This is a genomic window from Chryseobacterium vrystaatense (genome assembly GCF_000737765.1).
Classification (GTDB): Bacteria; Bacteroidota; Bacteroidia; order Flavobacteriales; family Weeksellaceae; genus Chryseobacterium; species Chryseobacterium vrystaatense.
On the sequence record NZ_JPRI01000005.1, the window covers coordinates 115,343 to 346,028 of the forward strand.

General features: G+C 37.1%; 221 protein-coding genes, 2 tRNA genes, 1 pseudogene and 1 riboswitch. Of the genes and pseudogenes, 117 read left to right on the forward strand and 107 right to left on the reverse strand.

The window, feature by feature from the left end:
* Positions 1–33: 33 nt before the first annotated feature.
* The 3 genes from IW16_RS14675 to IW16_RS14685 form a co-directional block, all read right to left on the reverse strand.
* Positions 34–1,560, reverse strand: a complete 1,527-nt coding sequence (locus tag IW16_RS14675) for an endonuclease (protein WP_034745665.1) — start codon at positions 1,558–1,560, stop codon at positions 34–36.
* 448 nt (positions 1,561–2,008) lie between these two features.
* Positions 2,009–2,539 (reverse strand): DUF4136 domain-containing protein, encoded by a 531-nt coding sequence (locus tag IW16_RS14680; RefSeq protein ID WP_034745668.1) that lies wholly within the window; start codon positions 2,537–2,539, stop codon positions 2,009–2,011.
* Between the two features lies 1 nt (position 2,540).
* The gene (locus tag IW16_RS14685; protein ID WP_034745671.1) at positions 2,541–2,723 is read right to left on the reverse strand and encodes a DUF5522 domain-containing protein; all 183 of its coding nucleotides are present in this window, start codon (positions 2,721–2,723) and stop codon (positions 2,541–2,543) included.
* A 41-nt stretch (positions 2,724–2,764) separates the two neighbouring features.
* Between IW16_RS14685 and IW16_RS14690 the strand changes: the two genes are divergently transcribed.
* The 9 genes from IW16_RS14690 (at position 2,765) to IW16_RS14735 (ending at position 11,942) form a co-directional block, all read left to right on the forward strand.
* Positions 2,765–3,091, forward strand: a complete 327-nt coding sequence (locus IW16_RS14690) for a hypothetical protein (protein WP_034745674.1) — start codon at positions 2,765–2,767, stop codon at positions 3,089–3,091.
* A gap of 189 nt (positions 3,092–3,280) precedes the next feature.
* Positions 3,281–4,189 (forward strand): 1-aminocyclopropane-1-carboxylate deaminase/D-cysteine desulfhydrase, encoded by a 909-nt coding sequence (locus tag IW16_RS14695; protein WP_034745677.1) that lies wholly within the window; start codon positions 3,281–3,283, stop codon positions 4,187–4,189.
* A 16-nt stretch (positions 4,190–4,205) separates the two neighbouring features.
* Entirely contained in the window at positions 4,206–5,267 is a 1,062-nt protein-coding gene (locus IW16_RS14700) for a glucosaminidase domain-containing protein (protein ID WP_034745680.1), read from the forward strand.
* Between the two features lie 71 nt (positions 5,268–5,338).
* On the forward strand, positions 5,339–6,622 hold the full coding sequence (gene hemL / locus IW16_RS14705) for a glutamate-1-semialdehyde 2,1-aminomutase (protein WP_034745683.1): 1,284 nt from the start codon (positions 5,339–5,341) through the stop codon (positions 6,620–6,622).
* Between the two features lie 253 nt (positions 6,623–6,875).
* Positions 6,876–8,210, forward strand: coding sequence for an amidohydrolase (locus IW16_RS14715; RefSeq protein ID WP_034745690.1), 1,335 nt, complete (start codon positions 6,876–6,878; stop codon positions 8,208–8,210).
* Positions 8,211–8,219: 9 nt separating this feature from the next.
* The gene (locus IW16_RS14720) at positions 8,220–8,888 is read left to right on the forward strand and encodes an ankyrin repeat domain-containing protein (protein ID WP_034745694.1); all 669 of its coding nucleotides are present in this window, start codon (positions 8,220–8,222) and stop codon (positions 8,886–8,888) included.
* Positions 8,889–9,164: 276 nt separating this feature from the next.
* The gene (locus IW16_RS14725; protein WP_034746305.1) at positions 9,165–10,007 is read left to right on the forward strand and encodes a helix-turn-helix domain-containing protein; all 843 of its coding nucleotides are present in this window, start codon (positions 9,165–9,167) and stop codon (positions 10,005–10,007) included.
* Positions 10,008–10,088: 81 nt separating this feature from the next.
* Positions 10,089–11,327 carry an amidohydrolase gene (locus IW16_RS14730; RefSeq protein WP_034745697.1) on the forward strand — a complete coding sequence of 413 codons (1,239 nt, stop codon included), beginning with the start codon at positions 10,089–10,091 and terminating at the stop codon, positions 11,325–11,327.
* Positions 11,328–11,468: 141 nt separating this feature from the next.
* The gene (locus IW16_RS14735; RefSeq protein WP_034745700.1) at positions 11,469–11,942 is read left to right on the forward strand and encodes a hypothetical protein; all 474 of its coding nucleotides are present in this window, start codon (positions 11,469–11,471) and stop codon (positions 11,940–11,942) included.
* A 104-nt stretch (positions 11,943–12,046) separates the two neighbouring features.
* Here the strand turns inward: IW16_RS14735 and IW16_RS14740 are convergent, their stop codons facing one another.
* Entirely contained in the window at positions 12,047–13,270 is a 1,224-nt protein-coding gene (locus IW16_RS14740; RefSeq protein WP_034745704.1) for a hypothetical protein, read from the reverse strand.
* A gap of 35 nt (positions 13,271–13,305) precedes the next feature.
* The gene (locus IW16_RS14745; RefSeq protein ID WP_034745707.1) at positions 13,306–15,951 is read right to left on the reverse strand and encodes a TonB-dependent receptor plug domain-containing protein; all 2,646 of its coding nucleotides are present in this window, start codon (positions 15,949–15,951) and stop codon (positions 13,306–13,308) included.
* A gap of 198 nt (positions 15,952–16,149) precedes the next feature.
* On the opposite strand from IW16_RS14745, the gene IW16_RS14750 reads away from it, so the two are divergent.
* From IW16_RS14750 to IW16_RS14795, 10 genes are all read left to right on the forward strand, one after another.
* Positions 16,150–16,830 (forward strand): response regulator, encoded by a 681-nt coding sequence (locus IW16_RS14750; RefSeq protein ID WP_034745709.1) that lies wholly within the window; start codon positions 16,150–16,152, stop codon positions 16,828–16,830.
* A 41-nt stretch (positions 16,831–16,871) separates the two neighbouring features.
* On the forward strand, positions 16,872–17,903 hold the full coding sequence (locus IW16_RS14755; RefSeq protein ID WP_034745712.1) for a sensor histidine kinase: 1,032 nt from the start codon (positions 16,872–16,874) through the stop codon (positions 17,901–17,903).
* Between the two features lie 134 nt (positions 17,904–18,037).
* Positions 18,038–18,634, forward strand: coding sequence for an IS1096 element passenger TnpR family protein (locus IW16_RS14760; protein WP_034745715.1), 597 nt, complete (start codon positions 18,038–18,040; stop codon positions 18,632–18,634).
* A gap of 199 nt (positions 18,635–18,833) precedes the next feature.
* On the forward strand, positions 18,834–20,174 hold the full coding sequence (locus IW16_RS14765; RefSeq protein WP_034745718.1) for an alpha-amylase family glycosyl hydrolase: 1,341 nt from the start codon (positions 18,834–18,836) through the stop codon (positions 20,172–20,174).
* Positions 20,175–20,334: 160 nt separating this feature from the next.
* Positions 20,335–20,775: a GreA/GreB family elongation factor gene (locus IW16_RS14770; protein ID WP_034745721.1), complete on the forward strand. Its 441-nt coding sequence runs from the start codon at positions 20,335–20,337 to the stop codon at positions 20,773–20,775.
* 126 nt (positions 20,776–20,901) lie between these two features.
* Positions 20,902–21,696, forward strand: a complete 795-nt coding sequence (locus tag IW16_RS14775) for a thymidylate synthase (protein WP_034745724.1) — start codon at positions 20,902–20,904, stop codon at positions 21,694–21,696.
* A gap of 92 nt (positions 21,697–21,788) precedes the next feature.
* The gene (locus tag IW16_RS14780) at positions 21,789–22,613 is read left to right on the forward strand and encodes a hypothetical protein (protein WP_131327904.1); all 825 of its coding nucleotides are present in this window, start codon (positions 21,789–21,791) and stop codon (positions 22,611–22,613) included.
* A gap of 131 nt (positions 22,614–22,744) precedes the next feature.
* Complete coding sequence (locus IW16_RS14785; protein WP_131327905.1) at positions 22,745–22,933, forward strand: hypothetical protein; 189 nt, start codon at positions 22,745–22,747, stop codon at positions 22,931–22,933.
* 45 nt (positions 22,934–22,978) lie between these two features.
* Complete coding sequence (locus IW16_RS14790) at positions 22,979–23,209, forward strand: hypothetical protein (protein WP_034745732.1); 231 nt, start codon at positions 22,979–22,981, stop codon at positions 23,207–23,209.
* Positions 23,210–23,220: 11 nt separating this feature from the next.
* Complete coding sequence (locus tag IW16_RS14795; protein ID WP_034745735.1) at positions 23,221–25,731, forward strand: M1 family metallopeptidase; 2,511 nt, start codon at positions 23,221–23,223, stop codon at positions 25,729–25,731.
* 60 nt (positions 25,732–25,791) lie between these two features.
* On the opposite strand, the gene IW16_RS14800 is transcribed toward IW16_RS14795, so the two are convergent.
* Positions 25,792–26,733 (reverse strand): alpha/beta hydrolase, encoded by a 942-nt coding sequence (locus IW16_RS14800; protein WP_117590650.1) that lies wholly within the window; start codon positions 26,731–26,733, stop codon positions 25,792–25,794.
* A 455-nt stretch (positions 26,734–27,188) separates the two neighbouring features.
* Between IW16_RS14800 and IW16_RS14805 the strand changes: the two genes are divergently transcribed.
* Together IW16_RS14805 and IW16_RS14810 are read left to right on the forward strand one after the other, a co-directional pair.
* Complete coding sequence (locus IW16_RS14805) at positions 27,189–30,185, forward strand: SusC/RagA family TonB-linked outer membrane protein (RefSeq protein WP_034745738.1); 2,997 nt, start codon at positions 27,189–27,191, stop codon at positions 30,183–30,185.
* Positions 30,186–30,189: 4 nt separating this feature from the next.
* Positions 30,190–31,635: a RagB/SusD family nutrient uptake outer membrane protein gene (locus IW16_RS14810; protein WP_073175132.1), complete on the forward strand. Its 1,446-nt coding sequence runs from the start codon at positions 30,190–30,192 to the stop codon at positions 31,633–31,635.
* A 98-nt stretch (positions 31,636–31,733) separates the two neighbouring features.
* Here the strand turns inward: IW16_RS14810 and IW16_RS14815 are convergent, their stop codons facing one another.
* Positions 31,734–32,660 carry an AraC family transcriptional regulator gene (locus tag IW16_RS14815; protein ID WP_034745742.1) on the reverse strand — a complete coding sequence of 309 codons (927 nt, stop codon included), beginning with the start codon at positions 32,658–32,660 and terminating at the stop codon, positions 31,734–31,736.
* A 180-nt stretch (positions 32,661–32,840) separates the two neighbouring features.
* Here IW16_RS14815 and IW16_RS14820 point away from each other — a divergent pair, with 180 nt between their 5' ends.
* The 3 genes from IW16_RS14820 to IW16_RS14830 all read left to right on the forward strand — a co-directional run bounded on the left by IW16_RS14820 (position 32,841) and on the right by IW16_RS14830 (position 36,346).
* Entirely contained in the window at positions 32,841–34,370 is a 1,530-nt protein-coding gene (locus tag IW16_RS14820; RefSeq protein ID WP_034745745.1) for an aldehyde dehydrogenase family protein, read from the forward strand.
* 337 nt (positions 34,371–34,707) lie between these two features.
* Positions 34,708–35,742, forward strand: a complete 1,035-nt coding sequence (adhP, locus tag IW16_RS14825) for an alcohol dehydrogenase AdhP (protein WP_034745747.1) — start codon at positions 34,708–34,710, stop codon at positions 35,740–35,742.
* A 220-nt stretch (positions 35,743–35,962) separates the two neighbouring features.
* A complete protein-coding gene (locus tag IW16_RS14830; RefSeq protein ID WP_034745749.1) occupies positions 35,963–36,346 on the forward strand; it encodes a DUF779 domain-containing protein in 384 nt (127 codons plus the stop codon).
* A 38-nt stretch (positions 36,347–36,384) separates the two neighbouring features.
* Here IW16_RS14830 and IW16_RS14835 read toward each other — a convergent pair whose 3' ends face one another.
* Together IW16_RS14835 and IW16_RS14840 are read right to left on the reverse strand one after the other, a co-directional pair.
* Complete coding sequence (locus tag IW16_RS14835) at positions 36,385–36,912, reverse strand: hypothetical protein (RefSeq protein ID WP_034745751.1); 528 nt, start codon at positions 36,910–36,912, stop codon at positions 36,385–36,387.
* 28 nt (positions 36,913–36,940) lie between these two features.
* The gene (locus IW16_RS14840) at positions 36,941–38,140 is read right to left on the reverse strand and encodes a dicarboxylate/amino acid:cation symporter (RefSeq protein ID WP_034745753.1); all 1,200 of its coding nucleotides are present in this window, start codon (positions 38,138–38,140) and stop codon (positions 36,941–36,943) included.
* Between the two features lie 92 nt (positions 38,141–38,232).
* On the opposite strand from IW16_RS14840, the gene IW16_RS14845 reads away from it, so the two are divergent.
* From IW16_RS14845 to IW16_RS14855, 3 genes are read left to right on the forward strand one after another with little or no spacing between them, the layout of a single operon-like run.
* Positions 38,233–39,147 (forward strand): DnaJ C-terminal domain-containing protein, encoded by a 915-nt coding sequence (locus tag IW16_RS14845; RefSeq protein ID WP_034745756.1) that lies wholly within the window; start codon positions 38,233–38,235, stop codon positions 39,145–39,147.
* Positions 39,148–39,150: 3 nt separating this feature from the next.
* Positions 39,151–39,453, forward strand: a complete 303-nt coding sequence (locus IW16_RS14850; protein WP_034745759.1) for a chaperone modulator CbpM — start codon at positions 39,151–39,153, stop codon at positions 39,451–39,453.
* 44 nt (positions 39,454–39,497) lie between these two features.
* On the forward strand, positions 39,498–40,025 hold the full coding sequence (locus IW16_RS14855; protein WP_034745762.1) for a hypothetical protein: 528 nt from the start codon (positions 39,498–39,500) through the stop codon (positions 40,023–40,025).
* Between the two features lie 69 nt (positions 40,026–40,094).
* On the opposite strand, the gene IW16_RS14860 is transcribed toward IW16_RS14855, so the two are convergent.
* Both IW16_RS14860 and IW16_RS14865 read right to left on the reverse strand, forming a co-directional pair.
* Positions 40,095–41,078 carry a PLP-dependent cysteine synthase family protein gene (locus IW16_RS14860; RefSeq protein WP_034745765.1) on the reverse strand — a complete coding sequence of 328 codons (984 nt, stop codon included), beginning with the start codon at positions 41,076–41,078 and terminating at the stop codon, positions 40,095–40,097.
* 243 nt (positions 41,079–41,321) lie between these two features.
* The gene (locus IW16_RS14865; RefSeq protein ID WP_034745768.1) at positions 41,322–42,551 is read right to left on the reverse strand and encodes an ABC transporter permease; all 1,230 of its coding nucleotides are present in this window, start codon (positions 42,549–42,551) and stop codon (positions 41,322–41,324) included.
* A 4-nt stretch (positions 42,552–42,555) separates the two neighbouring features.
* On the opposite strand from IW16_RS14865, the gene IW16_RS14870 reads away from it, so the two are divergent.
* Positions 42,556–43,752 (forward strand): exo-beta-N-acetylmuramidase NamZ family protein, encoded by a 1,197-nt coding sequence (locus IW16_RS14870; protein WP_034746313.1) that lies wholly within the window; start codon positions 42,556–42,558, stop codon positions 43,750–43,752.
* 90 nt (positions 43,753–43,842) lie between these two features.
* Here IW16_RS14870 and IW16_RS14875 read toward each other — a convergent pair whose 3' ends face one another.
* From IW16_RS14875 to IW16_RS14920, 10 genes are all read right to left on the reverse strand, one after another.
* Positions 43,843–44,049: a hypothetical protein gene (locus IW16_RS14875; protein WP_034745771.1), complete on the reverse strand. Its 207-nt coding sequence runs from the start codon at positions 44,047–44,049 to the stop codon at positions 43,843–43,845.
* 4 nt (positions 44,050–44,053) lie between these two features.
* Positions 44,054–44,677: a DUF3575 domain-containing protein gene (locus IW16_RS14880; protein WP_034745774.1), complete on the reverse strand. Its 624-nt coding sequence runs from the start codon at positions 44,675–44,677 to the stop codon at positions 44,054–44,056.
* Positions 44,678–45,853 (reverse strand): thioredoxin family protein, encoded by a 1,176-nt coding sequence (locus IW16_RS14885; RefSeq protein WP_034745776.1) that lies wholly within the window; start codon positions 45,851–45,853, stop codon positions 44,678–44,680. It abuts the gene before it with no gap.
* A 161-nt stretch (positions 45,854–46,014) separates the two neighbouring features.
* Complete coding sequence (locus tag IW16_RS14890; protein WP_034745779.1) at positions 46,015–46,710, reverse strand: alpha/beta hydrolase; 696 nt, start codon at positions 46,708–46,710, stop codon at positions 46,015–46,017.
* Positions 46,711–46,776: 66 nt separating this feature from the next.
* On the reverse strand, positions 46,777–47,361 hold the full coding sequence (locus IW16_RS14895; protein WP_034745782.1) for a Crp/Fnr family transcriptional regulator: 585 nt from the start codon (positions 47,359–47,361) through the stop codon (positions 46,777–46,779).
* A 231-nt stretch (positions 47,362–47,592) separates the two neighbouring features.
* Positions 47,593–47,665: transfer RNA gene (locus IW16_RS14900), tRNA-Phe, on the reverse strand.
* 129 nt (positions 47,666–47,794) lie between these two features.
* Positions 47,795–48,679 carry a tetratricopeptide repeat protein gene (locus tag IW16_RS14905; protein ID WP_034745784.1) on the reverse strand — a complete coding sequence of 295 codons (885 nt, stop codon included), beginning with the start codon at positions 48,677–48,679 and terminating at the stop codon, positions 47,795–47,797.
* Positions 48,680–48,886: 207 nt separating this feature from the next.
* A tRNA-Phe gene (locus IW16_RS14910) sits at positions 48,887–48,959 on the reverse strand.
* Between the two features lie 107 nt (positions 48,960–49,066).
* Positions 49,067–50,908 carry a lysophospholipid acyltransferase family protein gene (locus IW16_RS14915; RefSeq protein ID WP_034745787.1) on the reverse strand — a complete coding sequence of 614 codons (1,842 nt, stop codon included), beginning with the start codon at positions 50,906–50,908 and terminating at the stop codon, positions 49,067–49,069.
* A 22-nt stretch (positions 50,909–50,930) separates the two neighbouring features.
* Entirely contained in the window at positions 50,931–52,169 is a 1,239-nt protein-coding gene (locus IW16_RS14920; protein ID WP_034745790.1) for an aspartate kinase, read from the reverse strand.
* A gap of 325 nt (positions 52,170–52,494) precedes the next feature.
* Here IW16_RS14920 and fbp point away from each other — a divergent pair, with 325 nt between their 5' ends.
* Complete coding sequence (gene fbp / locus IW16_RS14925) at positions 52,495–53,511, forward strand: class 1 fructose-bisphosphatase (protein ID WP_034745793.1); 1,017 nt, start codon at positions 52,495–52,497, stop codon at positions 53,509–53,511.
* Positions 53,511–54,530 (forward strand): o-succinylbenzoate synthase, encoded by a 1,020-nt coding sequence (gene menC, locus IW16_RS14930; RefSeq protein ID WP_034745796.1) that lies wholly within the window; start codon positions 53,511–53,513, stop codon positions 54,528–54,530. Before fbp ends, menC begins: the two co-directional genes overlap by 1 nt.
* Here menC and IW16_RS26665 read toward each other — a convergent pair.
* Together IW16_RS26665 and IW16_RS14935 are read right to left on the reverse strand one after the other, a co-directional pair.
* Complete coding sequence (locus IW16_RS26665; protein ID WP_165571985.1) at positions 54,527–54,670, reverse strand: hypothetical protein; 144 nt, start codon at positions 54,668–54,670, stop codon at positions 54,527–54,529. The two genes, menC and IW16_RS26665, sit on opposite strands and share 4 nt — an antisense overlap.
* A 471-nt stretch (positions 54,671–55,141) precedes the next feature.
* Positions 55,142–56,272, reverse strand: a complete 1,131-nt coding sequence (locus IW16_RS14935; RefSeq protein ID WP_034745800.1) for an alpha/beta hydrolase — start codon at positions 56,270–56,272, stop codon at positions 55,142–55,144.
* A 158-nt stretch (positions 56,273–56,430) separates the two neighbouring features.
* Here IW16_RS14935 and IW16_RS14940 point away from each other — a divergent pair, with 158 nt between their 5' ends.
* Entirely contained in the window at positions 56,431–58,104 is a 1,674-nt protein-coding gene (locus IW16_RS14940) for a glutamine--tRNA ligase/YqeY domain fusion protein (RefSeq protein ID WP_034745803.1), read from the forward strand.
* 108 nt (positions 58,105–58,212) lie between these two features.
* Here IW16_RS14940 and IW16_RS14945 read toward each other — a convergent pair whose 3' ends face one another.
* The 3 genes from IW16_RS14945 to IW16_RS14955 all read right to left on the reverse strand — a co-directional run bounded on the left by IW16_RS14945 (position 58,213) and on the right by IW16_RS14955 (position 62,086).
* Positions 58,213–59,109 carry a 3-hydroxyacyl-CoA dehydrogenase gene (locus IW16_RS14945; protein WP_034745806.1) on the reverse strand — a complete coding sequence of 299 codons (897 nt, stop codon included), beginning with the start codon at positions 59,107–59,109 and terminating at the stop codon, positions 58,213–58,215.
* 69 nt (positions 59,110–59,178) lie between these two features.
* Positions 59,179–61,119 (reverse strand): oleate hydratase, encoded by a 1,941-nt coding sequence (locus tag IW16_RS14950; protein ID WP_034745809.1) that lies wholly within the window; start codon positions 61,117–61,119, stop codon positions 59,179–59,181.
* An 88-nt stretch (positions 61,120–61,207) separates the two neighbouring features.
* Positions 61,208–62,086 carry a helix-turn-helix domain-containing protein gene (locus IW16_RS14955; protein ID WP_034745812.1) on the reverse strand — a complete coding sequence of 293 codons (879 nt, stop codon included), beginning with the start codon at positions 62,084–62,086 and terminating at the stop codon, positions 61,208–61,210.
* 316 nt (positions 62,087–62,402) lie between these two features.
* Between IW16_RS14955 and IW16_RS14960 the strand changes: the two genes are divergently transcribed.
* The gene (locus IW16_RS14960) at positions 62,403–63,587 is read left to right on the forward strand and encodes an MFS transporter (RefSeq protein WP_084694566.1); all 1,185 of its coding nucleotides are present in this window, start codon (positions 62,403–62,405) and stop codon (positions 63,585–63,587) included.
* A gap of 24 nt (positions 63,588–63,611) precedes the next feature.
* On the opposite strand, the gene IW16_RS14965 is transcribed toward IW16_RS14960, so the two are convergent.
* The 11 genes from IW16_RS14965 to IW16_RS15015 all read right to left on the reverse strand — a co-directional run bounded on the left by IW16_RS14965 (position 63,612) and on the right by IW16_RS15015 (position 77,346).
* Complete coding sequence (locus tag IW16_RS14965) at positions 63,612–64,211, reverse strand: hypothetical protein (protein ID WP_034745815.1); 600 nt, start codon at positions 64,209–64,211, stop codon at positions 63,612–63,614.
* Positions 64,212–64,213: 2 nt separating this feature from the next.
* Entirely contained in the window at positions 64,214–65,116 is a 903-nt protein-coding gene (locus IW16_RS14970) for a hypothetical protein (protein ID WP_131327906.1), read from the reverse strand.
* Between the two features lie 14 nt (positions 65,117–65,130).
* The gene (locus IW16_RS14975) at positions 65,131–67,317 is read right to left on the reverse strand and encodes a hypothetical protein (RefSeq protein WP_034745820.1); all 2,187 of its coding nucleotides are present in this window, start codon (positions 67,315–67,317) and stop codon (positions 65,131–65,133) included.
* A gap of 9 nt (positions 67,318–67,326) precedes the next feature.
* Positions 67,327–67,818 (reverse strand): DUF4280 domain-containing protein, encoded by a 492-nt coding sequence (locus tag IW16_RS14980; protein WP_034745823.1) that lies wholly within the window; start codon positions 67,816–67,818, stop codon positions 67,327–67,329.
* A gap of 49 nt (positions 67,819–67,867) precedes the next feature.
* Entirely contained in the window at positions 67,868–68,788 is a 921-nt protein-coding gene (locus tag IW16_RS14985; RefSeq protein WP_131327907.1) for a DUF7738 domain-containing protein, read from the reverse strand.
* On the reverse strand, positions 68,778–69,683 hold the full coding sequence (locus IW16_RS14990) for a DUF7738 domain-containing protein (protein WP_131327908.1): 906 nt from the start codon (positions 69,681–69,683) through the stop codon (positions 68,778–68,780). The genes IW16_RS14985 and IW16_RS14990 overlap by 11 nt, the downstream gene beginning before the upstream one ends.
* A complete protein-coding gene (locus tag IW16_RS14995) occupies positions 69,670–70,632 on the reverse strand; it encodes a DUF7738 domain-containing protein (protein WP_131327909.1) in 963 nt (320 codons plus the stop codon). The genes IW16_RS14990 and IW16_RS14995 overlap by 14 nt, the downstream gene beginning before the upstream one ends.
* On the reverse strand, positions 70,622–73,693 hold the full coding sequence (locus tag IW16_RS15000; RefSeq protein WP_034745835.1) for an HET-C-related protein: 3,072 nt from the start codon (positions 73,691–73,693) through the stop codon (positions 70,622–70,624). The genes IW16_RS14995 and IW16_RS15000 overlap by 11 nt, the downstream gene beginning before the upstream one ends.
* 2 nt (positions 73,694–73,695) lie before the next feature.
* Positions 73,696–75,633, reverse strand: coding sequence for a type VI secretion system Vgr family protein (locus IW16_RS15005; protein ID WP_034745838.1), 1,938 nt, complete (start codon positions 75,631–75,633; stop codon positions 73,696–73,698).
* 158 nt (positions 75,634–75,791) lie between these two features.
* The gene (gene tssD, locus IW16_RS15010) at positions 75,792–76,199 is read right to left on the reverse strand and encodes a type VI secretion system tube protein TssD (RefSeq protein WP_034745841.1); all 408 of its coding nucleotides are present in this window, start codon (positions 76,197–76,199) and stop codon (positions 75,792–75,794) included.
* Between the two features lie 178 nt (positions 76,200–76,377).
* The gene (locus IW16_RS15015) at positions 76,378–77,346 is read right to left on the reverse strand and encodes a YpdA family putative bacillithiol disulfide reductase (RefSeq protein WP_034745844.1); all 969 of its coding nucleotides are present in this window, start codon (positions 77,344–77,346) and stop codon (positions 76,378–76,380) included.
* Positions 77,347–77,464: 118 nt separating this feature from the next.
* Between IW16_RS15015 and IW16_RS15020 the strand changes: the two genes are divergently transcribed.
* Positions 77,465–78,106: a hypothetical protein gene (locus tag IW16_RS15020; protein ID WP_034745847.1), complete on the forward strand. Its 642-nt coding sequence runs from the start codon at positions 77,465–77,467 to the stop codon at positions 78,104–78,106.
* Here IW16_RS15020 and IW16_RS15025 read toward each other — a convergent pair.
* The 8 genes from IW16_RS15025 to IW16_RS15060 all read right to left on the reverse strand — a co-directional run bounded on the left by IW16_RS15025 (position 78,103) and on the right by IW16_RS15060 (position 86,977).
* Positions 78,103–79,413, reverse strand: a complete 1,311-nt coding sequence (locus tag IW16_RS15025) for a glycosyltransferase family protein (RefSeq protein WP_034745849.1) — start codon at positions 79,411–79,413, stop codon at positions 78,103–78,105. The genes IW16_RS15020 and IW16_RS15025 overlap by 4 nt on opposite strands.
* Positions 79,414–79,438: 25 nt before the next feature.
* Positions 79,439–81,979, reverse strand: coding sequence for a YfhO family protein (locus tag IW16_RS15030; RefSeq protein ID WP_034745852.1), 2,541 nt, complete (start codon positions 81,977–81,979; stop codon positions 79,439–79,441).
* A 31-nt stretch (positions 81,980–82,010) separates the two neighbouring features.
* Positions 82,011–82,238 carry a hypothetical protein gene (locus tag IW16_RS15035; RefSeq protein ID WP_034745855.1) on the reverse strand — a complete coding sequence of 76 codons (228 nt, stop codon included), beginning with the start codon at positions 82,236–82,238 and terminating at the stop codon, positions 82,011–82,013.
* A 147-nt stretch (positions 82,239–82,385) separates the two neighbouring features.
* Positions 82,386–83,435, reverse strand: a complete 1,050-nt coding sequence (locus IW16_RS15040) for a DUF6263 family protein (protein ID WP_034745858.1) — start codon at positions 83,433–83,435, stop codon at positions 82,386–82,388.
* Positions 83,436–83,533: 98 nt separating this feature from the next.
* Positions 83,534–84,298 (reverse strand): 23S rRNA (guanosine(2251)-2'-O)-methyltransferase RlmB, encoded by a 765-nt coding sequence (gene rlmB / locus IW16_RS15045; RefSeq protein WP_394332458.1) that lies wholly within the window; start codon positions 84,296–84,298, stop codon positions 83,534–83,536.
* A gap of 24 nt (positions 84,299–84,322) precedes the next feature.
* A complete protein-coding gene (locus IW16_RS15050) occupies positions 84,323–84,874 on the reverse strand; it encodes a hypothetical protein (RefSeq protein ID WP_131327910.1) in 552 nt (183 codons plus the stop codon).
* A 25-nt stretch (positions 84,875–84,899) separates the two neighbouring features.
* Complete coding sequence (locus tag IW16_RS15055; RefSeq protein WP_034745868.1) at positions 84,900–85,370, reverse strand: DinB family protein; 471 nt, start codon at positions 85,368–85,370, stop codon at positions 84,900–84,902.
* Between the two features lie 269 nt (positions 85,371–85,639).
* Complete coding sequence (locus tag IW16_RS15060) at positions 85,640–86,977, reverse strand: peptide-N-glycosidase F-related protein (RefSeq protein ID WP_034745871.1); 1,338 nt, start codon at positions 86,975–86,977, stop codon at positions 85,640–85,642.
* Between the two features lie 132 nt (positions 86,978–87,109).
* Between IW16_RS15060 and IW16_RS15065 the strand changes: the two genes are divergently transcribed.
* From IW16_RS15065 to IW16_RS15120, 12 genes are all read left to right on the forward strand, one after another.
* The gene (locus IW16_RS15065) at positions 87,110–88,408 is read left to right on the forward strand and encodes a hypothetical protein (RefSeq protein WP_034745873.1); all 1,299 of its coding nucleotides are present in this window, start codon (positions 87,110–87,112) and stop codon (positions 88,406–88,408) included.
* A gap of 303 nt (positions 88,409–88,711) precedes the next feature.
* On the forward strand, positions 88,712–89,716 hold the full coding sequence (locus tag IW16_RS15070; RefSeq protein WP_034745875.1) for an AAA family ATPase: 1,005 nt from the start codon (positions 88,712–88,714) through the stop codon (positions 89,714–89,716).
* Positions 89,716–90,174, forward strand: a complete 459-nt coding sequence (locus tag IW16_RS15075) for a GNAT family N-acetyltransferase (protein WP_034745877.1) — start codon at positions 89,716–89,718, stop codon at positions 90,172–90,174. Before IW16_RS15070 ends, IW16_RS15075 begins: the two co-directional genes overlap by 1 nt.
* 75 nt (positions 90,175–90,249) lie before the next feature.
* A complete protein-coding gene (locus IW16_RS15080; RefSeq protein ID WP_034745879.1) occupies positions 90,250–91,113 on the forward strand; it encodes a DUF58 domain-containing protein in 864 nt (287 codons plus the stop codon).
* Between the two features lie 11 nt (positions 91,114–91,124).
* Positions 91,125–92,807, forward strand: coding sequence for a DKNYY domain-containing protein (locus IW16_RS15085; protein WP_131327912.1), 1,683 nt, complete (start codon positions 91,125–91,127; stop codon positions 92,805–92,807).
* 25 nt (positions 92,808–92,832) lie between these two features.
* Positions 92,833–93,729, forward strand: coding sequence for a BatD family protein (locus IW16_RS15090; protein WP_394332459.1), 897 nt, complete (start codon positions 92,833–92,835; stop codon positions 93,727–93,729).
* A complete protein-coding gene (locus tag IW16_RS15095) occupies positions 93,722–94,714 on the forward strand; it encodes a VWA domain-containing protein (protein WP_034745884.1) in 993 nt (330 codons plus the stop codon). The genes IW16_RS15090 and IW16_RS15095 overlap by 8 nt, the downstream gene beginning before the upstream one ends.
* Complete coding sequence (locus tag IW16_RS15100; protein ID WP_034745886.1) at positions 94,714–95,721, forward strand: vWA domain-containing protein; 1,008 nt, start codon at positions 94,714–94,716, stop codon at positions 95,719–95,721. The genes IW16_RS15095 and IW16_RS15100 overlap by 1 nt, the downstream gene beginning before the upstream one ends.
* 101 nt (positions 95,722–95,822) lie before the next feature.
* A complete protein-coding gene (locus IW16_RS15105) occupies positions 95,823–96,572 on the forward strand; it encodes a tetratricopeptide repeat protein (RefSeq protein WP_034745888.1) in 750 nt (249 codons plus the stop codon).
* Entirely contained in the window at positions 96,572–98,311 is a 1,740-nt protein-coding gene (locus IW16_RS15110) for a BatD family protein (RefSeq protein WP_034745890.1), read from the forward strand. Before IW16_RS15105 ends, IW16_RS15110 begins: the two co-directional genes overlap by 1 nt.
* A gap of 44 nt (positions 98,312–98,355) precedes the next feature.
* Positions 98,356–98,958: a MarC family protein gene (locus tag IW16_RS15115; RefSeq protein ID WP_034728847.1), complete on the forward strand. Its 603-nt coding sequence runs from the start codon at positions 98,356–98,358 to the stop codon at positions 98,956–98,958.
* A gap of 5 nt (positions 98,959–98,963) precedes the next feature.
* Positions 98,964–99,158, forward strand: a complete 195-nt coding sequence (locus IW16_RS15120; protein WP_034745893.1) for a hypothetical protein — start codon at positions 98,964–98,966, stop codon at positions 99,156–99,158.
* Between the two features lie 158 nt (positions 99,159–99,316).
* Here the strand turns inward: IW16_RS15120 and IW16_RS15125 are convergent, their stop codons facing one another.
* The 5 genes from IW16_RS15125 to IW16_RS15150 all read right to left on the reverse strand — a co-directional run bounded on the left by IW16_RS15125 (position 99,317) and on the right by IW16_RS15150 (position 104,161).
* Positions 99,317–100,282: a chorismate-binding protein gene (locus tag IW16_RS15125; protein ID WP_034745896.1), complete on the reverse strand. Its 966-nt coding sequence runs from the start codon at positions 100,280–100,282 to the stop codon at positions 99,317–99,319.
* 389 nt (positions 100,283–100,671) lie between these two features.
* Complete coding sequence (locus tag IW16_RS15135) at positions 100,672–101,103, reverse strand: PaaI family thioesterase (RefSeq protein ID WP_034745903.1); 432 nt, start codon at positions 101,101–101,103, stop codon at positions 100,672–100,674.
* Between the two features lie 72 nt (positions 101,104–101,175).
* Positions 101,176–101,784 (reverse strand): 1-acyl-sn-glycerol-3-phosphate acyltransferase, encoded by a 609-nt coding sequence (locus IW16_RS15140; RefSeq protein WP_034745906.1) that lies wholly within the window; start codon positions 101,782–101,784, stop codon positions 101,176–101,178.
* A gap of 311 nt (positions 101,785–102,095) precedes the next feature.
* A complete protein-coding gene (locus tag IW16_RS15145) occupies positions 102,096–103,820 on the reverse strand; it encodes a PspC domain-containing protein (RefSeq protein ID WP_034745909.1) in 1,725 nt (574 codons plus the stop codon).
* A gap of 11 nt (positions 103,821–103,831) precedes the next feature.
* Positions 103,832–104,161, reverse strand: a complete 330-nt coding sequence (locus IW16_RS15150) for a PadR family transcriptional regulator (RefSeq protein WP_034728860.1) — start codon at positions 104,159–104,161, stop codon at positions 103,832–103,834.
* A gap of 293 nt (positions 104,162–104,454) precedes the next feature.
* On the opposite strand from IW16_RS15150, the gene IW16_RS15155 reads away from it, so the two are divergent.
* Both IW16_RS15155 and IW16_RS15160 read left to right on the forward strand, forming a co-directional pair.
* Entirely contained in the window at positions 104,455–105,135 is a 681-nt protein-coding gene (locus IW16_RS15155) for an XAC2610-related protein (RefSeq protein WP_131327913.1), read from the forward strand.
* Positions 105,136–105,148: 13 nt separating this feature from the next.
* The gene (locus IW16_RS15160; RefSeq protein WP_034745912.1) at positions 105,149–105,739 is read left to right on the forward strand and encodes an HD domain-containing protein; all 591 of its coding nucleotides are present in this window, start codon (positions 105,149–105,151) and stop codon (positions 105,737–105,739) included.
* 129 nt (positions 105,740–105,868) lie between these two features.
* Here the strand turns inward: IW16_RS15160 and IW16_RS15165 are convergent, their stop codons facing one another.
* Both IW16_RS15165 and IW16_RS15170 read right to left on the reverse strand, forming a co-directional pair.
* Entirely contained in the window at positions 105,869–106,252 is a 384-nt protein-coding gene (locus tag IW16_RS15165; protein WP_034745915.1) for an acyl-CoA thioesterase, read from the reverse strand.
* A gap of 115 nt (positions 106,253–106,367) precedes the next feature.
* Positions 106,368–106,546, reverse strand: a riboswitch (cobalamin riboswitch).
* A gap of 51 nt (positions 106,547–106,597) precedes the next feature.
* A complete protein-coding gene (locus IW16_RS15170) occupies positions 106,598–107,395 on the reverse strand; it encodes a hypothetical protein (protein ID WP_034745918.1) in 798 nt (265 codons plus the stop codon).
* A 232-nt stretch (positions 107,396–107,627) separates the two neighbouring features.
* On the opposite strand from IW16_RS15170, the gene IW16_RS15175 reads away from it, so the two are divergent.
* From IW16_RS15175 to IW16_RS15190, 3 genes are all read left to right on the forward strand, one after another.
* On the forward strand, positions 107,628–107,825 hold the full coding sequence (locus IW16_RS15175; protein WP_131327914.1) for a fibronectin type III domain-containing protein: 198 nt from the start codon (positions 107,628–107,630) through the stop codon (positions 107,823–107,825).
* A gap of 30 nt (positions 107,826–107,855) precedes the next feature.
* Entirely contained in the window at positions 107,856–108,698 is an 843-nt protein-coding gene (locus tag IW16_RS15180) for a GEVED domain-containing protein (protein WP_034745924.1), read from the forward strand.
* A 74-nt stretch (positions 108,699–108,772) separates the two neighbouring features.
* Positions 108,773–109,858 (forward strand): T9SS type A sorting domain-containing protein, encoded by a 1,086-nt coding sequence (locus tag IW16_RS15190; protein WP_165571986.1) that lies wholly within the window; start codon positions 108,773–108,775, stop codon positions 109,856–109,858.
* Between the two features lie 97 nt (positions 109,859–109,955).
* Here IW16_RS15190 and IW16_RS15195 read toward each other — a convergent pair whose 3' ends face one another.
* Positions 109,956–112,103 (reverse strand): endonuclease MutS2, encoded by a 2,148-nt coding sequence (locus IW16_RS15195; protein WP_034745933.1) that lies wholly within the window; start codon positions 112,101–112,103, stop codon positions 109,956–109,958.
* A gap of 99 nt (positions 112,104–112,202) precedes the next feature.
* Here IW16_RS15195 and IW16_RS15200 point away from each other — a divergent pair, with 99 nt between their 5' ends.
* The 3 genes from IW16_RS15200 to IW16_RS15210 all read left to right on the forward strand — a co-directional run bounded on the left by IW16_RS15200 (position 112,203) and on the right by IW16_RS15210 (position 114,528).
* On the forward strand, positions 112,203–112,712 hold the full coding sequence (locus IW16_RS15200; RefSeq protein ID WP_034745936.1) for a GNAT family N-acetyltransferase: 510 nt from the start codon (positions 112,203–112,205) through the stop codon (positions 112,710–112,712).
* A gap of 42 nt (positions 112,713–112,754) precedes the next feature.
* Positions 112,755–113,756, forward strand: coding sequence for an acyltransferase family protein (locus IW16_RS15205; protein WP_034745941.1), 1,002 nt, complete (start codon positions 112,755–112,757; stop codon positions 113,754–113,756).
* Between the two features lie 130 nt (positions 113,757–113,886).
* Positions 113,887–114,528 carry a uracil-DNA glycosylase gene (locus IW16_RS15210; RefSeq protein ID WP_034745944.1) on the forward strand — a complete coding sequence of 214 codons (642 nt, stop codon included), beginning with the start codon at positions 113,887–113,889 and terminating at the stop codon, positions 114,526–114,528.
* Here the strand turns inward: IW16_RS15210 and IW16_RS15215 are convergent.
* Both IW16_RS15215 and IW16_RS15220 read right to left on the reverse strand, forming a co-directional pair.
* On the reverse strand, positions 114,515–115,030 hold the full coding sequence (locus IW16_RS15215; protein ID WP_034745947.1) for a hypothetical protein: 516 nt from the start codon (positions 115,028–115,030) through the stop codon (positions 114,515–114,517). The genes IW16_RS15210 and IW16_RS15215 overlap by 14 nt on opposite strands.
* A 12-nt stretch (positions 115,031–115,042) precedes the next feature.
* The gene (locus IW16_RS15220) at positions 115,043–115,534 is read right to left on the reverse strand and encodes a DUF456 domain-containing protein (RefSeq protein ID WP_034745950.1); all 492 of its coding nucleotides are present in this window, start codon (positions 115,532–115,534) and stop codon (positions 115,043–115,045) included.
* Between the two features lie 122 nt (positions 115,535–115,656).
* On the opposite strand from IW16_RS15220, the gene IW16_RS15225 reads away from it, so the two are divergent.
* The 12 genes from IW16_RS15225 (at position 115,657) to IW16_RS15280 (ending at position 126,345) form a co-directional block, all read left to right on the forward strand.
* The gene (locus IW16_RS15225; RefSeq protein WP_034745953.1) at positions 115,657–116,925 is read left to right on the forward strand and encodes a mechanosensitive ion channel family protein; all 1,269 of its coding nucleotides are present in this window, start codon (positions 115,657–115,659) and stop codon (positions 116,923–116,925) included.
* Positions 116,926–117,018: 93 nt separating this feature from the next.
* A complete protein-coding gene (locus tag IW16_RS15230; RefSeq protein WP_034745956.1) occupies positions 117,019–117,738 on the forward strand; it encodes a pyridoxine 5'-phosphate synthase in 720 nt (239 codons plus the stop codon).
* 175 nt (positions 117,739–117,913) lie between these two features.
* Positions 117,914–118,693, forward strand: a complete 780-nt coding sequence (locus IW16_RS15235; RefSeq protein WP_034745959.1) for an alpha/beta fold hydrolase — start codon at positions 117,914–117,916, stop codon at positions 118,691–118,693.
* Between the two features lie 116 nt (positions 118,694–118,809).
* Complete coding sequence (locus IW16_RS15240) at positions 118,810–119,055, forward strand: microviridin/marinostatin family tricyclic proteinase inhibitor (protein WP_034745964.1); 246 nt, start codon at positions 118,810–118,812, stop codon at positions 119,053–119,055.
* A 39-nt stretch (positions 119,056–119,094) separates the two neighbouring features.
* Complete coding sequence (locus tag IW16_RS15245) at positions 119,095–119,325, forward strand: microviridin/marinostatin family tricyclic proteinase inhibitor (RefSeq protein WP_034745967.1); 231 nt, start codon at positions 119,095–119,097, stop codon at positions 119,323–119,325.
* A 50-nt stretch (positions 119,326–119,375) separates the two neighbouring features.
* A complete protein-coding gene (locus IW16_RS15250; protein WP_034745970.1) occupies positions 119,376–119,612 on the forward strand; it encodes a microviridin/marinostatin family tricyclic proteinase inhibitor in 237 nt (78 codons plus the stop codon).
* Positions 119,613–119,664: 52 nt separating this feature from the next.
* Entirely contained in the window at positions 119,665–119,892 is a 228-nt protein-coding gene (locus IW16_RS15255; protein ID WP_034745973.1) for a microviridin/marinostatin family tricyclic proteinase inhibitor, read from the forward strand.
* Positions 119,893–119,975: 83 nt separating this feature from the next.
* Positions 119,976–120,932, forward strand: a complete 957-nt coding sequence (locus IW16_RS15260; protein WP_034745976.1) for an MvdC/MvdD family ATP grasp protein — start codon at positions 119,976–119,978, stop codon at positions 120,930–120,932.
* The gene (locus IW16_RS15265; RefSeq protein WP_034745978.1) at positions 120,925–121,929 is read left to right on the forward strand and encodes an MvdD family ATP-grasp ribosomal peptide maturase; all 1,005 of its coding nucleotides are present in this window, start codon (positions 120,925–120,927) and stop codon (positions 121,927–121,929) included. Before IW16_RS15260 ends, IW16_RS15265 begins: the two co-directional genes overlap by 8 nt.
* Positions 121,930–122,353: 424 nt before the next feature.
* Complete coding sequence (locus IW16_RS15270) at positions 122,354–123,367, forward strand: NAD-dependent epimerase/dehydratase family protein (protein ID WP_034745980.1); 1,014 nt, start codon at positions 122,354–122,356, stop codon at positions 123,365–123,367.
* Positions 123,364–125,133: an AMP-dependent synthetase/ligase gene (locus tag IW16_RS15275; protein WP_034745983.1), complete on the forward strand. Its 1,770-nt coding sequence runs from the start codon at positions 123,364–123,366 to the stop codon at positions 125,131–125,133. The genes IW16_RS15270 and IW16_RS15275 overlap by 4 nt, the downstream gene beginning before the upstream one ends.
* A 153-nt stretch (positions 125,134–125,286) precedes the next feature.
* Positions 125,287–126,345, forward strand: coding sequence for a diphosphomevalonate/mevalonate 3,5-bisphosphate decarboxylase family protein (locus IW16_RS15280; protein WP_034746325.1), 1,059 nt, complete (start codon positions 125,287–125,289; stop codon positions 126,343–126,345).
* 150 nt (positions 126,346–126,495) lie between these two features.
* Here IW16_RS15280 and IW16_RS15285 read toward each other — a convergent pair whose 3' ends face one another.
* The 5 genes from IW16_RS15285 to IW16_RS15305 form a co-directional block, all read right to left on the reverse strand.
* Complete coding sequence (locus IW16_RS15285; protein ID WP_034745986.1) at positions 126,496–127,161, reverse strand: DUF2461 domain-containing protein; 666 nt, start codon at positions 127,159–127,161, stop codon at positions 126,496–126,498.
* A 147-nt stretch (positions 127,162–127,308) separates the two neighbouring features.
* Complete coding sequence (locus IW16_RS15290) at positions 127,309–128,538, reverse strand: ABC transporter permease (RefSeq protein ID WP_034745989.1); 1,230 nt, start codon at positions 128,536–128,538, stop codon at positions 127,309–127,311.
* A gap of 24 nt (positions 128,539–128,562) precedes the next feature.
* On the reverse strand, positions 128,563–129,312 hold the full coding sequence (locus tag IW16_RS15295; protein ID WP_034745992.1) for an ABC transporter ATP-binding protein: 750 nt from the start codon (positions 129,310–129,312) through the stop codon (positions 128,563–128,565).
* 26 nt (positions 129,313–129,338) lie between these two features.
* A complete protein-coding gene (locus IW16_RS15300; RefSeq protein ID WP_034745995.1) occupies positions 129,339–130,610 on the reverse strand; it encodes an efflux RND transporter periplasmic adaptor subunit in 1,272 nt (423 codons plus the stop codon).
* A 3-nt stretch (positions 130,611–130,613) separates the two neighbouring features.
* On the reverse strand, positions 130,614–131,924 hold the full coding sequence (locus IW16_RS15305) for a TolC family protein (RefSeq protein ID WP_034745998.1): 1,311 nt from the start codon (positions 131,922–131,924) through the stop codon (positions 130,614–130,616).
* Between the two features lie 227 nt (positions 131,925–132,151).
* On the opposite strand from IW16_RS15305, the gene IW16_RS15310 reads away from it, so the two are divergent.
* The 8 genes from IW16_RS15310 to IW16_RS15345 all read left to right on the forward strand — a co-directional run bounded on the left by IW16_RS15310 (position 132,152) and on the right by IW16_RS15345 (position 140,394).
* A complete protein-coding gene (locus IW16_RS15310) occupies positions 132,152–133,882 on the forward strand; it encodes a DEAD/DEAH box helicase (protein ID WP_034746001.1) in 1,731 nt (576 codons plus the stop codon).
* Between the two features lie 150 nt (positions 133,883–134,032).
* Positions 134,033–134,671 (forward strand): DUF47 domain-containing protein, encoded by a 639-nt coding sequence (locus tag IW16_RS15315; protein ID WP_034746004.1) that lies wholly within the window; start codon positions 134,033–134,035, stop codon positions 134,669–134,671.
* Between the two features lie 14 nt (positions 134,672–134,685).
* Positions 134,686–135,828, forward strand: a complete 1,143-nt coding sequence (locus IW16_RS15320) for an inorganic phosphate transporter (protein WP_034746007.1) — start codon at positions 134,686–134,688, stop codon at positions 135,826–135,828.
* 103 nt (positions 135,829–135,931) lie between these two features.
* Positions 135,932–136,903: a polyprenyl synthetase family protein gene (locus IW16_RS15325; protein ID WP_034746010.1), complete on the forward strand. Its 972-nt coding sequence runs from the start codon at positions 135,932–135,934 to the stop codon at positions 136,901–136,903.
* A 78-nt stretch (positions 136,904–136,981) separates the two neighbouring features.
* Entirely contained in the window at positions 136,982–137,941 is a 960-nt protein-coding gene (locus tag IW16_RS15330) for a GSCFA domain-containing protein (protein ID WP_034746013.1), read from the forward strand.
* Positions 137,934–138,461: a DUF4269 domain-containing protein gene (locus IW16_RS15335; RefSeq protein WP_034746017.1), complete on the forward strand. Its 528-nt coding sequence runs from the start codon at positions 137,934–137,936 to the stop codon at positions 138,459–138,461. Before IW16_RS15330 ends, IW16_RS15335 begins: the two co-directional genes overlap by 8 nt.
* A gap of 4 nt (positions 138,462–138,465) precedes the next feature.
* On the forward strand, positions 138,466–139,230 hold the full coding sequence (locus tag IW16_RS15340; protein WP_034746019.1) for a TatD family hydrolase: 765 nt from the start codon (positions 138,466–138,468) through the stop codon (positions 139,228–139,230).
* Between the two features lie 9 nt (positions 139,231–139,239).
* Positions 139,240–140,394, forward strand: coding sequence for a hypothetical protein (locus tag IW16_RS15345; protein WP_131327915.1), 1,155 nt, complete (start codon positions 139,240–139,242; stop codon positions 140,392–140,394).
* A gap of 81 nt (positions 140,395–140,475) precedes the next feature.
* Here IW16_RS15345 and IW16_RS15350 read toward each other — a convergent pair whose 3' ends face one another.
* The 6 genes from IW16_RS15350 to IW16_RS15375 all read right to left on the reverse strand — a co-directional run bounded on the left by IW16_RS15350 (position 140,476) and on the right by IW16_RS15375 (position 145,516).
* Complete coding sequence (locus tag IW16_RS15350; RefSeq protein ID WP_034746326.1) at positions 140,476–141,771, reverse strand: DEAD/DEAH box helicase; 1,296 nt, start codon at positions 141,769–141,771, stop codon at positions 140,476–140,478.
* Between the two features lie 88 nt (positions 141,772–141,859).
* Positions 141,860–142,348, reverse strand: a complete 489-nt coding sequence (locus tag IW16_RS15355; RefSeq protein WP_034746025.1) for a DUF6438 domain-containing protein — start codon at positions 142,346–142,348, stop codon at positions 141,860–141,862.
* Positions 142,349–142,412: 64 nt separating this feature from the next.
* Positions 142,413–143,204: a hypothetical protein gene (locus tag IW16_RS15360; protein WP_034746029.1), complete on the reverse strand. Its 792-nt coding sequence runs from the start codon at positions 143,202–143,204 to the stop codon at positions 142,413–142,415.
* Positions 143,205–143,207: 3 nt separating this feature from the next.
* Positions 143,208–144,191, reverse strand: a complete 984-nt coding sequence (obgE, locus tag IW16_RS15365; protein WP_034746032.1) for a GTPase ObgE — start codon at positions 144,189–144,191, stop codon at positions 143,208–143,210.
* 66 nt (positions 144,192–144,257) lie between these two features.
* A complete protein-coding gene (locus IW16_RS15370) occupies positions 144,258–144,836 on the reverse strand; it encodes an adenylate kinase (RefSeq protein WP_034746035.1) in 579 nt (192 codons plus the stop codon).
* Positions 144,837–144,961: 125 nt separating this feature from the next.
* Positions 144,962–145,516 carry a phosphoribosyltransferase gene (locus tag IW16_RS15375; RefSeq protein ID WP_034746038.1) on the reverse strand — a complete coding sequence of 185 codons (555 nt, stop codon included), beginning with the start codon at positions 145,514–145,516 and terminating at the stop codon, positions 144,962–144,964.
* Positions 145,517–145,892: 376 nt separating this feature from the next.
* Here IW16_RS15375 and IW16_RS15380 point away from each other — a divergent pair, with 376 nt between their 5' ends.
* Entirely contained in the window at positions 145,893–147,482 is a 1,590-nt protein-coding gene (locus IW16_RS15380; RefSeq protein ID WP_034746041.1) for an ABC-F family ATP-binding cassette domain-containing protein, read from the forward strand.
* A 73-nt stretch (positions 147,483–147,555) separates the two neighbouring features.
* Here IW16_RS15380 and IW16_RS15385 read toward each other — a convergent pair whose 3' ends face one another.
* From IW16_RS15385 to IW16_RS15400, 4 genes are all read right to left on the reverse strand, one after another.
* On the reverse strand, positions 147,556–148,113 hold the full coding sequence (locus IW16_RS15385; protein WP_034746043.1) for an AAA family ATPase: 558 nt from the start codon (positions 148,111–148,113) through the stop codon (positions 147,556–147,558).
* 20 nt (positions 148,114–148,133) lie between these two features.
* Positions 148,134–149,069 carry an alpha/beta fold hydrolase gene (locus tag IW16_RS15390; protein ID WP_034746046.1) on the reverse strand — a complete coding sequence of 312 codons (936 nt, stop codon included), beginning with the start codon at positions 149,067–149,069 and terminating at the stop codon, positions 148,134–148,136.
* A 104-nt stretch (positions 149,070–149,173) separates the two neighbouring features.
* Complete coding sequence (locus tag IW16_RS15395; RefSeq protein WP_034746049.1) at positions 149,174–149,473, reverse strand: type II toxin-antitoxin system RelE/ParE family toxin; 300 nt, start codon at positions 149,471–149,473, stop codon at positions 149,174–149,176.
* On the reverse strand, positions 149,473–149,721 hold the full coding sequence (locus IW16_RS15400) for a type II toxin-antitoxin system ParD family antitoxin (protein WP_034746052.1): 249 nt from the start codon (positions 149,719–149,721) through the stop codon (positions 149,473–149,475). Before IW16_RS15400 ends, IW16_RS15395 begins: the two co-directional genes overlap by 1 nt.
* Before the next feature lie 430 nt (positions 149,722–150,151).
* Between IW16_RS15400 and IW16_RS15405 the strand changes: the two genes are divergently transcribed.
* Complete coding sequence (locus tag IW16_RS15405) at positions 150,152–151,438, forward strand: adenylosuccinate synthase (protein ID WP_034728930.1); 1,287 nt, start codon at positions 150,152–150,154, stop codon at positions 151,436–151,438.
* A gap of 73 nt (positions 151,439–151,511) precedes the next feature.
* Here IW16_RS15405 and IW16_RS15410 read toward each other — a convergent pair whose 3' ends face one another.
* On the reverse strand, positions 151,512–152,594 hold the full coding sequence (locus IW16_RS15410) for an endonuclease/exonuclease/phosphatase family protein (protein WP_034746055.1): 1,083 nt from the start codon (positions 152,592–152,594) through the stop codon (positions 151,512–151,514).
* Between the two features lie 122 nt (positions 152,595–152,716).
* On the opposite strand from IW16_RS15410, the gene IW16_RS15415 reads away from it, so the two are divergent.
* Both IW16_RS15415 and gloA2 read left to right on the forward strand, forming a co-directional pair.
* Entirely contained in the window at positions 152,717–153,157 is a 441-nt protein-coding gene (locus IW16_RS15415) for a nuclear transport factor 2 family protein (protein ID WP_034746058.1), read from the forward strand.
* A 74-nt stretch (positions 153,158–153,231) separates the two neighbouring features.
* Positions 153,232–153,609, forward strand: a complete 378-nt coding sequence (gene gloA2, locus IW16_RS15420) for an SMU1112c/YaeR family gloxylase I-like metalloprotein (protein WP_034746061.1) — start codon at positions 153,232–153,234, stop codon at positions 153,607–153,609.
* 3 nt (positions 153,610–153,612) lie between these two features.
* On the opposite strand, the gene IW16_RS15425 is transcribed toward gloA2, so the two are convergent.
* On the reverse strand, positions 153,613–153,996 hold the full coding sequence (locus tag IW16_RS15425) for a DUF1634 domain-containing protein (protein WP_034746064.1): 384 nt from the start codon (positions 153,994–153,996) through the stop codon (positions 153,613–153,615).
* Complete coding sequence (locus tag IW16_RS15430; protein WP_034728950.1) at positions 153,996–154,826, reverse strand: sulfite exporter TauE/SafE family protein; 831 nt, start codon at positions 154,824–154,826, stop codon at positions 153,996–153,998. The genes IW16_RS15425 and IW16_RS15430 overlap by 1 nt, the downstream gene beginning before the upstream one ends.
* Positions 154,827–154,911: 85 nt before the next feature.
* Between IW16_RS15430 and IW16_RS15435 the strand changes: the two genes are divergently transcribed.
* Together IW16_RS15435 and IW16_RS15440 are read left to right on the forward strand one after the other, a co-directional pair.
* Complete coding sequence (locus IW16_RS15435) at positions 154,912–155,463, forward strand: DUF1543 domain-containing protein (protein WP_034746329.1); 552 nt, start codon at positions 154,912–154,914, stop codon at positions 155,461–155,463.
* A 42-nt stretch (positions 155,464–155,505) separates the two neighbouring features.
* Positions 155,506–156,618: a 5-(carboxyamino)imidazole ribonucleotide synthase gene (locus IW16_RS15440; protein WP_034746067.1), complete on the forward strand. Its 1,113-nt coding sequence runs from the start codon at positions 155,506–155,508 to the stop codon at positions 156,616–156,618.
* A gap of 77 nt (positions 156,619–156,695) precedes the next feature.
* Here the strand turns inward: IW16_RS15440 and IW16_RS25765 are convergent, their stop codons facing one another.
* The 7 genes from IW16_RS25765 to IW16_RS15475 form a co-directional block, all read right to left on the reverse strand.
* The gene (locus IW16_RS25765) at positions 156,696–157,331 is read right to left on the reverse strand and encodes a hypothetical protein (protein WP_131327916.1); all 636 of its coding nucleotides are present in this window, start codon (positions 157,329–157,331) and stop codon (positions 156,696–156,698) included.
* Between the two features lie 22 nt (positions 157,332–157,353).
* On the reverse strand, positions 157,354–158,043 hold the full coding sequence (locus IW16_RS15450; protein WP_034746070.1) for an SH3 domain-containing protein: 690 nt from the start codon (positions 158,041–158,043) through the stop codon (positions 157,354–157,356).
* Between the two features lie 48 nt (positions 158,044–158,091).
* The gene (locus IW16_RS15455) at positions 158,092–160,215 is read right to left on the reverse strand and encodes a cation:proton antiporter (protein ID WP_034746073.1); all 2,124 of its coding nucleotides are present in this window, start codon (positions 160,213–160,215) and stop codon (positions 158,092–158,094) included.
* An 8-nt stretch (positions 160,216–160,223) separates the two neighbouring features.
* The gene (locus IW16_RS15460; protein ID WP_034746076.1) at positions 160,224–160,790 is read right to left on the reverse strand and encodes a hypothetical protein; all 567 of its coding nucleotides are present in this window, start codon (positions 160,788–160,790) and stop codon (positions 160,224–160,226) included.
* A 98-nt stretch (positions 160,791–160,888) separates the two neighbouring features.
* Complete coding sequence (locus tag IW16_RS15465; protein WP_034746079.1) at positions 160,889–161,656, reverse strand: hypothetical protein; 768 nt, start codon at positions 161,654–161,656, stop codon at positions 160,889–160,891.
* A 101-nt stretch (positions 161,657–161,757) separates the two neighbouring features.
* A complete protein-coding gene (locus IW16_RS15470; RefSeq protein ID WP_034746082.1) occupies positions 161,758–162,663 on the reverse strand; it encodes a DMT family transporter in 906 nt (301 codons plus the stop codon).
* 148 nt (positions 162,664–162,811) lie between these two features.
* A complete protein-coding gene (locus tag IW16_RS15475; protein ID WP_228376946.1) occupies positions 162,812–163,795 on the reverse strand; it encodes a zinc-dependent alcohol dehydrogenase family protein in 984 nt (327 codons plus the stop codon).
* Between the two features lie 114 nt (positions 163,796–163,909).
* Between IW16_RS15475 and IW16_RS15480 the strand changes: the two genes are divergently transcribed.
* Positions 163,910–164,740: an AraC family transcriptional regulator gene (locus IW16_RS15480; protein ID WP_034746336.1), complete on the forward strand. Its 831-nt coding sequence runs from the start codon at positions 163,910–163,912 to the stop codon at positions 164,738–164,740.
* 61 nt (positions 164,741–164,801) lie between these two features.
* Positions 164,802–165,305, forward strand: coding sequence for a 5-(carboxyamino)imidazole ribonucleotide mutase (purE, locus tag IW16_RS15485; RefSeq protein WP_034746087.1), 504 nt, complete (start codon positions 164,802–164,804; stop codon positions 165,303–165,305).
* A gap of 53 nt (positions 165,306–165,358) precedes the next feature.
* On the opposite strand, the gene IW16_RS27090 is transcribed toward purE, so the two are convergent.
* The 5 genes and pseudogenes from IW16_RS27090 to ahcY all read right to left on the reverse strand — a co-directional run bounded on the left by IW16_RS27090 (position 165,359) and on the right by ahcY (position 169,163).
* Positions 165,359–165,790, reverse strand: a complete 432-nt coding sequence (locus IW16_RS27090; RefSeq protein WP_262485513.1) for a T9SS type A sorting domain-containing protein — start codon at positions 165,788–165,790, stop codon at positions 165,359–165,361.
* Positions 165,791–165,802: 12 nt separating this feature from the next.
* A pseudogene (locus IW16_RS27095) lies at positions 165,803–166,201 on the reverse strand (BspA family leucine-rich repeat surface protein); the annotation flags it as partial.
* A 12-nt stretch (positions 166,202–166,213) separates the two neighbouring features.
* On the reverse strand, positions 166,214–167,035 hold the full coding sequence (locus tag IW16_RS25775) for a BspA family leucine-rich repeat surface protein (protein ID WP_051890331.1): 822 nt from the start codon (positions 167,033–167,035) through the stop codon (positions 166,214–166,216).
* A gap of 130 nt (positions 167,036–167,165) precedes the next feature.
* Positions 167,166–167,558, reverse strand: a complete 393-nt coding sequence (gene yiaA / locus IW16_RS15495) for an inner membrane protein YiaA (RefSeq protein ID WP_034746090.1) — start codon at positions 167,556–167,558, stop codon at positions 167,166–167,168.
* A 291-nt stretch (positions 167,559–167,849) separates the two neighbouring features.
* On the reverse strand, positions 167,850–169,163 hold the full coding sequence (ahcY, locus tag IW16_RS15500) for an adenosylhomocysteinase (protein WP_034746093.1): 1,314 nt from the start codon (positions 169,161–169,163) through the stop codon (positions 167,850–167,852).
* Positions 169,164–169,330: 167 nt separating this feature from the next.
* Here ahcY and IW16_RS15505 point away from each other — a divergent pair, with 167 nt between their 5' ends.
* The gene (locus IW16_RS15505) at positions 169,331–169,861 is read left to right on the forward strand and encodes a HugZ family pyridoxamine 5'-phosphate oxidase (RefSeq protein ID WP_034746096.1); all 531 of its coding nucleotides are present in this window, start codon (positions 169,331–169,333) and stop codon (positions 169,859–169,861) included.
* 175 nt (positions 169,862–170,036) lie between these two features.
* On the forward strand, positions 170,037–170,651 hold the full coding sequence (locus IW16_RS15510; protein ID WP_034746099.1) for a 4'-phosphopantetheinyl transferase family protein: 615 nt from the start codon (positions 170,037–170,039) through the stop codon (positions 170,649–170,651).
* Here the strand turns inward: IW16_RS15510 and IW16_RS15515 are convergent.
* From IW16_RS15515 to porU, 3 genes are all read right to left on the reverse strand, one after another.
* Positions 170,632–172,896: an FUSC family protein gene (locus IW16_RS15515; protein WP_034746102.1), complete on the reverse strand. Its 2,265-nt coding sequence runs from the start codon at positions 172,894–172,896 to the stop codon at positions 170,632–170,634. The two genes, IW16_RS15510 and IW16_RS15515, sit on opposite strands and share 20 nt — an antisense overlap.
* Positions 172,897–173,182: 286 nt before the next feature.
* Entirely contained in the window at positions 173,183–174,346 is a 1,164-nt protein-coding gene (porV, locus tag IW16_RS15520) for a type IX secretion system outer membrane channel protein PorV (RefSeq protein WP_034746105.1), read from the reverse strand.
* Positions 174,347–174,406: 60 nt separating this feature from the next.
* Positions 174,407–178,306 carry a type IX secretion system sortase PorU gene (porU, locus tag IW16_RS15525; RefSeq protein WP_034746109.1) on the reverse strand — a complete coding sequence of 1,300 codons (3,900 nt, stop codon included), beginning with the start codon at positions 178,304–178,306 and terminating at the stop codon, positions 174,407–174,409.
* A 164-nt stretch (positions 178,307–178,470) separates the two neighbouring features.
* Between porU and gldJ the strand changes: the two genes are divergently transcribed.
* Together gldJ and IW16_RS15535 are read left to right on the forward strand one after the other, a co-directional pair.
* Complete coding sequence (gldJ, locus tag IW16_RS15530) at positions 178,471–180,072, forward strand: gliding motility lipoprotein GldJ (RefSeq protein ID WP_034746112.1); 1,602 nt, start codon at positions 178,471–178,473, stop codon at positions 180,070–180,072.
* A gap of 62 nt (positions 180,073–180,134) precedes the next feature.
* Entirely contained in the window at positions 180,135–181,406 is a 1,272-nt protein-coding gene (locus IW16_RS15535) for a UDP-N-acetylmuramoyl-tripeptide--D-alanyl-D-alanine ligase (protein ID WP_034746115.1), read from the forward strand.
* Here IW16_RS15535 and IW16_RS15540 read toward each other — a convergent pair.
* Positions 181,399–182,010: an NUDIX hydrolase gene (locus IW16_RS15540; RefSeq protein ID WP_034746117.1), complete on the reverse strand. Its 612-nt coding sequence runs from the start codon at positions 182,008–182,010 to the stop codon at positions 181,399–181,401. The two genes, IW16_RS15535 and IW16_RS15540, sit on opposite strands and share 8 nt — an antisense overlap.
* Positions 182,011–182,046: 36 nt before the next feature.
* Between IW16_RS15540 and IW16_RS15545 the strand changes: the two genes are divergently transcribed.
* The 3 genes from IW16_RS15545 to IW16_RS15555 all read left to right on the forward strand — a co-directional run bounded on the left by IW16_RS15545 (position 182,047) and on the right by IW16_RS15555 (position 184,371).
* Positions 182,047–182,436, forward strand: coding sequence for a hypothetical protein (locus IW16_RS15545; protein ID WP_034746120.1), 390 nt, complete (start codon positions 182,047–182,049; stop codon positions 182,434–182,436).
* Positions 182,437–182,629: 193 nt separating this feature from the next.
* The gene (locus tag IW16_RS15550) at positions 182,630–183,112 is read left to right on the forward strand and encodes a hypothetical protein (protein ID WP_051890334.1); all 483 of its coding nucleotides are present in this window, start codon (positions 182,630–182,632) and stop codon (positions 183,110–183,112) included.
* Between the two features lie 5 nt (positions 183,113–183,117).
* Positions 183,118–184,371, forward strand: a complete 1,254-nt coding sequence (locus IW16_RS15555; protein WP_034746122.1) for a DUF3887 domain-containing protein — start codon at positions 183,118–183,120, stop codon at positions 184,369–184,371.
* Positions 184,372–184,405: 34 nt separating this feature from the next.
* Here IW16_RS15555 and IW16_RS15560 read toward each other — a convergent pair whose 3' ends face one another.
* From IW16_RS15560 to IW16_RS15570, 3 genes are read right to left on the reverse strand one after another with little or no spacing between them, the layout of a single operon-like run.
* Entirely contained in the window at positions 184,406–185,449 is a 1,044-nt protein-coding gene (locus IW16_RS15560; protein WP_034746125.1) for an anhydro-N-acetylmuramic acid kinase, read from the reverse strand.
* A gap of 1 nt (position 185,450) precedes the next feature.
* A complete protein-coding gene (gene lptC, locus IW16_RS15565; RefSeq protein ID WP_034746128.1) occupies positions 185,451–186,047 on the reverse strand; it encodes an LPS export ABC transporter periplasmic protein LptC in 597 nt (198 codons plus the stop codon).
* Position 186,048: 1 nt separating this feature from the next.
* On the reverse strand, positions 186,049–187,356 hold the full coding sequence (locus IW16_RS15570) for a membrane protein (RefSeq protein WP_034746131.1): 1,308 nt from the start codon (positions 187,354–187,356) through the stop codon (positions 186,049–186,051).
* Positions 187,357–187,719: 363 nt separating this feature from the next.
* Here IW16_RS15570 and IW16_RS15575 point away from each other — a divergent pair, with 363 nt between their 5' ends.
* The 6 genes from IW16_RS15575 (at position 187,720) to IW16_RS15600 (ending at position 195,348) form a co-directional block, all read left to right on the forward strand.
* The gene (locus IW16_RS15575) at positions 187,720–188,838 is read left to right on the forward strand and encodes a DNA polymerase III subunit (RefSeq protein WP_034746134.1); all 1,119 of its coding nucleotides are present in this window, start codon (positions 187,720–187,722) and stop codon (positions 188,836–188,838) included.
* Between the two features lie 266 nt (positions 188,839–189,104).
* Positions 189,105–190,298: a tail fiber domain-containing protein gene (locus IW16_RS15580; RefSeq protein ID WP_034746136.1), complete on the forward strand. Its 1,194-nt coding sequence runs from the start codon at positions 189,105–189,107 to the stop codon at positions 190,296–190,298.
* 294 nt (positions 190,299–190,592) lie between these two features.
* Positions 190,593–191,219 carry a TetR/AcrR family transcriptional regulator gene (locus IW16_RS15585; RefSeq protein ID WP_034746139.1) on the forward strand — a complete coding sequence of 209 codons (627 nt, stop codon included), beginning with the start codon at positions 190,593–190,595 and terminating at the stop codon, positions 191,217–191,219.
* The gene (locus IW16_RS15590) at positions 191,203–192,522 is read left to right on the forward strand and encodes a TolC family protein (RefSeq protein WP_034746142.1); all 1,320 of its coding nucleotides are present in this window, start codon (positions 191,203–191,205) and stop codon (positions 192,520–192,522) included. The genes IW16_RS15585 and IW16_RS15590 overlap by 17 nt, the downstream gene beginning before the upstream one ends.
* Before the next feature lie 14 nt (positions 192,523–192,536).
* Positions 192,537–193,640, forward strand: a complete 1,104-nt coding sequence (locus IW16_RS15595) for an HlyD family secretion protein (RefSeq protein WP_034746144.1) — start codon at positions 192,537–192,539, stop codon at positions 193,638–193,640.
* Positions 193,641–193,773: 133 nt separating this feature from the next.
* Entirely contained in the window at positions 193,774–195,348 is a 1,575-nt protein-coding gene (locus IW16_RS15600) for a DHA2 family efflux MFS transporter permease subunit (protein ID WP_034746146.1), read from the forward strand.
* Positions 195,349–195,581: 233 nt separating this feature from the next.
* Here the strand turns inward: IW16_RS15600 and IW16_RS15605 are convergent, their stop codons facing one another.
* From IW16_RS15605 to IW16_RS15615, 3 genes are read right to left on the reverse strand one after another with little or no spacing between them, the layout of a single operon-like run.
* Positions 195,582–196,598, reverse strand: coding sequence for a TQO small subunit DoxD (locus IW16_RS15605; protein ID WP_034746148.1), 1,017 nt, complete (start codon positions 196,596–196,598; stop codon positions 195,582–195,584).
* Positions 196,599–196,651: 53 nt separating this feature from the next.
* Positions 196,652–197,038, reverse strand: a complete 387-nt coding sequence (locus IW16_RS15610; RefSeq protein ID WP_034746150.1) for a hypothetical protein — start codon at positions 197,036–197,038, stop codon at positions 196,652–196,654.
* Between the two features lie 17 nt (positions 197,039–197,055).
* On the reverse strand, positions 197,056–197,970 hold the full coding sequence (locus IW16_RS15615; RefSeq protein WP_034746342.1) for an alpha/beta hydrolase: 915 nt from the start codon (positions 197,968–197,970) through the stop codon (positions 197,056–197,058).
* 131 nt (positions 197,971–198,101) lie between these two features.
* Between IW16_RS15615 and IW16_RS15620 the strand changes: the two genes are divergently transcribed.
* The 4 genes from IW16_RS15620 (at position 198,102) to IW16_RS15635 (ending at position 200,842) form a co-directional block, all read left to right on the forward strand.
* Positions 198,102–198,908 (forward strand): SDR family oxidoreductase, encoded by an 807-nt coding sequence (locus IW16_RS15620; protein WP_034746153.1) that lies wholly within the window; start codon positions 198,102–198,104, stop codon positions 198,906–198,908.
* Positions 198,909–199,057: 149 nt separating this feature from the next.
* Positions 199,058–199,972: a helix-turn-helix domain-containing protein gene (locus tag IW16_RS15625; protein ID WP_034746155.1), complete on the forward strand. Its 915-nt coding sequence runs from the start codon at positions 199,058–199,060 to the stop codon at positions 199,970–199,972.
* Between the two features lie 4 nt (positions 199,973–199,976).
* Positions 199,977–200,294: a MazG-like protein gene (locus IW16_RS15630; protein ID WP_034746345.1), complete on the forward strand. Its 318-nt coding sequence runs from the start codon at positions 199,977–199,979 to the stop codon at positions 200,292–200,294.
* Positions 200,294–200,842 carry a DNA-3-methyladenine glycosylase I gene (locus IW16_RS15635; protein ID WP_034746159.1) on the forward strand — a complete coding sequence of 183 codons (549 nt, stop codon included), beginning with the start codon at positions 200,294–200,296 and terminating at the stop codon, positions 200,840–200,842. Before IW16_RS15630 ends, IW16_RS15635 begins: the two co-directional genes overlap by 1 nt.
* A 46-nt stretch (positions 200,843–200,888) precedes the next feature.
* On the opposite strand, the gene IW16_RS15640 is transcribed toward IW16_RS15635, so the two are convergent.
* Together IW16_RS15640 and IW16_RS15645 are read right to left on the reverse strand one after the other, a co-directional pair.
* On the reverse strand, positions 200,889–201,398 hold the full coding sequence (locus IW16_RS15640; protein WP_073175047.1) for a hypothetical protein: 510 nt from the start codon (positions 201,396–201,398) through the stop codon (positions 200,889–200,891).
* A gap of 138 nt (positions 201,399–201,536) precedes the next feature.
* Positions 201,537–201,929: a winged helix-turn-helix transcriptional regulator gene (locus tag IW16_RS15645; protein ID WP_034746164.1), complete on the reverse strand. Its 393-nt coding sequence runs from the start codon at positions 201,927–201,929 to the stop codon at positions 201,537–201,539.
* A 94-nt stretch (positions 201,930–202,023) separates the two neighbouring features.
* Here IW16_RS15645 and IW16_RS15650 point away from each other — a divergent pair, with 94 nt between their 5' ends.
* Entirely contained in the window at positions 202,024–202,554 is a 531-nt protein-coding gene (locus tag IW16_RS15650; protein ID WP_034746167.1) for an NAD(P)H-dependent oxidoreductase, read from the forward strand.
* 42 nt (positions 202,555–202,596) lie between these two features.
* Here the strand turns inward: IW16_RS15650 and IW16_RS15655 are convergent, their stop codons facing one another.
* The 3 genes from IW16_RS15655 to IW16_RS15665 form a co-directional block, all read right to left on the reverse strand.
* Positions 202,597–203,067: a hypothetical protein gene (locus tag IW16_RS15655; RefSeq protein ID WP_034746170.1), complete on the reverse strand. Its 471-nt coding sequence runs from the start codon at positions 203,065–203,067 to the stop codon at positions 202,597–202,599.
* A gap of 140 nt (positions 203,068–203,207) precedes the next feature.
* On the reverse strand, positions 203,208–204,794 hold the full coding sequence (locus IW16_RS15660) for a patatin-like phospholipase family protein (RefSeq protein ID WP_034746173.1): 1,587 nt from the start codon (positions 204,792–204,794) through the stop codon (positions 203,208–203,210).
* Positions 204,795–204,875: 81 nt separating this feature from the next.
* Complete coding sequence (locus IW16_RS15665) at positions 204,876–205,775, reverse strand: magnesium transporter CorA family protein (protein ID WP_034746176.1); 900 nt, start codon at positions 205,773–205,775, stop codon at positions 204,876–204,878.
* Between the two features lie 73 nt (positions 205,776–205,848).
* Between IW16_RS15665 and IW16_RS15670 the strand changes: the two genes are divergently transcribed.
* Positions 205,849–206,871: a 3-oxoacyl-ACP synthase III family protein gene (locus IW16_RS15670; RefSeq protein ID WP_034746178.1), complete on the forward strand. Its 1,023-nt coding sequence runs from the start codon at positions 205,849–205,851 to the stop codon at positions 206,869–206,871.
* Positions 206,872–207,324: 453 nt separating this feature from the next.
* On the opposite strand, the gene IW16_RS26975 is transcribed toward IW16_RS15670, so the two are convergent.
* Entirely contained in the window at positions 207,325–207,747 is a 423-nt protein-coding gene (locus IW16_RS26975; protein ID WP_228376947.1) for a thioredoxin family protein, read from the reverse strand.
* 288 nt (positions 207,748–208,035) lie between these two features.
* Here IW16_RS26975 and IW16_RS15680 point away from each other — a divergent pair, with 288 nt between their 5' ends.
* A complete protein-coding gene (locus tag IW16_RS15680; RefSeq protein WP_165571987.1) occupies positions 208,036–209,661 on the forward strand; it encodes an AraC family transcriptional regulator in 1,626 nt (541 codons plus the stop codon).
* 273 nt (positions 209,662–209,934) lie between these two features.
* Complete coding sequence (locus IW16_RS15685; protein ID WP_034746184.1) at positions 209,935–210,828, forward strand: hypothetical protein; 894 nt, start codon at positions 209,935–209,937, stop codon at positions 210,826–210,828.
* Between the two features lie 106 nt (positions 210,829–210,934).
* Here IW16_RS15685 and IW16_RS15690 read toward each other — a convergent pair whose 3' ends face one another.
* The 3 genes from IW16_RS15690 to pruA all read right to left on the reverse strand — a co-directional run bounded on the left by IW16_RS15690 (position 210,935) and on the right by pruA (position 213,414).
* Complete coding sequence (locus IW16_RS15690; protein WP_034746187.1) at positions 210,935–211,144, reverse strand: hypothetical protein; 210 nt, start codon at positions 211,142–211,144, stop codon at positions 210,935–210,937.
* A gap of 160 nt (positions 211,145–211,304) precedes the next feature.
* Positions 211,305–211,523, reverse strand: coding sequence for a hypothetical protein (locus IW16_RS15695; RefSeq protein WP_034746190.1), 219 nt, complete (start codon positions 211,521–211,523; stop codon positions 211,305–211,307).
* Positions 211,524–211,788: 265 nt separating this feature from the next.
* Positions 211,789–213,414, reverse strand: coding sequence for an L-glutamate gamma-semialdehyde dehydrogenase (gene pruA / locus IW16_RS15700; protein WP_034746193.1), 1,626 nt, complete (start codon positions 213,412–213,414; stop codon positions 211,789–211,791).
* Between the two features lie 404 nt (positions 213,415–213,818).
* On the opposite strand from pruA, the gene IW16_RS15705 reads away from it, so the two are divergent.
* From IW16_RS15705 to IW16_RS15765, 13 genes are all read left to right on the forward strand, one after another.
* Positions 213,819–214,181, forward strand: coding sequence for a hypothetical protein (locus IW16_RS15705; protein WP_131327917.1), 363 nt, complete (start codon positions 213,819–213,821; stop codon positions 214,179–214,181).
* A gap of 154 nt (positions 214,182–214,335) precedes the next feature.
* Positions 214,336–214,638: an urease subunit gamma gene (ureA, locus tag IW16_RS15710; RefSeq protein ID WP_034746199.1), complete on the forward strand. Its 303-nt coding sequence runs from the start codon at positions 214,336–214,338 to the stop codon at positions 214,636–214,638.
* 11 nt (positions 214,639–214,649) lie between these two features.
* A complete protein-coding gene (gene ureB, locus IW16_RS15715) occupies positions 214,650–215,018 on the forward strand; it encodes an urease subunit beta (protein ID WP_034746202.1) in 369 nt (122 codons plus the stop codon).
* A 1-nt stretch (position 215,019) separates the two neighbouring features.
* A complete protein-coding gene (gene ureC, locus IW16_RS15720) occupies positions 215,020–216,741 on the forward strand; it encodes an urease subunit alpha (RefSeq protein ID WP_034746205.1) in 1,722 nt (573 codons plus the stop codon).
* A 76-nt stretch (positions 216,742–216,817) separates the two neighbouring features.
* Positions 216,818–217,483, forward strand: coding sequence for a hypothetical protein (locus IW16_RS15725; protein ID WP_034746207.1), 666 nt, complete (start codon positions 216,818–216,820; stop codon positions 217,481–217,483).
* Positions 217,473–217,982, forward strand: a complete 510-nt coding sequence (ureE, locus tag IW16_RS15730) for an urease accessory protein UreE (RefSeq protein ID WP_034746210.1) — start codon at positions 217,473–217,475, stop codon at positions 217,980–217,982. The genes IW16_RS15725 and ureE overlap by 11 nt, the downstream gene beginning before the upstream one ends.
* A complete protein-coding gene (locus IW16_RS15735) occupies positions 217,975–218,667 on the forward strand; it encodes an urease accessory protein UreF (RefSeq protein WP_084694564.1) in 693 nt (230 codons plus the stop codon). Before ureE ends, IW16_RS15735 begins: the two co-directional genes overlap by 8 nt.
* A 154-nt stretch (positions 218,668–218,821) precedes the next feature.
* Positions 218,822–219,460 (forward strand): urease accessory protein UreG, encoded by a 639-nt coding sequence (gene ureG / locus IW16_RS15740; protein ID WP_034746213.1) that lies wholly within the window; start codon positions 218,822–218,824, stop codon positions 219,458–219,460.
* Positions 219,461–220,249, forward strand: a complete 789-nt coding sequence (locus IW16_RS15745; RefSeq protein WP_034746214.1) for an urease accessory protein UreD — start codon at positions 219,461–219,463, stop codon at positions 220,247–220,249.
* A 125-nt stretch (positions 220,250–220,374) separates the two neighbouring features.
* Entirely contained in the window at positions 220,375–221,076 is a 702-nt protein-coding gene (locus tag IW16_RS15750) for a hypothetical protein (protein WP_034746218.1), read from the forward strand.
* A gap of 215 nt (positions 221,077–221,291) precedes the next feature.
* Positions 221,292–222,206: an urea transporter gene (locus IW16_RS15755; RefSeq protein WP_228376948.1), complete on the forward strand. Its 915-nt coding sequence runs from the start codon at positions 221,292–221,294 to the stop codon at positions 222,204–222,206.
* Between the two features lie 146 nt (positions 222,207–222,352).
* Entirely contained in the window at positions 222,353–224,599 is a 2,247-nt protein-coding gene (locus tag IW16_RS15760; protein WP_034746221.1) for a TonB-dependent receptor, read from the forward strand.
* Positions 224,600–224,822: 223 nt separating this feature from the next.
* Positions 224,823–225,704 (forward strand): helix-turn-helix domain-containing protein, encoded by an 882-nt coding sequence (locus tag IW16_RS15765; RefSeq protein WP_034746224.1) that lies wholly within the window; start codon positions 224,823–224,825, stop codon positions 225,702–225,704.
* A 44-nt stretch (positions 225,705–225,748) separates the two neighbouring features.
* Here IW16_RS15765 and IW16_RS15770 read toward each other — a convergent pair whose 3' ends face one another.
* From IW16_RS15770 to IW16_RS15775, 3 genes are read right to left on the reverse strand one after another with little or no spacing between them, the layout of a single operon-like run.
* Complete coding sequence (locus IW16_RS15770; protein ID WP_034746227.1) at positions 225,749–226,855, reverse strand: DNA topoisomerase IB; 1,107 nt, start codon at positions 226,853–226,855, stop codon at positions 225,749–225,751.
* A 9-nt stretch (positions 226,856–226,864) separates the two neighbouring features.
* The gene (locus tag IW16_RS26155; protein WP_073175033.1) at positions 226,865–227,032 is read right to left on the reverse strand and encodes a phosphatidate cytidylyltransferase; all 168 of its coding nucleotides are present in this window, start codon (positions 227,030–227,032) and stop codon (positions 226,865–226,867) included.
* Positions 227,033–227,053: 21 nt separating this feature from the next.
* Positions 227,054–227,491, reverse strand: coding sequence for a DUF6526 family protein (locus IW16_RS15775; protein ID WP_034746229.1), 438 nt, complete (start codon positions 227,489–227,491; stop codon positions 227,054–227,056).
* A 415-nt stretch (positions 227,492–227,906) separates the two neighbouring features.
* Between IW16_RS15775 and IW16_RS15785 the strand changes: the two genes are divergently transcribed.
* Positions 227,907–229,676: an aminopeptidase P family protein gene (locus tag IW16_RS15785; RefSeq protein WP_034746235.1), complete on the forward strand. Its 1,770-nt coding sequence runs from the start codon at positions 227,907–227,909 to the stop codon at positions 229,674–229,676.
* Between the two features lie 374 nt (positions 229,677–230,050).
* The gene (locus IW16_RS15790; protein ID WP_034746238.1) at positions 230,051–230,617 is read left to right on the forward strand and encodes a Crp/Fnr family transcriptional regulator; all 567 of its coding nucleotides are present in this window, start codon (positions 230,051–230,053) and stop codon (positions 230,615–230,617) included.
* Positions 230,618–230,686 lie beyond the last annotated feature (69 nt).

A 230,686-nucleotide genomic window follows, 5' to 3' on the forward strand; every position in this document is an offset into this window, starting at 1 on the left:
AGTGAGCCGGCCATATTTTTGTATTGCAATCGCTTACTTCACGATAAACTTCAGCGTAGACTGATCAAGTTTTAAAATATAAATTCCCTGCTCAAGATTTTTGATCTTAATAGAATTTCCATCTTTAAAAGGACTGTTAAATGTCTGAAGTGTTTTCCCCTGAAGATTATAGATTTTGGCTTTTTTAATCTTTTGAGTATCACCCTTTACGAAAATTTCCTGTCCGGAGATTGGGTTAGGGTAGACCTGAAGCTCCTGAATTGCCTTCTCGTCAGCTGATATTGTCTGAGCCTGTCTTGAGGTCCCTGAATAACAGGTCCATTTAAGATCGTCAATAGCCACTCTATTACTGGATGAAGTGTTAACCAGACTTACGATCACATTTCCAGAGATATTGATATTATTGATTGTTGTCGTTGTAGCATTCGTATTGTAAGGAACCGTTCCTACTGTTGTTCCGTTGACCTTTACATCAAAAGTTCCGCTGCTTCCTGAAAACTTAAGCTGGGTGGTTACCGTTAACGATCCGATCCCATTGGATGAGCTTCCCGAAGTTAAAGAACCATTTCTTACGGTAATTGCTTTACTGTTAATAGTTTGGTCTGTTCTTGAATCTGTGGCAGTCCATGAAATGCCACTTCCTGTCCATGTTCTCGTTGTGTAAGAAGCATTGGTTGCAGGAATTGCTTCGAAAGTTTCATTGATGCAGCCTGTACCTGGGTTAGGAGTCCCCGGATCAGGAGTTCCCGGATTGGAAGACCCCCAAATCTGATTGACATAATTAGGATTGTCAATGAATGGATTTCTGTTTCCCTGATAATTATAAGAAGCATTATTTCTGGCGATCTCCGCAGCAGAAACAGGATCTTGATTGTGCCACGCCAAAAGAACATTCAGCTCCCAGGTCTGTAATCCCGGGAAGGATGAACTGCCCAGCATATTACCTGAAGAAAAAGAGGAAAGTTTACTCTGATAACGCGTAACAAAATAGAAAATCATTCTCGCCACATCACCTTTAAATTCGTCAATAGGTTCAAAAACAGTTCCTGCATATCCTGAAGACGAAGAACTTCCCAGTTTGGATCCGTTTTTAGAAGTAAATGTTGCTGAACCTACCTTTCCAAAAGGATAATTGCTCCTCATCCCATTGACTTTCCCGTCAGTAGCTCTGATGAAATGAATATCCGATACCATCGGAGAAGATTGATTGAATAAACTCTGAGGAACGATATGCTCCCTGTTATAACAATTCCCTTCAGTAGAATAAGTTCCACATTGGTTGGTGCCTGGTGTATATTTGTATGGATCAGCACCTGATGGTTTTTCAGAATAAATATCCATAATAGAACCGTCATTTTCGTAATTCTTATCAATATCGGTTGTTTTATAACCGGTCCACAGTCCGTTATAACCTTTGTCGAGATGTCCGTTGGTGATAATAGAGCTTAATGCTGTTTTAAGTGAAGCACCACTCAATCCGTTGGCCGAATTGTAATACCCCGCAGGAGCTTGGGCATTGGCAAACCCCGCTATTACAGTACATAATATCAATTTTTTCATACTAATAAAATTTCTGTAAGAATACTATATTTTCATGAATAAGAAATTACATTACTGTTAATTTTGAAATGTACCGCATGCCATTTATGAAGACCAGATTTTACTTTGCATCATAGGAAATATATATCAATGGCAGACAATTTCTTTAGAGGGGAAATCTAATCGACCTGGGAAGATGGAGCGTTAAGAAAATTAATTCCGGGAACGTCGAAAACAAATATTAAAATCGCGCAAGTTTTAGAATTTTTAGAGAATAGAAATAATTTTTAGCGGAATATTCCAGTCTTGAACTTTTCGTTCTTTTGTTTCAAGACAAAAGAATAGATAAAAAAAAATCATGAAAGTTTAATGTCAAGAAAAAACATATTGAAGCTTTCTATTCTTTTGAACGAAAAATCCGGTACAGAAGACTGCACCGGATTGTATATAAAATTGATTTAAATAAATATTACTTTCTCTGAGGAGGATAATTTTTCATGATCTCAGCCATGATCTCAGGGATCTGTCTCTGCTTAGCTTTAGGAGAGTCCACGGAAATTCCGCTTCCGATACCCTGCCAAACCAGTTTGTTTGTTTTAGAATCGATGAGGTCCACAATGATTGCTCCTTCGTTGTAGTTGCTGGTCCATGTTCTGCTCATGCCAACACCCCATCCGAAAGGACCGCCCCATCCCCACATTCCGTAAGGAGAGCCACTGCTGTTGATATCCGTAATCTTTTTGTGATTAGCTTTTACATTGATGATCAGGTCCGGATTTTCACCAGACTGAAGACCTTTGCTTTGAAGCTGTCTCGATAGTTCGTTCAAAACTCTGTCTTTATCAATATCATTCAGTTTCAAATCATCAATTCTGATCTTATAGGTCTTATAAGTCGTAAAATTGGCAGTATCTGCATAATCTGAACGTACCTGAAAAGGACTGCACGATGTAAGGCCTAATGCAGCCGCTGCTAACAAAATAAAAATATATTTTTTCATTTTATTTATTTTTTTTATCGTTTTTAATGAATGTATCCGTCTTTTTATCGTACCCGTAAGGACAGTGTCTGCAGCCGCTTTTACAGCAATGCCCTCTTTTCAGATGGAATTTTTCTGTAAAAACCTTGTACCCCTGTTCATTGTAGTAGAAGTCTTCACCTTCTTTGATGTCATAATGGGCCATAAGTTAAATCTCTAAGTCAAAAAAACTTTATATTTGTTAGTATGATAATTATATGCCAAAAGCCATTAAAAAAATTAAAAATTAACGGCATTGCACTCTTTCCCTTTATCTTCATTAGGAAACCCGAAGATAAGGAAAATAAAGTACTTATCAATCACGAAAAAATCCATTTAAGGCAGCAGCTGGAAATGCTTATTATTTTCTTCTATATTTTTTATGTCATCGAATATTATTACTGGTTTTTCAAATTGAAAGACGGTTATTTGGCTTACAAAAGAATCTCATTTGAAAGAGAGGCATATGCTCATGAAAGCGATCTCGATTATCTTAAAAAAAGGAAATTCTGGAATTTCAGAAAATATTTGTAGCATGTAAGGATTTAATATTTTCGCTAAACCTCAAAAGGAGCGTGTTTTAACCCGCTTTAAAATATAAATCCAAATTACGGAGCTTTAGCAAAAACCTAAAATATAGATACACAAAAATCCATCAGAAATCTACAGTAAACGAAATCTAAATGTTTTACTAATTTTGCAGATAATAGTTAAACCTTAAAAATGCTATTAAAAGCTCCCGCAGAAAATATTCCCATTCAGGAAATACCTCTCCAAAAGAATATAAAACTATTCATCAAGAGAGAAGACCTTATCCATCCCCAGATCTCAGGAAACAAATATTGGAAGCTCTTTTACAATATCAATACCTATCTGGAAAATAATCCTGAAAATCCGTATATTATTACTTTTGGAGGAGCATTTTCCAATCATATCGCTGCGGTTTCTGCTGCCGGAAACCTATCGGGTGTTCAGACCCTGGGAATCATAAGAGGAGAGGAGCTCCAGGATAAATGGCGTGATAATCCCACCTTACTTTTCGCCAAAAGGAATGGAATGAATCTGAAATTTGTTACCCGTGAAGAATACAGGTACAAGGAAAAATTGACTGAGTTTCTGCAGAACGAGTTTCCGCATGCCCTGATCATTCCTGAGGGAGGTACCAATGAACAGGCTGTAGCAGGCATAAAAATGATGCTGAATAACCAAACAAAAGATTTTGATTATCTTTGCACCGCAGTCGGAACCGGAGGAACGGTTGCCGGAATTGCGAAATTTTGTGAAGAAAATCAGAAAGTTATAGGATTTAAGGTAGTTGACGATACTTCACTGGAGAATAAAATAGCAGAATTAACTTCCAGACAAAATTTTAATCTAATAGATTCATGTTTTGGAGGTTATGGTAAAATAAAAGATGAAAACATCCGTTTTATCAATGATTTTAAAGAGAAATACGGGATCCCTTTGGAACCCGTGTATACAGGAAAGATGATGCAGAAAGTTTTCGAACTGATCGATGAAGATTTTTTTCCTGAAAACAGCAGGATTTTGTGCTTTCATACCGGTGGATTGCAGGGGATTGAAGGAGCCAATCAGCTTTTAGAAAAACAGAATAGAAATTTAATTATATAAGTAAAAATTGAAAAACATGAAAAGACTTTTCTTATTCGTAAGCCTTTTAGTTTTATCAAAATTCTCAGCTCAGGCTTGGGCTACTGAAGACCAGTACATTCAGAAATTCGCTAAATATGCGGTAGAAGAAATGGAAAAATATAAAATTCCGGCTTCTATTACATTAGCCCAGGGTCTCCTAGAGACCGGAGGTGGGCAAAGCAGACTGGCTCAGGAAGGCAAAAATCACTTCGGAATAAAATGTAAGGAAGAATGGACCGGAAAAACCATGAAGCATACAGATGATGCTCCAAACGAATGTTTTCGGGTTTACGACGATCCAAGACAGTCTTATGAAGACCATTCTATATTTTTATCCACAAGAAAGTATTACGCAAACCTTTTCAATCTGAATATGAAAGATTACAAAGCGTGGGCACATGGTCTTAAAAAAGCAGGCTATGCAACGAATCCGCGTTATGCTTCGATCCTGATCAGTAAAATTGAAAAATACAGACTTTATGAGTACGACGATACAAGCTCCAAAGAAGTGTTGTACGCAGTTCTCAAAATGTACCCGGATCTGAAAGATGACAGAACGTTTATGGCGCAGCTGGAACCTTCAAAAATGGTAAGTAAGAAAACTAAAGATCAGGTTACTGTGGAAGTTCCCTACAAGCAAACCTCTTATGCCCAGCAGCAGAAAAGAGTGGAAAGGATCAAAACAAAAGCAGAAATTCTTAATTCAATCCTTATCAAAACTCATCCGAACGATGGTTTAAGATATATCGTTATTCCCGAAGATACGAACGTTAAATTCATTGCAGATAAATTCCGTGTAAGCGAAAGCAGACTCATCAAATGGAATGAACTCCAAAGTGATGTTCTGAAGAAAAACGATATCGTCTTTCTTGAATCTAAAAATTCTTCAGGAAATACAGCGATTTACAAAGCAGAATCAGGCGAAGATATGCATGATATCGCACAGAAATTCGGAATCAAATTAAATAAATTATACGCAAAAAACAGAATGGACGAAGGACAGAAACCGTCTGCTGGACAGCTAATTTATTTGATTGACAAAAAACCCAGAAACTAATTTTTTGTTAAAGTTTTCCAGCCCTCATTGTTATGGTGGTAAGCTGTAAACTTTCAACATTCAACTAAAATATGAAATACCAAAGAAGTTCGGCTTTATTTGATGAAGCCTACAAATACATTCCGGGCGGAGTAAATTCTCCCGTTCGTGCATTCAAATCAGTAGGAGGTGTTCCTGTATTCATGAAATCTGCAAAAGGGGCTTACCTTACCGATGCAGATGACAACACCTATGTTGACTACATCAATTCATGGGGGCCTGCTATTTTAGGTCACACTCATCCTGAAGTACTGGAAGAGTTGAAGATACAGGCAGAAAAAGGCTTTTCCTTTGGAGCACCTACAGAACTGGAAACAGAAATTGCTAAATTCATTATAGAAAACGTACCGAACATCGACCAGATAAGAATGGTTTCTTCCGGTACAGAAGCCTGTATGAGCGCGGTAAGACTGGCCAGAGGTTTTACAAAAAGAGATAAGATCGTTAAATTTGAAGGCTGTTATCACGGTCATTCAGATTCATTCCTGATCAAAGCAGGAAGCGGTGCTGCTACATTCGGAAATCCAAACTCTCCGGGGGTAACAGAAGGAACAGCTAAAGATACGCTTCTTGCACGCTACAACGATTTTGAGCAGGTAGAAGATCTGTTCCGTCATAACCAGGGCGAAATCGCAGCTGTGATTATTGAGCCTGTTGCCGGAAATATGGGTTGTGTACTTCCTGAAAATAATTTCCTTCAGAATTTAAGAAAAATATGTGACGAAAACGGAGCTTTGTTGATTTTTGATGAAGTGATGACCGGTTTCAGACTCGCTTTCGGAGGAGCGCAGGAACTGTATAATGTAAAAGCGGATCTTGTTACTTATGGAAAAGTAATCGGTGGAGGGCTTCCGGTAGGAGCCTTTGCAGGAAGAAACGAAATTATGGATCATCTTGCTCCCAAAGGAGGAGTTTATCAGGCTGGAACATTAAGCGGAAATCCATTGGCGATGAGAGCAGGTTTGAAAACATTACAGCTCATCAAAAATGATCCCGAATTCTTTAACAGAATTAATAAAACAGCTGAAACATTAGATTTCGGAATTGGAAAAATTCTGAATGAAAAAGGAATTGCCCACAAGATCAACAGAAAAGGATCGATGATGTCTGTGTTTTTCCATATCAACAGTGTTTCCAATTTTGATGAAGCGGCGGATTCTAATCATTCATTATTTAATAATTTCTTTCACCAGATGCTTCAAAATGGAATATACCTTCCACCTAGTGGCTATGAGACCTATTTCATCAGTGATGCCATCAAGGACAGAGAAATTGATATGACACTGGAAGCAGTAAGAAAATTTGAATATTCTTAAAATTGAACAAATACAATATAATAGGACCGGGTTTTAAAATCCGGTTCTTTTTTTGCTCAAAAAAGAAAGATTTTTATAAAAATCTAAATTTTCATCCTCTGGAGGGGAGGCAAAAATTCACAGGATTTCTGACGGGGTGGTTCAAGAAAACCATCTACAAATTAAGTCATCCAATAAATCATACAGAGATTGTAATAAACCATACACCTTGATCAACACTGTTCTTTCTATTTTTGTATTAAATAGATTGGACATGAAGACTTCCGACCACACGATATCCCGCAAAGATTTTATAAGAAATTCAGCACTGGCAGCGGCTGGGCTTACTTTAATACCTAATATTATGGCAGCATCACCGTTTTTCGATAAGCAGAACATTTCCACAAAAGGAAAATTAAGCCTTAAGAACGTCCGCCTGGAAACAGGCTTTACGTACGAAGAGGGAGAAGCCATTTCTACTGATACAGGTTTGTTTTATGTGGAAATCGAAAATGGAAAGATCAAAAATGTGGCTCCGAATCAGCCCAATGCCAAAGCTGTTGATGCTAAAGGAATGCTGATGCTTCCCGCCTTTAAAGACATGCATATCCATCTTGATAAAACATTCTACGGTGACCAGTGGAAAGCCGTGAGTAAAAGATCGGGTGGTGTAAAAGGAATGATCGCACTGGAGCAGAAAATGCTTCCCGAAATGCTGAAAAATTCAACATTCAAAGCAGAGAAAATGATTGAACTACTTCAGTCAAAAGGAACTTCTTTTGCAAGAAGCCATGTCAATATTGAACCGACCTCAAAACTGAATTCATTAAAAAACCTTCAGAAGGCATTAGAAAATAAAAAGAAAAGTTTCGGAACCGAGTTGGTGGCTTTCCCGCAACATGGGGTGTTTTATACGGATTCGGTGCCTTATTTGAAGGAAGCAGCTCAGATGGATATTGATTTTATTGGCGGTGTGGATCCGTTTACCATTGATGGGGCGATTGAGAAAACAATTGATTTTACCGTTCAGCTGGCGTTAGACCATCATAAAGGAATTGACATCCATCTTCATGAAACCGGAGAGTCGGGACTCAATACAGTTGAATATCTTATTAAAAAAGTTAACGAAAATCCTTCACTAAAAGAAAAAACCTATCTGAGTCACTGCTTTATCTTAGCGAAACTGGATAAAACCAAACAGGAGGAAATGGCTGAGAAATTGGCGGAAGCTCAGATCGGAATTGTTTCTACCATCCCTTTTGGAAGCCTTGTGATGCCGATTCCAATCTTGTACAAGCATAATGTAAATATATTGACAGGGAATGACAGTATTGTAGATCACTGGAATACTTTCGGGACCGGGAGTGTTCTCCAGAAGGCAAATCTTATGGCGCAGCTGTATGGATATTCCACGGAATTTTTATTGTCAAGAAGCCTGAAGCTGGCAACAGCCAATGTTCTTCCACTGGATGATAAAGGAAACCGTCAATGGCCAAAAGCCGGAGATCAGGCTGACTTTGTCCTTGTGAATGCAAGCTGCTCTGCAGAAGCGGTATCAAGAATTTCAAATGTAGAATCACTGGTGCATCAGGGAAATGTTGTTTATTAAAATATAACCATGAAAATTTTACTGTTTATTGTAGCGTTTGGAAACCTCGGTGCCTGTGGAAAAGAATCCACGGAAGGACAAAAAATAGAGAATATGGTGCAGAAAGACCTGATAGATCTGGTAAAAAAGAATGATGTAGTTGCAGTGAAAGCCTCTTTAGCTCATGGCGCAAACGTCAATACAAAAGATAAAAGAGGACGGTCACTACTGCTCATGGCAACCATTGATAAACAGGTTGAAATGGTAAAACTTCTGGTATCATATAAAGCAGATGTCAACGCTCAGGATAACCAATTGGACAGTCCTTTTTTGTATGCCGGAGCAAGCGGTCAGACCGAGCTGGTGAAACTGTTTCTTGAAAATGGAGCCCGGTTCGATATCTTCAACCGCTATAATGGCACTGCTTTGATTCCTGCCTGCGAACGGGGTTTTGTAGAAACAGTAAAAGTATTGGTGAAAACAAAAGATTTTCCGGTTAATCATGTCAATCGGCTGGGTTGGACTGCTTTGATGGAAGCCGTGATTTTAGGAAATGGAACACAGAAGTATCAGGAAATTGTACAGCTCCTAAAAGATAACGGGGCAGATATTTCTATTCCTGATCATCATGGAAAGACACCGCTGCAACATGCGGAGTCATTAGGATTTAAGGAAATTGCTGCCATATTGAAATCGTGATGGTGTTAAATACTACCCCGTCAAAAATTCTTTGAATTTTCGCCAAAGGAAGGGAATTTTGATCCGAATACTTTTAGACCTGATGAAAATCTTTGATTTCCAAAATAACTTAAGGGATCTTTTCTTCTCAAACTTCATGCTTAATATAACTTAAGTGTTTAAAAACTTATATCTCTTTGGTAGTTGAAGAAATAGAATCCGTCAATAATGAAAATATTTCCTTCAGTTCAAATTTCTCATATAAATTTTACTAATTTTAGGAGAAAATCAAGCCAGGTGGGATATCACACAGATCACTTTCCAATTTTAGGAATTCAGGAGTTCAGCGAGAACCAGCTTCAGGGCTGTCACCTGCTGTTTAATGAGCTGCATGGAGAACGTTCCATTGATGAACCTCATAAGCATGATTTTTTTATCATCAATCTTTTTGAACACGGAAAAGGAAGCCACACAATTGATTTTACGGAACATGAAGTGGGAGACCGTCAGATCCACCTTGTTTTTCCGGATCAGGTGCATCAGTGGGTAATCGAAAAAGAAACAGTGGGATATCAGCTGATGATCAGCAGAGATTGGTTTGAAAGCTTCCTTCCTTCACTGAGATTTTCAGCTTCTTATTATCAGAATCATCCTGTGATTCATCTTTCCAAAGAAACCTTTGAAATTTTCCTCTATGAATTTCAGGCTATTCAGAAAGAGTTGGGTGAAAAGAATATATTTTGGGAAGTTATCCAGAAGCGTAGCGAACTGATCGGGTTGCTGGTCAGTCAGTCGGTAGAAGGGGTTTTTAAAGATTTTGAAATGTATCATTCCAATCCTATTATATCTAAATTTCTACAGCTTATTGATGAACATTTCAGGACAGAGAGATCCGTGTCATTCTATGCGGAGAAGCTTAATATTTCTGCGAATTATCTAAATATCGTCTGTAAGAAAAACCTTAATTCTTCGGCTTCATCACTTATTCAGGACAGAATTCTGCTTGAGGCAAAACGTCTTTTAAAAGTTTCGGAGATGTCTGTAAAAGATATTGTATATGATCTTGGTTTTTATGATCATGCCAGTTTTTCTAAATTTTTCAAAGCACAGACGGGAATGACTCCGTCTCAGTTCAAATAATAATCTGTACAAGACAAAGCATAATCGATACACGGGTTCTGAAAAAAGCTGGTGTAGCTTTGTACTGTTAAAAGATAAATCATGCAGTTTCCCTATCAATTAGTCGCAAAAGGAACATATTCACTCAAAAATGTCCGTCTTGAAACCGGATTTGAATACAATGAAGCAGAAGTGATCAGGACAAAAACTGATCTTTTTAATATAGAAATTGAAGAAGGAAAAATCAAAGCGGTAAAAACTAACGATCCTGGCTCTGATGCTATGGATGCAAAAGGTTTACTCATGCTTCCCGCTTTCAGAGATATGCATATCCATCTGGATAAAACATTATATGGACTTCCCTGGCAGGCACTTTCGCCAAAGCGGAGAACAGTGAAGGATATGATTGCTTACGAGCAGGAAATCATTCCTGAACTTTTAAAAACATCTGTGGAAAGGGCAGAGCAGCTGATCAGTCTTTTGCAGCATTATGGAACCCACTTCGCAAGGACCCATTTTAACATTGATCCTACTTCAGGTTTAAATTCACTGGAAAATCTGGAAAAAGCATTAGAACATAAAAAAGACGCTTTTAAAGCTGAACTTGTTGCTTTTCCCCAGCATGGTTTGTATTATACAGATACAGCCCCTTTAATGAAGGAAGCAGCGCAATTAAAAAGTGTAGGTTTTATCGGAGGACTTGATCCGTTTAGTATTGACGGAAACATTGAAAAAGTACTTGACTTTACCATACAGCTTGCGTTGGATCATAAAAAAGGAATTGACATTCATCTGCATGAAGCTGGGGAATCAGGAATGAAAACGATCAATTATCTTATTGATAAGGCGATTGAGAACCCGCAGCTACAGGGAAAGACATTTATAAGTCATGCGTTCGCTTTGGGGCATCTTTCAAAGATAGAAACAGAAAGGATTTCGGAAAGACTCGCTGAAGGAAAAGTCGGAATTGCATCTTCTGTACCATTCAGAGGAACGGTTATGCCGATTCCTGTGTTGAAGAAATATGGAGTAGATGTCCTCATAGGAAATGATAACGTACAGGATTACTGGAGTACTTTCGGATCCGGAAATATGCTTCAGAAAGCCAATCTCATTGCAGAGCTATACGGATATGAAACGGAGTTTGAGTTATCAAGAACCCTAGAGTTTGCCACTCAAAGTACCCTTCCGCTGGATGATCATGGAAAACAGCAATGGCCAAAAAAGGGTGACGAAGCATCCATTGTATTGGCTGATGCGTCGTGTTCTGCTGAGGCAGTTTCCAGAATATCTAAAATAGAAGCCCTGATGGACAGTGGCAATCTGTTCTGGAGACATTAATTGAAATATATATTTTTTATATACTTGTTCTTTGTAAATAAGGCCATTGGATTTTCTGATGGCTTTTTCTATGGTGTATTGTAAAACTGATTATTTTTTATACTTTTCAGGTGACCAATAAAAACAAAGATAAATAGAAATATGCCTCAATATATAGATTCATATTATTTAGTAAATGAGAGGGATTCCGGGCTTGTTGAGCAGTTTTTAAATGATTTTTTACCTCGAAATTCAGAGCTCGCTTTAGATTATTTAATACCTGTATTGGGTACGGAGCAAGAGAGAATTTTTGATAATGTAAAAGAGGTCTTAACGTATCTTGATGCTACCCCTGACGTAGGTTATATTATGTACTGGGAAAACCTCAATAAGGCTTCTGAAATAAAACAGTTTACCTTAATGTATACGGATGATGGGAAAATGATTTTTGGAGTTTCTGTTATTGGAAATGATCTGGAATCAAAGGAAAGTCTGCTTACATTTTACAGAATAAAAAGGTATCTCAAAGCAGTGTATGCCTGTATTACCGGAGAAGAGCCGCCTCCCGGAAATTCTGAAGACTTCATCTTTTTTTGCGAAAACAGATATGTACCGATCATGAAGTCTATTGAATAGTACGGTATATGAATTCAAAAGTAATTAATGACCAATAAACAATAAAAAGCCACCAGAAAGAAATTCTGATGGCTTTTAAAAGTAGATATGAAGAAACTAGTTACTTATTGTAATCCTGCTAAAAGGTTGACTCCGTCTACTGTAGCCCAAGCTCCAGGAGTTAAAGCAACTTTTGTAACAGTTGTTGCATTGGTGAATGTTTTAGCACCATTTGGATTATATGCGTATCCCCAAACAGCTGCATTGTCAGAGTTTAGGTAAGTAAGAGGAGCAACAACAACCTTTCCAGTATTTACCTGGCTTGTTTCTGTAGCTGCATCTTGGATCAGTACGGCATAAGCTTTTTGGGTTCCGATATTTTTATAACCGCTGATATAAACATTTGTGAAAATTCCTGTTCCGTGTTTTTTGAACTGGATCGCAGAGATTTCTGGAGAGTTGGCTGATTCAGGGTTAGTATTCGTATCTCTGATTAAAGTGATATTGGATACTTTTGGTGCTACATTGTCAGCATTACCAGAAGCTTCGATTTCCATTCCGAAGTTACCTGTTCCTGTTTGAAAAGCATACCAGTTAGTATTGTTCTGTCCGCTCCATGCATCCTGCCAGTCGAAAGAGTCATCGAAGTTACCGTAAGAAACAATGTTTTTAGCACTTACAGTTCCACCGAAGAATTCATATCCGTCGTCAGTTCCTTTGTATGTTACAAGGTTCTCTAAAGTAGTTCCAGCCCCTACAGCATAGAATGTCATAGAGTTGGTTTCTGAAGTTCCGTCACCAATCTTTTTACCGGCGTATTCTACTCTTACAAACTTCATAGTTCCTGAGTTTGAATTGGCATCAGTTCCTCCGTAGTAAACGTTATTTCCATCCTCAGAAAGAGCCTGTGTATTTCCGTTCACTGCTTTGATAGGAGCGCTTCCGTATATTGTAATTCCACCCCAGTCTCCAGGAGTTTTAGTAGAAGTTGTAAATACAATTGGTTCAGCAGCTGTGCCTACAGCGTTGATCTTTCCGTCCTGAAGAATTACTAAACCACTTGTTTTAGACGTTACTACATTGAAAGTAGCTCCCGCTTCAATAGTGATGGTAGCGTTATTTGTAATTTTTACGATCCCGTCTAATGTATAACTTCCTTTTTTGATAAGGATATCTTTTGAAATAGTTCCTGATAATGTTCCGCTTCCGCTTAATACACTTTCAGTAGTTCCCGGAGTAGTAACTGTAGTACCGTCTCCTAAGCCATCATTTACCTCGATAGTACATGAATTTAAGGCCAATGTTAACACGGCTGTTAACGATAATAATGATAAAACTCTTCTTTTCATTTTTATACTTTATTTTTATTTTTTATTAATTATGTTTAGAATGTGTAGCCAACGGTAAAGTTGAATGTTATACCTCTATAATAGTTGACAAGTGTATTATTTCCTTCCTCTATATTAAGCGGAAGATAACTTTTGTCACCAAGTAAGATTTTATATTTGCTGTCTAAGATATTTTGTACTCCCAATTTAACATTCCAGTTTTTAGATAACTGCCCCTGGTAAACAAAATCGATTTGGCTAAATGGCTTTTCGTAGTAGTTATCTGTACCTGCACCTCCTGTTGCATATATTTTGCTTCCTGATACGTTATACACCAGAGAGAAGGTATGGGCTAAGTTGTTACGGTTTTTAAGTTCATATTTTAAATCAGCATTGATGGTATAAGGAGCAGCACCCTGTAAACCTCTTTTGCGCAGTTTTTCTCCAGTTGCCTGGAACCATTTTGGTTCTTCCATTTTCAGCTGATCAGCACTTCTTTCAACATCAGAGTGCATGATAGTTGCATTGGCACCCAAAGTGAAATTGTGAAGAACTTCGGAAATTCTGCTTAAACTTAAAATACCTTCCAATTCTACCCCAATTAAATCAGCTTTTTTAGCATTGAAGAATGTGATGGTAGAACCTGTTGCATCTCCTGAGGCTACCAATGAACGTTCAATGGCGTTGTTAATCCTTTTTGCGAATAGATTTACAGCAAACATTTCCTTGTTAGTAGGGAAGTATTCCCATTTCAAATCAAAGTTATAGTTTTCGCTATTCTGAATATTTTGATTTCCGACAATATTTACGTTATCCGGACTCACATATTTGATAGGCATAGTCTCAATCAGAATTGGACGGGTAACAGTCTTACTGAATGAAAATCTTAAATTTTGTTTAGTGTCAAGTGCCTTTTTAATGGATAATGAAGGCAAAAAGAAATCTTTGTTTTTTTCGAGATTATTCTTTTTATCAGCTCCTTGGTCAGAGTAACGAATGAGGGTCATGTCGTTTTCATATCTCGCACCCAGCAAAATATCCCAGGAATCATTTGGTTTAAAGTTAATGTTAGCATATCCACCATTGATTATTTGATAAAAGCTTGAATAGAATTGTGAGATATCAGAGCCTTCCTGATAATATAAGTTTCCATTCTTTAATGATGCATTAAAAGTGTCCTGAGGAGTATCCACATTTGTTACAAAGACAGGATTTGAGAAACCTGCTGCCGGACGCCCAAAAATAAATCTATAAGATGTTTTTCTAAAATCAGAGAAACCATTATAACCAACAGCAATCTGAATAGGATAATCCTTTCTATCTCCTTTTTCACCAAGAGATAACTGATATTCTGCGAAAGCTGAACCGTAAAACCTTGAATCAACATCTAAATATTGACGGATCAGGTTATTTCCTCCATAACGCATTTGTACATATCCATCTGAAAGGATACCGCCTGTGTTTGGATCAGCTCGGTTACCATCTATGATTTTTCTGTCTGGTTGGCTGTAGTTGTTTATTACATAACTCGCTCCAGCCTTAACCTGATTTCTCTCGTTAATTTTTTGTGAGGCTGTTAATTGTAGATCTAAAAATCTTGAAATATCTAGCTGGTTAGTTCTAAAAAATCCGGTTTCTTTATTGAAAACCTGTCCATCTTTGTAACCAAAATTATCTTCAATAATATTATTTGCATTTTGAAGATAAATTGCATTTAAATTAACATTGGTTCCCTTATTTTTATATCCTAAACCTAATAATATTGAAGACTCTGTCTCATAATTATATTGCTTACGGTTAAGGAAATTCATATTGTCAATGAAGCTATCACCTTGAGCTCTGAATTGATTATTAGCACCGTCTTTATACTCAAATTTACTCGATTGATTTAAAGAGAATAGAATTCCTAAATTCCCGGTTTCACCCATTTTTACTTTCTGAGCGGTGGTAAATCCAATACTTGTATTAGGCATTGATTTTACATTGTTCACATTCCACGAATCTTTAAATGAGTTTAAAGATTCATTCGGAGTAAATTTATAGTTATCCGGTCTTGAATTTCTAATTTCGCTGGGAAGTCTTCTGTCTCTTGAATTCAATCCCAGATATCCGTTCATTCCTTCTGCACCCTCAGCTACTTTAAAATTGTTTCTGAATGTACTTAAAGTATTTACCCCTACACTGAATTCTACTTTTGTAAAAGGCTTATCAATAGTTAGTGTTTCAATATCAAAAGTAGCTCCTGCAAAATCTCCGTAAAGATTGGAGTTGAAAGTTTTATAGATGTTTAATTTTCCTACAACATCCGTCGGGAACTGTTTTAAGGCAATAATCTTTTGGAATGGGTTGTTGGAAGGGGATCCAAGACCGTTGATCAACAAATAATTGTATCGCTCTTCAAGACCTCTTACGAAAAGACCTCTTCCTTCTACTGTAGTAATTCCCGTTACTTTCGTAAGTCCCTGTTCTACGTTGGAAATTCCTTTTCTCGAAATCTCTTCAGCACTTACAGCCTGCTTTTGAACAACCGCTTTTTTTTGTTCTCCCAATACGGCAGCTTCAGTTTTCTTGTTACTGCTTCCCTGGATGACTACGCCATCAATTTTTTTCTCCTTAATGATCGTGTCCTGCTTCGTTTCCTGAGCATAAAACATGGATCCGGATAAAAATACGACCGCAATGCTAAGTTTATTAATTTTCATTATCTTACTTACTTTGTTTACTAGATTCTTTCGGTGCAAAGGAATAAAAGATAAGTGGGGTAAATGGTTTAGGGTGTTTTAATTTTTTTTTAACTAAACATTAATAAAAGACCATTATTGTTAACTTTATGTGAACGATAGTAGATTTGTTCATCTGTGCTTTAAAATTTATTAACTTTGACTCAGTAAAAATTTAAAATGAACCAAAAGAAAATACTCTTAATAGACGATGAACTGGATATTTTAGAGATTCTGTCTTACAACCTGGAAAAAGAAGGCTACGACATCTATACTGCTACAAACGGTAACGAAGGTATAGAGAAAGCGAAGGAGATCATCCCGGACCTTATCCTGTTAGATGTAATGATGCCGGAAAAAGACGGAATCGAAACATGTCAGGAACTCCGTAAAGTAAAAGAACTGCAGAAGACACTGATTGTTTTCCTTTCCGCAAGAAGCGAAGAGTTTTCACAGTTAGCAGGATTTCATGCGGGAGCCAATGATTATATCGTGAAGCTGATCAAACCGAAAATCCTTACTTCTAAAGTGAATGCTTTACTGCAACTGACTTCTCAGGTTTCAGATAATGCCAAACTGATCGAGATTGGTGATCTGGTAATCGATAAAGATAACTTCAGAGTTTCCAAAAGCGGACAGCAGTTTCTTCTTCCTAAAAAAGAATTTGATCTGCTTTATCTTCTCGCTTCAAATACAGAAAAAGTATTTAAAAGAGAAGAAATTCTGGAAAAAGTATGGGGTAATGATGTCATCGTGGGAGAAAGAACCATTGATGTCCATATCAGAAGATTAAGAGAAAAACTGGGAATTAATACCATCCAGACATTAAAGGGAATCGGATATAAACTTATTGTTTTATAACTTAAATTCCTGCTTTACATAACCTATAAAAACTTGTAAAATTGAAATTTTACAGACTTACACTCGTCGCCTCGTGTCTCCTGACACTGGTGATGTTTCTTTTAGTAATCATCTTTGATTCACTGAAGGATATCTATTACCGGACCCCATTCTTTAAAATCGGGCTGTTTATCTGCCTGGTCCTCATTTTCATGATCAACTATGTGGTGCTGGAACTCCTTTTCAACTACTACGGAAAAAAGCAGGTTCGTGGGTTATCACAAATGCTTCCGTTGGAGATTGTTCATGATAACAACGAAAATATCACCATTAAAGAACTGGGAGAAAGATTCTCGGATCTGAACCAGCAGCAGGTTACGGAGATCGATATGATGAAGGAAATGGAAAGCTACCGTAAAGAATACATCGGAAATGTTTCCCATGAACTTAAAACGCCTTTATTTTCTATTCAGGGATATGTAGAAACCCTAAGAGATGGAGGGGTAGATAATCTTACCATTCGGGACAAATATCTGGAAAGAATTGATAAATCGGTAGAAAGGCTGATTGCGATTGTGACCGATCTTGATATGATCAACAGGCTTGAAGCAGGTGAGATCAGCATTACCAATTCAAAATTTGATGTGAATCTCCTGATCAAAGAAATTTTTGACCTTCTTGAATTTGAAGCAGAAAAACATACTACCACACTCCAGATCCAGACCCTTCACCCGCAAATATTTGTAGAAGCCGATAAACAGAAAGTTTCACAGGTTTTTATTAATTTAATTTCCAATGCTATTCATTATGCTAACAGGCAGGAAGCAAAGGTGGTTGTAAAAACGAGTATCCTTAAAAATAAAGTACTGATCGAAGTGATCGACAACGGAATGGGAATTAAAGCCGAAATCCTTCCAAGAATCTTTGAAAGATTCTACCGTGTGGAAACCAGCAGAAGCCGTAGAGAAGGAGGTTCCGGTCTTGGATTGGCTATCGTAAAGCACATACTGGAGGCCCATAACGAAAATATTACTGTAGAAAGTGTCTATCTTGAAGGCACTAAGTTTAGTTTCATGCTGGAAAAAAGTAAATAATTCCGGTAAAATGTAAGAAAAAAAAATATTTTAAAAAATCCTGAAATATTTTTTTGTCACCTCTCATTTATTATATATTTGCAACAGAGATTTATCATAATAATTAAGGCAAAAAAGTAATTTAAGAAACTGATATGGTTTACAAGATCCGCGTAATATTAGATGCGAAAGAGGATATTTTCCGTGATATTGAAGTAAAAGGAAAACAATCACTATGGAACTTACACTTGGGAATTAAAAGTGCGTTCAGTCTGCAGGGAGATGAACTTTCAACTTTTAATATGTTGGAAGATGACGGAACAATAGTTAAAAGTGTTCCCCTGGAAGATATGAGTGACGATGGTGATGGCGAAATTATGTCAGACGTGTACATCGATGAAGCTTTTGAAAATGCAGGCGATAAAGCACAGTTTCAGTACGGGCTTCTGGATCTTTGGGAATTCTTCTGCGAACTTGTAGAAGTAATCGACGAAACAAAAGGAGTTATTTATCCTATTACAGTATACAGATTTGGAAATGTTCCATTGAAAGCACCAAGCAAAAGCGGAAGTGGAGGATCTAAAAAAAGATCAGCAATGCCATTGATGGATGATGATTTCAGCTTTGATGATGACTTCGGAGGAACCACCAGTTTCGAAGATGAAGATGATGACAGCTTCGAAGATGATGATGAAGAAAACTACAACGATGATGTTTTCGAAGATGAAGAAGATAATGACGATGAGAAATAACATCTGAATAGAATATAGAGCCCTGGATTTTTTGTCCGGGGCTTTTTTGAAATAAGAGTTTAAGACATCAGATTTCAGACGAGAATTTGCCAATGGCGAATTTTCCTTTGCAAATTTTATTATTGACCAAGGCCATTCACTGTCGAAGCAAAATTGGTGATTCACAATTCACCTTTACACAGTTCATTTTTCCTTACTTTTGCTAAAAACCAATGAGAAAATTGGTCTGGGAATTGTTTCCTGTACCACTCAAAATACAATTGACACTATGGATTTGCTGAAAGAATGGAAGCACACAACCAATATATACGAAGTAAACATCAGACAATATACACCCGAAGGAACATTCAAAGCATTTGAAAAAGAAATGCCGCGCCTGAAAAAAATGGGTGTCAGAACACTTTGGTTCATGCCCATAACACCCATTGCCCAGGAAAATAAAAAGGGAAGTATGGGAAGCCCTTATGCAGCATCTGATTATACTTCCATTAACCCTGAATTTGGGACGATGGATGATTTCAGACATATGGTGAATGAAGCCCACAGACTGGGATTTAAAATAATTATTGACTGGGTAGCCAACCATACCGGATGGGACCACATCTGGACAAAAACACATCCCGAATTTTACCTGAAAGATCCTGACGGAAAATTCCACAGGGCTTCCGGAATGGATGACATCATTGAACTGGATTATAAGAATAAGGAAATGCGGGAGGCGATGATCCAATCTATGAAATTCTGGATAAAAGAAACAGATATCGACGGTTTCAGATGTGACCTGGCTTCATGGGTGGAAGTAGATTTCTGGCTACAGGCACGTCCGGAAGTAGAAAAAATAAAACCCCTGTTCTGGCTGGGAGAATTCGATGAACTGGAAAGTCCTGAGTATGGGGAAGTATTTGATGCCAGTTATTCATGGAAATGGATGCATAAATCTGCAGATTATTATAAAAATAATGAGCCACTTCAGGAGCTTAAAGACTTGTTGATACAATATTCAGGTTTAGGCGATGCATCTATGAGAGCATGGTTTACATCAAATCATGACGAAAATTCCTGGAATGGCACAGAATACGAAAAATATGGAATGATCACCAAGCCGATGGCTGTATTTTCTGCAACATGGAATGGTATTCCTCTCCTTTATTCAGGACAGGAACTTCCCAATATGAAAAGACTGGAGTTTTTTGAAAAAGATGCCATCAGGTGGACTAATACCTGTCAAATGGCAGAATTTTATCAAATCCTGCTTGAATTAAAAGCGTCCAACCCAGCCCTGAGGGGTGGAGATGACAATGTAACGACTTATCTGCTGAATACGTCAGCTAACGACAAGATTCTGGCGTACATAAGAAAGAACGGAAAGAATGAGGTTTTAGTTATTCTGAATTTGTCTAAAGAACCGGTTGTCTTTAATATTGACGATCAAAATATATCGGGAACGTACCGGAATGTTTTCGAGAGAACCAAAAGAGATTTTGACGAGGGAAAAGACTTCAGTTTTAAAGTATCTGATTACGCCGTTTTTGAAAAATAAACAGATCAATAGCTTATCATATTCAATAGGAGCGGGCTTTAACCCGCTTATTTTATGCATGTTTGCAATAGATTTTAACCTAAATTTATATTTTTGATCCTGCGGGACATTGAACCCCTGTAAGATAAATTAAAAAATTTCTACACGAAAACGAAAGTACATGGATAAAAAGGAATTATTAAAGATCATAAAAGCAAAACTCACAGACAAGATTCATCATTTTGAAAACCTGATCGCAGAAACCCGTGCCTCAAGTAATGATACCAAAAGCTCAATGGGAGATAAATATGAAACCGGCCGTGAGATGCTTCAGCAGGAAATTAATAATCTTCAGCGGCAGCTTAATGAATCTTTAAATCAGCTGGCCGTTATCCAAAAAATATCAAGTGAGCCTTCAGACAAAGTGCAGAATGGATCTTTGGTAAAAACCGATAAAGGTCTCTTTTACATTACGGTATCAGTGGGAGAGATAATCTCCGAAAACCAGAAGATCATGACTATTTCTGCAGAGTCTCCGCTGGCCAGGGCGATGTCTGGTAAAAAAGCAGAAGAATCATTTAGTATAAATAATATCATTCAGACTATTCAGAAGATCGGGTAGCTAATAGAAATTCTACATCATTTATATACAAAGCATTCATGAAGATGGATGCTTTTTTATGACCTGCGATACCTGTAAATCGGTTAGTTTTTTCTAAATTTGGAGGATAAAAAATCGCTTTCAACAATGCAGAACTACCTGGAGCTTTTACAGCATATTTTAGATAATGGAACAGATAAGACCGATAGAACAGGAACCGGAACCAGAAGTGTTTTCGGGTATCAGCTGAGATACGACCTGTCAAAAGGCTTTCCGATGGTGACCACTAAAAAAGTTCACCTGAAGTCGATTATCTATGAGCTGCTTTGGTTTTTGAAAGGCGATACCAACGTCAAATATCTCAACGACAATGGAGTAAGTATTTGGGACGAATGGGCTGATGAAAATGGAGATTTAGGTCCCGTTTACGGAGCACAGTGGAGAAGCTGGCAGGGAGCGAATGGAAAAGTGGTGGATCAGATCACTGAAGTAATTGATCAGATCAAAAAAAATCCAGACTCCAGAAGGCTGATTGTTTCTGCATGGAATGCGGCCGAAATTCCCAATATGGCGCTGGCACCATGTCACGCATTATTTCAGTTTTATGTAGCAGATGGAAAACTATCGCTGCAACTCTATCAGAGAAGTGCTGATGTATTTTTGGGTGTTCCTTTTAATATTGCAAGCTATGCTTTATTATTGATGATGGTAGCACAGGTATGTGATCTGGAAGTGGGGGATTATGTTCACAGCTTTGGTGATGTACATATTTACAATAATCATTTTGAGCAGGTGAATAAACAGCTTTCAAGAGAGACCAGACCTCTTCCGGTGATGAAACTGAATCCTGAGATCAAAGATATCTTCGGTTTTACTTTTGAAGATTTTACCCTTGAAAATTATGATCCGCATCCGGGAATTAAGGCTCCTGTAGCGATCTGATGAAACTTTCCGAGATCTTTTGCACAGTTTTTATCGTTTTTCTTATTAGCTGTCATAGAAAGGAGGAGAAACAACCTGTTATATCAGATCTGTTGATTGAAGATTTTGATTTTGCGAAAGATGCCGTTTTTGACACCTTGAATGTTCCCGGGCATTTAAAAGAAATAATTAAAGATATTTCTTCCTTAAATGTTTATGAGACAGAACAGGGAGAAAAAGGAGAAACAGGAACGCCTGCTAATTTTAAAAATTTTCAAAAGTTATATAACAAAGCTTCGGAAAAGGAGCTTCTTTCCCTTACCAACAATAAGAATAGCGTTGTGGCAGTCTATGCAGCGATAGGACTCTTAGAAAAAAATAATAAGTATACAGTTCCGGTTTTTCAGAAAATCTTTAACAGGAAAGGAACAATGCATATTAAAAATGGGTGTCTTCAGAGTGATGACGGTCCTGCAGAACCTCTTTACTGGAAGTATTATAATCACTTAAAACCCGAACAGCTGACCTCAGATCAGGATCTGAAACAGCTCGACAGCATGATTCTCTTTATGCCGGGTGCTTCAGAACTTATCCTTACTACGGCGTTGAGAAACAGAACCTATTCTGCTGGACTGAAAAAACAGATCGCAAAACAGGCTTTCGAAAATCACAGAACTCCGGCATTACTTTATCTTAATTCATGGCACAAAAAGGAATATTCTGATCAGGTACAGCAAGAGTTGATCAGGCTAATCGAAAATGATTCTGTTTATGCCGATCATAAGAGAGAATACTTATTAATCCTTCTTTCATTTAATAATAAAGAAAATAAAAAAACACTTCTGAATTACATCAAAAAAAACAGTCTCCTGAAGGAGGACCGTCAAATCAGAGTGCAGCTGGAAAACAATGGAATCTTTTCAGAAGATTTCAACTAATATTCCAATAAGGCTTTATGTAACAGAATAGCCCATTTTACTACTGATTGTAAATAGTATGATTCTGAAAAAACTGTTTTTTACCGTAATGACAAGGTTTTCCTGCATGATATTTAATCAAAATGATCTCAGTGCATCATAAACTGACGGCAAGTTTTGCTTTCGTTTCAAGAGCTTTCATGACGATAATAATGATTTCTCTTAAAATCATACAGACAAGTCTTGGTAAAGATTTTAAAATGCCTAATTTTAAGCAAATTGAATTTAAGTTTGAAACAGCAGACATTGAAATGAAATTTAATGCTGAAAAGGAGCACTAGATTTTTCGCAGACTGTTGCTGAACTTATCTTTAAAAAAGAATAAAATGAAATATCTAAAAATCAATACAGAGCAAAATGCAGATTTTGAAGCACTACAAAATGCAGTTCTTCAATTAAAAGGAGTAGCCTCAGTTGAGGTCATTGATGACGAAAATCCCGAAAGCGAACTGAAAAAAGCTTTTGCCAAAACTAAGGAACAACTTAAAACAGGTGACTACGAAACATTGGTCAATGATATTTTTGATATAATAACAAAAAATAATTCTAAAAAATAATAAAGTAACAGATGAAAAAGGTGATTTTGTCGATTGCTATACTCGGAATTTTCTTTTCCGCAAACGTATCAGCACAGACCGAAACTTCAGGAAGAGAAAAGGCTTATAGAGCCACACACACCAAAGTAACGGAACTTAAACATACCAAGCTTAAAGTAAATTTCGATTATCAGAAAGAGCAGATGGGCGGAGAAGAATGGCTGACAGCCTCTCCCTATTTCTACCCTACCAATGAATTGACCCTGGACGCAAAAGGGATGCTGATTCATGAAGTTGCTCTTGATAACAACGGAAAAAAATCCCCTCTGAAATATGAATATAAAGATGAAATTCTAAAAATAAGCCTGGACAAAACCTACCAAAAAAATCAGGAATACACAGTTTATATAAAATATACAGCACGTCCAAATGAAGTAAAACAGAAAGGAAGCATGGCGATCAACGATGCCAAAGGACTGTACTTTATCAATGCGCAGGGACAGGATCCCGATATGCCAACCCAGATCTGGACACAGGGAGAAACAGAATCTTCGTCTGCATGGTTTCCAACCATCGACAAACCCAATCAGAAAACTACCCAGGAGATTTACATGACAGTTCCCGATAAGTATGTGACGCTGTCCAACGGAATCCTGAAGGATTCGCAGAAAGAAGGGAACAATTTAAGAACCGATCATTGGGTCATGGATAAAAGACATGCTACTTATCTGTTCTTTATGGGCGTAGGTGAATATGCCATTGTTAAAGACCAATGGAAAAATATTCCGGTAGATTATTATATCGAAAAAGAATACGAACCGTATGCAAAACAGATCTACGGAAATACACCCGAAATGATCGAGTTTTTCTCCAAAAAAATGGGTTACGACTATCCATGGGCAAAATATGCACAGATCTCGGGAAGAGATTATGTAAGCGGTGCCATGGAAAATACAACAGCAACCCTTCATGGAAGTGATATTCTTCAGAAACCCGGACAATTGATCGATGAAAACAAATGGGAAGATACGATTGCCCATGAATTGTTTCACCACTGGTTTGGAGACCTTGTAACAGCAGAAAGCTGGAGCAACCTTACCGTAAATGAATCTTTTGCCAATTATTCTGAATATTTATGGAACGAATATAAATATGGAAAAGATCAGGCAGATTATCATCAGATGACTGACGTGAATATGTACATTCACAACCCTTCAGATTTCAAGAAAAACCTTGTAAGATTCAACTACGAATCTCGCGAAGATGTTTTTGATCTTGTGACCTACCAGAAAGGAGGTGGAATTCTTCACATGCTGAGAAATTATTTGGGTGATGATGCATTCTTTGCCGGAATGAATGATTACCTGAAATCCAATGAATACCAAAACGCTGAAGCCCATCAGCTGAGACTGTCCTTTGAAAAAGTTTCAGGAAAAGATCTGAACTGGTTCTTCAACCAATGGTATTTCGGAAGCGGAAATCCAAAAATCAACTACTCATTTACCTTCGAACCTGTGAAAAAGCAGGTAGCTTTAACGATCAATCAAACACAGGAGCAGCCGTTTGAGTTTCCTCTTGCAATTGATGTGTATGACAATGGAAAACCAAAAAGATATAATGTATGGGTTAATGCCGAAGCGAAGAATACATTCAGTTTTGACGTTTCTAAAAATCCGGACCTTATCAATATTAATGCAGACGGAATTTTACTGGCAGATATTACCGATACGAAAACTCCGGAACAGAACCTGATGCAGTTTACAAACTCCAGAGAGTTTAAAAGCAGATATACAGCTTTAACTGCTATAAAAGATCAGGTTGGAAAAAATCCAGCTGCTACAAAATTATTGGCAGCTGCATTAAAAGACCCTTATTTCAGAACAAGAATCAAGGCACTTCAGCTGATGGACCTTTCCAATCCTGAACAGATGAAAGCTTTGGGAACAGATGCTGAAAAGCTGGCTTCCAATGATCCAAAAACTTTGGTTCAGGCGGCTGCAATTACAGCATTGGCTAAAACAAAGGATAAGAAATATCTTCCGATTTTTGAGAAAGGAGTGAATGCTGTTTCCAATGCTGTAAAAGCTACCTCAGTAAGTGCTGTTTTAGCTATAGATCCTTCAAAGGCCAATACATTAGCTGATAAAATTGATCTTGAGGGCGCATCAGACGAATTGACGAGCCAGCTTCTGCCGGTGATTGTAAAGAATAAAGTGACTTCACAGATGTCTAATATCACTCCGCTTGTTGCATTTTATCCTTTCATTAAATTCCAGAATCCGGAATTAGGAAAGTCTGCGGAAGAAGGATACAACTGGATCATGAGTTCTGATAATCTGAAAGCAACTGCAAATATTACAAAAATAATTAGTCATGCAAAAGGTGAGATGGGAGACAATCCTCAGGTAAAAATGATGATTGCTCAAATGCTTAAGGATGGTTTAAGTAAGAAAATGGAACTGTTGAGACAGAATCCTCAGAAAGCAGTAAGCATCAACAAACAGATCGATGCTATTAATAAAGCAATTGAAGACTTTAAATAATCAGAGAACTGAAATTGCTGATCATATAACAACCGCTGTATTCAACAGCGGTTGTTTTTATTACTTCCAAAAACCATTATCCTTAGCCCAGGTTTTGAAAAGCTCAGGCCATGCGGCAACAGGACTTCCTTTTTTACCTAATCCCCAGCCGTGTCCGCCTGTTTGAAAAAGATGCATTTCAGCAGGGACGTTAACCTGGCGTAAAGATGAATACAGCAATAAACTGTTATCAAAAGAAGAGATTGGATCATCAAGTGCCTGCGCTATAAAAGTGACAGGCATATTTGAACTGACCTGTTTTTCTACCGAAAACGCAGTTTCTTTGGAAACAGAAGAAGTATCTCCAAGAATACTTTTTCTTGAATGGGTTTTATTATTGGGTGGCAGCATCGAAATAACAGGATAGATCAGTCCTGCAAAATCAGGTTTGGCTGATATGGAATCTATGGTATCAATAGGGGAGTAGAGTTTCTTATGAGGTTGTGCTGCTGTAAAACCTGCTAAATGTCCTCCGGCAGAAAAACCGAGTACTCCTATTTTATCTTCATCGATTTTATATTTCTGCGCAAGACTTCGGATCAGGCGTATGGCTCTTTGTGCATCTTCAAAAGGGACATCAGCTGTTTTCCAGTTTTCCTGAGGAAGCCTGTAAATGAGTTCAAAAGCGGTTACACCCTCTGACTGAAGCCAGCTGGCTGTTGGGGTACTTTCTTTTCCAAGTTCAATATGGGCATATCCGCCACCGCTGATCACCAGAATAGCAGTTCCGTTAGGATGTGAAGGCTGATGAACAATTAGCCGCGGTTTTGAAACATGGGTTAAAGAACCTTTAGAAGTGATGATTTCAGCTCCATGCGGGCCGGAACCATCAGGCATCTTACCAGCCCATAAATCAATCTGTTCCAAATCCGGAGCAATCTGAAACTTCTGCTCTGAGATCTGGGCTTTATATGGGTTCTCGCTAGTAAACAATAAAATCATAAGAACAATGAGCGGTTTCATAGATGTATTTTAAAATAAATTTAAACAATCTGCCCGTTGTAACCTCTTAATAAATCATAAAAGAAAATCGAGTTGTGGGAACATTTTTCAGTTATCAGGTATTTTATGCTTTGTTTTTGGCTTATTTACCATTTAAATATTGACTTTTACCGGTCAGTGGCCAGTGGCTTGACTTCATATTTTTTGCTCATACACCGTATCTGTTTAATTTTATTTGCTGTTTTACTGATTTTGTTTTAGGCTTCCCATATTTTTTTTAATGATTAAAATTCAACAGGAGCTATTTTTTACGTGATGCTTTTTGTCATTTTAGTGGATATGGTTTTTAATTACCTGTGATTTTCTTTTTTATGATTAATATATTACTCTATAATATGTTGTTTGTCAGTGTTTTGAATTTTGACTTTGTTAAAGCTAATTAACATATTTGCTTCATTAATGTTAAAATTAAAAACATGAATGTAAAATTACGTGTGTTAAGTGCCGGGGCATTGTTTTTTGTAGGGCAGGCAGCTTTTGCACAAACTATCCCTAAAGATACTGTTAAAATAGATGAGGTTGTTGTGGTTGCTTTTGGTAAACAAAAAAGAGAAGCAATTGCAGGATCAGTTACTAAAATTGATGCGAAAGAACTTGCTAATGTTCAATCAAGTAACATGATCACATCGCTATCCGGTAAAATTGGCGGGGTACAGATTACTACAAATTCGGGACAACCTGGTGACCCTCCACAGGTTAGATTTAGAGGTCTGGGATCATTGTCATCTTCTAACAATCCGTTATATGTTGTAGATGGAATGCCCTTTGGTGGGAATATTAACTCTTTGAACAATAATGACATTGAAAGTATTACATTCCTTAAAGATGCATCTGCTAGTGCATTATACGGAAGTAGAGGTGCAAACGGAGTTGTTATGATTACAACGAAGAGGGGTAAAAAAGGGAAAATGAACATTACCTTTGATACCAAATTTGGAGTAAACTCAAGAGCTGTAAAAGAATATGATCTAATAAGAGACCCGGGAGAATTTTATCAGGTTTATTTCGAAAGATTAAGAGTCGGAAATGTTTTTTCAGGAATGACTTACGCGGATGCTTCTGCTGCTGCTGCTTCGGATTTGATTGATGGAACCGAAGGATTAGGCTATAATAATTTTAATGTAGCAAACGATCAGTTGGTTGATCCTACTACTGGAAGGCTTAATCCAAATGCTAAGCTTCTATATCAAGATGATTGGCAGAAAGAGATGTTTAAACCAAGTGTTAGACAGGAATATAATGTTAGTCTCCAAGCTGGTTCTGATAAATTAAGTACTTATTTTTCAGTAGGTTATTTAGATGATAAGGGGTTTTTATTAAATTCTGGATTTAAGAGATTTACAGGGCGTTCAAAGGTTGATTATCAAATTACAGATAAGCTTAAATTAAATACTTCGATAAATTATACCAGATCAGATCAATCTTCTCCAAATTCTCAATCAAGTAGCAGTCAGTATTCTAATTTGATAGGATGGGGAAGAAATATAGCACCTATTTATCCAATTTGGGCTAGAAATGCTGACGGAAGTTTTAAATATAATAGCAGTGGCCAAATGTATGATTTTGGTACTCTGGAAAATGTAAATGGAATGGGTTTGGCAAGGCCTTACGGAGGTGGATTGAATGCTTATGCTAAGGCGCAGCTGGATCAAATTAGAAATGTTGAAGACAACATAAATGGTAGAGCTAGTTTATCTTGGAATTTCTTTGATGGATTTAATTTTACTTATAACTTTGGTATGGATGTCGTAGACGGTCATTATAATGGTTATGGAAATAATTTAGGTGGAGATTACGTAAGTTATAATGGTGAAATCAGGTCTTCAACTTCCTTTGAGCAGACGTTTAATAACCAGCAGTTGCTATCATGGAAAAAGAACTTTGGGAAGCATAACATTGATGTTTTGATTGGTCATGAAAATAATGATTATAAAGCGAAAATGCTTTCTGGTACAAGAACAAATTTAGTAATTCCCGGGTTGACCAATGCAAGTAATGGATCTAGATTTTCTGACTTAAATGGTTTTAATGATAACTACTCCGTTGAAGGCTTCCTGTCAAGGTTCAACTATGGCTATGCAAATAAATATTTTGTAAATGCCAGTTTTAGAAGAGATGCTTCCTCTATTTTCAGCCCAGAGAATAGATGGGGTAACTTCTTTGGTTTGGGGGGTGCTTGGATGGCTTCAAATGAAAATTTCTTAAAAGGTAATAAAGCAATTACGAGTTTAAAACTTAAAGCAAGTTACGGAGAACAGGGAAATGATGCATTGTTCTATCCAGCTTCAGTAACAATGAACCACAGAAGTTATTTTGGGTTTGGAAGAAATTATAAAGCTTACCAAGATCAATATGAAAATATTCCTGATGCGGGAGGAAATACTTCTATCGTACAAGTGTATGTAGGAAATAAAGATATCAAATGGGAAACTTCCAAGAGCTTCAATACAGGTTTTGAATTAGAACTTTTCAATAGAATTAATCTTGATGTTGAATATTTCCAAAGAAAAGTAGATGACTTATTGTTTAACTTTCCTTTGGCATTATCTACAGGAACTGCTTTTATCACTAGAAATATTGGTGATATGAAAAATACAGGGGTAGAATTAAACCTTTCTGCAGATATTGTAAAAGGTAAGAATTTTAACTGGACAGTTTATGGAAACAGTACCTATTATAAAAATAAAATTACTTATTTACCAAGTTCTTTTACATCAGGACTGTTTAAGTTTGATGAAGGTAAGGAAGCATATACTTACTACATGAGAAAATTTGCGGGAGTAAATTCTAGCAATGGTAATGCAGCATGGTATGTAGATATTAAAGATGCTAATGGTAATGTTACAGGGCAAAAAACTACTGAGGATTATGCGAACGCAACTTTATATTCATTAGATAAAAGTGCTAACCCTAAATTTTACGGAGGATTTGGTACTAAAGTCGGATATAAGGGAATTAATGTTTCTGTGAATTTCGGATATCAGTTTGGCGGATATATGTATGATAGTATCTATGCCGGAATGCTTCGTTCAAGAGGATCGGGTGATGTTACAAACTTCCACAAAGATATTTATAATACATGGACTCCTACAAATACTTCTGCTTCTCTGCCAGCAGTTGATAGAGTGAGACGATATAATATGGAGGCTTCCGATTTATTCTTAATCAAGTCAGATTACATCAGTCTTGAAGACGCATCAATTACTTATGATCTAACAAATAATGTATTGCCTGAGGGTATTTCCGGGCTATCGTTTGGTGTATATGGTACTAACCTAGCTCTTTGGTCAAAAAGAAAAGGAATGGATCCCCGTTTAAATACTTTAGGCAATTCATTAGGCAATAATGGTACTTCAACAAATAAATATGGAGCTCAGAGAACAATTTCTTTTGGCTTAACTGTTAAATTTTAATAAAATGAAAAAAATATTCGGACTATTATTTTGTTCCACTTTAATACTTACAGGGTGCAGTAGTGATTACTTGAACACCGATTTGGAGTCAACAATGAACGAGTCGCAAATAGAGACATCGCCAACTGCCTTACAGGGGCTTATTAATGGTGTTTACACCAGCCTTCATACCTACGGCTTATCAAGTTCCTCGCATGAAGCTTTTGGACATAAAGCAGTACTTTCAGCAATGGACATGATGTCAAATGATATGGTGCAAACAAGAGGAAGTTGGTTCGGAGATTATTATAACTATACAGGAAGAATTCAGTCTAGTTCTAAAACGACAATGATCTGGAATACCTATTATCAGCAAATTAAAGCAGTGAATAAGGTGATTACTTCTATTGATAAAAATGGGATAACTCCTGAGAATAAAGCAATTTATGGTCAAGCTTTGGCGTTAAGAGGATATTTTCATTTTATGTTGGCCCGTGTTTTTGGTCCAACATATGTGGGACATGTATCGGATGACTGCATTCCTTTATATACAGAAGTTACTCTAGTAGGAAAACCGCGCTCTACTGTTGATATTGTATACAAACAAATTGTTGCTGACCTAGATAAGGCATTGATTAATTTAGATGGATATAAACGACAGAATAAGGAAAAGGTTGATTTAAGTATTGCTCAGGCATTCTATGCTGAGATAGCCCTGGAAATGGGGAATTATACTAAGGCTGCAGAAATGGCTAATGCTGCAAGACAACCATATGTTCAACCAACAGAAAGTCAGTGGCTTGATGGGTTTTATGATCTTCAAGGAAGTCCAGATGCAATGTGGGGAGGAATTATCTCCGAAGCAACAACTTCTTTTGTAGCGAGTTTCTTTGCGCACTTTGATAATACGGATCCTAGTGGATATGCAGGAGGATTAGGTTTTATTAAGGCAATTGATAAAAGATTGTATGATGCAATTCCTGATACAGATTTTAGAAGAAAAGCATATCAGGCATCTAACGGAGCTGCACCTTATAAAAGTTTACCCAAGTATGCCAATATTAAATTTCGAGATCAATCTATTGGTCAAGGGGGGGATTATATCTATATGAGAGCATCAGAAATGTACTATATTGAAGCTGAAGCCTTAGGGAGATTAGGAAATGAAGATCAGGCAAAAGCTGTTTTAAGTGAAATTAGTACTAAAAGAAATCCGTCTTATACTGTAATTGTGAGTGGAACTGCATTAATTGATGAGATTCTATTGCAAAAAAGAATAGAGTTATGGGGTGAAGGCTGTGCTTGGACTGATATGAAAAGATTAAATATAGCTTTGGAAAGAAATTACATTGGAAGTAATCATGTTCTACTGTCTGGTAAATTAAATATTCCTGCAGGAGATCTTAGATTTACCTACCAAATTCCTCAAGCAGAAATATTAGCAAATCCAAGCGTAAAGCAAAATCCTTAATTTATTATTTTAAAAGCTAAAAAGCGACTGTTTAGAAATAAACAGTCGCTTTTCTTTTTATGTAATACGATAAATTTAAAAGAATGGTTTATTAAGTATTATTCAATAAAGAACATCTTATTCTGATAACTCTTCGGTGTCACCCCTACAAGCTGTTTAAATACTCTCGTAAAATAATTGGTATCCGAAAACCCTGTTTGATAAGCAGTTTCCTTAATACTGTTCTGCCCTGCCAGCAATTCTTTGGCTCTGTTGATCCTTTCCTGCAAAATAAAATCGTTGGGAGAAGTTCCCAATTCATCCCTGAACATCTTAAAGAAATTCGATTTGCTTACATAAGCCAGTTTGGCAATACTGTCAATAGATAGTTTTTGGTGTAGGTTTTTTCGGATATAATCTACTGCAAAACCTATTCTGGATTTATTTTTAGCAATATTTTTTTCTACCATACCTCTGGCCTGGGTCTGCATCAGCCTGATCAAAAGCTCTTTCAATGCAAAATCTGCCATAATATCTTTTTGGGAATTATCATCCATGGCAATTCTCATGATATTATTTGTTGCAGAGGCTAAAGATTGGTTGTTGAAGAGAAAAAACTCATCCAGTTGAATATTCCACTGGGAAGTTTCATCCACTTTGGGAAGACGGTAGTTGAGATAATTAAGAGAATCCTCTATAAAATCAGGATTAAGACTTAAAGAAATACATTGGGTTGGGGCTTCATCTGCTTCCGGAAAATCAATGACCATCGTTTCACCGGGTGCAACCAAAACACTCTCTCCTGGAAAATAATCAAAGTAATTCGATTTGTTTTCCAGTTTCATATGTTTTTTGCCTCTCAGCATTGCTGTAAAAGCAATATTCTCAAAGTGAAGTTTTACGCCAAATGCTGCTTTATGAGTCTCGTATATGCTGAATTCACAGTTGTTTAGATTGAATTTTGTCTGGTTTTCAACAAGGTTCAATAACTGGTTTTCCTTCTTTAATTCCGGAGTATTTAATAAAAATTTATTATTGTTATTCATTTCTAAACATTTTGTAAAACCCAATAACTCAAATATATAAAATTTAGACAGACCCTGTTGTTAATAAAATGATAAAATTGAACAACTATACTATTTTAGTGTTTTTTTATACGATTGTGCTATTGCTTTTTCATTTGTAAATGTAACTTGGCATTACGAAACAATTAAAATTATATTAATATGAGCACTATGACAGAACCGAAATCAGATACCGCATTCCAGTGGCCTGAATTCAAAAATAAATATGATAATTATATTGACGGCAAATTTACTCCTCCGGTTAACGGACAGTACTTCAATGTAGTTTCACCGGTTAATGGTAAAAATTTCACCCAGGTAGCGCATTCTTCAAAAGAAGATTTGGAACTGGCAGTGACTGCTGCAGATAAAGCATTCCAAACCTGGAAAAATACTTCTTCTACAGAAAGAAGTATCATTCTGAATAAGATTGCAGACAGGATCGAACAGAATCTGGAATATCTTGCTATTGTAGAAACCATAGACAACGGAAAAGCTGTCAGAGAAACTTTAGCTGCAGATTTACCGCTTGCTATAGATCATTTTAGATATTTTGCTTCCGTGATCCGTGCAGATGAAGGTTCTCATAACGAACTCGATAAAGACACTGTTTCTCTAATCGTTCACGAGCCGCTGGGTGTAATCGCACAAATCATTCCGTGGAACTTTCCAATATTAATGGCGGTGTGGAAACTGGCTCCGGCATTGGCAGCAGGAAACTGCGTGGTATTGAAACCGGCAGAAAGTACTCCCGTTTCCATTTTGGTTTTAATGGAAATTATCGGTGATTTATTACCTGCAGGAGTGATCAATATTGTGAACGGCTTCGGAGCAGAATTAGGAAGAGCGTTAGTAACGAATCCTAAAGTAGCAAAAGCAGCATTCACAGGTTCTACAGCTACAGGACGTCTGGTGATGCAGTATGCAACAGAAAATATTATTCCTGTGACCCTCGAATTAGGTGGGAAATCTCCAAACGTTTTCTTCAGTTCAGTAATGGATGCAGATGATGAGTTCCTTGATAAAGCAATTGAAGGAGCAGTTCTTTTTGCCCTTAATCAGGGTGAGATCTGTACATGTCCTTCAAGACTGCTCGTTCAGGAAGATATTGCAGATGCATTTATCGCAAAAGTAGTGGAAAGAGTGAAAGCCATCAAAGTTGGAAACCCACTTGACAAAACAGTCATGATGGGCGCTCAGGCTTCCCAGATCCAGAAAGATAAAATTCTTTCCTATATCCAGCTCGGAAAAGAAGAAGGAGCGGAAGTTCTTGTGGGAGGAGATGTCAACAATGTAGGAGAGAATTTAGAGGACGGATTCTATATCCAGCCGACTATTTTCAAAGGAAACAACAGAATGAGAATCTTTCAGGAAGAGATCTTCGGCCCTGTATTGGCGTTCACCACTTTCAAAGACGAAGAAGAAGCGGTAAAGATTGCCAATGATACCATCTATGGACTTGGTGCAGGTGTCTGGACAAGAGATGCACATCAGTTGTATAATGTTCCGCGTCAGATTCAGGCAGGAAGGGTTTGGGTCAATCAGTACCACTCTTATCCGGCAGGAGCACCATTTGGAGGATACAAGCAGTCGGGGATTGGTAGAGAAAATCATAAAATGATGCTTGACCATTACCGTCAGACTAAAAATATGCTGATCTCCTACAACAAAAACAAATTAGGTTTCTTTTAATTTTTAAATATTAGGGCGTGCCCGTTTGCCCCGGCAGAGCCGGGGCAAAACGGTCGGGCTGTTCCAGAGCTTCACTTCGTTTCGGTGCTCCATTTCATTCCGCACCGGCTCGTTCCTCGCCGCCCTTCCCATCCCTCACGCAGAAACTGGTTGTCCTTATCTGAAATAGTTCAGGTGAGCAGGAATTCTGCTGCCGTCAGGGGAATTAAAATTCGAAACTTTAATATGAAAGGGCAAATTTCCTTTGCAGGTCAATAGTGGATGATAGATTGTAAGATTCACAATTGACCATTGACCACTCAAAAATCATTTTAACCAAAAACTAAACTCATAAAATATGATCCCAAAAACAATGAAAGCTGCCGTAGTTCAGGGCTATGGACAGCCGCTAAGAATAGAAGAAGTTCCGGTAAAAGTACCTGGAAGATATGAAGTACTGGTAAAAGTCATTGCCTGTGGAGTCTGTCATACAGATTTACATGCTGTGGATGGCGATTGGCCCGCAAAACCCAAAATGCCCCTGATTCCCGGACACGAAGGAGTGGGAATCGTAGTAGCATGCGGGCCCGAAGCACAGGTAAAAGAAGGTGATGCCGTAGGAGTTCCATGGCTGTACAGTGCCTGCGGATGTTGTGATTACTGTATAACTGGTTGGGAGACACTATGTGAAGCGCAGAAAAATGGAGGATATAGTGTAGATGGAGGGTTTGCAGAATATGTGATTGCAGATTCAAGATATGTAGGACATTTAAAATCAGATGTCAACTTTTTGGAAATTGCACCGATTCTGTGTGCAGGAGTAACCGTTTATAAAGGCTTGAAAGAGACAGAAACAAAACCCGGTGAATGGGTAGCGATCTCAGGAATAGGAGGATTGGGACATGTAGCAGTGCAGTATGCCAAAGCGATGGGAATGCATGTAGCAGCCATTGATGTATCAGATGATAAACTGGAACTTGCCAAAAAATTAGGAGCTGATCTGGTAGTCAATGCAAAAACCACAGACCCTGGGCAGTATCTGCATAAAGAAGTAGGTGGGATGCATGGAGCACTGATTACAGCAGTGTCCCCAATTGCTTTTAAGCAGGGAATAGATGTACTGAGAAGAAAAGGGACAATAGCGCTTAACGGACTTCCTCCCGGATCTTTTGAACTCCCGATCTTCGAAACCGTATTAAAGAGAATAACCGTGAGAGGCTCTATTGTAGGAACTAGAAAAGATCTTCAGGAAGCGCTGGATTTCGCGAACGAAGGTCTTGTAAAAGCAACGGTAACCTCTGCAAAACTTGAAGATATCAATGATGTTTTTGATAAAATGAAGAAAGGACAGATAGACGGCAGAATCGTACTCGATATTGCCGGATCAAATTAAATGATCATGAGTTAATGGGTCCGGCGGAATCATTCTGCCGGATTTTTATCCTAATCAGAAAAGAAATACTATTTCAGGAATATGCATTTTTTTGAGATTACTCCCGAAAATAAAGTGAGATCCAATTTTGCGCTTTAAAAAACAGGCAGACAAGAGAATAAACGTTAATCAAAATCTTCGTATCTTAATACAAACAAACTTTTTTAATTAAAACAAAAAAATGGAAACAACAATATCCAGATTATCAGCAACAGAAAAAGCACTAGATGTTATTTATCAACTGGAAGATAAGTATGGGGCATTGATGTTTTATCAGGCAGGCGGATGTTGCGAAGGCACTCAGCCGCAATGTTTTGAAAAAGGAGGATTTTTTCCCAGAATGAATGATGCAATGATCGGAACCATTAATGGTCATGAATTCTGGATAGACCGCGATTTATTCGAATACTGGAAATACTCACACTTTACACTCGATGTGACAGATGGATTCGGCCCCGGAGGATTCTCCCTGGAAACTCCTTTAGGTAAAACCTTCAAAGTTCACTACAGGCTCTTCACCAAAGATGAATATGAAAATCTGGAACCTGTAAAACGAAGTGAATAGAATTCTATAGATAAAGATCCGGGCAGAACGAGTGGATCTTAGTGCATGGTGGGAGCATATTTTTGAGTAATGTCCTTCATCTCTTTTTCAAAGTCTTGTTTTTCTCTTATGATTCCTCTTCTTACATTGAAATATTGAGCTCCTGTCATTAGAGATGAGACTGCTAAAAAAGCAAGATCCTGACCGCCATTTTTTATAGTCACAGTTATTGCCAATAAGAAAAAGCACAACAAAAGTATAAAGGTGAACATCTGCAAAAAAGAAGGGATATATTCTACAGAAGCTTTGGTTATGTTATTTTTATCAAACATACTTCCTTTAATCACGGGATAATATATATTGAGATCCAAAAAATGCCTTCTTTTTTTAATGGTAAAGCTGTTTTCATCAATTATTCCCCGATATTCAAATCTTGTTGGAATGGTAGAATCTTTAACCAGCGATATAAACGATCTATTGGTCCCGTAAGTGATTTTCAACAGGTTCTGAACCAGCTCAGACCTCTGCGTATTGATTTCAAGGTTAGACTTATCATATAAGCCTATCGTTTTTAAAAGTGGATTCATTTTGTAAAAGAGGGTTTTGAAATTAAAATCAGACTTTTACAAACCGGTTAACAAACATGGCTGCGACAATATCTCCTACTGCATTCAAAACAGTTGCTAAAGGATCTACCAACGTTCCGATAATCATAACGGCCGGGATAGCTTCCTGTGGTAATTTGTAAACCGAGATCATCAGCATTTCACCGATATAGCCTCCGTTTGGAATTCCTCCAGCCACAATACTTACAAAAACAGTGATTCCTAAAGCAAGCAACAGATTGGCAGGATCGAAAAAGTCTTTCCCAATAATCAGAAAAGCCACATATATTTTGATAATAGAGGACATAGAAGATCCATTCTTATGCAGCGTCGTTCCTATGGGAATAACCAGATTGGCAATAGAATTGGGAATACCAATTTTTGAAGCGGCCTGTAAATTCGCGGGCATAGTGGCAAAACTGCTGCAGGTACTAAGAGCCGTTAAAGTAGGGTAGACTGCATTTTTCCAGAAACTTTTAATACCCTTTTGTCCATCTGCCATAAAAGCATACAGAGAAAAGAATACAAAGAAATAAACGATTCCTAAAATATAATAAAGTCCTAAAGGTTTAGCATAGAATCCAAAAAGCTGAGGTCCCAAAGTGGCAACCTGAAAAGCAAAATAAGCTCCAAGACCAATAGGTGCCAGATTCATAATCAATAAAAGAAGTTCCTTCATCACTTCATATCCTGAGGCGATAAATATCCTGAACGGCTGCCCTTTTTCGCCAGCTTTGCGCGCTGCAAAACCAGTCATAAAAGCAAAAATAAGAAGTGCCAGCATATTTTGTCTTGAAAACAACTGCGTAAATTCTCCAACAGTGAAGAAACTTACGATCCTGTTGCCCCAGCTGTCTTCACTAGCCGCTTCTGAAACTATTTCCGAACTTCCCGAAACTCCAGAAACAGGAAATACATAAACTGCACATATCGTAAAAATTGCTGCAGTCAGAATAAAGAACAGAAAGGTAAAAGACATCACCAAAATGATTTTACCAAACTTAGACTGTTGCTCCAAAGAAGCAATAGAATTGGAAACGGCAAAAAATACCAGGGGTACCACACTCACAAAAAGAAGGTTAAGAAAAATATCACCCAGCGGCTTAATGTATTCCACAATACCAGGTGCAGTTATGCCAATAATGCTTCCTACAGTGATTCCTAAAAGTAAAAGTATAATTCCTGAGTAGTTTTTCAGTACCTCTTTCATTCAAGCTTTTTATCAAAGATAGGTTTATTTTTAACATTCTCTTATATAATTGTCAGGAGCAAATTTCATAAATTTGAGTAAATATCGATTCTATGGCTTATATAGATTACTATAAAATTTTAGGCGTAGATAAAAGCGCAACACAGGATGACATCAAAAAGGCTTACCGTAAGATGGCCAGAAAGCTACATCCTGATCTTAATCCAGGTGACAAAGAAGCAGAGCGGAAATTCAAAGAACTGAATGAAGCGAATGAAGTTCTCAGTAATACTGAAAACCGTACAAAATATGATAAATACGGAGAAAACTGGAAACATGGTGAAGAGTATGAAAAAGCTCAGCAGCAACAGAGGCAGTACCAGCAGCAAAACTATGGCGGTGGCGGATTTTCCGGTGCTGATTTTGGGGAGGGCGAAGATTTCTCAGATTTTTTCCAAAGTATGTTTGGTAGTGCTGGCGGAGGTTTCGGGAAAAATTCGAGAGGAAGCTCTTCAGGGAAGTTTAAGGGTCAGGATGTTCATGCCGAACTGAATCTGAATTTAAAAGATGCTGCTCAAACCCATCCGCAGACTTTTGAAATTAATGGTAAAAAAGTGAGAATCACGATTCCGGCAGGCGTGTACGACGGACAGCAAATCAAACTTAAAGGTCACGGAAATCCAGGTTTTAATGGAGGGCCAAACGGAGATTTGTACATCACATTTAATATTCCTGTTGATCCCGATTTTGAAAGAGTAGGGGATGATCTGAAAACCAAGGTTTCGATTGATCTCTATACGGCTGTTTTGGGAGGGGATGTGAAAGTAAATACACTGGATGGAAGTGTCAGTCTTAAGGTAAAACCCGAAACACAAAGCGGAACAACGGTAAGACTGAAAGGAAAAGGTTTTCCAGTGTATAAAAAAGAAGGGCAGTCAGGAGATCTTTTTGTGACTTATGAAGTGAAATTACCTACGGATCTTACCGACAAGCAGAAAGAACTTTTTGAACAACTTAAAAATTCCTAAGCCATGAGTGAAAGAATATCGCGAGAAGAACTCGTAAAAATATACAATATAGAAATCACTTTCTTTGATGAACTGGTCGATTTTGGACTGTTGAATATACAAACCGAAAATGAAACCCGATATATACTCTATGAGGATCTGCCTGTTTTTGAGAAGCTGACCAATTGGCATTATGATCTGGAAATTAATCTTCCCGGTTTGGAAGTCATTAATGATATGCTTAGAAAAATGGAAGATTTGAAGCAGAGAAATCGTGATTTAATGAAGAAACTTTCTGCTATAAGTGATCAATATGAAGATATTTAATTTAGTTTTGTACATCTTTAAAACAAACTAAATATTTCTGAGAAATGAACGCAGGGAAAGTCATCAAATTAAATGTTAACAGAAAGGATTTCGAAGAAATTTATTTCAACGGTCAGCAGGGCAGCTTATTTTTTTCACCAACGACCAGGGGAAAAACGGTGACTACCATTGTAATGGGATTAATCCTGTTGATTCTGTTTTTTTTCAAAGATGATTTAAGCAAAGAGAAATTTGGGATTTTATACTTCGTGAGCTTTTTATTTCTGCTTTGTACAGTATATCTTTCGTTAAGCATCAATAAAGTTTCAAGATGGAAAAAAGAAGTTAACAGATATTTAAAATCTCTGGAAGATTCCAGAATTTATGAAATTACATTTAATGATGAGATTTTTAATGTTAATCTTAATCATCAGGAAGAGCTCAGCAAATGGGAAGATTTTAAGGACTTTGATGTCAACAATGAATTCATTTCTTTAGAGGGGAAATTCAATTATATGTTCCCTAAAAAAGCAATGAATAAGGGAGACTATGAAACGCTTAAACAGGCAGTAAAGAAAAACATAAAACCATAAAAAAATCAGAGCAAACGCTCTGATTTTTCTTTTATATAAAAAGGCTAATCTGCCCTCTTCGTCTTTGGATTAGTCAAGCCAGCCCATTTCCTTCATCCACTCGTCATTGTAGATTTTTCCTACATATCTTGAACCATGGTCATGAAGAAGAACAACAATCACATCATCTTTTGTGAACTGATCTTTCATCTGAATCAATGAAGCAATTGCACTTCCTGCAGAATATCCGCAGAAAATCCCTTCTTCTTTAGCCAGTTTTCTTGCGTAGATAGCACCATCTTTATCCGTTACCTTTTCAAAATGATCAATAACAGACATATCATAATTTTCAGGAATGATGTCTTCTCCGATTCCTTCTGTGATATAAGTGTAAGCATGATCGTAATGAAGTTCACCCGTCTCATGGAATTCCTTCAGAATAGAACCGTAAGTATCCACACCAATAACCTTGATGTCCGGATTTTTCTCCTTAAAGAATGTTCCACAGCCTGTAACCGTACCTCCTGTTCCGGCACCTGCTACAAAATGGGTAAGTTGTCCGTCTGTCTGTTCCCAGATTTCTGGAGCTGTAGATTCATAATGTGCCGTTCTGTTGGATAAGTTGTCATATTGATTCACATACCATCCGTTTTCTGTTTCCTTAGCCAGTCTTTTTGAAACTGAATAGTAAGAACGGGGATCGGTAGGCTTTACGTCAGTAGGACAGACAATAACTTCTGCTCCTACAGCACGAAGGATATCACACTTTTCCTTAGACTGTTTGGAATTGGTTACAAAAATACATTTGTAACCTTTGATTATGGCAGCAAGAGCCAGCCCCATTCCTGTATTTCCTGACGTTCCCTCAATAATGGTGCCTCCAGGTTTTAATCTGCCGTCTTTTTCGGCATCTTCTATCATTTTAAGAGCCATTCTGTCCTTTACAGAATTTCCCGGATTAAATGTTTCTACTTTTGCTAAAACTAATGCAGGAAAGTCTTCTCCTAATACTTTGTTCAGTTTTACAAGAGGCGTATTCCCTATCGTTTCAAGAATATTTTTTGCGTATTTCATAAATGGTTTATAAGCGGTGCAAAGATAAGGCTTTAAAAATTAGCGGAATCATTTAAAGATGATGATTTATAAAGTCAATAGTGGATGATTAATTGATTTTTTCTACTTAAAATCGTTTATTCATTATTTCCTGTTCAGTGCTTTATAAAAGTTAATTATGAATTTTAAATTTTATAAAGTAAAATAAATGGATCATTGCCAATTGAGCATTGAACATTCAACTTTCACTCATACATATTCCGTTTAATTATATTTGATGGCCTTTACCGGAGAAATCTTGCTGATCAGGTAACTCGGAATAATCAGAGCCAGTCCTGAAATAAGCAAAATTCCCAATGAAATGGAAATAATAGCAACAGGATTAAGATCTACAGGAACGGTACTTACATAATAGTTTTCAGGATTAAGCTTTATAATACCGAAGAATTTCTGAAGCAGAATAAGCCCCAGACCGATTGCATTACCATACAGAAGCCCCGGAATCATGATAATCAATGTATAATTAATGAAAGTTGCCCGTATTTGTGAATTGCTTGCACCCAGTGTTTTAAGAAGTCCGATAGAATTTGTTCTTTCAATGATCAGAATTAAAAGGACCATAATGATATTGATGACCACCACAATCAGCATAATGATAATGATCAGTGCAATATTCGTGTCGAAAATACTGATCCAGTCATTGATCTGTGGGAATTTTTCTGTTGCTTTTTCAGCATAGTTTTTATAACCGATCAGTTTTTCAATTTCCGGAAAATCTTTATCGATATCATTTACATTTTTAAAGAATATATCGATTCCGCCTATTTCATCAGGCTTCATTTCCTGGATTTTTCGCACATGATTGATTCCACCGATAACGAACTGCTCGTCGATCATTTTAATATCGGTTTTGTAAATTCCAATGATCCTGAATTTACGGTAGATGGGTTTCTGATCAGCTTTTGAAAATACAGTAACAATGCTGTCATTGACTTTAAGGTGAAGGTCATTGGCTACTTTCTGTGAAATAGTTACATCATTGTTAAAACCCTTTTCCGTTACTTTTGGAGTGGTCCCGGCAACGAGGAATTTTTTGAATCTTAAACTGTCAAAATCCTTTCCAATTCCTTTAAATATAATTCCTGAAAAATTATGCTCATTTCGCATGATTCCCGTTACCGTCGCATACTTCTGAACACTTTCTACATCGGGTAATTCTTTAATCTTCTGAATATTCAGTCCCTGATTGTCAAGTACGGAGGTGTTGTAAGAAGAATTTGACCGTGTAGAACGGACAGTAATGTGTCCGCTGAAATCCGCCAGTCGTTCCTTAATGGCCTTTTTCGAACCGAAGCCCGTAGAGACGGTGATCAAAGAAACAATGATCCCCAAAGCTACAGAAAGCCTGCCGATGAAGATGATAACTCTTGAAAGGTTATTTTTGTTATCTTTGGAAAACGCTATTTTTCTGGAGAAATATAAAGGAAACTTCAAGCTTATGAATTTAGATTTCAAAATTAAAAATTTACTTCTGATTTGCCTAATTTTTTTAGGAGTATTCAACCAATATTATTCTCAGGTTCAGGGAAAATCAGATTTCAAAACCGGAGCAGACCAATCTGAACTGTATCTGCCGTTATTGAAAAATAAAACCATCGGTGTGGTGACCAACCAAACCGGTCTGATGAGTGATAAAAGCTATGTGGTGGATTTTTTAGTAAAAAATAATATTAAAATTAAAACAATCTTCGCTCCGGAACATGGTTTCAGAGGAGATGCAGATGCAGGAGAAAAAGTGAAAAACGGTGTAGATACCAAAACCGGAATCCCTATTATTTCTTTATATGGAAACAATAAAAAACCAAAACCGGAACAGTTAAAAGGTATTGATATCGTTGTTTTTGATATTCAGGATGTAGGTGTAAGATTCTATACTTATATTTCAACCTTAGCGTATTTGATGGAAGCAGGAGCAGAAAATAATGTAGAAATAATGGTGCTGGACCGCCCGAATCCACATGATGGCTATACAGACGGACCGGTTTTAAAAAAGAAATGGTCAAGCTTTGTGGGAATGCATGAAGTTCCTGTAGTATATGGACTGACGATAGGAGAGTATGGGAAAATGGTTAATGGTGAAAAATGGCTGAAAAATGGAGTTCAGGCTAAATATACCCTGATTCCAATGAAAAATTACCATAAAAAACAGCGCTATCCTATTTTAGATAAACCTTCCCCGAATCTTCCGAATGACAAATCCATTAATCTATATCCAAGTCTTTGTTTCTTTGAAGGAACACAGGTTTCCTTAGGAAGAGGTACCAGCCTGCCGTTTCAGATTTACGGATCTCCCTGGACGAAAGAATTTCCTTATCAGTTTACGCCAAAACCTAATTTTGGAGCAAAGGATCCTTTCCTTAATGGAAAATTGTGTTACGGTGAGGATTTATCGACCTATCCCAAAGATCTTAGAGAGCTGAATCTTGAATGGTTGCTAAAGTCTTATAAAAGCTATAAAAATCCACAACAGAGTTTCTTTCTTGAGAACTTATTCTTCGATAAGCTGGCCGGAACTGATGAGTTTAGAAAGCAGATTATCGCTGGAAAATCGATTCAGGAGATCAAAGCTTCATGGAAAGGCGATCTTGAAAAATTTGAAAAGATTCGTAATAAGTATATTAGTTACGAAAACTGATTTTAGTAAAAAACAGCCAATTGTGAATCAGTCTTTCAGTTATAAATTGTACTGACGAATGCTGATTCACAATTGGTTGTTCATTTTTTATCAGTCAAAATCCTGTGGTGGATTTTTATCGTTTTTACCTTTGTTGAAAATCATAAGTCCTAAGGTTAATCCTATGACTCCAACGAAAGCGGTCATTAATGCTCTTTCCAGTTTGTCTGGGAGATCATTTCCAACATAATTCATTAAAAAAAGTATCACAAAAGTGATTACTGATATAATAATATGATTTCTTCCAAAAAGTTTCATGCTGTTATTTTAATTTATAAGAGATCATAATGCCCCCTCTGTATGGGATGATTTCGCCGCTTTTATTAAATTTTTGAGCATAATCATAGCGTTCACCTGTTGAGCGGTCATATCCTTTGTAGAAATCCTGAGAAGAACCCACAGTTGCATAGATATCCATATTCAAACGGTCAGATAATTTAAATTGGTAACCTCCTGTAATTCCTAAAATAAAAGAATATCCCTTTTGGTATAGGTTGGAAGTAATAAATGTTTTCCCCCTGTCATCAGTGATAGGATTGTCTGACCAGTAACTCCATTTCTGAGCATTGAATGCAGATACTGCTATATTGGCACCAACGTACCATTTACTGAACGCCTGATTGAAATAGTACCTTCCTTCTACAGAAAGAGAATAGTACTGCATTTCATGTCCTGCAAAAGATTTCCATGGAGATACAAGGACATCCCCTTGCAGGGTGATTTTTGATGTTAGCTGTTTTTCAAGACCAACATTGATCACTCCAATGGGAGCCAGTAGGGCATTTCCTTTAATGTAAAGACTTTTTTCCTGTTCTTGTTCCTGAGCTGTGAGCATTCCCAAAGACAGGAGTGCTATAGACGTGATAAGAAATTTGTGATTTGGCATTTATTTTATTTGTTTCAGTAATTCTTCTGCGAGTTTGGAGTCTTTACCAGTCTGAACTGCCATATTTTTGGACATTTCAGCGTAGGTTTTTGCCATCTCCTTATTCCCGGTCAGAAAATAGAGCTTTGCAAGAATATACGTGTTTTCCGGTGTTTCACTGCGCATTACTGATTTTTCAGCCCATTCTGAGGCTTTCTTTAGTGACGCAGGATTTTTGATATGATCACCGAATACCCATGCTGCTCTCAGCAGCTCATTGGGCTCAAATGCATCGGAATTTTGGTAATACTCTAACGCCGCCTTTTCAAATTCGGGAAAATTGGCATTTTGCTCGTAGTAACTGAGTTTCGTCTGGTTTAGTTTGGATTGTGCGAGTTGCTTTCCCACTAACGGTTCTGCCGTCTTCATGAAATACTCCTCGTTTATTCTTTTGTTTTTATCGTCAATAGATTGCTCTACAATTTTTGAAAGTTTAAGCTGACTGTCGAATTCATTATAAGTATCTTCAGGAAGATATTTGATGATGTCTGCTTTTCTTGAGGTAAATGTTTTGTAATTATTGTCTTCTGTTGATTTTACAAAGTAAAGAAGCAGTCCTACTTCTTCTTTTGATATTTCATCGGTTGCCTTTTTATTTTCAAAATATCTCTCTGAAGCTTTTTTTGCAAAATCATAATCTGAAGATGAATTCAGCTTCATAATATTGATCAGGAATTCGGGGTCTTTTTCTCCTTTGGCAAAACGTTCCTTTAAAGAACCTTTTTTATTTCCAGGCGAATTGATATCCTGAGCCATAGTTACAAACATACTTTCTTCCATATACCCCGTATTTTGTGAAACAAGCTCACCTTCACCATTCAGGAACAGGTAAGTGGGATAGGAACGCACTCCGTATTTGGCTGCGATTTCTCTTCCTTCACCTTTTTCCATATCGAACCTTGCATTCACAAAATTAGCATTGAAATAATCCCCGACAGATTTTTTGGTAAATACGTTCTTTTCCATCATCTTGCATGGTCCGCACCATGTAGTATAAGCATCGACAAAAACCAGTTTTTTTTCTTTTTTTGCCTTTGCTATAATGTCTTTGAACGGTAATTCCTGAAATTGTATAGCTTCCTGAGCCATGATAACGGCAGAGCAGAAAACAAATACTCCGGAAATGATCTTCTTCATTTTCAAATTAGATTTGTAGGCGAAGATAGTTATTTTCCAAATTATAGACGACGAATTTATACCGACAGCCTCTATATTAACGAATTTTAAGACAGACAGTATGTTTCTAAAATAAATAAACAGGCCGAAACCTGTTTAATACTTTTAAAGTTGATGATTGATTAAGAAACAGCTTCCACTGCTTCTTTGATCAGTTCTGTGATCTCTTTTGGATGAGTAGCCAATGAAGCGTGACTGGCATCCAGGTGGATGATCTTCTTAGCATTCATTCTTTCTGCCATTTCCTTTTCCGTGGCTGGCGGGATCATTCTGTCGTTATCAGACACCTGATACCAGCTTGGTTTTGTTTTCCATGCAGGCTCTCCGGCTTCAGCAGCGAAAATACTTCCGTGAATTGGTTTTTGAGATAAAGACATCACTACAGAATCTTCCGGATTCAGATCCTGAGCAAAGCTTTCATGGAATTGATCATATTTTATCCATAAGAAGCCTTTTTCATCAGGGACAATATTAGCTGCGCCTGAAGGCTGCTCTCTGCGCCCAAAAATACTTCCTAAGCTTTCTCCTTTATCCGGTGCAAAAGCAGCAATATAAACCAATCCCACAACTTTATCATGATTTCCAGCTTCTGAAATAACGGCACCTCCATAAGAATGACCTACTAAAAGTACTTTCCCTTCCTGTAAATCGATCAGGTCTTTTGTTTTTTGAATATCTTCGTCCATAGATGTTAATGGATTCTGAACACTGCGTACTTTATAACCTTCGCTGTGAAGATTTTCAATAACGTGTCTCCAGTGAGATCCGTCTCCCCAGGCTCCGTGAACTAAAATAATTGTTACATTTTTGTTTTCCATATTTTTATTCTTTACATTTTGTATGACAAATCTAGGAGTATAATTTGTAAAAAATGTTCACTTTAGTTAACGTTTTAAAGTTCTGTTTCGGATTCTGCTTAATGACTGTGGTTTTACTCCGAGATAGCTTGCAATATGTTTCTGGGCAACAAGCTGAAAGATTTTCGAATTTTCTGTTAATAAGTTGTTGTACCGTCTTTCTGGAGAATAGTATAACAGTTCTTCAATTCTTTTTTTTGCATTCAGATAAATTACTTCAGTCATTTTTCTTCCGAATTCCTGCCAGTAAGCATCTTTTTTATAAAGCTTCTGAAGATCGTCTTTATGAAGCAGGAGAACCTCGGAGTCTTTAACGGCTTTGATGTTCATTTTTGATTTGGTATGACAGAGGATACTTTCGTAATCAGTAAAAAAATAATTGTCAAAATGAAAATTGAAGTTGACGTCCTCACCACTTTCATTAATGTAGAATGTTCTCATGAAACCGGTTTTCAGAAATCCAAGATACTGACATTCTTCACCTTCTTTAAGGAAAAAATCAGATTTTTTATAAACTGTTTCACGCAGGTAACTACAGAATTCCGCATAATGCATTTCATCAACGAGAAATAGCGGACCATATTTAGAATATTCATCAAGGATGTTTTTCATAATTGTAAATTAAACTGTCTTATAAATGCCCGGGCATTTTAATAAAAAAAGCAGATTCAAATACTAAATTATTAAAAACTGATGAAAAGAAGAATATAATAAATAGAGAAAGGGACAATAAAAAATAAGCTTTAGAGATGAAGAACGAAGTACATTGTATCAGTCCGATATTGTTGCTCCAAATATTTTGATTTAAAATAAAAAAAAACCGCCTTTAATAAGGCGGTTTTGTGGTTTCTCCAGGAATCGAACCAGGGACACATGGATTTTCAATCCATTGCTCTACCAACTGAGCTAAGAAACCAATTGTTTCGTTGTTTATTGTGGGTGCAAAAGTATAATATTTTCCAATACCGCGCAAGTTTTTTTATAAATTATTTTCAAAAAATGGCTTGGGTAGGGCGTTTTTGTAATTCAATGATTTGGTCATCAGTTATTTGGGTTCGTTTATAATTTTCCGGGCATTTTCATTTTCAGGATTCAATTCAAGTGATTTTTTATAATTTTCTAAAGCTTCCTTCTTTTGACTAGTTTTTAAAAGTATTTCACCATAGCTGTCATAAGTGTTCCATGCCTCCGGGTAGAGCTGGGTATTTAATTTAAAGATTTTCAGAGCATCAGTGATCTTGCTATCTCCGACCAGCCTGTATCCGAAATTATTAATCTCGTTTTCACTTGTATTGTATGAAGATTGGATGCCTTTTTTATGTTCAGCTTTAATAAGGGTGATAAGCTTGTCAATTGAATTTTCAGAAGTATAGGCATCGTTTAATGAAGTTTGGTTCATTTCTCTTTCTTTCTGCTCCTGTTCTTTGAGTGTTTCTACACTGTAGTATTTCCTTTGTTCGTCGGTGATTTTTGAGGTGTCCATTTTATATCTGGCCCATTTTGAGTTGGTCGTTTTATCTTTGATGAACTGGGTTCCATAGATCTGTGGCTTTTTTCTGTACATAAGATCTCTGTCTACTGCCGCTGCATACCACCATCTGTCGAGACTTGGATCCATTTTCAGAGCTTTTTCAAAGCTTTTGACTGCCATTCCCGAAGAAATGGTATCTCCGCCATGCTGAAACACAATACCGGAATTAAAGTTGTCTTTTGCGGTTTTTACTTGATCTTCTTTAAGCAGAACAAAAATCCTGACGCGTCTTAAGCTGTCTTCCCTGCTTAAGGTTTTCCAGTTGATTCTGTCCGCTTTTCTTGCGTTCTGATCATCATCTGCCATTTTTTGAAGTTCAGGGTTATCATGCGTCTGTGAAAATGTCTTAACGGCAAGCAGCAGCAAAAGAAAAGTCAGAAATTGAATCTTTTTGTTCATGTATTTTGGATTTGATTATTTAGTTTGATGGCTTAAATGTATAAAAATATTACGTTCAGAAGAATAAAATATATTACGAATGAAAACTCTGCTGTTGTGGATGAATGCTTAAGGGATCAAAAAACTTTTAAAGCTTATGAAAAATGAAAGGAGTACTTCGATTGACAAGCACAAAAAAACCTCTAAAATGAATTAGAGGTTTTAAAGTGGTTTCTCCAGGAATCGAACCAGGGACACATGGATTTTCAATCCATTGCTCTACCAACTGAGCTAAGAAACCATTATATTTTTGTTGACTTACTTCGTTGTTTTAAAGTGATGCAAAAGTAGTAAGTTTTCTTATATGAAGCAAGTATTAACAGTACTTTTTTTTAATAAAAATAAAACTTACTGATTTTCAGGTGAATTATTTTCCTGTTCTTTTCTGATATGATCGCTCATCTCCTCCAATACAGGCTTTATCGTACTTTCCGGAAGATCACTGATCCTGATATACATCAATCCGTCTATGGCATCATTGAAGTTGGGGTCAACATTAAAAGCAATTACTTTAGCATTCTGCTTGATGTATTTTTTGATCAGAACAGGCAGCCTTAGTTCAGGTTCCAGGTCATCAATGATCTTGTCCAGTTTATTAAGATCAGACTCCATTTCCTCAAAAAAGATATTCTTATCCCTGTCACGCAGTTTTACTTTATACTCATTTTTAGGAGTGATATATTGTGCTACTGCGGAGTCGAAATAGTTGGAACGCATGAATTCAATCATCAGAGATTTTGAAAACTCTGAAAACTTATTGGATATACTTACGCCGCCCATCAGAAATTTATGGTCAGAATTTCTTAAACACACATGTACTATTCCTCTCCATAAAAGAAAGAGTGGAAGCGGCTTCTGTTGGTATTCTTCGCTAATGTAAGCACGGCCCATTTCAATCACTTTCTTAAAGAATGGGTGAATGTCCTGTTCGAACTCAAACAAAGAGCTTGTATAGAATCCTTTGATGCCATATTTCTTCATTACGTCCTTACCCAATGCCATTCTATAAGCTCCGGCAAGTTTTTCGGCACTGTTGTCCCAAAGGAAAAGATGATGATAATGCTTATCGTATTCGTCAAGGTCAAACGGAAGATTGCTTCCTTCACCTACGGCACGAAAAGTGAGCTCTCTCTGGCGCCCGATCTCTCTCATCACAGACGGAATTTCCTCGTAAGTTGTGAAATAGATTTCGTAATTACCGTTACTGAAAAGCATTTTGTCTGTACCTCTCAGCCTGTTGATGTCCTTAAGAATATCTTCTTTTGGGGTTTCGTCGATAATATTCTGTACAATATTCTCTTCTCTTAACAGGGGGAATTTTACCGTTAAATTTTTAAGATTGATACTTTGCGCAAGTGATTTTCTCTTTTCGTAATAAGATTTCATCATGTATACCTTACGCTTAAGGAATTCACCAAGTTCTTCAATGGTTTCCATTTCATCCATCGCTTTTACGGTGATTGGTTTTCCAATTCTGATTCTGATGGGTTTTTCCCGATCGTTCATCATTTCGGCTGGAAGCATCAGTGTCTGTAAGCTTGGGTGCAGCTTTGCTACCTGGTAAAAAAGGCGGCTGTTTTTGGCGTGGAAATATAAAGGAACTACCGGTACTTTAGCCATTCTGATTAGTTTAAGTGCAGGTTTTTCCCATTCTCTATCCAGAATTTCTCCGTAAGGATTGTTTTTATTGGATACTTCTCCTGCGGGAAAAATACCGACACACCCTCCGTTCTGAAGGTGTTTCAGTGTTTCTCGCATACCGGAAGTACTGCTGTAAGCTTCTTTTTTGTTTTCAAAGGGATTGACGGAAATAACATACGGTTCCATAGGTCTTATTTTTTCCAAAAGGAAATTCCCCATTACCTTAAAATCCGGACGTACTTCCGAAAGGATCTTGCACATTAAAATTCCATCAATAGCACCCAGTGGATGATTTGAGACCAAAATAAACGGGCCCGTTTTGGGAACTTTAGCAAGATCTTCTTCAAAAGCGATATAACTTAAGTTTCTTTCTCTTACAAATGAGTCGAAAAAGTCTTTACCTTCTTTATCTTTTAATTTATCGTATAACCTATTAACTTCATTTATTTTGGCAATACTCATCACGGCAGATGCAACCGGGTTTTTTAGGAACCCGATTTTGCTTAAGCCGGAAGCTGTGATAAGATCGTTTTTCGAAATTAAACTCATATGTGTTTAGTCGCAGTTAAAATTATTGTGTTACCATTTGAACCGTATTTTTGGAAATCTGTTCCAATAATACATTTTTTTCCTGGTAAAATTTGTCAATATGATCCATCTTCGCATTTCTTACTGTGAATAAAGATACATTTTTAACTGCTTTGGTTTTAAATATTTTTTGAAGTTCATCATTAAGCTCATCAACCTGATCGAATTTATCTTCCAGACATAGAGCCAATGAGATGGCAGAATTCTGCATCAGAGAAACTTTGATCTTATATTTGGAAAGATACCCAAAAATAAGACTCATATGGTCTTCTGCAATAAATGAGAAGTCTCTGGTTGAGATTTTTAAAAGAACCTGATTTTCCTTTAAAATATAAGATTCCTCATGCTGGTTTTTATCTGAAGCCCCTACTTTAGTTCCTTCTTTGGTAGGATCTACAAAAGATTTTACATAAAAAGGAATTGCCTTTTGTTGTAATGGCTGTAATGTTTTTGGATGGATGACACTTGCCCCGTAATACGCTAATTCAATCGCTTCTTCATAAGAAATATTAGAAAGAAGAGAAACATCACTGAACTTTCTTGGATCTCCTGTCATTACTCCCGGAACATCTTTCCAAATGGTCATAGCTTCAGCATTCAGACAGTATGCGAAAATAGCGGCAGAGTAGTCAGAGCCCTCTCTTCCTAAAGTCACTGTGAAATTGTTATCATCAGAACCGATGAAACCCTGGGTTACATAGCAGATTTCAGTATTTAACGTTGAAATAAATTCTTCTGTTTTTGCCCAGTCTACAGTACCTTCTCTGTATGAATTATCAGTTTTGATATAATCTCTGGCATCCAGCCATTGATTGGTAAACTGAATTTCGTTCAGGTATTCACTTAATATTTTTGTAGAGATCATTTCCCCGCAGCTTACCACCTGATCATAGACGAAACTGTAGTTAGGAGATTTATTTCTTCTTAAAAAAGAATCGATATCATCGAAAAATACATTGATCTCTGCAAAAACTGCATGATTTTCAGGAAACAGACCGTCCGCAATCTCGATGTGTTTTCGTTTTATCTTTTCAATTTCAGTTTGATAGTTATCCTTCTTGAAATAAAGTTCTACAACTTTTTCCAATTCATTCGTCGTCTTGCCCATCGCTGAAATAACCAGCAGACACTTGGCAAATCCCTGGCTTTGTAAAACCATAGACACATTTTTTACACTCTCGGCATCTTTCACAGATGCGCCACCAAACTTGAAAATTTTCATTAATTTGTTAAAAATAAAATTGTTAGATTAAAAATTACATGAGTTTTTTACGGACGTCAAAATTATAAATTTACAATGAGATATGAAAGAGTCTGGCGATTGTAGGGAATTAAGATTTTATTAAAATTGAGACTTGATGAGTATTATGATAATTTCATTGATTTATTGTCATCAAATGGGGATTAATAATACAGTGTTTTTTTTATGTGTATGATCTGGGCATCTTTGTATTGATTTGGAATACAGTAGTTAAGGTGTTTTGTAATAAAAGCTTTCTTTCTCCGATAAATTTTCCGAAATTTGGGGAAAACGTAAAAAGAAAAATATGTCAAATCAACCATTACAGACTTTAGGAGAATTTCTTATAGATAAACAGGAAGACTTTCAGTATTCTACGGGTGAATTTTCTCGTCTTCTAAGTGCAATAAGATTGGCTTCGAAAGTGGTAAACAGAGAAGTAAATAAGGCCGGAATTGTGGATATAACAGGAGCTGCCGGAAACCAGAATATTCAGGGTGAAGAACAGCAGAAACTTGATGTAATTGCCAATGAAATTTTTATTACGGCTTTGTCTCAAAGAGAGGTTGTTTGCGGTATTGCTTCTGAGGAAAATGATGATTTTATTGACATTAAATGTGGAGAAAACGGTCATCTAAGCAAATATGTTGTACTGATCGATCCTTTAGACGGATCTTCGAATATTGACGTCAATGTTTCTGTAGGAACTATTTTCTCTATTTACAGAAGGGTAACAGAACCGGGAACTCCTGTTCAGTTAGAAGACTTCCTTCAAAAAGGGATTAATCAAATTGCAGCTGGATATGTAATCTATGGTTCTTCTACCATGATCGTTTACACCACTGGAAATGGCGTCAACGGATTTACTTTGGACCCTTCACTGGGAACCTATTATCTTTCCCACCCTAATATGACATTTCCTAAGATGGGAAAAATTTATTCCATCAATGAAGGAAACTACATCAAATTCCCTCAAGGTGTTAAAAACTATCTTAAGTATTGCCAGATGGAAGAAGGAGACCGTCCTTACACGTCAAGATACATTGGTTCTTTAGTAGCTGATTTTCACAGAAATATGTTGAAAGGAGGGATTTATATTTATCCTTCTTATTCCCAGTCTCCAAACGGAAAACTGAGATTATTGTACGAATGTAATCCTATGGCATTCCTTGCTGAACAGGCTGGAGGAAAAGCCACTGACGGATTCAGAAGAATTCTTGAAGTAGAACCTACAGAGCTTCACCAGAGAATTCCGTTTTTCTGCGGTAGCATTCAGATGGTAGAAAAAGCAGAGGAATTTATGCGGATTGACAGTGTGAAATAATGAAAGCAGCATATTCTAGATATTTATTAGAATTTAAACGCCCGAGCGGAACGTCTCGCGGCGTTTTGCATGAAAAAGAGACTTTTATTCTCGAAGTTGAAAGCAATGGGAATAAAGGAACAGGAGAATGCGCTTTGTTCAGAGGGTTGAGTTTTGATGACAGATCGGATTATGAAGAAAAATTGCAATGGCTATGTGAAAACATACATCAGGATTATCTGTTTCTAAAAGAAGAACTGAAAGAATTTCCCTCAATATGGTTCGGATATGAACAGGCACTTCTGAATCTGAAGAATGGAGATCACCTTTATTTTCCAAGTGAGTTTACGGAAGGGAAGTCGGCTATCAGAATCAATGGATTGATTTGGATGGGAGATATCCATTACATGGAAGAACAGATTCGGGAGAAACTTGACAAAGGATTTCACTGTATCAAACTGAAAATAGGAGTCGATTGGGAATCGGAACATAAAATTCTTCAAAAACTAAGAGAAAAATTTTCAAAAGATCAACTGGAGCTTCGTGTGGATGCCAACGGTGGATTCAGCAGAAAAGAAGCAGAAACTGTTTTGCAGCAACTTGCAGATCTTCATATTCATTCTATTGAACAGCCCATAAAAGCAGGCAATTGGGAGGATATGGCATTACTGTGTGCCGGAACTCCTACTCCTATTGCTTTAGATGAGGAATTGATCGGGATTACAGATCGTATTAAAAAGGAAAAACTCCTGGAAACCATTAAACCCCAATATATTATTCTTAAGCCAGCTTTGGTTGGTGGTTTTGCAGGTTCGGATGAGTGGATTTCTGTTGCAGAAGAAAGGCACATTGACTGGTGGATCACATCAGCACTTGAAAGCAATATAGGTCTGAATGCAATCGCACAGTATACCTTCACAAAAAACAATCCGATGCCACAGGGTTTGGGCACCGGATCTCTGTTTGTAAATAATTTTGAATCTGTTTTAGAACTGAATAATGAATTGCTCAGGTTTAAAACGGGTAAAGAGATTGATTAAATTTCCGGGCAGACAGGATTATTCATATGGTCGTCATCCCAAGATCTGCAACATCTTTTTCTTGGATCCCAGCTGGTGCAGCCGATGGGGATGAGACCTCCTTTAATTGTTTTCAGCTCTGCCTTTTTTAGTTTTTTCATGTTGGTTAGATTTTTCATAATAAAGATTTTAATTTGAATTGGTGTAGTAAATATCAAATTCTTATTGTTATTATGCAAGAGTTTAACTTAATTTAACTAAATTCACGGTGTAGGGATTTGTGTTTGGTGCCGGGTGGTTTTCTTCAGTGAAGGAAATTACGAAATATGGAAAATAATTTTTTATTCCGTATATAATAGGGAAGATAATAGCGAGTCGAAAATAAGGATAAAGTAGTATTACGATCGGATAGTCTTTATTTTAAGGATTAATAATTTTCTAATTAAATCACGTCTTTTACGAAAATTGCCTTCTTAATATAATTTAATAAGTAAGAAAACTTCTTTTTTATTCTTCTCATGATAAAATTTGTATTTCTCTGTTTAATGAAAATTTACAATCTCTATGCCAATTTAAACATTGGTTTAAAGTTTAACATATGATTCATTTCATGGTCATTTTTTAATATATTGTTAAGAAATAATTGTGAAACTATTTTCGTTATCTTTTGATCTTCCGGCAATTAAATTCCTGTCAATACCATATAAGTTCTGGAAAATATCATTTTGTACCATCGAGCTGGACAGATATCCCCAGTGATTTCCTATTTCATATTTAAAGCTGCTCAGAACATCATCTTTCACGAAAGTACAATCAATAACAGATACGATATCTTTGAATCTTTCAATGTCTCCAGGTCCGTTTTTGCCCAACCTTGGAGTCAGAATGTTTTTGGTGAATTGTGAAATTCCCAAAATCGTATCTTTTCTGTTTAAATAAATCGAAACACGGTTGGCTAATAATGGGAGTTTATTGAATGAGTCTTCAGAATCTTCGAAAACTTTATACGTTACATCAGAATTCAGAAGGAGTACCTGATCAATAACGCGTAATATATTTTCCTTTTTAAGACTGTACAGCATACTTTGCAACACTCTGTTTCCCATAGAGTGAGCCATCAGATGTATCCTTTGATTGCAGGGAGCCAGATCACGGTTGGAAAAAATATCTTTTAAAAACTGGGTGTAAAAATAAAACAGCCTCACTAATGATGATCCGGAATTGATGCTTGATGCTTTATCATCAAAATAGGTCAGCGGAACAATGCTGCTTGATGCCGGCCAGCTCACGAAAAGAATGTGTTCAACAGGCGACGCCGGATTATCAATAAACAGCTTTTTAAGATCTGTAATTGCTTTTAATTCATCATCAAAATCATAGGCGTATCCATGAATGAAAATCAGTACATCGCTACGGTTTTTTGTGGAAGACATATTCTTATAGAGTTCATAGAACATTCTTTGGGTTCCTCCCAGATTGATGGCTGTAAGTTTTGATTTCCTGATCCCTTTTTCGTTTTGGAGTACTTCAAGAACATCCTGATAACCCTGTTTTTCAGGTTCAGAAAATAAAGTATAGTTTAGAATATTGCGGTTGCTGTATTCTTTTTTCTTTTTCGCCGCTGCCGTTGGTTCTTTATAAGTGTCAAAATCACATTTTGCGATTCTGAAATTGGGAATAGAGTATTCATCATTAGAAAATGAATCTTCTTTTTCGCCTTTATGTCGGACGATCTTACGATTGCTTAGGATATAAACAGCCATAGTCAGTAATTTTTAGAAACGGTTTGTTAGTTTTCTCTAAATTAATAAAAAATATTGAATTATCATCAGTTTAGCTTTTAAATTATCATTTCCGTAAGCCCTAAATTTTCCGTAACTTTGTAAAACTTTTTTTGCATACAATAAAAGCTAATTTAATAATGGAAGAAGAAAAAAAATCACTCAATTTTATTGAGCAAATTATTGAAGATGATATCGCAAACGGTCTGAGAAAAGATCAGATTCGTTTTCGTTTTCCCCCTGAACCCAATGGATACCTGCATATTGGTCATACGAAAGCTATCTGCATCAACTTTGGTCTGGGTGAAAAATACAACGCTCCCGTAAACCTTCGTTTCGATGATACAAATCCTGAAAAAGAAGAACAGGAATTCGTAGATTCTATTAAAAAAGACGTTGAATGGCTAGGTTTCAAATGGGATAAAGAGCTGTATGCATCCGACTACTTCCAGCAGCTTTACGAATGGGCTGTACAGATGATTAAAGAAGGAAAAGCTTATGTAGATGAGCAGCCGTCTGAAGTGATCACAGAACAGAGAAAGAATCCTGCAGAACCGGGAATAGAGTCGCCGTTCAGAAACCGTCCGGTAGAAGAATCTCTTGATCTTTTCGAAAGAATGAAAAACGGAGAATTTGAAGAAGGGACTATGTCTCTTCGTGCACAGATCGATATGGTTTCTCCAAATATGAACTTACGCGATCCTGTCATGTACAGAATCCTGAAGAGACCACACCACAGAACAGGTACAGCATGGAAAATTTATCCGATGTACGACTGGGCCCATGGAGAATCTGATTATCTGGAACAGGTGTCACATTCATTATGTTCATTGGAATTTGAAAATCACAGACCTCTTTACAACTGGTATCTGGAGCAGGTATACGACGAATCAAAAGTGGCGCCTAAGCAAAGAGAATTTGCAAGGATGAACGTTTCTTATATGATCACTTCCAAAAGAAAACTACAAAGGCTTGTTGCTGAAAATGCAGTGACGGGTTGGGATGATCCAAGAATGCCTACGATCTCAGGAATGAGAAGAAAAGGTTTCACTCCGGCATCGATTAAGAATTTCATTGAAAAAGTAGGAGTTGCCAAAAGAGAAAACCTGATCGAGATTCAATTGCTTGATTTCTGTGTACGTGAAGATCTGAATAAAGTGGCGAAGCGTGTCATGGCAGTCGTAGATCCGGTGAAACTGGTCATTGAAAATTATCCTGAAGGTAAGGAAGAATGGCTTGAAACTGAAAATAATCCTGAACAGGAAAATGCAGGGACAAGAGAAGTTCCTTTCTCAAGAGAATTATATATCGAAAGAGAAGACTTTAAAGAAGAAGCCAATAATAAATTCTTCAGACTTAAATTAGGCGGAGAAGTTCGTTTAAAATCTGCTTATATTATCAAAGCAGAGAGAGTAGAGAAGGATGAAAATGGAGAAATTACCACGATTTATGCTACTTACGATGAAAAAAGTAAGTCCGGAAGCGGAACAGAGGAAAGCTTAAGAAAAGTAAAAGGTACACTTCACTGGGTATCTGCTACTCATGCAATCCCGGTAGATGTAAGAATCTATGATAAACTTTTTACTGTTGAGCAGCCTGATGCAGAGAAGGATGTGGACTTCCTGAACTTCATCAATCCTGAGTCGGTAACGACTATTAAGGGGTTTGCTGAACCAAGCTTAAAGGACGTGGCTGTAGGAGAGCCCCTTCAGTTCCAAAGAATTGGATATTTTACAAAAGATCAGGATTCTACGGATTCTAATCTTGTATTTAACCGTACAGTAACATTGAAAGATTCTTTCAAACCGGAATAAATCTAAAAAATAATCAATATAAAAAGCAGGACTTTCGATAGATCCTGCTTTTTTGTTTTAGTCTAAACCATTATAATTCTATATTGATTTACAAATAAAATTCATCTGTTATTTCAAAAAATCTTTATCCTGATAAGCCGGATTTGGGTACTTATAAAACCCTTCACCGGTAAGAACTCCCATTTTTCCTCTGTCAAGATAATCTTCTTTCAGCTTTTGAACAGCTTTCAGTTTCAGAGGATCCTGAGTTTCTTCAGCCTGCATTTTATTGATATTGTATGCTGTTGTAATTCCTACTACATCAAGGATACCGAATGGTCCTGCCGGCGCTCCGGTTGCTACCATCCATGTTTTATCTATGGTTTCGATATCTGCTACTTCGTTGATCCAGAGATTGACTGCAGCGTCAAGTAACGGTACCAGTAAAGAATTAACAATGTAACCTGGCTGTTCTTTGTAGATAGGCAGCGCAACCATTCCAATAGCTTTTGCGAAATGGAGAACAGAATCGAATACTTCGGGTGAAGTTCCGGGATGTTTCATAACTTCTCCGGTATTATGCTTCCAGATTTCATTGGCAAAATGGAGTGCTACGAATTTTTCCGGTCTTCCTGTAACCTCTGCGAACTGACTTGGAAGCAGAGTGGAAGAATTGGTGGCAAAAACTGTTTTTTCAGGTGCTGCTTTAGCCAACTTTTCGTAAAACTCAATTTTGATTTCCGGATCTTCCGGAACAGCTTCAATCAAAAGATCTGCATCTTTTACTGCATCCTCAAGATTTGAGGAATAACTTAAGTTTTTATGCGTTTCATCAATCTGTTGTTGTGTGGCTTTAAGGTCTTCTTTGAAAGAGTCACTCAGCCCCGTGAACTTACTTTTTGCTTTTTCTAAAACTTCATCACTGATATCATAAACAGTAACATGAAATCCGTGGAATGCAGCCTGAAAAGCAATCTGGTATCCCAGTACGCCACTGCCGGCTACAGTTATATTTTTAAAATTCATGAGATTTATTTTTTGGGTTATAAAGAAAAACCGGACCGATATAATCTGCCCGGTTTTGATGATTAAATGTTATCCTTTTATTCCTTTGATCCAATCCTGGAATCTCCCAACCTGCTCCGTAAGGAAAGATTCGTGTTCTTCTTTTTCCTCAGGGCGGTCTACTAAAATATGTTCAAAGTAGCTTCCTTTCAGTACTTTTCTTAAAATACCTTCGCCTAAGAACGGTTTATAGTCGTTCAGAGCTTGCGTTGCTTTTAATAAATGTCGGATGTCATACTGCAGCGGGTTAATATCGGGAACCTGTTTATTCAGATTAAGAAGACTATATACTGCAATTCTTGCTGTTCTTACGGAACTTTCCATGGTAAATACCACATCATTATTCGTTTCTACAAACTGTCCTACCAACCCTAAATTCTTACAGCCTTCAGGAACTACTCTTGGACGGTCACCCTGAGCTCTAGGCATGAACATAGAAGTAATGTATGGCATAAATGAAATGCGGACAATTGTATTCTCTATCACATTATCCAGTTGATCAATGATTCCTAAATGGTATGAAAGTTCTGCAAGGATTTCGTTTCCGGTACACTCAGGCATTGTTTTTTTGATGTAGTTTCCTTCTTTGTCCATCAGAAGGGAATATACCCATACAACAAGGATATCATCCGGCTGGGTAGGGAAGTGCGGCTGTCTGTTGCAGGTGAAACTCATTACCCAGTTAGAGTCTGTAATGGTAATGATACCGCCGGTAGCTGTTCTTCCGGAATATGGGTCATTAACGCATAATTCTTTTAATTTTTCAGTAAAAGCAGAAGGTCGGCACGTCAGTGTAGCAGATTCCCAAGAAGATTTTTTTATGTTGCTGCAGAATTTTTCTGGTTTTCCGAAGACTTCTGATTTAGCCGCCAGATTTTTCCAAAGCATCCATCCGGCACCTTGTCCTGCGCTGCTGTTGTCGATAGTAATTTCAGGAGCATTATTATTATCACCATAGAATGTGCTTTCCGTCATAGATCCTGTCGTTACAATCACGTAATCTTCTTTTCCGATAGGGATTTTAACTTCCTTACCATCCTGTTCCGTGATAATACCTTCTACCGTTTTTCCTTCGGTATTGATATGAATATCTAAGTCTTTTACCAAAGTATTGAACTCTATCTGGACTCCTTTTTCAACAAGGAAATTTTTCAGAGGTGTAACATAGGTATCGTATTGGTTGTATTTCGGGAATACCAGACAGGAGAAGTCTTTCATTCCGTCGATAGCGTGAAGGAATCTGTGCATATACAGTTTCAGTTCCAGTAAACTGTGCCAGTTTTCAAAGGCAAACATAGTACGCCAGAAGAACCAGAAGTTACTTTTAAGGAAAGATTCTGCAAAATAATCTTCAATTGTAAGATCGTCAAGCTCCTCTTTTTTCTTTAATAAAAGTTTAACGATAGCCAGCTGATCTTTTTTATCAAGTCCGAATTTGCTGAAATCCTGGATCTGTCCCTGATTATTAATCAGTCTTGCTTTAGAATAGTTGGGATCATTGTCATTGATCAGACGGTATTCATCAAGTACACTGTAAGGAGCAGGTAATTCGAGGGCTGGAATATCCTGGAACATATCCCATAGGTTTTCATAAGTCATATCCATTTCTCTTCCTCCACGGATGATGTACCCGTCTTTTGCATTTCCCGCACCATCGAGTGAGCCTCCTTCTACATCAAGCTGATCAAGGAAAATAATATTTTTTCCAGGAACATGTCCGTCGCGGATGAAATAGTATGCTGCAGACATTCCTGCAATACCACTTCCTACAATATAGATTTTACTGTTTTCGTAAGATTTGAAAGGAATTCCTTTATTACGTTGGTAATTTCCGATTTGGTCCGAAAAAGGCATAGTCTTTTCAGGCGTGTTAATCTGAACTTCTTTGCTGGAATCCGGTTCATGGTTTACTTTTCCGAATTGTTCTGAAGCATTTAAAATTTTGTCGAATTTTGAATTGATCGTACTCATTTTGTATTGTTTTAATTAACAGTATAAAGGTACCTCGATTCAGGACGCAGGATATATCCCTAATGTCAGAATTGTTATCCCCAAATTCTTATGACTGGATATTTTCCCTGTTTCTGTATTCGGAAGGGGAGAGGGAAGTATGTTTTTTGAAAAAACGGCCAAAAGCTGATGCGGAATTAAACTGCAGTTCAAAAGCGATTTCGGAAATGGTAATATCAGGATTACCGAGCATCACATAGGCTTCTTTCAGCAGCGTATCATCGATCACCTGATGAGGTGTTTTCCCGCTTGCTTTTTTGATGACTTCGATAAGGTATTTACTGGAGACGCAAAGCTGATCGGCATAAAACTGCACAGTTCTGTGCTGTCTGATGTTTTCACGGATCATAGCGGTGAATTTTAAAAAGATATCCTTTTTGCCATCCTCTTTTTCACTATTCAGATCCGTTTTCTTTTCCATGATATCGGCAGTTTCCAAAAGAAGATTAAAAATAATGGTGCGTACAATCTCTTCTGTAAATTTCCCCTGCTTCTTCGATTTCTTTTTGAGGTAATCCAATAAACTCTGAAGTAATTCGGAATTTTTTTCATTGGTTTTTACAATACTGTAGGAACCTTTAGAGAAAAGATTCATCTTCTCAATAATAAAAGGATTTGAAATATTTTTGATCAGAAAATTTTTGTCGAAAAAGAGCAGTTTCATTTTAAAGTCGTGGCTGGTCTTCAAAAATTTCACAATGGTAGATGGTGCGGCAACAAGAAAGGAATGGGCATCAACATGATATATTTCGTTATCAATTTCGAGGCTTATTTCTCCGGCTGTACAGATGCATAAAGCATAATAGTCCATTCTGAATGGTGCATCGGGAAAATCAAAAATAGGATTTCCAGAAGAGATGTAATAAGACTGCCGGCAGTCAATACTATAAAACGATAGCGTATCATGTAAATTTTCGTAGGTTATCATTTGAGTGTATTGATTCGGTTAAATTTTGACTATTTATACAATGGCTTAGGGGTGAAAAGTACCGTTGTTACTGCAATTTACGAAAATTATAAACGGTTACTCAATTGTTGTTTGTTAAATATTAATTGAATTCGCCTTAACCTAGTATATTTTTATTTCTATTAATGTTATTGATAAAAAAAGTCCCTTTTGAAGGGTGTTTTTAAGCAATTTAGCTAAATTTGTAAACTACCGGATTTTCTCCCCAAAAAATAATATTGTGAAATTAATTAGCGTATATACGAGTTCTTTTAAAGGACTCTCAGAAGAGAGCTGGATGTTGGCGCTGGTCATGCTCATCAATCGTGCAGGTTCTATGGTACTTCCCTTTTTGGGGGTTTACATGACGGGTCATCTTCATTTCAGTATTGAAAATTCAGGAATTGTTCTGAGTTTTTTTGGAATAGGTTCTGTTTTAGGCTCATGGCTGGGTGGAATGATCACGGATAAAATCGGAGAATATCGTGTGCAAAGTTTAAGTTTGCTTTTGAGCGTACCTTTATTCTGCCTGATTCCTCTTTTTAAAACAGAAGTGGGATTGGCTGCTATTATTTTAATCCAGAGTATCGTAAGCGAAACTTTTCGTCCTGCGAACTCAGTAGCCATCACCAAATATGCTAAACCCGAAAATATCACAAGAGCTTTTTCACTCAACCGGATGGCGGTCAACTTAGGTTTTTCCATCGGTCCTGCGCTGGGTGGAATATTATCTGCTATTTCTTATGAGTTTTTATTTTTCAGTAATGCTTTAGCTGCTTTGCTGGCGGGTCTGATGTATATCCGTTTCTTTGGAAAACGAAACAAACAGGCGTCGCTGAAGCCAAAACCAGTGAAAGAAGCGCTGGCTGTTAGGAAAGAAAATTCTCCATACCGTGACGGGAAATTCCTGATCTACAGTTTCTTCTGTATGCTGTTTTCGATCTGTTTCTTCCAGTTATTCAGTACACTCACTATTTTTTATAAAGATACAGCACATTTAAGCCAACAGAATATCGGATATATTCTGGGGTATAGCGGTTTTCTGATCGTATTGCTCGAAATGGGTTTTGTACAGATTGCCGAAAAGTATTTCAGTCTGGCTTTTACCCTGCTGATAGGAACTGTATTATGTGGTATTTCTTATGCGATGCTTGCCTTTGATTATTCTGTTCTTACCTTAGTTATCTCTATGACGCTGCTGTGTATTGGTGAAATATGGACTCTTCCATTTATGTCGACAATCACCGCTCTAAGGTCTGGTGAAAACAATAAAGGAGCCTATATGGGAATGAACGGGATATCTGTTGCGCTGGCTTTTATTATTACACCCTATGTAGGAACTTTGACTGCAGATCAACTTGGGTTCAATACCTTATGGATAGGAACAGGAGTGTTGGCTATGGGTATTGCGGTTGGATTTTATTTTGTTATTCCGTGGATGTTAAAAAAGAAAAATAAGCATCAGAACATCGATGTTGAGTGATAGTAAGATGAATACTGAGGATATCTAACAGTTCTCAGACTGTTTTTGTTTTTTCTTTTGTTTTTGATCTACCGCAAAGTCCTCATCGTACGCGTTTTTTTTAAGCTTGTGGAAATAATAATCTGTTAATGCAAGAATGATGAAGTAAAAACCGCCGTAGCAATAGACATAATTTATCTGATCAATATTAAAAAAAAGTATTGAAACAAAGAATATCAGACAGAAGCTTACAATCATTAAAATAAAATTTTTCTGCAGAAGAACTTTAAGCGGCTGCCTAAAGAAAAACTTCACTTTTAACGGTTCTAAAAAGGTTGTAATAAAAGGCAATGCGATTTCACTTCCGAGTTTATGCTGGAAAAAGAGTAGTGGAATAAGCATAAAGCCTGCAATGATAAGCATTAAAATCCAAGTAGTTCTGTCATGGTTCTTTATTGTTTTTTTATCAAGGAAGAGACAAAATATAATCCCTAAAAAACTGTAGAATAACAGGAAGGGAGTCAGCAGTATTTCCTTAGTGTCAAGAAATTGTATTTCGCTGCCACCGGAAAAGATCTGCTTAAAATATAAAGCGCTGATCAACAGGCTGGATACAATAACTCCCCAGACTTTATAGGTATTCATCCTTAAAACTGTTTCAACTCTTCGCTTCCTTCAGGCATATACAGCAGGACACTTAAATCTGACATCACTTCATATCCGTCTTCAGTTTTACCGGTTACGGTTAAAATTTCATCATGATTGTCAATTCTCTCCAGTCTTACCAGTTTTCCGCCTGCATAGAAAGTCATTGTATATTTAGGTAAAGGATCAGCCTTTGAATTATTCTCGAATAAAAAGGTATAATCAAATCTCTCTTCTATTTCCTGTTCTGTATCGAGATAGTAAGCAAGACATGCTTTTTTATCGGTTTCTTTTCTAAAATCAGCCAGACTTTTCACATCCTTTTTTGCGAGCCATGAATGAATTTTATGGTAAGCCGCGACAACTTCCGTTTCGATATTCTTGCGTTTTTTCAAATCTTTTGCAGACTCAAACTGTTTGCTGAAGTTAAAAGGAACGGTAGCTTTAAATTTAATGGATGCTTCAAAATAGTTTAGTTTTTTGTCTATTACTTCTTTTGGAATTTTATATTCCTGTACTATTTTTCGGGCAGAGTTTTTATTTTTATCATCTTCAAAGTAGACCACCTTGATGGATGCATTGGTATAATCGTCGAATGTCGTTTTACCTGCATCAGGATAGATTTTAATGGTTACGGTCTGTTCTCCACTCTGTAGAATATTGGCATTAAAAGGCAGTAATGTTGAAAATCCACCTTGTTCAAAAGCTGTATATAGAGGAATGTCATTTCCGATAAGCTGAACTCTGCATCCTCCCTTGTCTAACTGAATTGAATAGTTGGGAAAATTTGCATAACCTGAGACTTCCTTTTGGATTTTTTGATTCATTTCTATTGTATTGAGTTTATTATCTTGTGCGCAGGATAGGTTGAGTATTAAAAGATAGAATAATATAGTGAACTTCATATATTGCAGTGGTTTTATTGAATGATATAGGTTTTGCCATAGGTAAGTTTATCATGTCTGTCTACAATCGTAAATGTACGTTTATATTGTGTCTTAGACTTGCCTGCCTGTCCTTTTATAATGACAACAATTCTCAGTCCCGACCAGTCTACCTGCTGTTCTAAAAACACGCCTTTATCATCTTTACCAATGGTGGCTTTAGGTTCAAAGTAACTTTCAGCAGTGCCGGTAGCCTCCAGTTTGAAATCAGCCTCAAAAATTACGGCATTTATTTTCCCTGATACTTTTGCGCTGAGCTCCAGCTTCAATCCAACTTTCCCTTTAAAATCTAAATTAGCTTTTTTAAATTCAAAATCAAAAAATTCTGCAGTAACATTGAGTTCCCCAAATCCAGTTAGCGTGAAAATAGCTTCCAGGCCGGAGATTTTTGCTGCCACGTCCAATACTTTTATAACCTGTCCGGCTACAGGAATTAGTTCTGCGTAGAAGAGTAGATCAAGTGTTCCTTCTGCTTTTATAAGAGGGGTGAAACCCAATTTAAGACTGCCTTGCGTATCAACTCTATTCGTGTTGGTTTTTGACCGCTCGAGCCACCAGGATCCACTGACAGACATGGTAGGATAATAGAATTTTAAGGTAACCGGTACTCTTTTTATACCACTGATTAATCTCTGGGCAACGGTGTCTTTCGTTTTATTGACATGGGAAGCTTCATCAATCCATTCTTTAATTTTTACAAAAACACCTAAAAAGTTTCTGATGACATTAACGTATTTATCTCCAACTTCATATTCCTGATGTTTATTATTCCAGACAGCCTTTAAGTTTAACCCAAAAAATACTTCGGATTTTCCTGATGTTGATAATCTGTATCTGTTTTGACCGGATTTCTGTCCGGATTTATAATGAGCTTTTGACTGTGCTCCGGGAGCCATATTTTTGTATCTCTCCTCCATTGCGAGATCGGAACCAAACTCAAATTTTAATTCCCATTTGATATCAGGATATGCTTTTACCAAAACCGTTTCTTTTGCCTCATTGGGAAAATACCGGCAGGAATGAATATAGATTTTGTACAGATTCGCAGATTCCTGTGCTTTCAGTACATTGAATTTTGGCCAGATATATTGAATCGGCGATGTGTTGAGAGATGAGAGGGTGGAACGTACCGGAAATGTAAGGGCTGCCGTACTTTCATTCAGTTTTCCTTCGGGTGAAACGGCCTTAATTTTTTGTTCGTGTTTCTTTTTTTGACTGCACGAGCTGTTTTGAAGACCCTGGGCTTCCACTGTAATATTTTTATCCGAGCTTGGGGCTATTGTTTCATAAATTAATGTGGTAGCAGATTTTGATTTTCCATGTTCAAAAACAATAGATTTAATGGTTTCTTTCTCTTTCATTTCTGAAAGAATAATGGTGTCAAATTTACAAACGTCAAATCTTTTGAAACTCACTTCCGGTTTATCCACTTTAGCAGGCGTATGGTTGGTGGGAGTTTCTGAATTTCTGCTTACAATTTTATTTTTTATTTTCAGGTAGCGGGCGTGCACTTTATCCTTTCCGTCACTGATATACTTTCCGGAAGCGTCTTTTACTTTTACATAGAATTCTTCAGTAAAACGAGGGTTTTTGATTTTGATATACCATTGGTAGGTATTTCCCATTTTAATATTGACTTCTCCATCTATGATCTTTGCATTTCGGTAGGCGTCTATATACTGGTCATCAGCAGTACCGCTGCCTCCCGGAATACGTCTGTATACTTCTACGGTAACGGCGTCACCATTCATGCCTTCTGTTTCCAGACCCAGATAGACAAGATGGCCGTATGAAAACTGCGAGTTCCTTTCGTCCACACCATCGGGTTTTGTACACCATTTGCTGGTCACAACTTTTTTGGCGGAGGTACCATATACAAAAAGACCGGTATCTCTTTTTGGATCTTTCTTGCCGGACAGGCTGGCTTCCACATAATATCGGTAAGAACCTGCCAGCTTGGGTGGTATTTTTATGATGTAGCTGTCTTTGGGTTCCAGAACACGCGTATCCAGAGGTGTTTTTTTGTCCTGTGAAAAACACAGCCAGGTTACTTTCTTGTTTTTATCCGGTTCTTTTGTTCCGTCAAGCCATTGGTCTACCGCTAAATATACACTGGAGCCAACGACCTGCTGCTGTTTTATACTTTTTATTCCTTTTGCCATGGCTTTGAATTATTGGTTTCCAAATTCCAGTCCTTTATTTAAAGGCTGTTTCCTGTACATTTCTTCAGGACTCACTAAAGGATTGATCTGTTGCTGAACATCCTGGTCAGCATTTTCAAAACTCTGCTTACCGGCTTCTGCTCTTTGTCCGTGGTCAATGATCTCAATGCATGGAGTTCCGGCGACCGCGCAAACCGCTTTACTGTTTTCTAAAATAATAAACCCACTGTTGCTGAGCTGTACTTTGTCATAAAATCCCTGCCATTCGGTCACCATAATTTTGCAGGGTGGGGGTGGAGTTCCCATCTTGGTACAGTTTCCGAAAGTATTTTTTTCAAAAGTAGCCGCTCCTATTTCTTTTGTGGTAACGATCAGCTTTTTGGAAGCGTTCTTGTCGTTGGCATACTCTTTCTGATGCGTGAGCACTTTGAGCTTGTCGGGAGCCTGTCCAAACTGGCATTTGCATAGGGCACCCTGTACAACTATATGTTTTTCTGCCATAGTATTATTTTGTAATTTTAGTGTTTAAGTAGAGACCAATTTTACGTTTCTATTTTCTATCCTCTTCTGTAAATCTCCAGATTTCTATTGCCTGAACTCCATCTATTTTACCGACTTTGTCTTTAGATGGGCTGCCTGTACTTTCGTTGTCATTGTTATATCTTTTGATATCAATCAGACAGTTGTCATAATTCAGCCATATTTTTCTTCCCCATCCTTTAGAATCTCCCGGCGGATCGTAACTGCTTCCAGCAATATCCAAATCTTTAACCATTGTATTCCAACCTGTATATCCAATTTTTGAGAAATCTGCAGTCCTTCCGTCGTAGGTAAATTTTCCTTTGAACTCCGTTTTGGGTTGACGTTCAAGCATAACCTTATAATTTTCTACGTTGGTCTTATCGTCTATCTCAATATAGACATCACTTTTCGCTTTTGGAGGTCCGGCTGTCCTTAATTTATATTCTATGTTTCTTTTGGTATAATGAATAGGATACATATTGATCTGTCCTACGGTGTTATCATGAACCGCAACATTAAATCCAAGCTTATCCCAAACATAAAATATGCTTTCTTCGGAAGGAACTTTTTTTTCTTTAAAATTCTCATATTGACCAACTTTTTTAACGATCTCTTCAATAGAATTGTATTCTTTTTCCAGTGCGTCATTATTAATGTTGATATTGAAATATTTTATCTTCCCATTATCATTCAGGTAGGCTTCTCCTCCATCTTTCCAAGACCAGCTTTTATCTGTTCTCTCATTAAGTGAATATTTTGCAACCCTATACTCTGAATTTATGGACTGTATGAATTCTTCAATAGGCATTCCTAAATAAATTTTTTTGTCATTATAAAGAATTTCTTTTTTCTCTATCCGGAAATGGTTGTCGTTGCTTACTGTTTTTTCCTGGCAGCTAATAAGATATACCATACTGGATAAGAAAAGAGTAAAGAGTTTATTTATCATAATTTTTATGCCTCCATATTTCTATACTTTCCACTCCATCTATATCACTCACTTTTTTCTTATTGGGGGTGTCTAAACCTCCGTTTTTATTATTGAATCTCTTCAAGGTTACATATAATTCATAATCCTCTTTGATCCATCTTGACCAGCCTTCCGAATCTCCAGGCGGGTCAAAATCACTTCCCGCTATTTTTAGACTTGATACTGCCTTTTGCCAATCTTTATATCCTATTTTGCTGAAATCAGCTGTATTACCGTTATAGGTAATATTTCCCTTAAATTCAGATTTAGGCTGACGTGCCATTATTGCATTATAATTCTTTTTCTCTTCATCAGTAGGTTCGGAACCGTCTAAAAGTAATCCTTTTGCTAAAATTTCTTCATCAGATTGTTTTAATTCAAACATTTTAGTCTTATGGATTGGTGAAATATTGATTTGTTCTACCATTCCTTTATCAACCCACACATTAAATCCCAGCTTGTCCCATACATAAAATGTGCTGATATCCGTAGCTACTTTTTCTACATTTGTACTGTCATATTTTCCATACTTTTTGATTATCTCTTCAATATTAGAATATTCTTTGTACTCATTTTCCTTAAGTCTAAAAGTTATTTTTCCTTTAGAAGTATAAGCTTCATACTTTTGTTTTTTCCAATACCACTCTTTATAAATTTCCCCTCCAATAGAATGTTCAATTTTTCTATCATATTTTCCTACAGCTTCGATAAATTTTTCTATTGGCATTCCTAATGCCAAAGGCTTTTGATTGTAAAATAATTTTTTGTTGCTTATACAGAAGCCTTCTTCCGGACATTCTGTAGTGTTTTTATTTTGGCAACTCACTAGTTGTACCAAAATTATTAGTAAGACAAAATATTTACTTTTCATCATTTTTTCCATGCCACCAAATAGAAATACTTCCTACTGCATCTATTTTTCCTGTTTTTTTCGCAGAGAGCTTTCCTGATTCCTGTGCATTTGAATATCTGTCAATTGTGGTATATAAATCATATCCTTCTCTGATTTCTCTGGACCAGTTTTGAGAATCTCCTGCCGGATCAAAATCACTTCCAGATATTTTTAATCCAGAAACTACTTTATCCCAATCGGTATTTCCTATTTTACTGAAATCTACCGTATTACCATCATAGGTGAACTTTCCTTTAAATTCCTGTTTTGGCATTCTGTCAAATATAGCTTTATCATTTTTTCGGGTGTCAAGTATTTCCTGTGTTACCTTTGCATTTTGAAATCCATCAAAATAAGTGCTTCCAGTTTCTAAATTTAGGTCCATCGTTTTTAGAATGTGTAATGGATACAAATTTATTGTGCTAATCACACCATTAGATTCAGCCATGCTAATTCCTAATTTATCCCAAACGTAAAATGTCCTGACGTTTGTAGGAACGTCTTCTATACGTATGCTGTCATACTTACCATACTTTTTGATGATTTCTTCTAAAGATGTATAGGCAGGATATTCTGGTTGATTACTGGGAGTATGACCATAATATTCACCGCTAACATTATCGACTTCCAAATTATTTACTACAATTAAACTATCTGAAATGGCTACATGAAGTTTGTGCTTTAACCAATAGTAGTAAGTAGTTTTATGTCCTTCTAAAGAGTTTTCGACTTTTCTGTCATATTTTCCTGCAATATCCACAAATTTCTCTATCGACATACCAAGTGCAATAGGTTCCTGATTATAAAATAACTTTTTGTTTTCTATACAGAACCCTTCTTCTGGGCATTGTGTATTTTTATTTTGACAATTCACGAGTTGTGTCATAATAATTAATAGTAATATTAATTTGTAATTAAATTTATTGTACATGTCCACTTTCTTTTAATGCTTCATTATAACTTTCTTCCGGTGTTTTAAGTTTCATCTCTTTTAAGCCCTGTTTGTTCCAAAGGGTAGACAATTTACTCCAGCCTTTATGCCACTGCTCTGGAAGCCCAGCCAAAGCAGATCGGAACTCACTTTGTTGCTCAGAGCTGGTATTGAACTCGCTGATGATTTTAATCTGATGATGAAGTTCTGCCAATTCCTGATAGCCATTTTTGATGCCCCACAATACAATGCTGGCCTCATTGGCAATCTTTACTTTGGCAGTATTTATTGGATCATCCCAGCACCAGTCGAGTACTATTTTATCCATCCAATCGGTGTACATAGGATGGACAAAAATTTCTTCTTTTGCAATCTTTTTTATGTTTTCTTTACTTTGTAATGTTCCTGTTGCAAATAATTCTCCTAATTTTCCTACTCTGTCTTCTGCTAGTTTTACTGCTAGATGATGTAATGGTTGCAATCCATTGTCTTTTGCGAGCTGAGTGTGGGTAGGTCCGTAAGGATTTACTTTCCAGTTTCCTTGCTCCATTAAGGTGAGTTCATTATCTAAATATGTTTGGTAATCATCAATCATATTAATAGCTGCCAATGCAAGAAAATGATAGAAACTGTTTTGAATCACTTTTATATATTGCGTAATATAATCAAATATCCCGAAGGCATTTAATACCTTGGCAAAAGATTTCATAGGTTCTGTAACCATAAAATCCCTGAAATCGAGATATTTCAAAAATGTATCTGAATAAACATTGTCATCTGTTCCTTTGTATTTGTCATTTTTCTGCCTGCTGTCAGAAGTCTGTGCCTTAGAAATGTCTTTTAAGAGCTCGTAAATAAGTGCATCATTAAAAGTTCTTTCCCCAGGTTTCATTTCTTCCTGTTCTTCCACCTTAATAGAAAATATTTTGTTGTTTACTTTAGGTGCTATACTGGCAATTGTATCCAGCATCCCAAAACTTCCTGTCTGCACTATGGGACAAGCAGCATGCGAATAATACAGACCTTTATTCTGCGAATTAAATGGAATATTGGGGTTCAGGTTTCTATAATAGCTGGCAGCGCTTTTACTGCCTGTTGCTTTCATATGGTTTTTGACGGATTCCGGTAATAGATGAGGATTCGTAAAGGTATTGAATTTGAATCTGCTTTTGTCTAAGATAGAGGCAGCTGCATGACTGTTGGATCCACTACTGGCTTTATGATCTTTCAGGGTTCCTTTTGTACATTTTGCGGTCTCATACCATGGGAATACTTCTGGATCATATACTTTCATAACGGCTATTTCGCAAAAATTACTATGTGCATAATAATCCTCTACAATATGCAGAGCTGCTCCGAAGTTGATCCTTCCTTCTACAGTATTAGGGTTTGATTTCTCAATAAATCTGATAAAACAGTCAAAAGCACTTTCAAAGGGTACCGGGCCATTTCCTCTAATATAATTTTTGGTTCCGAATTGCGGATTGTCCAGCCATTGGCTTTCAACGGGGTCCATAACAAAAGCTGGATCCAGTTCGTTATTAAAATTAGGAGGCGGGCAGGGCTTATTGGTTCCGTTTTTCTTATTTTTCTTTTGTATTGCCTCGCACACTAGCTTGGGGTGAAGTGCCGCAGGATTGTCTATATGTTCTTGAGGTTTGTATACACCTAGTAATTCTGGAGTTATTTTAGCATATTTATCTCTAAAATCCTGAATGTATTTCATGTAATTTTCAGGTCTTCCTTCTTTGTCGGCACCTTCTTTTTTCAGTTCACCAAATTCTTTTAATCCAAGAAATTCTACAAGTGATGTAACGGCCTCCCTACTTAACTTGACAGGTGAAAATGCATGAGGTTCCCATTTTATTTCAGCTTGGGTCATACTATATTTAAACCCCACTGGAAGCTGATAAGTTCTCGTATCATTTATTTTTACTCTGTTTACATCCATCAGTTTTTCCAGATCGCTCAGCAATTTTTTGTTTTCCTCTTCATTCTGGTTCTTTGCCTTGTATTCATTACTTAATAAATCCAATGCATTTGCCATAGGACGTATAATCATTGGGTCTACGAATTGGGAAAAATCTCTTAGCCAGTTTCCAAAATAAATCTGCTTTCTTTCTTTATTATTGTCACTTTTATATCTATCAATTTTACTTAGAGCATTCTTTTCAATAGCTTCGTGACCAAGACCATGAAGATCATCCCCCATACCTGCACCGAAAAATTCAAAACCGGCAAAGTATTGGTCATCGTAATCTACACGGTTATCTACAAAATCTTTTAGTTGCTGGTGAAGATCTGCAAAGTCCCAGATCAGTTTTTTTTCTGCTCCTTTAATGGTAGCAGTCGCATAATGCTGATTTTTCTGTTCGAAGGGGTCTATAAAATACTGTTTGTATTTTATATTCATATTGGAGGTGAACCTTGCGCCCTCATCTCCTTTAGAATCTCCCTTCTTTGATGAATATTCAAATCGCAGCAGGTAGTCGAGATGATGACCAAACTCTTCAACAAGCGCAAGCATCAGCAGTTTTTGAAATCCGTTATTTTTAAGGGCATTGTCCACGAATCCCTGTGAGATCAGGATGTGATTGTAGTATTTTTTATTTTCTCCCGTATAATAGGCCGCACCGATACCATCGAGTTCTTTGACAACCGTAATTTTAGGATTAATAGACTGTTTCCTGTCACTTGCTTTCTGATAGAGTTCCTGATAGGCATCCAAAGGGATATCACTTCCAAAAATATCAGCCATCCAAAAACAGAACATAGCCATACTGTCTTTTTTAGCAAAAGCAAAAAGCTGTTCCAGGGCAAATGTACTTTTCAGGGTGTAGTCACTTTCTTCAATGACAGGTTCGACAGGAGAGTAGGACTGATGTTTTACACCGCCATCCTTACCTTGCTGCTCAACCTTTTTATTGCTGTTCAGACTGAGATTTTCCTTAAAGGATTCTATATTGATTTTATTGGAAATCTCATTGATATGTCCTCCCTGTACCACATAGTCCTTATTAACGGCTACTTTAATATTTTTTGCCTGTTTTATAATTGCCATGGCTAGAATATTTTAGCTTTTTCAGCACTGTTGTTTTCGATAATTTTTCCGCTCTGAAGCGTCATATTTTCTTTTTCACTGAACATGGTAATTTTCCCTGCCAGCGACTGGGAAGTCTCAGATTGCCTGTGAATGTCTTTCTCAGCCATTTCCTTTCTGGTATCAGAAGTCTCTCTGATATCACCTGCGGCTGTCTGTACAATATCTGTACCTGCAATGGAGGTGATATTGCTGTTGGCTGAATTGGAAATGTTTTCACCGGCACTTACAGATATATTTTTTCCGGCTGTCATATCGATGTTCTCTCCGGCTTTAAATATCATATTCTTTGGAGCGGTTACGGTAATGTTTCCCTTCCCGTCCATCAGGTAGGTATTTCCGCTGGGATCTTCTATAAAGATACTTCCTTCCTGGTCATTAAATATTACCTTATTTCCGCTTCTGGTCTGGATCGATTTGATGTGGTTTTTTACCCCTCCGCCCAGCGCAATCTGGCCGTGAAACATTCCTCCCATCGCAAAAGGAAAATCAGGGTGGTGGTACTCAAAACCTACCATGACCTGATCACCGACTTCAGGAACAGCTACAAAGCCTCTGTTTTGTGTAATGGCCTCTGTTCCTCCTGCATCCGGACTCATCATTCTGATGAAATAGGTAGTATCCGGATTTCGCTGCCAGTCGAACCTTACCATTATGCGTCCCTGATTAAGTGGGTCAGTGTTAGATATTACGGTCGCTACTTGTGGTTCGGCTTTAGGCAGTATAAAATCAGGTTTAGGCATAAACCCTGTACCTTCTGCGATAGCTTCAAATTTTCCGGTATAATATCCTCTGGCATCTACCTCGTGATAGGCTTCGGTGATGCTAAGCTTGGTAAAATAAGAAGTCTCGTTGGAATCTGGTTTTCTCATTTCGATATCTGCTGTACAGCCCGGATAAAGAAAAGGAACGGTGGTATTTCCTGACACTGAAAATACTTCTACTGCGGCACTTCCTGCAGCACTTTTCTGGGAATCATCCACATCCATAAACATATTGGCATTGACAGGAGCCGGAGTAAGCGAGCGGGCTTTGAAAATACCGTCACTAAGTTCATAGGCTTTGGCAGGAACTTCTCCCGGATGTTTGATGCTGTTTTCTGATCCCGTCATCTTAGTGTGCTCACTGCTGTTGTATCCGAAAAATTCAGGTTTGGTATGTACTGCTTTAAGTTCAATCTGTACATCCGTAGCATTGCTTCCAAAGATAAGACGTACCGGTTTTTCAGGTACCGGAAGTTTTCCGAAATGAAGTACCTCGCCATCATAATAAAACTGCTCACCATAAGCTTCTGCAGTTCTTGCCAGATAATTATAGTGGGTTTCGTTGTATTGGGAGCTGTAGTTGATGTAACTTTTATTTTGAGGGTCTATTCTGATGTCGAATTTTTCAGAACCCAGTGTTTCTCTGATAATTTTGTCTGCAATAATTCCTGTATTAACAGACTGACTGCCCCCGAAACTCTGAGTGTGGGGTGCAGAATCCATAAGAATCGTAGGGCTTTGCCCTTTCAGGACGATATTGCCCAGGCTCATGTTATCCTGACTGAATGCTGCTTTGGTGATTACTCCTACAAAAGTTCTTTCAGGACTTTCATTTTCATAATCTTTGTATTTAAAAACAATCGTTATACGTTTGCCCAGAAACTGGCGTGCTTCTTCAAGATTATGATTCTGAGTTTCTCCCAGAGAGTCATGGGCAAGGGTAAGTTCAAAATGATGATGGCGCCGGGCACTCTGCTGCAGGCAGAAATGCTTAAAGTGTTTTATTGTTTTGCCTTCAATGATAATATCAAGTTTGACTACCCGGTTAATTCCCGGAAGGTGGTTGCCTGAAATTTTATCTGCGTTGTCGGGCGCTTTATAATAATTAGGTTTAAATGAAAAATTATTTCCGTCCATGATAGTGTTTTTTTACTGATTGAGTTTTTCGAATTTAAAACCGAAATAAGTCTGTTCTGTATGCTGGGATACCATGTCAGCCAAAAAAGACAGAATAGAGTTCCTGATTATGGCTTTACTATTCTGTCTGTCTTTTCCTGATAATGTAAATTATGGGATTATGATGTTGGCCATCCTCCATCGTAAGATGAAGTTCCAAGCTCAATCTGCTCTGCACTGATCACAAAACTGATGTACATACTGTTCTCATCTACGGCATTGAAATCCACTTCATGCTGGATCACATAACCATTGTTCCATTTTAAAGTCGTTAATGTTCCTTCTTCATGAGATTTGTTGAATGTTACTTCACCTACTGTAGGTTTGTATTTTCCATTCAGAAGACTTTCCAGTATATCAGATTTTTCTGTAGCTTCTACTGTGATTTTAACTAAGGCATTAGAGGGGTCGGATGCTACACGTCCGGAAACATCAATAGATCGGGATACGCTGTAATTAAGTTTTAATAATTTCTGCCCTTCACCGTTATTGAATTTTAAAATTCCTCTTGAATTTCTTTCTGCCATGATCTTTGGTTTTGATGGTTAATAAATTGTGATTTGGTATTGTATGTCACCAAAAATAGAAGTATTTACCACACTGGCAAACAGAATGTTCAGAAATTTCAAAAAATGTAGTAGTTTTACCACTAACAAGTGTTAGGTTTTTCTGTGTCTATTAGTTTTCAAATTGGAAAAATAGCATTTACTTATCTTTATAGAGGATGTTTTTTATAATCATCTCCGAATGAATTCTAGAGTTTTCTATAAACCACTGATGGGTGTCTTTTCCACCGCACACTACACCTGCCAAATACAAATTAGGGACATTGGTTTCCATTGTTTCCTGATGGTGTAATGGATTTAGACAGTCTCCCTGCAGGTCAATACCAGAGTTTTTTAAAAAATCAAAATCAGGAATGTAGCCTGTCAATGCCAAAACAAAATCATTTTCAATCTCATTGATCTGTCCGTTTTCATCTTTAAAAATAACGGTATGCTCCGTGATTTCTACTAATTCAGAATTAAAATGAGCGTTGATGCTTCCTTCTGCAATTCTGTTTTCGATATCTGGCTTTACCCAGTATTTTACATTTTTTGAAATTTCGGAGTGACGGATAATCATCGTTACTTCAGCTCCTTTACGATAGGTTTCGAGTGCTGCATCCACTGCAGAATTACTTGATCCTACAATTACCATTTTCTGTTGGGCATAGGGATAAGGTTCTGTATAATAATGCTTCACCTTCGGAAGGTTTTCTCCCGGAATATTCATCAGATTCGGAATGTCATAAAAGCCTGTGGAAATAATGACGTTTTTAGCTTTATAGATTGCTTTGGAAGTCTCGACCTTAAATAAATCTCCTGTTTTTGAAACTTTCAGGGCTTTTTCATAAAGATTAATATTGACTTGCTTTTGTCTGGCAATTCCCTGGTAATATTCCAAAGCTTCCTGTCGGCCTGGCTTGGGAGCTGGAGAAATAAAAGGAATACCACCAATTTCCAGTTTTTCAGCTGTTGAGAAAAAACGCATATATAAGGGATAATGGTATAAGGAATTGACGATGGTTCCTTTTTCTATGATCAGATGAGTCAGATTGTTTTTCTGGGCTTCAAGGGCACAGTTGAGACCTATAGGTCCACCTCCAATAATGAGGATGTCTAAAATTTCCATGGAACAAATTTACTTAAAACCATTGCATTATGAGGAAATTTGATGACAGAACTTATCTATGAGCAGCATTGTATTGGCATCAGTTTTGGTGTTTCCTATCTATTGAAAAATTGAAAAGATGAAAAACTTTATTATTCCAGTAATTGCATTAACCATGTTGACAGCTTGTAAAAAGAATCCCGAAAAGCCTGTTCCCAACGTGATAGATTCTATGGCTCAGGTCAGAGAAAAAAATGTTGAGGCTGGGCAGCAGAAAAAAACAGATGAAGCAGCGGTAAAGAAAGCGAATGATGAGGTCCTACAAGCTCTGAAAAGTAAGGATTATAAAACATTTGCAACATTTATTCATCCCGAAAAAGGAATAAGTTTCTCAATGTATGGATTTGTTAATCCTAAGGATGACAGACATTTTTCGAAAGATGATTTTGAAAAATTCCAGCCAACAAAAACGTTGTTTACCTGGGGTGCTCAGGATGGTTCCGGAGATCCATATAAAGCCACCATCAATGATTATTTCGCAAAATGGGTATTTTCTAAAGATTTTACAGCATCACAATATTCATTAAATAAATTTTTAGGAGGAGGAAATTCACTTAATAATTTAAAGGAAATATATCCGGGGAAAGACTTTACCGAAAATTATATAAAAGGCACAGAAAAGAATGGTGAAATGGATTGGAAAACTATTCGGTTGGTCTTTGAAGAGTTTCAGGGTAAGGAATACCTGATAGCTGTTGTCAACGATCAATGGACTATTTAACCTAAAATTTCAGCGAGCTTTTTAGTCAGATTTCTTCTTGAGAACTGTTCAATATTTTGTACATTTTCAAGAAGATTTCCCTTTTTCCACAATTCATATTTCTCCAGGATAAAATCTTTCACCAGTTTAGATTCCTGATAACTGAAATGTTTTCCTGCTCCGGTCTCATCCAGTATCCTTGCAACATCTGCCTGGTCCGGACCGAAAGAAACGATCTGTTTTCCTGTTGCGAGATATTCGAATATTTTTCCGGGAATGATACCTCTGGAAGACGCATTTGGAAAATTGGTGATTAATAACAGATTCGAATTGGCCATTTCTTCTACAGCTTTATCATGAGAAATATAGCCCAGGTTAAGGATGTGATTTTTGAGATTTGAACTTTCTATAGATTGAAGAATCTTATCGTCAACTCTTCCTGCAAACTTTAATGTAAAATGTGCTGCAAATCCAGTGTTTTCATTTACTAATTCATCCAATATTTTCCAAAGATTTTCCGGATTTCTTAATTGCTCAAGAACGCCGATATAACTTAAAGTGAATGATTCAGCATTTTGTCTGCTCGCATTGTCTGCTGTTATGGTTTGCGGAACCGCAGCATCGCTTTCATCAAATCCATTGGTGATGCAGACAGCGTTGGCTCCTGCTTTTCTAAAATTTTCAGCATCCGTATAACTTGTGGCTAATGTAATATCAGCATTTTTAAAAACGGCACTTTCGAGCTGACGGTGTTTTCTGTCAGAACGTTTGGTGAGTTTTAGATGTTGATAATAGGAAATCTCTGTCCAGGGGTCCCGGAAGTCGGCGATCCATTTAAGGGCTGGGAATTTGTGTTTCAGACCAAGACCTATCATATGAAGAGAGTGGGGTGGTCCGGAAGTGACGACCACATCAATTTTGTTTTCTTTTAAATACTGTTCAAGGAATTTTATGGAAGGTTTTACCCAAAATACTCTGGCATCAGGAATGAAAAAATTACCTCTCACCCAGATCGACAGTTTTGATTTCCAGCTTTGATTTTTACCAACATCAAATTGTCCTGCTTTAAACTTTTTGTTGCTTTTATTAAGTTTTTCAGCCAGTTGGTAAGGTTCCCATATTTTGGTTTTTACAATCTCAATATTTTTCGGAACATCTTTCAGAAGACTTTCATCAACTAAGGGATAGCTTGGGTTTTCCGGGGTGTAGATCACAGGATTCCAGCTGAATTCCGGCAGATATTTTGCGAACTTCAGCCATCTTTGAACACCAGGACCTCCCGCAGGAGGCCAGTAATAGGTGATGATCAGTATTTTTTTTTGTTCCATTAAATTTGAACAATAATCTTAAACGTTATACGGTTTTCTCAGTTAGCTGTTCTTTCTTCTTATTTTTATTCATCCAGAAAATCCCGAATGCACTCAGTGCAATAAATAATCCGAAGCAGAAAAGTGACAGCCATTTACCTTTTTCAATGACCTCAGGTTCAAAAACCATTCTGATGTTATGGTTTCCTGCAGGAACGTGTACAGCACGCAAGAGATAATCTGCTTTGATGTACGGAACTTCTTTTTCGTCTACAAACATTTTCCATCCGTGAGGATAGTAGATCTCAGAAAATACAGCCAGTTGAGGTGTTTTTGACTGAGACTTAAACTCCAGTTCATTTGGCTGATATTTCGTTAAATTGATAAATGCTGTAGAATCTGCCTGAACTGTTTTATTATTGAAATATGATTTATCTGATGATGCAATGACAGCGGTTTTCTTACTGTCAATTACTCCGATAGATTTAATTTCTTCGTTAGGGGTATTGACGAATTTCAGATCACTTACAAACCATGCATTTCCGTTGGCTTTAGTGTTCGGCATTGCCTGAGGTTTTTCAGGTCCGCCCATAACCCAATATTTGGCGTTAAGAAGATTAAGTATATTCGGTACTTTTACAGAATCCATGACCTGAAAATATTCATTGATCACGTCGTCATATCTTCTCAATTTTACAGCATGGTAACCTCCGATTGAAGATTTGAAATAAGAAGTGTTCGTCTCGCTGAATGTTCCTAAAATATTGTTGAAAACTCTGTAATGCGTTTTGTCTTTTTCGGCAATGGTTTCCAGTGTTTTATTAACATTAACATTAGCTAAAATAGATTCTAAATTTGGATTTCCCTGAACTTTTTCGGCCAGAAGATCAGAACTTTCAGTCTGGAATGGGTTCTCAGCAAAAACCTTGTCTACATAATTTTCATCATTCAGGTAACGCTTGTTTACAGTCCAAAGATCAAATAAACTTACAGTTCCAATAATGATTAAGGCGATGTTCTGGCTCAGTTTCTGTTTCATGGTCATGAACAGGACAGCTGCCGTAATAGCCACATAGATCAACGCTTTTATAGCATCAATTCTGAATAATTTAAATCTCTCCTCAGTAAGATAATCCAGTAGGAAAGGTGGGAAATATGTTTTTTCTCCTTCTGTATAAAAACCAAGCAGTGATTTCCCAAAAAGAAGAAGAATCAGTAGAAGTCCTAAAGTTCCCCCACTTACATAAAGAAGAATTTTCTTCTTGTATTCTTCGGTGAGTTTTTCGTCTGTAAAGAACCTGTAGATCCCGATAATGGCGATCAGCGGGCATAATAATTCGACAACCACTAAGATTGAGGAAGGAGCTCTGAATTTGCTGTAAAAAGGGACATAATCGATAAAGAAGTCGGAAAGCGGCATAAAGTTGCTTCCCCATGCCAGAAAAATGGAGAGAACTGAAGCCCCGAGAATCCAGTAACTGTATTTTTTCCACGCAAAGAAGAGTCCCAGTATGGCCAGAAAACAAACTACGGCTCCCTGATAAGCAGGACCGGAAGTTCCAGGCTGGTCTCCCCAATAGGTAACACCGTTAAAGCCTTTGGAGATCCTGTCCATTTCTGCCTGTGAACCTACATTCTCCTGGATAAGTTCCTGAACTCTGTTCATTATTTCCTTTCCTTCAGGTTCCTGGCTTCCGCCACCCATAAGTCTTGGTATGAAAAGATTTAAAGTTTCCAGCTTTCCGTAGCTCCACATCAGAATACTCTCTTTATCCATTCCTGATTTTCCTGAAGTATGACTGTCATTGGTCAGGATCTGTTTTCCGCGGACTGTTTCTTTGATGTACTCAGAATTCGCAAGAATTCTTTGAGAGTTCATACCAACACCGATCGCGCATGAAGCGGCGATAATTCCTGATGAAATAAGGAAATGTTTCACTGAAACCTTTTTCAGGATCACTCTGATCAGTTCAGAAAAGAATAAGAATCCTAAAGCCAGAAACAGGTAATAGGTCATCTGAGGGTGGTTGGCAGCAATCTGCAACCCCATAAACAGGGTAGTAGCGATGAATCCCCAGATATACTGTTTCCTTATATAGACGAGTATAATCCCTGCAAGAAGCGGGGCAAAATACTCAATGGTATTGACTTTACCATTGTGCCCGGCCGCAATAATGATATAAAAATAGGTAGACAATCCAAAGAAAGTAGCACCTAATAAAGCATACTTCCAGTTTCTGACGGTTACCATTCCAAGGAAGAAGAATCCCGCAAAAAGCAGGAACAGATAATTAACGGGTCTTGGCAGGAAGTTCAGATTGCTGTCGATCTTTTTGATAATGTCACCTTTAAACTGACTTCCCATCTGATAGGTTGGCATCCCGCCAAACATGGAATCACTCCAATAGGTTTCGTTTCCTGTATCGGCTCTATAGTCCAGAAGCTCTTTTGCGCCTCCTCTGTATTGTACGATATCATGTTGAAAAAGTTGTTTTCCTGAGAAAACAGGTGTGGAGTATAAAAATGCTAAAACTATAAATACAATTAATGAAATTGCAATATAAATTAAGTTTTTATTTTTAGCCATGTTGGTTATTATCTTTTATTTCTTGGAAGTTTTACCTTTTGTCCTTACTTTCTTTTACCTCTTCATAGTCAACTGTTTCTGCATCCCAGTTGAGGTTCTGTTTATTCTTATTCGAGCTGTGTATATCCTGCTGTTTATTATTGTCCTTATTGTTATTGAATCTATAACTGTAAAAAGTCTTGAAGAATAGTCTTCTCAGAATATTCCAGACAAAGAACAAAATAATTGCTGTCAGTATGAGCTCAAGAATGTACTTCATAGTTTCTAATTTAAATTCAAAATCAAAAGTTCAGAGTTCAAAGTTTTTAGCGGTATACTGATTCACGATCAACAGTAAAAACCAACTTCCAAACCTAAAATCTAATTCTCAAATACTTTGACTCTAAAACTTCTTTAATTCAATGATTTATTTTCCTGAAGGATTGACCATTACAGAAGACTTGGACGTACTTTTCATAGACTGCGACTGTTTTCCGTCTGAAATAGTTTCAATCTGTGTTGTTTTTACATCAATATTCTGGTTAGTAATCCAACCTGTACTTTGGTCAAATTTAATGGTTCCGTTCTGAGCAAGTTCACTGCTTAGACTGTGTGTGATCTGCCCTTGCGTTTTCTTTTCTGTTTTTTTAGGAATTCCTCCTGTTACAGAAATTTCTGCGGCTCCGTTTCCTACACTTTTCAATACATAGTTTGAAGTTACTTTAACGCTTCCGCTTGCATCAGCATTTTCTGAAGTACTCCATTTTTCACCGATTTTCACTCCTTTCTTAGGAATGATCGTTAAATTTTTATTAAGCTGGTCTTTCAATACTTTTTCATTGAAAGTTTCCTTAAGACTGGCTACAACACTTGCTTTCTGGTTGGCATCTTTAATTAGGCTTCCCACTGCAGTGGTAACTTTCGTATAAACAGCGTCGAAACCTGTAATAGAGATTACATTTCCTTTAGTGTCCATTTTCACGTTAAGTTTATTTCCTGTGAGCGCCTTGTTGATATTCCAGATCATTTTCAAGTCGTCTTCTTTCGGAAGAGCCTGCTTGGTATCAACGATGACCGTTTTTCCCTGAGCACTCTGTGAATTTCTTTTAGCCACAAGATTAAGGGTCATGTCATATACATTGCCTTTGATATCATTTACAGTGAAATTCATTTCGTCTGTAGATTCACTGGTTGCTGTAATTGTTTTTCCCTGCGGATCTTCCATTGTCTTAACGTCTCTTTGATACGTAGTAAGCGGGTAGGTTTTTCCTTTTTCCAGTTTAAAAGTCTGAATGAAAATTCCTGCCGAATCTTTGATCGCAGGGTTTTCAGCCACTTTCGCTACTGAATCAGCAGGAACTTCTACGGTAACTGTTTTTCCTGTTTTAGGATCTACTTTAGTAATGGTTGCTGTTTCTTTTTTACAAGAGACAAGCGCTATAGATGAGATGAGCATTAAAGCTGCTACGTTTTTCATTTTAATTCTTTTAAGTTTAAATTTTACTGATATTTTTGTTCTGTGTATCAATAACGATACCACAAAACATCACGATAAAACACTTATATCCTTACTGATTAAAGATTGGGAGCCGCTACGATTTTCTGTCTTACTGCTTCATACAAAATTGCACCGCATGCTACAGAAACGTTCAGAGACTGTGTCTTCCCTTCGATCGGAAGTTTTATTTTCTCGTCCGAATGATGCATAACTTCTTTAGAAATTCCGGTCTCTTCATTTCCCATTACAATAGCACAAGGTTCTGTGAAATTCACATCATAGATCAGTTTCTGAGCTTTTTCAGTGGCTGCAAATACTGAGATACCACTCTGTTGAAGGAAATCTACTGCATGGGCAAGATTCGGTTCTTTGCAGATCTTGATATTATAAAGTGCTCCTGCAGAAGTCTTGATAGCATCTGAATTAATTGGTGCTCCTCCTTTTTCAGGAATAATGATAGCATCTACACCCACACATTCTGCTGTTCTGCATATTGCTCCGAAGTTTCTCACATCTGTAAGTCTGTCAAGAATCAGCAGGAAAGGAGTTTTTCCTTCTTCAAATAACTGCGGAACAAGATCTTCCACTCTGTGAAACGGAACATCTGAAATAAAAGCAACTACACCCTGATGATTTTTTCTTGTAAAACGGTTCAGTTTTTCAATGGGAACATAGTTGGGACGGATTTTATGTTGAGCTAAAATAGTTTTCAGCTCAGCGTAGATAGGCCCCTGAAGTGCATTCTGCACAAAGATCTTATCAATTGTTTTCCCGGCTTCGATAGCTTCTATTACAGGACGAAGTCCGAAAATGAAATCGTCTTTTTTGTTGTCGTTTGTCAAAATTTATTTTTTCTGTTGTTAAACTTATTCTAGGCAGGGAGGCTCTTCCACAGTTTTATATTTGCTTTCAAAATGAGCGTCTGTAGTAGTAATACCTGCAATTTTTCTTTCATCATTATAAACATCCCATACTGCCTGGTTGTTATCCTTTATATTCAATGTATAATTTACATTTTCCTGCCCTTTTTCTGCATTTTCATCAAGCAGTTCAAAGACATAAGTATTTCGTTTTTTTTTGATGTTTTTTATTTTAAAATAATAAGCATCCTGTCCAATTACATGTTCCAATGCATATTTCCCATGATTGCTCAAAATTATTTTTTGGTTTTGATAATCACATGGGATGTATATAATATATTTTGAGCCATCTTTTGTGAGCATTGTCCATTCTTTTGGAAGAGATTTGAAAATGTCTTCCATAGTATCGACGCTTTTTATTTCCGTAGGATGAACCTCTGAACTTTTGCTGGCTGATGGTTTTGAAATACTGTCAGCAGACTGAGGTTTTACAGGGTCAGCTTTAGGGGAACAGCTCTCCAAACTAAAGATGAGTGAGCCTAAAAGAAACAGCGGCAAATAAAAACTTTTTTTTATCAAAATACTAATATTTTTCTCCTAATATGGCCCTCTTCTGCGCCATAATGTAGCCATAATGTAGGCTTTCATGCATGTTGTTGAAGATAATGGCATCCTGAATACTTTTCAGATCCATCCCAAAACTGGTGGTGTATGGGGTATAGTCTGAGAAGAAGTCGCTGTCATAATCTTTCATCAGAATCTTTGAGGTTTCGGTGAGCAAAAACTCAAGATCTTCCACTTCAGATTTTTGTACATTCAGGTTGGGAAGAGTACCTTTTTTATAAGTTTCGATCCAATATTTATCAATTCTGAAAGGATTTCCACTCAGATAATAATGCAGCAGCTGTTGGGTAGCAACGGTATGTGCAATATTCCAATACATATTGTTATTGTAACCGTCAGGAATCAGCAGAAGGTCTTCATGAGAAGTATTCTGTAAGATGCCTAAAAGGTTCTTTCTTACCTGTCTGTGTGCTTGAAAATGATAATTCATTTTACAAAATTTTTTAATCACCAAAAATAGTCTAATAAACTGGAAGCGACAATTTTTTGAAGAAATGATTAAATTAAATATTCTTAAATCGTGAAAAAATATGTTAATTTTTATAACATCTGTGCAAAAATAAAGGCTGGCAGTCTGGCCCTGTTAGAAAATGAAACACTCCTTTGAAGAATATCCAAAGGAGTGTTTTTTATGTGTTGTCAGTTGAGTACCTATATTCCGTCATCATGGATTTTCAGTGCTCGTCTACCTTGTAGTTGTTACTTTTTGATAATTTTATGTTTGAAAGTAATGCCATCCTTCAAAACAATATTCAGAAAATAGATTCCTGTACTGTAGGCAGAAATATCTATTCTATTTTCTCCACGGGTTTCAGATAGCTTTTTTCCGTCGATGCTGAAAAGACTTATTGAAGCTACATCTGCTTTTGATCTTATATTAACGTAATCAGAAGTAGGATTAGGGTAGATGCTTACATCTACTGTCTTAATATCCTTTACATCCAAAGCGCCAGAGCTTTTAGCCTGCATGTAAACAGATAGATATACATCTCCCTGCTGTTGATTAAAAACCGCTGTTGGAATGGTATGTTTCAGGGTGTGGTTTCCAGCCGTTATATTAGGCATTGAGAATCCTCTTATAGGAACTGAATTACCGGGACACCAGTTGTTCCATGAAGTCCATTCTGCTAATGATTTTGGTGCAGCGCCATAGATTCCGTTACCCTGCGTGTTATAGACTCTGAATGGTTCACAGGAAATCCCTCCGGGAGTATACGTAAGCATTTGTACATCGTCTATATAAGTGTAATTCTGCCTTCTTACATATTCTTCACCGCCACTGTTGGCACCATGAGGAGTGGATATCACATAGAAACGGGCATTGGTGACAGCATTTGGAAGGTTGAAGTTAACAATTCTTACGGTTTCACCGGGAACATCCGTGCTGTTATAGTTGTTTAATGTCTTGTAGGTTAATATAGGAACAATTGAGTTTTGGTCTGAGATGGCAGCTCCGGTATCTGTTGAGAAGAATGTAAGATTTCCTGAGAAAACATCGATTCTTCCAGCGCATCCGGCAACTTCAGTTTGTGCTGCATATGGGACACCAAAAACATCCAGTTCCATATACATATCATAGGTAGTTCGTAACGTGGTATCGTGAAATACACTATACATATTACTTAAATCATAAGTGTAAGGAACTTCCGTAGGGGAGCGGTTTTTGCTCATAAACGGAGTGATGTATCTTCCTACTTCAATTCTTTTTACATTAGGGTCATTCGTAGTATAAGTGGGCTGGTTTTTGGGTACCATAGCCAGGTAGACACTTCCAAGACGGTCATAATTATCACACAATGCACCTATGCTTACTCTCATGGCAATTTTTGCCTTAAACGAATTGAGTTCAGCATCTGTAAGTTTTCTTGCATATCTTGTATTACCTAATCTGATTAGACCGGGAGGTACCGGCTCCGATACTGTTGCCGCGTAACCGTCATAATAAACCGCATCCGAAATCAAATTCATCCTGTTTGTCGTCTGTCCGTTAAAGAGACCTGCAAAAAGAATGCTTGCAAAAAATAGCTTTTGATACATATTGTCCGTATTTGCAACAAATATATTAAATATTCGCTGATAATGTTATGATGTATTATTAAAAAATCACATTTATTTGAAAAATTAGAATTTTATATTTAAATTAGCCAAATATTCAATATTAATTTATCAATGATGAAAAAAATTTTACTTTTATCTTTGTTATCGATAGCATTCGCGCTTAATGCCCAAATCAATTTAAACATCGGAAGTACAAATGTAGGAACTGCACCAATAAGCAGTTTTTTTTCGTATTCTTATGTTCAGCAGATCTATCCCAAACAGGAATTAAATGCTAACGCCGCAGGAAATATTACCGGTCTCACATTTTATGTGGATCCATCGGCTACTATAAATGATTCCTCGGATTGGACTGTTTATCTTGGGCATACCACAAAGACAGCCTTCGCATCCGGAACAGATTGGATTCCTGCTACGCAGCTTACCCAGGTTTTTGCTGGTGCTGTAACTAAAAACAATAATAAAGTCGAGGTAACTTTTGCAACACCATTTGCCTATAATAACAGTGATAATTTAGTGATTGCTGCAAAGGAGAATTCTCAGAGTATTGATATCAATAACTTCGATGAGGCATTTCGTGTCTATCCGCATATCCCATATTCTACTCTGTATTATAAGGGAGACCGTATGGTAGTTGATCCTGCAACGCCACCCGGAGGAATAAGAGCGGATTACAAATCTGCAGTTACTATTGCAGGATTAACGCCTAAACCCGGCCCTTCATGTCCTTTTATCAGTTATCCTGCAAATAATAATCAGGTTGTTCCTCTTCTTCCTAATATCAAGTGGTTTGCAGTCTTAGGTGCAGATTCCTATAAAGTTTCATTAGGCACAACTCCGGGAGGTACTGATATTATTAATCAGCAGGCTGTGACTGGGACGAACTTTACCCCTTCAGCTGCTCTTAACCGGGATACCAATTATTATTTAAAAGTTACTGCTGTTTCAGCGGGACTTGAGTCTTTGGACTGTACAAATATTACCTTTAAAACTATTCCTCCTATACCTGTCAATGATGAATGTTCTGGTGCGTTGCCTGCATCTGTTTTCCCTTATACTTATACGCAAAGTGATGGAGTATCTGCGACTAACAATGGTGGATTTATCAATACGTGTTCTGATGCTATGAATGACGGGACCTGGTTTAAATTTACCGGAGATGGCGGTCAGTTTACAGTGGGTATCACGATGCCTGCAGGGAGTACTTATGATCCCCAAATGGATATATACAGTGGCGCGTGTAATAGTTTAATATGTGTAAAAGCAGTGGATAACGGAGGCGGCGGTGCAGCAGAATCCTTTACATTCACCACTGTGGCAGGAACCGAATATTTCATCAATGTTGGAGCCTATGAAGAAACAGTCGATATGCCGGAAAATGTCTTTACTATTAAAATTATTAAGCTTTAAGTAAATGACTGGTCAATTGTAAACGGTCAATTTCAATAATTGAGGATAATGAACGATTGACTGACGAAGCAATATTCACTATTCACATACAAAATACCTGATTTAACAAATAATTTTATTAGAAATTATTACTGTAACTTTCACTACATGAATTGATTTTATGCAGTGAAAGTTATATTGTTTGGTTTTCAATGTCTTACCAATTCAGGAATATTTAACAAACTTTAACTCAAAAATGGCATTCATTATGTTGATTAATGCCAGTATTTATCAGAAATTTACCACCTATTTTTAAATAAAGCTATGTCAGATACATATCAAGCTGAAGATATCCGCCAGTTGACGGAAAAAGTAAAAGAAAAAAACTACTTATTTTCCCTTCTGAGAAAGGAAATCAACAAAGTGATCATTGGGCAGGAATATATGATAGACCGTCTTTTGGTAGGTCTTTTAGGGAACGGACATGTTCTTTTGGAAGGAGTACCGGGACTGGCAAAGACCCTGGCGATCAAAACCCTGGCAGAAGCTGTTCATGGTGACTTTTCAAGAATTCAGTTTACACCCGATCTGCTTCCTGCTGACGTGGTGGGAACGATGATCTTTAATATTAAAGACAATGATTTTTCGATAAAGAAAGGTCCTGTTTTTGCAAATTTTGTATTGGCAGATGAGATCAACCGTGCACCCGCGAAAGTACAGTCGGCACTCCTGGAAGTAATGCAGGAGAAGCAGGTAACTATAGGAGACGAAACAATGAAGCTTCCAAAACCGTTTTTGGTACTGGCTACCCAAAACCCGATTGATCAGGAAGGTACTTATCTATTGCCGGAAGCTCAAAGTGACCGTTTTATGTTGAAGTGTAAGATTGATTATCCGAGTTTTGAAGATGAGAGAACAGTCATGAGAATGGTGTCAACTTCTCATCAGCCTGTTGTGAAGCCTGTGATATCATTGCAGGATATTGTCGATGCTAAAGAACTCATCAATCAGATCTATCTGGATGAAAAAATCGAAAAATATATTCTGGACATGGTTTTTGCCACCCGTTATCCTGAAAATTACGGATTGACGGAACTTAAAAACTATATAGGATTCGGAGCTTCTCCAAGAGCATCAATCAATCTTGCAATTGCCTCCAGAACGTATGCATTCCTGAAAGGGAGAGCTTTTGTTATTCCTGAAGATGTAAAAGCTCTGGCTCAGGATGTATTAAGACACAGAATTGGTCTTACCTTCGAAGCTGAAGCCGAAGAGATTTCAGCCGAAGAGATTATCAGTAGAATTTTAGCAAAAATTCAGGCCCCGTAATGAGTGAGGTTGTTATCAGAAAAGCTGTTCAGGAAGATTGTGCTCCGATGTTGGATCTGATCAGAGAGCTTGCAGAATATGAGAAAGCACTTCATGAGGTGACTTTAAATTTAGACGAATTTATTGAAGACGGCTTCGGGAAATCTCCGGTTTGGGGAGCTTTTGTTGCTGAACTCAATAACGAAATTGTCGGAATCTCTCTCTATTATGATCGATTTTCAACCTGGAAAGGAAGAAGACTGTATCTGGAAGATCTGGTAGTCACTGAAAAAATGAGAGGAAAAAAAATTGGAAAACTTTTGTTTGATGCCACTCTGGAATACGGAAAATCAAACCAGTATAGCGGAATGGTTTTTCAGGTGTTAAACTGGAATGAACCGGCTATTAATTTTTATAAGAAATACAGTCCGAAATTTGATAATGAATGGCTGAATGTTTCGATTGAATTGAAAGATTAAAAGTTAGAAGGTGAAAATGGAATACGATACAATCTTAAAAGGTTATTGCGCAACCAGAAATTCACCACCCTATTTATGGAAATAAAAGATATTGTAAAAAAAGTAAAGCAAGTAGAGATCCGTACGAGAAAGAAGACGGAGGCTTCGCTTATGGGACAGTATCACAGTGCTTTTAAAGGACAGGGGATGACTTTCTCAGAAGTACGTCCCTATCAGTTCGGAGACGAGATCCGAAGAATCGACTGGAACAAGACAGCCAGATTCCGTGAACCCTTCGTCAAAGTAATGGAAGAGGAAAGAGAGCTGACCATGATGATCCTGGTCGACATTTCCGCTTCTATGGATTATGGAACGAAAGGACAGCTGAAAAGAGAATATGTAGCAGAGATTGCGGCAAGTCTTGGGTTTTCTGCTGCCGGAAATAATGATAAAGTAGGGCTGATCCTGTTTGCAGATAAAGTGTATAAAGTGATTCCTCCTCAAAAAGGAAGAAAGCATATTTTATCCATCATCAGTAATATTCTGACGGCAGACTATGTCCCGGCAGTATCGAAGATCGATAAGGCTATGGAGTATATGATGGGGATTTTCAAAAGGAAATCTCTGGTTTTTCTGTTTTCAGATTTTGAAGATACTTATGATTCCAAAATGCTTAGAGTCGCTTCAAAAAAACATCAGCTGCTCGGAATGAGAATCTATGACGAGAAAGATAATGAGATTCCTGATGTAGGCTATGTGCTTCTGCATGATGCGGAAACAGGAAAAGAGGTTTGGGCCAATACTTCCAGTGCCAGATGGAGATATACCTTCGCTGAAGCTCAGAAACAGAAAGTCCGGGCTCTGGAAGAAGACTTTGCCAACAGTTCGGCCAGTTTTATGAATGTCAGCACAGGAGCTGATTATTCAAAACTCCTTTATAATTATTTTCAGAAAAAGTAATATTGAACACCTTGAAAAAACAAATCTTTATTGCGGTTTTAGCTTTTGGTACATTTTGTTTTGGACAGGACGGGCAGAATCCTTCTGAATTGACAATTATAGATCCTGAAGTTAGTAATGATCTCAAGGTCCCCACTTCCAGGTGTAAATATACAGATCAGGCCGGATATTATCTTAATGAAAATAGTGTGATCTATGAAGACTGTAATACCATAAAATATATACCAGTAAAAGGAGCAGGTTTAAATCATCCTAAGTATAGTAATATGGACGGTTTTTTTATGCTTGATAAAAATGGTGTTTATTATAAAGGTGACTATGTGAAAATTGACACTACAGGCTTTAAAATAATCGGACCGGTTGGAGATCCCCACAACAGAGAGATCGTATGGAAAGTAAAAAGTAAGGCATATAGAAACCTTAAACCTATGAGTGTTTCTGATCCGGACTCTTTTCGATTGATTTACTGTAATGACGGTGTCTACTATAAAGATAAAAATGCTGTCTCTTTCAAAGGAAAAGCAGTGAAAGATGCAGACCCGGCCACCATATCTGAACTTTGTCAGGGATTTCTTTATGACAAAAAATATGTTTACTTGAATGGGCAAAAAGCGAAAATAAATAATGAGTTTTTGCTTCCTGTCAATGATGTTTTTGTAAAAACGAAAACTAAAGTTTATACATTTGACTTAAAGGAGCAGCCTGGAATAGATGCGAAAACGATAAAACCTCTATCAAAAGGCTATTCCGTTGATGCAAATCATGTGTATTTTTATGGTGAAAAAACGCCTGTTGAAAAAGATGATTTTAAGAATGTAAAAGTCTGGCAACAGGTAAATTCTGCCTATGTTTCCGATGGGAAATCTGTTTGGAGCGGTGCCAATATTTTACAGGCTGATTTAGATGGCGCAACTTTTGGAATGATTCCCCATTCGGACTTTTTTTATGATAAAAATGGGTTTTATAAAACCAAATATGTAGAAAAACTGAGAAAGTCAGTTAATGAAAAATTCCGGTTCAACTATACTGATGAAGTTACGGATCACAATTTTTTCATAACTGATGATTCCCGATATATTATTTACAATAATCAGGCATTTGACCCTTGGGAGAATCTTCTTTTTGAAAATCTTACTGATGATCAAATAATGCTGGCAAAAGAAAATAAGCTGAGACTTTCGGAAGCTATAAAAAATGTAAAAATCGACCATATGTTTGATTTTCCTCTTTATCTGGCTAATGGGAAAATATCTTTTGATGGGAAGGAAACGCAGGCTGATGCCGCAACCTTCAAAAAAGTCGGGTTATATTGGAACTATTATAAGGATGCTACCAATGTTTATTCATATAATAGTTATGCAAAAGAAAATCCTTTAACAAAAATAAAAGGAATGGACCCAGAAACGATATCTGTTTTTGGACCTTTTCTAAAGGATAAAAATTATATTTACAGCGGTTATTATAAATTAATAGGAAGCAAAGAAGCTGAACTCCTGGGTGTTTTTACTGGAAGTAGACCTGGATGCAGTTTAGATACAGCCCCTTCGTCTGACTATTATTTATTCAAAAATGCTGAAGGCTTCTGGTTAATTATGCTTTCTAATAAGATTGTTGTCAGGAATTTAGGAATGAGCCTTTCTGAAGGATGGCATGAAAATAAAGAATTTGAATTAAATGCTGTTGCCTTTAAATAGGTACAGCCAGGAAATTATAATGAAATTGAAAAAAATACTCTTAATACTGTCTTTTGTAATCTGCGGAAATGCTTTTTCACAGATACTGTCTTCTAATCTTGAAAAGAAGACGCTGGCTTTAGGTGAGGTCAACCGTTTAATTATTAAGATTGACAATGTGCATGAGATGCAGGTCGTGGCAGCACCTAAAAATGAACTGCTTCCTTTCCATTTTGAAGAAATTAAAGACAGCATTGGTCAAAACCAGAATTCCTACGAAAGAAAAATTGAATTTTCAGTCTATGATGAGGGAAAATTTACGATTCCTGAATTGGAGTTTAACGTAGGCGGTAAGATTTTAAAAACTATTCCTTATGAAATTGATGTGATCAACACAGCTCAAAAAGCAGATCAGATCAGTGATATCATGAATAACAAGGAAGTAAAACTTGAAACGAAAGATTATTGGGAATTGTATAAATTTTATATTCTTACCGTTTTGGCAGTTATTGCTTTAATTATCGCGGTTATTATGTTTATAAAATGGGGAAGGAAATCAAAAAGTTCACCTGTCGTTGCTACCAATCAAACCTTAAAAGAATTAGATTCTTTAAAAAAGAAAAAATACATTGAAGGAGGAGATTTTCGTTCTTTCTATGTTGAATTAATCGAAATATCAAGAACATTTATTACCAAACAATATCATCTTCCGGCAGATGTTCTTCTTACCGACGATCTTATTGATGTTATGAAAACGAATAATACCATCTCCCAGGAAAACGAAAGAATAGTAGAAAATGTGTTTTTAAGAGGAGATCTGGTGAAATTTGCAAAGACCTTCCCTGATCAGACCACTATGGAAAAGGATTTTGCAGATATTCGTGATTTTGTGAAGAGATCATCAAAAGATTTAGAATTTGAAAACTTAAGAAAGGATGCCTGATTTTGAATTTTACAGTCCGTGGTTTTTACTGCTTTTTCTTCTTTTCATTCCTCTTTTTATAAAAGATGCAGGAGGCAAGAAAAAGAAAGGTGTCAAAGTTCCAACGGTCCAGAATATGGAAGACAGCGGAGGTATCCGCGTAGTGCTTTTTCTCCTGAAGCTCTCAAAGTATATCATTCTTTCCTCTCTTATCATTGCAATGGCAAGACCGAGAACATTTACGGTTTCCCAGGACAAAGATGATACTAAAGGAGTCGATATAATGCTTTCTATAGACGTTTCTCTCAGTATGCTAGCTAAAGACCTTAGTCCTGACAGAATTACAGCATTAAAAGATATTGCTGTAAAATTTGTTCAGAAAAGGCCAAATGACAGGATAGGCGTTGTAGCCTATGCAGCAGAAGCCTTTACGAAAGTTCCCGTAACTTCTGATCATCAAGTGGTCATTGACGAGATTAAGAATCTTAATTCTGCAGGTCTTGAACCGGGAACAGCCATCGGAGAAGGACTCTCTGTAGCGGTTAATCATCTGGTCAAAAGTAAAGCTAAAAGTAAAGTCGTGATTCTGATGACTGACGGAGTAAGTAATATTCAGAATGCGATACCCCCTCAGATCGCCGCAAAGCTTGCCAAGAACAATAATATAAAAATATATTCCATTGGGATCGGAACCAATGGCTTTGCACTGATGCCTACATCACAGGATATTTTCGGCGAACTGATCTTTACAGAAACTGAAGTGACTATTGATGAAAATACTTTGAGAGATGTAGCACAGGCTACAGGCGGAAGATATTTCAGAGCGACTTCCAACAGCAGTTTGGAGGAAGTATACGACGAAATCAATCAATTGGAGAAATCTGATATTAAGGTTTCCAAGCTGTACAACTACGAGGAGTATTTTAAAATTTTCCTTTGGATAGCTTTAGGAATGCTATTTTTTGACGCACTGTTGCGATGGGTAATATATAAATTTTTAAGCTGATGAATTGGTCGTTAGGAAATTACTGGTATTTATTATTGTTGCTGCTTTTGCCGCTGCTATCTTTCTTTCTTATCCGTTTTTTGAAATGGAAAAAGAACAAGAGGGATATCTTTGCTGACAGTCGGTTTCAGGATAGCTTATTTGAAAACAGATCGGGATTTACAAAATTTTTCCCCGCTTTATATCTTTTGGGAACTCTTTTTCTGATATTTTCTATAATAGATCTACTGAATGGTTCAGAAGAAGTTCAGACCAATCAAAGGCTGAATAATGTAGTGTTCATGCTGGATGTTTCCAATTCTATGAATGCAGAAGATATTGATCCGAGCCGTCTTTTGGAAGCAAAAAATCTGATGATGAATACCATGCAGAAGATGAAGAATGATAAGATTGGTATTGTAATTTTTGCCGGTGAAGCGGTTTCTATTATGCCGCTGACCACAGATTATGGAACAGCAGAAACTTATATCAGTGCTGTGGAAACAAGTTCTATGAAAATCCAGGGTACCGATTTTTTAAAAGCGATGCGGGTGGCAGCAGATAAGTTTAAAAATGTAAGCAAAGGATCAAGAAAAGTGATCCTGCTGAGTGATGGTGAAGATAACGAAGGAAATGATAATGCAGCTATCAGGCTTGCTAATAAAGAAGGAATCTCAATAACATCTGTAGGAATAGGGACTGATGAAGGCGCACCCGTTCCCGAGTATGTCTATGGACAGCTGATGGGTTATAAAACGGATATGGACGGTGGAACGGTAATTTCTAAAAGACAGACCGAAGCTCTTAAAAAGATGGCAGAATCTACAGGTGGAGATTATATTGACGGAAATAACGTGAATGAAGCTCCTAATAAGATCATTGATGCCATGAATAAAAAAGCATCATCTGCGCAGACTTTAGTAAGATCTCAGAATGCCAACCATTATTATCAATATTTTTTGATTGTATCTATTTTCTTCTTCTTTTTAATTTATATATTGAACCCGAAAAGAGATTTCAATATCTAATTTTTATACTTTGTTTATCAATATTTTAAATAAATACTTTAACCGAACTTTAACAAACAGAAGTCTGTTTATTAACATATAAACGAATAATTTTGCAGTGGATGAATACTAAAATCTTTTTTTTATCGTTTCTTATTGCTTTCTCATTCTCAGGCATTGCGTTTGGGCAGGAAAACTATAGAACTTTGGTTTATGAAGGTAATCAGAAATTCAACGGTAGAGACTATGATGGAGCGTCTTCTAAATATATGGAGGCTGTAAAAAGCAATGAAAAAGATTTTACAGCTCATTATAATTTGGGGAATGCGCTGTATAAAAGTAAAAAATATGAAGAGGCTAAAGCAGAATTTGACAAAGCACAGAAGCTTTCGCAGACACTGCCTGATAAGACAGCTGCACTTCATAATCTCGGAAATACATATATGCAGATGAACCAGCCTGAAAAAGCGGCTGATTATTATAAGCAGGCTCTGAAACAGGATCCTTATAATGAAGCAACAAGAAAGAATTATCAGATTGCCAAACTGAAAGAAAAAGAAAAACAGCAGCAGCAAAAAAACGAACAGAATAATTCCGGAAAAGGTGGCGGTGGTGATGATCAGAACAAAAATGGTGATCAGAAAGGCGACAAAAAAGATCAAAAGCAGGATCAGGGCAGCGGGCAGCAGAATGAAGGGAAAAGCGAACAGGGAGATACTCCAAAGCAGGACCAGAATGATGAAGGGAAAATGCCTAAAGACCTTGAAAAAGCAATATTAGATAAAGTAAGCGAAAAAGAAAAAGAAACCGCCAGAAAGATTTTAAATAAAAACTCTTACTCGATGCCGCAAAGCAACGAAAAAGATTGGTGATGCAGCAGAAATTAATTTACATATTATTCATTTTTGCATCCGTAATTTCTTACGGACAGGTAAACCTGTCTCTGGAAACAGATAAGGCTGAATATAATGGGAAGGATATTGTAAACCTTACCATTGTTCTGGAAATTAACGGAACTGATCTTGTTCAGCAGACGGGTTTCCAGCTTCCCGATCTTTCGAAATTTAACCTCATAGGAAGCGGATCAGTGACCAATACTTTTATTGATCCTGCTACGAATACCCTTATTACCCAAAAAGTATCCAGAATAGCTCTTGAACCAAAGAAAAAAGGGAAAATTAAGATTGGTTCTGTATTGGTAACCGTTAGTAATAAGATCTATAAAACAGAACCTTTTGATGTCAATATTAAAGATATTATTGAGAAAAGATCTTTGGCAAGTAATGTTTCCAATGAGATCTATCTGAATATGGAGATAGAAGACCGGGAGGTGTACCAGGATCAGCCGACTGTTGCCGTACTGAGAGTGTATTCCAAAAATATGGATAACTTCAGAAAGGTGAAAGACGTTCGTCTTCCGCGTCAGGATAACCTTAATGTACATCCTATAAGCTTAGGCAAGTCGGAGATTGATCCATCAGGGTCCGGTAATATGGCTTCTCAGGTTTTGGCTGTATTTATGGTATTCCCTAATGAATCCGGATATGTAGAAGTTCCGTCAGTTTCGGCATCTGTAAGTTCGTATTCAAACAAAAATAAAATAGTATCCAATAAGGTAAAGCTCAATGTAAAAAAGCTTCCGGAGGGATCACCAGAACACTTTAAAAATGCAGTGGGAAATTTCAGTGTAAATGTCTATAATGCATCGAAAGATAAAATAGAGGTTGAAAAACCTGTCAATGTCATCGTAAAAGTATCAGGAGAGGGAAATCTGCCGGATATGTATCTTCCGAAGATCATCGCATCTCCGGACTATGAAGTTTTCAGCCCTAAAATTACATCTAAAGTTGCTCCGGGAACCACAGGAATGAAAGGAGAAGTTTTCGCTAATTATGTGGTAATTCCTAAAAAATCCGGTGCTATTTCAATTCGGACCGAAGACTTTGCCTTTTTCGATCCGGCAAGCCGTGAATATGTAGACCTGGGACAGAAAACTCTTGCGCTGAATGCATTTTCTCATGATCAGATCCTTGAATCCCGTACTACAGTTGAGAAGGTAAACGAATATACCAATACTCTTTTAGAAACAGTAAATACACCTGTTCTAAAGACCACAACATTCAAGGTAAAAGAAAAAAGTAAGTTCCACTGGAATATTCTTTTAACCAATATTGCCATTCTTGTAGGATTGTTTATTTGTTATCTGTTATTTAAGACTTGGCAAAAAAAACGAGCGTTAGTTAGAGAAACAGCATCTCCGAAACCTCTTGGTTCTGTGGCTGAAACAGAAAAACAGATCAGAGAAACACTGAAAACTGATATTAATGATTATTTCAGCTATCTTGAAAATCTTAAAGACAGCGGAGATTATGAAAAGTTCTTTGATACCCTGGAAGAAATGGATGTGGATGTTAGAAAGCAGCATTTTCAAAGTTCATCAGGGGATTTCAAAACATTTTTAGAAAGTCAGTATGGATCTACTGTTGCCGAGGAATACAGGAATCTGTCACAACGAATTCAGATGGAAAAATACTCTCCTTTGAAATCATCTGAAGGAATTGATGAACTTTTAAAAGCAGTTGTTAATTTATATTCACGAATTAGCAAATAATTAATTTTTTTTCATATTTTTGCGAAATTATTAAATACAAGAAGATGGAAATATTTAATGATTTCTCTATCAAAGAGATCGTCACCTGCTTTATGGTCCTTTTTGCCGTTATTGATATTATCGGTTCTGTTCCTATTGTGGTAAGCCTTCAGCAGAAATTTGGACAGATCGAGGCTGGTAAGGCATCGATTACTGCAGGAGTTATCATGATTGTTTTTCTGTTCGTGGGAAATAAAATTCTTAAGCTTATCGGGGTAGATGTAAACTCCTTTGCCATTGCCGGAGCTTTTGTGATTTTTATCATAGCACTTGAAATGATCCTTGGAATAGAAATCAATAAAACTACGGAAGCAAAGGCTGCATCCATTGTCCCTATTGCATTTCCGCTGGTTGCAGGAGCTGGAACTCTTACAACAACGCTATCTCTCAGAGCTGAATTTCATGATATTAATATTATTTTAGGAATTGTTCTCAATACAATTTTCGTATATTTGGTGCTGAAATCAGCAAAATGGCTGGAAAACAGAATGGGAGAGGCGACATTATCTATCCTTCAGAAAGTTTTCGGAATTATCCTTTTGGCTATTTCAATAAAATTATTCACCGCTAACTTTGCCCAATTGGTGCAGAACTATATTAATTTTTAAGAATCATGCAGAAGTTTTATAAAGTATTTCTAGTTGTGTTTATCGTTTTCATTGCCATCAATCTTTATGCATTAGACTGGCAGACGGATCTTTTATCAGAAGATAACCTGAAGTTTGTATTTTCAATCGCTTCAGCAGTTATCGGTTTGATTTTGCTTTTTGTATTGGATACTTGGAGCAGAATAGGAGTGAAGAAGTAATTTCAGAATCACATTATTCTATATAATAAAACCTCTTTCGGATGAAAGAGGTTTTTGTTTTTGCCACTTAGAGAACCTAAGCAACTAATGTGGTTATAGTAAATTTTTATTTTGCTTTAAAAATGAAGGGAGTGAAGTTCTAATAGCTGCATTCTTGATCAGGAAGCAACGATATTCTTTAAAATCGCTTCTGATTTAAGTTCTGTTTCCTGCCATTCTTTTTCAGGACTGCTTTGGGATGTGATACCGCCACCTACAAAGATATGTACAGAATCTTTATATAATCTGGCGCATCTTAGGTTCACAAAATACATGACACTTTCATCTGTTTCTACTTTAATGAAGCCGGCATAGAATTCACGCGGAAATTTTTCAAATTTCTGAATGCTCTTTTTGCAGAAATCCTTTGGAATACCGCAGACTGCCGGAGTAGGATGGAGGCTATTGATAAGGCTGTCCAGATCTTCAGGATTGATTTGCGCCTTAAAATCTGTTCGGAGATGTTTGATGTTACCTGAGATGTGATCGTACGTTTCTGATACCTCTATGTTCTGAGAATAACTTTTAAGAACGTCTTTGATATATGATGTCACCGGTTTCTGCTCTTCGATTTCTTTTTCCGTCCACTCCTCGGCTATGGGAAGTGTTCCTGCCAGACTCATGGTTTCAAATTGATGTGTTGTTTTATTAAATTTCCCCAAAGTCTCTGAAAAAGCACCCATCCATGCATTGCTTCCATCGTTGAAAATATACCTGAATGCATTGGGATATGTGATGCAAAGCTTTTCAAAACTTTTTTTATAATCAACGACATTAAATTTTGTGAAAATCTTTCTTCGTGCATAGACCAGTTTAGGCAGTTGATGCTCTTTTATAAGGTCAATTACTTCATGAAGGGTATGTATGTATTCATCTTTGTTTTCTGCATTGAAATGGCTTTCGTCTTTCAGCAGGTTGTCATGAGTAATGATTGACTTCTCAAACTGTTCAGAAGCTTTAATGATGTTGCCTTGGAAGCTGATGTGTTTTAAAAGATCAAAAGAGTGAAAACTGATGGACTCCTTGTCCTTTTGTTGATCGGTTGAGTATAATGTTTCGTCGAAAGGAAATTTGAAATAAATCATGAGCTACGAATGAATTTTGAAAATCAACATCCGGAAATAGAATACGAAATTCCCAGGCTGATTTTCCTTTCAGCAAAGGTATTATTAGTCTTAAAAATGTCAAAATTAAAAGCATTGTTTTTTAGCGAAATGTTTCGCATTCTATACTGCTGATATTCCAAAGACAGGAGAAGTTTCTGTATGATCCGGTATTGAATTCCAAAAGAACATCCAAAGTTGATAGATTGAGACTTGAAATCATCACGTTTATTCAGAACATTATTTTCAGGGACCATAAACTACATCTTATAAACATTCTGATTGGCCAGAAATCCAATAAATGGACGGAATCTTTTCCAAAAAAAAGACTCAAAAAAATTGAGTCTTATATATTTTATTAAATTTTTTATCTATTTCAGAATGATGTTATTGGTCATCGTGGTGTGATTGATGAGCGCTCCTTTTTCATCCCTGATCTCGATTTCAGAGACATGCATCGTTTTTCCTTTTCTGATAAAACGTGCAGTAGCAGTTACTGTTCCGTCTTTTTTGCTTTTAAGATGGTTGGAATTGATATTTGTTCCCACACCATAATATTTACTTCCATCTATAAAAATATTAGACAGGCTTGAACCTAATGTTTCTGCAAGCACGCAGCTGGCTCCTCCATGCAGAATGCCGAAAGGCTGATGCACTTTTGGCTGAACCGGCATGGTAGCAGTAAGGGTTTCATTTTCAACATCAATATCGATAAACTGTATTTCAAGTGTTTTTGCTAATGTTACACCATTTCCCCAGTTGTTTAAGAACACAAGGAGCTCTTCTTTAGTCTGACCTTTCATTGTATAAGTGGTAATTGATAATTAAGTGAGTAAAAGTAATTTCGCTAACTTCTAACTTCTAACTTCTAACTTCTAACTTTTCGCTTTTCCTTCTTCATCATTTCCTGTCCCCATGATATTTGGATTCCAGTTAGCAGGAATTTTAGGACCAATATCATTTTTGATATAATAATCCTGAATTTCTTCCATGATTTCAGAGAAAGGAACAGAAGCAATCCTTTCGTAAGGGATGGTGTAGCCTAAATAAACAATATTCCTTTTGAAATCTCCTGCAGCCAGAACAATAGGTACCTTTGCGGCTAATGCCATATGATAAAACCCTTTTCTCCATTTTGGAACCCAACTTCTGGTGCCTTCCGGAGTAATAACAAGACTGAAATCTTCTTTATCAAACTGCTGGGCCACAAAATTGACCAGATCATTTTTCTGGCTTCTGTCGATCCCAATCCCTCCAAGACCTCTCACGATACTTCCGTACCATGCTTTTGTATGGGCATCTTTGATGATGATTTTCAAAGGTTTTTCTAAAGACCAATAGGCAAGATTTCCCAATAAATATTCCATGTTGTGGGTATGGGGTGCCACCACAAGGATACATCGGTTCAGACTTTTTGCATCGCCCTGCAGGACGACTTTCCAGCCCAGCATTTTTAACATTAATTTACCTATCAGTTTTCTCATATATCTTTAGATTAAAAACAAAAAAGTATAACCAAACAGGTTATACTTTACAAATATATTGAAATATTATCGCTCTTAAAACAAACCGCTGATTAAATCTGCGATCTTCATTACAATTTCTAATGCAACTTGTACCATGGCTGAGGTGTTTTTTTTATGATTTGGTTAATTATTTTTAACTATACGAATTTATAACATTTTTTTTACATAGCGAACTAAATAATGATATTTTTTCTGTTTTCTGAGAGAAGAAGAGTGTGAATTTCAAACGGTTGTCTTCCATTCACACTTCCTGCACTCTCTAAAGTTAATTATTTAGTTTGTATGGAAATTTCGTCTTTCCCGTCCTTGATTTTGATGTCTACGTTTTTGTTCATCTTCTTGATCGTAGATTTCATAGAATCAATTACTTTATCCGCTTGGGAACTGGGAACTTTTTTCCCGTTGATGATGATGCTGTCTTTATCATTTGAATTATACTCAATAGTAGAACCGTTTACAGAGATTTTATTCTTTTCAATTCTGATATTTCCGTGCTCATCTCTGTCTTCATCCTGATCCATATCGTTAATGCCATCTCCGTTCAGATCTCCGTCAAAGCTCATTCTATCTTTCTTTAAAGGGATTACCACTGAGTTCTGAGGAACAACAAGCTCGTAATCTACTCTGTAACTTCTGAATCTGTGCTCGTAAGGATACTTAACGTAGTTAGGAAGCATTACTTTATTGCCAACTATTTCCACAGGTACGTTGATCTGAACCGGAACGTTATAGCCGTTTCCTTCTTTTTTGATGATCAGGTATGGTGTTTTTATTTCAGGCTTTCTCGTTACTTCTACATGAATATAATCTTCTTTGTAAACCGTTTTTTTATCAGAGTAGATGTCATCGTCGTAGGCTGTGAAATTCTGCGGGATGTTTACCTGTTTCAAATCTACATAAAGCGTATCTGATGTGGTATTGATCGCGATATTTTCTGTGTCTTCCTTACTTCCTTTGTAAATCAGATTTTTCTTAGCCATGCTTACTCCGAAATAAGTTCCAAGTCCCATTAATAAAAGGAATAGTCCTCCGATTACCCATCCGATATTTCTAAGTTTTGTTTTTGGTGAAAATACCTTGATGCTCAATAAACTGAAAAGGATAGTTGGAATTAAGCACCCGATGATCATAATAGCAACCAATACTTTATCAAGACCGTTGTCATCCATATAGAATCTCATTTCATTGGCCCCTGGAAAGTCAGCATCCATACCAAATAATCCGAAGATCACAAATATCCCGATGATACTTCCTATGGCCATTAATGCAAAGATTCCTCCTACAAAATACTTTAAGATATTCCAGATACCACTGCCTGCATTATCGATGTAAGGCTTAGATTCTGTATACATTTCTCCGACTCTCTGAGTAGATTCGTTGGCAAACTGAACCAGTTTGTTAGATTCGTTTTTAAGATTGTCGAAGTTCATAGGCTTTCCCTTCATTTTCAGGAAATCTGCTGCAGTTTCTGCTTTTGGAAGTACAATCCAAAGAATGATGTAAAGAAGACCAATCAGTGAAGAAGAAATAGCAGCGGTAAAAATACCCAGGATAAAGATTCCTAACCAGATGGCTCTCATTGCTGTAATATCCATTCCTACATAGTGGGCAAGACCGGCACATACTCCAGCAACTTTTTGTCTTTCAGGGTCACGGAACAACTGTTTTTTATCTGTATATTCTGTGCCTGCCTGTTGTGTTCTTCTGCTGTTTTTTTCAGAATAGTAAGCTTCTTCCTGTTCTTCGATTTTTTCCGGAGATCCGATTTGTGCGATTACTTTTTCTACGTCTGTATCATTGATCACTTCACGTTTCCCTAAAGAATCTCTGAAGATTTCTACCATTCTTATTTCTATATCATGCATTACCTCCTCCTCCTCTGAAGCATCCAGTGAGCTTCTCAGTGCATTCAGGTAATCGCTGAGCTTTATATATGCGTGTTCTTCTATGGTGAAAGAAAAACCTGCGAGTCCTATTGAGAGTGTCTTGTTCATAGCTTTGTTTTTTAAATTTTTTGAGTGATTTGGTTTACTGACGCTGTCAGTTCAGCCCATGTATTCTGAAGTTCGTCCAAGAAAAGTTTTCCTTTTTCTGTGATCTGGTAATACTTTCTTGGAGGTCCTCCTGTAGACTCTTCCCATCTGTAGGAAAGAAACTCGCCATTTTTCAGTCTTGTAAGGAGAGGATAGAGGGTTCCTTCCACTACATCCAGTTTTCCTTTTTTCAGTTCATCAATAAGATCGGAAACATACATTTCACGATGATTGATGAGACTTAAAATACAGAATTCCAGAATCCCTTTGCGCATTTGCGCTTTGGTATTTTCAGTATTCATCTTTAATAAGTTTTGTTAATTAGTTATATTTTCAGAATAATGTTCCTAGCTAGATGAACCTATTCCGATTTTACATTACAAAGATATGTAATTAAAATGGTAATATGCAATACAAAGTAGTGAAATTTTTAAAGAAAGTAATATAATGTTCTGATTTTTAGTTATATAAATTTTTATTGAAAATTTGGGTATTAGAACTTTAGTGTAAAATAAGCTAAAAAAACAGTAGATTATAATCCATGATTTGTATTTTTGTATGAATTTCGATGAATATTTAATGAATGTTATACCAAATGACAAATATATCTCTATTGTACCGGTCTTTACCAGCTTTGCTGCTGCTTGGACCTCTATGTTTCGGGCAATCCCGTTTTGTGGTTGAAGATGCATCTGCAAAATACAATGCTGAAATTTCTATTGAAAAATGTCAGTCTGACTACTGCAAGAATAAAGCTTCGATCATAATTTTCAGTAAAAGTGGAGAGAAAATACAGACTCTCGCTTCTGAAGATTGCGCACTCCATTTTGAAGAAGGGATAAAACCTTCGAACACTGGTGTTGTCAAACTAACCAATGGAATGTTGCACGATGACCCTGTTGTTTTTGGAGATTTTAATTTTGATGGTACGGAAGATGTCGCCATAAGAAACGGTAGCGGTGGAAACTATGGCAGCGCTTCCTTTGATGTCTATGTTTTTAATTCCACAAGGAAAAAGTTTGTTGCCAGTAAGGAACTGACAGAACTGGCAAGTGATTATCAGGGAATGTTTGATGTAGATCCCAAACGCAAACGATTAAAGACTTACGCCAGATCGGGAAATTCTTTGCTTTACACTTACGAATATCAGGTGATTCCGAATAAAGGGATTGATCTGGTTTATGAAAAAATCGAAGATATGAGCGGAGAACTGGCGAAAGTAACTGTTCGAGAGAAAATAAAAAATAAATGGGTGGTCAAGAAATCAACCGAATAATAAAATAAAGAAAATGAAAATACAGAAGGAGATCGATTTTATCCTGGCCGTAGATGCCCTGAAAAACGTACAGAGAAGAAATTATAATGCTGATGACTCGAGAAGAGAAAATACAGCTGAACATTCATGGCAGATCATTATTCTGGCACAGATCCTTTATCCATATGCAAAAAACCGCGCAGGTATAGATCTTTTGAGAGTCATAAGAATGCTGTCCATCCATGATCTTGTAGAGATTGAAGCGGGTGATACTTTTCTTTTTGATGAAAAGGCAATGGTAGGGAAATTTGAAAGAGAGAAAGTTTCAGCACAGAAAATATTTGGAATTCTTGATGAACCGTTACGTACCGAATTCTTCGAACTGTGGCTTGAATTTGAAGAAGAAAAAACTCCAGACGCTATTTTTGCCTGTTCCATCGACAGGATTATGCCTTTTATTCTTAACGCTCATACTTCAGGGAAAAGCTGGACAGAAGCCGGCGTTACCGAAAAGCAGATCAGAAATATGTTGGAAAATGCTATTACCAGAGCTTCTGATGAAATGGGAGAGGCCTTTGAAACGTTGCTGAACAGAAGCCTGGATACCGACAAGGTGGTAAGATAGACTGATTACAAAGCAGCGAAAATTTCTTTAATTTTGGGTTCATTTTGCTTCAAGGCAAAAGAATAAACTAAACCAATTATAGTAGCCAATAAGTTTCGGGCGGCCAAAGGCCGCCCGAAACTTATTGGCTTATAGTATTCTAATCGGCTTCTTAGCCTCATCAATAGCCACAAAAGTAAAATCACCTACAATGGCTCTTTCTCTTTCATAGGAATACATTTGTTCTGTATAGATTTCTACATTCACCTTCATACTGGTTTTTCCAACGTAGGAAACTTTTCCGATCAGTTCTACGATAGTTCCTGCCGGAATGGGTTTTTTAAAATCGATCTTATCGCTGCTTACGGTTACCACTCTTTTTCTTGCAAAACGGGTTGCGGTGATAAAAGCTACTTCATCCATCAGCTGCATAGCCGTACCTCCGAAAAGAGTATCATAGTGGTTGGTAGTGTTGGGGAAAACCGCTTTAAAAATTCTGGTTTCGGATGCTGCAATTCTTTCTTCTGTAGTCATATTTCATTATTAATTAAAGCGAAATGAAATAGATCAAAATAACAGAACAGTGACAGGAACCATAGGAATTCCTGAAGCAGTCCATCAGATCAATAAACTTCAAATCGCGAAAGTTTTTTGTTTAAAGAAATAGGCAGGTCTCCTGACTTGTAACATCTTTTATCTCCTTCCCGTGCGCTGCACAGTGGATCCTTGATAAAGACTTCAGTTACTTACAGTTGCGCGACAGTCCGTGATTTTCACACGGTTCCCTTTTAATCTGCGTTAAGCAGAACCAGTTTCTGTGATGAATTAGCGTTAAACTTTTTCAGTGCAAAAATAAGAATATTACAGAGAAAACGGCAATTATTCCGGACTATTATAAATAATCTGGCTCATTACCCTTCCTTCTTTGATCGCCCAGAGTGTGGTATATCTGTTTTCACCAGAACCATTGATCATATAAAGATAGATATGATCATTGTCCAGAGCCGTTACTCCTACATTATTGAAATCCATAGTAGGCTGGAACATATTTTTAATCGCTTCCCTTACAAAAACAGAACCTCTTCCGGGCTGTTGTACCCGGATTGATTTAATCTCCGTCATGCCTTCAGGAAGATTGTCCTTGATCCCCCAAGGCTTTACCTTATCGATGGTAAGGATCTTTCCATCTGCGTCTTTTTCCTGTTTTCTGTAGCCGGCATTAGAGGGATAAACATCAATCACTACTTTGGTTCTTTGTGAAGTAAGTATCTTGGGATTGCTGTTATCTGTAAAAATAAGTGATTTTCCGTTCTTGGATTTAGAAGGAGTAAACTGGGGAAGCTGATCGATGAAGGCAATACGTTCCTTATTGACCATCCCTTCCTTTTCAAGGTTTTCATATCTTACAAAAGGTTTTTCCTCATCCTGCTTTTCAGGATATTTAATCCAGATCCATTCTGTTTCTCCCGGAGCAGGTTTTACATAAACAAATACATCACCTTTACGCATCCTGATCTTATCTACGATTTTTCTGTAGTTATCCTTATGGACACGTACATTGGCGTAGCCTTCTTCAGCTTTTACAACACCGAAAGGAACTTTATTCTGCCCCTTGACAAATGCTAAAGAAAAAAGGCTGAAAGCGGATAGGTACAATGCTCTGTTTACGGAAATCATTTTATGAAATTTTTTTGATCCTCAAATATATAAATTAAATGCTTTTTTGGTCAGTAAAATGTCGCAGGATTTGATTAAAATTATCAATATGTACTGAAAAACTTATTTAATGAACAAATTATAATCAGCTTTTTTATGTAATGCGATGAAAATGTAAGATTTATTAATTAAAATATAATGGTATATGAATAATTTGAATTATTTTTCAGAACAAAATCATAAACCGATAAAAATGATAAAAAATCTACTTTTTATGCTTGTTCTTTTTTCAGGTATAGCACAGTTTCAGGCATCCGGCAGAATGAAAAACATTTATGCAGAATCTGATTTTACAGTCCCGATGAACTTAGTCGCTTCCAATATTACTTTTACTTCTGCTCATATCACATGGGATCCCATACCCGGAGCTACAGGTTATACTGTGAGATAGAGGGCCTCAACATCTGCGGTATGGCTCTCGATGAATATTCCTGCGGGGACCACTTCTGCTGATCTCAATGATCTTACACCCTGTATGGGACAAATGGTTCAGGTGATCGATAATGCTTCGGGAGATACATCCTTTCCGTTAACCTTTTATACCCATCTGAATTATTGCAGATCAACTTCTATGAATCTTGGAACATTGTATTTATCGAACGTTTCAATAATTCCTTCCGGTGGACTTCCGACGATGGTAAGTGCTTCATCGGCGTCAAACCATACGGATTTTCGTATGAACCCACCAACCCATATAGAGCTTGGGATAGGCTCCTTAAATAATGTTTTATCAGTAACGCCCACCTGGGCAGGACTACCGGGGACATCTTATGTAAAGGCATGGATAGATTTTAATGCGAATGCAATTTTTGAAGCTTCGGAAATGATCGTTTCTACTATGGTAGATTCTACAAATCCTAAAGCTTTTATATTTAATGTTCCTTCTTTTGCCAGCATAACCCAGTGCGGAACAGCAATGAGGGTAATCATCAGCGAAACAGAACCTGCTGGCCCTTGCGAAATATTTACGTACGGAGAAGTGGAAGACTATAAAGTAACTTTTGTAAACACGAATCTTGGTGTGGATGAAACTTCGAAACCCAAAGAAATCAGTATCTATCCTAATCCTGCTTCAGAGATTTTATATATTTCAGGGCTTTCATCAGAAACGGACTATGAGATTTTTTCCGTTTCAGGTCAGAAAACAGGAGCGGGCAGAACCTCCGAAAATTCGGCAGATATTCGTCATCTGGCTAAAGGAATTTACTTTATTCAGCTTAAAAATAAAGAAAATATAACCCGCCTGAAATTCATCAAAAAATAAAAACAAAAATGATGAGAGAATGGAATTGCATAAGTATAAATAATATCTTTGTTGAAAATAATAAAAACTATATTATGACCAGAAAATTATTTTCATTATTCGTATTGTTTTTGTGTGTTCACTTTTATCAAAACAATGTTTTAATAACTAAGACAGAACATTTAAACACGGTTAGACCTCCGTCAAATATAAAAGTAACAAACATTTCAACTAATAGCGCAACAGTTTCATGGGATCCTGTTATTGGGACGGGACATTTGGTAAAATATAATATAGTTGGGATACCGGGCTCTGGAGGCTCACGATATACAACAGCTACAAGCATTGATCTTACAGATTTGCAGCGATGTAAAGGCTATGAAGTGACAGTAAGTAATGTACAGGCTGGTGGAGGTGATTCAAATCCTGTTTTTTTTACTACTAATAATTTCTACTGTTTATATACTCCTTCGGATAATCCTACTCACGTACCCGATTTATATATATCCAATGTAGCAGTCAATGCTGTTGGTTTACCTCCTATGATTAGTAATTCAGGAAATTCTGCTTTCACAAAATATTTTGAAGATCCTAGTCGCAAAGTAAGACTGGTTTTAGGGAGTATAGGTAATACTATTTCAATAACGAAGGCTGGACCAAGTTCTCAGTCTCCTGGATACATGCGTGTGTTTATTGATTTTGATGGAGATGGATCATTCGGAAATTCCCCTTCTGAATCAATTTTATTTTCAAACGGGAGTACAGACGCAACAGTTACCGCAACTTTTTCTGTGCCTTCTCAGAATCCTCAAAAGCCTTGTAAGCTTGCAATGAGAGTTGTAAGCTCCCCTTCAGCTGCTATTCTGACTTGTGCATCTTATGGAGAAATTGAAGACTATGAAGTTGAATTAATAGATCCTGTGAATCTTAGCCTTGCTGTAGATGAAACTTCGAAACCCAAAGAAATCAGTATCTATCCTAATCCTGCTTCAGAGATTTTATATATTTCAGGGCTTTCATCAGAAACGGACTATGAGATTTTTTCCGTTTCAGGTCAGAAAACAGGAGCGGGCAGAACCTCCGAAAATTCGGCAGATATTCGTCATCTTGCTAAAGGAATTTACTTTATTCAGCTTAAAAATAAAGAAAATATAACCCGTCTGAAATTCATCAAAAAATAAATAAAAATAAAATAGCGCTGGATTGTCAGCGCTATTTTTTTATAAGTTTTAAAAGTTTTACGATCTGCAAATGGGTAAAATCTTCAACCTGTCATGATCAAATCCTCTCCAACTCATCCGCACTGATGGTAGTTTTAAAAGTACCATAATTCACGGTTACTTTATTTTTGGAAATTTTCTCAATAGTTCCAACACTTGTACTGCCTGGAATACGGACGCGTTGTCCTTCCTTCATCCATACAGCACGGTCCGTTTTTCGTTTTTCTTCCAGTTTATCATTGGTTTCAGCGATCTTTTCGATCACATCTTCCTTTTTAAGCTGTTGAGTGATTTTTCTTTTTACAACCTGAAGACGTTTTGATTCGTCTTTATCAGCGCCAACTTTTCTGAATTTTTCCTGTTCAAGAATTTTGACAAAATCCTTTACTACATCTTTTCTGGATCTGCCGTTGACATAACCGTCGATGAATGTTTCTATCTTATTTCCGAACTGAAGCTTACGGTGTTCTTCTTCGTATAGCTTTTGGAAATTGAAGAGTTTCTGCTGCAGCTGTTCATTCAGTTTCTGGAGATTATCACGCTTGTCTTCCACAGATTCTTTTCTTTCAGCGAGATCGGTTTTCAGTTTTTCAACTTCGAATTTTTCCTGCTGAAGTTTTACAATCGTTTTGTCAAGATTGACAATATCGTGTTCCACTTTCTTTTTTGCCGCATGAATAATGAATCTGGGAATTCGGTTTTTCTCTGCTACCTCAAAGGTGAACGAGCTTCCTGCCTGTCCAACCTCCAGCTTATACATGGGTTCCAGTGTTTCTTCATCAAAAAGCATGGCTGCATTTTCAGCATTTGGAAGCTCTTCGATAACGATTTTGATATTCGTGTAATGCGTTGTAATGATGGCAAAACTCTTTTTATCATAGAAATACTCCATAAAACTTTCTGCCAGAGCACCTCCAAGTTCAGGATCTGATCCTGTTCCGAATTCATCGATAAGAAGCAGCGTATTGGCATCAGCTTCACGGATAATCCCCGCCATTTTCTTAAGTCTTGAAGAATAGGTGGAAAGATGGTTTTCTATAGATTGATTGTCACCAATATCTGTCATGACCTTTTCAAAAAAGAACATTTCAGATCTTGGATGTACCGGTACCAGAATTCCACTTTGAATCATCAGCTGAAGCAGTCCGACTGTTTTCAGCGTGATGGATTTTCCTCCTGCATTGGGTCCGGAAATACAGATAATTCTGTTGTGATCCGTCAGTGACAGCGTTTGTGGGTGAATCGTTTTGTTTTCTGCCTTATTTCTAAGCCATAACAGGGGGTGAAAAGCATCTTTCAGCTTCAGTGTTCTGTGACGGTTGATCTTAGGAAGAATTCCGTTAACCAGTTCTGCAAATTTTGCTTTGGCCCTCGTCAGGTCAAGGTCAAAAATATAAGCCTGGTATTTCCATAGCTGAGGTTGAAATTCTGCCAGTTCAGCGGTGAGTTTTCGCAGTATTTTATCTATTTCTTTTTTCTCTTCCTCTTCACTTTCCTTCAGCTTAAAGTAATGTTTTACGACACTGTCCGGCTGCATATAGGTAATAGATCCTGTTTTTGAAATTCCTAAAACCCTTCCGGCAACTCTTTTCTTGAATCCCGATTTTACAGCTAAAACTCTTTGATCTTCAATAATAGTCTCCCTGATATCATCCAGAAAATCGCTTTGTCCATAGTTGAACAGCGCACGGTTGAAATTTTCCTGAATGGCTTTTTTAGCAAGCTGGATCTCTGCTCTAAGTTCTTTTAAAACAGGGGAGGCATCACTTTTGACTTCTCCGAAACGGTTAAAAACTTTATCTACCTTATCAATAATTTCCTTTTTAAATTCCAGCACAGAAACATCTCCTATCAAAGTATGGAAGGTATCTGGCATGGTAGGGAAAAATTTCTGAAGTTTTCCTATCTGTTCAGTTAAAGTTTTTATTTTGATGAAAGAACTGTTTTCAAGGCGGTAATTCTCTATCAGCATTACCTTCAGCTCAGTCTCAATATCTTCATATTCATCGAACGGAATTGCATTTGAACTTTCAAAACTCGAAAGATATTCCGACGTTTTTTTCAGTGAAAGTTCCGCCTCGTCAATTTCCATGGGACGAAGTTGAAGAATTTTGTCTCTCGTTTTTGGAGAATACGCAAATGGAGAAATCTCCGCGAGCAATTGCGGAAACTCTAATTCGTTTAAATCTTCTTTATTTATATACACAGTGCAAATTTAGTGAGAAAATATGAATGTTAATTTGAAAATGCATTAATTTGAGAATTTGAAAATGCGGTAATGCATTCATTTTACTAAATTTGGAAGATGAATCTGGAAACTGAACGCTTAATTTTAAAAAACATCAACGAAACCCATGTTGAAGACATTCTGAGAATTCGCAGCAACGAAGTCACTAATCAGTTTGTGAAAAGAAATTCCCCGAAAAACAACTATGATGCCTTGCAGTTTATTTTAACGATAAAAGAAAAAACGCAGAATAATCAGACTGTTTATTTTGGAATTGCCTTTAAAGACCAGCCCAATCTTATTGGAACGATATGCCTTTGGAATTTTTCTGAGGACCGGAAAACCGCTGAGGTCGGCTATGAATTATTACCTGATTATCACAGAAAAGGAATAATGTCTGAGGCTTTGAAAGCTGTTTTAGCTTTAGGATTTAATGAATTAAATTTGCATGAAATTTTAGCTTTTACCAATAAGTTCAACGAAAATTCACAAGGTCTTCTTTTAAAATATAATTTTGTATTGGAAGAAGGTAGAACCGATGAAGGTTTCCCGGATAACATTGTTTTCAGTTTAAAAAAGAGTCATTAATTTTTAAACATTTATCGCCAAAGAAACTGGGTGGCTGGATATATGAAAAATGAAATAAAATCATTAACAGGGCTTAGAGGTATAGTAGCACTATGGGTCACGTTTTTCCATTTTAGTTACTTTAAAAGCTTTTGGATTCAGTCCATAGTTGGTAAAGGATATGTAGCAGTAGATATTTTTTTTGTTCTCAGTGCTTTTTTACTGACTGTATCGTATTCAGATAAATTTAAGCAGCTGACTGTTGATGGAGTTAAGAGATTTTACAAAAAAAGAGTCAACCGAATCTATCCTGTATACTTTTTCTCCATTGTTTTTATTGTCCTGTTTATTGCGGAAGATCCTACTTGGTCTCAATTTTTTATTAATGCAGGATTGGTACAATGTTTTTTCAATCCCAATTATTTATTAAATGAGGTATATTGGTCATTAAGTACAGAGTGGATTTGTTATTTGATATTCCCTTTGATGCTTTGGGCAATACTTAAGTATAAAATAAACTGTTGGTTTCTAATTATATCAGGATTAGTTTTAAGATTTATCATTTCCTATGTGCCAGACATTTATTTTGATCATTCACCGCTTTTGATAAATAGATCTACACAATATCTTGATGTTGTTTTTGGAGTGCCGTCTTTAGTACGAACAGTATCTTCTTATTTTTTTGGGATCGGTATTGCATTTTTACCCGAATCGAAAATAAAAAAGAACCGTTTTTTTTTGTATGGTGTTGTTATTTTATTCTTTTTACTGCTCTATACTGGAAAAGGTGTGTTTTTTATTCCGTTATTATCGGCAGTGATTATAAAACATTTATATTCAGATAAGAAAAATCTTGTTAAAGTATTTCTTGAAACGAAAGTTGTTTATTTTCTGGGGAATATTTCTTATTCATTATATATCATACACTACATTGTAAAGAGGCAAAAAATAGTGCTTGTAGATTCTCATCATCTTAATAGTTTTCTTTTGATTGGTTTTTCAATAGTGCTTTCCTATTTTTCGTATATCCTTATTGAAAGAAGGGTGAAAATTTTCAAAACATAGTTTATTATACTGTTTCTGTCACTAAATTATTACATTTGGTATTATAGGAATTAAAGAATATTTTTGTAATGTTTTTTGTGACAAATATGAAATTATATCTTCATAATAGTACATTCTCAAATTGAATCTCATGACCTGGACAGAAGTTTTAGCCCCGATAAAAAGTACACCCTATTTTACAACCCTTTGGGAAAAGGTAAAACAGGAATATGCGACAACAAAAGTATTTCCACCTAAAAATCAAATATTCCGAGCGCTGGAAATTACACCTTTTGAAGATGTGGAGGTGGTTATCATAGGGCAGGATCCTTATCATAATGATTTTCAGGCTAACGGATTGTGTTTTTCTGTTTCTGAACAGGTAACAGCGCCACCTTCCCTTAAAAATATTTTTACAGAACTGAAAGATGATGTGGGAGTTGTAAGAACTTCAAAAGAGCTGGACGACTGGGGAAAACAGGGGGTTCTGTTATTGAATGCCACTTTAACGGTTCGTGCCCATTCGCCAAACTCCCACAAAGATTTAGGCTGGGAAAAATTCACAGACTTTATTATTAAAGAAATTTCGGATAAAAAAGAGAATGTGGTATTCGTTCTTTGGGGAGCTTTTGCTCAAAAGAAAGCCGAACTCATTGATCCGGCTAAACATTTTATTTTAAAATCGGCACACCCGTCACCTTTTTCCGTCTATAGAGGTTTTTATGGAAGTAAACCCTTCTCAAAGATTAATGAATATCTAATCTCAAAAGGAAAGAAATCTATTTCCTGGTAGAACCGGGCTTTTCAGAATTGTTCTTTTTGGCGAATTTTATTCCGATCCTGTATTTTCCTTCCAATGCTTTTGCTCCTCCTTCAGATTTTGGAAAAGGAGTTACTTCCTCCAGCGAAATAGTATAGCCATTGTAGACTGCTGACTGGTGATAGTTTCTCCCAGCATTTTCTGTTGTAGCAAGACTTACAACTATGGGTCTGGAGTAGGTTCCCATAAGTTCTATCTGTGCTACGGCAACTCCAGCCCATATACAGTTCACTCCTTCAGGACAACGGCTGTCCTCTGAAATACCCTGGAAAGTGACATTCATTTCGTATTCCTTCACAAATTTATTTTCTCCCTGACTAAAATAAACGATACCTTCTTTCTGTTCTGAAGATTTGTTTTCTTTCATATTAGTAGTTGTTCCGGTGGTCTGTTCCGGTGTTTTTGTGTTCTTTTGGGCATTGCACCCTGCTAAGGTCAGCAATCCTAAACTGAATATGATGGCTTGATGGAACATATCTTTCTTTTATTAAATAATATTAAGCATATCTAATAGTACAACCAAAAACATTGCCACACCTACTACAAGACTGAAACCGGTTCCATAAATAAATCCAATGAATGCTCCTTTCGTGGACTGAAGGGCCTTGTTCATATCCTTGCTGTCGTGGAGCAGTTCACCGATAAATACTCCTGCAAACATCCCCACCAAAAATCCCAAAGGAATGGGAATGAAAATTCCTACTATTGTTCCGATGATCGATCCGATACTTCCCCAGCGGGTTCCTCCATATTTTCTGTTGGTCTTTGCTGGAATTACATAGCTTAATACAATGGAAATTGCAGTAAGAAGACCAAATGCCCAGATATAGATCATCGGCAGATCTGCATCTGTCCCAAACTTATAAATCAGAAGTCCGCAGATACTCAGTAAAAGTCCCGGAAGAACAGGCAGAAAGGTTCCCAGCATTCCCAGAAACAATAAAATGAGACATAAAATATTAATTAACGTTGTATCCATTCTTTAAAATTATCAATGCAAGATAGGAAAAAAGAAGATTTACAGAAACGTTTTGCATATTTGGGATGAAAATTGATTGACAATAGTAAGATCATCATTCTTAATTTTATAAATTTGCTGTAATGAAAGACGAAATACAGGACACTAAAAACTTTTTGCAGGAAATAAGTGAACAGCTCTATATTTATATCAGCCAGGTAACGCCAGGTGGTATGGATTGGGTTGTACATATTATAATAAAGCTAGCACTGCTTTGTGCCGTATTTTTGGTAGTAGACTTTGTTTTCAAATTTGTTATTAATTTTGTTTTTAGATTTTTTCGTAATGATGAAAAATATCCTGTAATACGATCCATCTATCAATCTAAAATATCTAATTCTGTTGCTCATTTTGCAGCACTTTTGGTGGTTGGAGGAATACATCCGTCTATCTTTCCGGCAACTGCCCTTCCTAAAACCAATATTTTTATCAACAGATCTATTAATTTAGGGTTGGTACTTATTTTGGCGGGAATGCTTTATAGATCACTGACTGGTTTCAGATATTATTTTACCATAAAGCAGGATTTTTATAAGATCATGGCACTTAATGCTATTTCAGAAACGGTAAAGATCTTAGGGATTTTTATCTTTTCAGTGGTAGGACTCTGTGTGATATTCGGGATCAAAGGAACGACGATTGTCGGAAGTTTGGGAGCCATTACCGCTGTGCTGGTACTCGTTTTTAGAGATACTATTTTGGGTTTTGTAACCGGAATACATGTGGCTACTTCTAAAAACCTGAAAGTGGGCGACTGGGTGAGCATCCCAAAATACAGCATTGAAGGAAATATCACAGATATCAGTCTTCTGACGACCAAGATCACCAATTTTGATAAAACAGTTTCAACAATTCCCACGTACGACCTTCTGACCACAGAGATTAAAAACCTTCAGGTCATGTCTGAATCCAATACGAGAAGAATAAAGAAATCCGTTTATTTCAATATCAATTCTTTTAAATTTCTAAACGAAGAGGATATTGAACGATTAAAAGATATTAATCTCATTTCGGATTATCTCGAAGAAAAAACACAGGAAATCAGGCAGGAAAACCAAAGTGTGGAGCATAATGATAAAACGATCAACGGACGACAGCTTACCAATATTGGTGTTTTTCGATATTATGCACAGAAATACATAGAAAACGATCCGGATATCGATGAAAACGGAACAAGGATGGTCCGTCAGCTTGATATTACACCACAGGGACTTCCTCTTGAGGTGTATTGCTTTGCGAATGATTCGAAATGGGAGCATTTTGAACAGATCCAGGCTGATATTTTCGATCATCTGCTGGTAGCTTCTAAAGAATTTGATCTTCAGGTGATGCAGATCAGTGTTAAAGTTTAAAGCCGATCTTAACATCAAAAAAATAATAATGTGATACAGAAGTAATTTCAAAGCTGACAGCCAACTTCTGATATCTAACATCTAAATAAAGAAATGACAAAACTAAGTGTAAACATTAATAAGATTGCGACATTAAGGAATGCAAGAGGAGGCGAGACGCCAAGCGTAACAGAAGCAGCAGTAAAAATACAGGAATTCGGAGGACAGGGAATTACCATCCATCCGAGACCTGATGAGAGACATATTACCAGAAAAGATGTCTACGATCTGAAACCGTTGGTGACTACTGAATTCAACATTGAAGGAAATCCACACCGCTCTTTTATTGATATGGTTCTGGAAGTAAAACCAGAGCAGGTAACACTGGTGCCTGATGCAGATGACGCTATTACATCCAATGCAGGTTGGGATACCAAAAAGCACCTGGATTTTTTAACAGAAATTATTACAGAGTTTAAAAATGCCGGAATCCGTACTTCTATATTTCTTGATCCTCTGCCTGAATTGGTAGAACATGCTGCAAAAACCGGAGCTGACAGAATTGAACTGTACACCGAAGCCTACGCAAAAGATTATCTTACCAATAAAGAGCAGGCAATAAAGCCTTACTATGATACAGCTGTTGCCGCGACAGAATTTGGATTAGGAATCAATGCAGGACATGATTTGAGTCTTGAAAATTTAAAATACTTTGCCGACAATATTCCTAATCTTCTTGAAGTATCTATTGGACACGCATTAGTTTCTGAAGCCTTATACATGGGTCTTGAAAATACAGTTCAGGCTTATTTAAAGAGGTTGGCAAAGTGGTAAAAGAATGATCAGTTAGATGTTAGAGGTTAATAACGAAAACAAAATTTAACTTCTGACATTTATTTTTGAATGAAGCAGATGGAGGAATACTTTGAAAATTTTTCAGAAACGTATTCATAGTCTAACTTCTCACTTCTAAAACCTAAATTCTCATCTAATTTTCTAAAATTTAAAAATGGAAATCTTAAATTCAAAAATATTTGGCGAACATCTTACAGTTACGCCGCTTCTTGTATTTCATGGCCTGTTTGGAATGCTCGACAACTGGGGAAGTTTTGGAAAAGACTTAGGAGAATACCTTCCCGTACATTTGATTGACCTTAGAAACCACGGACGAAGTTTTCACTCAGACAGTATGTCACATGATGATCTGGCAGATGATATTGCCCGTTATATTGACCATTACGGTATTCAGAAAGCACATATACTGGGGCATTCTCTGGGAGGGAAAGCAGTAATGCAGTTTGCGTTGAAATATCCGGAAAGAGTAGAAAAACTGATTGTGGTAGATATTTCTCCAAAAGCTTATCCTCCGCACCATCAGGGAATTATTAAAGCTCTGGAAACTGTTGACTTTAATACAGTGGGTTCAAGAGGTGATGTGGAGACTGTCTTAAGCCAATATATTCCTGAGAAATCGACGATACAGTTTCTGGCTAAAAATTTATATTGGGATGACAACAAAAAACTCAACTGGAGATTTAATCTTAAAATATTATCTGAAAAATACAATGAGTTTGTTTCCAATGCTGTGAAATTTGGTGTTTTTGAAGGCGATTCTTTATTTATTGCCGGTGCAAAATCAAATTATATCCTTCCACAGGACGAATATGGGATCAGGCAACAGTTTCCAAAAGCAAAGATTGTTACGGTGAAAAACGCGGGACATTGGGTTCAGGCTGAAAATCCGATTGATTTTGCGAATGTAGTAAAGAGTTTTTTGAATTTGGGTTAATTAAATTCCGTTTTTTAGTTGGATAAGTTAAAATTTTCTTAAAATAGAATAATATTTCCCTACGTGTTGATATTTTTTGTACTTTAGTTTTACATAAAAACTAAATATATTAACTTATGGAAAAGAAAAACTCAAAAAAACCATTCTTTGCTTCTTTTTTAGAGAAACAAATTCAGGATCCTGAAAAAATTCAGGGCGGAGGGATTACAACGCCTACTACAGATGTTATTACCGTGCCGACAAGAGATGTAGTAACGACATCTCCTTTCCTTGACAATGCAACACTTCCTGTAAGAGATCAGATCGTAACGATGAAGTATCCTTCTGATAGTGATGAATCTGGTGAATTAGAAATTTTGTAATCTTATTACAATAAGAAATAATAATCAAATTCACTACTTATGAAAGATGAAAATTCAAAAAAGAAACCTTTTTTTGCCTCTTTCTTAGAGAAGCAAATTCAGGATCCTGAGAAAGTTCTGGGTGGAGGAACTACACCGGATACAGACGTTATCACGTCTCCTGTTGTGGATGTTATTACAGCGCCTATTCTGGATAATGCAACTTCGCCAAGTAAGGACCATTTGATCACACTCAAATATCCTTCCGATCATGATGATTCTGTAAATTAAATAAATACAGATCCAAAATTACAATCATATTTTAACCAAACTCAATAACTATGAAAAACGAAAATTCAAAAAAGAAACCTTTTTTTGCATCATTTTTAGAAAAGCAAATTCAGGATCCTGAAAAAGTTCAGGGTGGAGGAATAATCACTACTCCAGAAATTGATGTTATTACATTACCTTCTATAGACAATGTGACGAGACCTCTCCTTGATAATGCTACTAACCCAAGCAGGGATCTTCTGGTTACGATGAAGTATCCTTCAGATGGAGATGAATCTGTACTCTAATATTTCTATCAACACACAATTACAATCATATTCTAACCCAAACTAAATTATTATGAAAGACAAAAATTCAAAAAAGAAGCCTTTTTTTGCATCATTCCTTGAAAAGCAACTTAAAGATCCTGAAACAGTAAAAGGAGGGAGTAATGTAACCAATATCTTAAAAGATTCTATTACTAACCCTGCAGTTGATATAGTAACTTCTCCTAAGGATGATCTTATGGTTACTATGAAGTATCCGTCTGACGGAGATGACGATGCTCCAACTATTCCGTTAGACTAGATCAAACAATACTAATCGTATTAATACAATCATATCAAAAGGAAACTTACCATTAAGTTTCCTTTTTCAATAAAAAACGGCACATGATTCTCTGCATTACCCACTCAAAGGATTTTTACAATATCGATATCTTTTTTGAATATCTTGACTCGAAAAATATTCCATGGTTCAGATTGAATTCTGACCGTATGAACCATTTTCAGAAAATAAGTGTTACTGAAAATTCATTTGAACTGACAGACGAGTTCGGAAATACATTGCGTTCTGAAGATATCAGAGGAGTATGGCACAGAAAAGCCTGGGGTATCACTATTCCTGAAGAACTGGATGAAGATTACAAAAAAACATTTCTCACCGGATATTCAAACCTGCGGTATAACCTAATCACTGTTTTAGAAGATATTCCATGGGTCAATCCTTACGAAAATGAAAGAAAGATTGATGCAAGTAAAATGCTTCAGCTAAAATTAGCTAAAGAAAATAATTTAACCATTCCCCAAACCATTTTTTCCAACGACGAAGAAAAGATCACAACCTTTTTTCATCAGTTTTGCAATGGAAAAGCTGTTGCTAAACTACACAGTCTGACCGCAAAAAGCATGGGCGGTGAAAATCTTATTTCAACGATGATCATTGAAGAGGATACTTTGGAGAATCTTTCAGATATAGCGTATTGCCCAATGATCTTTCAACCCTATATTGACAAAGAATATGAGTTAAGAATTGTCTACATAGCCGGGGATTTTTTTACAGGAAAGATCAACAACAGCGAAAATGTAGACTGGAGACTGGCTCAGGGAGATTATTTTTGGTCTGCTTACGAACTGCCCCAAAATGTAAAAACCGGTCTTGCTTCAATGATGGAACAGATGGGACTTTATATCGGAGCCATTGACATGATCAAAGGAAAAGACGGAAAATATTATTTTCTTGAAGTAAATCCACAGGGAGAATGGGGAATGCTGCAGAAAGAACTGGGGTTTCCCATTGCAGAAAAAATCGCCGATAACCTTATAAAAAGAATCAATATCCATGAATAAAATATTAATCATTACGCATACTGCAGATAATTTTTCAATTGAAAAAGTAACAGAATATATAGAGAAAAACGGCTGTGAGGTCATTCGTTTCGACGTAGACCTGTATCCTATAGAAAATAAACTATCCACCATTTTTCAGGATGGAGAATGGGTAAGTATTCTTGAAACCAAAGATGCGCAGTACCGTCTTGAAGATATTGCTGCCGTTTGGTACAGAAGAGCCTATAATATTGGAAACGGAGTAAAAGAAGAAATGGATAAGAAATTCTATGGCGCTGCCATGGGTGAAATCCGCAATACACTTTTTGGGTTTATAGAGTCTGTAGATGCTTATGCATTAGGAAAACCAGGTGTTTACAGAAGATTGGACAGTAAGGAAGAGCAGTTAAAAATTGCGGTTAAATTAGGACTTAAGATTCCTGAAACCTGTCTGACCAACAATCCTGAAGAAGCCAGAAAATTTATTCTTAAGCACAAAAATGTAGTGGCTAAAATGCAAACTGGTTTTGCAATCTACGAAGATGGTGTGGAAAGCGTTGTTTTTACTAATGTTGTTAGTGAAGATAAGCTTGAAGAACTGGATTCGCTGGTGTATTGCCCAATGCAGTTCCAGAAAAAAATTGAAAAGAAAAAAGAACTTCGTGTTACTATTGTAGGACAGGATGTTTATGCTTTCGAAATAGATTCACAGCAGTCGGAAGATGCTAAAGTAGACTGGAGGAAAGATGGAGTCAATCTTTTGACCAAATGGGTGCGTACCGAGCTACCGGCAGAAATTGAAGGAAAACTTCTTGAGCTTTTGGATGTTTACAATGTAGATTATGGTGCTATAGATATCATTGTTTCCCCTGAAGATGAGTATTACTTCATCGAGATTAATGCAGCAGGTGAATTTTTCTGGTTAGATAATTTAACGGAGGAAAATCTTATTTCTAAGAGTATTGCAGATGTTCTTTGTGATAAAGCACCAAGAAGAAATAATATGGTCATGGCTTAAAAATACGATGACCGCTTAAATCATAAAAGTCCTTTGGTATATCTGAAGGACTTTTTTTTTGTTTACTAAAAGGACTATTACGTTTGTACCTAAAAATACCCTACACAGGAGAGGAACCGTGTTTTAGTGAATGTATATAGTTACAAACGTTTCTGTTTTCAAAGTGGTTAAGATTTAATAACTTAAGTGTTTTAAAAATATTTGCTTCTTTTTGAAAGAAATCATTTACACGTTATTCAGGCAATTTTAAGAGGATTATATCTAAAGACTGGCATAATGATAATATTGTTTAAATTAAGAGGAATTCTGCTTTAAAAATCGCAAATTTGCATAAGCAGTTTTTCATACAGTTTTTATAAGAAAATGAAGAATTGCCGGATAGAAAATATTGTTATATTTTAGTCAGCAATCAAGTAAATAATTAATGATTTTTGTAACGGGTGCAACCGGAATCCTGGGCAGGGTAATCGTTTTGGAGCTTCTTAAAAAAGGCAAAAACGTGCGTGCTTCCAAAAGACCGGGCAGCAATTTAAAAGATGTAAGGCATTCTTACAGTTTCTATACAGAGAATCCTGATGATTTTTTTAATAGGATCGAATGGATAGATGTAGATTTTGACGATCTCGAATCTCTTCAGAATGCGTTAAAAGGTGTAGATGAAGTTTATCACTGTGCCGCAAAAGTAAGTTTCCATCCTCATGATGAAAAAGAAATGTACCATACGAACGTAAAGGGTACAGAAAATTTGCTGTTTGCCTGCGAAGGTTCAGATGTGAAGAAATTTCTGCACGTAAGTACCATTGCTGTTTTGGATCTTTTCAATGAAAACGGAGAACTGGACGAAAGCTCTGAATTTAACCCTAAAGAAGAGCATTCTGCTTATGCTATATCAAAGCATCTTGCTGAAATGGAAGTTTGGAGAGCATCCGCAGAAGGATTAAATACCATCATCGTCAATCCCGGAATGATTATCGGAAGTGGAAACTGGGGACAAAGCAGTGGTGATATTTTTCCAACCTTTGAAAAGAACGGCTTTACATTTTCAGGGGGTACCAGTTATATTGATGTAAGGGATGCTGCTGAAATTTCTATTGAACTGATGGAAAAAAATGCTTTTGGTGAACGTTTCATTTTGATATCAGAAAATAAAAAATACGCTGAGCTTGGAGGACAAATCAGGTCGCAGCTAGGACTGAAAGAAGCGAAAATCCTTTCAAAATCTCAGCTAAATATCGGAAGACTGGCTAATATCCTTTTCGGCTGGCTGATTCCGAAACTGAGGATCATTACAAAGTCCAATATTGAGGCTATTTCATCACTCAACACCATTTCCAACCAAAAAATAAAAAAAGAACTTGACTATCAGTTTATTCCTGTAAAGGAAAGTGTTGATTTTCATCTAAAAAATTATATTAACGACAAAAAGCTGAATTCATGAATCTTGCAGCGGCAATTATCCTAAAAAATGTAGAAAAGCATCCGTTAAAATCAGCGATAGGTTTTAAAAAGAAAGATGAAGCGTGGAAAGAACTGAGCTGGAAAAAATTCGGCGAGATTGTTTTTAAAACAGCTAATGCACTTAAAGATGCAGGGATTCAGGAAAATGATAAAGTAGCTATTTATTCAGATAACTCATCTGAATGGATGATATTTGATCTGGCTTCAATGGCAATCGGTGCTGTAACAGTTCCTATTTACTCCACCAATAATGCAGAACAGGCTGAATATATTGTTAATGATTCTTCAGCAAAGGCCGTTCTTGTAGGAAGCCAGGAACAGTATGATGCATGTCTGGAAATTTTACATAAAGAAGAAAATCAGCTGGAAACAATTATTGTTTCTAAAAAATCCATTTGGATCAAAAAAGAGTTTAACAGTTTTTATCTCGAAGATTTCATTGCAAAATCCTCTTCTCAACCGGAGATCTGCAATAAAGAAAATGATGATACAGCTACCCTGATCTATACTTCAGGAACAACCGGGACACCCAAAGGCGTTATGCTTACTCACGGAAATTTTATCAAAGCTTTTGATTCCCACTTTGAGTTTTTTAAATTTAAAAACTTTGAAGAGGAACTTTCACTGGCCTTCCTTCCATTGACCCACGTTTTCGAAAGAAGCTGGAGTTTGCTTTGTCTCTATGGTGGTGCAAGGGTTTATTTCCTGGAAGATCCTAAAAATATTGCCAAAGCTCTGGAGGAAGTAAAACCGTCCATGATGTGTGCAGTACCAAGGTTTTTCCAGAAAGTATATGCAGGAGTCTTAGAAAAAGCAGAAGAAGGATCGTCAGTAAAGAAAAAAATATTTGACTGGGCAGTAGCAACAGGATGGCAGACAGCAGAGCTTAGAAGAAATGAAAAGCCTGTTCCCTTTGGACTCAAATTAAAAGAATCAGTGGCAGATATGCTGGTTTTCAGTAAAATCAAAGAAAAAATGGGTGGTAGACTGTGGTTCTTACCTTGTGGAGGAGCATCATTGTCGCCGGAAGTTACAAAATTCTTCGACTCGGTAGGCATTCACGTCACAGTTGGTTATGGATTGACAGAAACAACAGCTACGCTGACGCTTTTCCCCCTGACTCATTTTGAACATGGAACCAGTGGAAAACCATTACCGGGAGTAGAAATACGGATTGGTGAAAGTGACGAGATCCAGGCAAGAGGAAACGGTATAATGAAAGGTTATTACAACAGGCCGGAAGAAACCCAAAAAGTGTTCACAGAAGACGGATGGTTCAAAACAGGAGATGCCGGGAAGTTCGACGATAAAGGAAATCTGATCATTACGGACAGGATCAAAGACCTGATGAAAACATCAAACGGGAAGTATATTGCACCGCAGCAGATCGAGAACCTTCTCACCAATAATAATTTTATCCAGCAGATCATGCTGGTGGCAGAAGGAAGACAGTTTGTTTCCGCACTTATTGTTCCTAATTTTGAATTTCTGCAGGATTTTATCCGAAAAAATAACATACCATTTACCAATTGGGAAGAGGCTGTGAAAAATGAAAAAGTAATTGCTCTTTATAAAGATAAAATTAAAGAATTACAGGATCATCTGGCAGATTACGAGAAAGTGAAAAAATTCACATTGATGCCTGCAGAATTTGATATCAATACCGGTGAAATTACACCGACACTGAAAGTCAAAAGAAATGTAGTGCTAAAAAAATATGCAGATATAATAGAGAAAATGTATTAGAAATAGAGCTTGATTAACCACAAAGGATTTTTATTTAAACACTTCAGAGCTTATCAGATGAAAAAATCTTAAGGTTTTGAAAATAACAAAAGTGTTAGATTCTTTTGAGTCTTTGGGATTACATCGATGAGTTTTATTATTTTAAATCAAATTATGACAACACAGGAGTTTCTAGGAAAACAGAATTTTACCATCCATAACCAGACAGTTTCAGAAAGCTGTCCTTCCAATATTGCTTTAATTAAATATTGGGGAAAATATGATAACCAGATTCCGGCTAATCCGAGTATCAGTTTTACTCTGAATCATTGTAAGACCAATACTGCTATGGAATTTCTTGCAGACGAACCTTTCTCTGTGCAGACTTTTCTGGCAGGAAATGAAGAGGTGAAATTTGCTGAAAAAATAGAAAAATATTTTAAAAATATCGAACAGTATCTGCCTTGGATATTGAAAGGTAAATATATCATCAGAACGGAAAATACTTTTCCTCACAGTTCAGGAATTGCAAGTTCTGCATCAGGGTTTGGAGCAATCGCCAAATGTCTGATGACGTTGGACGGAGGTTTTTCAGAAAACCAGTCTGAAGAAGAATCGTTGAGGAAAGCTTCTTTTTTGGCAAGATTAGGAAGCGGAAGCGCCTGCAGAAGTTTATACAACGGGCTTGTAGTCTGGGGAACATCTGAGGAAGTAGAAGGAAGTTCAGACTTATTTGCTGTGAAATATCCGGACAATGAGATTCATGACCTATTCAAAAACTTTAACGACTGGGTTTTATTGATTCATGAAGGACAGAAAAGTGTCTCCTCAACGGTAGGACATGGTCTCATGAATACCAATCCTTATGCAGAAAGAAGATTTCAGGAAGCAAGAGAAAACTTTGTTCCGATGAAAGAAATTCTTAAAAATGGAGATATGGAACGTTTTATCAAATTGGTGGAACATGAGGCTTTGACGCTTCACGCCATGATGATGATGAGTGATCCTGCCTTTATCCTGATGAAAACCGGAACTATGGAAGTGATCAATAAGGTTTGGGATTTCAGAAAAGAGACAGGTCTTCCTTTGTTTTTTACGCTGGATGCCGGAGCAAATGTTCACCTTTTATTTCCAAATGACGGATCTGAAGAAAAGATAAAAGTTTTCATTGAAACAGAATTGCTGCAGCACACTCAAAAAAGTGGAGTAGTGAAGGATGTGATGAGGTTTTAAAACAAAATATTGCAGTGTTTTTACTGCATGTAAAAATAAATATCTGCGTCATTTGCAAAGTCTGCGAGAAGATAAATCTCCCTTAGATGTTGCAAATGACGCAGATTCTTTTTGATAGTACGGGGTAGTTAAAAAGACTTATTAGGATCTTTAAAGAAAGGGAGTATTAAGGAAATCGTTGAAAGGTTTCATCAGTTTAAAGATTTTGGTGATATTTTTTGCTGCGTTTTTATCCAGAACCTCCTCGTCTTTAAGATTGTAAACTACGATGAAGTTCTTAAGCTTTAAATATTCTCCCATCGGATCTTCTTTTTCAAATCCCTGAGGAACCTTTTTCAGTTGATCATCCTGATCCAGATTTGGAAAATACTTTTTGAAATCCTTGTTATTGATGATTTTAAGAAAATCGTCGCCATAAAGCGAAATTTCTTTCCGCACTTCTTTTAGAGCAGCAGATTCCGGCATATAAATGCCGCCTGCTATAAAAGATTTGCCGGGTTCGATATGAAGATAGTAACCTCCTTTCTGACTGCCTTTACCCATGCCTAAAGAAGCTCCGAAGTTGGTTTTATAAGGAATCTTATCCTTTGAGAATCGGGTATCCCGGTAAATTCTGAACAGTGATTTTTTACCGTCAAGCTTGCCTAATTCTTCATCAAACTCTGCCATTTCTCTGATCAGTTCGTCGAGAAAAGAAATCACATTTTCCTGTGATTCGGTATAGAGGCTTTTATTTTCGGTAAACCATTCACGATTGTTGTTTTTGGTTAATTTTTTTAAAAAATCAAATGTTTTGGGAGAAATACTGAATGACATATTTTTTTGTTTTAGCTGTGATTTGTTTAGTTGCGGGTTGTCAGTTGAGAAGTGCCGTTTACAGAGATGATAGAGAGGAAATAACTAAAGCGCAAAATTTCCCGTTATCATTTAAAACAAGCAACTGTTAACCAAAAATACGTAAAACTATTCATATCTCAGTGCCTCGATCGGATCAAGTTTTGAGGCTTTCAAAGCCGGGTAATATCCGAAAAACACACCGGTTACAGCGCAGACAATAAAAGATACGATGATGGATGATTCTGTTATAAAAGTGGGCCATGAAAGAAAAAAAGTGACCAGTTTTGAAGACAGAACTCCCAGCAGAACTCCAATAATTCCCCCGGTAATACTGATCAGCACCGCTTCAATCAGAAACTGGTACAGTATATCTTTTCCTCTTGCTCCTATGGACATTCTCAAACCAATTTCCTTTGTTCTTTCCGTGACAGAAACGTACATGATATTCATAATTCCGATTCCTCCTACAATTAAAGAAATTCCTGCAATAGCAGACAAAAGTACGGTAAGAAGCTGACTGGTGGAGCTCATCGTAGAAATAAGCTCCGCCTGAGTTCTCACGGAAAAATCATCATTGCTTCCATCCGCCGGAAGTTTATGCTGTTTCCTCAGAATTTCCGAAACCTGATCAGTCGCTTGCTGAGAGGTGTTTTCATTGGTGGATGAGGCATAGATAGTCTGGACGTAAGTAATGCCCAGAAATCTTCTCTGTACCGTATTGAATGGGGCTATAATCACATCATCCTGATCCTGTCCGAAAGCATTGGATCCCTTTGAGGCCAGAATGCCAATAACTTTCATAGGAACTTTATTGAATCTGATAACGCTTCCTACAGGGTCTTCACCATTTGGAAACAAATTGGTATATACAGTTTGCCCCAAAAGACAGACTTTATTGGAGGAGGCTACATCTTTTTTTGTAAAAAGATTACCGTCTGAGATTCCCCAATCCCTGATTTTAAAATATTCTTCATTCACACCCTGAAGTTGGGTAGGCCAGTTATTAGGCCCGTTGATCGTCTGTCCATTAGTTTGAACAGCTGCTGAAACATAAGAGACATCAGATGCCCCTTTTGAAATCGCATCGGCATCCTGGGATTTCAGGGTCTGGAGTCCTGAGGCTCCTATTCTCGCTCCTCCCGATACATTAATATTGCTCGAAGGGCGGATGGTGATCATATTGGATCCCATAGAGGAAAGCTGATCACTGATGCTTTTTTTTGAGCCTTCCCCTATGGCTGTCATGGCAATAACAGATGCTACTCCTATAATGATTCCGAGCATCGTAAGGAAGGCACGGAGTTTATTTCGTAGAAGGGCTCTCCAGGCAATGCGGAAAAGATTTGAAACATTCATTTCATTCAGTTTTTTAATATAGAACTATTGGTAGTCATCATTTACCGGAAGACCTTCCAGCGCTTCTTTGGCTGATCGGATGTTTTCATTTTGAACATCTTTAATCACCTTTCCATCTCGCAGGGTTACTGTTCTTGTGCTGAAGGCAGCGATATCCGGCTCATGGGTCACAAATACGATAGTTCTTCCCTGTTTGTGAAGGTCCTGCATCAAAGCCATGATTTCATAGGATGTTCTTGTATCAAGATTTCCTGTTGCTTCATCAGCTAATATCATAACAGGTTCATTCACGAGAGCTCTTGCAATAGCAACTCGCTGCTGTTGTCCGCCAGACATTTGGTTGGGCAGGTGATCGAGCCTGTTTTCCAATTTGACGGCTGTAAGTGCTTCCACTGAGCGTCTGTGACGTTCCTCAGTGGATACATTTGGGTTGTATAGCAGGGGAAGTTCTACATTCTCTTTAGCAGTCGTTCTGGCAAGAAGATTATAAGCCTGGAATACAAAACCTATTTTTTGATTTCTTAAAACAGCCAGCTCATCCCGATCCAGGTTTTTTACATTTACTCCATCCAGAATATAATCTCCGGCTGTAGGTTTATCCAGACATCCTAAGATATTCAGCAATGTAGATTTTCCCGAACCGCTGCTTCCCATGATGGTTACGAATTCGCCTCTGTTTACCGAAAATGTCACCCCTTTCAAAGCATGGACGATTTCTTCACCCATTTTGAATTCTCTTTTCAGATCCAGAATATCCAGAATTTTTTCTGCCATGACTTTCGGATTTTGTATTGTTAAATTTATCTTTGACCGCCACCCCCGCCACTGTTTTTGTTGTTGCCTCCACCTCTTCTTTGAGGCATAAAAGGGCTTTTAGATGCATTTCCCGATGATTTTTTAGACAGAACTTTATAGCCGGTGATGATATTGTCGGTTGTATTAAGGCCTGAAATAACCTGGATTTCGGTATCATTATCCATTCCTGTTTTTATTTTTTTGCGGGATATTGTACTGTCTTTTCCGATGATCCATACCCCTGCGTTATTATTTTTACCTGAGGTGTCTGTATTTTGTTTTTTTCCTTTTCCTTTTCCTTTCCCTTTTTTTCCATGAGCAAAGGGTGAATTAACTTTATATTTTTTAATGATCAGACTGTCCGGGCTGAAACCGGTAGCTGCGGTTGGGACTTTCATTACATTTTCAAGAACCTGAGTATAAATCGTGATATTGGCGGTCATTCCGGGTTTTAGCTTTAAACCGGAGTTATCAGCATTGATAATCGTTGTGTAGTTCACTACATTCGAGGAGACGGTAGGGTGAAGACGGACTTCAGAGACTTCGCCCTTAAAAATCTCATCAGGAAAAGCATCAACAGTGAATGTTGCTTTCTGACCTACTTTTACGTTGCCGATATCGGCTTCATCTACGGAAGCTCGAACCTGCATTTTGGTAAGGTCTTTAGCGATACTGAAAAGGGTAGGCGTACTGAAGCTTGAAGCAACAGTTTGCCCCTCGCTCACATTCCTGTTCAAAACAGTTCCGTCAATAGGTGAGTAAATATTGGTGAGTGACAGGTTTTTGTTGGCGGTAGAAAGCTGTGCATTAACAGAGCTGACCTGTGCTCTTGCTGCATTATACTGGTTGGTAGCATTATCAAAATCAGCTTTACTGATAGCCCCTACTTTATAAAGTTGGGATTGGCGGTTGAAATTGATTTCATTATAGGAAAGATTACTTTTTGCATTTTGCAGATTGGCTTTGATCTGTTCAGACTGAAACTGAAGTAGGTCAGGATCCAAAGTTGCAAGAAGCTGTCCCTTTTTCACAGTCGAATTAAAATCTACATATGTTTTTTTTATAATTCCGGATACCTGTGTTCCCACGGCAACAGTATCTACAGGCTGTACGGTTCCGGTAGCTGTAATAGAATTTGAAATTTCACCTATTTCAGGTTTTACAGTTTCAAGCTGGATTTTTACCTCTTCTGCTCTGATAAAAAAATACCAGACCGCCGCAAGTACGATAATACCTCCAACGATCCAATACAGCCATTTTTTATTTTTTGTTTTCATCGTTTACTTTAGATTTATAGGGTTTCCGGCATAGAAATCATAGATCTGTTTATTGAGAACTGACGTATATTTTGCCTGCAGATAATTCTGTACGGACTGGATATAGAGAAGGCGCTGCTGCTGAAGCTGGACATAATCTATACTTCCTATTTTCATCTGAGCATTGACAATATCATAGCTCTGCTGGTTGATATCCATTTGTTTTAAAGCAGAATCATATTGTGAAATGGCATTTTGGAGATTGATATAAGATTGCTCTACCTGTTGGTTAAGTACTGTTTTTGTATTCTGTAAATCAAGGTTGGCTTGTTCAATAGCTATTTTGGATTTTTCAATTTCAGTTTTATAGATGCGGTTATTATAAATCGGAATCCCGAGGCTTAATCCAACCGGCATGTAAAAATTATTTCCCAACTGGTTAAAATAAGTGCCGTTTCCGTTGGAGTAATTGGTTGAAATATTTCCCGTTAAATTAAGGGTTGGCTGTATGGAAGCCTGAGCCATTTTCAGATTGGTATTTGAATTTTCAATATTTAGTTCCCCGTATTTTACTTCCGGGCGCTGATTTTGAGCTTGATTTTGAGCATCTGAAAGGGGATTTAAATGATCTTCAACAGTCACTGTGTCGGGTTTCATAATTTGGAATTCATAGGAAGAGGGAAGCTGCAGTAACTGTTTGAGATTAACGGTGCCGGAACGCAGATTGTTTTGTGCGGCAGTAAGATTGTATTCATCCTGAGCTACCTGTGCCTGAATTTGCAGATAATTGAGTTTCGAGATATTCCCGGCTTTATAAAACTGATCTCCCTGTTTAAGCTGAGTTTGTGTTGTTTTTAAAATGTTTTCAAGAGAAATTATATTTTCCTGTACCATCAGAATATTCAAAAAAGCCTGAGCAATGCTTAAAGTAATATTATTTTCGGCTTCCTGTACCGAAAGATCAGCCATCTGAACCTGCAGGTTTTTTGAAAACTCATTATTTCGGATATACCCTGCATGATAGAGAGTCATTGATGAATTGGCGCCAACGCTCTGGGACTGCACACCGTTTAGGTTTAATCCATTATTTCCGTTTAAAGCAAAAAGTCCTTGTGAAACTGTTCCGTTCAGATTTGGATATTTAGCATCTTTAGCCTGTAAAAGATCCTGCTCAGATGCACTTTTTGAGAGTCTTAGGGAATTGATTGAAATATTATTTTCTTTCGCGTAATTAATGCAGTTTTCCAGTGTCCATGCGGTAGGATATTGAGAAACCTGTGCAAATATTTCAAGGGTAATAGACAGGAATATCAAAAAGAAAAATTTGCGTTTCATGGTGCTATTTTTGAAAATTCATAAATAATACAGAAAAAATCAATCCAATTTAATAAAAAAAAATAATGTTTAACATGTTTTTAACGTAAGGGTTGTTTTTTTGGATTTAATTTTTTAAAAATTAAAAATATATTAAAGGATTCTGAATTAAACTTTACATATTTAAAACTTTATTCAAAAACAAATCAAATATTTGTTGTATCTTTGCAAAAATTTTAAAATATTTAATGAATTTATTTACGGAGTCCAATTTAAGTCCTGATATCCTTAAGGCAGTTGGCGAACTGGGTTACGAAAGCCCGACAGAAATCCAAAAACAGACTATCCCTTTCATTCTTTCAGATATTCGCGATTTGATCGCACTTGCGCAGACAGGGACAGGCAAAACAGCAGCGTTTTCGCTTCCGATTTTGGATATGATTGACGAAACGAGTCGCAAAATCCAATTTTTGGTGCTTTGTCCGACACGGGAATTATGTCTTCAGATTTCTAAAGACATAAAAAATTATTCCAAGTACATGAAAGACATCAAAACCACAGCGGTTTACGGTGGAAGCAGTATCATGGATCAGATTCGTTCTTTGAAGGACAAGCCACAAATTATCGTGGGTACTCCGGGAAGAGTAATCGACCTTATCAACAGAAAAGCACTTGATTTTTCTGCTATTCATTGGTTAGTTTTAGACGAAGCTGATGAAATGCTTTCAATGGGTTTCAAAGATGAGTTGGAAACAATTCTGAGAGAAACACCAGACACAAAGCAGACTTTCTTATTCTCGGCTACGATGAATAAAGAAGTGGAGAGAATTTCTAAAAACTATCTTACTAATCCACACCGTATTTCTGTAGGTTCTATTAACGAGGTTAAAAAGAACATTAAGCATGAATACTATGTGGTAGGTTACCGTCAGAAAAAAGAAGCTCTTAAGAGATTGATTGATGCCAACCCGAACCAGTATTCTATTCTTTTCTGTAGAACAAGAATGGAAACTCAGGAAGTTGCAGATTTCTTAATGCAGAATGGTTATGCGGCAGATGCTCTTCATGGAGATCTTTCTCAGGCGCAAAGAGATACAGTTATGAAGAAATTCAGACTGAAAAACATTGATATCCTTGTAGCGACTGACGTTGCAGCAAGAGGTCTGGATGTGAACTCTCTTACGCATGTTATCCATTATTCTTTACCTGATGATCCGGAAGTATTCGTTCACAGAAGTGGAAGAACCGGTAGAGCAGGAAAAGATGGTATTTCAATTTCTTTAATTAAACCTGAAGAAAGCAGAAAACTGAAGCAAATAAAATCTACAACGAAAATCGATATTGTAGAAAAATTCATTCCAACTGGCGAAGATATTATCAAAGCTCAGGTGGGAGGTGTTTTTGAAAAGTTATTTACAGAACATGAAGAAGATATCTTTGAATTCAATGATAGCTTAATTCCTGATCTAAGTGCATTTACAAAAGAAGAACTGGTGCACAAGTTATTGCAGTTCCAGTTAAAAGACCTTGCTTTGTACTACAAAGATAAGCATGATCTTGTTGATCAGAAGTTCAGCAGCAGAGATGATGATTATTCAAGAAGAGACAGAGATAGAGGAAGAGACCGTGACAGAGGAAGAGATCGTGATCGTGGAGACCGTGACGTAAGAGGAAGCAGAGACAGAGATGGTGGAAGAGAACGTGGCGGAAAACCTAGAAGAAAGAATGAAAACATGGTAAGATTCTTCTTTAACTTAGGGAAAAAAGATCAACTGAAAAAACTTGATGTTTTGGATATTATCAACAAAGCAACTTCACCAGCTGGAGGAAGCAAAAAAAGAGCAGAAATTGGTGATATTGAAATTTTAGAGAAATTCTCTTTCTTTGAAATTGAAAAATCATTTAAGGGAGAGCTTTTGAATAATATTGCATCAATGAAATTCAAAGGAAAAGATATGAGAGCTGAAGAAGCGAATTAATACTCATTCTAAACTATATAAACCGGCTGAAAAGCCGGTTTTTTTGTTTGATAATCAGGCGTTAATCGTATGTTAACAAAACTTAATGTCATATAGTTTCAGGGCAAATCCTTTTTTAGGAAATTTGCACCAAATTATAAATACATAAAAATGGGAATTGGTAATATTTTCCACGCTTTTCAACCGAAAGATAAAATCTTCTTTGTGCTTTTCGAAAAAGTAACTGAGAATTTAGTTGCAATGTCTGAAGACTTTAACAACGGTATCAAAGATTTCGATCTTAACGATGATACCATGTTGAAAAGAATGAGCGACTATGAACACAAAAATGATGAGCTTACACATGAGATTTTCATTGAACTAGGAAAAAACTTCATTACGCCGTTCGACCGTGAAGACATTCATACCCTGGCAACCGGTCTTGATGATATCGCTGATTATATCTACGCTTCAACAAAATATATCTTCTTATATAAATCGCCTGAGATGAAGGCGTATTCAGATTTCTCATTATTGATCCACAAAGCATGTCTTGAAATCCAGAATGCAATGAAAAACCTTAAAGGGTTTAAGAATATGGATCAGGTAAAAGAGGCGTGTATCAAAGTAAACTCTATTGAAAATATCGCAGATGATCTGCTTTCTAATTCAATGGTAGATTTATTTGAAACCAATGATGCGATTAACATTATCAAAATTTCATCTGTACTTAATTATCTTGAAATAGTAACCGACAAAGCAGAAGATGTTGCCAATACTATTGAGAACATCATGATTAAATACGCCTAAACAAAATAACAAAAATGGAATTTCCGATTTTACTAATAGTTATTATTGCTCTGGCTTTAATTTTCGATTATATCAATGGTTTTCATGATGCAGCCAATTCAATTGCAACGATCGTTTCTACAAAAGTTTTAACTCCATTCCAGGCTGTACTTTGGGCAGCTCTCTGGAATTTTGCAGCCTTCTTTATTGCCGCTTATATTATTGGAGAATTTAAAATTGGTAATACGATTGCCAAAACCGTTAATGAAAACTTTATTACATTAGAAGTAATATTTTCAGGTCTTATCGCTGCGATAGCCTGGAACCTTTTAACATGGTGGTTTGGGATTCCCTCATCATCATCACACACTTTGATTGGTGGATTTTTAGGAGCAGCTCTGATGCATGCTTTTATGATGGATTATCACGAGGTTGTGGCTACTCAGCCTAATTTGGGAACATGGGAAACTTTCAAAGCAGCCTGTTATCAGGTTACCCAACAGAGTGTTGTTAAATTTGATAAAGTGATTCCTATTTTCCTGTTCATTTTTATGGCTCCGATTATTGGGATGATTATTTCAATCATTATCACTCTTATTATTGTTCATCTTTATAAAAGATCAAACCCGTATAAAGCAGATAAATCATTTAAGAGACTGCAGTTGGCTTCATCAGCTTTATTCAGCTTAGGTCATGGTTTGAATGATGCACAGAAAGTAATGGGTATTATAGGAGCAGCAATGATCTATTATCACGTCAACATGCTTCAGGATCCTGTTTATCTTAACATTGCATCTGCGGCCCGTTTCGATTATTTTGCACAGCATTACATTTGGGTTCCTTTGGTTTCTTTTATTGCCATTGCATTGGGAACTATGAGTGGTGGTTGGAAGATCATTAAGACAATGGGAACTAAAATTACAAAAGTGACTTCATTAGAAGGTGTAAGTGCTGAAACGGCAGGAGCAATCACTTTGTTTATTACAGACCACTTTGGTATTCCTGTATCTACTACACATACGATCACCGGTTCTATTATCGGGGTGGGATTAACGAAAAGAATTTCTGCCGTAAGATGGGGAATTACAGTAAGTCTTCTTTGGGCTTGGGTATTAACGATTCCTATTTCAGCAATTGTTGCAGGGATTACTTATCTGATCGTAACGTTTCTGACTTAATTTTAAAGTTGAAATATATTATATAAACTTTGTCCTTCGGGGCAAAGTTTTTTGTTTTATAAAGCCCCGAAAAATTGTATTTTTGTTCAAATTATAAGATTTTATGGAATTTTTAGACAGATACCAGCAGATCGTTGCTGAAGCGATCACGAAGTACACCTTTAAAGATAAGCCTGCGGAACTCTATGATCCGATGAACTACATCATTTCCCACGGCGGAAAGCGTCTTCGTCCCATTATGGTACTGATGGCCTGTGACCTGTTCGGAGGAGATCTTAAACAGGCTATAAAACCGGCACTGGCAATTGAATTTTTCCATAATTTCACACTGATCCATGATGATATTATGGATGAGGCTCCTTTGAGAAGAAATAAACCTACCATTCATACACTTCACGGGATCAACGTTGGAATCCTTTCCGGAGATGGACTGATGCTGAAGGCCTATAAATTTTTTGAAGATCTTGAACCTGAGATTTTCAAAGCATGTATCAGAATCTTTACCCATACAGGACTTCTTCTGTGTGAAGGCCAGCAGTATGACATCAATTTTGAAACTCAGGAAGATGTCACTTATGATGATTATATCAGAATGATCACTTATAAGACAGGAGTTCTGAGTGCTTCATCTTTTGAAATAGGAGCACTTATTGCAAGAGCTAATTTTAAAGATGCGAAAGCTATTTTCAATTTTGGAAAACACATTGGTATCGCATTCCAGATCATGGATGATTATCTGGACGTATTCGGAGATCAGGCTCAGTTTGGTAAAAAACATGCGGGAGATATTTATGAAAACAAGAAAACCATTCTTTATCTTTTAGCGAGAGAGCATGCTACAGAAGAAGAAAGAAAAGAACTGGATCACTGGTATGGTAAAAAGACCGATAATATTGATAAAGTATATGGGGTTGAAAAGATCTTCAGAAGAACCAAAGTAGATGAAAAAGCATTGCGTCTGATCCAGAAACACAACGAAATAGGGCAGAGTTACCTGGAAAAGATCAATATTCCCGAAGACAAGAAAAAACCTTTCATTGAGCTGGCCAATTACCTGCTGAGAAGAGAGAGCTAATAATACTTAGGTTAGAGACAGTAGGTCTTAGAGATGTACTGTCTGATACCATATATCTGCTGCCTGCTGGCTAAAAAGATGAAATTCAGAACTGAAGTAGACATTCCGAAGTCGGAGAAAAAGATTGATGTTGAAGATAAAATATTTTCAATAGGTTCCTGTTTTGCTTCGGAAATGACAGATTTGCTGGGACAGGGACAGCTTCAGACAGTGAATAATCCTTTTGGGACTATTTTTAATCCCTTTTCAATCAGTAATGCGGTCAAAAGACTTCATGATTCAGAATTTTATGTAGAGGATGAGCTCATTACTTTTAATGATGAATTTATATCACTGGATCATCACAGCAGTTTTGACAGAAGATACATCCACCAAACGCTCGACCTTATCAATACGGGAATAGAAGTCGGAAACAGATTTCTTCAGGATGCGGGATGGGTAATTATTACCTACGGAACCTCATTTATTTATGAATTTGTTCCTAAACAAAAACTGGCAGCCAACTGCCATAAAATTCCACAGAAGTTTTTTGAAAAAAGACTGCTTTCCCATCAGGAACTTACAGATTCTATTTACAATACGGTTTTAAATCTGAAAGATATCTGCAGGGATGATGTACAGATCCTGTTCACGGTTTCACCCGTTCGCCATACTAAAGATGGGATGATCGAAAATCAGTTGAGCAAATCCAAACTCATCACAGCAGTTCATGAAGCCATTGTACAGCTGGAAAACTGCCATTATCTTCCAGTTTATGAAATACTGATGGATGATCTGCGTGACTACCGTTTTTATAAAGAAGACTTGATTCATCCTACTTCACAGGCTGTCAGTTATATCTTTGAAAAATTTGGTGAAGCCTATTTTTCAGAAAACACAAAAAGTTTTATCAAGGAAAACTTTAAGATCAACAAAGCCCTTGAACACAGAACAGACGACGACAAAGATCCAAAATATATTGAATTCAGAGAAAAACTTACTGCAAGGATTGAAGCTCAGAGAGAGAAAGTAAGACATAAAATATTTTTAAATGATTGATTTTACGAATCTCGAATATCTGAAATCCGGAAATGAAAGACAGAAAAGAGCGTATGACGTTCTTAAAAAATATAAAGTATTTGAAAAATTAAAGTCCTATTCTCCAGTTTTAGCCGGAACGATTCCTATTGAAATTGATATTGAAAGCAGCGATCTGGATATCATTTGTGAGGTAAATCTTGACTTTGAAGAAGATTTTTTAGACGATATTGCTGTGAGCAGACTGATTCCGGAAGATGTCGATGTAAAAATTGAAAATGTAATGGTACGTGGAGAGAAAAGCATTGTTCTGAACTTTATGCTGGAAGAATTCCCAATTGAGATTTTCGGACAGAATAAAGCGTCATTTGAACAGAATGCTTACCGCCATATGATTGCTGAATACAGAATACTGGAAGAGAAAGGAGAAGAATTTAAACATACAATAATAGAACTGAAGAAACAGGGAATAAAGACAGAACCGGCTTTCGGTTTGTTGATGAAGCTTGAAAACCCTTATGAAGATCTATTGAAATTTTAATACAATGATTGATACACATACCCATTTATACGCAGAAGAATTTGATGCAGACAGAAAAGAAGCCATTCAGAGGGCCTTAGATAAGGGAATCACGAAGTTTTATCTTCCTGCTATAGACTCAGGATCTCACGGAAAGATGCTTCAGCTGGAAACAGAATACCCCGGACAGATCATCTCAATGATGGGGCTTCACCCATGTTATGTAAAACCTGAATCCTGGGAAAAAGAACTCGAAACCGTTAAAAATTATCTGGATCAGAGGGCTTTTCCTGCAATAGGAGAGATTGGAATCGATCTTTACTGGGATAAAACAACGCTGGATATCCAGGTGAAAGCTTTTGAACAGCAGATTGACTGGGCTATAGAAAAAGATCTTCCAATTGTTATCCATACAAGAGAAAGTTTTGATGAAACATTTGCCGTTTTGGAAAGAAAAAGACATCCGAAACTTCGCGGTATTTTCCACTGTTTTTCAGGAGATCTTGATCAGGCTAAACATGCCGTTGATCTCAATTTCATATTGGGAATAGGAGGGGTGGTAACCTTTAAAAACGGAAAGATTGATCAGTTCCTGAATGAAATTCCTCTGGATAAGATTGTTCTGGAAACAGATTCTCCATATCTGGCCCCGGTACCCCACAGAGGAAAAAGAAATGAAAGTTCATATCTGGATCTGGTAGCCGGAAAACTGGTCAATATTTATGGGAAAGACTTTTCAGAAATAGACAGGATCACTACAGAAAATGCAGAACGGGTTTTCGGGAACTAACAACTGCAGATGAATAAAATTTTAACCCATATAAGAGAAGGCCGGACAAATAGTTTAATGTTATTTGCAGTCTATTTTGTGATTAATTTTTTATTCCTAACGAAATATGGTATCCGACAGTCAGCGGTTCCTGTCAGTATTCTGGTAGTTGCATTTGCCGCATTGCATTTTTCAATATTTTTTCTGAGAAAGAATCAATGGGTGAAAAGAATACTGAGTATAAAACTTGTTTATCTTCTGACAGGCAGTTTCACTGTTCTCTATATCATACTTTGCCATATCCTGAAAGATCCTTATCAAATGAATATAGACCGGTGGCAAACCATGAATTTTTCCGTAGAGTATTGGATCCACGGAAAATATATTTATGATGCGCGTAATTTTATGGGGAATTTATCCTCCTATCTTCCGGGGCAGCTTTTACTGGCTCTTCCGGCGTATCTTTTAGGAAATGTAGGCTATCTTCAGGTTGCAGCGTTTTTACTGTTTTCCTATGTCATTGTGCTTGAATTTAAAAGTAATCTGATCCGGTTCACAGCAATATTCCTGCTTGGGATATCTCTGGCTTACATTTATGAAGCTGTCTGCAAGAGTGATTTTATATCTTCTTTTATATTTGCAGCTGCGTTTATTCTTTTTTGGCACAGCAGGTTTAAAGAGAATTATTTTCAAAAACCGGTATTGTTAGGTATTTGTCTAGGTATCTTATGTCTTACCAGAAGTGTAGCGGTTATTCCATTGATCATTTTTTTACTGAAACCTTTTTGGGTTACCAAAACCACGAATAAAATAAAAGTTGCCTCAGCCTTTCTGTTGACCGTAGGTGTGCTGCTGTTCACTGTTTTTTTTCCTGCCAAAAATCTCGGTTATATTGTACAGTACAATCCGCTGACTCTTCAGGGACAAAGCAATAAACTGGTCATGTTGATTTTTCTGGCGGCATCCATATTTTCATCATTTTATGTCAGAAAGATAAGTGATGTGTTTTATTTTTCGGCGTATCTTGTTTTTTTTACGATGCTAAGTTTCGTAGTGGAGAAATATCTTCTTTTCGGATTTGGTTTTCAGAATAACCTCTTTTCAACAACCTACTTGGCAGCATGTCTGCCGTTCAGTATCATTGCTTACTGTTTTTCTGTTCAGAGAGAAGTAGAAGGAATTTAATTTTTTTTGTTGAATCTTTACATACGAAGAAATTATTGATACAGACCTAAAAAAAGCCCTTTCGATTGAAAGGGCTTAGTATTATTTTTTTCTTGTGAAATTCTTATTCTTAGGCTTCTTAAACCCGGTAGGTGTACTGCCTGCAGGCTTATTGCTGTTATTCTGAGGTTTCGGAGACCTTTGTGGTCTTCTTTCTCCTCCTCCTGACATAGGCTTGTTGTTGGAATCTCTTTTCTGAGCTACAAGATTATCCGTATGGAATGGATGATCTTTTATAATAGGAATTTTCTTCCCGATCAGTTTTTCTGTATTTCTTAAGTTTAAAAGATCAAGACTGTCTACAAAAGAGATCGAAGATCCTTCAGCTCCTGCTCTCCCTGTTCTTCCGATTCTGTGAACATAAGTTTCAGAAACGTCGGAAAGTTCGAAATTGATTACATATTTCAGTTCATCAATATCAATACCTCTTGCAGCAATGTCTGTAGCGACCAGAATCCTTGTTTTTCCGGCTTTAAAATTATTCAGGGCATTCTGTCTCGCATTTTGAGATTTGTTCCCGTGAATAGCTTCTGCTGAGATATTGTCTTTCTGAAGTTTTCTCGCAATTTTGTCTGCACCGTGTTTTGTTCTGGAAAATACCAGTACAGAATCTGAAATATCATTCTCTAAAATATGAGAAAGGAGGTCCAGTTTGTTTTCTTTATCTACAAAATAAACCGACTGCTTGATGGTTTCTGCAGTGGAAGAGACCGGAGTTACTTCTACTTTCACAGGGTTATTTAAAATAGAATCGGCCAGTTTCTGGATTTCAGAAGGCATTGTCGCTGAAAAGAACAGCGTCTGTCTTCTTTGAGGAAGAAGTTTAATGACTCTTTTTACATCATGTACAAAACCCATATCAAGCATTCTGTCTGCTTCATCAAGAACAAAAATCTCAATGTTCTTTAAGCTGATGATTCCCTGAGCGATAAAATCAAGAAGTCTTCCCGGGGTTGCTACCAGGATGTCGATGCCTTTTCTCAGGGCAGCTTCCTGATTTCCCTGCTTTACACCTCCGAAAATAACGAGTTGTTTTAGCGGAAGATATTTTCCGTATGCATTAATATTTTCCTCGATCTGTATAGCAAGTTCTCTTGTTGGCGTTAAGATCAGGGCTTTTATATGATTATTTTTGGTCTTATTTTTTGATAAATTCTGCAGAATAGGAATAGCAAACGCCGCTGTTTTTCCTGTTCCTGTCTGTGCACATCCTAAAAAGTCGCTGCCTTTTAAGATTTCAGGGATAGATCTCTCCTGAATGGGCGTAGGGTTCGTATACCCTTGTTCCTGAATTGCTTTTGCAATAGGTTCTATTAAGTTTAGGTCTGTAAAATTCAAATGAACTGTTTTTTTTAATTTAAAATAAAATTCCCTCAATGTGAAGGAATTATACGATGCAAAGGTAGTCTAAATATTTTTAAGCGGATCATTTTACTTTTGCCCACTGTTGGTTATGTCTCAGGTCCTCAATGAACATATAAACTTCCCGCAGTTTTTCACTTCCTCTTTTGCCGTAGTCTTCCACATTTTTGGAAGTTCCGTCTGTAAGGTTTATTTTTAAGTATGAGGTCGAAAGATCAGTGATATTCCTTGATCCATACTTGTCTTTAAGGTTTTTAACGTCAAGGCCATTAAGGAGAGCAACAAGTTTTTTATAATCAGCTTCTTTGATCACTCCTTTAAAAGTACCTTCCCGGGGTTCTGAAAATTCACCTTTCGAAAAATTTTTCGAAAAATTGAAATGTTCAGCTTCCAGTACAGCTGTTCTGTCCGGATTAATGGTCATTGTAAAAATAGGGCATGATCCGAAACAGGCACCTGCCTTATATTCAATTGTAGTATATTTTGAATCTGTTTTTTGTGTTGTGCAGGAAAATAATAATATAAATGCACAAAGGCTTAGTATGTATTTCATAGTGGAGGGTTTCAGTGGGTTGTTTCAATAACTATTCCAATTATAGAGAAGCTGGGTATTGAAATTACTCCAAAGATGAAACACAGCACCCTTTAGTAAATGATAATCTTAAAAGTACAGACTCATTATTCTTTGACTCATAATACTTTGTCCTTTTTTTCGCAGAATTATAATAAGAATAGCTTTTTATCTGTCCTTTATCAAACTGTATTTTATTTTTAAAAAACAGAGGCTCCATATCATACAGAATATTGTTGTTGAAATCCTGATCACTGTTTGTAATGTCCAGTTCAATAATTCCCAGATTTGTTTTTCCTTTATGATTAAGAATAAGGTTATACTTATAATGAACCAGCTCATTTTCCTCTCTCTTTTCTACCAGTTCTAAGATATGTTCTGTTTTTGCTTTCTTTCTTTTTTTGATGTCGGCAATTTCAGACTCAAGAGGGATATCGCCTTTGAAATAATCAAAATTTTCGGGCTTGATCTCTTTCTTTTCGTCTTTGATCAGAACTGGCAATACAGGATTGGTCTCTTTTTTTAAATTATAGATAAAACCGTTTCTGCTATTGTTAAAAGCTAAAACAGAGAAATCAGTTTCATTGGTATAGTAATCAACATCCTCATTCACCTCATTACTTTTACCCTCATCAGCGACCTTATCGTACGTCACCTTGTACTTTAACCTTTTATTAAATTCATACCTGAAAAACGCCTTGTCGTTTAAAGGCGCCGGTTCATCGGATTGGGATGTTTCCACGAATGAGTCGCCATCCTGAGCATATGCTGAGGCAGGTAGAAGAAATGAAACAAAAATAACAGCGGGTGCTGTTATTTTCTTTAAGGAGTGTATCATCTTTTATCCGTGAAGTTTTTTCCAGATTGCATCTTTCAGTTCTACGAGGCCTTCTCCTGTAACACCGGAGAAAAACAAAGGTTGTTTGTTCTCTGGGAATTCAGAAGCGATTTCTTTTTTCAGCTCATCATCCAAAAGGTCAGATTTTGAAATAGAAAGGATGAAATCTTTGTCCAAAAGTTCAGGGTTGTATTCCGTTAATTCATTTTCCAGAATTTTGAATTCCTGAAAATGACTTTCAGAATCAGCTGGAATTAAGAATAAAAGGATTGAATTTCTTTCAATATGTCTTAAGAATCTGTGTCCTAAACCTTTTCCTTCGGCAGCACCTTCAATAATTCCCGGAATATCAGCCATTACAAATGATTTGTAATTTCTGTAATCTACGATACCAAGATTGGGGGTCAGTGTTGTAAATGCGTAATTCGCGATCTTAGGTTTTGCAGCAGATACAGAAGCAAGAAGTGTAGATTTTCCTGCATTTGGAAAACCAACTAAACCAACGTCGGCCAAAATTTTAAGTTCGAAAACAACATAGCCTTCATCACCATCCATTCCCGGTTGAGCATATCTTGGAGTCTGATTGGTAGAAGATTTGAAATGTTCGTTTCCTTTCCCTCCCTTTCCTCCCTGCATCAGGATGATTTCCTGCTTGTCTTCAAGAATTTCGCCGATAATTTCTCCTTCTTCATTTTTAGCGATAGTTCCAATAGGAACATCAATATAAATATCAGAACCGTCAGCACCGGTCAGCTGGTTTTTTGCTCCGTTTTCACCACGATCCGCTTTGATGTGGCGGGTGTATCGGAGTGGTAGTAAAGTCCATTCCTGAGAATTTCCTCTCATGATGACGTGTCCGCCACGACCTCCGTCGCCTCCATCCGGACCACCTTTAGGAATATATTTTTCACGGCGAAGGTGGGCAGAACCAGCACCTCCGTGTCCGCTTTTACAATGGATCTTTACGTAATCTACAAAGTTAGACATATAATATGTATTGGGGTTGCAGAATACGGGACTCGAATTTTTCCAATCCCGTACCCCGTATCCCGATTATTTAATTTTTTCTACTTCAGCGAAGAGTTTTTGAGAAATTTCTCCAATTTCTCCTACACCGTTTACTTCAACATATTTTCCCTGCTGCTTGTAAAGTTCGGCTACTTCTGCTGTTTTAGTATAATATTCTTTAATTCTGTTTTCAATGATCTCTACATTGCTGTCATCAGATCTTCCGCTGGTTTCACCTCTTTTCAGAAGTCTTTCCACCAAAGTTTTATCTTCTACCACCAAGGACAGGCAGATATCAATTTTGTCGTTCAGTTCCTCATCTACGATTTTTTCCAACGCCTCTGTCTGAGCTGTAGTTCTTGGATAACCGTCAAAGATAAATCCGTTGGTATCAGTCGGTTTTCTAAGCTCGTCGATCAGCATATCTGTTGTTACCTGATCCGGAACCAATTGTCCCTTATCGATGTAAGACTTAGCCAGTTTTCCAAGCTCAGTATCATTTTTCATGTTGTATCTGAAAAGATCACCTGTTGAAATCTGTTTCAAATTGAATTTTTCGATCAGGTTTTGAGCTTGTGTTCCTTTTCCACTTCCTGGAGGGCCGAACAGAACAATGTTTATCATAATGTTGATTCGCCTGCAGCTTTAAGCAATACGCTTTTAGCCTTTAGCTTTTTTAGTTAATATTTACTTTATTTCGATTTAATATTGAAAGCTAATGGCTAATAGCCAAAAGCTAGTAGCAGTAATTAATGGTTGATCTGTCCCTCTTCCAGTTGATACAGATTGGCAAGGTTTCTTCCTATCTCATCATAATCAAGTCCGTAACCAAGGACAAATTTATTTGGAATCTCTTTTCCGATATAATCCAGCTTGAAATCTTTTTTGTAAACATCAGGCTTTAGTAAGAAAGAAGCCAGTTTTACAGATTTCGGACGCTGTGTTTCAGTGAAGTATTTGAAAAGACTCTCAACGGTGTTTCCTGTATCTACGATGTCTTCCACAATAATGATATGACGGTCCTTTACATCTTTAGTCAGTTCCATTTTCTGGTAAACGATCCCCGTAGATTCCGTTCCCACATAAGAACTCATTTGGATGAAAGCAATTTCGCATTCGCCCGGATAGTGTTTTAAAAGATCTGAGAAGAACATGATCACTCCGTTCAGAACCCCGATGAAAACAGGAACTTCATCCTTGTAATCTTCATAAATCTTTAAAGCTGTTTCTTTTACAATTTGCTGAATCTCGGTTTCCTTCAGATAAGGAACGAAAGTTTTGTCGTGAACTTTAATGCTTTCCATAAAAAATTTTAGTAGTCGGCAAAGTTACGGTTTTTTGATTAAAATCTTTTCTACTTTTATTCCAGATTTTATAATGGACTATTTAAACGTGATGCACCCAAAATAATAGGCATAAAAAACATGAAATGACCCCTTCAAATCTGTGATCTGTCACCCTTCTGAAAAAGGGGAATTCTGATCCGGACAACGGTGTCCGCTGTTGAAACATTGAAAAGGGTGATATGTTTTTTATCAGGAAAGGATGATAAATAAGAATTTGCTATCTTTGTATTTCCAAAACCCAGTTATATAAGCATGTAGGATTTAATTTCTTTTCGATTTTACCAAACAGTAACCGATGTGTTGCTGATGTCTAACCATTACTAAGAGAGAAATAATGATCTTACTGCAAAATATATCCTACGGGTTTCCGGGAGGAGACCTCCTGTTTAATTCTATTTATTTAACGATACAACCCCATACAAAATCGGCCTTGGTCGGAAGTAACGGCATGGGAAAATCCACCCTGCTGAAAATCATCGCTGATGAAATTGAACCCTTGAATGGGAATGTCCATATTCAGGGTGATGTTTTCTATGTTCCGCAGATGTTTGGGAATTTCAATAACCTGACAGTCGCAGAATGTTTAAAAATCGACAAAAAATTAGATGCACTTTATAAAATCACAAACGGAGAAGTGGGGGAAGTGTATTTTGAAACACTAAATGATGATTGGGATATTGAAGAACGCTGTAAAGTTGCTTTAGAACATTGGGGACTTGCTCAATTAGATTTAGATCAAACATTGGAAAGTTTGAGTGGAGGACAAAAGACTAAAGTTTTTCTGGCTGGAATTCAAATCAATCAGCCTGAGATTATTTTACTTGATGAACCTACGAATCATCTCGATTTGGAAAGCAGAAATCTACTGCATGATTTTATAAAGAAAATAAATGCCACTGTTGTGATCGTAAGCCACGACAGAAGTTTGCTTCATCTCGTTGACACTCTATTTGAATTAAGCAATCAGGGAATTTCTACCTATGGCGGAAATTATGATTTTTATGCTGAACAAAAAGAAATCGAAAATGAAGCTTTGCAAAACGATATTCACTCAAAAGCACGGGCGCTGAAGAAGGCAAAAGAAAAGGAACGTGAAACACTGGAAAGAAAGCAAAAGCTTGATGCAAGAGGGAAAGGAAAGCAGGAAAAATCGGGCGTTGCGAGAATTATGATGAATACCCTCAGAAATAATGCTGAAAAAAATTCTTCCAAGTTGAAAAGTATCCATGCTGATAAAATCAATGATATTTCAGGTGATTTGCGGGACCTGCGTTCGTCGGTAAGAAATGTTGACCAGATGAAAGTGAGTTTTAATGATTCAGAACTGCATTCCGGAAAAGTTTTGATTTCGGCAGAGGAAATTAATTTTAAATATAGTGAAGAAAATCTCTGGACAGAAAATCTCAGTTTTGAAATTCGAAGTGGTGATAGAATTTCTGTTAAAGGTTCCAATGGTTCCGGGAAAACAACATTGATAAAATTGCTGCTTGGTGATTTGATACCATCTGTAGGGGAAATTATAAAATCGGATTTTAATACTATTTATATTGATCAGGAATATTCATTGATTGATAAAGATTTAAGTATTGAAGATTTTGCTCAAAAATTTAATGATAATGCATTACAGGAATCTGAAGTAAAAACAATGTTGTCCAGATTTTTATTCGGAAAAGAATCATGGGATAAAAAATGTGACGTATTGAGTGGAGGAGAACGCCTTAGAATACTTCTTTGCGGACTTTCTATAAGGAGTAAGGCACCTGATGTGATAATTCTGGATGAACCGACAAATAATCTGGATCTGCAAAACGTAGAGATTCTGACGAATTCCATTAAAGATTATCAGGGAACTTTGCTGGTGATTTCCCACGATGAGATTTTTTTGAATGAAATTGGTATAGAGAAAGAGATTATTTTAGTCTGATTTTTAATTTAAACCTTGTAGGTTTCCAAAATCTACGAGGTTTATTTTTTTGCCATATCATGATCATGTCATATTATTTTAAATATAACTTTTCCTCATCTATTTTATCGAGAATCATTTTAATCTTTTGCTGAACATCATCATTACCTGATAATTCAAGCAGGGGAGTGTTTATAGTCGATAACCATTCCCGGTGGGCATGTAAAGTTCTGTTGGCAATACCTGTATTGTTGTCATAGTCTTTTGTCCAATCCATGAATTTTTCAAACTTATCCTTTCTTTCAGGATTGATGATCATTTCATCACCATATCTTTCATGCTCTCTTTTTCTTATTCTTTCTAATCTTATGTTTGGGGCAAGGTAGAGAAATACGATCAAATCAAATCGAGGGAAAACATCTGGTCCCCAATGAATAATTGAGCCTCCGAAAACCCAATGCCCGGTGGTATTAAGTTTTTCAGAAATGACTGTATTTCTTACTGCGGGATCTTGTTTTATAGTAAATGGAATATCAGTCTTTAGCCAGAAAAAATCATCACTATCAAAATATTCGATATTAAGTTTTTGGGATAAGGCTTTTCCCAATGTCGTCACTCCGGAACCTGACGCTCCGAAAATGTGTATTCTCATTATCTTTAAATTTCTAAAGTTTACAAATGCTTTGAAAGCCAGTTGTCTATTTGATGCAATATATTTTCTCTGATTTCTTCATTCAATATTTCATGGCGCATTTCAGGATATATTTTCACCTCTACATCTTTGAAACCGTCAAGTTTTAAATTCTCAACAGTTTTTGTTACTCCTTTTCCAAAATCTCCTATCGGATCATTTTGTCCACTGACAAACAGGAGAGGGAAGGACTTTGGTATAGGAGCTGCCCAATTTCGTGCAGTGGCCTTTTTGTAAATACTGAAAAGCGTATAAAAAGCGTTATTGGTAAAAGGAATTCCGCAGAGTTCATCTTGAGTAAAGGCTTTTCTGTTGGCAGGATTCAGGCTCAGCCAGCTTGTGTCGCTGAAATCATTGTCATTTTTAAAATGCTTATTGTTAACCTTTGTAAAAAGCGTATTAAGATAGGTAGGATAATGAGGTGCTATGGTATTGGCTAATGAGAGATACCCTTTAATCAGGTTGACACCGGGCAAAGGACCGCCTGTTCCTGTAATAATTGCTCCATTCAATTTACCGCTTGCTCTTTGAAGCAGGCATCGCATAACAAATGAACCCATAGAATGACCAAGAACAAAATGCGGGACATCCGGATATTGTTCGATAAGATAGTCACTCATAACATCAGCATCTGAAACAAGTTTTTCATCCGGTTGATCGAGCTGAAAAAATCCAATATCCTTTTTGTCCTTCACTGATTTTCCATGTCCCAGATGATCATACGTAAGAACAGCGAAGCCCAGGTCTGCAAAATAACCGGCGATTTCAGCATATCTTCCGCTGTGTTCCTGCATACCGTGAATGATCAGCAAAGTGGCTTTTACGGCAATCGTTTCAGGAGTGAACAGAGTATGGAAGAGCTTTGTTTCGGCGTTTGGAGACGGGGAAAGGTATGATGATTTTTGTGATGATCTCATGGTTTGGAATAGCTTTGGTTATTTCAGAGAATAATCAAAGATACAGAATTAATCAAATTCATTAAAGATGATCGGAAACTTTCAGGTAATTTAAAATCTCTACTCTAGTCATCCAATCTGGTTGAAATATCCATTTGCTGATGAAGAATTCTGATAATTTCAATTTCTTCCTCTTTCAAATTGATTTTGTAAAATATAAAGTGCGATTTTACTCTGGATCGGAAATATCCTTTTCTTATTTTATTATAATCTTTTCCCGATTTGGGATTTTCAGATAAGTATTCAATTTCATTCATCAGCAAGTCAAAATAGTGGTCTGCCTGTTTTAATGACCAGTTTTCAAAAGTATATAACCATATTTTTTCTAAATCATTGGATGCTTCTTTGCTTATTCTGTAATTCATTAGTCAGCAGAATGTTTTTGATGAAGATTTTTCAGAAATTCTTTACGGTCAAAATTTTCAACAAATCCGGATTTCTCTCCTTTTTTTAATTCGTTGATCAATTCTGTTTTCTTAGATTCTTCATATTCAAACAATCGTAATGCGTTCCTTATCACCTCACTTGCAGACGAGTATTTTCCTGATTTTATTTGTTCACTGATGAAATTGTCAAAATAATCTCCCAATAATATGGATGTGTTTTTTGCCATTTTGTTAATTTTAATCAAATATACCAATTATTGGTATTTAATCAAAGAAAATATGCTAAGTTGTTGAGTAGTATTTCTTTGCATTGAACTGGAGAAAATGGTCTGTTTAGCCCCATTGAAAAACAATATAACTTTCAGTACTGATTGCTAAAAATATAATCATCTTCAAAAAAAATACTTTTTGTTTGAACGATTTTAATTGTTGATTTCTATTATAAATCCTTTAAGATAAAAGACGGATAAAAAATAATGTTTTTGAGATTGCCTGCTCTTTATAGTTATAAACAGATCAAATATAGTGATGATGAAGTAAAATACTATGATCATGATAAGTTATGATTTATACCCACCCAAAAATAAAATCCTCTCATAATTTGCCCACCCTATTTTTAAAAAGTAATTTTGCATGAATCTAAAATAAAAGAAAAATATGTCAACTTACGTAGTTGTAGGTCTTCAATATGGAGATGAAGGTAAAGGAAAAATCACGGATGTTTTATCAGCTAAATCGGATTATGTGGTTCGTTTCCAAGGTGGAGACAACGCTGGTCACACGGTTTATGTAGGTGAAGAGAAATTTGTTTTGCACCTTCTCCCTTCAGGAGTTCTACAGTGCAAAGGGAAGTGTATCATTGCAAACGGTGTAGTGGTAAACCCAAAATCTTTCATTAAAGAGGTTGGACAGATTGAGAGCAAAGGTTTGAAAACTGACCACATTTTTATCAGCAGAAGAGCGCATGTGATCATGCCTTACCACATTCTTTTGGATACTTACCGTGAAGAAGAACACGGAGGAACACAAATCGGTACTACTAAAAAAGGAATCGGACCTTGCTATGAAGATAAAATTTCAAGAGTAGGGATCAGAATGATCGACCTTTTAAATCCTGAGATTTTAAGAGACAAAATTGAGAAAAACTTAAAAATTAAAAACTCTCTTTTCGAAAAATATTACGGAAAACCGACTTTAGACGTTGAAGAAATCTACAACGAGTTTTTAGAGCTTGGAAAACAGCTTCAGGACAGAATTGTTGATACTGAAGTTGAATTGAACGAAGCGATAAGAGACGGTAAAAACGTTCTTTTTGAAGGAGCTCAGGCATTAATGCTTGATATCGATTTCGGAACATATCCGTATGTAACTTCATCTTCTCCATCTACAGGAGGAGTTTGTACAGGAGCAGGAGTTCCGCCAACATCACTTCAAAATCTTATAGGAGTTGCCAAGGCATACTGCACAAGAGTAGGAAACGGACCTTTCCCATCTGAACTGGATAATGAATTGGGAGAAAAAATCAGACAGATCGGTGGTGAATTTGGAGCTACAACAGGAAGACCAAGAAGAACAGGCTGGTTAGACCTTGTTTCTTTGAAGCACGCTTGTATGATCAACGGGATCAATAACCTTGTTATTACTAAATTAGACGTTCTTACAGGAATTGAAAACCTGAAGATTGTAACTCATTATAAAACAGAAGACGGAAAAATCATCGATTATTTCACTTCTTCAACAGAAAAATTATACAACTACGAGCCAATCTATCAGGATCTACCGGGATGGAACGAAGATCTTACAAAAGTAAGAAGCTACGACGAACTTCCTGATAATGCTCAGAAATATATTGAATTCATCGAGAAATATCTTGGAATCAACGTATACTTAGTTTCTGTTGGACCTGAAAGAAGTCAGAACATCATCAGAAAAGAATTATTCTAATAACTTGAATAAGATAAAATAGAAAAGAGACTGTCGAAAGACAGTCTCTTTTTTTATAGTTAAAAATTGAATTTTATCCCTCTGTTACTACAGCATCTCTATATCCGTCTTCTTCTTTACCTTCCTGTATCATTTCTTCTGCCTCTTCTTTTTCTTCGGCGGTAGCCTCTTCTACCTTTTCTTCCTGCTCATCATTATGGTGGTCAATGAAAAATTCACAATAGACAGGTAGATGGTCTGAACCGAAATTTTCCAGGGTTTTAAGCTCTTTAATGAAAATATCTTCACTATGAAACATCAGGTCAATCGGAAATCTAAGGAGAAGATATTTCGCGTGAAACGTAGATACAAAAGAATGTCCGATTCGTGGATCGATCAGATGACTTGTTTTTCTAAATAATATAGAAGATTTTGACCATGCCACATTATTAAAATCTCCAACAACAATGACAGGTTCTTTTAGATCTTTTACCCTTTTTGCGGCACTTAATAAGTCGCCATCCCTTTCTTTTGAAGTTTCCTCTTCGGTAGGACTGGGTGGGGGCGGATGGACTCCGAAAAATACAAACGAAAAACCGTCTTTCGTTTTCAGATGAACTTCAATGCTTGGAATATCATCAGCTACAAAATAATGGGTCTGTGCGCTTTTGATCTCAAGTTGAGAATAAAAGTGCATCCCATAGGTATTTTCAAGCGTCACTTTATGATGGAAGGGATAATCTTTTTCAAGCACGCTCAATGCCTGTTCCCAATCCCCATTACTTTCCATGGTCATAAAGACTTCCGGTTTGTATTTTTGAATCAGCTGAATAAACCGGTTATATTCCTTATTAAACTGATAGACATTAGCAGAGATAAAATGCAGTTTTTGAGAAGACTGATTCTGTTGTTTGTGTTTTTTTACCGGGTACAGCGGAGTGTATTTTATAAGAGTAACGCCATGATGAACGAACAATACCAGCAAAAGTCCCTGTCCATACCAAAAATAGTGAGGATGATCAATTAAAAGACCTATAATAAAAGTAATGACAACAACATAAGTTATCTGAATTTTTCCGAATTCAGGAACTCTGAATATCCAATGAGCGTTTTGAATTTTAGGCAGTATCGTTAGCACGATCAGTAATGCAATCAAAAACAAATAAATTCCCCACATAATTTTAAATAAACAGGTAAAAATAATCTATTTCTAAAGAATGCAGCTCAATTCACTTTGTAAATTTTAATTGTTTACCATATTTTTCCTACTTTTATTGGATCAGATTAATTGATATTACTATGAATAAACTTGCCATCGCGACTTTACTGTTCAGTACTTTCTGTTTCGGACAGCAGAATCAGGAAATTGAGAAACCGATCCGTAATCTGTTCTTAGGAATGAAGAATGCCGATCCTGAGTTGATGAAATCTGCTTTTGCAGAGAATGCTATTTTGCAGAGTATTTCTAAAGACGGAACGGTGAAGAATGAAAATGTACAGGAGTTCATTGCTTCTGTTTCCAAATTTTCAAAAGATGATCTGGATGAAAAAATTATCATTGATGCTATTCACTCTGACGGAGGACTTGCGAGTGTTTTTACCCCTTATTCTTTTTATTTTAAAGGAAAGTTTTCACATTGTGGGGCGAACAGTTTTCAGTTGGTGAAACAGCAGAATGACTGGAAAATTCAATATATCATTGATACAAGAAGAAAAGAAAACTGCAGAGCGATAAAATAATGACGAATAGAAATCTGATTTTCGGCTTTGACATTCCGTCAAAAGCTGTGAACAGGAAAAAATAAGATTATACAATGAAGATCCATCACATTGCTATCATATGTTCAGAGTATGAGGTGTCAAAGAAATTCTATACTGAAATTCTAGGTTTGAATATAATTAGGGAAGTATACCGTGAAGAAAGACAGTCTTACAAGCTTGATCTGGCGATCGGAGACCATTACGTTATCGAACTGTTCTCATTTCCAGATCCTCCTGCCAGGCCATCCCGACCCGAATCATGTGGTTTAAGACATCTTGCTTTTTCTGTGGAAAATGTTGGAACCAAAAGAGAAGAGCTCATAGCGAAAGGCCTTATCTGTGAAGCCATCCGCATCGATGAATATACCGGAAAAGAGTTTTTCTTTACCCAGGATCCTGATCAGCTTCCACTGGAATTTTATGAAATGTAAAAATTAGTGAGCGTAACCAGTAAAAAAGCTGATTGCCATAATCACAAGAACAATAGAGGAAATGACTACATACACGTAGTCTTTTTCTTTTAAGTACCCGATCAGAGCGAAAATAATTCTTACCAAAGGGGTAAAGATCAGCAATAGAATTCCCAGCTGGATGATGGCCATACCTTCTCCTTTGCATAAAGAGCTCCAGAACATTCCCCAAACTTTTTCAGAAGAGGAACCCATATCAAGGGAAGAATATTTTTTAGGCATCTCAAAACCTTCCACAAAGAGCTTGATGAAACCTACCAATGACGTTATCACCGATAAAATAACACCCAGCCTCAAAAGATTTCCTACCGAACGGTTCAGATCTACATCTGTAAAATTCTTTTTCATTATCTGAAACTTTTATTGATACCGTTATACATCATATATACTGATAAAATGGTGATCACAATCGCAAAGAAAACTTTTAATTTCTTCGTTTTGGATACCATCAGTGTTTTAGATCCAATAAAGCTTCCTACTACCACACCGATAAGTACCGGAGCTACGATCACAGGAATAATTTCTCCTCTCTGAAAATAAATAAGGGCACTGGCAACAGCTGTGACACCGATCATAAAGTTACTCGTCGTTGTAGAAACTTTAAATGGCAGTTTCATCATATTATCCATAGCCAATACTTTAAGAGCACCGGAACCGATTCCCAAAAGTCCAGACATGGCACCTGCAAACATCATCATTAAAAATCCGGGAACTGTATTTCTTGCAGAATAGCTTTTTAAAACTCCTTTGTCCGGAAAAGTACCGTACAGTTTCAGTTTTTCTTCCAGACTTCCTTTAATTAAAGGCTCCTGATGATCGGGTTTTCCTTTAAGATTTAAAACAACAGTTAATAGAAGGATACTTGCAAAGATGATCCCGATGGTATTGGGATTAAGCATTCCGGAAAGTAAAGCTCCCATAATAGCGCCTGCAGTAGTTCCGATTTCCAGAAACATCCCTATCCGCATATTGGTAAAGCCTTCTTTTACAAAAGCTACCGCAGCACCGGAAGAAGTTCCGATTACAGAAATTAAAGAAGCACCGATTGCATAATGCATAGGAACGCCGAAACCCAGCGTCAATAAAGGAATAATGATAACTCCTCCTCCCAAACCCGTAAGTGAACCTAAAAGACCGGCTGAAACCGCGCCGAGGAACAGAATAATGATTTCTGACATGCTACAAATATAAAACTATTGCCGTACTCTGCCAAACGTTTAAAAAAGATAAATTTGACGTATTTTTGCAGACATGAAAAGTGAAATGAAATTATTTTATATCATTCTCGGTGCAACGCCCAAGGGCAGGAATATCGAGCAGCATGACGTTTTTTTCGGGATCGCAGAAAATCTTAAAGATCTCGTTCCCGATATGAAGGATTTCTGGAAAGAAGCCGAAGGAAAGATCCATTTAGACTGCCATCAGGAAGTGAAATTCGCAGACGGATATGAGGTAAAGATTGTTGAAAAGACAGATCAGCCATCCGAAAAACAATTGTATTTTCTTAATTTAGGGGGATATAAAAAAGGTTTTTTTGAAGAATTTCATGAACAGCATTTGATGGTAGGAACATCAATGGGAGAGATCATCAAAAGGGCAAAAGCCACAGAGTTTTATGCAACGATGGGTTTTGAAGGAGCGGTGAGCCATGTTGATGATAAACACGGTGTAGATATCGACGATATTTTCAACGTTAATGATATCCTTCCTGAAAAGATGAAAGAAAAATATTCCATTATTCTGACCAAATCTGATGCGGAAGATCAGAAGAACCCAATGGGACTGGGATATTTGAAGATTGATAAGATCCAATAAAGACTTTCCATAAAGAATCTAATAGAAAAAATAAAAGTAAGAATGAAAATAGGAATTTTAGGAGGCGGACAGCTTGGAAGAATGCTGATACAAAGTGCCCTGAAATACGACGACGAATTTTATACGCTGGATCCGGCCTCAGATGCACCGTGCAACAATATTTCCCATTTTACTCAGGGAAATTTCAACGATTATGAAGCCGTACTGAACTTCGGGAAAGATAAAGATGTGATAACGATTGAAATCGAGCATGTCAATGCAGATGCTTTGGCTGAACTTGAAAAGCAGGGTGTAAAAGTAGTTCCGAATGCAGCGATTATCAAAACAATCCAACAGAAGATCCTTCAGAAAGAATTCTATAAAACCTACGATATTCCAAGCCCTGAATTTCAGGTGGTATGGAACAGTGACGAAAAGATCATGATGCCGCTGCCGTTTGTGCAGAAAATGAATACAGGGGGGTATGATGGAAAAGGGGTTCAGGTAATAAGAACAGAAGAGGATTACCAGCACTTGTGGAAAGAGGCTTCAGTAATCGAAAGCCTTGTAGATATCGATAAAGAACTTTCCGTGATCGTTGCCAGGAATGAAAATGGTGAAACCAAAACTTTTCCGGTAACAGAAATGGTAGCTGATCCAAAGCTGAATTTGTTGGATTTTAATATATGTCCCGTATTTTTAAGTGAAGATATTCAGAAGCAGATTGATTCTGTTACTGAGAAATTTTTGAATGCTGTCAACTCACCTGGGCTTTTTGCGATCGAACTGTTCCTTGATAAAAATGGAAAAATTTGGGTGAATGAAACCGCTCCGAGACTGCACAACTCCGGCCACCAAAGCCAGGAAGGAAATGCCAATTCTCAGTTTGAGCAGATGTACCGTGTCGTGAAAAACTTACCTTTGGCTGATACTGATGCTTTCGGATACAGTGGAATGCTGAATCTGGTAGGAGCAGAAGGGTATGCCGGAAAAGTAATCTATGAAGGGATGGATGATGTACTGAAATTTCCGAAGACCTATATCCACTTATATGGAAAGACCGAAACCAAACCCGGGCGAAAAATGGGACATATCAATGTACTGGCAGATTCCAGAGAAGAGTTGATGGAGAAACTTGTGAAGGTAAAGAGTATGGTGAGAGTAATCGCTGAATAATATTTACATTCAAATAAAGATTAAAATAGCTGTAATCATCATTACAGCTATTTTAATTCATATACCTTTAAACTTAATTACTTAATATCCTTTTCCTCCACTTTTTCAAAAACTTTTTTTTCCTCATTCCAGACAAAAGCATGATAATAGACATTTTCATCTTCAGGAGATTCCTTACAGATCCCGGATATAAAAAGTCTGCTCTTCGCATTATAGATTGCCCGGTCTTCTGCAAACAAACAGGAGTTCTCCTCACCCAAAGGAAGTCCGTAGATTTTTCCGTCACGGACATCCATCATTAATCCCATAATACAGCTTGCCCCACAGCCAAAAATCACCGTAATATAGTAGCTGGCGAAATCAGGAGTACCCGATGCATAGGCTTCTTTAATTCTTGTTCTGAAGGTGTAAGCACCGTCATCACTGGAGAAATCCAGTTTTGCTTTTTTTACGAAATTATAGTTTTTTGAAGAGAATTTATTGAAATCGAAATGATAGGAAATCGCATCAGTTTCGGTTTCGGCTTCTTCAGTTTTTGCATTTTCAGGTTCCTTTATAACAGCTGTATCCGTTTTTATTTCTTGTGGAGGTTCAGCTACCACGGTATCAACTGTGACAGGCCGGGCCACTTCATCTCTGACGGGTTCTTTTTTTTCTTTGCATGATAATAATGCGAAAGCAATCAGGGGTAGAATTAATGTTTTGATTTTCATGGTTGTCATTTTGATATAAGAATTAGAAAGGCATAATGACGGTTTTTCCTTTGTATTCACCTTTTTCAATTCTGAATAGAACAGCATATCCTCCGGCTCCGTCCGAGTTGACCATACTAATGTATAAAGTTTCACTTTTTGAATCAAAATAACACACTGCAAATTCAGTGTTGATATTGAATAAATTTTCAAGTTCTTTTTGAGGAACCTGAAGTGTCTTTCCACCCATGTTCACAGAGATTGATTTATAGTGAGTCTGCGGAATAGTTCCATCCGTACCCCAGATCTGTTGACCTTTAAATTGATCTTCAACTTTGTAACCATTATATTGAGTGGTAGAAAAATATTTTTTATTCTCCTTGTAATTAAAAGGTTCAGATTCAATGGTTACGGTCATTTTTTTTGAGTTAAAAACCGCCTTGTTTTCACTCACAGAAACAGCAGGAACCGATTCGTAGGATTCTATGTATTGAATTCTTGAACTGTGAATATATCCTGAAAGGGTTTCTCCATTTTTGTCCGTATAATCAGTATTAAGCCAATTCTTATTGCCGTCTTCAGGACTAAAAATATAAACAATCTCATCGGAATTGATTTTTCCGACGATGCTGCTTTTCGTATCTGCCTGCTTTCTCAAATTGACATAGCCGTCTTGATCCACAATCTTTGCAAATTGAGCAATGGAACACTGAAAGCTTAAAGCTGCAGTCAAAAAGATTAGTTTAGTAGTCTTCAATGGTGGTCTTTAAATTAATTATAACTATTTGAATATTTTCTGAATCACATTTCCGATTTCCATAAAATCACCGTGATTCCCTACAGAGCGTATCTCGGGACTGTTTTCATCAAATTCTGAGAAAGGGAATATCAGCAGGTAATTGTTATTACTCAAATGCCTGTTCAATAATTCCGGAATAAGCCTCATTCGGGGAATATAAGATTTCATGCCGCGTTTGGCCATCAGGACAATTAATGCTTCATCTTCTTTAAGACCGGCTGCCGTTTTTTCACCGTCCATCCAGGTGCTCATAATGATGAACTCTGCTTCTATATTAGCTTTTTTAACGATTTTCTGAAGAATGTCAAGAATATTTTCAGGAGCATAAAAAACTACGGTTGCACCGGAATTTCTGGCCACATTCCATACTCTGAGCAGGGCATGGAAGAACCCAGCTTCCTGATGGGCATTTTCCGGAATCATCACGGCATATTTTTTAATAGTAGAAAGAGGCTGTGCCGCATGATAGACCAATACATTCACATCATCATTCTGCAGATAGCCGTTGTACAGATTGTATACAAAAGAAGGAGAGAAACCTTTCTGATCTTCCAGCCCAATAATGAGATCTGTAATGTTCTGCTCTTTAATAACATTTTTGACTCCATTGACTACGTCGTTGTCATATCTTTTCAGAGTCTGCATTTTAACATCAGCTGCAGCACCGGCATCAGCTGCCTGATGAAGAAGCTTTTCAGCGTTTTTCACGGACGACTCATTTTTATCTTCATTAATGACATTTAAAGCAAACAGGTTTTCTGTATTCGAATGAGCTTTGATCAGAATTCCCAGATTCACCATTCTGTCCACAGTTTCCTCATGATTGATAGCCAGCAGAATATTCTCATCTTCATGACTGTTGCCGGAAACGGTATCTTCATTGTCACTCTCTGCAATTTTTTGGGCACTCGCCATAGAAATAAAAGAAGAGATGGTACAGGAAATTAGAATCAGAAGAATACTTCCGTTCAGAACGTGTTCGTTCAGTAATCTTACAGGTTCTCCGGTCTCTGTCTCAGAAAGGATGATATTGTATCCTACCATAACAGATGCCAATGTGGCGGCCGCAGAGGCAGAACTCAATCCAAAGATCAGTTTCCCTTCCTCCTTGGAAAGCCTGAATGTCTTTTGAGTCATGACTGCCGAAATATATTTTCCTCCAATGGATGCCACAAGCATAATTGCTGCAACTTCGAGAGTTTCCCAACTTTTAAAGAATACTTTAAAATCAATCAGCATTCCTACACTGATCAGAAAGAAAGGAATAAAAATAGCATTTCCCACAAATTCTACCCTGTTCATCAAAGATGAGGTGTGCGGAATCAGTCTGTTCAATGCAAGTCCTGCAAAGAAAGCTCCGATAATAGCTTCCACACCTGCAAGTTCAGCAAGCATGGCTGCGAGATAGATCATCACAAGCACAAAAATATACTGCGAAATCTTATCGTCTACCTTTTTGAAAAACCATCTTCCTATGATCGGGAATATAATAAGAACAACCAGCGCGAATACAATAAAGGAAACAGAAAGTCTGACCCAGAATTCTGTACCGACATCACCCTGTGACATTCCAACGATCACAGCAAGCACCAAAAGCGCAAGTATATCAGTGATCATCGTTCCACCCACGGTAATATTGACCGCCTTATTTTTGGCAATGCCCAGTTTGCTGATCAGCGGATAGGCGATCAGGGTGTGGGAAGAAAAAAGACTGGCAAAAAGGATGGAAGTAAGCATGGAAAAATGCAGAATGTAATAACCTCCGAGATATCCCAGAACGAAAGGAACTGCGAAGGTATAAATTCCGAAGGTGAGACTTTTCCATTTGTTCTTTTTAAAATCGCCCATATCGATTTCCAGTCCGGCCAGAAACATGATGTAGAGAAGTCCGGTAGTTCCTGTAACCACAATGCTGCTGTCTCTCGCAAGGACATTAAACCCATTGGGCCCTATTACTGCACCTGCTATGATGAGTCCCAGCAGATGCGGAACTTTAATTTTATTTAAAAGCAGTGGTGCGGCAAGAATGATAATCAGTACCAACAAAAATTTTAATACCGGATCTTCTATAGGAAAACTCAGATTATGTATACTCAGTAAAATCATAGGTATTTTTATTTGGTGGAACGTACTAATTCGACAGAAAATCTCGCTGTGCAGCCGTTGTCGGATATGATGGATCGTGTCCCTTTAATCTTATTGTCAGAGATGTCATTAAGCAGAACATTCATTTCTACTTTCTTTTGGGAAGTGGAATCCGTTCTGAAATTAAGTTTAATCTCATTGTTTTCAAATTTACCGGAATACACTCTTACCAGATTATTGTTGTTGATGATTTTTGCAGAAAGATGGATCGAATCGCTGTCAAATTCCCAGGTATCCGTCCGTTGATCACCTACAGCGTAATCACTGCAGTTGGATTCTGTACAGATTACTTTTCCGTTCCATGACCCGGAGATTTCTTCCGGCCACATAGCGATCTTTACAGAATCTTTTTTAGAAAAAATACTGTCTCTCATTTTGATGAGGTTCTGGTATTCAGATTCTTTTTTTGCGAATAATTTTTCTTTTTCCAGTAATTGCTTTTCTCTTTCAGTCAGGCTTTTTTCTTTTTCCTTATAATCACAGCTGATCATTAAAAAAGAACCGACAAAAAGCAAATAAAATGTGTTTTTTAGCATATTGTAAATGTTGGCGTAAACAATATAGGAAAAAATACGGAAAATATAAAATCTCCCGCCTTATATCAACTTGAATAACGGATAATCTGTATGGAAAATTAGTATTCGATAGGAATAAGAACAATCCCTGAAACTTCATAACCATGCACATTGGTTTTCCAGACAGGCATTTTTTTTATGACTCCGGTAAGTTGGTTTTTTGTATGGTCTGCAATGTTTAAGTTTCTGACTTCTATGAAAGATGCTGAACCTTTGGGATCTATATCCAGAACAAGCACAGCATTCCCGTTTTCTTTCTTCTTATGTTTTTGATCTAAAAGAGGATAGACGTTTTTTTCAATCCATGAATACAACGCGGTTTCTCCTGCCTCAAATTCCGGGTGTGGAGGTTTGTTATCTTTAAATTTGGGAGGAAGATTATTAGGATAGGCAGTCAGATTAAGACTTTCATTGATTAATTTGAGATTCCCTTTCTTGTTCGGGCTGTAGATGCGGTGAGCAATTTTATTGGAGGTAAGATCAATATCTATAAAATGGATTTCGGTATCATTGACCCTGTAAAATCCTCTGTGAGTTTCCGCACTGGAAGCATTTTTTACCAATGCATTTTCTTTAATGGTATCTCCCTTATTGGGAATCACATATAATTCTTTAGAAGCAGATTGATCTTTTTTATTTTGAAGATAAATGTCGTAATTAAAACTTTTAAGCTTTATACTTTCCCGTAATTCAGGCTGCTGGGCAAAATAAAACAGGGGAGTGATGATAAGTGATATTCTTAATAATTGATGTTTAAGCATGAGATCGGTGTTGGTATCGCCAAGATAAGAAAAATATAAAATAATCAGGAGAATTGTTTGATGCATTAATTTTTTTAATCGAATTACCATATTTTCCTGTAAATGGTTCTTAGCTAAGAGGGAGAATCCTTTTGTAAATTTTGCTTTAAAATCAGTGCGGTTATTTTTTATACCACTTTCTGTTTCCGAAACATTTCCGGTTTATAATTAATGATAAAAACACCACAGATAATAAGAGCTGCTGCCAGAATGAATTTAACAGAAATTTTTTCGTCCATTATCAGCCATCCCAAAAATATGGCAATAATGGTATTGATATAGGCAAGTATCGAAACCTGTACCGGTGAGATTTTCGTCAACGCATAATGAAACGCAAAGAATGCAGCAACAGATCCAAAAACAGCGAGGTAAATCATCGCCGAGATACTTTTCACAGACCAGTTTCCGAAGTTGTAATTGTCTGAAAACAGGAACGCAAAAATAATCTGAACCACACCTGCGAACAGAAACTGGTAAAACAGATTGAGTGTTATATTTCCACTTTGGATATTAAGTTTTTTGGTGAAAATCGTTCCTGAGGCCCATCCTGCAATGGCGCAGAAAAGAAAAATCATTCCCATTCTGTAATCAGGGTTGGCAAGATCCTGGAGTCCGTCCCAGAAAATAAAAAGAATTCCGCTAAAGCACAGCAGAACTCCTGCCAGAGACCGTAAACTGAATTTTTGAAGGCCAATAGCCAGGCTGCCCAGAAATACCAGAATAGGGGAGCAGGCACTGATCAGTGATGCCAGACTGCTGGAAACACTTTCTTCAGCTACTGTAGTCATCCCGTTAGCTACAATAAGCATCAATGTTGCGAATACAATCTGATAGCCCAGGTTTTTAAAACCGATCCATTTGAATTCCTTTCTTGAAAGAAGAACGATCAGCATGATTATGGCTGCCAAAAACTGTCGGATCCCGGCCACGAACCACGCAGGAATCGTTTCCACGGCAACGCGGATGGCCAGAAATGTAGTCCCCCATACAATGGCAACTGTGATAACCGCAAAAATGAGTTTATAATCTTTCAATATAAGGATAGGATATAGCAAACAAATATACCTGTTCTGAAATGAATGAAATGGGTACAGTTGCTGTAGTTTTTACTGATACAGATATATTTTTTTTATGTTAAAACAGCATATTCAGCAATCCTTTGTGAATATGCTGCTTCACGATCTAAAAGATATTGATGATAACTTTTCCGGCAGCTTTTCTGTTTTCCAGAAGAGCGAAAGCTTCATTGGCCTGTTCCAGAGAATAATATTGGGGGTGAAGACGAACCTTGACCTTTCCGTTTTCCAGATGCCGGGATGCTTCCTTTAGAATATCACCATGGTATTTTTTTCTTTCCCCTGACAGCATAGGGTAGAGAGTAAAGACTCCCGAATATTTTGCATTACGGAAGGATAACGGAGCAAGACTGTGCGAACCCCATCCGAGGATACTTACCACATGTCCTGTATATTGTTTCACAGCGCTGAAGGAATCATCCAGAACGCTGCTTCCGACTGTATCAATGACTGCATCAAACCCCTTCCCATCTGTATATTTCTGTACATATTGTACAGCGGACAGTGTGGTGTAGTCAATGGGTTCAGCACCATAATTCTGAATCAATTCTGAATGGTCGGGACTTACGGTTGAAAATACTTTAGCACCCTTTGCTGCTGCAATTTGTATTGCTATATGCCCTACACCTCCGGAACCTCCATGAATCAGTACAGTCTGACCTGTTTGGATGTTGATCTGATCTACGAGGGCTTCCCAGGCTGTAATAAATAGTAAGGGTATTGCAGCTGCCTCCTGAAATGAGACGTTTTCAGGTTTTAAACTGATATGATCTGCATCAGCTGTAATGTATTCTGCTAATGTTCCCTGATGACCGCCAATGCTGCCTATCATACCGAAGACTTCATCACCGGGCTTAAAATCATGGACATCCTTCCCGGTTTCTACCACGATCCCTGACATATCAATGCCTGGAACAGCAGGTAGAATGACTTTTGCATGGGCAGCCTTTCCGTTTTTAATTTTTAGATCCAAAGGATTGAGTCCAACTGATTTTATTTTAATTAAAACCTGATGATCTGCAGGTTGAGGCTTGTCTGTTTCACCCATGATAAAAGGTTTACCCTGCTCTTTGGCTATAAGTACTTTCATTGTTTTGTTTTTGACATTTGTATTCATTGCTTTCTTTTTTTGATCCTACAAATTTCTATGGTTTACAGAATTGGAATGTTGTATTTTTACATGATAAAAGGGTATAATATTGTCATGAAAAAAGATTTTATTCAACAGCCGTTTGAACTGGATCTGAAAGAACCGGCTGATGTGTGTCCAAGAGGCAGTCACAGCGTCAGCTTTTTTGAACTGGTCTATATTGTTTCAGGAACGGGAATGCAGAATATTAATGGAAATAAATTTCCTTACAGAGAAGGAAATCTGTTTCTGCTTGTTCCCGAAGATGCACACCGCTTCATTTTTAAAACGAAGACACAACTGTTCTTTATTAGATTTAATAAAGTATTTTTTCGCACCAGTCATATGACCGCGTCTTTTCTTCAGCGTCTTGAACAGACTTTTTCCAATCATACCCTTCAGGGATCCGTGATTAAAGATCAGGATAATGAAATGATTATTAAGAATCTTATGGAAAGCCTGATCATTGAAATGAAAAATAAAAATCTTTACGCCAGTGAGCTTATCCGGCTGCTCGTACAGACCATTCTCACAGCGGTTTCCGGAAATCTGACGAAGGAATATAATCTGAAAGTGAATGAAATGACAGATCATAAGGCAGCGGATATTATTCAGTATGTGCATGGAAATATTTATGATCCTAAAAAACTGACGGGAGAGAACATCAGCAGTCAGTTTGGGATTTCAAAAAACTATCTGGGGCGCTATTTCAAAAATAATACAGGAAAAACTTTAAATGAATATGCTGCTCATTACAAAACGGGACTTATCGAAAACCGTTTAAAATACAGTGACATGCGCATCAGTGAAATTGCAGACGAATTTGGATTTACAGATAAAAGCCATCTGAACCGGTTTTTCAAAAAAATAAAAGGAATGTCGCCTTCTGCCTTCAGGAATGAATAGGTCTGTTATTTTAAAAAAAGACTTTTATTCTTTATCTTTGAAGATCTAATAAAAATTGAAGATGGTAGGAATTATTATGGGCAGCCAGAGCGATCTGCCGATCATGGAACAGGCTGCAAATTTTTTGAAAAGCCTGGATATTCCATACGAACTGACCGTGGTTTCGGCACACAGAACACCGGAAAGAATGTTTGATTATGCTAAAACAGCAAAAGAAAGAGGTCTGAAAGTGATTATTGCAGGAGCTGGCGGAGCAGCACACCTTCCGGGAATGGTGGCCAGCTGTACGACGCTGCCTGTAATTGGCGTTCCGATTTTATCAAGCAACTCTATTGACGGTTGGGATTCTGTACTGTCTATCCTTCAGATGCCGGGTGGAATACCTGTAGCAACGGTAGCCTTAAACGGAGCCTTGAATGCAGGGATTTTGGCGGTGAAAATTCTGGGAAGTGCAGATGAAGCCATAGCTGAAAACCTTCAGAAATATCAGGATTCTTTGAAAGATAAAGTCCTTGGAACTGTAGATGACATCAAATCAAAACATCCGAATCATTTTGATCTTTAACCGGATGGATATTATACAAAATGCGCCTCATCGTTGATGAGGCGCATTTTATTTTACTTCTTAATGAATTTAAAAGGGTGAATTTTTTCTTTGGAAATCAGCTGCAGGAAATAATTTCCAGGAGCTAATGATTCTACATTGACTGTTCCATCGGTCACTACGCCTTTACCTGAAATTCTACCTGTTGCATCCATGATGACATATGATTGTATATCAGCCATATTCCTGATGAAAATAATGTGGTGAGCAGGGTTGGGGTAGATGGATCCGCTTTCTTTTGATCCTGCCTCAGAGACTGCCAGGAAACGGCATTGTCCAGGTACATCATTGGAAAAGATCCAGCCTTTGTTGATCAGGACTTCTCTCTGGTCAATAATGTCAGAGGAGTAGGACAGGGAAGCCAGTGATCCCAGATTGATATTACTGGCTGTGTTGGGATTATTGGCCCATCCTACGATAGTCTTGCTGTAGTTGTTACAGTCCAGTCCGGAATTGGTAAATACACTGTCTGCAGTGGTAAGAAGAGGAAGATTCCAGCTTTCCAGACTTTGATTAAATCTTGTTGCTCCGGAAAACATAAGGGTTATAGTAGTTACTTTACTGGTATCCCATGAATCAAGAGGCTGATTGAAGGCTGTGCAGCCATGAAATATATGGGATATGTCCGTAGCACTGGAGGTGTCCCAATTGTTAAGAGGCTGGTTGAAGTTCATATTATAATGGAAAAGGAATGTCATATTAATGACCTGGGAAGTATCCCAGCTGTTTAGGGGCTGATTGAAATTTTCCGTTTCGGCAAACATATAACTTATGTCGGTAACATTTGATGTATTCCAGCTGTCCAGATTTTGGTTGAAGTTCTTATTCATGTAAAACATGGAGCTCATGTTGGTAACCTGTGAAGTATTTCAGTTGCTAAGAGGCTGGTTAAAGTCTCTGGTAAAGCTGAACATATAGCTCATGTCTGTAACTTTTGAGGTATTCCAGCTGTTCAGATTTTGATTAAAAAACTTTTTTCCGTAAAACATGTAGGAGAAATTTTCGGCAGATGAGGTGTCCCATGATCCCAGAGGAGCATTAAAAGTGCTGGAAACCGGTGATGCAATAGGACCACTAAACATATATTCGAAATTTTTTATTTTTGAAGTCGGCCAGTTTGCCATAGAGGCATTTCCAATAAATTTTCTTGCATTGTAAAACATATAGGAGACATCTGTCGCCTTGGACAGATCAGGTGAATCGGAGGCTGTGAGCTGAAGCAAACCGCAGTAAGAAAATGCGGAGTGCATGGACTGCCATTTTATATTTCCCCATTGCTGGATTTCGAGTACTTTATTGGCATCACCGTTAAACAGCCATCCTGCAGTATTGTTTGCGAACTGTATCTGTTTAAAGGTACCGGTGCCATTACTTACTTTGACTTTATACAGTGCGTCGGCTGGAATCGGATTAAGAGAAGTTCCAAAATTGATCAGGACCTGCTTATCAGAAGTTACATTGGATATCGTTCCAGTATGCTGGGGATAGTTGACCTCTTCCCAGGTTATGGTATAATTCTCTCCAATGCCTGGAAACCAGATCTCATTGTTGGCTGATTGAACCGGAGCATCTACTGTGCCCGGAGTAGAAGATTGTGAATAAGGTTTCCACAACGTTATAAATTCTTCTTGGGCTTGGATATGTTGAATTGATAATGTAAAAACAATAAATAATAGAATTTTTTTAATCATATATAAATATTTAGTGAATAAATATATAAAAATTAATAAATATCTGTAAATAGTGAATTATCTATTGGTGTACTTGAATATTTTTGTAAAAAGCATAAAAAAACGCTCCGATATCTGGAGCGTTTTTGTTTTATTCCTGGGCCATGTTGTCCCGGGTATTTTTCTGGACCGAAATGGCTCCGAAAAGAGCGAGGAGAAATGCAAAAGCATAAAATCCTTTTTCGCTTGGCAGTATAGTGGCGTTCCAAAGTCCCACAGCGAGCAGCACAATAGAAGAAAGTGTCGCAAACCAGCATATCCCATAATAAATGTCTGTTACCGGAATGTTTTCTAAACGGTCACGAACTGCTTTCTGCAGAGAAACTACGGCAAAAAGGCCATAAAGAAGGATCGTAAAATAATATCCTTTTTCATTCAGCAGCATTTCGGCTCTGGCCAGGCCTACAATGAAACCTATCATTCCTGCTCCCAATGCTACCCAAGATGCGGCTATGAATGCATTCGATACTCTTTGTTTTTTCATTAATTATATGTTTTGTTTGAGGGGCTAAATATATTCATTTTTTCTAAACTTAGTGATCGTGCTGTAAAAAATATGGGTAAAATACGGAGAAGGAAGATACAATGACCTCCCTAGCCCCGATAGCAGCGGTTACCCCACAGCATGGTTTGGGTTTAGTGCTGGAGCGAGGAGTAAGAGCGGATAGCGGGAAACAGCTTCTAAACATAAATAATGCTTAGAATTCCTTCCCGTACCTATATAAAAAATCCCACTATGTATCATAATGGGATTGTATATAGATTGAATGTAATCTTAGTATCTGTAGTACTCAGGCTTGAATGGGCCTTTTGCATCTACACCGATATATTCAGCCTGTTCCGGAGAAAGAGTTTCCAGTTCAACGCTTAATTTTTTAAGGTGTAAAGCTGCTACTTTTTCATCTAAATGCTTTGGAAGCATATATACTTCGTTTCCATAAGCAGCAGAATTCGTCCAAAGTTCGATCTGAGCCAGAGTCTGGTTAGAGAAAGAGTTAGACATTACAAAACTTGGGTGTCCTGTTGCACAACCAAGGTTTACCAATCTACCTTCAGCAAGGATAATTACTTCTTTACCTTCAATAGTATAGATATCAACCTGTGGCTTCACTTCAGATTTTGTCTGACCGTAGTTTTTGTTTAACCAAGCCATATCGATTTCATTATCGAAATGTCCGATGTTACAAACCACCGCTTTATCTTTCATTTTAAGGAAATGCTCTCCTCTTACGATGTTGAAGTTACCGGTAGTTGTGATGATAATATCAGCGTTGTCTACAACAGTATCTAATCTTTTTACTTCGTAACCGTCCATTGCCGCCTGAAGCGCACAAATTGGATCGATCTCGGTAACAGTAACGATAGAACCAGCTCCTCTGAAAGAAGCAGCAGTACCTTTACCTACGTCTCCGTATCCGCAAACTACCACTCTTTTTCCGGCAAGCATAAGGTCTGTAGCTCTTCTTACAGCATCTACTGCAGATTCTTTACATCCGTATTTGTTGTCGAATTTAGATTTAGTTACTGAATCATTTACGTTGATTGCAGGCATTACTAAAGTTCCGTTCTTCATTCTTTCGTACAGTCTGTGTACTCCTGTAGTGGTTTCTTCAGAAAGACCTTTGATATCTTTTGTGAATTCAGGGTATTTATCGAAAACCATGTTCGTTAAATCTCCACCATCATCCAAAATCATATTTAATGGCTTTCTGTCTTCTCCAAAGAATAAAGTCTGCTCAATACACCAGTCAAATTCTTCTTCGTTCAGACCTTTCCATGCATAAACAGGAATTCCTGCAGCAGCAATAGCAGCAGCAGCATGATCCTGTGTAGAGAAAATATTACAAGAAGACCATGTAACTTCAGCTCCTAAAGCGACTAATGTCTCGATAAGCACTGCCGTCTGGATTGTCATGTGTAGACATCCGGCAATTCTTGCCCCTTTAAGTGGTTGGGATGGTCCGTATTCTTCACGAATAGACATCAAACCTGGCATTTCTGCTTCAGCAAGGGTAATTTCTTTTCTTCCCCATTCTGCTAGGGATATGTCCTTTACTTTATAAGGAACGTATTGTGTTGTAGTACTCATATGTAATGAATAATTTTAAATTCAATTGATAACGAAATGCAAAATTACAATTAATAATTAAGATAAAAAAACGGCAGATCAAGTTCGGTTTCATGAGATTATACATAGCTTTAAATTATTTAGTCTTAATCTAAATAACTACTTTTGTTCAGATAAAATTTTATACTATGAATCATACCAATTCCCAGGAAGAGGCTAACAGAAAAGCAAAGCCTGTTGCTCCAAAAGTGAAAGAACTGATTGACCGTACCAAAAGTGTGATTTTGGCTACTGTAGATGCAGAAGGAGTTCCCAATTCCAGTTATGCCCCTTTTGTACAGGTAAATAATACGTTATATATCCTGGTTTCTTTTATGGCAAAACACACGAAAAACCTTGCAGACGGAAGAAAGACTTCCGTAATGTTCATCGAGGACGAATCTGCAACAAAACAGATTTATGCACGTGAACGTTTAACGGTTGAGGCTGCAGCTTCGCAGGTTGAAAGAGATTCTGAGATCTGGAATACAGTGGTGACCAGGTTAAAGGAAACACACGGGAAAGTAGTAGATGTCATTGCTGAAATGCAGGATTTCATTCTTATTGCTCTACAGCCGGTAAAAGGATCTTATGTGAATGGGTTTGGAAGTGCTTATTTTGTGGATGAAAATCTTGAAATTCTTGAACATAGAAATGATGTAAATCATCAGTCTAAATAAATACTTAACAAAAGAAGAGGGAAGACATGAAGATGTAAGTAAAAAAGCTGCGTAGGGTCTCAGACTTCACGCAGCTTTTTTTTGTTTTGGTTACGCAGAATTGTTTTGCTGCCAATTCATATCGCGATCTTCCAATTCCCACATCTTTTTACTACTTTTATCGAATAAAAAAAAGATGCCTCTTTACCGCGATTTTTCAGATGATAATGCCACGATCCTTATATGGAAATATGATGAAAGCGAAGAACTTGATATCAACGAGCTTCTGGAGCCTGAAAATGCTGAAAAAGTAAAAGATTATCACCCTAAAAAACTGCAGGAAGTGCTTATGGTGCGTAAGCTTCTGAAAAGTTTAAAACCTCATTCCAAGATTCTATATAAAGAAAGAGAACCTTTCCTTTCACCTAAAGACGCTGAAATATCGATTACACATTCCTTCCCTTTTGCTGCGATAGCAGTTTCTAAAAATAAAATAGGAATCGATATTGAGAAATTCAATCCTAAGATTTTAAGGGTTATCGATAAATTTACTTACGAAAATGAAAGAGGATTTATTCCACAGGATAATGAGGCCACCTTCTATACTATTATATGGAGTGTAAAGGAAAGCATGTACAAGATCCATCATTCGAAGTACTGGTCCCTGAAGAAAAATTATGAAGTAAAGCCTTTTGAACTTAAACATCTTCATAAAATAAGCTGCCGGGTTTACGACGAACAGTTTTCCGACGAGTTTAAAGCAAGAGTGGAATTTTTTGATGACTACTGTTTTACGATTGTGGAGGAGTAGGCTCCGATTCGCTTCTGTATTTTTCAATTACCTTTCTCTGCTCTTTAGCCACATCATAGATCAGTTCAAGAATATCGTGGATATTTTTAAGCTCTGTTAAGTGTGAAATTTTATCAGGGTCTCTTCTGTCGACGAGATCATTTTCCTCAATTTCAGTTTTTCTTTTCGAAAGCATATCTTCTATCGAAGAATCTTCGGGCTCGAGGCGGCTTTCCATTTTCAAAGCTTCATTGATTTCGTTTCCATGAAGCAGAACGGAAGTTTGCTGCATCTCTGCTTCAATCTTTCGGCTCCAGCTTTCGGCATCTATTTCGGGATACTTTTCATCATTTTTAGAGTATTGTGAAAGGGATGCAGTATAGGCTGTGATCAGATGGGAGGTCGCAACAAACTGATGAACTACTTCCAGTTTCTTCTGTTGGTTTTTCGGTTCAGAAATCATTCTCTGAAAATTGTCGGAAAGGTTAGCCAATGAAATAATGGCATTTTTCCTTTTCACTTTATAATCTTCAAGGTCAAAATCTCCCTGTAGAAATTTTGAAATCACACTCTCAAAATAGATGAGGTTGTCTGCAGCAGATTTTTTCATCAAATCGAGATTTTGAGTATGTTCCCATACAGGCAGAACGATATAGGATACAGCAAAAGCAATCACCCCGGCGATGAATGTGTCAAAAATCCTGTCTTTGAAAATCACATCTACATTTCCGGGATTCAAAAAATTAAAACTCAGAAATACATAAATGGTCATAAAGAGAACGGCCCAGAAATACCGGCCTTTCAGAAAACTGAAGCACATAATCATGCTCAAAAGAAGGATCGTAAATAGAACGGCATTGATGTGTATAAAATGCAGAATCGTATACGCGATCATTGCTCCTGCAATAGTACCATATAAACGCAGCAGGTTTCTTTTTTTGGTAATAGAGTAGGCGGGTTTCAATATAGCCGTTATAGTGATCAGTATCCAATAGGTATGGCCCAGACCCAAAAGATCAAACATTGAGAAAACATATCCTACGAGGAGGGCTGTTGTGATTCTTATCGCATGTCTGAAATGAGAAGATGAAAGTGAAATATTGTTCCTTAAAACTTTAAAGTTAAGTTTCTCTTCATTAGGCATGAATTTTTTCAGATCCAAACCTGTGGAAAGACTTTTTGCCAGCTTCACATCCTGGGAAAATACTTTATAGATCTCATTGATCTCCTTTGTAATTTCATTGATGCGCATCAGGATTTGACGGAGGATCATAAAGTTTTCCAGATTGTCAGGAGTCATCTGCTTATTTCGGAGTTCAAAATAATGATAATTGAGGTTTTTCAGTTCGAGTTCCAAATCAAACATGGGTTTGGCTCTTGTCCCTATTTGAAGTGAAATCCCTATGTTGGTTATTTCTTCGGCAAGAAGGTTGAGATAGTCGTGGATATAAACCAGGATCATGCTGTCTTCAAAACTCTGCTGCAGTTTCTGATAGTCACTCTCTGAGGTCATGAGTTTTTCATGAAGGTCCATGGAGTTAAGGAACATCAGCATCAGCAGGCGGCTGGTCGTTGTAGATTCGTTGACGATTGTTCTTGTTTTGAAAACAGTTTCTCTCGTCTCTTCCTGAAGGTTTTTGATCCCGATTTGTTTAGCAATTACCTGAGTGGTCAGTTTGTCAAAGTCAGGATTTTTCTGATAATAATTGGCTTTAATCTTTAAAAATTCTGCGAGCTGAAGATAATTTTCTCCAATCATCTGTCCTGCCAGCTTATAAGGCTGGATAGTGGTGACTATAAGGAAGATCAGCAAAAACCAGATACAGCCGGAAGCAAAGATCAATAAGCTTTTGAAAATATTACCTCCTGTAAGATGCCCGTCGATAAAGATCGCAAGGACAACAAGAGACAGTGAACCTACAGCTGCAAGCCTTTGGCCATACACGCCGATCAGCGAGAAAAACATTCCAAACAAAATGATCTCCAATATAACCAGGACTTTAAAATTCATTACCAGACTGGCGATAAGGGCAACAAAGACAAAGCAGAAAATGGCAAATGTTAATGCGTTTCTTCTTCTGATAAAAGGGCCGGGCTGATCACAGAGTGCAACAAAACTGGTTCCAAGGGGGAACAGGAAATATTCTTTAAGGATTCCGAAGTGGGCCAGGACTAAACAGGGCAGAACAGTTGCCAGCGTAATTCTGATGGCAGAATATACATATTGGCTGGTAACGAATTTTTTGAGTTCTGCTGAATAGTTCATGCTACAAAATTAATTATTGGAAACAAGAAAAGCCTTATAAAAATGAGACTTTTGCAAACTTATATATTACATTTCTGTAATAATTTGTCAATTGGTAATTTGAAGGAGAATTTAATGGTATACATGGTATGGGACATCACTGTCAATTTGCTTTACAGTGATTTTTTTTGTCTTATTATCCCACCATTTACTTGCTAACTACCATTCACCACTCGCCAATTTGCTGTTTCAATTTACAAAAAAAGCCTCATAAAAATGAGGCTTTTTGATTGACTGAGTCAGTATCTTAATAATCGACGTTAGAAGTTTCTTCACCGATGTTCCAGGTAAGACCGAAACGAAGTGTATTATCTAAAGCACTATTGATTTTTGACATATTGATCAGATAAGAAAGATCAAGTCCGAATGAACGGTATTTTAATCCAATACCTGCTGTAGCAAACTGTCTTGCTCCCTGCTCTTCACTTTCGTGGAAATATCCTGTTCTTACTGCAAATGCATTGTCATAAGAATATTCTAAAGCACCACTGTACATGATACTGTTCTTATTTTTGAAAGATTTTCCAATCCCTGCGATAGGTCCTACATTTGGAACTTCATATCTTGGCTGTCTGTTATTTGGGTCTATTCCCACATATTCAGATCCCGGAACCAATATCTTAGAACCTTCTACGCTGATTCCGATTTTGTTCATGTCGTCCAAATACATATCATAACCAAGTCCTAATCTTGCCATTGTAGGCAGATAAGATCTGGATTCCTCATTTCCTGTATAGTCCAGTTTCGGACCTAAGTTCTGAATTGCGAAACCTCCGTTCAGTTTACCTTCATAACCTCCGAAGCTTGAAAACTTTGGAGAAGTATAGTATCCTGAAACGTCTACCGCAAACGAATTAGCTGCTTTAAGAGTCGTGTCTGTGTTGAAACCTCCGGCTAAATCTGAACGGATGAATCTACCGGTAACGGCCATTGAGTAAGAATCTGAAAGTTTCAGACCGTAAGCAACGTCGATGGAGAATTCATTTGGTTTTGATGTACCCATAGAAGTTACTTCTGAACCTACTAACTGAGTAAGGTCTACTTCACCCATGTTGAAATAATAGATACTTGCAGAGATAGTAGATCTTTCTTCCTGTCCTAAGAATTTATGGAATGCACCATATAGTAAAAATACATCATTGGTAAGTTTTCCCATATAAGGCGTATAGTTAAGACCTACGGAAGAACTTGTTCTGCTAAAAGGATATTTTGCCGCATTCCAGAATTGTGAAAATGCATCCGGTGAAGTTACCACCCCTTGGTCTCCCATACCTCCAGCTCTTGCATCTGGTGCAATTCTTAGAAAAGGAGCTCCGGTCAATACTGGATTTATTTTACCTAAATCTTGCGAATAGCCTAAAAAACCAGCACTTAAACCAAATCCCAAAAGCAGTTTAGTAGTTAAATTCATATGTTGTCTTTTATATATTATCAGTTTTTTATAAATATTGTTATCTATGTATTGTTTAATTTATTTCAAAAGTACCATTTTTTCTACAGCTGTGGCACTTCCTTTGCATTTTTCTTGGTTTTGACTTTTTGCAAATATCTTAAAAATATACGTACCTTTTGCAACAGTTGCCCCAAAATCATCTCTTCCGTCCCATTCTATTGCCTGACGTGGCGTTCTAAAGCCCTGTAGGAACGGTTCTGCAACTACAGGTTGAGATAATGTTCTTACTAATTTTCCTGTTATTGTATAAATCTGAACATTTACATCTAAAATATCATCGCAGTTATGTTCGAACTGGACGTACGTTTTATTGGTAAATGGATTCGGCCAGTTCAACGGTCTGTTAATGATCAGGTGTTGGTCGGATTCATCCTTAACTTCAAAGTTTAACGTAGCAGTTGTCGAATTATTGTTTATGTCCCAAACTTTAAACGTCAATTGATGCTGTCCTATAGCAAGGTTTCTGAAAGGGTAGGTCACATTCCCTTTCTGGTAGTCGGCAAGACTTGGGTTTAAACATCCGTTTCCTTCACCTGAAGCAAAGAAGTCATTCAGAACAACCGTGTTGATAATCTGGCCGTCAAGATAAACCGTAATATCATGGCCTACCCCTGATCCGGTGGAGTTGATCCCCGTATCGTCCGTAAGGCATGCTAAAAGCATAGGGTTTTGGTTTGTGATCCCACCGTCAGCAAAATTGGTATTATTCATATACAGTTTTACTTTTGGAGGTTCATTGTCATTGATCCCGTTCGGGTTGATATCTCCTACCTGCACAGCCTGGTTGTTAAATACATCTGCTCCTTTGTTGTCTGCATATCCAAGTATTCTTCCCTGTCCTACCGCATAGTTGATGTCTTTCGGAACGTAGAATTCTACAGTGAAAACTCCGTTTACAGCAGTTCCTGAAGCTTTTACAATGGCACTTCCTTCTTCTGTGTAGTCTAATACTGAACCTAAAATTCCACCATTATCCAAAGTCTTTTTATTTAATCTCTTATCAAAAATATGGATAGAAACTCTTCCGTTGAAAGTCGCATTCAATGTTCCGTTAGGATTGTTGACGTGGCCTTTTACTTTAATGAAATCTAATCCTCTGATCAATCCTGGAACCGGCGATTCAATGTTATCGATCACAAGCTGTCTTTGAGGTCTGCTCAGTTTCATAGCAGGATCTCCCAGGAAGTTTACCTTTAAGTGGTCGGCATTAGCTCCTTTTTCTTTTTTAGCATTTAAATGGGCATATCCTAATGTTTCAAAATCATCATTGGTTAGCTTGAAAATATTCTTGGTATACGTGTCTGTAAATGCACGTCCGTAATCTACAGCAATGGCACGGCTTGATGTGATCATTGCAGCTGCACCTCCTTGCTTGAGTTTAATAAACTGCTCTCCGGCAGATGAAGTTCCGGGCTCATCCCATAATGTAAACTCACAAGTGATTGTAGATACAAAAGGAAATCTACTGTAGACATTGGAAAAATTGTTAGAATTTTGAATCTCTGTACTGGTCAATACTCTCTCCTGTGCCCATCCGTTAATTCCTCCATGTCCGAAATAGAACAGATAGAGACTGTTTCCGATATCATTGGCGATAGCCTGATTCACCTGTGGGAATCTTTGTCCTCCTGCGGTACTTTGCATAGGGAAGGCATCCAGATATAGTTTTCTTACATTATATTCTTTCAGGTCCTGCTGGCCGGGCTGTTCAAAAACACTGGCAAGCGTTGTGTTCATTACATCATGGAAAGGACCGTTGCCTTCTTTATCATTATCTACGATGAAATCGAGTTTCATACGCCATTCTCCGAAAGGAGAAGACTGTCCCGGAAGAGCATTGTAATACGCCAGGGTTTTGTTTATCATATTCCCTGCTTCGGTCACATTCGCTGCAGGAATTCTTCCTACAGGAATATCAGGAAGGTTATGGTCTATCTGACCTGCTGTCTGTGGCTGTGTCATTACAATATAATCGTCTGTCACAAACGAGCCAACAAAGTCTGCAGACTGCTCACTTTCGTAGCTGGAAACAATATTGTTGTTACCGGAGATTCTGTTTTTATAATCAAACGATGCATCACCTAGTATAAATACATATTTAAGTCTTCCTGAATTACTGAGTTTGGTTACGAAATCTCTGATTGCCGTAAGGTCTCTGCTTCCACTTCCAAATTCATTATAGATCTTATTGGTATCAACGATCTCTACAGTATAGTTATTTTTGGTTTGGTGATAACTGGCCAGTCTCTGTGCCTGGCTCATCATTTCAGGAACAGTAATGATCAGGTAATCTACATTCTGAAGTCCCGAAAGATTTTGGTTTGCCACTCTTTCTACAAACTGTGGGTTGTAAGCAGCATCTGCACGGAATGCCACAAATTCATTATTGAAATTTGGATCAGCAGCGATATAACCGAAATTAAAATTTCCGGCACCTGCTTTGTTTACTCTTCTGTTGGCATTCGTAATATCCGTTACATCCCATACCTGTTCAAGGTTTACAGCATTGGAAACACTGAATCCATAACCTGTATTCGAGCCACTTGCAATAGAGAAATCTCTGAAACTCATTTGAGAACCATTGAAGGCCAGATTATCTTTGTACTGAACTTCTGCATAATCAAAGTGGAAAACTCCATTAGGATTAAGAGATATATTAGGGCTGTAAGTTAAGGTAATCTGATTTCCGTTCAGGTTTGATTGGGTTCCGTTGTAGTTCAGCAGATAAAAATCATATGCGTAACCCTGAATGTTACTGGGAACATTCTTTATAGATGAGGCCTGATTGTTGATTTTGAATTCAACGGTATTGTTCTGTGCTTTGAAACCTACAACCTGCGTTCTGTATCTTATGACATCATTAGCCTGTATAGGTGAGTTAGTCGTAAACGTAATGGTTTTATCTGTTATAAAAGGTGCGTCTTCTACCCAGATTCTTCCTACTTTTAAAAGATTCTTCTGATCGTTGTTGATCACCTGATAATTATCATACCTTGTAATCAAGTTGCCTGCCGGAAGATTAGCATCCACAGGCTGTACTCTTTTACCAGGACCTTTATCGAAGTTGATAAAATAGTAAGAAAAATCGTCGTAGATATTTTTTAAATTGTTACTGTTGTCGATTCTTGTTTCTTGTCTTTTATAGCCGCTTCCGTTTGAGTTATTATAGAGATTATATCCATTGGGTCCCTGAGCATAAAACAGAGCATAATCTCCATCGTTCCATACATTGTCTTCTTCACCCACTACCTGAATAGCATTTTCCTGCAGCGCGCTGTATTTTGTATCCTGATTATGTTCAGGAAGCATCACCCCCCCATTTCCATAAATTCTAAAGTTTTTCGGATTGACAGAGGCAGGATTGATGCCGTTGTCTTTTAGAAATTGTGAGGTAATTTTAAATACCCCGGACCTGTCTACTTTAATTTTGTAAAAACCACCGCTTGCAAGAGGGTTGGCTGTGCTTCCTACTTTATTGGCTGTTCCTGATCTTAAAGTGTTGGGAGCCGAAGCTTCAGAAATAGTAAAAGATGAAAGTCTTTGAACGCTTCCTTTTACATTCTTGAATAAGGACACATTAATGCTGGCATATCTTTCTCCTTCAAAAGTATAATAGGTAATACCTGTAATATCATGATCAGCCAGTCTTCCTTTGTCAAGATCATATAAATCTTTACTGGAAACACTTTCCCAGGCGAGATCAGAAACTTTTAGTTGCTTTTCTCCAATTTTTTGTTTGGTGATGATAAAAACATTATTTTGGCTGAACGAAAAACCTTCATTTTTGAAATTTGGAAGATTTAATTTAGTGTCACCAAAATCCAGGATTTTAGAGCCTTCCCATTCTATGGCTTTTCTCTGGGCCCAAAGTGTTGATACAAAAGAGAATAGTAATAAAAAGGTGATTTTTTGTTTCATGTCTGTTATTGAAATTTCCGAATTACAAATAAAATGAAAATTTTAGAATTAAATTGTGATACAATAAAATTAATTTGTTAACGTTTTTCAAAAAAATCAAATGTTTACTTGATTTATTGAATAATTTATTTTTTCTTTGTACTTTGAAAATATTTATATCGACTATGAAAAAACTAAAGTTGTTTTCATTAATAGCATTAAGTTCTACACTTGCATTAACCAGCTGTGGCGGATCCGGGACCAGCAAAGGAGGCGGTACTAAAAAATTTGTCAGCAAGACGGGTTGGAAACCAAACGAAAAACAAGGTTGGTTTTTTGCAGGAAAGCAACAAAAACAGAAGGGGTGGCCAGGAATGGTATATGTAGAAGGTGGAACTTTTACAATGGGATTAGTGAAAGATGATGTTATGCATGATTGGAATAACACGCCGCGCAGAATGCAGGTAAGTTCATTCTTTATCGGAGAAACAGAAATTACTAACTACGAATACCGCGAATACCTGACATGGTTGAAGTACGTATTTCCACCAAGTGACCCTAGCTTTAGGGAGATCTATAACGGCGCTTTGCCAGATACTCTCTTATGGGACAACAAACTAGCTAGAAACGATTATAATGAAACTTATCTGCGCTCTCCAGAATTCGATTACTACCCGGTAGTAGGAGTTTCCTGGACTCAGGCAAACAGATACTGTGAATGGCTTACAGACAGAGCAAATGAAAAAGCTTTGATGCAGGCCGGAGTTATTGCTAAGGATTTGTACATCAACGAATCCAATAATCAGGGAGGAACTGCATTCAATATGGATAAATTCAAAGCGAATGATCCGGAAATGCAAGGGTATATCAACGAGAAAAGAATGCAGCAAAAATCTGGTATGAAAACAACCAACCAGAGACTTCTTTCTGCAAACAGAGCACCAAACTCTTCAATGGTTCAGAAGTTCAGACTTCCGACCGAAGTTGAATGGGAATATGCAGCTCTTGGTATGGCTAAAAACAGAGAATATAACCAATACAAAGGTAAAAAGCCTGAAATCGAAAGATTAAGAGGAACCAAAGGAAGAGATAAAGGAATGTTCCTTGAAAACTTCAAAATGGGAACAGGTGACTATTCAGGTATCGCAGGATGGAAAAATGACGGATCTGCACAAACTGCAGATGTAAGACAATACCCATCTAATGATCTTGGAATCTATGGAATGTACGGAAACGTTTCTGAGTGGACGGCTGACGTGTACAGACCTATCATTGATGAAGATTTCAGTGATTTCAACTACTACAGAGGAAATATGCCTCAGGCTGTTGTAAGAAACGGTGACGGAACTTACAAGATGATTGACGAAGGAACGATCAAATATGATACGTTAGCCGACGGAAGATTAGTATACAGAGGACTTCCCGGACAGTTTGAAAGAGAAACTATCGGTGACTACAGAAACTATAGAGACGGGGACAGACAGTCTTCTTTGGAATACTATAGAGCTTCTGACTCAGCTGCTTCATATGATATGTACAATTCTCCTCAAAAGAGATTTATCGTAGATGCAGGTGGAAGAGTAAAACTTCAAAAAGATACTAAAGACAGAACATCAGCAATGTCTAATGACGTAAGAGTTGTGAAAGGTGGTTCTTGGCAGGATACAGCATATTGGTTGGATCCGGGACAAAGAAGATACAAAAATCAAGGCAAAGCTTACGGTTGGATTGGCTTCCGTGTTGCACAGGATGCTAGAGTTAGCGATAAGAGCAGAACTAGAAGATAATATTATCAAAATACTTATAAAAAACCTTCCGGATTTCCGGAAGGTTTTTTTATTTTTGAACTATGAATACAGAACAGTTTTATCCTTTATTTTTAAAGTCTGATAAAGTAACGATCGACAGCAGAAAAGTTGGTAAGAATGATATTTTCTTTGCCTTTTCCGGTGATAACTTCAATGCGGCAACTTTTGCAGAAAAAGCTGCTGATGAAGGAGCTTTGGCGGTAATTGTGGAACAGCGGGAATTTGAAAATAAAGATAAAAATATTTTCTATGTTTCTTCTACCCTGGAATTTTTGCAGGAACTTGCAATCCACCACAGAAATCAGCTCAAGATCCCTGTGATCGGACTTACGGGAAGCAATGGGAAAACAACGACTAAAGAACTGATCCATGCCGTTCTTTCGGAAAAATTCAACGTTCAATATACCTATGGAAATTTAAATAATCATATTGGGGTTCCATTAACTATTCTTTCCATCACACCTGAGCACGAAATGGCTGTCATAGAAATGGGAGCCAATCACCAGAAAGAAATAGAACTTCTGTGTCATATTTCACAACCTGATTTTGGATATATTACCAACTTTGGTAAGGCTCATTTGGAAGGCTTCGGGGGATTTGAAGGAGTGATCAAAGGAAAATCCGAACTTTATGATTACCTTAAGAATCATCATCACACAATTATTGTCAACGAAAATGATCCTGTTCAGACAGAAAAAACAGAAAACTACACCCCAAAAATAACTTTCGGAAAAGAAGGCTCCGATTATCAATTCGGTTTGCTTTCGGAAGATCATTTTGTAGGATTGGAATTTCAGGGACTGAAAACTGTTTCGAAACTTACAGGAGAATATAACTTTACGAATCTCTGTGCGGCAGCAACTTTCGGCCTGTATTTCGGGATAGGTCCTGATAAGATAAAGCATGCCATTGAAAACTATACCCCCACCAATATGCGTTCGCAGGTAGTGAAAAAAGAAGGGAGAACATTGGTACTGGATACTTATAATGCTAATCCAAGTTCGATGACAGCTTCACTAAGTAACTTTGTTGCTTTTGAAGGCAGTAAGACTATCATTATAGGGGATATGCTTGAATTGGGAGTGGAAAGCGAGAAAGAACATCAAAGTATTCTGAAGCTTGCCCAGGAATTAGGCTTTGACCAAATCATTACCGTAGGGAATTATTTTAAATCAGTCAATCCTTCAGCATTGTCATTTGACAATACTGTGGAACTGATAGAATACCTTCAGCAGAATAAAATTCATTCTGAAAATATTTTGTTAAAAGGATCAAGGGGAATTGCACTTGAAAAATCAATAGAGTTTATTTAAGCTTTAAATTCCAGAAATCTTTTACAATAAGCTTAATATTTTGGAAAGTACTTGGGAAAACTTCCTCCTCAATCTGGGTGGTGTTTTTCCAGGCTACTTCAGTGATTCCTTCTTCAATTTGAGGTTTTGAAGTATCTTCACCATCGTAGTTCATTTCAAACCAATGGGTGCATTTAAGGATCTTTTCGCCGTTTCTTTCGATGTAAATATGGTAAGTGGTGTTGATGAACTCTACCAGCTCCACATCCTGAAGACCTGTTTCTTCTTCAATCTCTCTTACAGCTGATTCTTCACGCGATTCACCTTTTTCCATCTTACCTTTTGGAAGATCCCATTTGCCTAATCTTTTAATAAAAAGAAGCTCCCCCTGAGGATTACTCACAAGGCCTCCGGCTGCTTCTATAATCCTGAAAAGCTTTTGGAACTCTTTCCAGATCTCTTCAATATTCTCACCGAAAACATTCAGCTCTTTCACTGAAGTATTTTCCAAAAGATCTAATGCAATCTCTAAAGTAGTGAAACTTTCAAACCTTAGGTCTTTTTCAAGATTCTCAGGATGCTTAGACACTAATAATTTTTTTTCGTTCACAAAAACTTTATACATTTGTAAGAATTAAGAATTTAAATACAAAAATAAAAAATGAATTTAGAAGGACGAAAAATTATTGTCAATAAATCATCTAAAGACTTGTCTGAATTATTGAAATCGCCTGAAAACTATAAAGATTTTATGCCGGACGGTCTTCAGAAATTTGAAACAAGAGATAATGGGTTCAAATTCGGTCTTCAGGGAATGCCGGAAATCGCTCTTAAAATAGATGAAGTGGATGAGCAGAAAGCTGTTTTGAAGTCAGCTAGTTCAAGCCTTGACTTTACATTAACAGCTACTTTAAACCCTATCAGTGAAAATCAGACTGAAGTTCAGATGCTTTTTGAGGGGAAGTTTAATCCTTTTATTAAAATGATGGTGGAAAAACCACTTCAGAATTTTATCAATACACTGACAGATAAGATAGAAGCTTATAAATAATATAAAAAATACCTTCAGAAATGGAGGTTTTTTTATGCAATTACTCCTGACCGTAATCTCTTATGCTATCGGTTGCAAAAGAGGAAAAAGGAAAATAGTGTAGTTACTTTTGGTCTGGTGGGCTTTTTTGCAATGTTTGGGTGTTTGGTTTTATATTTTTATCCTAAAAATGAACAATTTAATTTAAAGAAATATGGAAGTTATTCTAAAAGAAAAGCAAAAATTTAATCAGTTGTTTATTTGGATACCCCTTTTATTATTGTTGATTTTTGCTATAAAAAACTTTTATGAAGAGATGTCAATATCTAATTTGATTCCATTGCTAATCATGGGTATTGTGATTTTGTTCCTTGTATTTATTACTTTAGCGTACTCAATTGACAAAGAAGGCGTTTCTATTTCTTTTTTTCCGTTTTTTAGAAGAAAGATTTTCAGAAAAGAAGAGATTGGAGAAATTAATATAGTAGACTACAGTCCAATTTCTGACTTTGGAGGTTGGGGATTGAGGTATGGAAGAAATAATACCACAGCTTATAATGTTAAAGGTAATAGGGGGATTCTATTTCTTTTAAAGGATGGTAAGAACTATTTAATAGGAAGTCAATTGGATGAAAGTTATTTACAAGAAAAATTAAATATTTTTTTCGATAATAAAGTTAACATAAAAAAATATTAGGATATATGAGATTACTGTTGTTTGCCCTATTTTTTCCAGTTCTTTTTTTTTCTCAGCAAAAAGAAAAAGGTGCTGAGTTTATTAATTTACTTTTAGTAAAAAAGGAATTTAATTCTGCGTACAGTTTCTTTAGTGAAGAAATGAAAACTCAAATATCTTTACCTGTTTTGCAGCAGACAGTAGAACAGATTGAAGGGCAGTTGGGAAAGTTTAAAAATGTTATTGAAGTCAATAACGAAAATAAAAATATTTATTTTTATTACTCAGAATTTGAAAAAGCGAAACTGGATATCCAAATTGCTTTTGATGATAAGAGTCAAATCATAGGTTTCTTTTTCGTTCCGCATAAAGAATTTGGTAAAAATGAAGATCTTTTAAATTCATTTAATATTAAAAGCGAAAGCATAATGTTAAAAGGTACTTTGCTGGTACCAAAAGAAAATGATAAAAAGAAATTAGTGATATTTATTCATGGATCAGGTCCAAATGATAGAGATGAGACAGTTGGAGAGAATAAACCTTTTAAAAATATTGCAGAATATCTTTTGAATAATGGGATCGCTTCGTATAGATATGATAAACGAACGCTTAGTAATCCGGAAACGTTCAGTGACAATTCAACAGTAGAACAAGAAACGATTAATGATGTCGTAAATGTATTTAATTTCTTTGTCAATGATGAACAGTATAAAAATTATAAAATAATCCTTTTGGGACACAGCTTTGGAGGGTATTTACTTCCTAAAATTTACCAGAAAACCCCTGAAGTATCAAAACTTGTTTTTTTAGCTGCAAATGCAAGGCCTTTACAAGATATTATTGTTGAACAGTTACAATACCTCAATAAAATAGATCCATCAAATGTTTCCGCAGAAACTATCCAGACAACAAAAAAACAGGTAGATTTTTTAAATTCAAAAAAATTCAATCTGTCATCCAAAAATTCAGATCTGCCGTTTGGTTTGTCTGCAAATTATTGGAAGTATTTATTAGATTATAATACTTTTGACTATTTGAAAAGCATTCATATTCCCATGTTTTTCGGACAGGGAGGAAGAGATTATCAAGTAACTGAAAAAGATTTTAATCTGTGGCAAAACCAATTAAAGAATAGTGAATATGCTGTTTTTAAATTATATCCCCAGTTAAATCATCTCTTTATAAACGGATCAATAAATCCATCTCCCAAAGATTATAATGTAAAAGGTAGTATGGACGAACGTTTTCTAAAAGATTTGGAAGAGTTTATCTTAGAATAAATTATTCTTTTTGACAGAAAAATCAATGAGTTTTTTATGCAATTACTCCTGAGCTGTGGTCTTTTGTACTGCCAGTTGCAGAAGAAAAAATATTGATCTCGTTATTTATTCTTAAAACACCCATCAAGGCAAATATCAGAGCCTCTTTATAATCAATGATTTCTTTTTCTGGGATAATTATTTCTGATTCAGTTTTTTCTTTGATTTTCTCTATAAGAAAGGTATTGTAAGTACCACCACCTGTACAGAGAACATCTCTTAAACTGTTCGTATTAATGATATGAGATATCTGGTGAGCCACATGTTCCGTAAAAGTGGCCATAGCATCAGCCGTTTCAATATTTTCAAATAAAGGAAAAACACATTCGCAACACCATTCAATTCCTAAAGATTTAGGATGAGGTTGACTGTAAAAATCTAAAGAATTGAGTTTGTCCAACAAATCGTTGTCGATCTTACCTGTTCTGGCTAACTGACCGTTTTCGTCAAAATTTTTATTGAATTTCTGCGCAAGTCTATTCAGTACAATATTAACCGGGGAAATGTCAAATGCTATTCTTTTATCGTTGTGCTTTAGAGAGATGTTTGAAAATCCTCCAAGGTTGAGGCAGGCATCATATCGAGAGAATAGGAGTTCGTCTCCTATTGGTACTAAAGGGGCGCCGTTTCCTCCCATCAGTACATCCTGACTTCTGAAATCATAAATCACAGGAAAACCTGTTTCTAATTTAATTGCTCTTCCGTCTCCAATCTGAAGCGTAAATTTTCTTTTAGGCTGATGAAAAACGGTATGACCATGTGAAGCAATCAGGTCAATATTTTGCAGATCATGATGATCAATAAATTCCTTAACACTTTGGCCGAGGTAAAAGCCATATTCCGAATGAAGCTCAAGTAATTCTTCTGAAGAAAGGTGGATAGAGTTCCTGAGTTTTTCTACCCATTTTTCAGGATAGGGAAGGGTTTCTGCTTTCAGGATCTGAAAATTCCATCTGTCCTGTTTTTCAAAAGCAACAAAACATATATCCAGACCGTCCAGACTGGTTCCGGACATGAGTCCAATAGCCTGAACCCTCATATTATTGCGGTGTTTTTTTTTCTTCAAGTCTCTTGGTACTAAAATCTCCCGAATTATTGAAGAAAGTATATTCTGAAAAATCGTCTTTGGCGGTCATGCCATTGGCACCTACAAGGGTAGATCCATCTTCCATGGTAACGTATACCGTATCTTTGGTATAGATGTTCCTTTTTTTCTGATCCCAGTAAATACTCTGCATTGCAAATCGCTGTCCTTCATTGGTGGTAATCCTTACGTTGCCTTTTGCTTCGTAAAACTTTTTATATTCAAAAATACGGGCATATTTGGCTGTGATCTTACCAGGTACTTTAGGCTTCTTTTTATCAAAAAATTCTATACTGATTCCTTTTCTTGCGACAGTATAAGGACTGTCGATCAATAGATATTTTTCAATAATTGGAGCTTTGGCTTTTAAGGTTATAAAGCCTGAGTCTCGCTGGATAATATTGGCATTATTGATAATCTGTGAAGGAAAGTTTTTACTTTTGCTTCCGTTAGTTTTTGTAAGATCTTCTTCACAGGATGTTAATACAAAAAATATAGCACAACTAAAAAGGCATGCTATATTTTTATATGATATTTTATTTAAAAAATTCATTTTAGTTGTACAGAGACTTTCTAAACCATCTGTCTGCAAAATTGAAGCCGACTCTTAAGTTGATGAAGTTCTGATTGATCAGGTTGTTATTAAGAGTTCCTCTTTTTCCTACTTCTACACCAAGTTCAAGACCACTCATTCTGGTAATACTGCTTGTTTTGAATGGCAGCAATACACCTGCAGAGATCCCAAACTTATTAATACTGTTTCCGTCTATTTTAAGATTTCCTCTTTCGTAGAATGCTCCGTATCTGTAGACTACTCTTGAGAAATAATTTCTGAAGTTGTTGTAATTCGGAAGATACCATCCTCCGGCAGAGATTCTGTAGGTATCCTGGAAATCAAAAGTCTTTCCAAAATACGAAATATCTTCTCCTTTTTTATAGTCAAGCTGTCCCGATACAAACCAATGATTTTCACTTCCATAACCAACTCCTAAAGATGCCTGTAGTGGAAGAAGGTTTTTAGAGCTTGTACTTTTTTGCTCTATCACAGATATAGAATTGGGTGCTTTAGACGTTTGTAAATTATCAGCGTATATATAGGTACTGTTGGTGTAATCAGTAGTCATATTGCTCGTGTTTCCAAATGTAGCAGTTGCTCCAATGGTCAACTTTTTATCTGTACGGGTGTTAAGGCTCTGGTAGCTTCCTCCAAGAGTGAAGTTAAAGTTTTTGATACTGTTTTTAGTTTCGTATCCATTGATGTACTCAGCCTTTGGTGTTCCGTCCTTCTCATAACTGACAAGCTCGTTCAGATCGTATAGATTTCCAAAGTAAAGATTGGCTCTCAAACCTACCGCGAAGTTTTGGTCGATCTTATAAGAAACAGCTACTTGTGCAGTATTCAAAGTTCCGCTTCCTTTGAAACGGTTTTCATAATAACTGTCATCCTCCAGTACAGTTCTGTTTTTAATATCATAGCTCTTAGAACTGTATGGCTGATAGGATAGTCCCATCTTGACCTTTTGAGACAAAGGAAAAGCCAGTGCAATATTAGAAAGATACGTTGAGTGCTTGGTAGACTTCGTATTATTATAATTTGTTTTGAAGTAATTGTTTTCGTTGGTAGCTTCCAGCTTAATGCTTGTAAGCTCGAAATTAGAGTTATTCGCAGGGTTTGCGAAATTGAAGCTGCTCGTGAAATCACTGATATAAGCAGTAGATATACCACCCATAGAGGCAGTTTCAATCGTATTATCATATTTTACATCTCCAATTCCATAAGTTGCATAGGGCGAGTTACTTATACTCTGTGCATTTAGGAAGTATCCAACTGATATGAATGATACGGCAAAGATTTTTTTCATTCTTTATTTTTAAAACAATGCGCAAATATCTTAAATATTAATGAATTGTAAAAATTATATGTGGTTAAAGTTTGTTAAGGCTTGAATTGACAGGGTTTTTTGAAGATTTATTAATGAAACACCTGAACTGAATAATGAAAAGTGAATACTCGCAGGTAAGCCCTAAGTATGAAATGGCTGATTTTCCAGTACAATTGAACCTGTCATCTACCTGGATAGAAAAATTTATCATTCGACAGTAGGGTAATTATTCTCTTTTATAGTGAGATCAGTTGATGATTCACATGCATAACAGAATTGATTATTGATATTTATTCTAAAATTTAACGTCTGATTCTTCTTCAGTTTTTTTATCTTTGGAACATGAATTGGGAGAATATTGCCGGACAGGAAAACCTGAAAAAACTTCTTCGGGAAAGCATTGCTGAAAACAGAGTGAGCCATGCCCAGCTTTTTTTGGGAAAAGAGGGATATGGTACATTTCCAATGGTATTGGCCTATGCCAAAGAGATCTTTAACCAGGAAAACCAACACGCTGCTTCGAAAGTAGAGCATCTTAACCATCTTGACCTGCATTTCAGTTTCCCCGTTTTTACCGATAACAAAAATTCTTTAAGTAAAAATAAATTTGAAGATTTCAGAGAAATGATCATGGCTTCTCCTTATTCAAGTTATGATGACTGGACTGCTTTTTTGGAATCTGAAAACAAACAGCTTTTTATTTCTGCAGATGAAATTGACGACCAGAATCAAAAGTTTGCCTTAAAGAGTTTTGAAGGTGGAACAAAAATTCTGATCGTTTGGAGAGCAGATAAAATGAATGTCGCAGCAGCCAACAAATTTCTGAAATTTCTGGAAGAGCCACCGGCAAAAACCCTTATTCTCCTTACGGCTGAAACGGCCGATGATATTCTTCCTACCATTCTTTCCAGAACGCAGATTGTAGAAGTCCCAAGAATCACTGATGAGGACCTGGAAGGCTATCTCAAAAAAAACACTTCTGCTTCGCAGGAAAAGGTCAGGGAGATCGTTCACGAAGCACAGGGAGATCTCAATGATGCGCTCAGGATTTTAAACTCCGGACATAAAAGTGACGAATTCGAAAAACTGTTTATACAGTGGGTTCGGGATGCATTTATGGTGAAAAAGAAACCTCAGTTTCTTAGAAGTATCATATTGTGGGCCAGAGAAATTGCTGGCTGGAACAGAGAAAAACAGAAAAATTTTCTGAATTACTGTTCTGAAATTTTCAGACTCGCCCTTCTTCAGAACTATCAGTCTGAAAATCTGGTTTATAAAAAAATTGATGCAGACGGTTTCAACTGGGCTGGATTTTCAAAATTTATCAGTGGTGCCAATATTGAAAGTATTTTAGAAGAAATCAATACGGCAGATCTGCATCTTACCCGAAATGGTAATCCTAAAATTGTCTGGACCGATCTTGGAATAAAATTATCACGTTACATTCACAAGAGTTCATAATTCAGAAAAGAATTACAACAGGCTATTTTTTTACAATATCCTTTAAAGAAAAAGTTTGGATTTATTCCGGACTTTCATATGTTACCGTATTCTGATTGTTGGTGACAACATACTATTTACACTTATTTCCCTATTGTTTCATTTATTGGTGAAGTGTATACACTTACTTATTGGTGGTCGCTAGAATCTTGATGGCACTGTATATTTATATGGTATAACGATCTTATTATTCTAAATAACAACCAACCATTAAAACAAGATATTTTATGAAACCAATCAGGACTTCTTTATGTATATTATTCTTTTCCGGGGTTATTTTTTCCGTTTCTGCCCAAAGTGTTTGGACAGGTACTACAACTACCGGTAATGTAGGAATAGGTAATACGGCACCGGCTTCTAAGCTGGATATAATCAGTGGACCATCTGTTTCGGCTTTTAAAATAAACCATGGATACACAAGAAGTGGTCCTAATGTAATAAATATTAGCGAAGTGTATAACCAGAATTACAGTCTCTTAAATTCACAGCCAGTATTACTTAACTGGTTAAGTAAGGATGGTGTTTTTGGACTTCGTTCCCTGTCGAATACCTTGAATCAAACCCGTATAATGTATAATGATAAAGACGGAAATATAAGGTCTTCGGGCGTTACCATCAGTGCGGACGGTCTTTTCGGTGATGGAACCACTGTTAATTCTATAACTGGGGTCTCCCATTTAAGATTTCTTAATGGGAACGGCTCTACAGGTGCATGGATTTATGGCGATGGAGGTCAACTTGTTTTAGCAGGTGGTCTTCACGTGTCCTATAATATCGAGGCCCCTGCTTTTATTGTCACTTCGGATAAAAGACTGAAAGATGATATCAAACCCTTGAAAAGGATGTCCCCTAATCTGCTTAATATTGAATCATATTCGTATACTTTCAAGCCCAAAAGCGGGAAAGGAGGTAGTATTGATTCACAAAAATTGCATTTTGGTTTCATTGCTCAGGAAGTGGAAAAGGAATTTCCCAATCTGGTTACTATTGACGAAAAAGGAAACTATGCCCTTAATTATATTGAATTTATTCCGCTCCTGCTGAATGAGGTTAAAGAGCAGAAAAGTGAAATAAAAGATCTCAAAGAAAGAATGGCAGCACTTGAAGCTAAAATAAATGAATTTGCTGAAACCAAAAGAACGATGTCGGATAAAAGTATCTCTGTGTCATCATTTTCACTCGAGCAAAATGTTCCAAATCCGTTTAGTCAGGAAACAGTAATCAGATTTAATGCAGCAGGCGAAAATAGGTCTATCGGGATTTATGATCTTGGTGGAAGGCAGCTTAAGTCTATTCCTGTAAAAAAAGGGGAAAAGCAGATCAGTATTTCAGCCCGTACGCTAACACCTGGAACATACATCTATAATCTTCAGTCGGACGGCAAATTAATTGATTCAAAAAAAATGATTGTTACCCAATAAAAGATCTGTCTTATCACAAGCAGGAGATCCGGCATATCAGCCGGATTTTTTATGCACTAGACTGAAGCATATACCTGCTCTGTCCGTTTTTGGCTAATATAAAATGCCTGAATGCACTCATTATTGTGGAGGTTGAAATATTTTATTTGCAGTATTTAAATTCGATGCGTATCCAACCATATTAATTCTCAGGTGTTTATGTTAGCTAATATTAAAAGATTATTAAAAAATCAATCAATCGTTTGATTTTATTAAAATCTTATGTACATTTGCGCCCTGAAAAATAGAATAGCTATGGTTTCAAAAGAAGAAAATATATTGTTTGCCGCGGAGAAACTTTTTGCCGAAAAAGGTTTTGAAGGAACTTCCACCAGGGAAATTTCCAAAGCAGCGAATGTAAATATCTCTATGATTTCTTATTATTTCGGATCCAAAGAAAAACTTTACGAGAAACTTGTGGAATACAGAATAAGTGAAGGGCAGTTCTTTGCCAAAGATATTCTTGAAAGAACGGATATCAATGAATGGCAGAAAATAGAAAGAATTGTAGATCAGTTTTCAGGAAGAGTAAGGAATCACAAATGTTTTTACAGGATCATGCAGCGGGAGCAGCTCTATACAGAGAACCCGCAGATTGTGGAATTTCTCAAGCAGACCAAAATGGGCTTTATTTCTATGTATTCACAGGTGCTGGAAAGCGGTCTTAAAAAAGGGATTTTCACTAAGAATCCTCCAATTTATTTACTTCATGCTACGGTAAGCGGAACTTTATTCTATGCATCCAATGCCAAGGATATGTACAAAGAGTTTTTAAACGATACAGAAGACGATACCGTTTTTGAAGAAAAATATTACACAGAACTTAATAAACATATAAAATATTTACTAAAAGACCTTTTAGGTTATGAAGAGAATAAATAACTCGGTGTTGGCATTATCCCTTTTTATGGGAGTTGCAGCCATAAATGCTCAGGAGAAAAAACAGCTCACTCTCGACGAAGCCGTGCAGCTGGGAATCCAGAACAGTAAAAACCTTAAGATCGATGCCGCTAAAATCGAAGAAGCAACGGCCGATCTTTTGGAAGCCAAAAACAGACAGCTTCCGGAATTGAAAGTTTCAGGAAGTTATATGTATCTTCCTATTAAACCGACTATTGATCTGAAAATTTCCACGGGATCTGGCGGAGGATCTGCAGGGCCGGATGTACATCAGGTTGCTTACGGATCAGTTAACCTTAGTGTTCCTATTTACAGCGGTGGAAGAATCAAATATGGTATTCAGTCTGCAAAATATTTGGTGGAAGCATCAAAATTGAGTACAGAAAATGATAAGATAGCTATCGCTTACAACGTTGCTCAGGCTTACAATAATTTATTTAAAGCTAATCAGTCCATTAAAGTTTTAGAAGAAAACCTTACGGCTTCTCAAAAAAGGGATGAAACTTTCCTTAAACTTGAAAACAATGGAGTTATCGCAAGAAATGACCGTTTAAAAGCCAACCTGCAGACGTCAAACATCGAACTGCAGTTACTGGAAGCTAAAAACAATTACAATATTGCCAACATCAATATGGACCTATTGCTAGGTATTCCTGAAACTACGGAAATAGAAGTAGACCAAAATTATATTGATGAAGGTTCTGAGGTAAAAGCGGTTGCTTACTATGTAAATGAAGCAAGAGAAAACCGTAAAGATTTACAGGCTTTGGCTCAGCAGAGAAAAGCAGCAGAACTGGGATCAAAATCTGCGAAAGCTGAAAACCTTCCTTCAATAGCATTTACCGGAGGATATGTTGCAGCAGACGTTCCTAAGGTGCTTACCCTTTATAATGCAGTTAATTTCGGTGTTGGGATTTCTTATAATCTGTCCAATATCTGGAAAGAAAATTCTTCACTGAGACAGTCTCAGGCAAGAGAAAAGCAATTGGCAGCAACGGATGAATTATTGAATGATAACATTAAGCTTGACGTCAACAGAGAATATCAGAATACGGATTATTCTAAAAAGAGAATTGCGGTGTATGAGAAAGCTGCTGAACAGGCTAATGAAAACTACAGAATTACAAAAAATAAATACGATAACGGTCTGGCTACAATGACAGAACTGTTGGACGCTGATGCAGCTCAGATCTCATCAAATGTAGGGGTTATTAATGCAAAAGCAGATGCCGCACTGGCTTACAGAAAACTATTACAAACTACAGGAACTTTAACAATTAAATAAGATTAAGACCAAAAATGGAAAATAATAATACACCAGCAATAGAACCTAAAAAGAAAAAGAGTTTAGTGTTCCCGATCATTTTAGCGGTTGTCGTTGTGGTAGGAGGGATTTACGGTTATAGAACATATTCTTACGGACAGGTTCACGAAGAAACAGATGATGCTCAAATCGCATCCAACATGAGCCCTGTAATTTCTAAAGTTTCAGGTTATGTTACGCAGATCAAAGTAAAAGATAATCAGTTCGTAAAGAAAGGTGATACACTTGTTATACTTGATAACAGAGATCAAAAAATGGCTTTGGTACAGGCTGAAGCTGCTTTAACGACTGCAAAGAGCAATATTTCAAATGCACAGGCTACTACGACAGCAACGTCTAAGAGCATCAATACTTCAGAAGCAGCGGTTACAACTGCCAATGCTCAGATAGAAGCAGCTAAAGTAAATGTTTGGAAAACCAATCAGGATCTCAAAAGATATTCTGTTCTTGTAAAGGATCATTCTATTACAGAACAGCAGTACGAGCAGGCTTTGGCAGCGAAGCAATCTGCAGACAGACAGTTACAGGTTTTAGTAGATCAGAGAAATCAAATCGCTCAGCAAACTACGGTAGCTTCTTCTCAGACGGCTGCAAGCTCTCAGCAGATCAGTGTCGCCGGTTCAGTCGCTAAACAGAGAGAAGTAGATGTGGAAAATGCTAGACTGAATCTTTCTTACACAATTATCCTTGCTCCTGAAGACGGATTTGTTGGAAAAGTTCCAATTCAGGCAGGACAGTACTTACAGGCAGGATCTCAACTGTTCAGTTTAGTTAAGAATGATCAAAAGTGGGTGATTGCCAACTTTAAAGAAACTCAGGTAGATAAAATGGTAGAAGGTCAGAAAGTAAAAATTGAGATTGATGCTTTTCCTGATACAGAATTTGACGGCGTAGTAAGTTCATTCTCTCCTGCGACAGGTTCTACATTCTCCATTCTCCCTCCGGATAATGCAAGTGGTAACTTCGTAAAAGTAGTACAAAGACTTCCTGTTAAAATAGATTTTGTAAAACTGGACCCGAACGTTGCTAAAAAACTGAGAACAGGAATGAATGTGAAAGCTGAAGTTTCGCTTAAATAATATTAAAACTGTGAAATAAGTGAATTGTCAATTTTGCGGAGGCAAGTCAATGGCTGATGATCCGATGAAGTTGAAGATTGACTATGAAGTTGATTAACCGTTGACAATTCACCTTTTTACATTGTAAAAAACTATGCAAGATTCATTAGTAGAATATGGAGCCCGAAGAGTGATCATTACGATCACGGCTATTCTTTGTGCTTTGCTGGAAATTGTGGATTCCACGATTGTGAACGTTGCCCTGAACGAGATGAAAGGTAACCTTGGTTCCACACTTTCTGAAGTGGGATGGGTAATTACAGCATATGCCATTGGTAACGTAATTATTGTACCGATGACAAGCTGGCTTTCCCAACAATTTGGACGAAGAAATTACTTTGCAGCTTCTATTATCATTTTTACCGTATTTTCTTTTCTATGCGGTAATGCAGATAATATATGGGAGCTGGTATTCTTCAGACTGTGTCAGGGGATTGGAGGTGGAGCCTTACTGGTAACATCGCAAACCATCATTACGGAATCGTATCCTGTTGAAAAAAGAAGTATGGCTCAGGCTATTTATGGTTTGGGGGTAATTATTGGTCCAACATTAGGTCCGCCACTGGGGGGGTATATTGTAGACAATTTTAGCTGGCCATATATTTTCTATATTAATATTCCAATCGGGATTGCGGCCACTTTAATGACTTTACAGTTTATAAAAAGTCCAAAATATTCTGAAAAACGTAAAGCTTCAGATGTAGACTGGTTAGGAATTGCTTTACTGGCAGTTACAGTAGGTTCATTACAGTATATCCTGGAAAGAGGGCATGAAGAAGACTGGTTTGCGAGTGGCTGGATTGTACTGTTTACGGTATCAGCAGTTTTAGGATTTATATTATTCCTCTGGAGAGAACTTACTTTCAAATATCCGATTGTAGAGCTGAGAGTTTTAAAAAACAGTAATTTAAGGATTGGAACCGTCATGTCCTTTGTATTAGGATTTGGTTTATATGGTTCTACGTTTATTGTTCCGTTGTATACCCAGAGTATTTTAGGATGGACGGCCTTAGAATCCGGAGCATTAATGATTCCAGCTGCATTGACAACCGCTTTCATGATGCCTATTATTGGTAAGTTGCTTTCAAAAGGGGTAAAACAACAGATCTTAGTATCTTTAGGATTATTTACTTTCTTCGTTTATAGTTTCTGGGGATATAAAATACTAACTCCGGACACCGGTAAAGAAGCATTCTTCTGGATGTTGATGGTAAGAGGAGCTGGATTAGGATTGTTATTTATTCCAATCACCTCACTATCATTAAGCACATTGAAAGGTCAGGAAATTGGCCAGGGAGCAGCATTTACAGGAATGATGAGACAGTTGGGAGGATCTTTCGGGATTGCAGCCATTACCACATTTATAGCCAATGCCAGTCAGAAATACCGGGTCAATTTGATTTCTCATTTAGATTCCAATGATTTTGATGTCCAGCAGAGGTTGAATGGATTAAAAGCAAGCTTTATGGCGAAAGGGATGACTCCCGATGCTGCAATGAATGCTGCTTATAAAATGATGGATCTTACCGTTACCAAGCAGGCAACAGTATTATCTTATATGGATGTTTTCCTTTATTTAGGAATTGCCTTCTTAATTTGTATTCCGTTTATCCTATTAGTAAAGGAACGGAAAAGTAAAGAAAAAATAGATTTAAGTAGCGTACACTAAATTTTTTTTAATCAATACAAAACCTCCGAAATTTTTCGGAGGTTTTTTTGTGGAATGGTTCTGACACTCTTCAACATGATATTGATAAAGAATCATTGATAAATAGTATGTTAGGTCATACCGAACGAAATCGAAACATTTGTCGTCATACGCTTAAAAATTTAAATATTCCTCATAGTTAAAACGTACACTAAGTTGTGTTTTTATTCACTATTCAAATAAGACACAACTCTCTACTTGACCTTTGCAGTCCACTCAATACCACTGATATCAATCAGTTTTATCGTATGAATCTCTTCCTTTTGAGCAGGAATATCATTGAGATTAAGCGTAAGATCAGCTTTTGAGCCTAACGGAATTATCAGACTGTGTTTTCCCGGTTTCACTTTGGCCACGTAATGATTTTTAATGTTCTCTTTCGGAAATTTTGAAAGATCTTTGAGATCTAATGCTTTGATAATATTCTCATTGTTATCAAGAAGTTGAATGCCAATCAGAAAAGAACCATAGACATCGGCACCCTGCGTTCTGTAAATTTCAAATGTAACATCTGAACTGGTAAGAGAAACATTAGAAATTTCGACCTTTGGTTTTACAGACTTATTATGCAATGTGCCCCAGACTCCACCATGGAAATACTGATTGGTGTACAAGGTCAGTCCGAATATAAAAGCAGAACCTGCAAGGACAAGTGTTTTAGGCTTTGATAAAGGAAGAACACCTGATCCAAGCCATAGAAACCATTTTTTATGAATGAAGTTTTTATTTTTCTTGATGAAATAATGATCTACAGAAAATGGACCGCTTCCGGTAAGGAATAAAACAAATCCCCCTGCGATTCCCAAAACACCAATCTGCCATTCATCAAGACAGGTGGTTCCTATCCAGCCGGAACCGAGAAGAATTCCCATTGCAAGACCGAAGATTCCAATGCTCATAAATCTTGTAAATAATCCTAAAATAATGAACAGTCCTACAACAGCTTCAACGATAGTAAAAGTAACCATAGAAGTATGCAAGGCATCGGGATGAGTAACTAAATACTCTATCAAAGGTTTTATGCCTAAGGCATTGGGAAGGAAATGATTGAATTTTTCTCCGATATATCCGGCTTCATCCGGAGTTAATTTGTTTTCCAGAATAAGCCTTCTCCAGAAAGCTGAAAAGTAAGTCCATCCAATTACAAGACGGAGGGATAATGTATAGAGTCCGGCCAGATCGTAAGACCGGCTGTCTGATGTATGTTTCATTGAAATTATATTGATTAAAAGACGATTTTTTTACAATTGGTTGGGATGACAACCTAGGCCAAATGTAATTTAAGTCTTTTAAATAAGATATATTTCGGAGGACTGTTTCCTGTAGAATGTCCGGAATAATTATTCTGAGAAACAGGACTCCCTTTCTGTGGATACGGAGTACTGTTTACAGTGGTGAAAAATTTATTGTCTTTAGATTTTAAACTGCTTTTTGAAGTAGTAGTTCTGTATGAAGAACCTTGAGTTTCGCTGTCGCAAGTATAGGATTGAACAGAATTTGTTGTCTTTACTTTGTTTAATGCACTTACATACTGAATGTCAAAAATATCAAGAAGATCTCTTTTCAGCGAACATGGCGATAATGAAAACGTCAATATCAGCATCATAACGATTGCTTTGAAGTTTCTGATATGAATTTCAGGCGCTGGCATTTTTACAAAACTACATTTTATTTTAGATTTAAACTGATGAATTGCAAAAATTCATTCTGCTGGTCAACAAAAAGATAGTGAGAGCAGTTGTCAATGAGCTTAAAATGATTATTTCCAACAATATTTTTCATATCATTGAGCTGTTTCTTCGAAAATATTCCGTCATCTTTTCCGTAGACTGCAAAAATAGGAATGCCGTTTTTTCTAATTTCTTTTAGAACAGCAGTATTATCAAGATTGTTTCGCGGTTCATTTTTGTAAAATTTCAAAGGGGATTCGGCGTTTCTGAAATTAACGGGATAAAATTCACCGGCTTCATAGTCTGTTCTTAGCTGCTTGCTCTCAGAAGTTGGGGAAGGCATGGTAAAGAATTTCATTTCACTTGCTATTTCATAGCATCTTTTTCGGTAAGCAGCGGAGTTTTTGTTTAAACTTTCAATTTCGGTAATCTTTTTAAGTTGTAAAGAATCGGTTTTAAATTGTTCTTTCGCCTCTTTTAGGATATGATCGTAGGTTTCCTGCTGGGAAAATAATGCGCCGGCAAGCGTCAGTGAACTTACTTTTTTCGGAAACTGTCTGGTGAATAATGTACCTATGATTCCTCCGAAACTATGGGCAAGGATATTTGCTTTTTTAATCCTGTAGGTAGAGTAGACCTGGTTGAGGTCTTCAAAACTTTCTTTAAAAGTCATGGAAGCCTGATCATCTTTAGATCTGCCTTCTCCGCGCCGGTCGTATACAATGACGTAAAACCCTTTATCTGCAAGCTTTTGGGCTGTAGTTCCTTCAAATAATGTAGCATTTCCACTGGGGCCGCCATGAATGAAGATCACTGCCGGATCTTTAGGGTTTCCATAAGATTTGGAATAAATATTCTGAGCCTGAACAGCACCGAATATCATTATAAAAAGAAATAGTAGTAGCTGTTTCATAAAACCCAGTAATTTATTTTCCCCAAAACTACTCAATTATAATGGTTCGTCAAAACAGCTACAAACAAACTCATTCCGGTTACTTTTAAATCCTGTCAACTTAAGAACTTTGCCCTATCAAATTTAATACAATGCAAAAAACAATTTTTATTACAGGTGCTTCATCAGGTTTAGGAAAAACTGCTGCCAAACTATTTCAAAGCAAAGGATGGAATGTGATGGCAACCATGAGAAAACCTGAAGATGAGAGAGAGTTATCCCAATTGGAAAACGTAACGGTTTTAAAACTTGATGTGACAGACTCCAAAGAGCTAAAAGAAACGATTGATGATATTCTGGAAAATCATGAAATAGATGTTGTCCTTAATAATGCTGGATATGGATTGGTTGGACCTTTGGAGGCTTTTACCGACGAACAGATTAAAGCGCAGATTGAAACCAATCTGATGGGAGTCATACGTATTACTAAAGCTTTTACACCTTATTTTAGACTGAAAAAAGAAGGTATTTTAATCAATATTACGTCGAGCTTTGGATTGACAGGCTTTCCGACATGTTCTGTTTACAGTGCTACAAAATTTGCCGTTGATGGTTTTTCAGAATCTATGGGCTACGAACTGGCACAATTTGGAGTTAAAGTTAAAATTGTAGCTCCCGGAGGAATACAGACCGATTTTGCAGGACGATCATTGGATGGTGCATATCATGAAGCTTATCAGCAGTTGATCGCTAAAGTTCAGGAAGGATACAGTCCCGAACAAATTGCAAATTATTCAAAACCTGAAGATATTGCCCAGGTTATTTATGAAGCAGCTACGGATGGTACAGATCAGCTAAGGTATATTGCAGGAAAAGATGCCAATGCTTTGTATAATGAGAGAACTGAAACAGGAGCTGAAGCCCAGGTGCAGAGAATACAATCAGATTTTGTATTTTAAGAACAGATAAGTGAAGGGTCAATGGTGAATCCGTTGAGCTTGTGAATTTTATAAGTGCATTTTTAAAATTGACTACTGAGTTGCGAAGCAAAATTGATATTTCCTCCTCCTGACAAACAGTTGTCACAATCTCATCTTATATTTGTAGTATGAAAACCATTCCATCGCCGATTCATTTTCGTTCTTTATCTGCCTTGCATACAGCGATGGGGATATCAGCGCCATTACATCCTCTGATCAGTATTATTGATTACAGAGAAACACGCTTTGATCCTAAAATTTTTGAAAATGGGACCAAATCGGATTTTTATAAAATTTCGTTTAAAACATCATTCCATGGTAAAATTCGATACGGACAGGGGTATTATGATTTTGAAAATGGTGGAATGTCTTTCGTGTCTCCCGGGCAGACCCTTAAAATGGATGATGAAGAAGCTGACTACAGCGGAATGGCTTTACATATTCATCCCGATTTTATAAGACCATATCCTTTGCTGAAAAAAATAAAAGAATACAGTTTCTTTTCTTATGCCGCCGCCGAAGCCCTGTACCTTTCCGAAAAAGAGAAGAAAACAATTATAGATGTTTTCGAAAATATTCAGAATGAACTGAATGAACGGATAGACGTATTCAGCCAGGATGTTATTATTTCTCAAATCGAATTACTGCTGACCTACAGCAATCGTTTTTACAACCGGCAGTTTATTACCAGAAAAGCGGTGAATCATAATTTGCTGTCGAAAATGGAGGACCTGCTGAATGATTATTTCGATAGGGAGAAAGGGCTGAAAGGACTTCCGACTGTAGAATATATAGCATCACAGCTCAGTCTTACCCCAAGATATCTAAGCGATATGCTACGTCATCACACGGGGCAGAATGCACAACAGCATATTCATGATAAACTGATAGAGAAGGCTAAAGAATATCTTTCTGAATCTCAATTTTCAGTTTCTGAAACAGCTTATCAATTAGGATTTGAACATCCGCAGTCATTCAGTAAATTATTTAAAAAGAAAACACAGTTCACACCGAATGAATACAGACAATCACTTCAAAAGTAGAATAATGGATACAAATAATTTAGATAAAATCATAGAACGTTCTTTACAAATAAGGGAAAAATATCATCAGCTGGAAATTCAACAGAACGGTAAAGAGTGGACCTTAGAACAGGACGCATTAGCTTATCTTACGGATGCAGGTTTGGTAGGAAGAAATGTAATGTCACATGAAAAAACATGGACAAAATCAAACTCCAGAGAAGAACTTGAACATAAATTAGGTGAAAATATATGGTGGCTGACTGTATTGGCAGACCGTACGGGCATTGACATTAAAGAAGCTTTAGACCATTTTTTAACCAAAACAGAAAAATTATTTTAATGAGTTATTGTTTAGCAATCGAGGGCATGAAGCCCGAAAGCAGAAAAGAACTGCATAAGAATTATCACGACAATCATTACGGATTCCCAATCCATGATGACAATGAACTTTTTGGAAGACTGATCCTTGAAATCAATCAGGCAGGCCTGAGCTGGGAAACGATTTTAAAGAAAGAAGAAAGTTTCAGAAAAGCGTACGACAATTTTGATATTCAAAAAATAGCAGCTTATACAGAAGAAGACCGTGAACGACTTTTGGGTGATCCCGGAATCATCAGAAATAAATTAAAAGTAAACGCCGCGATCGAAAACGCTAAAACCATCATCGAACTACAAAAAGAATTCGGTTCATTCGAAAAATGGCTGGAACATCATCATCCGAAAACATTACAGGAATGGATGAAGATATTCAAAAAAACATTCAAATTTACCGGTGGAGAAATTGTCAACGAATTTCTGATGAGCATTGGATTTTTAAAAGGATGCCATGACGAAAGCTGTCCGGTTTATAAAGACGTTTTGAAACATAAACCCATGTGGGAAAAGTGATAAAACCTCCAAATTGGAGGTTTTTATATAAACTTTATAGTTTCGATTATTTTAAATTTCTAACCGATACATCCGGTTTTTCTCCCTGTGGAACAATGAAAATAGCATTATCGCTGATGGTATCTCCCGGATCAAAATAATAGCTTCCCGTTATAGGAATCATATTGGTTGTGAATTTTCCGGACTTATCGTAAGCAGAATACGATACGTTGATCATCTGAGCTTTCATTTTCAGCTCGATTTTTTTGGAAGTCAGCTTGGCACCGGTTGCATTAATGCAGTCCAGTTCTACCAAACCGATATTGCTCACGATCTGAGGGTAAGAAGACAGCCTGATATTATATGCTTTGTCTGAACTGTTTTTCACAGAAGCTGACACTTTATAGCGGTCGTAAGACTTTCCACCTGCCTGAACACTTTCTTTATTGAGAATATTAAAAGTGACACTCATTCCATTAACTTCAACCGTTTGGCCATCTGAAATTTTTTGTGCATTTGCCTGAATGCCGAAAAATAATGCCATAGACAAACTGACTAGAAATGTGAGATTTTTCATGGGTACCTTTTTAGGATTTAATACCTACTAAATTTACAAAATATTTACTCTTGATGTTGAAATTAATGAGAAAATTATTTCATCAATTAAAAAAAATCAATCAAATCAGTTTTAGTCAAAAATTCAAATCAGCAGTCTTTATACTTGTTGAGATTCAGAAACAGAAGATTGATCAGCCATGATTTCTTTATGTTCTTTTCCCCATTTTTCAAATTCCAGGATGATAGGTTTTAGTTTATAGCCAATCTCTGTCAGTTCATATTCTACACGAGGTGGAACTTCGGCGTAGACCGTTCTGGTGATGATGCGGTCTTCTTCCAATCTGCGGAGCTGCAAGGTCAGCATACGTTCGGTAATAGTGTTTAGTTTTTTTCTGAGTTCTCCAAATCTTAACTTTCCGTTGATGAGGTAACAGCAAATAGCAAGTGTCCACTGTCCGCCAATCATGATGGAAGCATAGATTTCCGGACATTCATCAGACAGTGCTTTTTTATTGGAGAAATTGGTAGATGTTTCCTTTATTTTAGTCATTACTTACAATTTTTATAGTACCATACAATTGGGTACTACTATTTAAAATGTAAGTTACATATATTATTTTTGCTGAAGAAATTTAAACAAACAAATGAAAATATTAATAATAGTTATTCACCCCGATAGTGAAAAATCGGTAATCAATAAAAGATGGATTGAGGAATTAGAAAAATCTCCGGAAAAATATACGGTACACGACCTGTATGACATATATCCGGATGAAAAGATTGATGTATTGAAAGAACAGAAGCTGATAGAATCTTACGACAAAATTGTCTTTCAGTTTCCGTTTTACTGGTTCAGCAGCCCGCCGCTTTTAAAGAAATGGTTTGATGAGGTACTTCTTCACGGCTGGGCATATGGAAGCAAAAGCGGTTATAAAGCAGGAGGGAAGAAGATGACACTGGCTGTTACGGCAGGAATTGATGAAGAAGGATACAGCAATTCCGGAAAATATAAATATACCATGAACGAACTTTTCCGTCCCTATGAACTGACTTTTGATTATATCAAAGCTGAATACAAAGAGCCTTTTGTGTATTACGGAATTGAAAACGATCCTTCCCGGGAATGGATTGAAAGGAGTGTTCCGATGTATCTGGAGTTTTTGGATTCGATATAAAAGAGTAATGGTCATGTCTACAGATGTGACCGTTCTGACATTTCAGATTTTCTTTTTATGAAACTCTTGTAAATCTATGGCTTCATCTTGAAAGTATTCCTTAAACTTATTTGAAAGTTTTTCATCTTTGAATTTTATGATGGTATAGCTGCTGTCCAATGCGGTGATTTCCAGATAAGATTCCTTTATTAAATATTGATCTGCTGTAAATGTGTCCTGGACTTCTACAGATAAATTTGAAATTAAATTAAAATCTAATGGAGTGTTTCTTGGAACAGCTGAAATAAGGCCCCAAATCAATTGAGTTCGGGATTGATAAATAACATTAAATTCATCTCTATTAAGAATAAAATAATCTTCATCAAAATGAATTGGTATTTCATCATCTGTCATAAAATCCAAATCTGCCAAGACCCATTCGTATTCATTGAGGTCTTGCCAAATTGGTTTTAAAACTTCGCGAAGATTGGTGTGAAATTCTAAACTTTTTATACTTCTGATGATCCAGTTCATATTTTCAGGATTAATTTACCCAATTGTTTCAGCTTCCCATCCTGGACTATTTTTGCAATCACACGCTGCCGTACTTTCCCAATTTGAATATTCCGGTGGAGGAACTTACAATAATAAAGCTCTAAAATAATCAAAATTGCTTACCCCACCGTAGGCGTATCCTCCTCTTTAAGGATTTTTTTCTCTTTCATCGACAACATCATCCTTTCATATTTGTACTTTTCCCAATCGAACTGATTCAGGAAATCAAGGGCAGCCTGAAAACCTCTGTTAAAAAGATCTTCTTTTTCTTCTTTTTTCATAAAGAAATTCAGCCAGCTGCTTGTTCCGCAATTGACAGTCTGAATACTGTAAAGACGGTAAAAACTATGCTTGGTTAAAAATGATTTGTCATTAAACCCTTTTAAAGTACTGATGATATTTCCCGCATAAGAAAAAGGAGTTTTGAGAATTTCTTCACTTGTTTTTCCCTTTTCTGACAGAATATCGGAATCACTGGTAAGCTGTACCCCAAAGAGAGGCATTCTGGGATAAAATACGTCGCTGGCATGAAAAATATCGATTGGGAAATTGGAAATACTTCCACCATCAATGAAAAGTCCTGCAGGATAGATGTCTTCAGGTTTTGTATTCATCCAGAATTTCCAGGCATATTTCACAGAGCTGTCATCTTTATCAATTCTTTTCTGGAAAGGTTCAAAAAAGAATGGGACAGACATGGAGGCTCTTACAAATTCGGCCGGACTGATATGCTTCAGTTCCTCTTCAGACCAATAGAGATTGGCCATTGTAGGAAGTTCTACTTTTATTTTAGCATTGATATCTGTTGTAATGACGATATATTCCGAACGAAGCTGGTAAAATGGATTGGCTTTATAATAATCATTGTTTACTGCACCTTCATAAAATATTCTGTAACGCGTCTGATCAATATGTTCCTGATTTTTATTCTTAATTTCATCAATGCTTTTCAGAGCAATTGTATAGTATTCCTGTGCATTTCCGTACCGATAATTGAGATTGAGGCCATGCTCTTTCTGAATAAATTTTTCGTTGAGCTGAGCTACTGTTTTAATTCCGAAACCATCCAGAACACTTTGCATGGTGTTTAAAAAAGTATTCCCTGGATTGAAACCGCTGTTCTGTTTCCGGAAATCATTATAAAATTTTTTAATACAGAAAAAAGCAGCAATCACCGGAATTAAAGGAATAAGAAACAGAAGTTTTGCATCAAGAGTTGTTTCTGACTGAACAGCAAAAGGGATGATCACAAGGATGATCATTAAAACAGCCAAAAGTATAGCATTGATCTTAAAGAAATCCTTATTGTTGAGAATCGCATGAATAGTGGTTTTTACATACGTCTTTCCATCCATAAAATCGGCGAAATTCCAGCTGAACAGAATATCTTTGATCACTTCACTTTTAGCTTCCTCTTTGGTCTTGCAGGCTGCAATAAGCATTGTATTGATGGCTCCTGCACTCGTTCCTGCTACTTTAAGAAAACGAATCCCAAAGATCTCCAGACCATAAAGATAGCCGACAAGAGCACTTCCCCAAACACCGCCTCCTTCCTGAACGAACTCTACGTACTGATTTCCCTGTATATCCAGAAGATCAGAAAACTCTCTGGTGGATATATGGTCATGAAGAGCAGCAAGTTTATCTTTAGATTCCCTTGAAAGTACATCTTCATCAAGAATTTTGTTTAGAATTTCGGTTTTCATGGGTGTCTGGTATTTGTTATTTAAAGTTGGCAACAAATCCTTACTTCAGCTTAAGTATTTTCTTCCTTTTGTATCTTACAGTTACCACTGTTTACGTCTGGCATAAATAAACGTACAAATCACAACTAAAGCCATCACACCTACCGTGATGAAATATCCATACTTGTGATGCAGTTCAGGCATATTGTCGAAATTCATTCCATAAAGCCCGGCAATGAAGGTGATCGGTAAGAAATACACCGAATAGATCGCCAGAACTTTCATAACCTGATTGGCTTTCTGATCAGAAAGTGCGAGGAACATTGAAATAAGGTTGGTGATCTGGATGTTTAAATGATCAAAATCCGCAACAACATCCTTGTGTTTATCCTTTAAATCGACGATCTCTGAATCCTGAAGATTCAACAATTTAAACTTATCTACAGCGTCAGTCGAAATGGTCAGGACACGCGAATTGAGTCCTGATTTTCTTTTCAGTTTGTATAACCTTCTGATCTGATTCGTGTGGTTGGTGTTTTTAAGAAAGATCTCATTTTCGATATTGTCCATGGTTTCCAGCAGACTTAACGATTCATCATCAAAACTTTTCATAATCAGAAGCGCGATCATCAAAGCTATTTTTGCAGGCGGGACCTCAGTCTGTATAGATGAGATCTGTTTCTTAGTCTCCAGAATACTTTTAGTTTTCATCCTGTGGATGGTGATGATGGTATTATCGAGAAGAAAGATGCCGATCTTTGTGCTGATATCGCTTATCGTATTGAGATTTTTTCTTTCCAGCTCTGTACTTTCGCGGAGCAGGAAAAATTTTATATTCCCATCCTCTTCATATTTTGGAAGGTGGTTGGGATCCATTGTATCTTCCAGTAGAAGATTGTTGATCTCATATCTTTCGTGAAGAAATTTCAGGTCCTCCGCAGTGGGAGCCTCTACATCTACCCATTCACATTGGGAGTCTCTGTATATCGTGTCGATTGGCATATAATAAAAATACTAATATTTTGAAAAACTATGTGTTAAATAATTTTATCTTTGCCAAAATTAAAAAAACTATATGATTAAAAGTACAATAAAAGGGATTGGATTTTATGTTCCAGATAATGTTGTTACGAATGATGATTTAGCTAAATTGATGACTACGAATGATGAATGGATAACGGAAAGAACGGGCATCAAAGAAAGAAGACACAGACAAAACAGAAATGACTCTCAGGAAACCACTGCTTATCTTGCATTTAAGGCCTCTGAAAAAGCTCTTGAGAAAGCGGGACTGACAGCTAAAGATATTGATTATATTGTTTTTGCAACACTTTCTCCGGACTATTATTTTCCTGGTTGCGGTGTTTTACTTCAGGATATGCTTGGGTGCGATACAATTGGCGCTTTGGATGTAAGAAACCAGTGCTCAGGATTTGTATATGCAGTGAGCGTTGCTAATGCTTTTATCAAATCGGGAACTTATAAAAATATTCTCGTAGTAGGAGCGGAGATCCATTCATTTGGACTTGATTTTTCTGATGAAGGAAGAGGTGTTTCTGTTATTTTCGGAGATGGAGCAGGAGCGATTATCCTTTCAGCAACGGAAGACGAAAATGCAGGAGATATTTTAGCAGTCAATATGCATTCTGAAGGAAAATATGCAGACGAATTGTGTACACAATTCCCGGGTTCTAAGTTTGGATGGAGCGACAGAATGAGAAAAGAACCAGAAAATGTAACCAATAAGGAAGTATATCCGATCATGAACGGAAACTTTGTGTTCAAACACGCAGTAACGAGATTCCCGGAAACCATGCAGGAAGCTTTGGATAAAGCAGGAAAAACCATTGAAGATCTGGATATGTTTATTCCTCACCAGGCCAATCTTAGAATTGCCCAGTTTGTGCAGCAGAAATTTGGACTTCCTGATGAGAAGATCCATAACAATATTCAGAAATATGGAAATACTACGGCTGCATCTATTCCTATTGCATTAAGCGAGGCCATTGAAGAAGGAAAAATCAAAAGAGGAGATTTGGTCCTTCTTTCAGCATTTGGAAGCGGATTTACCTGGGGAAGCGTTCTTTTTGAATATTAATCATCTAAAGACGGAATGCAAAACTGCTGAAGCAGTTATAGACATAAAAAATCCGCAGAGCTTTGCTCTGCGGATTCTATTTTTTATCCTTTATGATTTAAAGACTTTTTAATAATTTCTCTGTATCTGTAGAGTCTTCTCCCTTACTTTTTGCCAACTATACAGCCTTTTCAGCCCACATTTTGGCATTCTTTTCATCTCCGATCTTATTGTAAATTTTGACTTTACGTTACAAAAGTAACTGTCATTCCATGATTTAGTATCTGCATTATAAGACTTTTTAAGAACGGTGTTTAGTTTGAGCATTTGCACATCTTCCTAATCAAGTGTTGTTTTCTGCTGGAAATAACGGTCCAATAGTTTTCCTGACAATTTAGAATCATTGTAGATGACAAGATCAGCAAGGTTTTTTAAGAATTCAGGATCCTTTTCTCCTTTCTCAAATTTTTGCTTTTATGTAGTAAGTCTTTTATTGAGATTTTCAGCATCTTTGGCAAACTGGATGAAGTCTTTTTCTTCCACATAGCCTAACTTTCTGTGTACTTCTTCTCCATCTCCATTAATGAAAAGATAGGTAGGAAATGCCTTCACGTTGTATTTTTTTGCAAGGTCAATTCCTTCTCCTTTTTCCATATCTATTTTAGCGTTGACAAAGTGGGAGTTATAAAAATCTCCTACAGTCTGAAGTGGAAAGATATTTTTCACCATCAGTTTACATGGTCCGCACCATGATGCATATGCATCTACAAATACAAGTTTATTCTCTTTTTTGGCTTTTGCCAGAATAGCTGTAAAACTGCCGTCCTCAAACTTAATTCCCTGTGCCAGGGCCAGGGCTCCTATAAATAAAGAAGAAAATATCGCTAATTTTTTCATAAAATTTTTATTGATTACAAATGTAATAATTATGCAAACACATAAGGACTTGTAATCAGGAAATAGTTACGTATATTTTATTTTTAATATGTAATAAATCTATTTAAGGTGAGAATTATTAAAAATATGTTATTAAAATAAATAATAATCTGTTTTTTAGTTAAAAAAATTAAATAATAGAAGAATATTTTAATAAAATATAAAATATTAGTAACTTTGTAAAAAACAAAAAGACACCCCATGAAAATGATGAATTATTATAAAATCAAAATAATAATTTATTTTTTTATGTCTAGAAGTCTGCTAAAACTTTTGTTTTTGTTCATTACTGCTGTCCCCATCTGGGCACAGAAAAAATACAGCTTTGATCAGATCTGCGAAAGAGCATCTGTACAAACAGCTTCAAAGGATATTCCGAAAGCTCTGAAAGTGGCAGATTCCTTATATATGTCTGCCCAGCACCCCTTAGATAAGGTAAAGAGTCTTTTGCTTTCAGCGGAATTGTATCACAGTGCCGGTGAATTCAAAAAATCCATATGTTATGGAGAAAATGCCCATTCCCTGTTAAGTCAGATCAGTGATCCGGAATGGTTCTCCCGTGTCAATGAATTTTTAGCCAAAGAATACCGATTGGTGGGTCTCTATCAAAGATCAAAAAAGTATACCCTGCAAGGGATAGAAGCGGCAAAGGGCATCACCGATTCTCAGAAAAAAAGTGAAGTTTTGGGGCTTCTGAACCAGGAAATGGCGTATTATGAAATGGAACAGGGTAGCTACCCCGATGCCATAAAATACATTGAACTTTCTTTAAATGCTTTTGGCAACGACAATATACAGGATAATGGCAGAGCTATAGCTGCCTCTTACCAAATCCTTGGTGATGTATACTTTAAACTTAAGGATTATGTGATTTCTGAAAGCTGTTATCGGAAAGCAGAGTCACTGCTCAAAGAAAATTGCTGTATTTTGGGCTTGGTTTATAACGGCCTTGGCGGTATCCGTCTGAAGCAGAAAAACTGGAAAGACGCGGAAATCTATTTAAAAAAAGCTGAAAATCTAGCAGACAGTTCCCGTAGCCTTAAATTCAAAAAAGCAGTGTATTCCAATATCAATGATTATTATGAAGGAACAGGAGATACTTTTAAGGCATCACTTTATGCTGTAAAATATGTAAGAGCTTATGACAGCCTTACCGCCCGAAGCCGTGAATTTGCAATGAGAAATCCGGACACTCCTGCCAAGCCAAATAAAAAAAGTACCCAGATCAGTATTGTTAAAAATACAGCAATTATTGTACTCATAGTTTCTTTGATTGGTATCGTTATCTTCTTTAAAACAAAACAGAAAAAACAGCGTTCAAAATTCAGAAATATTATCAGGACCCAACTTCAAATGATTAGTTCACGAAGTGAATCGTCACCTTTAAAAGCAGAAAATCCTGATTTTTCCAATATTTCAGTGGAAGAAGTGGATGATAGAGCAGGAGGAGTGGACAAAAAAAGAAATGAGTCCCTGATGACTTCCGAAACAGAGGCCAAACTACTGGAGCTTCTTGATGTATTTGAAAAGGGAGAGCTGTATAACAACAAAAATATGTCGTTATCATTTCTTGCTGCAGAACTTAATACCAATACAAAGTACCTTTCTTATGTGATCAATCAGCATAAAAGTGCTGATTTCAAAACATATGTCAACCGATTGAGAATCAACTATATTGTCGATAAATTGATCAATGATGAGAAATACAGACAGTACAAGATCAGTATTCTGGCCGATGAATGTGGTTTTTCTTCACACAGTAAATTTGCTTCCATCTTTAAAGCCGTGACAGATTTTTCTCCATCAGCGTATATTAAATATCTTGATGCTGAAAATCAGTCAGGTAAAGATGTTCATATTCGTGAAAATACCTAAGAATAATGTCTTTTTCCGGAATTGTGTCTTTTCATTTTCATGAAAACGGATAACCTATTGTTTTATCTAAGGACTTCACATCTATATCTTTGCGCCAGCTTAATGGGAATGAGCATACTGCAGTTTGTCACTCATTTTTTAATCTTATTATTCCCATAAAGCAGCACAGCGCTCAAATCTAAAAACTAAAGCTGAAAATTACTAGAGGGTATAAAATATCTGCCAACTATTTTATACAAAACCATGAAAACTTTAAACTAGTAAATTAAACAGATGAAAACAACTTTAACGGTAGTGATGGCATCTGTATTTTCCAGTGCTGCTTTAGGGCAGATAGGAATCAATACAGCTGTGCCCATTGCGAGTTTGGATATCGTCGCCAAAAGAAGCGACGGATCAACAGCGGAGGGGGTGCTGCCCCCCAGACTTTCAGGGGATGAGATCAAGGCAGGAGACGCCCAATACACAGAAAGTCACGCAGGAACTATTATTTATGCTACAGCAGGAGTAAAAGTAGCTAGCGGTAAAACCGCAAATATTACTGCTGCTGGGCTTTATTATTATGACGGGAAGATATGGCAGAGAATGCTTCAGGGCGATCCCAGAAAGCTGAATTCGCAATCTGCAGGAGATATTAAAAACTCCATGCACCCGTCTGATCATAGCGGATGGTATCTGCTTAACGGAAGATCTGTTTCCTCTCTTCCATCATCGGCACAAACTTTGGCAGCAGGTTTAGGCTTTACAGTAAATATTCCTGATGCTGCAGATAGGATTCTAAAAACAAGAAATGGTGCCGAACTGCTGGGAAGCGAGGGCGGAAATAACAAAATGACGATCACCCGTTCGAATCTTCCGGACATTAATCTGATAGGTGTGGTAAGTGGAACAGCCGAAAGTGCCGGAGCGCATATTCATACTTCAGATGAAGGAGGTTTCCTTCTTGGAGGAACAAATGTTGGAAATAATGGTTCCGGACATTATCAGGGGAACGGTGAATCTTCCTCTTGGGGAGGAATCGGACTGATGAGCAGTACTGCAAATTCCGGTTCGCATATCCATTCACTGTCAGGGATTGCTACAATTCCTACAGGAGGTATAGGTGCTGCGATGGACAACAGATCTGCCTATTTGGTAGTCAATACTTTTATTTATCTGGGCGAGTAATCCAGCTTGATAAAAATTTTATAATACAATCGGGGTTGATTGCCCGGTTTTTTTCAGTCAAGTTTTTTTAAGTGCAAATCCGCAGTTTAACTGCGGATTTGTTTTTTTATTTAGTTTTTAAACTGTCTGTTTTTACTTTGACGGTGTCATGAGAAACCGGTGCAGGATCAGAATTGGCAACTGCAGAATCTCCCATGTTATTTCTCAGAGATTCTTTATTGTGCTCATCCTTGAATTCTTCTCTTTTCTCTTTATTTTGTGCACAGCTTCCTAAAAATAATACGCCAAGAACAGCCCCTACCCATAATTTTTTCATAATAGTTAATTTTGATGTTTAATATGATCAAATATAGAAAAATATTGAGATTTTAATGATAGTCATCGTAAATATTCTTGTGACCATTTGATTGAAAAAACAAAAAATCCGCAGAGCTTTCATCTGCAGATTTCTATGTTAGATTAAAATTTAATTGTATCTATTTAGCCGGAGCTACGACTGCCGTTGAATCTGACTTGAACTTAACAGTGTCTGGATTCATCCTTTTTGGAGATACTGAATCCATAGCTGACTGCCGAACTGTCTGTTCACTTACTTTCGCCGAATCCGAGTTCTTCGTCGACATCGTAGATTCTTTAGTTCCACAGCTCACAACGATTAGTCCTAAACCTACAGCTGCTATCAATAACTTTTTCATAATATTTTATTTTTAGTGTTTCAGATAAAGTTCAATAACCATTCCTAATAGGGAGGATAAAGTATTAAAACATAGATAAAGTTTGTTAAAAGGTGTTAGGGATACATCAATAATAGGCGTTAATAGAAATTGTCAGGGGTACTATATGATGAATTTTGAATTCATGGTGTATTATTTTCTATTGACAAAAAAAGCCCTGAAATACAAATTTCAGAGCTATTTTATAATTCGCTGTTCATGATCACTCAATGAACAGTGATGATTTTTATCCTAAGTATGGATATTTGTAATCTTTTGGAGAAACAAAAGTTTCTTTGATACTTCTTACAGAAGTCCATCTCAACAAGTTCATTTTAGAACCTGCTTTATCGTTAGTTCCTGAAGCTCTACCACCACCGAACGGCTGCTGTCCAACAACGGCACCTGTAGGTTTGTCATTGATGTAGAAGTTTCCTGAAGCATTCTCTAAAGCTTTGAAAGCTTCATTGATTGCATAACGGTCTTGTGCAAACACAGAACCTGTTAATGAATAAGGAGAAGAAGAATCTACCACTTTTAAAGTTTCTTTCCAATCCTGATCTTCATATACAAATACAGATAAGATAGGTCCAAAGATCTCTTCTACCATACTCTCATATTGAGGATTCGTAGTTTCGATTACAGTCGGATATACAAACCATCCTTTAGAATCGTCAACTTTTCCACCGATCGCTATTTCAGCCTCGCTTGAAGCAGTCGCTCTATCGATATATCCTTTACATTTTTCGAAAGAATTCTTGTCAATTACTGCGTTAACGAAGTTAGAAGGATCTTCCGGAGAACCTACTTTAATTGAATTGATCTGAGTTTCCATTACTTTTTTCACATCAGCCCAAAGGGATTTAGGAATATAAGCTCTTGAAGCTGCAGAACATTTCTGTCCCTGATATTCAAAAGAACCTCTTACCAAAGCAGTAGCTACAGCCTCTACATTAGAAGAAGGGTGAGCAATTACGAAGTCTTTTCCTCCTGTTTCTCCAACGATTCTTGGATATGTTCTGTAATTATGGATATTGTCTCCGATCATCTTCCACATTCCCTGGAATACTTTTGTAGACCCTGTAAAGTGAAGACCTGCAAAATCACGGTGTGCCAATACTTTCTCAGCAGTTTCTTTTCCGTCTGTGAAAATCATGTTGATTACTCCGGCAGGAAGACCTGCTTCTGTCAATACATCCATAATTACTTTTGCAGAATAAACCTGCTTGTCAGAAGGCTTCCAAACCACTACGTTACCAAGCATTGCCATACACGTAGGTAAGTTTCCGGAAATTGCGGTAAAGTTGAATGGAGTTACTGCAAAACAGAATCCTTCCAATGGTCTGTACTCAACACGGTTCCAGATTCCACTGTCAGAAACTGGCTGCTCAGAATACATTTCAGTCATGAATTCTACGTTGAATCTCAGGAAATCAATGAACTCACACGCTGCATCAATCTCTGTCTGGTGTACGTTCTTAGACTGTCCGATCATTGTTGCTGCGTTGATGACATCTCTGTAAGGTCCTGCCAAAAGATCAGCTGCCTTTAAGAAAATAGCTGCACGATGCTCCCAGCCCAGTTCATTCCATTCTTTTTTAGCTGCCAATGCCGCGTTGATGGCGTCATCTACATGCTGCATGCTACCTTTATAGTAAAAACCGAAGTCATGGGCATGATCCTGAGGAGACTGAAGCTGAACCTTTTCGTCAGTTTTTACTTCCTTTCCATTGATAACCATTGGAATTTCTATCTTCTCAGCCCACATTTTTTTGTAGGTAGCGATAAGGCTTTTAACTTCTGGAGATCCCGGTACATAAGAATTTACCGGCTCGTTTACTGCAAATGGTACTTGCGAAATTGCTTTTGACATATTATGTTGTATTATTTTAAAATTATAAATATGTTGGTAGACAAATTTACAATAATTAACGCAAAGAAAAAATATGACTCATCTTTATAAAATGAAATTAATCACTGTTTTATTTTCAAAAAATACCACTATTAGGAATAAAAAGAAGGGGTACTTCATTATTTTTTTCTTCTATTTTTTAAATTTGATTTATATATGTAATGATTTCGAATACTTTCATAAATGAAAATAATAAAATAATTGTCCTACTTGGATAATTTTCCGGAACAGCTGTAGCAAAGGGGTTTAGCTGTAATACGCATAGGTGACAGAATTTCATTTGTCTCGATTTTGAACATTTTAAATGACCTTTTTGATAGCTGAAGGATATTGGATTGTCTAATTTTACATCATCAATGATTGTAATGAAAAATAGAATCCTATTATTCTTTTTCGTAACCTTTTTCTCCGCTTTATGTGCAGGTGTTTTTGCAGGTAATGGGAAAATACAATCATATCTTGATGCTTCTTCTAAAGCACATTTCCTTAAACATGCAGATCAGCAGGGGCAGCCTGAAATCTACAGTGTTTCGGATGATCAGGATGCACAGGATTCCAATGATTTTGAAAAAGTAAAATTTGATTATTCGATCATTACACAGCAGTGGCTGAACTTTTTCTTCGCTTATTATTCTTACAATACCAAACCGGTGGCTGTTCAAACCGGTGTTTATATCACAGCACCACGATACATTCTGTATCATTCTCTGCAGATTGCCGGCTGCTAATTATTTTCTAATCTTTAATGACTTATGGAATTGATTTGTCAATAAATACAAGTCCATAAAAAATATTTCCTGTTCTCAATAGGTCTAAACATATCTGTTTGCCTTTTCTGAAAGGCAGACAGGATTCCTTATATCCAATTTTAAATCCAATACTATGCACTTAACACCGAGAGAATCGGAGAAGCTTATGCTATTTCTGGCAGGAGAGCTTGCTCTGAAAAGAAAGGCGAGAGGCCTTAAACTTAATTATCCAGAATCGATAGCACTGATCAGTCATTTTTTACTGGAAGGTGCCCGAGACGGAAAAAGAGTGGCTGAACTGATGCAGGAAGGCGCACAGCTTCTTACCAAAGATGATGTAATGCCGGGAGTATCAGAAATGATCCACGATGTACAGATCGAAGCCACTTTCCCTGACGGAACCAAACTGGTCACCGTACACAACCCAATCCGTTAATAATCTCTATTATGATACCAGGAGAAATTTTTGTAAAAGAAGGTATTGTTATCTGCAATGAAGGCAGAGAAACAGTTAAAATAAAAGTAGTCAATACAGGTGACCGTCCTATTCAGGTAGGTTCGCACTTTCATTTTTTTGAGGTCAATAAAGCCATGAGTTTCAACCGTGAAAAAGCCTTTGGTAAGAGACTGAATATCGTAGCCAGTACCGCTGTACGTTTCGAACCGGGAGAAGAAAAAGAGGTAGAACTGGTCGAAATAGGCGGAACAAAAAAAGCAATGGGCTTCAATAACCTTGTTGATGGACAGGTGGACTCTGAAGATCAGAAAAAAGTAAGTCTTGCCAAAGCAGAAGAATTAAACTTTAAAAATCACTAACATGAGCTTAAACGTAGACAGAAAACAATACGCTAATATATTAGGCCCTACAGCCGGTGATAAAATCAGACTGGGAGATACTGAAATTATCATAGAAATTGAAAAAGACTTTACCCATTACGGAGACGAAGCTGTTTTCGGAGGCGGAAAAACGGTACGTGACGGGATGGGACAGAATGTGACTGCCAAAAGAGATGACGGTGTTCTCGACCTCTGCATCACAGGAGCCGTGATCATTGATCACTGGGGAATTGTAAAAGCAGATATCGGAATCAAAGACGGTAAAATAATCGGAATCGGAAAGGCCGGAAATCCTGATACCATGGATGGTGTTTCTCCCAATATGATTATCGGAGCCTCAACAGAGGTTCATGGTGGGAAAGGATATATTGTGACTGCAGGAGGTATTGATACCCACATTCACTATATCTGTCCGCAGCAGATCGAAACCTCTTTATACAGTGGAATTACCACAATGATCGGAGGTGGAACAGGCCCGAATGACGGGACCAACGCTACCACGGTAACTCCCGGAAAATTCAATATGCAGAAAATGCTCGAAGCTGCAGAAGAATATCCAATGAATCTGGGCTTCTTCGGAAAAGGAAACTGTTCTGCGGAAGGACCGATAGAAGAGCAGGTGGAAGCAGGAGCTTTAGGTGTAAAAATTCATGAAGACTGGGGCGCTACACCTGCAACCATTGATGCGGCACTAAAAGTGGCTGATAAATATGACGTTCAGGTGGCTATCCATACTGATACACTGAATGAAGGCGGATTCCTGGAAGATACTATGAGAGCGATTAATGGAAGAGTGATTCATACATTCCACACAGAAGGTGCTGGAGGTGGTCATGCTCCGGATATCATCAAAGCGGCCATGTATCCAAATGTACTGCCGGCTTCTACCAATCCGACCCGTCCTTATACAATAAATACAATTGATGAGCATCTGGATATGCTGATGGTATGCCATCATTTAAGTAAAAATATTCCGGAAGATGTAGCCTTTGCAGATTCACGTATACGCCCTGAAACCATTGCTGCAGAAGATATTCTTCATGATATGGGAGTTTTCAGTATCATGAGTTCCGATTCTCAGGCAATGGGAAGACCGGGAGAAGTAATCACGAGAACCTGGCAGACTGCAAGTAAAATGAAGGAACAGAGAGGAAATTTAGAAGAAGATCAAGATGCTGAAAATGATAATTACAGAGCTAAGAGATATGTGGCAAAGTATACCATCAACCCAGCTATTGCACACGGTATTTCTGAATATGTAGGATCTGTGGAAGAAGGTAAATTAGCAGATTTGGTGATCTGGAAACCTGCACTGTTTGGAGTGAAACCGGAAATGATTTTAAAAGGAGGATTTGTTATTGCAGCCAAAATGGGAGATCCTAACGCTTCTATTCCAACTCCACAGCCCATTATTTACAGAAATATGTTCGGGGCTCATGGAAAAGCTAAATTTGGAATCTGTGCCAACTTTGTTTCCCAAATCTCTATTGACAATGGTACCATTGCATCATACAAACTGGAAAAAATGATTCTTCCGGTGAAAAACTGCAGGAATATTTCTAAAAAAGATTTGATCCACAACGACAAAACACCTGTCATTGAAGTTAATCCTGAAAACTATAAAGTAACGGTGGATGGTGAATATATCACTTGTGAGCCGGCGGAAAAACTTCCTTTAACACAGTTGTACTATCTGTTTTAATCTTGAGTTTTTTAGGCCCGGAAAGTGCCGGGCCTTTTTAAAATTGAATGACTTAACTACTATTGAACAGATTACAATGAAAAACTTAAATAAAACTGCATTTTCCATTGCTGTAGCCGGAATGTCCGTTTTTTCCGGACAGATGAAAGCTCAGTTTCTGGGAGGAAGAAGACTGAAAAATGATGAAGAAGGGCCGAAAGGACAATTCATGGTGTATGGTTCCTTCGATTATTCCAAAACCAACAGCCCATCCGGAAGTAGCAGCTCAACGGGAACAAGTGCCAATGCAGGAGTTCCGCTGGGTGTGGGATATTTTATCAATAATAACGACGTAATTGGGGTAAACTATGCGTATGCCCAGAATGTAACAGATCATAAAACGATTTACAAACAGAACGAAGCGGGGATCTGGTACAGCCCTTCAGTTGCTTTAGGGAAATATTTTGCGCTGATCGGTCAGGTAGATGCCCATTATGTCTGGGGCCAGAAACTTTCCGATGCTTCTGCTTCGATGGAGAACTTTAACGGATACCGCCTACGGGCTTATCCTTTGTTTGCCATATTCTTAGGTGGAGGCTGGGCATTGAAATTCAAATTTGCCGAATTGTCTATGCTTCAGACTAAAACGAAACAGGAAGGCTGGACGAAAACCTATGTTGCAGGAATAAGTGCTTCCACTTTCGGCGTGGGAATCTCTAAAAATATCGATTTCAGAAAAAAATCAGAAAGCAATGATCATTAACCAAACATTAGGGAATCTCTCGGGAAATCCTGCAACAAAAAACATAGATTATCTGGATCTGGAATGGTTTGAAACCACGAAAAGAATACAGCGAAAAAAAACCAGGCAGGGAACGGATGTCGCGATCAAATTTCTCCGTGAAGGACAGCGTCTGCGTGAAGGAGATATTCTTTTTGAGGACAGCGAAAAAATCATTGCGGTGAATGTTCTGGAAACAGAAGCAATCGTCATGTCGCCGGCCTCTCTGCTGGAAATGGGAACTGTATGCTACGAAATTGGAAATAAACATATTCCTCTTTTTATTCAGAATGATCAGGTCCTGCTTCCTTTTGAAATGCCTATGTTCAGATGGCTGGAAGCAAGCGGATTTAAACCCGGAAAACAAAGTGTGAAACTTCTGAATCTTCTTAAATCCAATGTAGAACCTCACGGACACGGAAGTCTGGGTTCTTCGATTTTCAATAAAATCTTAAAAATAGCAGCTCCAAAAGATGAATAATATGAACTTCATGTCCGCACTGCTGCACCTCGCAGATCCAACACTTCCGATTGGTGGCTATACGCACTCCAATGGACTTGAAACTTATGTACAGGAAAGAATTGTCAACAGTCTTCAGACCGCTAAAGAATTTGTTGAAAATATGCTTCAGTACAATCTTAAATACAATGACGGTGCTTTCGTTAAGCTGGCTTATCAGGCTGCTGAAAATAAGGATTTAGAACTGCTGCTAAATCTTGATAATGAATGTAATGCCATAAAGTGCCCAAGAGAAATCCGACAGGCCAGCCAGAAACTGGGATTGAGATTAATCAAGATTTTTAAAAGAAGAGAAAGTTTCCCATTTATGGAAGCTTTTGAAAAAGTAGTTCAGAATAAAGAAGCCAATTCGCATTACTGTATTGTATTCGGAGTTTATGCTTATTTGATGAACATTCCTTTATACGAAGCACTGCTTGGATTTTACCACACCTCTGTAGCCGGAATGATCACGAATGCGGTAAAACTGGTTCCACTGGGACAGCTTGACGGTCAGGATATTTTGTTTTCCCTGTATCCGGTGATGAAAAGAGTGGCTCATGAAACGATAGACCTTGACAGAGATCTTGTAGGGCTTTGTAACACTGCTTTTGACATCCGGTGTATGCAACATGAGAGATTGTATTCGAGACTTTATATGTCTTAAATATTGAATAATAATCAGGCAAAACCAGATTAAATATTGAAAAGCAGACTTCCATAATCTTAGACTTAAAATAATCATTATCAATAAAAAAATGGAGTCTTTATGATCAAAAACAATCTGATCAGAAAGTTACCATCAATAAAAATTTAAAAAAATGGACAATAGAAAATATATAAAAGTAGGAGTGGCCGGACCTGTAGGTTCTGGGAAAACAGCCTTGCTGGAACGTTTAAGCAGAAAATTATTCGGAAAGTATGACCTTGGGGTGATCACCAATGATATTTACACCAAAGAAGATGCTGAATTTATGGCTAAAAACAGTCTTCTGCCACACGACAGGATTATCGGAGTGGAAACAGGGGGATGTCCTCACACAGCCATCCGTGAAGATGCCAGTATGAACCTGGAAGCAGTAGATGAACTGGCAGCGCGTTTTCCGGATATTGAACTGGTGCTTATTGAGAGTGGGGGTGATAATTTATCTGCTACATTCAGTCCGGATCTTGCTGATGTAACGATCTTCATTATTGACGTAGCCGAAGGAGAAAAAATTCCAAGAAAAGGAGGCCCGGGTATCACCAGATCAGATTTATTAATTATTAATAAAATAGATTTAGCCCCGCACGTAGGGGCCAGTCTTGAAGTGATGGAAACAGATGCCAGAAGAATGAGAAAGGGAAATCCTTTTGTTTTCACCAATCTTAAAACAGATGAAGGTCTGGATAAGGTGATTGGATGGATCAAAAAGTATGCGCTTCTGGAAGAAATTGAAGAACCGAATCTGGTAAGATAAATGGACAGCCGCTTACATATCATTGCAGGATTTAAAGAAGGAGGATCTTATGTAAAAGACCTTTACGTATCACTTCCGTTCAGGGTTGTTTCCGTAGGACAGCGTAAAAGCGATCAGAAGCTTTACCAGATGGTGATGAGTTCTTCTCCCGGAATTTTGGATGGAGACCGTTACGATCTGAATGTTGAACTTGAAAAGGGAGCCTCGCTACAGTTGCAGTCACAGTCGTATCAGAGATTATTCAACATGAAGGATCAGGCTGTTCAGGAGCTTAATGTAAAGATGGACGACCATACCTCTTTTGCCTATGTTCCGCATCCTGTGGTTCCGCATGAAGATTCAAACTTTAAGAGCAAGGCTAATATCCATGTTGGAAAAAACAGTCAGATTATCATCAGTGAGATTATTACCTGTGGAAGAAAGCACTATGGTGAAGTTTTTAAACTGAAACGTTTTCAGAATCTGATGCAGATCTATCATGATGATAAACTGGTAATCAGGGACAATGTTTTGATTCAGCCTGATTTGATCCCGATTAACAGTATCGGAAATCTGGAACAGTATACTCACCAGGGAACCCTTATTTTCTACAGTACGAAAGATCATGTCGATAAAAACGGATTGATTGAAGCTATTGTAGAACTGGCAGAACAGCATAGGGAAGAAATGGAAGCCGGGGTTTCCGCTATGGAAAATAATGGGTTTGTAGTAAGAGCTCTGGGACATGGAGGAGAATTGATGTACAATTTTTTTCTTCAGATCCAGGAAATTCTATGGTCACTGGAATAAATTAGTGATGCTGTATTTTTTTTCAAGTATACCTGTGAATAAAAGAAAGCATCTGATGTCACTCAAAATATCTCATTATTTAATAGAGTTGGATTTAACCAACTAAACTCACATAAAAACAAAAAATGGACAGTACAGTTTGGGCGCTTCTGATAAGTGCCGTTTCAATAAGTTTCATACATACCGCTTCCGGTCCGGATCATTACCTGCCTTTTATCGTCATCTCAAAATCTAAAAAATGGAGCGGGATGAAAACAGCAGTACTGACTATTGTATGTGGGTTCGGACATGTGTTCAGCTCGCTTATTTTGGGGTTTATCGGAGTGTTTCTCGGGTGGCAGCTGAATAAGATCTCGTGGTTTCAGGATCTGAGAGGCAATTTCTCAGGTTGGGCACTGCTGATCTTCGGTGGAGTTTATTTAATATATGGATTGATCCAGGCGATCAGAAATAAGCCTCATAAACATTTCGATGTTATGGGTGATGATGTATACGTTTATGAACACAATCATACAGAGATGGTGATGCCTCAGACAAGAATTAAAGTAACACCCCTCGTCCTTTTTATGATCTTCGTGATGGGTCCAAGTGAGCCGCTGATCCCTTTATTATTCTATTCCGGAGTAAAGCACTCCATGTCTGAAATCATTGTTTTGGTTACTTCATTTACAGTGACAACAGTCCTTACAATGCTTGGAATGGTTCTTCTGGGCCGTTATGGGTACTCTACCTTATTCAATACAGAAAAGCTGGAACGATATATGGGCGTGGTAAGTGGTGCTGTAGTGACGGTCTGCGGAATAGGGATGGTGTTTTTGGGCTGGTAACAGGTTGCGGGTTTTGGGGTTTCACAGTAAATGAGTTTTTAGTTGATGGCTTGATTCTTTGCTCTTGAATGTACCATTCACCTGCGATGAAAAATTCACCAGTGACGTTATCCAATTTCAATCTTAACCTCAATCTAAAGTCTAAAGTATGAAATCTGGCATCTTGGCTCTTGGCTCTTGACTCTATCTCTTAAACCCCCATTAATAAATACAACATGAATACAAAAACTATGAACGAATTTTTCAAAAAACTACCTTTTATCGACAATGTTTTAAAAGGAATCGGACAGATTATGCTCCAGGAAAACAGGTGGACAGGACTTCTGTTTCTGATCGGTATTTTTATGGGCAGCTGGCAGGGTGGTGTGGCAGTACTGCTTTCAACAGCGGCAGGAACTTTCACCGCTATGAAACTTAAATATGATTCGTCTGAAATCAATGCCGGCTTGTACGGATTCAGTGCTGCACTGGTGGGAGTGGCCTTATCATTTGTATTTCAGGCAACGTTGCTGATCTGGATACTTATTATTTTGGGAGGAGCTTTGGCTGCGGTGATCCAGCATTTTTTCATTCAGAAAAAGATTCCGGTTTTTACATTGCCATTTATTATAATAACGTGGGTTTGTGTATTTGTGCTTCATCATTTTACGCAGATTCCACCTTCAGAAGTAATGGCGGCGCCTGCTGCTCCTGCAGATTATGATGATTTCCTGACGTGTACCAATGCCTTCGGAGAAGTAATATTTCAGGGAGGAATACTTTCAGGGATTATTTTTTTCGTGGCAGTTTTTATCAGCTCGCCAATCGCCGCGCTTTACGGTTTTGCGGGAGCTGTATTAGGGTCGTTTATTTCTCATTTGAATGGTGAACCCATCGAAAAGATCCATATGGGATTTTTCGGGTTTAATGCAGTGCTTTCTGCGATTGTTTTCTCAGGATTAAAAAAAACAGACGGGATCTGGGTTTTCATTGCGGTAGCTGTTACAGTTATTATTGATGACTTTCTGGTAGATCATAATACACTGAATGAAGTAGGTGGTGTACTCACCTTCCCATTTGTTGCCGGAACGTGGATCACTCTTTTGATTCAGAAATTATTTAAAGAAAGAAAAATTGACCAGGAGAGTTGAGGGGGAGTGTGTTGGAGAACAGGAGAAATTTACCGTCAATATTCATGATGTATCTCCGATTAACCTTTAGAGTCTAAAGTATACACCCTCTTCATTATTCATACCTAGTACACCTCCATTTTAGTATAAAGAAAAATTAATCAAAAATGAAAATAACCAAAATCGCAGCGGTATTTCTGGTACTGGCTTTTAGCGGAAAAGTATCAGCTCAGGAAACAGAAAAAAAAATGCTGATCAAGGATGCAGATGACCAATTTCCCATTGCTGATGTTCTTATCAAATATAATCATGGCAACAGCCATACTCATACAGGAAGCGATGGAACTTTTAGTGTTCCCGTAGCCAGTCTTCCTGATACATTGATGATCAGCCGACCGGGATATGATGAGGTAAAATGGTTGGTGGCCGGCGATGAAGACAAGAACAAAGTTATTTTTTTGCAGCATAAGCCTTTCCAGATTTCTGAAGTGGCTATCAATCACAATTCTTTTTTATCGGCCATTACCAAAGTGGATCTGAATAAATTTCCCGTTAATTCTGCTCAGGATCTGCTGAGAAAAGTTCCGGGACTCTTCATTGCGCAGCATGCAGGAGGCGGAAAGGCCGAACAGCTTTTTCTGAGAGGGTTTGATGCCGATCATGGTACGGATGTCAGTGTCAATGTAGATGGAATGCCGGTAAATATTGTATCCCATGCTCATGGGCAGGGGTATTCGGATCTGCATTTTGTAATTCCTGAAACCGTTAACAATATTGATTTTGGAAAAGGTGCGTATTATATGGACCGTGGGGATTTTAATACTGCAGGATATGTGGACTTTCAGACTTACAGCGGTTTGAAAAACAGCATGATTAAACTGGAAGGAGGTTCATTTAATTCAAAGAGAATTCTCGGAATGTTTAATATCCTGCATGATGATAAAGGACGGAAAAATGCCTACCTGGCTGCAGAATATAACTATACCGATGGGCCTTTTGATGTAAAACAGAATTTTAACAGGATCAATATTTTCGGGAAATACAATCAATGGATTACGGATAATGATTATTTCAACATTCAGTTTTCAACGTTTAACTCCTCATGGAATGCTTCCGGGCAAATTCCAGAGCGTGCGGTGGATGAAGGAATTATCGGGAGATGGGGAAGTATTGATCCTACCGAAGGCGGAAAAACATCAAGAACCAATCTTCAGATGAATTTCAAACATATTATTTCCTCTTCAGAACAGATCGATGCGATGGCGTTCTATTCCAAATATAATTTTAATCTGTATTCGGATTTTACTTTTTATCTAAATGATAAAGACCATGGGGATGAAATTCAGCAGACAGACGGAAGAAATATATATGGCGCTGAGGTCAAGTACACGAAGAACTTTACACTGGCCAACAGTTCCCTGAACTGGATTTCTGGCGTAGGGCTCAGAAATGATGATATCAATACCCTGCAGCTGAACCATGTTTATCACAGAGATCTTCTGCTGGATAAAAAAGCTGATGTCAATGGAACAGAAACAAACCTTCATGCCTATTCTGGACTGATCTGGAAAACGGGAAGATGGACCATTAATCCGGCTTTGAGAGTAGATCACTTTATTTTTAATATGCATAATTTGCTGGATCCTGAACAGCTTCCGTCCGGACAGTCAACGGAAGGAACGAGACTAAGCCCAAAACTTAATTTCTCTTACGCTCAAAACGACCGTATTATGTGGTTCCTGAAAACAGGAATGGGTTTTCACTCCAATGATTTAAGGGTAGTCGTTCCAAATGCTGATCAGAAAACGCTTCCATACTCTGTTGGCGGAGATTTGGGCGTAAGACTGCATCCATTTAAGTCGCTGATCATTACACCGGCTTTATGGTATATGTACCTTCAGCAGGAGTTTGTATACGTAGGAGATGATGCCGTTGTAGAACCTTCAGGGAAGTCAAGACGTTTCGGGGCCGATCTGGGAGTGCGTTTTCAGCCGCTGGAAAATTTCTACCTCAATGCAGATATCAATTATTCCCATGCAAGATTTATTGAAGAAGAAAAAGGACAGGATTATGTTCCGTTAGCTCCGGTAGTGACCAGTACAGGTTCTGTTAACTGGGATTTTCTTCACGGTTTCTCATTAGGAATCCAATACAGATATCTTGGCTCAAGACCTGCAGCAGAAGACAACAGCATTAAGACAAAGGCCTATTTTGTAAATGATCTGATGCTTTCATACAACCGTCAGAAGTGGGGTGCAAATATTCAGGTAAACAATCTTTTTAATGTACAATGGAATGAGGCACAGTTCGCTACAGAAACTCAACTGAAAGGTGACACCGAACCTATAACAGATTTGACGTATACACCGGGAAGCCCTTTTGGAGTGAGAATGGGAGTGTACTATAAGTTTTAGTGTATAATGTATAATGTAAAAAGTATAATGTACAGCGTATAATGTACAGTGTATAATGTACAGTGTACAGTGTATGTAAAGTAAAGGACTTATAAAATAATGGGGAGTGTTGTAAAGCTTTGTCCAAAATGTTTTTAGTAAGTGGTTTACTGTTTATTCTAAATGATTCATTTTACTTTTATAATAAAAAAAATCAGCATCAAATTTGCTTCAATAATTAATCATGGAAATACTATCCAATTTTCAGTATAAAAAACTTTTTCTTCCCAATATTGCAGAAAAAATATTGGGAAATAATGCAGACATACAGCTTTACAGGCTTGAGAATTATCTCAAAGGAATTCTGATGCCTGTGATTCCGTACCGGACTACATTTAATTTCATCATTTTCGTCACCAACGGCCACATGAGGCAGTATCTTGAAAATAAGGAGTATTATGCTGAAAAAGGCGGAGTAATCTTCATCAAACAAGGAACGATTACTGCTACTGTGGAACTTTCAGATGATATTGAAGGTTTTTTTCTGGCGTATGAAAACAGTATTCTGTCTGAACAGGAACTGCCGAAACACAAGAGCAGTATCTTCTTTATGACCCCTTTCCTTAAACTCGACAGTCTGACGTATGGAACCATCACCCAGCTTCTTCCGATCCTGGAACAGGAACTTTGGCTTAATAATTTAAACATTAATGAAGTTATCGTTACCATGCTGCACCTGATTCTGGTAAAAATGCTGAGCACAGATTCAGACAGCCATCATAAGTCAGCAACACGTCCCATGGAACTTTCTCTTCAGTTTCGGGATCTCTTATTTAAATATCATGTAGAAGAAAAACGCGTAGCATTTTATGCAGGTAAACTATCGGTAACAGAGAGTTACCTTAATAAATGTGTGAAAAATGTCACTCAGAAATCACCCAAGCAGTGGATCAACGAGATTGATATCAATTACAGTAAAGCCCTGCTGCATTCCAGTAAGGATATTGCAGAAATAGCCTATGAACTCAACTTCCATACCGCTTCCCATTTCACACAGCTTTTTAAAAAAATTGCAGGAATTACCCCTAAAGAATACAGGGCTCAGTTTTTGAAGCACAGGGTGTAGGTATAAAGTAAAAATGAAAGGAAAGGATATCTCTGAAACCTTTCCTACATTTTCTCGTTTTCCAGAATTTTCAGCACCAGTTTTTCTTCCTGTGTCAGACTTGCTTTTCCATCATTATCTTCGATGCGTTCCAGCTCATCCAGATATTTTTTTATGGTATTATTTTCATAAAGGTTGATTACCAAAGGATGTACATAGTATTTCCTGCACACGGTGCTGGTGTTTCCAAGATGTTCGGCAACGATTTCCAATGCTTCTTTCACCTTCTTTTTATACTCTGTATTATTTTCGGCATATCCGATTTCTTTAAAAGCGATCAGGGCACTTACTGTTCCCGACCAAGTCCGGAAATCTTTAGCTGTAAAATCTTCCCCACTTATTTCTTTAATATAATCATTCACCATTCCTGAATCTACGGAATGGCGGTTTCCTTCATCATCAAAATACTGGAAGAGTTCTTTTCCGGGGATATCCTTACATTTTTGTACCAGTCTGGAAAGTCTTCTGCTTTTTAGGTCGATATTATGCATGATCCCTTTTTTTCCTTTAAAAGAAAAAGAAATCTTCTGACCGTTGATTTTTACATGTTTGCCTTTCAGAGTCGTAAGGCCGAAGGATCCGTAAAGTTTCTCATAGGCGTTATTACCGATACGGATATTGGTACGCTGCATTAAGCTGACAATTAATGCCAGTATTTTTCTCTTCTCAAAATTTCTCAAAGCAAGATCCTGTTCCACGTGAAGACGGATATTGGGCAGTGCATATCCAAACTGAAGCATTCTGTAAAACTTGGTGTGATTTCTCAGAGCACTCCACAAAGGATGATAGCGGTACTGTTTTCTTTGTTTAACATCAAATCCTGTTGCCTGAAGATGCCCGTTGTCCAGCGCACAGATCCAGACATTTTCCCAGGCAGGTGGAATGACCAGCTTGTTGATTCGGGTAATTTCCTCTTTGTCTTTGAGTTTTTCACCATCTTTATAATAAGAATACTTTTTTCCGTTTTTTTTACGCGTGATCCCGGCCGTTTCCGCATCGGTGGTATATACGAGATGTACCGCCTTTGCGGAGGCTTCGGGATCCTTCATAATCTTAATGATTTTTGAAGGCTTCAGGTGGGAAATAATTTCCAGATCGGTATTCTTCTCCATAAAAAATGGTTAAGAGTTTTTACCCCTCGAAAAGATAAGAAAAAGGATTACTACTACTGCAACGACCAGGATAATTCCCCACCACATTCCGGCTTTAAAAATAGTTTCTATAGCTTCACAACTTGTTAGTGTTAACAAGATAAATACGGTCATACTGTATAAAGTCAACTTTCTCATGATATAAATATTTTGGTGTTATCAGATTCTTTGGTTATCGGCTCTCCAATTTTTAATGGAACGCTTGATCTCATCTCCTGAGATATTTTTCTGCAGGACTTTGTTCAGGAGTTCTTTGAACTCATCATCATAAGCGAATCGTAATGCTGCAATCTGATCAAATGTCAGCTGATCGGCAATTTCATCAGATCGCTGCCCTGAAATCTCAAAATACCGCTGTTTAAATTCAAGCTTTACCATCCGGTTTTGAAGTCCCAATGCATAATGCTGCCTCGTCATAAAAGCAAGGTAGAACAGCAGAAATATCACAATCGAAAATAAGACCCATGTCAATTGGTTTCCGGCATCATCCCATATTTTATAAATTCCATAAATTTCCAGCGCAATCAACAGCGGAAGATAAATGAAATGATGGGGAGGATAAAATTTCCTGTGATTTTTATAATTCTGCTCGGTCATACCATGGATAGTAGCAATAATCTTTCCAAAACTTGATATGTTTAATAATATTGTTGTTTTTGTGGTATCTAAATGTGTACTAATGTCAATAATGTTAATTATTTTTTGTTAATCGCAAAGCGGCAGCTATTCCCTGTGATGTTCAGCATGTTAAAATCCATTTACTTCAAATCCGATAAAACTGATGGGTGTTTTTATTTTCACTTTCAATACTTGTGTTTTGGTGGAAATCTGATTTTTTTTTCGTCCCGGGCGGAATCTGTTACTAATGTTCCTGCACCTTTTCGAAAAACCAACAGAGAAATCAGAGTCCGTGTAAAAGAAAAAAATAACAAATCATTAACGAAAATACGGGCCTGTTTTCATTTTTAAACTTCAATTTTTTCGTAACTTTCGGTGTTTAAAAAAGAAAATAATGACTTCAAAGGAAAAAGTTATTGCACTTCGTGAAGAAATGCAGAAAAATAATGTTGATGCATTTATAGTATATTCTGCGGATCCGCATATGAGCGAGTATCTGCCTGAAGAGTGGCAGGAAAGGGCATGGATTTCCGGATTTTCCGGTTCAGCCGGTTTTGTGGTCATTACAAAAGATAAAGCAGGGCTTTGGACAGATGGAAGATACTTTACCCAGGCTGCTATCGACCTTGAAAATTCAGAGATTGATCTTTTTAAAGACGGAATAGAAGGAACTCCCAACTATATAGACTGGATTATTTCTGAAATTCCTGCCGAAGGAAAAGTAACTGTGAATGCTATTGCCACTTCAAATACCAACTGGGATCTGCTTTCACAAAAATTAAAGTCAAAGAATATTACTTTAGCCGATCTTCCTTTATTAAAGGAAATCTGGAAAGAAAGAGGAACCCCGTCAAAAAATCCAATATTTGTACATCCTGTTGAAAGAGCAGGAAAATCTGTAACTGATAAACTGAGTGCTATCCGTCAGAAAATGGAAGATCAGGGCGCTACAGTGCATGTGATCTCAAGTCTGGACGATGTAGCCTGGACATTAAACCTGAGAGGAAGCGATGTAGAAAGCAACCCTGTATTTTTAGGATATATAGTAATCACTAAAAATGACGCGGTACTGTTCACCGGTCTTGAAAAACTGGACGTCGAGGCAAGAAAACAAATGGATGAATCCTTTGTGAAAATGATGCCTTATGAAGAGTTTTACAACTACCTGAAAGCATTCAAAAATGAAAAGATACTGGTTTCTCCCAACAGTAATCAGATGATCTTTGAAACTGTAAAAACTGACAATCAGCTGATGAAAGCAGCTGTTCCGGGAAACCTTATGAAAGCTCAGAAAAATGAAACTGAGCTGGAAGGATTCCGAACAGTGATGGTACGGGATGGTGTGGCAATGGTAAAATTCCTGTACTGGCTGACTCATAATGCCGGAAAAGAAGCTATGAACGAATATACCATCGGCAAAAAACTGAGAGATTTCCGTGCAGAAGGAAAGAACTTTGTCGGTGAAAGTTTTGGAAGTATTATAGGATATAAAGGAAACGGTGCAATTATACACTATTCCGCAAAAAGTGAAGGGAGCAAAGAGGTTACCAACGATGCCACCATCCTTGTAGATTCCGGAGGTCAATATCTTGAAGGGACTACCGATATTACAAGAACTTTTGCTCTTGGGGCATCTTCAGAGGATTTCAAAAGAAATTCAACTCTAGTGCTTCAGGGAATGATCCGTTTATCGATGGTAAAATTCCCTAAAGGAACAAAAGGAGTACATCTTGACGCCATTGCAAGACTTCCGCTTTGGATGGAAGGCAAAGACTATAACCATGGAACCGGTCACGGAGTAGGAAGCTTCATGAACGTTCATGAAGGTCCTCACAGTATCAGAAAAGATATGAATCCTCAGGATCTTCTTCCGGGAATGGTATGTTCCAATGAGCCGGGATATTATCTGGAAGGAGAATATGGAATCAGACATGAAAATCTGATCGCTGTACAGGAAGCTGAAAAAACAAATCATGGAACATTCTATGAATTTGAAACGCTGACATTCTGCCCATTCTTTAAGGATACAATTGTGAAAGAAATTCTTTCAAAAGAAGAAATTACATGGCTGAATGACTACCACAGAACCTGTGAAGAAAAATTAGGCCCTTACCTTGAAGGAGACGTTAAAAACTGGTTCCTGGAGCTGGTAAGCCCGCTTTAAGTTTGAACATTAATAATTGTTAGATAAATTCTCGAAGCCCTGCGGATTCCTCTGCAGGGCTTTTTTATTGCGGCAACCGTATTTTTACGGATTTAATTGTAGGGATTCCCCTGATATAAGGAACTGCGGAGTAGTCTATCTTTGCATTAATAAAAAACACATCAATTCATATCTTCATATAACTTTAGTAAATTCAAAGCAGTAAAACCATTTCGTTCTGAAATGGTTTTATTTTTTATTTTAAAGGAGATTCAGTTCAGAATAAGGTAAAAATTAAGCTGAACGGATAAAGCTTTCATTCATTCCTGTCCGACACATTTGCAATATGTATTCTTAAAATTTATCTTTACATCAACAATGATTGATTTTAAAACATGATCGAAAACTATTTCCGAAGCTTTAATATATTCTCAGAAAATGAGATTAAAGATTTTTTAACGCTTTTTGAAGTCAGAAAAGTCGATAAAAATGAATTTTTTGTGCAGGAAGGAGACCAATGCCGGGAAATAGCATTTATCGTATCCGGAATCTTCCGGTCTTATTATATTTCAGATGAGGGGAAAGATATCACGTATTGCTTTCGTTTTCCGGAACAGCTTATGGCAAGTTATTCTTCATTTATTTCAGATACTCCCAGCAGAGAAAATATGCAGGCTATTACCGATGCCGAGCTGATGGTTTTAAAAAAAGAGGCGATAGATGGTCTGGTAAAGAATGATCTTAACTGGACAACATTTTTAAAGATGATTGCTGAACAGGAATACCTTGAACTCGAAAAAAGATTTTTTCAACTCCAGAGAGACAGTGCCTCACAGCGTTATGAAACTTTACTTGGCAATCAGCCGGATTATGTTCAGAAGATTTCACTGCAGTATCTCGCTTCTTATCTGGGAATTACCCAAAGACACCTTAGCAGAATCAGAAAAGAAATTACCATATAGAACAGGGTAGAAATCACATATAGCCTAAAGTAACAGAAACATATTCTTTTTAATTGTAGGGAATCAGTA

Bases quoted from the DNA above. Each gene is read 5' to 3' on its own strand.
- IW16_RS14675 (WP_034745665.1), bottom strand. From the start codon at position 1,560: ATGAAAAAATTGATATTATGTACTGTAATAGCGGGGTTTGCCAATGCC.
- IW16_RS14680 (WP_034745668.1), bottom strand. From the start codon at position 2,539: ATGAAAAAATATATTTTTATTTTGTTAGCAGCGGCTGCATTAGGCCTT.
- IW16_RS14685 (WP_034745671.1), bottom strand. From the start codon at position 2,723: ATGGCCCATTATGACATCAAAGAAGGTGAAGACTTCTACTACAATGAA.
- IW16_RS14690 (WP_034745674.1), top strand. From the start codon at position 2,765: ATGATAATTATATGCCAAAAGCCATTAAAAAAATTAAAAATTAACGGC.
- IW16_RS14695 (WP_034745677.1), top strand. From the start codon at position 3,281: ATGCTATTAAAAGCTCCCGCAGAAAATATTCCCATTCAGGAAATACCT.
- IW16_RS14700 (WP_034745680.1), top strand. From the start codon at position 4,206: ATGAAAAGACTTTTCTTATTCGTAAGCCTTTTAGTTTTATCAAAATTC.
- hemL (WP_034745683.1), top strand. From the start codon at position 5,339: ATGAAATACCAAAGAAGTTCGGCTTTATTTGATGAAGCCTACAAATAC.
- IW16_RS14715 (WP_034745690.1), top strand. From the start codon at position 6,876: ATGAAGACTTCCGACCACACGATATCCCGCAAAGATTTTATAAGAAAT.
- IW16_RS14720 (WP_034745694.1), top strand. From the start codon at position 8,220: ATGAAAATTTTACTGTTTATTGTAGCGTTTGGAAACCTCGGTGCCTGT.
- IW16_RS14730 (WP_034745697.1), top strand. From the start codon at position 10,089: ATGCAGTTTCCCTATCAATTAGTCGCAAAAGGAACATATTCACTCAAA.
- IW16_RS14735 (WP_034745700.1), top strand. From the start codon at position 11,469: ATGCCTCAATATATAGATTCATATTATTTAGTAAATGAGAGGGATTCC.
- IW16_RS14740 (WP_034745704.1), bottom strand. From the start codon at position 13,270: ATGAAAAGAAGAGTTTTATCATTATTATCGTTAACAGCCGTGTTAACA.
- IW16_RS14745 (WP_034745707.1), bottom strand. From the start codon at position 15,951: ATGAAAATTAATAAACTTAGCATTGCGGTCGTATTTTTATCCGGATCC.
- IW16_RS14750 (WP_034745709.1), top strand. From the start codon at position 16,150: ATGAACCAAAAGAAAATACTCTTAATAGACGATGAACTGGATATTTTA.
- IW16_RS14760 (WP_034745715.1), top strand. From the start codon at position 18,038: ATGGTTTACAAGATCCGCGTAATATTAGATGCGAAAGAGGATATTTTC.
- IW16_RS14770 (WP_034745721.1), top strand. From the start codon at position 20,335: ATGGATAAAAAGGAATTATTAAAGATCATAAAAGCAAAACTCACAGAC.
- IW16_RS14775 (WP_034745724.1), top strand. From the start codon at position 20,902: ATGCAGAACTACCTGGAGCTTTTACAGCATATTTTAGATAATGGAACA.
- IW16_RS14790 (WP_034745732.1), top strand. From the start codon at position 22,979: ATGAAATATCTAAAAATCAATACAGAGCAAAATGCAGATTTTGAAGCA.
- IW16_RS14795 (WP_034745735.1), top strand. From the start codon at position 23,221: ATGAAAAAGGTGATTTTGTCGATTGCTATACTCGGAATTTTCTTTTCC.
- IW16_RS14800 (WP_117590650.1), bottom strand. From the start codon at position 26,733: ATGAAACCGCTCATTGTTCTTATGATTTTATTGTTTACTAGCGAGAAC.
- IW16_RS14805 (WP_034745738.1), top strand. From the start codon at position 27,189: ATGAATGTAAAATTACGTGTGTTAAGTGCCGGGGCATTGTTTTTTGTA.
- IW16_RS14810 (WP_073175132.1), top strand. From the start codon at position 30,190: ATGAAAAAAATATTCGGACTATTATTTTGTTCCACTTTAATACTTACA.
- IW16_RS14815 (WP_034745742.1), bottom strand. From the start codon at position 32,660: ATGAATAACAATAATAAATTTTTATTAAATACTCCGGAATTAAAGAAG.
- IW16_RS14820 (WP_034745745.1), top strand. From the start codon at position 32,841: ATGAGCACTATGACAGAACCGAAATCAGATACCGCATTCCAGTGGCCT.
- adhP (WP_034745747.1), top strand. From the start codon at position 34,708: ATGATCCCAAAAACAATGAAAGCTGCCGTAGTTCAGGGCTATGGACAG.
- IW16_RS14830 (WP_034745749.1), top strand. From the start codon at position 35,963: ATGGAAACAACAATATCCAGATTATCAGCAACAGAAAAAGCACTAGAT.
- IW16_RS14835 (WP_034745751.1), bottom strand. From the start codon at position 36,912: ATGAATCCACTTTTAAAAACGATAGGCTTATATGATAAGTCTAACCTT.
- IW16_RS14840 (WP_034745753.1), bottom strand. From the start codon at position 38,140: ATGAAAGAGGTACTGAAAAACTACTCAGGAATTATACTTTTACTTTTA.
- IW16_RS14845 (WP_034745756.1), top strand. From the start codon at position 38,233: ATGGCTTATATAGATTACTATAAAATTTTAGGCGTAGATAAAAGCGCA.
- IW16_RS14850 (WP_034745759.1), top strand. From the start codon at position 39,151: ATGAGTGAAAGAATATCGCGAGAAGAACTCGTAAAAATATACAATATA.
- IW16_RS14855 (WP_034745762.1), top strand. From the start codon at position 39,498: ATGAACGCAGGGAAAGTCATCAAATTAAATGTTAACAGAAAGGATTTC.
- IW16_RS14860 (WP_034745765.1), bottom strand. From the start codon at position 41,078: ATGAAATACGCAAAAAATATTCTTGAAACGATAGGGAATACGCCTCTT.
- IW16_RS14870 (WP_034746313.1), top strand. From the start codon at position 42,556: ATGAATTTAGATTTCAAAATTAAAAATTTACTTCTGATTTGCCTAATT.
- IW16_RS14875 (WP_034745771.1), bottom strand. From the start codon at position 44,049: ATGAAACTTTTTGGAAGAAATCATATTATTATATCAGTAATCACTTTT.
- IW16_RS14880 (WP_034745774.1), bottom strand. From the start codon at position 44,677: ATGCCAAATCACAAATTTCTTATCACGTCTATAGCACTCCTGTCTTTG.
- IW16_RS14885 (WP_034745776.1), bottom strand. From the start codon at position 45,853: ATGAAGAAGATCATTTCCGGAGTATTTGTTTTCTGCTCTGCCGTTATC.
- IW16_RS14890 (WP_034745779.1), bottom strand. From the start codon at position 46,710: ATGGAAAACAAAAATGTAACAATTATTTTAGTTCACGGAGCCTGGGGA.
- IW16_RS14895 (WP_034745782.1), bottom strand. From the start codon at position 47,361: ATGAAAAACATCCTTGATGAATATTCTAAATATGGTCCGCTATTTCTC.
- IW16_RS14905 (WP_034745784.1), bottom strand. From the start codon at position 48,679: ATGAACAAAAAGATTCAATTTCTGACTTTTCTTTTGCTGCTGCTTGCC.
- IW16_RS14915 (WP_034745787.1), bottom strand. From the start codon at position 50,908: ATGAGTTTAATTTCGAAAAACGATCTTATCACAGCTTCCGGCTTAAGC.
- IW16_RS14920 (WP_034745790.1), bottom strand. From the start codon at position 52,169: ATGAAAATTTTCAAGTTTGGTGGCGCATCTGTGAAAGATGCCGAGAGT.
- fbp (WP_034745793.1), top strand. From the start codon at position 52,495: ATGTCAAATCAACCATTACAGACTTTAGGAGAATTTCTTATAGATAAA.
- menC (WP_034745796.1), top strand. From the start codon at position 53,511: ATGAAAGCAGCATATTCTAGATATTTATTAGAATTTAAACGCCCGAGC.
- IW16_RS26665 (WP_165571985.1), bottom strand. From the start codon at position 54,670: ATGAAAAAACTAAAAAAGGCAGAGCTGAAAACAATTAAAGGAGGTCTC.
- IW16_RS14935 (WP_034745800.1), bottom strand. From the start codon at position 56,272: ATGGCTGTTTATATCCTAAGCAATCGTAAGATCGTCCGACATAAAGGC.
- IW16_RS14940 (WP_034745803.1), top strand. From the start codon at position 56,431: ATGGAAGAAGAAAAAAAATCACTCAATTTTATTGAGCAAATTATTGAA.
- IW16_RS14945 (WP_034745806.1), bottom strand. From the start codon at position 59,109: ATGAATTTTAAAAATATAACTGTAGCCGGCAGTGGCGTACTGGGATAC.
- IW16_RS14950 (WP_034745809.1), bottom strand. From the start codon at position 61,119: ATGAGTACGATCAATTCAAAATTCGACAAAATTTTAAATGCTTCAGAA.
- IW16_RS14955 (WP_034745812.1), bottom strand. From the start codon at position 62,086: ATGATAACCTACGAAAATTTACATGATACGCTATCGTTTTATAGTATT.
- IW16_RS14960 (WP_084694566.1), top strand. From the start codon at position 62,403: ATGTTGGCGCTGGTCATGCTCATCAATCGTGCAGGTTCTATGGTACTT.
- IW16_RS14965 (WP_034745815.1), bottom strand. From the start codon at position 64,211: ATGAATACCTATAAAGTCTGGGGAGTTATTGTATCCAGCCTGTTGATC.
- IW16_RS14970 (WP_131327906.1), bottom strand. From the start codon at position 65,116: ATGAAGTTCACTATATTATTCTATCTTTTAATACTCAACCTATCCTGC.
- IW16_RS14975 (WP_034745820.1), bottom strand. From the start codon at position 67,317: ATGGCAAAAGGAATAAAAAGTATAAAACAGCAGCAGGTCGTTGGCTCC.
- IW16_RS14980 (WP_034745823.1), bottom strand. From the start codon at position 67,818: ATGGCAGAAAAACATATAGTTGTACAGGGTGCCCTATGCAAATGCCAG.
- IW16_RS14985 (WP_131327907.1), bottom strand. From the start codon at position 68,788: ATGATAAATAAACTCTTTACTCTTTTCTTATCCAGTATGGTATATCTT.
- IW16_RS14990 (WP_131327908.1), bottom strand. From the start codon at position 69,683: ATGATGAAAAGTAAATATTTTGTCTTACTAATAATTTTGGTACAACTA.
- IW16_RS14995 (WP_131327909.1), bottom strand. From the start codon at position 70,632: ATGTACAATAAATTTAATTACAAATTAATATTACTATTAATTATTATG.
- IW16_RS15000 (WP_034745835.1), bottom strand. From the start codon at position 73,693: ATGGCAATTATAAAACAGGCAAAAAATATTAAAGTAGCCGTTAATAAG.
- IW16_RS15005 (WP_034745838.1), bottom strand. From the start codon at position 75,633: ATGGACGGAAATAATTTTTCATTTAAACCTAATTATTATAAAGCGCCC.
- tssD (WP_034745841.1), bottom strand. From the start codon at position 76,199: ATGGCAGAAAGAAATTCAAGAGGAATTTTAAAATTCAATAACGGTGAA.
- IW16_RS15015 (WP_034745844.1), bottom strand. From the start codon at position 77,346: ATGGAAATTTTAGACATCCTCATTATTGGAGGTGGACCTATAGGTCTC.
- IW16_RS15020 (WP_034745847.1), top strand. From the start codon at position 77,465: ATGAAAAACTTTATTATTCCAGTAATTGCATTAACCATGTTGACAGCT.
- IW16_RS15025 (WP_034745849.1), bottom strand. From the start codon at position 79,413: ATGGAACAAAAAAAAATACTGATCATCACCTATTACTGGCCTCCTGCG.
- IW16_RS15030 (WP_034745852.1), bottom strand. From the start codon at position 81,979: ATGGCTAAAAATAAAAACTTAATTTATATTGCAATTTCATTAATTGTA.
- IW16_RS15035 (WP_034745855.1), bottom strand. From the start codon at position 82,238: ATGAAGTACATTCTTGAGCTCATACTGACAGCAATTATTTTGTTCTTT.
- IW16_RS15040 (WP_034745858.1), bottom strand. From the start codon at position 83,435: ATGAAAAACGTAGCAGCTTTAATGCTCATCTCATCTATAGCGCTTGTC.
- IW16_RS15055 (WP_034745868.1), bottom strand. From the start codon at position 85,370: ATGAATTATCATTTTCAAGCACACAGACAGGTAAGAAAGAACCTTTTA.
- IW16_RS15060 (WP_034745871.1), bottom strand. From the start codon at position 86,977: ATGTATCAAAAGCTATTTTTTGCAAGCATTCTTTTTGCAGGTCTCTTT.
- IW16_RS15065 (WP_034745873.1), top strand. From the start codon at position 87,110: ATGATGAAAAAAATTTTACTTTTATCTTTGTTATCGATAGCATTCGCG.
- IW16_RS15070 (WP_034745875.1), top strand. From the start codon at position 88,712: ATGTCAGATACATATCAAGCTGAAGATATCCGCCAGTTGACGGAAAAA.
- IW16_RS15075 (WP_034745877.1), top strand. From the start codon at position 89,716: ATGAGTGAGGTTGTTATCAGAAAAGCTGTTCAGGAAGATTGTGCTCCG.
- IW16_RS15080 (WP_034745879.1), top strand. From the start codon at position 90,250: ATGGAAATAAAAGATATTGTAAAAAAAGTAAAGCAAGTAGAGATCCGT.
- IW16_RS15095 (WP_034745884.1), top strand. From the start codon at position 93,722: ATGCCTGATTTTGAATTTTACAGTCCGTGGTTTTTACTGCTTTTTCTT.
- IW16_RS15100 (WP_034745886.1), top strand. From the start codon at position 94,714: ATGAATTGGTCGTTAGGAAATTACTGGTATTTATTATTGTTGCTGCTT.
- IW16_RS15105 (WP_034745888.1), top strand. From the start codon at position 95,823: ATGAATACTAAAATCTTTTTTTTATCGTTTCTTATTGCTTTCTCATTC.
- IW16_RS15110 (WP_034745890.1), top strand. From the start codon at position 96,572: ATGCAGCAGAAATTAATTTACATATTATTCATTTTTGCATCCGTAATT.
- IW16_RS15115 (WP_034728847.1), top strand. From the start codon at position 98,356: ATGGAAATATTTAATGATTTCTCTATCAAAGAGATCGTCACCTGCTTT.
- IW16_RS15120 (WP_034745893.1), top strand. From the start codon at position 98,964: ATGCAGAAGTTTTATAAAGTATTTCTAGTTGTGTTTATCGTTTTCATT.
- IW16_RS15125 (WP_034745896.1), bottom strand. From the start codon at position 100,282: ATGATTTATTTCAAATTTCCTTTCGACGAAACATTATACTCAACCGAT.
- IW16_RS15135 (WP_034745903.1), bottom strand. From the start codon at position 101,103: ATGAAAGGTCAGACTAAAGAAGAGCTCCTTGTGTTCTTAAACAACTGG.
- IW16_RS15140 (WP_034745906.1), bottom strand. From the start codon at position 101,784: ATGAGAAAACTGATAGGTAAATTAATGTTAAAAATGCTGGGCTGGAAA.
- IW16_RS15145 (WP_034745909.1), bottom strand. From the start codon at position 103,820: ATGAACAAGACACTCTCAATAGGACTCGCAGGTTTTTCTTTCACCATA.
- IW16_RS15150 (WP_034728860.1), bottom strand. From the start codon at position 104,161: ATGAATACTGAAAATACCAAAGCGCAAATGCGCAAAGGGATTCTGGAA.
- IW16_RS15155 (WP_131327913.1), top strand. From the start codon at position 104,455: ATGACAAATATATCTCTATTGTACCGGTCTTTACCAGCTTTGCTGCTG.
- IW16_RS15160 (WP_034745912.1), top strand. From the start codon at position 105,149: ATGAAAATACAGAAGGAGATCGATTTTATCCTGGCCGTAGATGCCCTG.
- IW16_RS15165 (WP_034745915.1), bottom strand. From the start codon at position 106,252: ATGACTACAGAAGAAAGAATTGCAGCATCCGAAACCAGAATTTTTAAA.
- IW16_RS15170 (WP_034745918.1), bottom strand. From the start codon at position 107,395: ATGATTTCCGTAAACAGAGCATTGTACCTATCCGCTTTCAGCCTTTTT.
- IW16_RS15175 (WP_131327914.1), top strand. From the start codon at position 107,628: ATGATAAAAAATCTACTTTTTATGCTTGTTCTTTTTTCAGGTATAGCA.
- IW16_RS15180 (WP_034745924.1), top strand. From the start codon at position 107,856: ATGAATATTCCTGCGGGGACCACTTCTGCTGATCTCAATGATCTTACA.
- IW16_RS15190 (WP_165571986.1), top strand. From the start codon at position 108,773: ATGACCAGAAAATTATTTTCATTATTCGTATTGTTTTTGTGTGTTCAC.
- IW16_RS15200 (WP_034745936.1), top strand. From the start codon at position 112,203: ATGAATCTGGAAACTGAACGCTTAATTTTAAAAAACATCAACGAAACC.
- IW16_RS15205 (WP_034745941.1), top strand. From the start codon at position 112,755: ATGAAAAATGAAATAAAATCATTAACAGGGCTTAGAGGTATAGTAGCA.
- IW16_RS15210 (WP_034745944.1), top strand. From the start codon at position 113,887: ATGACCTGGACAGAAGTTTTAGCCCCGATAAAAAGTACACCCTATTTT.
- IW16_RS15215 (WP_034745947.1), bottom strand. From the start codon at position 115,030: ATGTTCCATCAAGCCATCATATTCAGTTTAGGATTGCTGACCTTAGCA.
- IW16_RS15220 (WP_034745950.1), bottom strand. From the start codon at position 115,534: ATGGATACAACGTTAATTAATATTTTATGTCTCATTTTATTGTTTCTG.
- IW16_RS15225 (WP_034745953.1), top strand. From the start codon at position 115,657: ATGAAAGACGAAATACAGGACACTAAAAACTTTTTGCAGGAAATAAGT.
- IW16_RS15230 (WP_034745956.1), top strand. From the start codon at position 117,019: ATGACAAAACTAAGTGTAAACATTAATAAGATTGCGACATTAAGGAAT.
- IW16_RS15235 (WP_034745959.1), top strand. From the start codon at position 117,914: ATGGAAATCTTAAATTCAAAAATATTTGGCGAACATCTTACAGTTACG.
- IW16_RS15240 (WP_034745964.1), top strand. From the start codon at position 118,810: ATGGAAAAGAAAAACTCAAAAAAACCATTCTTTGCTTCTTTTTTAGAG.
- IW16_RS15245 (WP_034745967.1), top strand. From the start codon at position 119,095: ATGAAAGATGAAAATTCAAAAAAGAAACCTTTTTTTGCCTCTTTCTTA.
- IW16_RS15250 (WP_034745970.1), top strand. From the start codon at position 119,376: ATGAAAAACGAAAATTCAAAAAAGAAACCTTTTTTTGCATCATTTTTA.
- IW16_RS15255 (WP_034745973.1), top strand. From the start codon at position 119,665: ATGAAAGACAAAAATTCAAAAAAGAAGCCTTTTTTTGCATCATTCCTT.
- IW16_RS15260 (WP_034745976.1), top strand. From the start codon at position 119,976: ATGATTCTCTGCATTACCCACTCAAAGGATTTTTACAATATCGATATC.
- IW16_RS15265 (WP_034745978.1), top strand. From the start codon at position 120,925: ATGAATAAAATATTAATCATTACGCATACTGCAGATAATTTTTCAATT.
- IW16_RS15270 (WP_034745980.1), top strand. From the start codon at position 122,354: ATGATTTTTGTAACGGGTGCAACCGGAATCCTGGGCAGGGTAATCGTT.
- IW16_RS15275 (WP_034745983.1), top strand. From the start codon at position 123,364: ATGAATCTTGCAGCGGCAATTATCCTAAAAAATGTAGAAAAGCATCCG.
- IW16_RS15280 (WP_034746325.1), top strand. From the start codon at position 125,287: ATGACAACACAGGAGTTTCTAGGAAAACAGAATTTTACCATCCATAAC.
- IW16_RS15285 (WP_034745986.1), bottom strand. From the start codon at position 127,161: ATGTCATTCAGTATTTCTCCCAAAACATTTGATTTTTTAAAAAAATTA.
- IW16_RS15290 (WP_034745989.1), bottom strand. From the start codon at position 128,538: ATGAATGTTTCAAATCTTTTCCGCATTGCCTGGAGAGCCCTTCTACGA.
- IW16_RS15295 (WP_034745992.1), bottom strand. From the start codon at position 129,312: ATGGCAGAAAAAATTCTGGATATTCTGGATCTGAAAAGAGAATTCAAA.
- IW16_RS15300 (WP_034745995.1), bottom strand. From the start codon at position 130,610: ATGAAAACAAAAAATAAAAAATGGCTGTATTGGATCGTTGGAGGTATT.
- IW16_RS15305 (WP_034745998.1), bottom strand. From the start codon at position 131,924: ATGAAACGCAAATTTTTCTTTTTGATATTCCTGTCTATTACCCTTGAA.
- IW16_RS15310 (WP_034746001.1), top strand. From the start codon at position 132,152: ATGAATTTATTTACGGAGTCCAATTTAAGTCCTGATATCCTTAAGGCA.
- IW16_RS15315 (WP_034746004.1), top strand. From the start codon at position 134,033: ATGGGAATTGGTAATATTTTCCACGCTTTTCAACCGAAAGATAAAATC.
- IW16_RS15320 (WP_034746007.1), top strand. From the start codon at position 134,686: ATGGAATTTCCGATTTTACTAATAGTTATTATTGCTCTGGCTTTAATT.
- IW16_RS15325 (WP_034746010.1), top strand. From the start codon at position 135,932: ATGGAATTTTTAGACAGATACCAGCAGATCGTTGCTGAAGCGATCACG.
- IW16_RS15330 (WP_034746013.1), top strand. From the start codon at position 136,982: ATGAAATTCAGAACTGAAGTAGACATTCCGAAGTCGGAGAAAAAGATT.
- IW16_RS15335 (WP_034746017.1), top strand. From the start codon at position 137,934: ATGATTGATTTTACGAATCTCGAATATCTGAAATCCGGAAATGAAAGA.
- IW16_RS15340 (WP_034746019.1), top strand. From the start codon at position 138,466: ATGATTGATACACATACCCATTTATACGCAGAAGAATTTGATGCAGAC.
- IW16_RS15345 (WP_131327915.1), top strand. From the start codon at position 139,240: ATGAATAAAATTTTAACCCATATAAGAGAAGGCCGGACAAATAGTTTA.
- IW16_RS15355 (WP_034746025.1), bottom strand. From the start codon at position 142,348: ATGAAATACATACTAAGCCTTTGTGCATTTATATTATTATTTTCCTGC.
- IW16_RS15360 (WP_034746029.1), bottom strand. From the start codon at position 143,204: ATGATACACTCCTTAAAGAAAATAACAGCACCCGCTGTTATTTTTGTT.
- obgE (WP_034746032.1), bottom strand. From the start codon at position 144,191: ATGTCTAACTTTGTAGATTACGTAAAGATCCATTGTAAAAGCGGACAC.
- IW16_RS15370 (WP_034746035.1), bottom strand. From the start codon at position 144,836: ATGATAAACATTGTTCTGTTCGGCCCTCCAGGAAGTGGAAAAGGAACA.
- IW16_RS15375 (WP_034746038.1), bottom strand. From the start codon at position 145,516: ATGGAAAGCATTAAAGTTCACGACAAAACTTTCGTTCCTTATCTGAAG.
- IW16_RS15380 (WP_034746041.1), top strand. From the start codon at position 145,893: ATGATCTTACTGCAAAATATATCCTACGGGTTTCCGGGAGGAGACCTC.
- IW16_RS15385 (WP_034746043.1), bottom strand. From the start codon at position 148,113: ATGAGAATACACATTTTCGGAGCGTCAGGTTCCGGAGTGACGACATTG.
- IW16_RS15390 (WP_034746046.1), bottom strand. From the start codon at position 149,069: ATGAGATCATCACAAAAATCATCATACCTTTCCCCGTCTCCAAACGCC.
- IW16_RS15395 (WP_034746049.1), bottom strand. From the start codon at position 149,473: ATGAATTACAGAATAAGCAAAGAAGCATCCAATGATTTAGAAAAAATA.
- IW16_RS15400 (WP_034746052.1), bottom strand. From the start codon at position 149,721: ATGGCAAAAAACACATCCATATTATTGGGAGATTATTTTGACAATTTC.
- IW16_RS15405 (WP_034728930.1), top strand. From the start codon at position 150,152: ATGTCAACTTACGTAGTTGTAGGTCTTCAATATGGAGATGAAGGTAAA.
- IW16_RS15410 (WP_034746055.1), bottom strand. From the start codon at position 152,594: ATGTGGGGAATTTATTTGTTTTTGATTGCATTACTGATCGTGCTAACG.
- IW16_RS15415 (WP_034746058.1), top strand. From the start codon at position 152,717: ATGAATAAACTTGCCATCGCGACTTTACTGTTCAGTACTTTCTGTTTC.
- gloA2 (WP_034746061.1), top strand. From the start codon at position 153,232: ATGAAGATCCATCACATTGCTATCATATGTTCAGAGTATGAGGTGTCA.
- IW16_RS15425 (WP_034746064.1), bottom strand. From the start codon at position 153,996: ATGAAAAAGAATTTTACAGATGTAGATCTGAACCGTTCGGTAGGAAAT.
- IW16_RS15430 (WP_034728950.1), bottom strand. From the start codon at position 154,826: ATGTCAGAAATCATTATTCTGTTCCTCGGCGCGGTTTCAGCCGGTCTT.
- IW16_RS15435 (WP_034746329.1), top strand. From the start codon at position 154,912: ATGAAATTATTTTATATCATTCTCGGTGCAACGCCCAAGGGCAGGAAT.
- IW16_RS15440 (WP_034746067.1), top strand. From the start codon at position 155,506: ATGAAAATAGGAATTTTAGGAGGCGGACAGCTTGGAAGAATGCTGATA.
- IW16_RS25765 (WP_131327916.1), bottom strand. From the start codon at position 157,331: ATGAAAATCAAAACATTAATTCTACCCCTGATTGCTTTCGCATTATTA.
- IW16_RS15455 (WP_034746073.1), bottom strand. From the start codon at position 160,215: ATGATTTTACTGAGTATACATAATCTGAGTTTTCCTATAGAAGATCCG.
- IW16_RS15460 (WP_034746076.1), bottom strand. From the start codon at position 160,790: ATGCTAAAAAACACATTTTATTTGCTTTTTGTCGGTTCTTTTTTAATG.
- IW16_RS15465 (WP_034746079.1), bottom strand. From the start codon at position 161,656: ATGCATCAAACAATTCTCCTGATTATTTTATATTTTTCTTATCTTGGC.
- IW16_RS15475 (WP_228376946.1), bottom strand. From the start codon at position 163,795: ATGAAAGTACTTATAGCCAAAGAGCAGGGTAAACCTTTTATCATGGGT.
- IW16_RS15480 (WP_034746336.1), top strand. From the start codon at position 163,910: ATGAAAAAAGATTTTATTCAACAGCCGTTTGAACTGGATCTGAAAGAA.
- purE (WP_034746087.1), top strand. From the start codon at position 164,802: ATGGTAGGAATTATTATGGGCAGCCAGAGCGATCTGCCGATCATGGAA.
- IW16_RS25775 (WP_051890331.1), bottom strand. From the start codon at position 167,035: ATGATTAAAAAAATTCTATTATTTATTGTTTTTACATTATCAATTCAA.
- yiaA (WP_034746090.1), bottom strand. From the start codon at position 167,558: ATGAAAAAACAAAGAGTATCGAATGCATTCATAGCCGCATCTTGGGTA.
- ahcY (WP_034746093.1), bottom strand. From the start codon at position 169,163: ATGAGTACTACAACACAATACGTTCCTTATAAAGTAAAGGACATATCC.
- IW16_RS15505 (WP_034746096.1), top strand. From the start codon at position 169,331: ATGAATCATACCAATTCCCAGGAAGAGGCTAACAGAAAAGCAAAGCCT.
- IW16_RS15510 (WP_034746099.1), top strand. From the start codon at position 170,037: ATGCCTCTTTACCGCGATTTTTCAGATGATAATGCCACGATCCTTATA.
- IW16_RS15515 (WP_034746102.1), bottom strand. From the start codon at position 172,896: ATGAACTATTCAGCAGAACTCAAAAAATTCGTTACCAGCCAATATGTA.
- porV (WP_034746105.1), bottom strand. From the start codon at position 174,346: ATGAATTTAACTACTAAACTGCTTTTGGGATTTGGTTTAAGTGCTGGT.
- porU (WP_034746109.1), bottom strand. From the start codon at position 178,306: ATGAAACAAAAAATCACCTTTTTATTACTATTCTCTTTTGTATCAACA.
- gldJ (WP_034746112.1), top strand. From the start codon at position 178,471: ATGAAAAAACTAAAGTTGTTTTCATTAATAGCATTAAGTTCTACACTT.
- IW16_RS15535 (WP_034746115.1), top strand. From the start codon at position 180,135: ATGAATACAGAACAGTTTTATCCTTTATTTTTAAAGTCTGATAAAGTA.
- IW16_RS15540 (WP_034746117.1), bottom strand. From the start codon at position 182,010: ATGTATAAAGTTTTTGTGAACGAAAAAAAATTATTAGTGTCTAAGCAT.
- IW16_RS15545 (WP_034746120.1), top strand. From the start codon at position 182,047: ATGAATTTAGAAGGACGAAAAATTATTGTCAATAAATCATCTAAAGAC.
- IW16_RS15550 (WP_051890334.1), top strand. From the start codon at position 182,630: ATGGAAGTTATTCTAAAAGAAAAGCAAAAATTTAATCAGTTGTTTATT.
- IW16_RS15555 (WP_034746122.1), top strand. From the start codon at position 183,118: ATGAGATTACTGTTGTTTGCCCTATTTTTTCCAGTTCTTTTTTTTTCT.
- IW16_RS15560 (WP_034746125.1), bottom strand. From the start codon at position 185,449: ATGAGGGTTCAGGCTATTGGACTCATGTCCGGAACCAGTCTGGACGGT.
- lptC (WP_034746128.1), bottom strand. From the start codon at position 186,047: ATGAATTTTTTAAATAAAATATCATATAAAAATATAGCATGCCTTTTT.
- IW16_RS15570 (WP_034746131.1), bottom strand. From the start codon at position 187,356: ATGAAAAAAATCTTTGCCGTATCATTCATATCAGTTGGATACTTCCTA.
- IW16_RS15575 (WP_034746134.1), top strand. From the start codon at position 187,720: ATGAATTGGGAGAATATTGCCGGACAGGAAAACCTGAAAAAACTTCTT.
- IW16_RS15580 (WP_034746136.1), top strand. From the start codon at position 189,105: ATGAAACCAATCAGGACTTCTTTATGTATATTATTCTTTTCCGGGGTT.
- IW16_RS15585 (WP_034746139.1), top strand. From the start codon at position 190,593: ATGGTTTCAAAAGAAGAAAATATATTGTTTGCCGCGGAGAAACTTTTT.
- IW16_RS15590 (WP_034746142.1), top strand. From the start codon at position 191,203: ATGAAGAGAATAAATAACTCGGTGTTGGCATTATCCCTTTTTATGGGA.
- IW16_RS15595 (WP_034746144.1), top strand. From the start codon at position 192,537: ATGGAAAATAATAATACACCAGCAATAGAACCTAAAAAGAAAAAGAGT.
- IW16_RS15600 (WP_034746146.1), top strand. From the start codon at position 193,774: ATGCAAGATTCATTAGTAGAATATGGAGCCCGAAGAGTGATCATTACG.
- IW16_RS15605 (WP_034746148.1), bottom strand. From the start codon at position 196,598: ATGAAACATACATCAGACAGCCGGTCTTACGATCTGGCCGGACTCTAT.
- IW16_RS15610 (WP_034746150.1), bottom strand. From the start codon at position 197,038: ATGCCAGCGCCTGAAATTCATATCAGAAACTTCAAAGCAATCGTTATG.
- IW16_RS15615 (WP_034746342.1), bottom strand. From the start codon at position 197,970: ATGAAACAGCTACTACTATTTCTTTTTATAATGATATTCGGTGCTGTT.
- IW16_RS15620 (WP_034746153.1), top strand. From the start codon at position 198,102: ATGCAAAAAACAATTTTTATTACAGGTGCTTCATCAGGTTTAGGAAAA.
- IW16_RS15625 (WP_034746155.1), top strand. From the start codon at position 199,058: ATGAAAACCATTCCATCGCCGATTCATTTTCGTTCTTTATCTGCCTTG.
- IW16_RS15630 (WP_034746345.1), top strand. From the start codon at position 199,977: ATGGATACAAATAATTTAGATAAAATCATAGAACGTTCTTTACAAATA.
- IW16_RS15635 (WP_034746159.1), top strand. From the start codon at position 200,294: ATGAGTTATTGTTTAGCAATCGAGGGCATGAAGCCCGAAAGCAGAAAA.
- IW16_RS15640 (WP_073175047.1), bottom strand. From the start codon at position 201,398: ATGAAAAATCTCACATTTCTAGTCAGTTTGTCTATGGCATTATTTTTC.
- IW16_RS15645 (WP_034746164.1), bottom strand. From the start codon at position 201,929: ATGACTAAAATAAAGGAAACATCTACCAATTTCTCCAATAAAAAAGCA.
- IW16_RS15650 (WP_034746167.1), top strand. From the start codon at position 202,024: ATGAAAATATTAATAATAGTTATTCACCCCGATAGTGAAAAATCGGTA.
- IW16_RS15655 (WP_034746170.1), bottom strand. From the start codon at position 203,067: ATGAACTGGATCATCAGAAGTATAAAAAGTTTAGAATTTCACACCAAT.
- IW16_RS15660 (WP_034746173.1), bottom strand. From the start codon at position 204,794: ATGAAAACCGAAATTCTAAACAAAATTCTTGATGAAGATGTACTTTCA.
- IW16_RS15665 (WP_034746176.1), bottom strand. From the start codon at position 205,775: ATGCCAATCGACACGATATACAGAGACTCCCAATGTGAATGGGTAGAT.
- IW16_RS15670 (WP_034746178.1), top strand. From the start codon at position 205,849: ATGATTAAAAGTACAATAAAAGGGATTGGATTTTATGTTCCAGATAAT.
- IW16_RS26975 (WP_228376947.1), bottom strand. From the start codon at position 207,747: ATGAAAAAATTAGCGATATTTTCTTCTTTATTTATAGGAGCCCTGGCC.
- IW16_RS15680 (WP_165571987.1), top strand. From the start codon at position 208,036: ATGTCTAGAAGTCTGCTAAAACTTTTGTTTTTGTTCATTACTGCTGTC.
- IW16_RS15685 (WP_034746184.1), top strand. From the start codon at position 209,935: ATGAAAACAACTTTAACGGTAGTGATGGCATCTGTATTTTCCAGTGCT.
- IW16_RS15690 (WP_034746187.1), bottom strand. From the start codon at position 211,144: ATGAAAAAATTATGGGTAGGGGCTGTTCTTGGCGTATTATTTTTAGGA.
- IW16_RS15695 (WP_034746190.1), bottom strand. From the start codon at position 211,523: ATGAAAAAGTTATTGATAGCAGCTGTAGGTTTAGGACTAATCGTTGTG.
- pruA (WP_034746193.1), bottom strand. From the start codon at position 213,414: ATGTCAAAAGCAATTTCGCAAGTACCATTTGCAGTAAACGAGCCGGTA.
- IW16_RS15705 (WP_131327917.1), top strand. From the start codon at position 213,819: ATGAAAAATAGAATCCTATTATTCTTTTTCGTAACCTTTTTCTCCGCT.
- ureA (WP_034746199.1), top strand. From the start codon at position 214,336: ATGCACTTAACACCGAGAGAATCGGAGAAGCTTATGCTATTTCTGGCA.
- ureB (WP_034746202.1), top strand. From the start codon at position 214,650: ATGATACCAGGAGAAATTTTTGTAAAAGAAGGTATTGTTATCTGCAAT.
- ureC (WP_034746205.1), top strand. From the start codon at position 215,020: ATGAGCTTAAACGTAGACAGAAAACAATACGCTAATATATTAGGCCCT.
- IW16_RS15725 (WP_034746207.1), top strand. From the start codon at position 216,818: ATGAAAAACTTAAATAAAACTGCATTTTCCATTGCTGTAGCCGGAATG.
- ureE (WP_034746210.1), top strand. From the start codon at position 217,473: ATGATCATTAACCAAACATTAGGGAATCTCTCGGGAAATCCTGCAACA.
- IW16_RS15735 (WP_084694564.1), top strand. From the start codon at position 217,975: ATGAATAATATGAACTTCATGTCCGCACTGCTGCACCTCGCAGATCCA.
- ureG (WP_034746213.1), top strand. From the start codon at position 218,822: ATGGACAATAGAAAATATATAAAAGTAGGAGTGGCCGGACCTGTAGGT.
- IW16_RS15745 (WP_034746214.1), top strand. From the start codon at position 219,461: ATGGACAGCCGCTTACATATCATTGCAGGATTTAAAGAAGGAGGATCT.
- IW16_RS15750 (WP_034746218.1), top strand. From the start codon at position 220,375: ATGGACAGTACAGTTTGGGCGCTTCTGATAAGTGCCGTTTCAATAAGT.
- IW16_RS15755 (WP_228376948.1), top strand. From the start codon at position 221,292: ATGAATACAAAAACTATGAACGAATTTTTCAAAAAACTACCTTTTATC.
- IW16_RS15760 (WP_034746221.1), top strand. From the start codon at position 222,353: ATGAAAATAACCAAAATCGCAGCGGTATTTCTGGTACTGGCTTTTAGC.
- IW16_RS15765 (WP_034746224.1), top strand. From the start codon at position 224,823: ATGGAAATACTATCCAATTTTCAGTATAAAAAACTTTTTCTTCCCAAT.
- IW16_RS15770 (WP_034746227.1), bottom strand. From the start codon at position 226,855: ATGGAGAAGAATACCGATCTGGAAATTATTTCCCACCTGAAGCCTTCA.
- IW16_RS26155 (WP_073175033.1), bottom strand. From the start codon at position 227,032: ATGAGAAAGTTGACTTTATACAGTATGACCGTATTTATCTTGTTAACA.
- IW16_RS15775 (WP_034746229.1), bottom strand. From the start codon at position 227,491: ATGACCGAGCAGAATTATAAAAATCACAGGAAATTTTATCCTCCCCAT.
- IW16_RS15785 (WP_034746235.1), top strand. From the start codon at position 227,907: ATGACTTCAAAGGAAAAAGTTATTGCACTTCGTGAAGAAATGCAGAAA.
- IW16_RS15790 (WP_034746238.1), top strand. From the start codon at position 230,051: ATGATCGAAAACTATTTCCGAAGCTTTAATATATTCTCAGAAAATGAG.